Annotated in this window: 161 protein-coding genes, 1 tRNA gene, 3 pseudogenes and 1 riboswitch; of the genes and pseudogenes, 59 read left to right on the plus strand and 106 right to left on the minus strand. The window is 68.7% G+C overall.

All coding sequences use genetic code 11. From position 1 onward, the window contains the following. Positions 1-537 precede the first annotated feature (537 nt). On the plus strand, positions 538-1,293 hold the full coding sequence (locus AB0B28_RS12380; RefSeq protein ID WP_360120072.1) for an alpha/beta hydrolase: 756 nt from the start codon (positions 538-540) through the stop codon (positions 1,291-1,293). On the opposite strand, the gene recO is transcribed toward AB0B28_RS12380, so the two are convergent. Further along, positions 1,290-2,036 (minus strand): DNA repair protein RecO, encoded by a 747-nt coding sequence (gene recO / locus AB0B28_RS12385; RefSeq protein WP_360120074.1) that lies wholly within the window; start codon positions 2,034-2,036, stop codon positions 1,290-1,292. The genes AB0B28_RS12380 and recO overlap by 4 nt on opposite strands. Positions 2,037-2,114: 78 nt before the next feature. Here recO and AB0B28_RS12390 point away from each other — a divergent pair, with 78 nt between their 5' ends. Beyond that, complete coding sequence (locus AB0B28_RS12390) at positions 2,115-2,768, plus strand: MOSC domain-containing protein (protein ID WP_360120076.1); 654 nt, start codon at positions 2,115-2,117, stop codon at positions 2,766-2,768. 90 nt (positions 2,769-2,858) lie between these two features. Here the strand turns inward: AB0B28_RS12390 and AB0B28_RS12395 are convergent, their stop codons facing one another. The 3 genes from AB0B28_RS12395 to AB0B28_RS12405 form a co-directional block, all read right to left on the minus strand. Then, complete coding sequence (locus AB0B28_RS12395; RefSeq protein WP_360120078.1) at positions 2,859-3,305, minus strand: hypothetical protein; 447 nt, start codon at positions 3,303-3,305, stop codon at positions 2,859-2,861. 49 nt (positions 3,306-3,354) lie between these two features. Then, entirely contained in the window at positions 3,355-4,068 is a 714-nt protein-coding gene (locus AB0B28_RS12400) for an endonuclease V (RefSeq protein ID WP_360120080.1), read from the minus strand. 82 nt (positions 4,069-4,150) lie between these two features. Further along, the gene (locus AB0B28_RS12405; protein ID WP_360120081.1) at positions 4,151-4,393 is read right to left on the minus strand and encodes a hypothetical protein; all 243 of its coding nucleotides are present in this window, start codon (positions 4,391-4,393) and stop codon (positions 4,151-4,153) included. Positions 4,394-4,517: 124 nt separating this feature from the next. Here AB0B28_RS12405 and AB0B28_RS12410 point away from each other — a divergent pair, with 124 nt between their 5' ends. Continuing rightward, complete coding sequence (locus tag AB0B28_RS12410; RefSeq protein WP_360120083.1) at positions 4,518-5,564, plus strand: NAD-dependent epimerase/dehydratase family protein; 1,047 nt, start codon at positions 4,518-4,520, stop codon at positions 5,562-5,564. A 51-nt stretch (positions 5,565-5,615) separates the two neighbouring features. Here the strand turns inward: AB0B28_RS12410 and AB0B28_RS12415 are convergent, their stop codons facing one another. The 7 genes from AB0B28_RS12415 to AB0B28_RS12445 form a co-directional block, all read right to left on the minus strand. Further along, entirely contained in the window at positions 5,616-6,320 is a 705-nt protein-coding gene (locus tag AB0B28_RS12415; protein ID WP_360120085.1) for a hypothetical protein, read from the minus strand. Between the two features lie 92 nt (positions 6,321-6,412). Continuing rightward, the gene (locus AB0B28_RS12420) at positions 6,413-7,567 is read right to left on the minus strand and encodes a uroporphyrinogen-III synthase (protein WP_360120087.1); all 1,155 of its coding nucleotides are present in this window, start codon (positions 7,565-7,567) and stop codon (positions 6,413-6,415) included. Beyond that, on the minus strand, positions 7,567-7,923 hold the full coding sequence (gene nirD / locus AB0B28_RS12425; RefSeq protein WP_360120089.1) for a nitrite reductase small subunit NirD: 357 nt from the start codon (positions 7,921-7,923) through the stop codon (positions 7,567-7,569). The genes AB0B28_RS12420 and nirD overlap by 1 nt, the downstream gene beginning before the upstream one ends. Positions 7,924-7,928: 5 nt before the next feature. Continuing rightward, positions 7,929-10,409, minus strand: coding sequence for a nitrite reductase large subunit NirB (gene nirB / locus AB0B28_RS12430; protein WP_360120366.1), 2,481 nt, complete (start codon positions 10,407-10,409; stop codon positions 7,929-7,931). After that, a complete protein-coding gene (locus AB0B28_RS12435) occupies positions 10,400-10,774 on the minus strand; it encodes a hypothetical protein (RefSeq protein WP_360120091.1) in 375 nt (124 codons plus the stop codon). The genes nirB and AB0B28_RS12435 overlap by 10 nt, the downstream gene beginning before the upstream one ends. Positions 10,775-10,997: 223 nt before the next feature. Then, positions 10,998-11,264 (minus strand): hypothetical protein, encoded by a 267-nt coding sequence (locus tag AB0B28_RS12440; RefSeq protein ID WP_360120093.1) that lies wholly within the window; start codon positions 11,262-11,264, stop codon positions 10,998-11,000. Positions 11,265-11,435: 171 nt separating this feature from the next. Then, positions 11,436-16,952, minus strand: a complete 5,517-nt coding sequence (locus AB0B28_RS12445) for an RHS repeat-associated core domain-containing protein (protein WP_360120095.1) — start codon at positions 16,950-16,952, stop codon at positions 11,436-11,438. Positions 16,953-17,073: 121 nt separating this feature from the next. Here AB0B28_RS12445 and AB0B28_RS12450 point away from each other — a divergent pair, with 121 nt between their 5' ends. Continuing rightward, complete coding sequence (locus tag AB0B28_RS12450) at positions 17,074-17,337, plus strand: hypothetical protein (protein WP_360120097.1); 264 nt, start codon at positions 17,074-17,076, stop codon at positions 17,335-17,337. A gap of 89 nt (positions 17,338-17,426) precedes the next feature. Here the strand turns inward: AB0B28_RS12450 and AB0B28_RS12455 are convergent, their stop codons facing one another. Beyond that, a complete protein-coding gene (locus AB0B28_RS12455; RefSeq protein ID WP_360120099.1) occupies positions 17,427-21,836 on the minus strand; it encodes a LamG domain-containing protein in 4,410 nt (1,469 codons plus the stop codon). A 390-nt stretch (positions 21,837-22,226) separates the two neighbouring features. On the opposite strand from AB0B28_RS12455, the pseudogene AB0B28_RS12460 reads away from it, so the two are divergent. The 5 genes and pseudogenes from AB0B28_RS12460 to ispH form a co-directional block, all read left to right on the plus strand. Beyond that, a pseudogene (locus AB0B28_RS12460) lies at positions 22,227-24,353 on the plus strand (germacradienol/geosmin synthase); the annotation flags it as partial. A 1,029-nt stretch (positions 24,354-25,382) separates the two neighbouring features. Beyond that, complete coding sequence (locus AB0B28_RS12465; RefSeq protein ID WP_360120101.1) at positions 25,383-26,147, plus strand: hypothetical protein; 765 nt, start codon at positions 25,383-25,385, stop codon at positions 26,145-26,147. 90 nt (positions 26,148-26,237) lie between these two features. Then, on the plus strand, positions 26,238-27,662 hold the full coding sequence (locus AB0B28_RS12470; protein ID WP_360120103.1) for a family 2B encapsulin nanocompartment shell protein: 1,425 nt from the start codon (positions 26,238-26,240) through the stop codon (positions 27,660-27,662). A gap of 123 nt (positions 27,663-27,785) precedes the next feature. Further along, positions 27,786-28,829 carry a polyprenyl synthetase family protein gene (locus AB0B28_RS12475; RefSeq protein ID WP_360120105.1) on the plus strand — a complete coding sequence of 348 codons (1,044 nt, stop codon included), beginning with the start codon at positions 27,786-27,788 and terminating at the stop codon, positions 28,827-28,829. After that, complete coding sequence (gene ispH / locus AB0B28_RS12480) at positions 28,826-29,767, plus strand: 4-hydroxy-3-methylbut-2-enyl diphosphate reductase (RefSeq protein WP_360120107.1); 942 nt, start codon at positions 28,826-28,828, stop codon at positions 29,765-29,767. Before AB0B28_RS12475 ends, ispH begins: the two co-directional genes overlap by 4 nt. 272 nt (positions 29,768-30,039) lie before the next feature. Here ispH and AB0B28_RS12485 read toward each other — a convergent pair. Further along, positions 30,040-30,393, minus strand: a pseudogene (locus tag AB0B28_RS12485) (hypothetical protein); the annotation flags it as partial. Between the two features lie 2 nt (positions 30,394-30,395). Between AB0B28_RS12485 and AB0B28_RS12490 the strand changes: the two are divergent. Next, positions 30,396-30,461 (plus strand): annotated as a pseudogene (locus AB0B28_RS12490) (hypothetical protein); the annotation flags it as partial. A 167-nt stretch (positions 30,462-30,628) separates the two neighbouring features. Then, positions 30,629-31,036 (plus strand): PIN domain-containing protein, encoded by a 408-nt coding sequence (locus AB0B28_RS12495; protein ID WP_360120368.1) that lies wholly within the window; start codon positions 30,629-30,631, stop codon positions 31,034-31,036. Positions 31,037-31,141: 105 nt separating this feature from the next. Here AB0B28_RS12495 and AB0B28_RS12500 read toward each other — a convergent pair whose 3' ends face one another. Beyond that, positions 31,142-32,551 carry an MFS transporter gene (locus AB0B28_RS12500; protein ID WP_360120109.1) on the minus strand — a complete coding sequence of 470 codons (1,410 nt, stop codon included), beginning with the start codon at positions 32,549-32,551 and terminating at the stop codon, positions 31,142-31,144. 144 nt (positions 32,552-32,695) lie between these two features. Here AB0B28_RS12500 and AB0B28_RS12505 point away from each other — a divergent pair, with 144 nt between their 5' ends. Together AB0B28_RS12505 and AB0B28_RS12510 are read left to right on the plus strand one after the other, a co-directional pair. After that, positions 32,696-33,613, plus strand: coding sequence for an ABC transporter ATP-binding protein (locus tag AB0B28_RS12505; RefSeq protein ID WP_360120111.1), 918 nt, complete (start codon positions 32,696-32,698; stop codon positions 33,611-33,613). Further along, positions 33,610-34,704, plus strand: a complete 1,095-nt coding sequence (locus AB0B28_RS12510; protein WP_360120113.1) for an ABC transporter permease — start codon at positions 33,610-33,612, stop codon at positions 34,702-34,704. The genes AB0B28_RS12505 and AB0B28_RS12510 overlap by 4 nt, the downstream gene beginning before the upstream one ends. A gap of 122 nt (positions 34,705-34,826) precedes the next feature. Here AB0B28_RS12510 and rsmI read toward each other — a convergent pair whose 3' ends face one another. After that, positions 34,827-35,678 carry a 16S rRNA (cytidine(1402)-2'-O)-methyltransferase gene (gene rsmI / locus AB0B28_RS12515; RefSeq protein ID WP_360120115.1) on the minus strand — a complete coding sequence of 284 codons (852 nt, stop codon included), beginning with the start codon at positions 35,676-35,678 and terminating at the stop codon, positions 34,827-34,829. A gap of 230 nt (positions 35,679-35,908) precedes the next feature. Between rsmI and AB0B28_RS12520 the strand changes: the two genes are divergently transcribed. Continuing rightward, on the plus strand, positions 35,909-36,571 hold the full coding sequence (locus AB0B28_RS12520) for a restriction endonuclease (RefSeq protein ID WP_360120370.1): 663 nt from the start codon (positions 35,909-35,911) through the stop codon (positions 36,569-36,571). Between the two features lie 94 nt (positions 36,572-36,665). On the opposite strand, the gene AB0B28_RS12525 is transcribed toward AB0B28_RS12520, so the two are convergent. The 3 genes from AB0B28_RS12525 to AB0B28_RS12535 all read right to left on the minus strand — a co-directional run bounded on the left by AB0B28_RS12525 (position 36,666) and on the right by AB0B28_RS12535 (position 40,395). Further along, positions 36,666-37,994: a trypsin-like peptidase domain-containing protein gene (locus tag AB0B28_RS12525; protein ID WP_360120117.1), complete on the minus strand. Its 1,329-nt coding sequence runs from the start codon at positions 37,992-37,994 to the stop codon at positions 36,666-36,668. A gap of 155 nt (positions 37,995-38,149) precedes the next feature. Next, on the minus strand, positions 38,150-39,679 hold the full coding sequence (locus AB0B28_RS12530; RefSeq protein ID WP_360120119.1) for a HAMP domain-containing sensor histidine kinase: 1,530 nt from the start codon (positions 39,677-39,679) through the stop codon (positions 38,150-38,152). Then, positions 39,676-40,395 (minus strand): response regulator transcription factor, encoded by a 720-nt coding sequence (locus AB0B28_RS12535; RefSeq protein WP_360120121.1) that lies wholly within the window; start codon positions 40,393-40,395, stop codon positions 39,676-39,678. The genes AB0B28_RS12530 and AB0B28_RS12535 overlap by 4 nt, the downstream gene beginning before the upstream one ends. Positions 40,396-40,704: 309 nt before the next feature. Between AB0B28_RS12535 and AB0B28_RS12540 the strand changes: the two genes are divergently transcribed. From AB0B28_RS12540 to AB0B28_RS12560, 5 genes are all read left to right on the plus strand, one after another. Continuing rightward, positions 40,705-41,058: an STAS domain-containing protein gene (locus tag AB0B28_RS12540; protein ID WP_360120123.1), complete on the plus strand. Its 354-nt coding sequence runs from the start codon at positions 40,705-40,707 to the stop codon at positions 41,056-41,058. 267 nt (positions 41,059-41,325) lie between these two features. Further along, positions 41,326-45,000: a multifunctional oxoglutarate decarboxylase/oxoglutarate dehydrogenase thiamine pyrophosphate-binding subunit/dihydrolipoyllysine-residue succinyltransferase subunit gene (locus AB0B28_RS12545; RefSeq protein ID WP_360120125.1), complete on the plus strand. Its 3,675-nt coding sequence runs from the start codon at positions 41,326-41,328 to the stop codon at positions 44,998-45,000. A gap of 217 nt (positions 45,001-45,217) precedes the next feature. Beyond that, entirely contained in the window at positions 45,218-46,543 is a 1,326-nt protein-coding gene (locus AB0B28_RS12550; RefSeq protein WP_360120127.1) for an extracellular solute-binding protein, read from the plus strand. Positions 46,544-46,565: 22 nt separating this feature from the next. Beyond that, positions 46,566-47,507 carry a sugar ABC transporter permease gene (locus AB0B28_RS12555; protein WP_360120129.1) on the plus strand — a complete coding sequence of 314 codons (942 nt, stop codon included), beginning with the start codon at positions 46,566-46,568 and terminating at the stop codon, positions 47,505-47,507. Between the two features lies 1 nt (position 47,508). Further along, positions 47,509-48,396 (plus strand): carbohydrate ABC transporter permease, encoded by an 888-nt coding sequence (locus tag AB0B28_RS12560; RefSeq protein WP_360120131.1) that lies wholly within the window; start codon positions 47,509-47,511, stop codon positions 48,394-48,396. A 110-nt stretch (positions 48,397-48,506) separates the two neighbouring features. Here AB0B28_RS12560 and AB0B28_RS12565 read toward each other — a convergent pair whose 3' ends face one another. Continuing rightward, a complete protein-coding gene (locus AB0B28_RS12565) occupies positions 48,507-49,001 on the minus strand; it encodes a hypothetical protein (RefSeq protein ID WP_360120132.1) in 495 nt (164 codons plus the stop codon). A 157-nt stretch (positions 49,002-49,158) separates the two neighbouring features. Next, entirely contained in the window at positions 49,159-50,133 is a 975-nt protein-coding gene (locus tag AB0B28_RS12570) for a zinc-binding dehydrogenase (RefSeq protein WP_360120134.1), read from the minus strand. A gap of 338 nt (positions 50,134-50,471) precedes the next feature. Here AB0B28_RS12570 and sodN point away from each other — a divergent pair, with 338 nt between their 5' ends. Continuing rightward, positions 50,472-50,882, plus strand: a complete 411-nt coding sequence (sodN, locus tag AB0B28_RS12575) for a superoxide dismutase, Ni (RefSeq protein WP_360120135.1) — start codon at positions 50,472-50,474, stop codon at positions 50,880-50,882. 360 nt (positions 50,883-51,242) lie between these two features. Further along, positions 51,243-51,692, plus strand: coding sequence for an anti-sigma regulatory factor (locus AB0B28_RS12580; protein ID WP_360120137.1), 450 nt, complete (start codon positions 51,243-51,245; stop codon positions 51,690-51,692). A gap of 264 nt (positions 51,693-51,956) precedes the next feature. On the opposite strand, the gene AB0B28_RS12585 is transcribed toward AB0B28_RS12580, so the two are convergent. After that, positions 51,957-52,220, minus strand: coding sequence for a WhiB family transcriptional regulator (locus AB0B28_RS12585; RefSeq protein WP_360120139.1), 264 nt, complete (start codon positions 52,218-52,220; stop codon positions 51,957-51,959). 770 nt (positions 52,221-52,990) lie between these two features. Continuing rightward, on the minus strand, positions 52,991-53,944 hold the full coding sequence (locus tag AB0B28_RS12590; protein ID WP_360120141.1) for a diacylglycerol kinase family protein: 954 nt from the start codon (positions 53,942-53,944) through the stop codon (positions 52,991-52,993). A 32-nt stretch (positions 53,945-53,976) separates the two neighbouring features. Here AB0B28_RS12590 and AB0B28_RS12595 point away from each other — a divergent pair, with 32 nt between their 5' ends. Continuing rightward, positions 53,977-54,420: a hypothetical protein gene (locus tag AB0B28_RS12595; RefSeq protein ID WP_360120143.1), complete on the plus strand. Its 444-nt coding sequence runs from the start codon at positions 53,977-53,979 to the stop codon at positions 54,418-54,420. Between the two features lie 189 nt (positions 54,421-54,609). Here the strand turns inward: AB0B28_RS12595 and AB0B28_RS12600 are convergent, their stop codons facing one another. The 18 genes from AB0B28_RS12600 to proS form a co-directional block, all read right to left on the minus strand. Beyond that, positions 54,610-55,278, minus strand: coding sequence for a CbiX/SirB N-terminal domain-containing protein (locus AB0B28_RS12600; protein WP_360120145.1), 669 nt, complete (start codon positions 55,276-55,278; stop codon positions 54,610-54,612). Positions 55,279-55,409: 131 nt separating this feature from the next. Further along, entirely contained in the window at positions 55,410-55,694 is a 285-nt protein-coding gene (locus tag AB0B28_RS12605) for a hypothetical protein (protein WP_360120147.1), read from the minus strand. Further along, complete coding sequence (locus AB0B28_RS12610; RefSeq protein ID WP_360120149.1) at positions 55,687-56,397, minus strand: phosphoadenylyl-sulfate reductase; 711 nt, start codon at positions 56,395-56,397, stop codon at positions 55,687-55,689. The genes AB0B28_RS12605 and AB0B28_RS12610 overlap by 8 nt, the downstream gene beginning before the upstream one ends. Before the next feature lie 25 nt (positions 56,398-56,422). Continuing rightward, positions 56,423-56,626, minus strand: coding sequence for a hypothetical protein (locus tag AB0B28_RS12615; RefSeq protein WP_360120151.1), 204 nt, complete (start codon positions 56,624-56,626; stop codon positions 56,423-56,425). Next, the gene (locus tag AB0B28_RS12620) at positions 56,623-58,296 is read right to left on the minus strand and encodes a nitrite/sulfite reductase (protein ID WP_360120153.1); all 1,674 of its coding nucleotides are present in this window, start codon (positions 58,294-58,296) and stop codon (positions 56,623-56,625) included. Before AB0B28_RS12620 ends, AB0B28_RS12615 begins: the two co-directional genes overlap by 4 nt. Positions 58,297-58,343: 47 nt before the next feature. After that, positions 58,344-58,448: a putative leader peptide gene (locus tag AB0B28_RS12625; RefSeq protein ID WP_360120155.1), complete on the minus strand. Its 105-nt coding sequence runs from the start codon at positions 58,446-58,448 to the stop codon at positions 58,344-58,346. Positions 58,449-58,566: 118 nt separating this feature from the next. Beyond that, a complete protein-coding gene (locus AB0B28_RS12630) occupies positions 58,567-60,099 on the minus strand; it encodes a choice-of-anchor A family protein (RefSeq protein ID WP_360120157.1) in 1,533 nt (510 codons plus the stop codon). 98 nt (positions 60,100-60,197) lie between these two features. Beyond that, positions 60,198-61,676, minus strand: coding sequence for a histidine kinase N-terminal domain-containing protein (locus AB0B28_RS12635; RefSeq protein WP_360120159.1), 1,479 nt, complete (start codon positions 61,674-61,676; stop codon positions 60,198-60,200). Positions 61,677-61,764: 88 nt separating this feature from the next. Beyond that, positions 61,765-62,067 (minus strand): DUF2469 domain-containing protein, encoded by a 303-nt coding sequence (locus AB0B28_RS12640; RefSeq protein ID WP_360120161.1) that lies wholly within the window; start codon positions 62,065-62,067, stop codon positions 61,765-61,767. Between the two features lie 113 nt (positions 62,068-62,180). Next, a complete protein-coding gene (locus AB0B28_RS12645) occupies positions 62,181-62,822 on the minus strand; it encodes a ribonuclease HII (protein WP_360120163.1) in 642 nt (213 codons plus the stop codon). Positions 62,823-62,824: 2 nt separating this feature from the next. Continuing rightward, the gene (lepB, locus tag AB0B28_RS12650) at positions 62,825-63,421 is read right to left on the minus strand and encodes a signal peptidase I (protein ID WP_360120372.1); all 597 of its coding nucleotides are present in this window, start codon (positions 63,419-63,421) and stop codon (positions 62,825-62,827) included. Between the two features lie 61 nt (positions 63,422-63,482). Continuing rightward, positions 63,483-64,649 (minus strand): signal peptidase I, encoded by a 1,167-nt coding sequence (gene lepB / locus AB0B28_RS12655; RefSeq protein ID WP_360120165.1) that lies wholly within the window; start codon positions 64,647-64,649, stop codon positions 63,483-63,485. An 87-nt stretch (positions 64,650-64,736) separates the two neighbouring features. Further along, positions 64,737-65,084 carry a 50S ribosomal protein L19 gene (gene rplS / locus AB0B28_RS12660; RefSeq protein ID WP_360120167.1) on the minus strand — a complete coding sequence of 116 codons (348 nt, stop codon included), beginning with the start codon at positions 65,082-65,084 and terminating at the stop codon, positions 64,737-64,739. Positions 65,085-65,167: 83 nt separating this feature from the next. Beyond that, positions 65,168-65,938 carry a tRNA (guanosine(37)-N1)-methyltransferase TrmD gene (gene trmD, locus AB0B28_RS12665; RefSeq protein ID WP_360120168.1) on the minus strand — a complete coding sequence of 257 codons (771 nt, stop codon included), beginning with the start codon at positions 65,936-65,938 and terminating at the stop codon, positions 65,168-65,170. Positions 65,939-65,949: 11 nt separating this feature from the next. After that, entirely contained in the window at positions 65,950-66,453 is a 504-nt protein-coding gene (gene rimM / locus AB0B28_RS12670; protein WP_360120170.1) for a ribosome maturation factor RimM, read from the minus strand. Between the two features lie 61 nt (positions 66,454-66,514). Continuing rightward, positions 66,515-66,748 carry an RNA-binding protein gene (locus tag AB0B28_RS12675; RefSeq protein WP_360120374.1) on the minus strand — a complete coding sequence of 78 codons (234 nt, stop codon included), beginning with the start codon at positions 66,746-66,748 and terminating at the stop codon, positions 66,515-66,517. Beyond that, positions 66,748-67,227, minus strand: coding sequence for a 30S ribosomal protein S16 (gene rpsP / locus AB0B28_RS12680; protein WP_360120172.1), 480 nt, complete (start codon positions 67,225-67,227; stop codon positions 66,748-66,750). Before rpsP ends, AB0B28_RS12675 begins: the two co-directional genes overlap by 1 nt. 162 nt (positions 67,228-67,389) lie before the next feature. Further along, positions 67,390-68,796, minus strand: coding sequence for a proline--tRNA ligase (gene proS, locus AB0B28_RS12685; protein WP_360120174.1), 1,407 nt, complete (start codon positions 68,794-68,796; stop codon positions 67,390-67,392). 155 nt (positions 68,797-68,951) lie between these two features. On the opposite strand from proS, the gene AB0B28_RS12690 reads away from it, so the two are divergent. The 3 genes from AB0B28_RS12690 (at position 68,952) to AB0B28_RS12700 (ending at position 73,297) form a co-directional block, all read left to right on the plus strand. Next, positions 68,952-71,354 (plus strand): HAD-IC family P-type ATPase, encoded by a 2,403-nt coding sequence (locus AB0B28_RS12690; RefSeq protein WP_360120176.1) that lies wholly within the window; start codon positions 68,952-68,954, stop codon positions 71,352-71,354. 94 nt (positions 71,355-71,448) lie between these two features. Beyond that, positions 71,449-72,408 carry an ATP-binding cassette domain-containing protein gene (locus AB0B28_RS12695; RefSeq protein ID WP_360120178.1) on the plus strand — a complete coding sequence of 320 codons (960 nt, stop codon included), beginning with the start codon at positions 71,449-71,451 and terminating at the stop codon, positions 72,406-72,408. Positions 72,409-72,439: 31 nt separating this feature from the next. Then, positions 72,440-73,297 carry an ABC transporter permease gene (locus AB0B28_RS12700; RefSeq protein WP_360120180.1) on the plus strand — a complete coding sequence of 286 codons (858 nt, stop codon included), beginning with the start codon at positions 72,440-72,442 and terminating at the stop codon, positions 73,295-73,297. Positions 73,298-73,706: 409 nt separating this feature from the next. Here the strand turns inward: AB0B28_RS12700 and AB0B28_RS12705 are convergent, their stop codons facing one another. Further along, positions 73,707-76,724: an AAA family ATPase gene (locus AB0B28_RS12705; RefSeq protein ID WP_360120182.1), complete on the minus strand. Its 3,018-nt coding sequence runs from the start codon at positions 76,722-76,724 to the stop codon at positions 73,707-73,709. A 292-nt stretch (positions 76,725-77,016) separates the two neighbouring features. Between AB0B28_RS12705 and AB0B28_RS12710 the strand changes: the two genes are divergently transcribed. Further along, positions 77,017-77,484: a hypothetical protein gene (locus tag AB0B28_RS12710; protein ID WP_360120184.1), complete on the plus strand. Its 468-nt coding sequence runs from the start codon at positions 77,017-77,019 to the stop codon at positions 77,482-77,484. A 52-nt stretch (positions 77,485-77,536) separates the two neighbouring features. Here AB0B28_RS12710 and dapC read toward each other — a convergent pair whose 3' ends face one another. After that, complete coding sequence (gene dapC / locus AB0B28_RS12715; protein ID WP_360120186.1) at positions 77,537-78,652, minus strand: succinyldiaminopimelate transaminase; 1,116 nt, start codon at positions 78,650-78,652, stop codon at positions 77,537-77,539. 5 nt (positions 78,653-78,657) lie between these two features. Then, positions 78,658-78,978, minus strand: a complete 321-nt coding sequence (fdxA, locus tag AB0B28_RS12720; protein WP_360120188.1) for a ferredoxin — start codon at positions 78,976-78,978, stop codon at positions 78,658-78,660. A 184-nt stretch (positions 78,979-79,162) separates the two neighbouring features. Between fdxA and AB0B28_RS12725 the strand changes: the two genes are divergently transcribed. After that, positions 79,163-80,002 carry a GNAT family N-acetyltransferase gene (locus AB0B28_RS12725; protein ID WP_360120190.1) on the plus strand — a complete coding sequence of 280 codons (840 nt, stop codon included), beginning with the start codon at positions 79,163-79,165 and terminating at the stop codon, positions 80,000-80,002. A 15-nt stretch (positions 80,003-80,017) separates the two neighbouring features. On the opposite strand, the gene AB0B28_RS12730 is transcribed toward AB0B28_RS12725, so the two are convergent. Further along, on the minus strand, positions 80,018-80,500 hold the full coding sequence (locus tag AB0B28_RS12730) for a hypothetical protein (protein ID WP_360120192.1): 483 nt from the start codon (positions 80,498-80,500) through the stop codon (positions 80,018-80,020). Next, entirely contained in the window at positions 80,497-80,931 is a 435-nt protein-coding gene (locus AB0B28_RS12735; RefSeq protein WP_360120194.1) for a hypothetical protein, read from the minus strand. The genes AB0B28_RS12730 and AB0B28_RS12735 overlap by 4 nt, the downstream gene beginning before the upstream one ends. 92 nt (positions 80,932-81,023) lie before the next feature. On the opposite strand from AB0B28_RS12735, the gene AB0B28_RS12740 reads away from it, so the two are divergent. Continuing rightward, positions 81,024-82,754 carry a SulP family inorganic anion transporter gene (locus tag AB0B28_RS12740; protein WP_360120196.1) on the plus strand — a complete coding sequence of 577 codons (1,731 nt, stop codon included), beginning with the start codon at positions 81,024-81,026 and terminating at the stop codon, positions 82,752-82,754. Here the strand turns inward: AB0B28_RS12740 and AB0B28_RS12745 are convergent. Further along, positions 82,701-84,239 carry a heparinase II/III family protein gene (locus tag AB0B28_RS12745; RefSeq protein WP_360120198.1) on the minus strand — a complete coding sequence of 513 codons (1,539 nt, stop codon included), beginning with the start codon at positions 84,237-84,239 and terminating at the stop codon, positions 82,701-82,703. The genes AB0B28_RS12740 and AB0B28_RS12745 overlap by 54 nt on opposite strands. 91 nt (positions 84,240-84,330) lie before the next feature. Here AB0B28_RS12745 and AB0B28_RS12750 point away from each other — a divergent pair, with 91 nt between their 5' ends. The 3 genes from AB0B28_RS12750 to AB0B28_RS12760 all read left to right on the plus strand — a co-directional run bounded on the left by AB0B28_RS12750 (position 84,331) and on the right by AB0B28_RS12760 (position 87,423). After that, positions 84,331-84,987 (plus strand): MerR family transcriptional regulator, encoded by a 657-nt coding sequence (locus AB0B28_RS12750; RefSeq protein ID WP_360120200.1) that lies wholly within the window; start codon positions 84,331-84,333, stop codon positions 84,985-84,987. A gap of 31 nt (positions 84,988-85,018) precedes the next feature. Continuing rightward, on the plus strand, positions 85,019-85,828 hold the full coding sequence (locus AB0B28_RS12755) for a fused MFS/spermidine synthase (protein ID WP_360120201.1): 810 nt from the start codon (positions 85,019-85,021) through the stop codon (positions 85,826-85,828). A 436-nt stretch (positions 85,829-86,264) separates the two neighbouring features. Next, a riboswitch (cyclic di-AMP (ydaO/yuaA leader) is annotated at positions 86,265-86,417 on the plus strand. A 7-nt stretch (positions 86,418-86,424) separates the two neighbouring features. Then, complete coding sequence (locus AB0B28_RS12760) at positions 86,425-87,423, plus strand: NlpC/P60 family protein (protein ID WP_360120203.1); 999 nt, start codon at positions 86,425-86,427, stop codon at positions 87,421-87,423. A gap of 149 nt (positions 87,424-87,572) precedes the next feature. On the opposite strand, the gene AB0B28_RS12765 is transcribed toward AB0B28_RS12760, so the two are convergent. Then, a complete protein-coding gene (locus tag AB0B28_RS12765; protein WP_360120205.1) occupies positions 87,573-88,529 on the minus strand; it encodes a sigma-70 family RNA polymerase sigma factor in 957 nt (318 codons plus the stop codon). Positions 88,530-89,135: 606 nt separating this feature from the next. Between AB0B28_RS12765 and orn the strand changes: the two genes are divergently transcribed. Next, positions 89,136-89,744: an oligoribonuclease gene (gene orn / locus AB0B28_RS12770; protein ID WP_360120207.1), complete on the plus strand. Its 609-nt coding sequence runs from the start codon at positions 89,136-89,138 to the stop codon at positions 89,742-89,744. A 95-nt stretch (positions 89,745-89,839) separates the two neighbouring features. Continuing rightward, positions 89,840-89,915, plus strand: a tRNA-His gene (locus tag AB0B28_RS12775). Between the two features lie 45 nt (positions 89,916-89,960). Here the strand turns inward: AB0B28_RS12775 and AB0B28_RS12780 are convergent. From AB0B28_RS12780 to rpsE, 8 genes are all read right to left on the minus strand, one after another. Further along, positions 89,961-90,434: a DUF1707 domain-containing protein gene (locus AB0B28_RS12780; protein ID WP_360120209.1), complete on the minus strand. Its 474-nt coding sequence runs from the start codon at positions 90,432-90,434 to the stop codon at positions 89,961-89,963. Positions 90,435-90,464: 30 nt separating this feature from the next. Then, positions 90,465-90,947 (minus strand): DUF1707 domain-containing protein, encoded by a 483-nt coding sequence (locus AB0B28_RS12785; RefSeq protein WP_360120211.1) that lies wholly within the window; start codon positions 90,945-90,947, stop codon positions 90,465-90,467. Positions 90,948-90,971: 24 nt separating this feature from the next. Then, positions 90,972-91,805 (minus strand): type I methionyl aminopeptidase, encoded by an 834-nt coding sequence (map, locus tag AB0B28_RS12790; RefSeq protein WP_360120213.1) that lies wholly within the window; start codon positions 91,803-91,805, stop codon positions 90,972-90,974. Between the two features lie 5 nt (positions 91,806-91,810). Further along, positions 91,811-92,446 carry an adenylate kinase gene (locus AB0B28_RS12795; RefSeq protein ID WP_360120215.1) on the minus strand — a complete coding sequence of 212 codons (636 nt, stop codon included), beginning with the start codon at positions 92,444-92,446 and terminating at the stop codon, positions 91,811-91,813. Between the two features lie 43 nt (positions 92,447-92,489). After that, entirely contained in the window at positions 92,490-93,824 is a 1,335-nt protein-coding gene (gene secY / locus AB0B28_RS12800; RefSeq protein WP_360120217.1) for a preprotein translocase subunit SecY, read from the minus strand. Between the two features lie 266 nt (positions 93,825-94,090). Continuing rightward, on the minus strand, positions 94,091-94,561 hold the full coding sequence (gene rplO / locus AB0B28_RS12805) for a 50S ribosomal protein L15 (protein ID WP_360120219.1): 471 nt from the start codon (positions 94,559-94,561) through the stop codon (positions 94,091-94,093). A gap of 2 nt (positions 94,562-94,563) precedes the next feature. Further along, positions 94,564-94,746: a 50S ribosomal protein L30 gene (gene rpmD, locus AB0B28_RS12810; RefSeq protein WP_106361906.1), complete on the minus strand. Its 183-nt coding sequence runs from the start codon at positions 94,744-94,746 to the stop codon at positions 94,564-94,566. Between the two features lie 10 nt (positions 94,747-94,756). Continuing rightward, entirely contained in the window at positions 94,757-95,398 is a 642-nt protein-coding gene (rpsE, locus tag AB0B28_RS12815) for a 30S ribosomal protein S5 (RefSeq protein ID WP_360120221.1), read from the minus strand. 712 nt (positions 95,399-96,110) lie between these two features. On the opposite strand from rpsE, the gene AB0B28_RS12820 reads away from it, so the two are divergent. The 5 genes from AB0B28_RS12820 (at position 96,111) to AB0B28_RS12840 (ending at position 104,690) form a co-directional block, all read left to right on the plus strand. Further along, on the plus strand, positions 96,111-96,602 hold the full coding sequence (locus AB0B28_RS12820; RefSeq protein ID WP_360120223.1) for a GtrA family protein: 492 nt from the start codon (positions 96,111-96,113) through the stop codon (positions 96,600-96,602). Beyond that, the gene (locus tag AB0B28_RS12825) at positions 96,538-98,871 is read left to right on the plus strand and encodes a glycosyltransferase (RefSeq protein WP_360120225.1); all 2,334 of its coding nucleotides are present in this window, start codon (positions 96,538-96,540) and stop codon (positions 98,869-98,871) included. Before AB0B28_RS12820 ends, AB0B28_RS12825 begins: the two co-directional genes overlap by 65 nt. Continuing rightward, positions 98,868-100,307, plus strand: coding sequence for a glycosyltransferase (locus AB0B28_RS12830; protein WP_360120227.1), 1,440 nt, complete (start codon positions 98,868-98,870; stop codon positions 100,305-100,307). The genes AB0B28_RS12825 and AB0B28_RS12830 overlap by 4 nt, the downstream gene beginning before the upstream one ends. Continuing rightward, positions 100,297-103,803 (plus strand): PQQ-dependent sugar dehydrogenase, encoded by a 3,507-nt coding sequence (locus AB0B28_RS12835; protein ID WP_360120229.1) that lies wholly within the window; start codon positions 100,297-100,299, stop codon positions 103,801-103,803. The genes AB0B28_RS12830 and AB0B28_RS12835 overlap by 11 nt, the downstream gene beginning before the upstream one ends. Before the next feature lie 137 nt (positions 103,804-103,940). Further along, positions 103,941-104,690 (plus strand): hypothetical protein, encoded by a 750-nt coding sequence (locus tag AB0B28_RS12840; RefSeq protein WP_360120231.1) that lies wholly within the window; start codon positions 103,941-103,943, stop codon positions 104,688-104,690. A gap of 225 nt (positions 104,691-104,915) precedes the next feature. On the opposite strand, the gene AB0B28_RS12845 is transcribed toward AB0B28_RS12840, so the two are convergent. Then, on the minus strand, positions 104,916-105,374 hold the full coding sequence (locus AB0B28_RS12845) for a GNAT family N-acetyltransferase (RefSeq protein ID WP_360120233.1): 459 nt from the start codon (positions 105,372-105,374) through the stop codon (positions 104,916-104,918). Positions 105,375-105,576: 202 nt separating this feature from the next. Next, complete coding sequence (locus tag AB0B28_RS12850; protein ID WP_360120235.1) at positions 105,577-106,071, minus strand: hypothetical protein; 495 nt, start codon at positions 106,069-106,071, stop codon at positions 105,577-105,579. A 168-nt stretch (positions 106,072-106,239) separates the two neighbouring features. On the opposite strand from AB0B28_RS12850, the gene AB0B28_RS12855 reads away from it, so the two are divergent. The 6 genes from AB0B28_RS12855 (at position 106,240) to AB0B28_RS12880 (ending at position 109,502) form a co-directional block, all read left to right on the plus strand. Further along, complete coding sequence (locus AB0B28_RS12855; RefSeq protein WP_360120237.1) at positions 106,240-106,908, plus strand: hypothetical protein; 669 nt, start codon at positions 106,240-106,242, stop codon at positions 106,906-106,908. A gap of 172 nt (positions 106,909-107,080) precedes the next feature. After that, positions 107,081-107,332, plus strand: a complete 252-nt coding sequence (locus AB0B28_RS12860) for a hypothetical protein (RefSeq protein WP_360120239.1) — start codon at positions 107,081-107,083, stop codon at positions 107,330-107,332. Next, positions 107,329-107,607 carry a hypothetical protein gene (locus AB0B28_RS12865; RefSeq protein ID WP_360120241.1) on the plus strand — a complete coding sequence of 93 codons (279 nt, stop codon included), beginning with the start codon at positions 107,329-107,331 and terminating at the stop codon, positions 107,605-107,607. Before AB0B28_RS12860 ends, AB0B28_RS12865 begins: the two co-directional genes overlap by 4 nt. Then, positions 107,604-107,897: a hypothetical protein gene (locus AB0B28_RS12870; protein ID WP_360120243.1), complete on the plus strand. Its 294-nt coding sequence runs from the start codon at positions 107,604-107,606 to the stop codon at positions 107,895-107,897. Before AB0B28_RS12865 ends, AB0B28_RS12870 begins: the two co-directional genes overlap by 4 nt. A gap of 93 nt (positions 107,898-107,990) precedes the next feature. Then, positions 107,991-108,551, plus strand: a complete 561-nt coding sequence (locus AB0B28_RS12875) for a DUF4291 domain-containing protein (protein WP_360120245.1) — start codon at positions 107,991-107,993, stop codon at positions 108,549-108,551. Positions 108,552-108,602: 51 nt separating this feature from the next. Then, on the plus strand, positions 108,603-109,502 hold the full coding sequence (locus AB0B28_RS12880; protein ID WP_360120247.1) for an aminoglycoside phosphotransferase family protein: 900 nt from the start codon (positions 108,603-108,605) through the stop codon (positions 109,500-109,502). A gap of 202 nt (positions 109,503-109,704) precedes the next feature. On the opposite strand, the gene AB0B28_RS12885 is transcribed toward AB0B28_RS12880, so the two are convergent. Continuing rightward, complete coding sequence (locus AB0B28_RS12885; protein WP_360120249.1) at positions 109,705-110,643, minus strand: WYL domain-containing protein; 939 nt, start codon at positions 110,641-110,643, stop codon at positions 109,705-109,707. A gap of 81 nt (positions 110,644-110,724) precedes the next feature. Here AB0B28_RS12885 and AB0B28_RS12890 point away from each other — a divergent pair, with 81 nt between their 5' ends. Both AB0B28_RS12890 and AB0B28_RS12895 read left to right on the plus strand, forming a co-directional pair. Next, positions 110,725-111,090: a VOC family protein gene (locus AB0B28_RS12890; protein WP_360120251.1), complete on the plus strand. Its 366-nt coding sequence runs from the start codon at positions 110,725-110,727 to the stop codon at positions 111,088-111,090. Positions 111,091-111,485: 395 nt separating this feature from the next. After that, positions 111,486-112,970 carry a DUF222 domain-containing protein gene (locus AB0B28_RS12895; protein WP_360120253.1) on the plus strand — a complete coding sequence of 495 codons (1,485 nt, stop codon included), beginning with the start codon at positions 111,486-111,488 and terminating at the stop codon, positions 112,968-112,970. Positions 112,971-113,451: 481 nt separating this feature from the next. On the opposite strand, the gene AB0B28_RS12900 is transcribed toward AB0B28_RS12895, so the two are convergent. After that, entirely contained in the window at positions 113,452-114,213 is a 762-nt protein-coding gene (locus AB0B28_RS12900) for a GNAT family N-acetyltransferase (protein WP_360120376.1), read from the minus strand. Positions 114,214-114,350: 137 nt separating this feature from the next. Between AB0B28_RS12900 and AB0B28_RS12905 the strand changes: the two genes are divergently transcribed. After that, complete coding sequence (locus AB0B28_RS12905; RefSeq protein ID WP_360120255.1) at positions 114,351-115,766, plus strand: ATP-binding protein; 1,416 nt, start codon at positions 114,351-114,353, stop codon at positions 115,764-115,766. A gap of 2 nt (positions 115,767-115,768) precedes the next feature. On the opposite strand, the gene AB0B28_RS12910 is transcribed toward AB0B28_RS12905, so the two are convergent. Genes AB0B28_RS12910 through AB0B28_RS12925 form a run of 4 tightly spaced genes read right to left on the minus strand, consistent with a single transcriptional unit; the run spans position 115,769 to position 120,037 of the window. Then, on the minus strand, positions 115,769-116,677 hold the full coding sequence (locus AB0B28_RS12910) for a carbohydrate ABC transporter permease (RefSeq protein ID WP_360120257.1): 909 nt from the start codon (positions 116,675-116,677) through the stop codon (positions 115,769-115,771). Positions 116,678-116,685: 8 nt separating this feature from the next. Then, positions 116,686-117,609, minus strand: a complete 924-nt coding sequence (locus AB0B28_RS12915) for a sugar ABC transporter permease (protein WP_360120259.1) — start codon at positions 117,607-117,609, stop codon at positions 116,686-116,688. Between the two features lie 32 nt (positions 117,610-117,641). Continuing rightward, positions 117,642-119,048, minus strand: a complete 1,407-nt coding sequence (gene ngcE, locus AB0B28_RS12920) for an N-acetylglucosamine/diacetylchitobiose ABC transporter substrate-binding protein (RefSeq protein WP_360120261.1) — start codon at positions 119,046-119,048, stop codon at positions 117,642-117,644. Between the two features lie 56 nt (positions 119,049-119,104). Continuing rightward, positions 119,105-120,037 (minus strand): MurR/RpiR family transcriptional regulator, encoded by a 933-nt coding sequence (locus AB0B28_RS12925; RefSeq protein WP_360120263.1) that lies wholly within the window; start codon positions 120,035-120,037, stop codon positions 119,105-119,107. A 134-nt stretch (positions 120,038-120,171) separates the two neighbouring features. Here AB0B28_RS12925 and AB0B28_RS12930 point away from each other — a divergent pair, with 134 nt between their 5' ends. Beyond that, positions 120,172-121,125, plus strand: coding sequence for a BadF/BadG/BcrA/BcrD ATPase family protein (locus tag AB0B28_RS12930; protein WP_360120265.1), 954 nt, complete (start codon positions 120,172-120,174; stop codon positions 121,123-121,125). 65 nt (positions 121,126-121,190) lie between these two features. Then, positions 121,191-121,907 (plus strand): DUF3450 family protein, encoded by a 717-nt coding sequence (locus AB0B28_RS12935; protein ID WP_360120267.1) that lies wholly within the window; start codon positions 121,191-121,193, stop codon positions 121,905-121,907. Between the two features lie 14 nt (positions 121,908-121,921). On the opposite strand, the gene murQ is transcribed toward AB0B28_RS12935, so the two are convergent. After that, positions 121,922-122,848, minus strand: coding sequence for an N-acetylmuramic acid 6-phosphate etherase (murQ, locus tag AB0B28_RS12940; RefSeq protein ID WP_360120269.1), 927 nt, complete (start codon positions 122,846-122,848; stop codon positions 121,922-121,924). A 102-nt stretch (positions 122,849-122,950) separates the two neighbouring features. Here murQ and AB0B28_RS12945 point away from each other — a divergent pair, with 102 nt between their 5' ends. Further along, entirely contained in the window at positions 122,951-123,832 is an 882-nt protein-coding gene (locus AB0B28_RS12945; protein ID WP_360120271.1) for a MurR/RpiR family transcriptional regulator, read from the plus strand. Between the two features lie 7 nt (positions 123,833-123,839). Here AB0B28_RS12945 and AB0B28_RS12950 read toward each other — a convergent pair whose 3' ends face one another. The 28 genes from AB0B28_RS12950 to AB0B28_RS13085 all read right to left on the minus strand — a co-directional run bounded on the left by AB0B28_RS12950 (position 123,840) and on the right by AB0B28_RS13085 (position 142,067). Then, the gene (locus AB0B28_RS12950; protein WP_360120273.1) at positions 123,840-124,235 is read right to left on the minus strand and encodes a type II toxin-antitoxin system VapC family toxin; all 396 of its coding nucleotides are present in this window, start codon (positions 124,233-124,235) and stop codon (positions 123,840-123,842) included. A 13-nt stretch (positions 124,236-124,248) separates the two neighbouring features. Beyond that, a complete protein-coding gene (locus AB0B28_RS12955) occupies positions 124,249-124,488 on the minus strand; it encodes an AbrB/MazE/SpoVT family DNA-binding domain-containing protein (RefSeq protein ID WP_360120275.1) in 240 nt (79 codons plus the stop codon). Between the two features lie 138 nt (positions 124,489-124,626). After that, positions 124,627-125,286: a peptidoglycan recognition family protein gene (locus AB0B28_RS12960; RefSeq protein ID WP_360120277.1), complete on the minus strand. Its 660-nt coding sequence runs from the start codon at positions 125,284-125,286 to the stop codon at positions 124,627-124,629. 50 nt (positions 125,287-125,336) lie between these two features. Beyond that, complete coding sequence (locus AB0B28_RS12965) at positions 125,337-126,125, minus strand: lysozyme (protein WP_360120279.1); 789 nt, start codon at positions 126,123-126,125, stop codon at positions 125,337-125,339. 144 nt (positions 126,126-126,269) lie between these two features. After that, positions 126,270-128,066: a glycoside hydrolase family 3 N-terminal domain-containing protein gene (locus AB0B28_RS12970; RefSeq protein ID WP_360120281.1), complete on the minus strand. Its 1,797-nt coding sequence runs from the start codon at positions 128,064-128,066 to the stop codon at positions 126,270-126,272. 182 nt (positions 128,067-128,248) lie between these two features. After that, on the minus strand, positions 128,249-128,644 hold the full coding sequence (rplR, locus tag AB0B28_RS12975; protein WP_360120283.1) for a 50S ribosomal protein L18: 396 nt from the start codon (positions 128,642-128,644) through the stop codon (positions 128,249-128,251). Further along, positions 128,644-129,183: a 50S ribosomal protein L6 gene (gene rplF / locus AB0B28_RS12980; protein ID WP_360120285.1), complete on the minus strand. Its 540-nt coding sequence runs from the start codon at positions 129,181-129,183 to the stop codon at positions 128,644-128,646. The genes rplR and rplF overlap by 1 nt, the downstream gene beginning before the upstream one ends. Positions 129,184-129,199: 16 nt before the next feature. Further along, entirely contained in the window at positions 129,200-129,607 is a 408-nt protein-coding gene (gene rpsH, locus AB0B28_RS12985; RefSeq protein ID WP_360120287.1) for a 30S ribosomal protein S8, read from the minus strand. 76 nt (positions 129,608-129,683) lie between these two features. Further along, entirely contained in the window at positions 129,684-129,869 is a 186-nt protein-coding gene (locus AB0B28_RS12990; RefSeq protein WP_360120289.1) for a type Z 30S ribosomal protein S14, read from the minus strand. Next, on the minus strand, positions 129,869-130,438 hold the full coding sequence (gene rplE, locus AB0B28_RS12995) for a 50S ribosomal protein L5 (protein WP_360120291.1): 570 nt from the start codon (positions 130,436-130,438) through the stop codon (positions 129,869-129,871). The genes AB0B28_RS12990 and rplE overlap by 1 nt, the downstream gene beginning before the upstream one ends. Then, the gene (gene rplX, locus AB0B28_RS13000) at positions 130,438-130,752 is read right to left on the minus strand and encodes a 50S ribosomal protein L24 (protein ID WP_360120293.1); all 315 of its coding nucleotides are present in this window, start codon (positions 130,750-130,752) and stop codon (positions 130,438-130,440) included. The genes rplE and rplX overlap by 1 nt, the downstream gene beginning before the upstream one ends. A gap of 3 nt (positions 130,753-130,755) precedes the next feature. Further along, positions 130,756-131,121 carry a 50S ribosomal protein L14 gene (gene rplN / locus AB0B28_RS13005; protein WP_091039823.1) on the minus strand — a complete coding sequence of 122 codons (366 nt, stop codon included), beginning with the start codon at positions 131,119-131,121 and terminating at the stop codon, positions 130,756-130,758. A 12-nt stretch (positions 131,122-131,133) separates the two neighbouring features. Beyond that, positions 131,134-131,403: a 30S ribosomal protein S17 gene (gene rpsQ / locus AB0B28_RS13010; protein ID WP_360120295.1), complete on the minus strand. Its 270-nt coding sequence runs from the start codon at positions 131,401-131,403 to the stop codon at positions 131,134-131,136. Next, complete coding sequence (gene rpmC, locus AB0B28_RS13015; RefSeq protein WP_136528408.1) at positions 131,400-131,633, minus strand: 50S ribosomal protein L29; 234 nt, start codon at positions 131,631-131,633, stop codon at positions 131,400-131,402. The genes rpsQ and rpmC overlap by 4 nt, the downstream gene beginning before the upstream one ends. Before the next feature lie 2 nt (positions 131,634-131,635). Further along, positions 131,636-132,061 (minus strand): 50S ribosomal protein L16, encoded by a 426-nt coding sequence (gene rplP / locus AB0B28_RS13020; protein WP_360120298.1) that lies wholly within the window; start codon positions 132,059-132,061, stop codon positions 131,636-131,638. Positions 132,062-132,066: 5 nt separating this feature from the next. Then, positions 132,067-132,876: a 30S ribosomal protein S3 gene (rpsC, locus tag AB0B28_RS13025; protein WP_360120300.1), complete on the minus strand. Its 810-nt coding sequence runs from the start codon at positions 132,874-132,876 to the stop codon at positions 132,067-132,069. Beyond that, positions 132,876-133,340 carry a 50S ribosomal protein L22 gene (gene rplV, locus AB0B28_RS13030; protein WP_360120302.1) on the minus strand — a complete coding sequence of 155 codons (465 nt, stop codon included), beginning with the start codon at positions 133,338-133,340 and terminating at the stop codon, positions 132,876-132,878. The genes rpsC and rplV overlap by 1 nt, the downstream gene beginning before the upstream one ends. 34 nt (positions 133,341-133,374) lie before the next feature. Next, positions 133,375-133,656: a 30S ribosomal protein S19 gene (gene rpsS, locus AB0B28_RS13035; protein ID WP_360120304.1), complete on the minus strand. Its 282-nt coding sequence runs from the start codon at positions 133,654-133,656 to the stop codon at positions 133,375-133,377. A 3-nt stretch (positions 133,657-133,659) separates the two neighbouring features. Further along, positions 133,660-134,502 carry a 50S ribosomal protein L2 gene (gene rplB, locus AB0B28_RS13040; RefSeq protein ID WP_360120306.1) on the minus strand — a complete coding sequence of 281 codons (843 nt, stop codon included), beginning with the start codon at positions 134,500-134,502 and terminating at the stop codon, positions 133,660-133,662. 22 nt (positions 134,503-134,524) lie between these two features. Continuing rightward, the gene (gene rplW, locus AB0B28_RS13045; RefSeq protein ID WP_360120308.1) at positions 134,525-134,839 is read right to left on the minus strand and encodes a 50S ribosomal protein L23; all 315 of its coding nucleotides are present in this window, start codon (positions 134,837-134,839) and stop codon (positions 134,525-134,527) included. After that, a complete protein-coding gene (gene rplD / locus AB0B28_RS13050) occupies positions 134,836-135,486 on the minus strand; it encodes a 50S ribosomal protein L4 (protein ID WP_360120310.1) in 651 nt (216 codons plus the stop codon). The genes rplW and rplD overlap by 4 nt, the downstream gene beginning before the upstream one ends. A gap of 1 nt (position 135,487) precedes the next feature. Next, positions 135,488-136,135, minus strand: coding sequence for a 50S ribosomal protein L3 (gene rplC / locus AB0B28_RS13055; protein ID WP_360120312.1), 648 nt, complete (start codon positions 136,133-136,135; stop codon positions 135,488-135,490). Positions 136,136-136,142: 7 nt separating this feature from the next. Continuing rightward, positions 136,143-136,451: a 30S ribosomal protein S10 gene (gene rpsJ / locus AB0B28_RS13060; protein WP_026922761.1), complete on the minus strand. Its 309-nt coding sequence runs from the start codon at positions 136,449-136,451 to the stop codon at positions 136,143-136,145. Between the two features lie 399 nt (positions 136,452-136,850). Beyond that, entirely contained in the window at positions 136,851-138,044 is a 1,194-nt protein-coding gene (gene tuf / locus AB0B28_RS13065) for an elongation factor Tu (RefSeq protein ID WP_360120314.1), read from the minus strand. 127 nt (positions 138,045-138,171) lie between these two features. Continuing rightward, positions 138,172-140,280, minus strand: coding sequence for an elongation factor G (gene fusA, locus AB0B28_RS13070; protein ID WP_360120378.1), 2,109 nt, complete (start codon positions 140,278-140,280; stop codon positions 138,172-138,174). Between the two features lie 12 nt (positions 140,281-140,292). Next, positions 140,293-140,763 carry a 30S ribosomal protein S7 gene (gene rpsG, locus AB0B28_RS13075; RefSeq protein WP_030155149.1) on the minus strand — a complete coding sequence of 157 codons (471 nt, stop codon included), beginning with the start codon at positions 140,761-140,763 and terminating at the stop codon, positions 140,293-140,295. Positions 140,764-140,766: 3 nt separating this feature from the next. Continuing rightward, complete coding sequence (rpsL, locus tag AB0B28_RS13080) at positions 140,767-141,138, minus strand: 30S ribosomal protein S12 (protein WP_091039811.1); 372 nt, start codon at positions 141,136-141,138, stop codon at positions 140,767-140,769. Positions 141,139-141,749: 611 nt separating this feature from the next. Further along, positions 141,750-142,067: a hypothetical protein gene (locus AB0B28_RS13085; protein ID WP_360120317.1), complete on the minus strand. Its 318-nt coding sequence runs from the start codon at positions 142,065-142,067 to the stop codon at positions 141,750-141,752. 161 nt (positions 142,068-142,228) lie between these two features. Between AB0B28_RS13085 and AB0B28_RS13090 the strand changes: the two genes are divergently transcribed. Continuing rightward, positions 142,229-142,459, plus strand: a complete 231-nt coding sequence (locus tag AB0B28_RS13090) for a ribbon-helix-helix domain-containing protein (RefSeq protein ID WP_360120319.1) — start codon at positions 142,229-142,231, stop codon at positions 142,457-142,459. Continuing rightward, entirely contained in the window at positions 142,446-142,796 is a 351-nt protein-coding gene (locus AB0B28_RS13095) for a type II toxin-antitoxin system PemK/MazF family toxin (protein WP_360120321.1), read from the plus strand. Before AB0B28_RS13090 ends, AB0B28_RS13095 begins: the two co-directional genes overlap by 14 nt. Positions 142,797-142,879: 83 nt before the next feature. Here AB0B28_RS13095 and AB0B28_RS13100 read toward each other — a convergent pair whose 3' ends face one another. The 12 genes from AB0B28_RS13100 to AB0B28_RS13155 form a co-directional block, all read right to left on the minus strand. Then, the gene (locus AB0B28_RS13100; protein ID WP_360120323.1) at positions 142,880-146,764 is read right to left on the minus strand and encodes a DNA-directed RNA polymerase subunit beta'; all 3,885 of its coding nucleotides are present in this window, start codon (positions 146,762-146,764) and stop codon (positions 142,880-142,882) included. Positions 146,765-146,849: 85 nt separating this feature from the next. Next, on the minus strand, positions 146,850-150,284 hold the full coding sequence (locus AB0B28_RS13105) for a DNA-directed RNA polymerase subunit beta (RefSeq protein WP_360120325.1): 3,435 nt from the start codon (positions 150,282-150,284) through the stop codon (positions 146,850-146,852). Between the two features lie 1,019 nt (positions 150,285-151,303). After that, positions 151,304-152,512 (minus strand): hypothetical protein, encoded by a 1,209-nt coding sequence (locus AB0B28_RS13110; RefSeq protein ID WP_360120327.1) that lies wholly within the window; start codon positions 152,510-152,512, stop codon positions 151,304-151,306. A 95-nt stretch (positions 152,513-152,607) separates the two neighbouring features. Then, positions 152,608-153,783, minus strand: coding sequence for a hypothetical protein (locus AB0B28_RS13115; protein WP_360120329.1), 1,176 nt, complete (start codon positions 153,781-153,783; stop codon positions 152,608-152,610). Positions 153,784-153,919: 136 nt separating this feature from the next. Further along, a complete protein-coding gene (locus tag AB0B28_RS13120; protein WP_360120331.1) occupies positions 153,920-155,179 on the minus strand; it encodes a hypothetical protein in 1,260 nt (419 codons plus the stop codon). A 187-nt stretch (positions 155,180-155,366) separates the two neighbouring features. Next, positions 155,367-155,747, minus strand: a complete 381-nt coding sequence (gene rplL, locus AB0B28_RS13125; protein ID WP_360120333.1) for a 50S ribosomal protein L7/L12 — start codon at positions 155,745-155,747, stop codon at positions 155,367-155,369. A gap of 36 nt (positions 155,748-155,783) precedes the next feature. After that, positions 155,784-156,320: a 50S ribosomal protein L10 gene (rplJ, locus tag AB0B28_RS13130; protein ID WP_360120335.1), complete on the minus strand. Its 537-nt coding sequence runs from the start codon at positions 156,318-156,320 to the stop codon at positions 155,784-155,786. Positions 156,321-156,589: 269 nt separating this feature from the next. Continuing rightward, positions 156,590-157,285 (minus strand): 50S ribosomal protein L1, encoded by a 696-nt coding sequence (gene rplA / locus AB0B28_RS13135; protein WP_360120337.1) that lies wholly within the window; start codon positions 157,283-157,285, stop codon positions 156,590-156,592. Between the two features lie 84 nt (positions 157,286-157,369). After that, positions 157,370-157,801: a 50S ribosomal protein L11 gene (rplK, locus tag AB0B28_RS13140; RefSeq protein WP_360120339.1), complete on the minus strand. Its 432-nt coding sequence runs from the start codon at positions 157,799-157,801 to the stop codon at positions 157,370-157,372. 159 nt (positions 157,802-157,960) lie between these two features. Continuing rightward, positions 157,961-158,692, minus strand: a complete 732-nt coding sequence (nusG, locus tag AB0B28_RS13145; protein ID WP_360120341.1) for a transcription termination/antitermination protein NusG — start codon at positions 158,690-158,692, stop codon at positions 157,961-157,963. Positions 158,693-158,922: 230 nt separating this feature from the next. Further along, the gene (gene secE / locus AB0B28_RS13150; RefSeq protein ID WP_360120343.1) at positions 158,923-159,204 is read right to left on the minus strand and encodes a preprotein translocase subunit SecE; all 282 of its coding nucleotides are present in this window, start codon (positions 159,202-159,204) and stop codon (positions 158,923-158,925) included. A gap of 57 nt (positions 159,205-159,261) precedes the next feature. Continuing rightward, positions 159,262-159,783: a helix-turn-helix domain-containing protein gene (locus AB0B28_RS13155; RefSeq protein WP_360120345.1), complete on the minus strand. Its 522-nt coding sequence runs from the start codon at positions 159,781-159,783 to the stop codon at positions 159,262-159,264. A gap of 107 nt (positions 159,784-159,890) precedes the next feature. On the opposite strand from AB0B28_RS13155, the gene AB0B28_RS13160 reads away from it, so the two are divergent. From AB0B28_RS13160 to AB0B28_RS13180, 5 genes are all read left to right on the plus strand, one after another. Further along, positions 159,891-160,811 carry an ABC transporter ATP-binding protein gene (locus AB0B28_RS13160; RefSeq protein ID WP_360120347.1) on the plus strand — a complete coding sequence of 307 codons (921 nt, stop codon included), beginning with the start codon at positions 159,891-159,893 and terminating at the stop codon, positions 160,809-160,811. Next, a complete protein-coding gene (locus AB0B28_RS13165; RefSeq protein WP_360120349.1) occupies positions 160,808-162,439 on the plus strand; it encodes an ABC transporter permease in 1,632 nt (543 codons plus the stop codon). Before AB0B28_RS13160 ends, AB0B28_RS13165 begins: the two co-directional genes overlap by 4 nt. A gap of 108 nt (positions 162,440-162,547) precedes the next feature. Beyond that, positions 162,548-165,652 carry an ATP-dependent DNA helicase gene (locus tag AB0B28_RS13170; RefSeq protein WP_360120351.1) on the plus strand — a complete coding sequence of 1,035 codons (3,105 nt, stop codon included), beginning with the start codon at positions 162,548-162,550 and terminating at the stop codon, positions 165,650-165,652. Continuing rightward, a complete protein-coding gene (locus AB0B28_RS13175) occupies positions 165,645-168,713 on the plus strand; it encodes a UvrD-helicase domain-containing protein (protein WP_360120353.1) in 3,069 nt (1,022 codons plus the stop codon). Before AB0B28_RS13170 ends, AB0B28_RS13175 begins: the two co-directional genes overlap by 8 nt. A gap of 133 nt (positions 168,714-168,846) precedes the next feature. Further along, the gene (locus AB0B28_RS13180; RefSeq protein ID WP_360120356.1) at positions 168,847-169,317 is read left to right on the plus strand and encodes a DUF4878 domain-containing protein; all 471 of its coding nucleotides are present in this window, start codon (positions 168,847-168,849) and stop codon (positions 169,315-169,317) included. Positions 169,318-169,478: 161 nt separating this feature from the next. On the opposite strand, the gene ileS is transcribed toward AB0B28_RS13180, so the two are convergent. Beyond that, the gene (gene ileS / locus AB0B28_RS13185; protein ID WP_360120358.1) at positions 169,479-172,625 is read right to left on the minus strand and encodes an isoleucine--tRNA ligase; all 3,147 of its coding nucleotides are present in this window, start codon (positions 172,623-172,625) and stop codon (positions 169,479-169,481) included. A gap of 478 nt (positions 172,626-173,103) precedes the next feature. Between ileS and AB0B28_RS13190 the strand changes: the two genes are divergently transcribed. Beyond that, positions 173,104-175,230 carry an anthranilate synthase component I gene (locus AB0B28_RS13190; protein ID WP_360120360.1) on the plus strand — a complete coding sequence of 709 codons (2,127 nt, stop codon included), beginning with the start codon at positions 173,104-173,106 and terminating at the stop codon, positions 175,228-175,230. 51 nt (positions 175,231-175,281) lie between these two features. Here AB0B28_RS13190 and AB0B28_RS13195 read toward each other — a convergent pair whose 3' ends face one another. After that, complete coding sequence (locus AB0B28_RS13195; protein ID WP_360120362.1) at positions 175,282-175,683, minus strand: hypothetical protein; 402 nt, start codon at positions 175,681-175,683, stop codon at positions 175,282-175,284. Between the two features lie 191 nt (positions 175,684-175,874). On the opposite strand from AB0B28_RS13195, the gene AB0B28_RS13200 reads away from it, so the two are divergent. Beyond that, positions 175,875-176,447 carry a dihydrofolate reductase family protein gene (locus tag AB0B28_RS13200; protein WP_360120364.1) on the plus strand — a complete coding sequence of 191 codons (573 nt, stop codon included), beginning with the start codon at positions 175,875-175,877 and terminating at the stop codon, positions 176,445-176,447. Positions 176,448-176,517 lie beyond the last annotated feature (70 nt).

Genomic DNA, 176,517 nt, shown 5'->3' on the forward strand with positions numbered 1-176,517 from the left:
CAGGCGGCAGGCGGCAGGCGGCAGGCGGCAGGCGGCAGGCGGCAGGCGGCAGGCGGCAGGCGGCAGGCGGCAGGCGGCAGGCGGCAGGCGGCAGCGAGGGATTGTCGGTGCCTCGCGCGATGATTGATTCGGGGGCGACTGCGTCGCGACACGCCCGGGCGCGTGTGTCGACCCCTGCGGTCGGGCGTGTCCTAACTCGACTGCCCCCGGTTGCAATGATCGCGCGAAGGTACGACATCGCCGAGAAGCGAGCGACACTCGCGGGCGAGGGAGTGTCGGTGCCTCGCGGGATCATTGCAACCGGGGGCGTTTGCGTCGCGACACGCCCGACCGCGGGGGTCGGACCCTGCACGGCCCGTTCGCCTTCCGCCCGATGCGGGCGAGTTCACAGTCGCCTTCTCGCCTCCGGCCGCCGGAATTGTCATACCCCGCAGGGATCGTGGAAACCGGGGGCGGCTGCGAATCCGACTTCCCCTCACCTATCGGCCCCGTCGTTTCCGCCTGGCGTCTCGGTGTGGGCTCTGTTACGTTCGGCGCGTGGAACCTCTCAATGTCGAGCACGATGGCCGCACCCTTCGCGGTGTCCTCCACCTCCCCCAGCCGCACCGCGAACCCGTTCCGGCCGTGGTCCTGTGCCACGGTTTCGGCGGCAACCGCATGGAGTTCGGCAACGTCTTCGTCCACCTCTCGCGCCGCCTCGCCGCGCGCGGCCTCGCGGCCGTGCGGTTCGACTTCGCCGGGTGCGGCGAATCCGACGGCGACATCGCCGACCTGACCGTCTCCGACCAGGTCGACCAGGTCCTCGCCGTCGTCGACCAGCTCTCGCGCCACTCCGCGCTCGCCGCGCGCCGCGTCTCGCTGGTCGGCATGAGCCTCGGCGCGATCGCCGCCTCCCTCGCCGCCGCCAAATGCGCGGTCCAGTCCCTCGCGATGTGGGCCCCGCCCGCCCTCGCCCTCGCCGCCACCGGCCCCGCCGACGAGCCGACCTGGGACGAGATCCGCCAGCGCGGCTTCCGCGACCACGGCGGCGTCCCGGTGCACCGCAAGTGCATCGAGGACGGTTTCGGCATCGACGCGTTCGCCGACGCGGCCGCCTACGCCGGGCCGGTGCTCTTCGCGAGCGGCACCGAGGACCCGCTCGTCCCCGGCATCGTGCGCGACCGCTACCTGGAGGTCTACGGCGACCGGTTCGAGGCGCACCGCTTCGACGGCGTGGGGCACGCGTTCGAGACCGTCCCGGCCCGCGAGCGACTCCTGGAGACCACAGTGGAGTTCACGGTGCGGCACGCCTAGTGCGGCACGTACTTCAGGGTCTTCAGCGGGCGCTCGGAATGCCATTGGAAATGCGCGGCGATCAGGCCCGCGGCCTCTGAGCGCTGGCGGCCGTCGGCGGCCGTCGCGTTCGGCCAGTCCCCCGATTCCAAGGCCCGCATGAGTTCGATCGAGGCCGGGGTCGGCACGGTCGCGCCGCCGGGGCGGCAGTCCGAGCAGACCGCGCCGCCCGCCGCGACCGCGAACGCCCGGTGCGCCCCGTCCGCGCCGCACACCGCGCACAGCCCGAGCGAGGGCGCCCAGCCCGCGGACTTCATGCCGCGCAGCAGGTACGAGTCCATGACCAGTAGCGGCGGGAGGTCGGTCTCGGCGAGGGCCCGGAACGCGCCGAGCGTCAATTGGAAGACGTCGAGGTCGGGCTGGTGGTCTTCGGGGACGAGCCGTTCGGCGGCCTCGGCGATGACGCACGCGGCGGTGTAGGTGGGCCAGTCGGCGCTGATCTCGCCGCCGCACAGGTGCAGGCCGACGGCCTGGGTGACGGTGTGGAGTTCGGAGCGGCCCTCGATGAGCTGGAGGTCGACGTGGCTGAACGGGGCGAGGCGGGCGCCGAATTTGGAGGAGGTGCGGCGCAGGCCCTTGGCCATGGCGCGGTAGCGACCGCGGGTGCGGCCCAGGAGCGACACGATCGCGTCGGCTTCGCCGAGTTTGAAGGTGCGCAGGACCACCGCGTCGTCGCGGAACAGCTTCCGAGTGCCAACCCCCACGCGGCAAGCCTAGCCCGGGGGTGCGACGGCGGGCCTAATCCGGTTGTCGCGGGGTGCGGGGCTGGCTAGTCTCCGCTTGTGAAGATCGTTTCTGTGAACGTGGGCCGTCCTCGCGAGAATCCTTGGAAGGCCGAAGGCGGCCTGACCTATATCGACAAGCGCCCGGTCGAAGGGCCGGTCGCGGTGACCGAGCCGGGGCCGAAGGGCGACTGCTCGGTGGGGCTGGCCGGCGACCGCGTGGGCGACGGGCGGCATCACGGCGGCCCTGATCAAGCCGTATACGTATACGCACAAGAAGATTATGCGCAGTTCCATACGTTGATCGGCCGTGAGTTCTGGCCGGGTTCGTTCGGGGAGAACTTGACGGTTTCGGGGTACGACGTGAACGACGCGCGGGTCGGCGAGCGCTGGGCGGGCCCGGGCGGCCTGGTGCTCCAGGTGACCGCGCCGCGGGTTCCGTGCGGCACCTTCCGGGGCTGGATCGACGAGCGCGGCTGGCTCAAGACCTTCACCAAGGAGGCGCGGCCGGGCCCGTACCTGGCGGTCGTCTCGCCCGGGCACGTGGAGGCGGGCGCGGAGCTGGAGGTCGTGCACCGGCCCGAGCACGACGTGAGCGTGGCGATGTTCTTCCGGGCCGCGATGGGCGAGCGCGACCTGATCCCGCGGATCCTGGCGACCCCGGAGCTGACCGAGTCCGACGCGGCGTTCCTGCGGGACCGCCTGGGCGAGTAGGCGAATCCTATAGCATATATCCTATAGGATATGCGAAAGGGCGCCCCGACCCTCCTGCGGTCGGGGCGCCCTCGTCTATGTGGGGCGGACTCAGGCCGCGACCGCCTGGCGGGCGAAGTGGCGGTTCGCGGGCCTGGAGAACATGAGCGCGGTCGCCAGGAGCACCGCGGCGATGTGGGCGAGGCGGGTCACGAAGAACGCCATCGCGAAGCGGCCGTCGCCGCCCACGGCCTCGATGAGGGATTCGCCGTCGTAGATCCCCATCGCGCTGGGCACGACCATCGCGGCCAGGCCGATGACCGACAGCAGCACGGCCAGCGCCGCCCGGGCCCAGCGGCGGCCGCCGGCGAACAGGGCCACGAGCACGAGTGCGCCGATGTAGATCACCGAGCGGACGCCCAGGTTGATCCAGGTGCCGGTGTCGAGCCCGGATTCGGAGGCGATCTCGGTGACGGCCAGCAGGGTCTCGAACATGCCGGCCACGACGGCCAGGACCCACAGGAGCGCGGCGTGCTTGACGGTTTCCGGAGTTTTCATGCCGTCAACGTTATGGCGATCGGGGGCCCGGATCCATCCCGCCAGCGCGTCAGGTGATGGTGGGGTCAGCCTTACCGCAGGCGGCGAGTCGGTTGCGGCCCAACTGGTCGGCGGCGCGGATCGGTTCGGGGAGGCGGAAGTCGGGGGCGAGGCCGAGCACGAGTTCCCTTGCGGTGGCGAGGGTGCAGCGGTGGCCGACCGAGACGTAGACGGGTTTGACACCGTCCTGTGTGCGCAGTGCGCAGCCGACGGTCTCCTCCCCCGCGGTGATGGGCGTCCAGTCGCCGCGGCCGGGGCCGGGCGCGGTGACCGGCAGGTGGGGCGGGTTCTTGGCGACGCCGATCGCGGGCGCGTCGAGCACGACGCCGAGGTGGCAGGCGAGGCCGAATCGGCGCGGGTGGGTGAGTCCGTAGCCGTCGCAGACGTAGAGGTCGGGGGTGGTCTTGAGGGCGGCGACGGCTTCGAGGAGGAGCGGGAGTTCGCGGAAGGCGAGGAGCCCGGGGACGTAGGGAAAGTCGGAGACGCCGCGCACGATGGAGCGGTCGAGGACAGCGAGGTCGCTGCGGCGCAGGACGACCGCGGTGGCGATGGCGGTCCGGCCGTACTTGTCGTAGGCGATGTCGAGGCCCGCGACGGTGGCGATGGGCCGGTCGTCATCGGCGGCGACCACGCACCCGGCCAGTTCGGTCTGGATGGCGACCGCTTCGGCCTCGTCGCGCGGCAGCCGGGCGTACGCCGCGCGGGACCTCGAGGTTTCGCTCACGTCGAAAGCCTAACCGCCGAATGCGGGATTGCGGGGTCCCGGTGCGGGCCCGCTACCAGGTCTCGTTGCGGCGCAAGGGTTGTCAGTCGACGTCGGGCGCATCGCCGAAGGGCGGGAAGTCGGCTTCGTCGGCGTCGGTCTCGAAGCTGCCGTCGTTCTCGGCTTCGTAGTTGAGCGCTTCGGTGCCCTCGAAGTCGTCGGTGAGGTCTTCGGCGTCGAAGTCGAGTTCGAATCCGGTCTGGTCCTCGACCGGGGTGTCGGGTCCGGCTTCGAGCGAGGCGAAGAACGCGTCGCTGAAGTCGCCTTCGAAGGCGTCGTCGGTCATGGCGGCCTCCCTGTCGCGTGCTGGTCCACCATATGCCGCGGGTGCGACGGCGGCTCTGCCCAGAGCGGATCCGCTGAGAGTGGAAGGGCTTGCGCCGGGCCGGTGCGGGGCCCATGCTCGGGGGATGACTGACAGCAACGTGCAACGCAAGCGGGTCCTCGTGCTCGGCGGGACCGTCTACCTGTCCCGGGAGATCGCGCGCCTGGCCGCCGAGCGCGGCCACGAGGTCACCGTCGCCGCCCGCGGCACGAGTGGTGCCGCGCCCGAGGGCGTCGAGTTCGTGCGTATCGACCGGGCCGAGGCGGGCGGTGTGGACGCGTTGCGCGGCAGGGAGTTCGACGCGGTGTTCGACGTGGCGCGGCTGCCGGGGCTGGTGGGTCCGGTGCTCGACGCGCTGGCCGAGGGCGCGGGGCACTGGTCGTTCGTGTCCTCGATCTCGGCGTACGCCAGGCACGACGTGGTCAGCGACGAGCTCCACGAGCCCACCGCGCCAGACTCGGTCGACCCCGCGCTGGAGCGGTACGGGGCCAGCAAGGTCGCGTGCGAGAACCTGGTGCGCGAGCGGCTCGGGGACCGGGCGCTGGTCTCCCGGCCCGGGCTCATCGTCGGCCCCGGGGACCCGAACGACCGACTCGGGTACTGGCCGCTGCGCCTGGCCGAGGGCGGCGAGGTGCTCGCGCCGGGCGACCCGGAGCGGCCGGTGCAGTGGATCGACGTGGCCGACTACGCCGCTTGGCTGTTGGACGCGGCCGAGGCCGGGCTGAGCGGGACGTTCGACGTGATCGGCGAACCGGTCGGCATGGGCGCCTTCCTCGAAGGGATCGCGGACGCGCTCGCGGGCGCCGGGATCATCGCCGAGCGGCCCTCGCTCACTTGGGTCGAGCAGGAGTTCGTGTCCAAGCACGGCGTGAACCACTGGGCCGGGCCGCAGTCGCTGGGCCTGTGGGTGCCTTCCCCCGAGTACGACGGGTTCGGCGCTCGCCCTTCGGCTCCGGCCGTCGCCGCGGGCCTGCGGCTCTCGCCGCTGGCCGACACGATCAAGCGCTGGTGGGAGGCCAATACCGAAGCGCCGCAGTTGATCGCGGGCATCACTCGCGAGAAGGAGGGCGCGGTCCTGGGAGCCTGGCACGACCGGACGCGCAGGTTCGCAGTGCCGCAAGCCGAAGCGTAGGAACACGACAGCGGCCCCGCATCAAGAAGGCGGGGCCGCTGGTCGGCATTGCTACTGCTGGTACGGCGGCTGGGGCGGCTGCGGGGGCTGCTGGCCGTACGGCGGCTGGCCGGGCTGGCCCGGGTACGGGGGCTGGCCCGGGTACGGGCCCATCGCCGGGTCCCCCTTGCGGAAGAACTCGTTCGAGGCCGGGACGGCCAGCAGGATGATGATGATCAGCGAACCCACCACGAACATGAGCAGCGTGACCCAGTCCAAGGCGTTGACCCACGACGGCGTGGCCGCCTCGACGGCCTTCGTCATCTCGTCCTGGTACTCGGTCTCGTTGACCGAGTACGTGGTCTCGCCGATCTTCCCGATCAGGCCGAACATGCCGCAGCACAGCAGGCCGATGCCCGAGAGGATCCACGAGAGGATGCGGCTGGGCCGGTTGCCGCGGTTGTTGAGCAGGCCGAGCACCAGGTAGAAGACGGCGAACACCAGGTAGACGGCCGCGATCGCCGCGAACATGATCGTGATCAGGCTGCTGACGTCGCTGGCGGTGACGCCCGCGTCGGCGAGCGCCGGGTCCTTCTGGATCTCCGCGGTGACCGTGTCCTTGACCGCGGACTGGACCGCGAACATGGCGATGGCGGTGACCACGAGCAGCGCGGCCGTGAGGAACTGGGTCCACACCACGGCCGTGACCGAGGTCGGCCGGACCTTCGGCCCCGGAGCGGGCTGCTGGGGATACTGCGGCGCTGGCGGGTACGCCATGGCGGCCTCCGATTCTGGCGTTCAATTATCGGTTCGGTCTCAGGACCACTCATCGTACGGAGTCCGTGCCGCCCCCGCCACCGGTCGCCCGTTCACACTTCCAGGTTCAACCGATATCCGCGTTTGATCACTGTTTCCACACAGGACCGCAGCCGCACCGCGTCGCGCAGGCGTGTCACGGCCATCTCCACAGCGTGGCCGTCCGCGCCGCGGGGAAGGTGCCCGAGCAGTTCGGCCCGCGACAGCACTTTTCCGTTCGCACTCGCGAGCGCCCGGATCACCGCCATCGGGGCCGGCGGCAATTGGAACGGCTCGTCGTCGAGCAGGACCATGTGGCCGCGCAACTCGATCCGGTGCCCGGTGGCCAGCATGAGCCGCCTCGAGCGCTTCGGCAGCGCGGAGGCGACGGTGCGGACCAGGGCGCCGAGTCGGGCCCTCTGCGGCTGGACCGTGCCCACGCCCAGGCGCGAGAGCGGGGCCGCGGTCACCGGGCCGACCGCGACGGGGAGGACGCCGTTGTCCTCGGCCGAGGCGCGGAAGGCCTCCAGCATGTCGGCGGCCTGGTCGCCCGCGATTCGCATGAGCGCGTTGGCGGCCGGGGCCGAGGTGAACGTGACCGCGTCGATCCGCCTGGCGCAGATGGCGTCCACCAGGCGCTGCACCGGGGTGATGTCGGTGGGCAGGGTCCAGCGGTAGACCGGGACGGGGACCGCCGCGCCGCCGCCGTCGCGGACGGTGCGGATGAAGTCCTCGGCCGGGTCGCCGTGCAGCTGGATCGCGACCCGCCGGCCCGACACGCCACGGGCCCTGAGGTACTCGACGACCTCGTCTCCGGTCTCGCTCGGCGCGGTCCACTCCTCGACCAGCCCTGCCGCGCGCACCGCGCCCAAAGCTTTGGGGCCGCGGCACAGGATGCGCGAGGCGGCGCAGACGCGGAGCAGGTCCTCGCCCATGCCCCAGCCTTCGGCGGCCTCCAGCCAGCCGCGGAACCCGATCCCGGTGGTGGCGACCACGATGTCGGGGGCCTCGCGGATGAGCTCCACTGTGGCCGCGCGCAGGGCCTCGTCGTCGGGCAGCGGCACGATCCGCAAGGTGGGGGCCACGATCGTGCGCGCGCCGCGGCGCTCCAGCAGCGCCGCCAGCTCGTCGGCGCGGCGCTGCGCGGTCACGGCCACCGTGTAGCCGGTCAGCGGCGCGAGGGCGGTTCGGGTCTCGGCCTCGCGCGGCGGGGCCTGCGCGCCCGCCATCAGGCCGCCGCCTTCGCCTCGGCGAGGGCGGCGACGCGGACCTCCCCGGCTTCGACCTCCACTGCGTACACCGCCAAGGACGCGGCCGCGTCGTCCAGGCAGGCCCCGGTCTTGAGCGAGAACGCCTGCTTGAGCAAGGGGCTCATCACGACCGGTTCGCCGCCCCTGTCGCCGGTCAGGCCCCGGCTGATCACGTTCGCGCCCGAGAACGGGTCGCGGTTGGACACCGCGTAGAGGCTGTCGTCGGCCAGGCGGAACACCGCCACCTGCGAGCCGTCCGCGAGCAGCGCGGCGACCCCGCGGCCGGGGATGAGCCGGTCGAACGCGCAGATCCCAGTGAAGAGAGGTTCGGTCATGGGGCTTACTTCCTTTCGGGAGTGCCGAGCAGCACCGGACGGGAGTGCGACCGGTCGGTGGACCCGGCCGGGAACTTCTGGCCCCGGACGGTCTCGAACTCGATGGACGGGTCGGGGGTGTCGGGGGCGTTCACGAAGGACACGAACCGCTGGAGCTTCTCGGGGTCGTCGATGACGCCCTTCCACTCGTCGGCGTAGTGCTCGACGTGCTTGGCCATGAGCGCGTCCAGTTCCGCGCCGATCCCGAGCCGGTCGTCGACGACGACCTCGCGCAGGTAGTCGAGGCCGCCTTCGAGGCCCTCGACCCATTTGGAGGTGCGCTGGAGGCGGTCGGCGGTGGAGATGTAGAACATCAGGAACCGGTCGATGGTGCGCACCAGCGTCTCGGAGTCCACGTCGGAGACCAGGAGGTCGGCGTGGCGCGGCGTGAAGCCACCGTTGCCGCCCACGTAGAGGTTCCAGCCGTCCTCGGTGGCGATCACCCCGAAGTCCTTGCCGCGGGCCTCGGCGCACTCGCGGGCGCAGCCGGAGACCGCGGACTTGAGCTTGTGCGGGCTGCGCAGGCCCCGGTAGCGCAGCTCCAGGTCGATCGCCATCTTCACCGAGTCCTGCACCCCGTAGCGGCACCAGTCGGTGCCCACGCAGGACTTGACGGTGCGCAGCGCCTTCCCGTAGGCGTGGCCCGACTCGAACCCGGCGTCCACCAGGCGCCGCCAGATCTTCGGCAGGTCTTCGACGCGGGCGCCGAACATGTCGATGCGCTGGCCGCCGGTGATCTTGGTGTACAGGTCGAAGTCCTTGGCCACCTGGCCGATCACGATGAGCTTGTCGGGAGTGATCTCGCCGCCGGGGATGCGCGGGACCACCGAGTAGGTGCCGTTGCGCTGCATGTTGGCCAGGAAGTGGTCGTTGGTGTCCTGGAGCGCGGCCTGCTCGCCTTCGAGGATGTGTCCGTTGGACAGGCTCGCGAGGATCGAGGCGACCGTGGGCTTGCACAGGTCGCAGCCCGAGCCGGTCCCGTAGCGACTGATGAGCTCGGAGAACGTGGCGATGCCGGTGACCTTGACGATGTCGAACAGCTCGGCGCGGGATTGGGTGAAGTGCTCGCACACGGCCTTGGAGACCTCGACGCCGCCTTCGGCGAGGAGCTGCTTGAGCATCGGGACGCACGAGCCGCACGACGTCCCGGCCTTCGTGCAGGCCTTGATCTCGGCCACGTCGCAGCAGCCTTCGCTGATCGCACCCATGATCTGGCCCTTGGTGACCGCGTTGCACGAGCACACCTGGGCCGCTTCGGGGAGCGTGCCTTCGACCTCGCCCGAGGAGAGCAGGTCGGCCAGGGCGCCGGGGACCTTCCCACCCACGCTGGCGCGCAGCAGCGGGTAGGGTTCGGCGTTGCCGACGAGCATGCCGCCCAGGAGGGTCGAGGCGTCGTCGGAGAGGATCAGCTTCGCGTAGGTGCCGCCTGCCGGGTCGAGATAGGTGGTGGCCAGCGGGCCGTCGAACGCGCCGAACTGGGCCACGTCCACGCCGAGGAGCTTGAGTTTGGTGGAGAGGTCGGCGCCGGGGAAGGTGGCCTCGCCGCCCGCGAGACGGTCGGCCGCGACCTCGGCCATCGAGTAGCCGGGGGCCACCAGGCCGTAGCAGACGCCTTCCATCGCGGCGACCTCACCGATCGCGTACACGTCGGGATCGGAAGTGCGGCAGGCGAGGTCGGTGACGATGCCGCCTCTTTCGCCGACCTCGATGCCGCAGTCGCGGGCGAGCTGGTCGCGGGGGCGGACCCCGGCGGCAAAGATCACCAGGTCGGTGTCGTAGGCCAGGCCCTCGCGGTTGGTCTCCATGCGCAGGCGGCCGTCGACAGCTTCGATGCGGGAGCCGCCGGTGGCGCAGTCGACGGCGATGCCGAGTTTCTCGATGTGCTGCTTGAGGATCCCGCCGCCGGCCTCGTCGAGCTGGCGGGCCATGAGCCACGGCGCGAACTCCACGATCTGCGTCTGGAGGCCGAGGAGGCGCAGCGCGTTGGCCGCTTCGAGCCCGAGCAGGCCGCCGCCGACGACCACGCCGTGGCGCCGGCCCTCGGCGTGGGCCTTGATGGCCTCCAGGTCGTCGAGGGTGCGGTAGACGAACACGCCGTCGAGGTCGGCGCCCTCCATCGGGGGCACGAACGGAGCCGAACCCGTGGCGAGCACGAGCTTGTCGTAGGCGTACTCGCCGGTGGCCGAACGGACGATCTTGGCGTCGCGGTCGATCGAAGTGGCGGCCTCGCCGAGCCGGACCTCCACGTTGTCGAGATCCGAAGCGAGCGAAAGCTCCTCGGCACTGACCCCGTCGAAGAACGCCGAAAGCCGCACCCGGTCATACGCCGCCCGCGGCTCCTCGCACAGCACCGTGACCGCCCAAGACGGATCACGCTGAACAACCGCCTCCAAGAACCGCCGCCCGACCATCCCGTCGCCGACAACAACCAATCGCTTCATGCGGATACCTCGTTCATAAGAGCACCACCGACACACCCAGCAGTCCGGCAAACACCAGCAACACCGCTGTTCAGCCATGTGCAGCTCCCAACCACGCCCGTGGCAGCCCGAATGAACTCCGAAAAGGCCTCAAGAGTGCGAACCCCGCCGAAAACCCTGGTGTCGAAAAGCTGCACCCGGCCGACCATCGGGTCCGGACCGGGTTTGGGGAGAGCGATCTCTGCTTCTGACTGCTTGGCGGAGATCACGCGGGAGAGAAAGATGCGATGGTAAGCGGCCTCGCGTTCGCGCCCGGAGACCGTGACCTCGACGGCGCGCCGCCCGAGCTTCTGGGCTCCGGCCATGCCGTATCGGACGATCACGATGTTCACGCGCTGGACCTCCCGGTGCTGGACTGACTGCGTACACGCGCCGTCCCCGAGAGTGCCTAACTCCCCCGACCCACGCCGCGCTGTCGCGGCGACCACGATGTCCATCCCCGACTGCCCCCTACCCTCACCCCCACCTGTTTCACCCACGAACGCCCCATGTTTCCCCCGTGCTAAGTACTCCGCACAGCAAGCAGCCCCCAGTTCGACAGCCCACCGCACACGGTCAGCGGCGTAACCTCGCCGCTTGCCGAGAGCGCAGGATGAGGACACCGACATGGCCGAAAAGAGCAAGCCCCAGGCCCAGGACCGGCAGGACTTCCGCGATCGAGGTGCCGCCGCTATCACCGGTCAAGAAGATGGCAAACCCCAACGAGGCCCCCATGCCGACGATGGCGAGGTCGAGCGGCAACCGAGCGACCCGAGAATACGGCCGCCACCCACGAACCATCCCCGCGAACACCGCGACATGAAAACCCACGAGCACCACCAAGGCGGCCCCTACCGACTGCATCGGAACAACACCCCGGATAACGCCATACGACCCCAAGACGGCAAGCACCTGAAGTCCAAGAACCCACCACCAAGAACCCCGAACCTGCGTCACCATCAAATTGATACCCAGCGCTGTCTGATATGTTTCGACATCATACCTAAAATCACTCTATTTGAAGTCATTCTGGTTATCATTTCCCCATTTTGGCGGCTGCTTGGCCAGCCATGCATTCAATGCCTTCGAGCCTTTCACTCCAAGCGCAGTTCCAATAGTGCCAGCGATACTGATTACCATAGTCCTTCCACAACCGGACGAGAAGCGGTTACCGCCAAACTCCGGGGAGCAGTCAACCATCGAAGTCGCACCTATCCCGGTGACAGTACCGATAACACACATGAAAGCACCTCGGATGCCACACATAAAGGCAGCCGTACCCATACCAAGCATTGCAACCAGGGCAGCACTACCATCTGTACCACTAAGTCCCGCCCCTTCTTCGGCTGAGATCAGTTCAGCATGGAGTTCACCGTAAGTGATTAGATCAGATGATCCATCCTCATTTTGAATAGAAGTGTGATCCCCGCAAGCCTCTTTAAGAGCCGCACAGTAAGCGATGTTTACAATCTCGCGGTTATTCTGAACCCACTGGCATCTAAACTTATCGCCACCTTCACGTCCACATACCTGATCGATAGCAACCGCTGTACCCCAGAATCCAGATAGATTCATCTCAGACATAATATCCATGATTGCCGGAATTATCTCATCCAGGCTGCCGAGATTTGTGATATCGAGACCATTGAAGATGGCCGCACTTCCGTCTTGGATGAGAATGTTCCCATCTCCGTAATCAGTGACAATACATCCGCAATTACTCTCCGATTTCGGTCCACACTTGGACCTAATGTCAGGACCATGACAGCCATTATTTCTATTTTTAGACCCACATGAGCCTTTTGTACATTGGCCGGTTCCGCAGCCGGTCTTCTTGCATTGGTCCTTGTTCTTGAGACTGCCGTCGTTGTTGTGGTAGGAGCAGTCTCCATCAATGCAGGACCAGAGCCCGGTGGGGTCGGACATGTTTATTGGGTTGTTGTTGGAGTAGCTGTAGCCGTTGATTTGTTGGCTGTCGGTGAAGGCTTGGATTGGGTCTCTTGAGATGAACCTGCCAGTAGTCGGGTCGTAGAAGCGGGCTCCCATTGAGATGAGACCGGTGGGGTCTTCGGTTCCGGTGTGGAAGCCTTGTTGAGTTGCCGTCCAGTTCGCTGCCGCTCCTCGGTCGTTGCCGAAGGGGTCTTGGCGGCGGTAGGTGAGGACGAGGGTGGCTGCGCTGATGGCCCAGGCGGCGGTGCCCTGGTGGGTGGTGCCGATCCAGGTGAGGCCAGAGTCGGTGGAGCGAGTCGCGACCATCTCCCCATTGTGGCTGTAGGTCCTGGTCGCGTGCACGACCCCTTGCGGGTCGACCACGATCTCGTGGCCCGCGACGAACAGGTTCTGCGTGCCGTCGGCGTCGATCCGCGCGAGGCGGTTGTTCTCGCCGTCGTAGATCATCGTCGTGGTGCCCTCGTCTTCCGAGGTGATCGACGCCAACTTGCCCTGAGGGTTCCAGTCCAGGGTCTCGGTCTTCCCGTCGATTGTCCGCTCGGTGAGGTTGCCGGAAGCGTCCCAGTCGTAGCTGTTCTCGCTCGTCGCGGTAGTGACCGTGTCGACCAGGTGCGCTTCGGAATCGGTGTACGCGTAAGTCGACGTCGTGCTGGTGCCGCTCGCGAGGTGGTGGTCGGTGACCGCGGTGCGGTTGCCGGTCACGTCGTACTCATAGCTGGTCCAGTACGCCCCCAGCCCGCCGATGTCGGCACCATCGAGGTCCTCTACGTTCTCGCAATCTCCGGTACCGGCCTGCGCCCAGGCCTCCGTGAGCCGCTGCAAGTAGTCGTACACGAAGCACTGCCGCTCAGGCTCACTCGGCGAATCGGTGACGCCGTCCACGATCGAGGTGATACCCCCGGCCTCGTTGTATTCGTACTTCAGCTTCGCGACGCCCGGACTCGAGACCGAGTCACGCGAGAGCCAGTGCTGATCGGTGCGACGGGTGCCGTCCTGGTAGGTCCAGGTCTGGTAGACCTTCTCCCCAGCCTTGCTACCGAGGACTCGTTGCGCCAGTTCACCGAACGCGGTGTACGTGGCCTCCGAGACATAGTCGGTGACCTCGACCGAGTTGTCGGGGTCACCGAAGACCCTCGTGACCTGTCCGAGGTCGTTGTAGTCGTAGACCACCGACTCCCCCGGCAGGCCGGAAACCTGCGGCAGGTTGATGTTCGAGACCGACCCGTCGGGCAGGTAGAACTGCTGGATGTTGTAGGAGCCCTGAAGCGATTCGAGGCCCTCGATCTGCGGGACCCACTGAGTGATCGAGGTGGGCCTGCCGGCCGAGTCGTACTTGCGAACCTGGGTGGTCACCGCAATGCCGCCTACGTACGAGACGGACAGGTACGGCAGGCCCTTCCCGCCGGCCACGGAGTCGTACCGCCAGGAGTTGAGTTGCGTCTTCGTGTCGCCTTCGCCGGAGTAGAGGTTGTACCTGCGCCCGAGCGCGTCATAGGTGGTCGTCAACGTCTGGTTTCGCGCATCGGTGGTCGAGACGAGCTGACCGGCATCGTCGTACGTGGCCGTGGTGAGCCCGGTGTCGGGGTCGGTAGCGCTGATCTGCCTTCCACGCAGGTCGTACTCATAGGACCACTCGTTCAGAGCCGGGTCCGTGACCTTCGCGAGGTTTCCTCGGTTGTCGTACTCGTAGACGGTCGCGTCGAAGGTCCCGGTCGGGCCGTCGCCGTGGAAGTCCCGCTTCTCGATCAGTTCGCCACGGGCGTTGGTGATCGTGGCAGTCGGCGTCGCCCCTTCCGGCGGATTGACGCTGACCATCCAGCCCTCGCTCGAACCACCGTAGGTGGTCGCGGTGGAGTACAGGATCTCCTGATGGGACATGAACTCTTCGAGCACCACGCGCCCGGCGCCGTCGTACGTGTAGAACGTCCTCGCCTGGTCTTCGCCCTGCGAGACGTACACGAGATCCGCACCCGGTTCGGTCGCGGAGTCCCAGTTCGGGCCCGAGGACCAGGAAGTCATGCCACGCGTGTCGTACTCGATGCCGGAGAGCAGGCGTCCGCCGTTCGCGGTGGGAACCTGAGCCTGGACTTGGCGCAGCAACGAGTCGTACAGGACCACGCCGTTCAGACGTTCAGTGCCGGAAGGGGAGACGCTGTACGAGGTCACGGCCGACGGCTCGGTGTTGGACACCTCGTATTCGAACGCCGCGCTGGGAACCTCCGGGTGCGCGGTCTTGGACCAGCCGGGCCCCCACACCGCGGTGACGCGGCCGAGCGGGTCGTAGACGGTCTCGGTGACGCGTTCGTTCGCGTCGACGGTCTTCACCGGCAGGCCACGGGTCTTGTCCGCGTGAACAGTGCTGGTGTGCCCCAGAGGGTTCGTGGTGGTCACCGAGGCGACGGGCCCGCCGTTCGCGGGCGTGTAGGCGGTCGTGGTGGTGCGGTCGAGGGCGTCCGTCACGGATTCGACTCGCCCGAGCGAGTCGTAGCTCGCGCGCATCGTCGTGGTCCAGTTGTCGTCAGTGTCGTACGCGTCCCTGACGACGTTCATCGTCAGCAGGCCTCTGACGGGAGGCACATCGGTGATCGAAGTGTCTCCGTCGTAGAAGAACCGGCTTTCGCTGATGAGGTCGTCCGGGTAGGCGACCTGACTCTCGCAATCGACCGCGACGACCTCGACACCGGCGACCAGGTCGTACCTGTGCGCCGTTGGATTGTCGACATAGGAGGTGCGGCTGCATCGCTCGTCGCCCGGGGCGACGTCGCCGAGTTCGGAAACGGTGATGGCTCGGCCACGGTCGTCGTAGGTCGTGACCGTGCTCGTCCGTCTCCAAGTGGCGGCGGCGAGCAGTTCACGAGTGTCGGAGCGACTCTCGCCGACGAGCCAGGCCTTCAGCGTGCCGCCGTCGTGATCGCGTTCGGCGGCCAGTTTCGTCCAGTATCGAGAAACGGTGGAGGCGATGATCGCCGAGCCGTCATAGGACGCCGTCTCGAGCACCGCGCCCGTCAACGCTTCGTCGTCCTTGAACGTGTTTCCTTCTGTATCGGTGAGCGTCACGCTCAGCGTGCCGGTTCCGGACGCGGTCGTGGGTTGGCTATCCATGCCGCGGTAGTAGCGGGTCCGGGAGGTGAGCTGCTCGTCCTCGTTCGGACTGCCGGACTTGACGGTGACCTGGGGGTAGCCGCGCCACTGGTTGTACGTGCGCAGATCCTCGTCTGAGAATTCGGAGTCGTCCCAGGCCCAGAGACGGGTCGTTCCGCCTCCGCTCGTCGCATAGTCGTAGTAGGTGCGCACCGGCAGTTGGCCTGCGGTGGTGTCGAATTCGGCGACCTCGGTGACCACGTACTTGTGGAACCACTCCTCGGTGTCGCCTTCCTCGGAGAGCACCGGGTAGCACAGCCTGCTGTTGTTGACCTTGTTCGGCAGGCTGTTCCAGGTGCACGACGGCTCGGAGTACCAGACGCCGGTCACCGAGCCTGTCTCAGAGACGATCGCCGTCAGGCGGGTCCTCCACATCGAAGGGGTGCCTTCGGAATGCTCGACCCGGTTGGGGAAGGCGATTCCCGAGAACTCAACCGGCGGCGTGGACTCGGTCCCGCCGACGTGGCCGGTGTGCTGGATCGACTTCAGCCAGAGGACCGTGTCCTCGCCGTCGCCGTAGTCGAGGAACTCCTGGACCAGTTGCCACGAGTCGACCTTGGTGAATCCGCCGGCGCCGTCGGGCACCGACGTCGCGATCTGCGAAAGCCGCTTGGACGAGAAGAACGCCGGGGAGTACAGGTCTTCGCAGGGGGCCGTCTGGCAGTTCTCATTCCACGGCGTCTCGGGCCATGAACTCGTCTTCGGAGTGTTGTCGGCGTTGTAGCAGGCCGACTCGCAACGGTCGGTGTAGGTGAAGGAGACGCGGCCGGACTGGACTCCCGGAGCGTCGACGCGGAGTCCATAGTCGATACGCGTCAACCGCGCGGCCCGGTGGAAGGCGGTCCGGTTGTCCGGGTCCACGGCGGCTCCGTAGTGACCGGTCTCGGTCGACCATTCGAAGCGGGCTCGGTTGCCGTGGACGTCGGTGATCTCGTCGAGCATCCAGCGATAGGCCTGCGCGCAGTCCGAACCGGCGAAGTCGCCGGACTTGTAGCAGGACTCGCTGGAGTGGTTGCCGAACACGGGCACCGTCAGGCGCGAACCGGTGTCGGCGGCGCGCGCACCGAAGGTGTAGACGGTGCCGTCGGTGGTGGTGACCCGCCAGCCCTCGCTCGTAGCGGTCGTGGCAGTCGCCGGGGCGCCGAGGAGTTCGACCTTCCAGCCCGGGTCGGCCGTCGCGACCCACTTTCCAGTGCCGTCGTCGAGGACGACCGCCGAGTTGACGCCTTCGAGCACCAGGGTGACCGCCGGGGACTTCCCGTCCCAGCATCGGTCGGCGGTGGCGGCCGGGGTGTTGCCGCCCTCGTCGGACATGCAGGCGGTGTAGGTCCGTTCGATGTAGCCCGGCGTGTAGGACCAGCCGTCGCCGATCACTCCGGCCTGGTTGTTGGACGAGGAGGTGTGGCCGTCCACCGCCTGGGACGAGTACGAGAGACCCACTGAGGGCACCGGCCCCTCCGCCGGGGGCAGTTCGAGGCCGTAGGAGTACGAGAGGCCGCCGGTGGATCCGCCTTGCGCCCACGAGCCCGCGTTCGACAGGTCGGTGGCGGACCAGTCTCCCGTGGCCGAGGATCCGCCCGATCCTCCAGCGGACGGCACCGAGATCTTTCCGGACTCGGTCTCCAGGCCCTGGTTGAGGAGGTTCACCTGCGAACCGGTGACCGGGGAGGTCGACACCGGTGTCCCCAAGTCGGGTTCCATGCTGCCGGACTGCGCCTCGGCCGGGGTTTGGAAGGCGAACAGTGCGGCTCCGGCGATCAGGGCCGAGGCCACGCTGATGCGAGCCGCGGCCGTGCCGCGCACGGTCCAGGAGGGAGGGGAGTAAGGCATCGCTGGGCCTTTCGAGAAGTGAGTCCGAGGGGCGAGTTCGATCGGGGCAGGGGCAGGAGGGTCGGCCCCCGCCCCGATTGCGAGCTAAGGATCCACTGGGGGCTCGCCTTCGCCTTCGCAGTCGGCATCGTTCGGGTCGAGTTCGAACTTCGGCGCGTCCTGTGCGAGCTTCTCGATCGCAAGGCGGTCCAAGACGCCGCCCCAGGCTTGCACCTGGTCGATCCCGCCCACGAAGAAGTTCGTCATCTCGCCGAACTGTTCAGCCGCACCGATGGTCAACGGTCCGGTGGCCTGCCAAGGAGCGTCCACGATCGGCGCCTCGGACTGCAATTCCCCGTCGATGAACAGGCGGATCACGCCTGCTCCGAGATCGACTTGGCCTGCGAGGTGGTACCACTTCTCGGCGACAGGAGGCGTCGTCCCTACCGCCCGCGTCCACTTTGTTCCTTCTCCGTCATGTTGCGGCATGGAGAACTGGAAGTTCCCGTAGGCCGGGTTGTAGGCGAGCTTGAATCCGCCGTATCCACCGCCACCGGTCTGCGAGACGACGGCGCGGAAGTCGTCCAGGTCGTCGATGCGGACCCAAGAGGTGATGGTGAACGATTCGTCGGTCGTCACCACCGGCCCGGCCGTCTCGGCCCAGCTCGCTCCACCGAGTGCAAGGCCATAGACGGCGTAGCAGGAGTTGTACCGGTCGATTTCCCATGAGTAGTCGGTGCCGAGGGTCCCGGTGATGGTCAGGTTGTTCGAGCCCCACTCGTCGGCACCAGCGGTCTCTTCTCCGAGTTCCCAGGCCGCCAACCGCTCGGTGTGCGTCGAGGCGACCTCGTCGGCGTCGAGCGCGCCTCGCCAGACGCGGACGTCGGAGATGGCGCCGTCCAGGTACTGGTCGGTACCCGTCTCGTTGACGGTCTCACCGCAACCGATCATGAGTTTGTCCGCTCGCCATGGCGTGATCGAGCCCAGGCCTCTGCCGATCGCGAACTCTCCGTCGACATAGAGACTTACGTAATCCTCCGCGCGGTCTACCACTAGCGTGACGTGAGTCCAGATGCCGAGCTGGCCTGAATCGGGAAGAGTGTTGCTCGCCCAACTCGCAGCCGGGTCGTCCGCTCCGGTGAGACCGAAGCCCCAACCGGCGACGTTCGGGTTGTACTTGGCCGTCGCGGCGAAGTATTGGCTACCTCCGAACTCGAAGATCCGGCTGTGTTCTTGCGGTCCGTCCGGGTCAAGCCATACCCAAGCCGATACCGCGAAAGAATCGTCGGTGCGTACCGGTACCGACCCCGAGGCAGGACAGAACGAGCGGTCGAGCGCGAGCGCACTCGATTCACGGCCGTGTTGGTCCTCCACCCACTCAGGAACTGCGGGAAGCCCTGTAAGTTCGGTTGCTCGCCCGGAGTAGTCAAGCCCGTTGCCTCGCAGTGGATACCAGGCCTGCAACGCAGATGGGAGTCCTTGACCCGTCATGAGATCGGATATCTGCTCACCGGTGAGTGCTTGCTGGAACACGACTGCTTCGTCGATCGATCCCGCAAACGGACTATAGGAAGTGCCACTCTTGTACATGGCACATCCGACGGAGAATAGTCCCGTTGCCTCCCACGCCGTGTAAGTTACTGCTTTCGATGCTTCAAGTTGCCCATCTACATAGAGTCGGAGTCGCTGAGCCGGTGCATCGTAGACAGCTGCAATGTGGGTCCACGATCCGTATCGCGTCGAAGTCTGGGGAGCCAACGCGAAGCTCTCCACCGATTCCGAAGAGTCGGTGGACGAGGTTCTGATTCCCCACCTGCCTGAAGAGAAGAGAACAACCTTAAAATTGTTCCTGGATTGCCCCGTGATGTCAAACATGGCGATTTCGTCAGTGGGGGCTTGATCGACTAGAGCCCATCCTCCAATCGTGAACGAATCGGCGGTATTTACAAGCGGCCCATCTGCTGCGAGGCACCCTTCGATCGTACCGTCAAATACCGCTGTCGCTTCAGTTCGTCCCTCAGAGTCGACGCCAAATACGCTTGCTGTCTCAGGCGTCAGCGCGTTCTCGCCAGCGTCGTCCAACAAGTCTCCGTCGAAGCGCCAGGTCCCCACCGCCTTGGCTGGCTGTGCCTCGATGACGGTGAACAGGAGCGTCGTCGGGCTGGAGACGTTGCCCGTCGCGCCGACCGGGAAGTCCCTCGCCCATACCTGGAGCGAGTGGTCGATCGAACTGGTGGAGGGGGTCACCGAGATACCGGCCATGCCGGTCATCGCCGAGACCGTGCTCTTCGGCCCGTTGTCGAGGCTGTACTCGAAGCTCTTCACATCCGAACCGCCCACGAGCTCGAAAGCCACAGGTTGGCCGGGCAGTGGACTCTCCGTCACCTGGACGACGTCGGGAGGTTCGGGCGCGGTCGTGTCGACCCTGATCCAGCAGTATGGAGACCATTCTGCGCTGGAGGTGAAGGCGTCGTCAGTGATCACCCGCCATCTGTAGAGCCCATCAGCGGTGACCTGGCCCGTGGCAACGGTTGTCGTGGCGACTGTTCCGCTGGTGGTCTTGACAGACCATTCCTTGGTGTTGTCACCGGTCTCGGCGTAGAAGCGATATTTCGCCCAGACGGTGCCCCCGTCAGGGTCGGAGGGGACCGAGGACAATTTCGGCGTCCTCGAAGTCACTACGGTGGGTGCGGCCTTCGTCCCGCATCCCTGGCCTTCGGTGGACAGGTTCGTCGGCGTGTTCGGCAGGGAGTTGACGGTGAAGTAGCAGTAGTTCGTGAACACGCCGTGTCTGGACGAGGTGCCGTCCGAGTCCCAGGCCCTCGCGTTCCAACGGTATGTCTTACCGCGTACGAGCTTTCCTTCACCGACGACACCGGTGAGTGTGGCGTTCTTCGCTACGTCGTTGAAGTCGATCTGCTGCTTGTGGTTCGGGTGGGCCACATTTCGCTCGTACAGGTAGAAGCTGATGCGGTTGTCGGACGCCAGCGCCGAGGGCGACTTGGCCTTCAGCTTCGGAGTGAGGGTGTTGATGGTCGGCCCCGGCGCCGAGGTCGAGCAGTTGACGCCGTCGATGGTCATTCCGGTGGGTTTCAGCGGCCCGTGAATTACCGTCAACGTCGCTGAGGAGGCACTGAGTTTGCGGAAGTAGTTCTTGTTGGCTTCCTGAGTGGCGTTGGACCCGGACATGATGCCGAACGTCGCCGTATTTCCTCCAGCGTTGACGAGGGACTGCACTCGAGTCGCGGTTCGAGTGTCTTCCCAGGCGATTCGCTGGTCGCTCTCGTCCGCATCCGTGTTGGAGGTCGGAATGGAGGCCGTGGCCACCAGCGACACGAGCTTGCCGGTGAAGGTGCTCCAGCTGACGCTGCCTGAGGTGGCGAAGTAGTCCATGGAGTAGAGCCGGACTGCCTGCTTCGCACCTCCAGCGCCTCCCGTGTGCAACTGCGTGATCCGAACTGTGGCTTCTTGAATGTCACGATTGGCCAGCGCGGTCAGACCGTCGAACCGGAGTGAGGAGCGCCAGTATCCGAGTGCGTTGTCCGGCTCCCACAGTTGCGCTCCGACGCAGAGCTCGTTGGCGGTGCCGCAAGCGATCCCGTTCCGCTGCGAGAACACCTCCGCGGTGGCCGCGGTGGCGTCGGAGAACTGCGGGTCGATGTAGACGGGGAACTGGGTCTCGGGGTCGGCGAGCATGTCCTGGTCGGGAACGACCGTGAGGCTGTCTGCGTCGATTTCGAGCGACATCGGGGCTTCCTGAACGGGCTCATCGTCTTCAGGAACCGTCGAGTCCCACATCCGCGGCTGCGCCACGCCGAAGGCGACCTCGCCGGACGCGTCGGTCAGCACCGCGGTGTCGGATTCAGGGTCGTGGTCGACGGTCAGCCCGTCGATCTCCATGCCGAGTTCCACCGACTCCAGATCGGGGTGCGTCGCCGCTTCAGGGGTCTTGACCACCAGCGCGTAGGAGAACTCGGCCACTCCCGAGTAGACCTCCAGGTCGACTTCGGGCAGGACTTCGGGGTAGGTCACCGTCGTGCCGTCGACGACGGGTTCGGGAAGCGGCTCGACCCAGTTCAGGGAAACGCGCTCTCCGGCGGCGTTCGTCGCGGTCACGAAGGCGGTCTCGCCTTCTCCACCGAATTCCAGCTCAGATACGGTCGCCGCCGCTTTGAGGGAGCCGTCGGTGTCCACTTCGACGCTCGCGTCCGCGTCGATCCATTCCCCGGATCGGTCGGGCACCCATGCCGGCACCGCGCTGAACTCCGACCGCACCGAGCCGTCAGGCTGCGCGAACGAGCGGCTGGTGTAGTCCTGGGCCTCGCGAATGAGCACTTCGGCGTCGCATTCGAAAGCGAGGTCGAGGGCATCGGTTTCGCCGCGTTCCTGGAGTCCCGCATCGGGAATCGCGCATGCGGCGCCTGATTCGTCGTCGGGCTCTTGGGCGGTGGCCGCGGGCGCGTACAACGTCGCGCCGACCAGTACCGAGGCCAGACCGAAGACCAGGCTTCGCATGAGGCGGCGGCGAGGATGGGGACTCGTCACGGGGTCGCTCTCCAGTTAGGGGGTGGGGTGTGGATTTCGAGGGGTGTGGGGTTCGTCTCGACACGGATTGTGATTGAGAACGAGCCAGACGCTATCAGCATTCACGTACCCGTGCATTGACAAGCCAAAGTGGATTAGTCCGAATTGGTGCGATCTCAGTTCCTCCATATCGGCCTTGAACTGGATATGTAACGAACTGACATCAGAATCTGGAACTTCTCGCGCTGCCCCTGAGTAGCCCCCTTGCCACCCCGACCGAACCAAGGGTGGTCGCGGGCGGACTGGGGGTGGCGGGGTGGGGGGGTTAGGGCTTACAGTGAGGCGCGTTGCTATCTGGTGGTTTCGACTGTAGGGAGTGCTATGTCAGAAAATCACCCGTTCGTGTTGCCGGTGTTCTATCTGCCGTATCCGGCGCGGTTGAACGCGCATGTCGAGGGGGCTCGGGCGCATGCGCGGGTGTGGGCCAAGGAGATGGGGATGCTCGACGCGCCCGCGGAGGAGGGCGGGGTGATCTGGGACGAGGCCGAGCTCGATCGGCACGACTACGGGCTGCTGTGCGCGTACACGCACCCCGACTGCGACGGGCCCGCGCTCGACCTCATCACGGACTGGTACGTGTGGGTGTTCTTCTTCGACGACCACTTCCTCGACGCGTTCAAGCGCACCCGCGACACGGCCGGGGCCAAGGCCTACCTGGACCGCATCCCGCTGTTCATGCCGCTCGACCTGGGCCAGACCCCCGAGCCGCACAACCCCGTCGAGCTCGGGCTGGCCGACCTGTGGCGGCGCACCGCCCCGGCCATGTCGCCCGACTGGCGCGAGCGGTTCCTGGAGAGCACCGTGAACCTGCTCTTCGAATCCCTGTGGGAGCTCGCGAACATCAAGTCCGACCGCGTCGCCAACCCCATCGAGTACATCGAGATGCGCCGCAAGGTCGGCGGCGCGCCGTGGTCGGCCGGGCTCGTCGAGTACGCCGTGGGCGCCGAAGTGCCCGAGGCCGTCTCCCGCTCCAGGCCGCTCGAAGTCCTGCGCGACACCTTCTCCGACGCGGTCCACCTGCGCAACGACCTGTTCTCCTACGAGCGGGAGGTCCGCACCGAAGGCGAGAATGCCAACGCCGTGCTGGTCTTCGAGCAGTTCCTCGGCTGGGAGACCCAGCGCGCCGCCGAACTGGTCAACGACGTCCTGACCTCGCGGCTCCACCAGTTCGAGAACACCGCGCTCACCGAGATCCCGATCCTGTGCGCCGCGGGCGGCGTCACCCCGGCCGAGCAGGTCGCGATCGCCTTGTACGCCAAGGGGCTCCAGGACTGGCAGGCCGGCGGCCACGAGTGGCACATGCGCTCCAGCCGCTACATGAACGACGCGGCCGACCGCGTCCTCGGCGGCCCGAACGGGATCGGCACCTCCGGGGCCCGCATCGCCGCCTCGGGCCTGAAGCAGCACTTCAGGACCCCGTTCAAACAGGTCGGCCCGACCGCGATGCCCGAGTTCGCGATGCCGTTCCGCCTCCAGCTCAACCCGCACCTGGAACAGACGCGGCGCCACGCCGTCGAATGGGCCGATAGCGTGGGCTTCCTCGCCCCCGACCCGGCCCTGCCCGGCTCGGGCCTGTGGCACCGCAGGCAGTTCGAGGGCTTCGACTTCGCGCTGTGCTCGGCCGGGATCGACCCCGACGGGACCCAGGAGGAGCTCGACGTCTCCGCCGACTGGCTCGCATGGGGCACCTACGGCGACGACTACTACCCCGTGGCCTTCGGCCGCGGCCGGGACCTCAGCGCCGCCATCGCGCAGAACGCCAGGCTGCGCGACTGCATGCCCGTCGACCTCCAACCGCGCGTCGCGCCCGCCAACCCGCTCGAGAAGGGCCTGGTCGACCTGTGGGCCCGCACCGCCGCCGGATTCGACGAGCGCGCCCGCGGAGAGTTCAAGACCGCGGTCGAGAAGATGCTCGACGGCTGGCTGTGGGAGCTGCACACCGAGGGCCAGAACCGGGTCCCCGACCCGGTCGACTACGTGGAGATGCGCCGCGACTCGTTCGGCTCGGACCTGACGATGTCGCTCGCGCGCCTGCGGGCCGGGCGCCAGGTCCCCGACGCGGTGTGGCGCTCGCGCCCGCTGCTGGCGCTGGAGGCCGCCGCGATGGACAACGTGTGCCTGCTCAACGACGTGTGCTCCTACCACAAGGAGATCGAGTACGAAGGCCAGCTCGTCAACGGCGTGGTCGTGGTCGAGGAGTACCTCGGCGTCTCCCGAGAGGAGGCCGTGGCCGTCACCGCCGCGCTCGCCAACGCCCGCCTGGAGCAGTTCGTCCTGGTAGAGACCACCGAGTTGCCCACGCTCGCAGAGGAGTTCGGACTCGACCAGGACGCACGGCGGGCCCTCGCGGCCTATGTGGAGGACCTGCGGAACTGGGTGGCCGCGATCCACAAGTGGCACCTGGACGGCACCGACCGCTACCGCGAGGAGGTCCTACGCCGCGGGGCCGACTTCGGGCCCGGGTCGGCCGCGGCCCACGGCGTCGGACGCTACCTGGAAACCGGACGGGAGTCCGTGCCCGCGCAGCGGAAGGCGGCGGTGCCAACCGAGACGACGTCCTCCGAGCCGACCGTGCCCGCCCGCACGGCGGCCCCGGAATGGAAGGTCCCGGGGCCGCCGTCGTGGCGCGACTACCTGCCCGCGCGGCCCGACATGGCCGCTCCGGCCGAGGTCGCCAACCCGAACGCGAATATCGCGGCCATCATGCGCCGCTTAGCCGGAGCGCTGCTCTCCTCCTCTTCGGGAGGGTCGGCGTTCGGCTCCTCCACCGCGAGACCCGCGGGCAGCGGCCCCGGGTCTCGCGGATCGGGCTCGTCGCTCGGCGGCGGGTCCTCGGCCACAGGGCTGGCCGCGGGCGGTACGGGACTCGCAGAGTCCTCAGCGGACGGTGGTGTCGGAGGTGCGGACGAAGGCGGTTGCGGCGCAGGGGGAAGCGACGGCTCGGCGCTCGGCGACGCGGGCTGCGTCGGTTCCGGAGGCGTCGGTTCCGGAGGCGTCGGTGCGGGCGGCGTCGGCGGTGGTGCCGGAGGTTCGGGCGGCGTCGGCACCGACGTCGGGGGCTTTGGCGGCTCCGGCGGGTGCGGCGGCTCGGGAGGTTTCGGTGGGTGCGGAGGGTGCGGAGGATGGGGCGGTTCCGGGGGCTTCGGAGGATGCGGCGGGTGAGGCGGATGCGGCGGGTCGGGGGGCACGGGCGGGTGCGGGGGCTTCGGCGCGTCCGGGAGCGTCCCGCCGTAGCTCGGGGCGGTCGGGTAGTCCGGGTAGGTCGGGTGGCGGCCCTCGGCGGTCTGCGAGGTCGCCGAACCGACGTCGAAGGCCAGCGCGAGCGCGGGCAGGGCCGTCAGGGTCACCGCCGCGATGACGAGTGCTATCAGCCGTCGCATGGTCGTCTCCGACCCGATGTACGGAATTCACTAGTATCCACGTGAATATTCTGCTTCACGAAGTTTGGTGGGAACAATGGCCATTTGGTGGCAAGGCTTGCTCTTCGCTCTGGTGGTGGTCGCGGCCGCGAGCGTGGTCGTCGCGCTGCTACAGCGGTTCGCGCCGCCGACGACCCGGGGGCACAACAACGAGCTGGGCACGACGCTGTTCGAGCTGTTGACGGTGCTGTACGCGATCGTGCTCGCGTTCGTGCTGATCACGGCGTGGGAGGACAAGAACGAGGCGGGGCGGGTGACGTACGCCGAGGCCGACGAGCTGGTGAACGTGTACTGGTCGGCGGCCGGGCTCGATCCCGAGCAGCGCGACGAGGTGCGCGCGGCGGTGCGGGCCTACACCGAGGAGGTGATCGTCTCGGAGTGGCCGGCGATGCGCGAGCAGGAGGAGGTCTCGTCGCAGGGGCTGCTGCTGCTGGACGCGATGCGCGCGCCGGTGGCGAGCGAGCAGGCCGAGGAGGAGACGGCGCAGGCGCGGATCGAGGCCACGAGGGACGGGATCCTGGCGGTGTCGGAGCAGCGGGCGGACCGCCTGTTCCAGGCGCAGCGGGGGCTGGGGCCGGTGATGTGGACGGTGCTGGTGCCGGGGGCGCTGCTGGTGTTCGCGGTGATGCTCACGCTGGGGACGCCCACGCGGAAGTACCAGTTCGTGCTGGTGGGGCTGATCTCGGGGATGGTGGCGCTGATGCTGTTCGCGGCCTATCAGCTGGAGTACCCGTTCAGTCGCGGTGAGGCCACTGAGCCGGTGGCCTACGAGACCGCTCTGGAGCGTTACGACGTGATCGATGCGCAGTATACACATGAATAAGTTTTCTCGGACGCATTCTGGATGTTCATACTTCTTGTCCGATATGATTCTCAACGAGCCGTAACCGCCTCAATGTGAGGAAGTCTGAGCATGACCGATTCCGTCGTCGACGCAGTCTCCGCTGTCCCGCAGCAGACCGCGAACGGACAGCACCCCGCCACCAGCCTGGGCACCGCCGCCGCGCGCAACCTCGCCACCACCACCAAGTCCGTCCCCCAGATGCAGGAGATCACCAGCCGGTGGCTCCTGAAGGTCCTGCCGTGGGTCCAGACCCAGGGCGGCGCGTACCGCGTCAACCGCCGCCTCACCCACACCGTCGGCGACGGCCGCGTCGAGTTCAGCGTGGAGGGCGACGCGGTGCGCGTCATCCCCACCGAGCTCGGCGAGATCGCGCAGCTGCGCGGCATCGAGGACGAATCGCTCCTGGCCGAGCTGGCCGGGCGCTTCGAGCAGCGCGAGGTCCGCGCCGGGGAGCACCTGGCGCAGGAGGGCCGCCCGGTCGACGGGATCCACCTCATCGCCCACGGCCGCGTCGAGCAGTTCGGCGCCGGGCCGTTCGGCGACCAGTCCTCGCTGGGCCTGATGGTCGACGGCGACCACTTCGGACAGGAGATCCTCACCGAGGACGCCCCGACCTGGGACCACGACGTGATCGCCGCGACCCCGGTCACGGTGCTCACCCTCCCGGCCGCGGCCGTGGCCGAGCTGGTCGAGCGCGTCCCCGAACTGGCCGCGCACCTCGACCGGTTCCGCGCCGGGCGCTCGGCGAAGGCCAACAAGCACGGCGAGGCCGCGATCGACATCGCCGTCGGCCACACCGGCGAGCCCGACCTGCCGCGCACGTTCGTCGACTACGAGCTCGCGCCGCGCGAGTACGAACTCTCGGTGGCCCAGACCGTGCTGCGCGTCCACACCCGCGTGGCCGACCTGTACAACCAGCCGATGAACCAGATGGAGCAGCAGCTGCGCCTCACCGTGGAGGCCCTGAAGGAGCAGCAGGAGGAGCAGCTGCTCAACAACCGCGAGTTCGGCCTGCTGCACAACGCGGCGCTGAACCAGCGCATCCCCACCCGCTCGGGCCCGCCCACGCCCGACGACCTCGACGAGCTCATCAGCCGCCGCCGCAAGCCCGAGTTCCTGCTCGCCCACCCGAAGGCCATCGCCGCGTTCGGCCGCGAGTGCACCAAGCGGGGCATCTACCCGTCCACGGTGGACTTCAACGGGCACCACATCCCGGCGTGGCGGGGCATCCCGCTGCTGCCGTGCAACAAGATCCCGATCACCTCGGCGCGCACCACCTCGATCCTGTGCCTGCGCACCGGCGAGGCCGACCAAGGCGTGGTGGGCCTGCGCCAGACCGGCCTGCCCGACGAGTACGAGCCCGGACTCTCGGTGCGCTTCATGGGCATCGACGAGAAAGCCGTCATGTCCTACCTGGTCAGCGCCTACTACTCGGTCGCGGTCCTGGTCCCCGACGCGCTCGGCATCCTCGAACACGTCGAGATCGGACGCTGAGCGTCCCGGGCGGCCGCGGCCCGCACCGCCGCGGCCGCCCGGGCCTTGCCGACCGTGCCACCCGACCCCGACCGGCCGGACGCGCCTCCGGCCGAGCCGAACCACGTGCCCCAGGGAGCCCGCATGACCGTCCTGACCGACCGCCACGGCACTGAGAAATACAGCGCAGACGGCCACCACGCCGAGCGCGAGGCCATCGACGCCGGACTGCGCGAAGCAGCCGCGCGCCTCCCCGGGCCCGCCGCCCAGATCGCCGCCTACCACTTCGGATGGACCGACCGGGACGGGCGGCCCGTCGACGCCAACTCCGGCAAGGCCCTCCGCCCGCTGCTCACCCTCCTGGCCGCGAAGGCCGTGGCCGGGGACTGGCGCCAAGCCGTCCCGGCGGCCGTCGCGGTGGAGATGATCCACAACTTCTCCCTCATCCACGACGACATCATCGACCGCGACGGGGTGCGCCGCCACCGCCCCACCGCGTGGAAGGTCTACGGCGTCAACGACGCGATCCTCGTCGGCGACGCCCTCCACGCCCTCGCGTTCGAAGTCGTGGCCGAAGCCGGAGGCGAAAAGGCCACCCTCGGCACCGGGCTGCTCGCCCAGACCGTGCGGGCCCTCATCGAAGGCCAGCTCGCCGACACCCGCTTCGAGGACCGCGAACGGGTCGACCTCGCCGAATGCGAGGCCATGTCCGAGGCCAAGACCGCCTCGCTCATGGGCTGCGCCACCGCGCTCGGGGCCCTGTTCGGCGGCGGCTCCCGCGAACAGGTCGACGCGTTGCAGGGCTTCGGGTTCCGGCTGGGCCTGGCGTTCCAGCACGTGGACGACCTGCTCGGGATCTGGGGCGACCCGGCCGTCACCGGCAAGGCCGTCTACTCGGACCTTCGCAACCGCAAGAAGTCCCTCCCGGTCACCGCCGCGCTCGGCTCGGGCCACCGCGACGCCGACGAGCTCGCGCGCCTCTACCGCGCCGAGACCCAACTCGATGAGACCGCGCTGCGCCGCGCCGCCGACCTCGTCGAAGCCTGCGGCGGCCGCATCGCCAGCCAGCAGGCCGCCGCCGCGCTCACCGAAGCGGCCGCGAACCGCCTTGCGGCCGAACCGTTCCACGACGAAGCGGTCGCCGAACTCACCGCGCTGGCCGCGAGCACGGTCGGCCGGGTCCGGTGACGGTGATCCGCCGGGTGCTCCTGCCGTCCCCGCGGTCGTTCTGCGCCGGAGTCGAGCGCGCGATCGAGATCGTGGAGCGGCTCCTGGACCGCCACGGACCGCCCGTGTACGTGCGCAACCAGATCGTCCACAACGCGCACGTCGTGGCCGATCTGGAGGCCCGCGGCGCGGTGTTCATCGGCGAACTCGACGAGGTTCCCGACGAGGCGCTGGTGGTCTTCAGCGCCCACGGGGTGGCACCGGCGGTCGAGCGCGAGGCCGCCCGGCGGGGCCTCGACGCGGTGGACGCGACCTGCCCGCTGGTCGCGAAGGTCCACGCCGAGGCCAAGCGGGCCGCCGACGCGGGCGACACGGTGATCCTCATCGGACACGAAGGCCACGAGGAGGTCGTCGGCACGATGGGTGTGGCCCCCGAGCGCACGGTCCTGGTCGAGGACGCGGCGGCCGTGGCCTCCCTGCGGGTCGCCGACCCCGCGAAGGTCACGTACCTGAGCCAGACCACGCTGTCGGTGACCGAGGTCGAGTCGATCGCGGCGGCGCTCCAGGCCCGCTACCCGGCGATCAAAGGTCAAGGGGCCGAGGACATCTGCTACGCCACCAGCAACCGCCAGGCCGCCGTTGCCGCGGTCGTGGACGAGGCGGACCTCGTGCTCGTGGTCGGCTCGGCGAACTCCTCGAACTCCAACCGCCTGGTCGAACTCGCCCGCCTCGCGGGCACCCCGTCCCACCTCGTCGAAGACGCCGGAGCGCTCGACCCGGCCTGGCTCGAAGGGACGCGAACCGTGGCGGTCACCGCCGGCGCCTCCGCTCCCCCGGCCCTGGTCGACGACGTCGTCACCGCCATAGCGGCCCTGGGCCCGATCGAACTGATCGAACGCCCCGTGACCGAGGAGACCCAGGAATTCCTGCTCCCCCAACGCCTCCGCACCCGCGGCTGAGACGCCGAAAGCCCGGCCGAGGAGCCGGGCCTTCGGGTCTCGCTACCGGTGGTGGAACACCACTTCGGCCATTCGACGCTCGGGCCGTCGAGGATCGGCGAGTGCTCACCGCGGAGGTGGGCGTCGACGAAGGCGGTCACATGGACCCGGGTGAGGTCGTCGGCGCGGTCGCCGGGGAGGTCCTGAAGCGGCTGCCCGAACTGCTCGGCGAGCGGCGCGAGGTCGGTGAAGGTGCTGTGGCCGCTGCCCTCCACGGTGATCCAGCGCTTCCAGTCGCACAGCCGCGACCAAGCCTCGTCCCAGGTCTCGTCCTCGCCGGGCTGCCCGTGATCCTGGGCGCCCACGATGAGGAACGGGTCGCTCACGTGGCCCGGGTCGAGCGCGAAGAAGGTGCCGTCCAGGTTGAACCCGGCGTCGAACCGGTCGTCGGCGGCGAGGGTGCGGTGCGCCGACGCGCCGCCGATGGAGTGGCCGCCCACCGCGACGCGGTCCAGGTCGAGCTTGAGCCCGTCGAGCGCGCCCGCGGTGAGCTCGTCGAGCGTGAACGCGAGGTCGGCGGCCCGGTTGGGGACGAGCACCTCGGGATCGAGCGGCTGCGTGCAGTGACCCCGATGGTATGCTGGCATACATGGCACGCACTACCGTGAAGATCTCCGATCAACTCGACGCCAGGCTCCGCCATGAGGCGGCTCGACGCGGCATCACGGTCTCCGAGCTCACCCGCGAGGCGATCGAGAGCCACCTGGGAGGGCCGAAGCGCCGGCTGATGGCGGCCGGGGCCGGCCGCAGCGGTCGCTCCGATGTCTCCGAGCGCATCGAGGAGATCCTCCGCGCGGAAATGGGGCAGGGCTCATTAGCCTCATCGTCGACGCCGGACCCCTGTACGCGTACATCGACGCCGACGACCGCCACCACGAAGCCTGTCTCGACCTCCTTGAGAACCACCTCGGCCCCCTCATCGTGCCGACACTGGTCATCACCGAAGTCGCCTACCTCGTCGCAACGAGACTCGGTACCGAAGCCGAAGTCCGTTTCCTCGGCGACCTCGCTTCCGGAGCGTTCACGGTCGAACCGGTCCACCCCTCCGACTGGCTCCGGATCGCGCAACTCACCAGCCTCTACAGCAACCTCCCGCTCGGCACCGTCGACGCATCGGTGGTCGCGGCGGCGGAACGCCTGAACATCACCACGGTCGCGACAGTGGACCTGCGCCACTTCAATGTCGTTCGCCCCAAGCACTGCACGCACTTCGACATCCGACCGACCTGAAACCGGCCGCGCAAGCCGTGGCGGGGCCGCATCGTCGCCGTGCCACCGTCCGGGGGATGCAGTGTGGCCCGCGACCGCCCGGGAGCGGCGATCGCGGGCCGGGGGTCAGACTTTGGCGTGGGCCAGGTTCGGGGCGCGCGTGGTGAGGACGGTGCGCTGGTAGCACCACCAGTTGAGGGCCAGGAAGATCGCGTAGGAGGCGGCGAAGGCCCACATCGCGGGGACCACGGAGCCGGTCTGCTCGTTGGCGATCCGGAAGCCCTGGTTGATGCCGAACCCGCCGAGCGCGCCGATCGCGGAGATCCAGCCGAGCGCGGCGGCGGTGAGGCGCTTGGCCCCGATCGCGGCCGCTTCGGTGATCTCGCCGCCGGCCTTCGCGGCCGCTTCTGCCTGGAAGATCGCGGGGATCGACCGGTACGTGGAGCCGTTGGCGACGCCGCTCATGGTGAACAGCAGCATGAACGAGGCGAAGAACAGCGCGAACGACGAGGTCTCGATCCCACTGATCGCGCCGATGACGCCGACGCCCATCGCGGCGAACGCGAGGCTCGTGATCGGGGCGCCGGCCCAGCGGTCGGCGAGCCAGCCGCCGACCGGGCGCGCGAGCGAGCCGACCAGCGGCCCGAGCGCGGCGATCCACAAAGCGTTGAACTCCGGGAACGTCAACTTGATGACCAGCGGGAACGCGAACGAGTAGCCGATGAACGAACCGAACGTGCCGATGTAGAGCACGCTCATGACCCACGTGTGCGGCCGCGCCAGCGCGGGCAGCTGCGCGCGGATCGGGGTGCGGGACACCGCCAGGTTGTCCATGGCCCGCCAGGCCATGAACGCGGCGAACACGGCGAGCACGAGCCACAGCAGCGGGACGTTGTGCAGGTAGAACGCCCGGCCCTCCTCGGTGGTGCCTTGGGCGGCGCCGACCACGGCGAGGCCGATGACCAGCGGGCCGATGAACTGGACGGCCGAGACCCCGATGTTGCCGCCCGCGGCGTTGACGCCGAGGGCCGCGCCGCGGTGGCGTTCGGGATAGAAGTAGGAGATGTTGGCCATCGAGGACGCGAAGTTCCCGCCGCCGAACCCGGCGGTGACCCCGGCGACGACGAACATCCAGTACGGGGTGGCGGGGTCGGACACGCAGTACGCGAGCAGCGCGGTGGGCACGACCAGGAGGACCGCCGAGACGATCGTCCAGTTGCGGCCGCCGAAGACCGCCACGGCCGCGGTGTAGGGGATGCGCAGGAGCGCGCCGACCAGGTTCGGAACGGCGGTGAGCCAGAACAGCTGGCTGGTGGTGAAGCCGTACCCGGCGGCCGCGAGGTAGGGGGTGATGATGCTGAACATCGTCCACACCGAGAACCCGAGGTGCTCGGCGAGCACCGACCACACGAGGTTGCGCCTGGCCACCCGGCGACCGGCCGACCGCCAGAAGCCCTCGTCGTCGGGGCGCCAGTCGGTGATCCAGCCTTTGCGCGCGGGAGGCGCGTCCGTCGCTTGCGTCAGTGTCGCTGTCATGGGGCCACTCTCGGCCGACGGCGTTGCCTGGAGGTGCGGCGGCCGTACCGGAGGGATGAAGTTCGCCTCACCGGCCTGTTACGCCCGGTGTGCACGCGGGCCGAGAACCCGGTCACACCGGGCGATGGCATAGCGTTAGCGGGTATGGAAGCCGCCATCGAGGTCGCCGACCTCCGCAAGACCTACCGCGGCCGGAAGACCGGGGAGATCCGCGCCGTCGACGGAGTGAGCTTCCGGGTCGAACGCGGCGAGTTCTTCGGCATTCTCGGACCCAACGGGGCCGGGAAGACCACCACCCTCGAGATCGTCGAGGGCCTGCGCCGACCCGACTCCGGGACCGTGCGACTGCTGGGGCGGTCGCCGTGGCCGCACTCCGCCGAGCTGACCGGACGCGTGGGCGTGCAGCTCCAGGCGTCCGCGTTCTTCGAGTTCCTCTCCGCCAGAGAGCAGATCGAGACGTTCGCCGAGCTGTACGGGGCCTCGAAGGCCCGCGCCGCCGAGATGCTGGACCTGGTGGGCCTCGCCGAGCACGCGAACGTGCGCTGCGAGAAGCTCTCGGGCGGCCAGCAGCAGCGGCTGTCGATCGCGTGCGCCCTGGTGGGCGACCCGGAGCTGGTGTTCCTCGACGAGCCGACCGCCGCGCTCGACCCGCAGGCGCGGCGCAACCTCTGGGACCTCATGCGCGCGATCAACGCCGAGGGCCGCACGGTGGTCTTGACCACGCATTACATGGAGGAGGCCGAGTCGCTGTGCGACCGGGTCGCCATCATGGACGCCGGGCGCATCCGCGCGATCGACTCCCCGGCCGGGTTCGTGCGCGACCTGGACGCGCCGACGCGCGTCACGGTCGCGGCCGGGCAGTTGAGCGAGGACCGCATCGGCGAACTCGCCGCGGGCGACCCGGTGACCGCCGGGGAGGCCGAGGTCGTGTTCGAGACCCGCGACCCCCGCAAGCTCTTGACGTCCCTCGCCTCGGACGGGGCCCTCGACGGGCTCGCGGTGCGCACGGCGAACCTGGAGGACGTGTTCTTGCACGTGACCGGACGGGAGTGGCGCGAATGAGCCTCACAGCGGTGCGCGAAGCGCCGACGCAGGCGAAGGGCAAGGCCTATGCGGCCCTGGTGAAGGCGCTCGGCCGCGGCTGGCTGCGCGACCGCAGCCAGGTGTTCTTCACGCTGCTCCTGCCGCTCATGTTCATGGTGCTGCTCGCGAGCGTGTTCGGGTCCTCGGCGGACTCGGTCTCGCGGGTGCTCACGGTCGGCGAGGTCCCGGTGCTCGACGCCGCGGACGCAGGCGACTTCGACGTGACCGCCGTCGGCGACCTCGACGAGGCGCTGGCGCTGCTGCGCGAGGGCGAGGCGGACGCGGCGGTGGTGCAGGACGGCGACGCGGTCACGATCTACCCCTCGCCGACGAGTTCCACGTCGGGTTCGATCGCCACGGGGAAGCTCTCGGCGCTGGTCGACCAGGTGAACGTGGAGGTGCTGTCGGCGGCGGCCCCGGGTTCGCCGGTGCTGGACGCCGAGGTCGAGGAGGCCGACGGCGGCGCGCTGCGTCCGATCCAGTACCTCGCGCCGGGGATCCTGGCCTGGGGCATCGCGATCGCGGGGGTCTTCGGCGCGGCCGGGACGATCGTGGACTGGAAGCGGGACAAGCTGCTGCGGCGGCTGCGGCTGACGCCGGCTTCGGTGAAGACGTTCCTGGGCGCGAAGGTCTCGGTGAACCTGCTGGTCGCGATCGGGCAGACCGCGGTGTTCCTGGCGGTGGCGGCGCTGGTGTTCGGGCTGGAGCTGTCGCCTTGGACGTGGTTCGCGGTGCCGCTGGTGATGCTGGGGACGCTCGCGTTCCTGGCGATCGGGGTGGTCATCGGCGGGATCGCGCAGACGAGCCCGGGCGCGGCGGGGCTGAGCAACCTGGTCACGATGCCGATGGCGTTCGTGTCGGGCGCGTTCTGGCCGCTGGCGCTGTCGCCGACGTGGGTGCAGTGGCTGTCGTACCTGTCGCCGATGCGGTACCTCAACGAGGCGTTGCAATCGGTCGTGGTCTACGGCGCACCGCCCACGGCGGTGCTCCCGCAGTTGGGCTTCCTCGCGGCGTTCGCCGCGATCGTGGCGCTCATTTCGTGGAGGACTTTCAAGTTCGACGAGTTGTGAGTCCCGTTCGTGACCAGGGATGATGTCGTACCCCAGGTGTATTTTTAATCCAGGGGGCCCCTAAGGGGGATTTATCGGCTTATTTCGTGACATGTCATGACTTGGCTGACACCCTGTGTCGCTCAGTCCGATTTGAGCACCGCGTCGTACACGTCCCTGCGGCTCACGCCGTAGCGGACCGCTACCTCCTTCATCGCGGCCTTGCGCTCGGCGCCGGTCGCCTCCAGGGCCACCACCGCCGCGGCCATCGCCTCCGGCGTGGCCTCGCTCGCGTCCGGGCCCGGCCAGCCCGCGAGCACCAGCGTGATCTCCCCGCGCGGCGGATCGAACTCGGCGCCCTCGGCGAGCTCGGCGAGGGTGCCGCGGCGGATCTCCTCGTGGGTCTTCGTCAATTCTCGACACAGCGCCGCGGCCCGATCGGCACCGAAGGCCTCGCCCATCGCGCACAGCGTGTCGGCCACGCGCCGCGGCGACTCGAAGAACACCATCGTGCGCCGCTCCTCGGCGAGCTCGGCGAAGAGCCTGCGGCGCTCACCGTCCTTGCGCGGCGCGAAGCCCTCGAAGCAGAACCGGTCGCACGGCAGCCCCGAAAGCGCCAGCGCGGTCGTCACCGCGCTCGCGCCGGGCGCGCAGGTGACCGGGAGGCCTTCGTCCACGGCGGCCTTGACCAGTCGGAATCCGGGGTCGGAGACCGAGGGCATGCCGCCGTCGGTGATGACGGCGACCCGCTTTCCGTCGTACAATTGTTCGATGAGACCGGCGGTTTTTCCGCCTTCGTTCGCCTCGAAATACGACGTGATCGCAGCGGTCGGGACGAGGTCCAGCTCGCTCAAGAGCCTGCGGAGCCGCCGGGTATCCTCTGCGGCGATGATGTCGGCGCGGGCCAACTCGGTCCGCAGACGAGACGAGGCGTCCTCTGGATTTCCCAGGGGCGCACCGAGAAGCACCAGAACGCCTGTTGATGAAGTCGACACCCGGCCAGTATCCCCCACCGCCGACGGCGGGGGCCCAAGCCGGTGAACGCGTCGCGACGGGCCGCACATGCAGACTGCCGATCCATGCTGTCGGGTACCAGACATTGCCCTTACGCGTGAGCGAACGGTAACGGATACTCGAAGTACAGCCCTGGCGACGCTTGCGAGCCATGCACCAGCACCACGATGTCACAGCACGCCCTCTGAACCAAGTGGAGGCCGCCTTGTCCGTGATCCTCAGAGCCGGAGCGGCAATCGCCGCTCTCATCATCGGGTACTTCGTTCTCGGATTCATAGCGGACCACTGGGCGTGGTTCGCGTCGGTGGCGATCTTGTTGGGCGGCACCGCCTTGGCGGGCTGGATACTCTTCCGCGGGAGGGGCCACGAGCACCGCGACCGGGCCTTGACCGCCGAGCTCCACACCCTCATGCGCGGGGTCGACAAGATGAACATCCCCGCGTTCGACGCGATGATCGGCCAGCTCCTGGTGGGCCTGGACGCCAAGCGCGTCAAGAAGTTCGGGCACCGCAAGAACGACCTGGGCTGCAATTTCGTGGTCACGTTCACCAACGGCAAGCGGGTCATCGTGCGCGCCAAGATGGACGACAAGACGCTGCGCAGCCGCAACGGCAACCGGCACGTCCAGATCCTCGGCGGGGAGATCAAGGCCCGCTGGGACTGCGACGCGGGCGTCTACATCACCAACGCGAACCTGCACTGGATGCACCATGCCGCGCGCAACGAGGCCGTGGCCGCGCAGCTGGGGGTGCTCATCATCGACCGCGACCGCCTCGCGGAGTGGATCGACACGGGCGTGGGCCCGGTCGAGCTGCGCCCGGCGCGGGCCGCGCTGGAGGCGAGCGGGTCGACGCCGTTACGACGCGACCCTTGAACGGCCGCGCGGGGAGGTAGCGCTCAAGCCGCGCGGGGACGACCGCGGCCCCGGACCGAGAGGTTCGGGGCCGCGGCCTTGCCAGCCGATGCGTCTAGGATCCCGCGAGGGTCGCGGTGGTCTCTTGTTCCTGTTGGTCCCGTTGGTAGGTGATGGCGATCTCGGTGCCCGAGGGGGTGCCTTGGACGGCCGCGACCACTTCGGAGGCGCCGGTGATCTGGTCGCCGTCGACGGCGGTGATGATGTCGCCTTCCTGGAGCCCGGCCTCGTCGGCCGGGGAGCCGGGTTCGACGCTGAGGATCATCGCGCCGTTGCCGTCGGTGTCGGCCACCGAGACGCCGAGGTAGCCCTGCTCGACCGAGCCGTTCTCGATGAGCTGCTCGACCACGCTCGCCACGGTGTTGGAGGGGATCGCGAAGCCGAGCCCGATCGAACCGGAGTCGGTGGTGGCGATCGCGGTGTTGATGCCGATGAGCTCGCCGTCGCCGTTGACCAGCGCGCCGCCGGAGTTCCCGGAGTTGATCGCCGCGTCGGTCTGGAGCAGCCCGGTGAGGGTCTGGCTGTTGCCGTAGCCCTGGCCCTCGTCCCCGGCCACGGTCATCGAGCGGTCGAGCGCGGACACGATCCCGGTGGTCACGGTGCCTTCCAGGCCCAGCGGGGAGCCGATCGCGACGGCCGCGTCGCCGACCTGGATCGAGTCGGAGTCGCCGAACGCGATGGGGCGCAGGTCCTTGACGCCGGAGACTTGGATGACGGCGAGGTCCTGGGTGGAGTCGGTGGCGATGATCTGCGCGTCGGCGGTCCGGCCGTCGGAGAAGCGGACCTCCACGGCCTGCGCGCCGTCGACCACGTGGTTGTTGGTGACGATGTAGCCGTCGTCGGAGTAGACCACGCCCGAGCCTTCGGCCGAGTCGGTGACGATGGTGACGACCGAGGGGCTGACCTTGTTGACGATCTCGGTGTAGGTCATGCCGGTGCCCGCGTCCATCGACACGGACTGGACGGTGGTGGTGCCGCCGCTGCCGTCGTTCAGGAACCATCCGGCCACCCCGCCCGCGCCGCCCGCGAGCAGGGCCAGCGCGATCGCGCCGGCGACGAGTTTGCCGCGGCCTTTGGAGGGCGCGGGGTTGGCGTACATGGGCGGGACGGGTGCCGAAGGCTGCCAGCCGCCGGGGGCGGCCATCTGGGGCGCGCCCGTCGGGGGTCCGGTGGGGATCATGCGGGTGGTCTCGGCGGTGGCGGGCCCGGTGGCGCGGCCGGGGTCGTACGAGGAGGCGGGGGGCGGCGGGGGCGCGGGGTCGTGGTGGGGCGCGGGCGCGGCGGGGCCGGGCGCGGACGGGGGCAGGCTCTCGGGGTGGGGAGCCCCTTCGGGGCCCTTCGGTGCGGTCCCCTCGGGGCCCTGGGTGCTCTCGGTGTCGCTCATGAAAGGAAGCATGCAGGTCGCAGCTCTCGGTGCGCTGCAAAAACGCCTTAAAACCCTTTAATGATTCGTGTCTATGCGTCGGGAGGCGGTGCTGGTCAGAGCGGTGGCGCGGGGTTCGGCTCGCGGTGAGGCGGGGCCGTGACCTCAGGGTTTTCTCAAGATTCCTCGGGTTCGGCCTCAGGGGCCTGGACGGCCCCGTCGGGTTCGGCGGTGAGGCGCACGGTGAACGCGGTGCCTTCGCCGGGCCGGGAGTCGACGCCGACGGTGCCGCCGTGGGCTTTGACGATGGCCGCGACGATGGCCAGGCCGAGGCCCGAGCCGGGGTGGACGACCGCGTCAGAGCGGAAGAACCGCTCGAAGACGCGTTCGGCGACTTCGGGGGCCATGCCGGGGCCGTCGTCGGCCACGGTGAGGCGCACGGTGCGGTCTTCGCCGGCGACTTCGACGGCGACGCTGGTCCCGGCGGGGGTGTGGCGCACGGCGTTGGACAGGAGGTTGTCGAGGACTTGGCGCATGCGGGCGCGGTCGGCGGCGACCACGGTCGAGGTGCCGGGCACGCTCGTGAAGGTGAACTCGTGGTCTTCGGCGGTGACGGCGTGGGCGGTGACGGCCTCGTGGCCGAGGACGGCCATGTCGACCGGTTCGGTGGCGACCGGGCGCTCCTGGCCGAGGCGGGCGAGGTGGAGGAGGTCGCCCACGAGCAGGCCCATGCGTTTGGCGGCCTCCTCGATCTGGGTGACGTAGCGCAGCCGGTCGGCCTCGGGCATCTGCGGGTTGGCGCGCACGAGTTCGGCATAGCCGCGAACGCTGGTCAGGGGCGTGCGCAGTTCGTGGGAGGCGTCGGCGATGAACTCGCGCATGCGCTGCTCGGAGTCGTGGGCCCTTTCTTCGGAGTATTCGCGGGCGCGGATGGAGCCCTCGATCTTGGTGAGCATGGTGTTGATCGCGTAGCCCACGCGGCCGACTTCGGTGTTGCGGTCGTGTTCGGGGACGCGCCGCGAGTAGTTCCCCGCCGCGATCATGGCGGCGGTGTTCTCGATCTGCCGCAGCGGGGACAGGCTGGCCCGGACCAGGCCCACGCCGAGGGCCGCGAGCCCGGCGAGGACGCCCGCGCCGATGAGGATGTCGACCCAGACCAGGCCCGCGACGGTCTTGTCGAAGTGGGCGAGGCGGTAGGACAGCACGTAGTACGTGTCCGATTCGAGGTTGTGGTCCTCGGGGAGGTACTCGGGGTCGCCGGTGCCGAGCTCGGCGCCGGTCAGGCCCAGGACCCGCCAGCGGGTGACGCCGTCCTCGCCGAGGGCGGTGAACGGGTCGCCGTCGGCGGCTTCGAGGTCGGCGTAGTCGAACACGGGCGTGTCGTCGCGGTTGTCGGGCCGGTCGAGCCGGTGCCCGGGCCCCGACAGCAGCGAGAAGATGTACTGCTCGGGGCGCAGCCCCGGGGGCTCTTCGTATTCCTGGAGGCTGTCGAGGTTGAACGTCTTGGTCTTCCAGGTGCTCAGCTGCGTCTCGAGTTCGTCGTCGACGGTGCTGAGGAAGTAGGAGTGCAGCGCCAGGATCGTGGAGACGCTGATGAGGATGAGCGACCCGGCGACCAGCACGAGTACCGCCGCGGTCAGGCGGACCCTGAGCGGGGTGCGGTCCCACTTGTCGCGGGCGTTCTCGAACATGCGCGGCGCGCTCAACGATGCTGCTCCCGCAGGACGTAGCCGATGCCCCGGAGGGTCTGGATGAGCTTGGGCTCCCCCGTGTCGACCTTGCGTCGCAGGTAGGACACGTAGGACTCGACGATCCCGTCGTCGCCGCGGAAGTCGTAGCGCCACACGTGGTCGAGGATCTGGGCCTTGGAGAGCACGCGGCCGGCGTTGATCATGAAGTAGCGCAGCAGTTTGAACTCGGTGGGCGAGAGCTGCACGGCCTTGCCCGCGCGCCAGACCTCGTGGGTCTCCTCGTCGAGTTCGAGGTCGGCGTACTGGAGGCGCGAGGGCCGGGGCAGCTCGCCCGAGGAGCGGCGCAGGACCGCGCGGATGCGGGCCACGACCTCTTCGAGCGCGAACGGCTTGGTGATGTAGTCGTCGCCGCCGACCGAGAGTCCGGTCACGGTGTCGGCGGTGTCGTCGCGGGCGGTGAGGAACAGCACCGGGGTGTGGTCCGAGCCCGAGCGCATGCGGCGCACGACCTCGAACCCGTCGAAGTCGGGCAGGTTGACGTCGAGGACGACCAGGTCGGGGCGGTGCCGGGCGATCGAGCGGAGCGCCTCGTCGCCGGTGCCGACGGCGTGGACGGCGAACCCGGCGTACCGCAGCGAGGTCGCCAGCAGTTCGCAGATGTTCTCTTCGTCCTCGACGACCAGGAGGGTGGCCTCGGTCTCGGCGCCGCTCTGGCTGGGCGAAATCGGCATTGGCCTCTTTTCACAGTCTCGGCGCCGCCGGCCGGGTACGGCGCGGGCGGCGACCGCAGGTCACCGGTGGTCCTTGAGCATACTTCGGCGCCCCGGGTGCGCCAAGGGAGCGGACGCGGGCCGCCCGCGGTGACGCTGCGCACCGGCCCGGGACACGTTCGAGTGACCTTTATCTGCGGTGTGCGCCGCTATGCGGGAATCGCGTCCTCGCGCGCTGTCGGGCCTCGTGGGGGTCGGATAGACTTTGTGTCGCAGCCGAGCACGCGACGTGTGCCCGGGCCGGGTCACCCTACCGAATCAGGTGAGTTCATGACGCTGTCTATCGCGACCGCCACGACCGACGCCGGAGTCGTCACCGTCGAGCTGGCAGGCGAGGTCGACTACGCGACCGCGCCGCAGATCCGCGAGACGATCACCAACGCCCTCGAAGCCGGCGGCGCGACCGCCATCAGGGTCGACGTCGCCAAGGTGACGGTGCTCGACTCCACCGGGATCGGCACCATCGTGGTGGCCTACCGCATCGCCCGCGAGATGGGCGTGGCGCTGGCGGTCGTGAATCCGAACCGCTTCATCACGCGGCTGTTCACGGTCGTGGGCGCCGAGGAGCTCCTGGAGGAGCCCACCGAGACGTTCTCCGGCAAGGAGCGCAGCGCCGCGGGCTAGGGCCCGCACAGCTCCACGAATCGTTCGCGCACCCGCCGCGGCCTGGGATTCCCGGCCGCGGCGGTCGCGCGTCCGGGCCCTGCGCGCCACGTGTGGTGAACGAGACTCCGGGGGCATCGCGCTGCTGCGCAGCACATTCGCCGCGAAGCGAGTGACCGGACCCGCAACGGCGTTGCCGGTACTGTACTTTCTCCCCCTCCCGGTTACCCTTGAGTCCGGGGACTGCCGTCCCCTTCCACGCAGCGTCAAAGAAGAGGCGATTCAGTCGTGTCGAGTGCGACTCCGGGCAATCAGTTGACCGACTTCGGGGCCAACGAGTGGCTGGTCAACGAGATGTATGAGCGTTATCGCGAGAACCCCGACAGTGTGAGCGCCGGGTGGCGCGAGTTCTTCGGCGGCGATCCGCGCAGCGCGTCCTCAACCGAGGAGGCGGCCACCGCCGCTCCCGTCGAAGCCGCTGCCGCGCCCGCTCCGGTCGCGAAGACCCCCGAGCCGGCTCCCGAGCCCGCCGCAGCGCCAGTCCCCGCCCCCGCTCCCGCCGCGGAGCCCGAGCCGAAGAAGGCGACCCCGACAGTGAACGATGCAGGTGCCGTGACCAAGCCGCTCAAAGGCGTCGCGGCCAAGGTCGCGCAGAACATGGACGCGTCGCTGGAGATCCCCACGGCCACCTCGGTCCGGGCCGTCCCCGCGAAGCTCCTGTTCGACAACCGGATCGTCATCAACAACCACCTCAAGCGCGGCCAGGGCGGGAAGGTCTCCTTCACCCACCTCATCGGCTACGCGCTGGTGCAGGCGGTCAAGGCCCACCAGGGCATGAACGCCTCCTACAAAGTGGTCGACGGCAAGCCGCAGATCGTCACCCCCGAGCACATCAACCTCGGGCTGGCGATCGACCTCGCCAAGCCCGACGGGACCCGCACGCTCGTCGTGCCGTCCATCAAGAACACCGAGACCATGGACTTCCGCGAGTTCTGGCAGGCCTATGAGGACCTCGTCCGCAAGGCCCGGGGCAACAAGCTCACCATGGAAGACCACGCCGGGGCCACGTTGACGCTCACCAACCCCGGCGGGATCGGCACCGTCCACTCCGTGCCGCGCCTGATGAAGGGCCAGGGCCTCATCGTCGGCGTCGGCGCCATGGAGGTGCCCGCCGAGTTCGCCGGAGCCTCCGACGAGACCCTGTCGGACCTCGGGGTCTCCCGGATCATGACGGTGACTTCGACGTACGACCACCGGATCATCCAGGGCGCCGAGTCCGGCCAGTTCCTCGCCACCCTGCACAAGCTGCTGCTGGGCGACGGCTTCTTCGACGACGTGTTCCGCTCGCTGCTGATCCCCTACGAGCCGGTCCGCTGGGTGCGGGACGTCTCCAAGACCCACGAAGGGCAGATCGACAAGAACGCCCGGGTCATCGAGCTCATCCACGCCTACCGCGTGCGCGGCCACCTCATGGCCGACACCAACCCGCTGCACTACGAGATCCGCCGCCACCCCGACCTGGACATCCTCTCGCACGGGCTGACCCTGTGGGACCTGGACCGGACCTTCCCGATCGGCGGGTTCGCCGGTCAGCAGCGCATGAAGCTCCGCGAGATCCTCGGGGTCCTGCGCGACTCCTACTGCCGCCGCATCGGCGTGGAGTACATGCACATCCAAGACCCCGAGGAGCGCGCCTGGCTCCAGCGGCGCATCGAAGTGCCGTTCGAGAAGCCGAAGGTCGAGGAGCAGAAGCACATCCTCGGGCGCCTCAACGCCGCCGAGGCCTTCGAGACGTTCCTCCAGACCAAGTTCGTGGGCCAGAAGCGCTTCAGCCTCGAAGGCGGCGAGTCGCTCATCCCGCTGCTGGACCGGATCCTCAACGAGGCGGCCGGGGCCGAACTCGACGAGGTCGTCATCGGCATGCCCCACCGCGGGCGCCTCAACGTCCTGGCCAACATCGTCGGCAAGAAGCTCTCCAAGATCTTCACCGAGTTCGAGGGGCACATCGACCCCAAGAGCATCGGCGGCTCCGGCGACGTCAAGTACCACCTGGGCATGACCGGGAAGTTCAACTCCCCCGACGGCAAGGGCGAGACCACGGTCTCCCTGTGCGCCAACCCCTCCCACCTCGAAGCGGTCAACCCGGTCCTCGAAGGCGTCGTGCGCGCCAAGCAGGACCGCCTCGACCTGGGCGAGGACGGCTTCACCGTGATGCCCGTGGCGATCCACGGCGACGCGGCCTTCGCGGGCCAAGGCGTCGTCGCCGAGACGCTCAACCTCTCGCAGCTGCGCGGCTACCGCACCGGCGGCACCGTCCACGTCGTCGTCAACAACCAGGTCGGCTTCACCACCGCCCCGGCCTACTCGCGCTCCAGCCTCTACTGCACCGACGTCGCGCGCATGATCCAGGCGCCGATCTTCCACGTCAACGGGGACGACCCCGAGGCCGTGGCCGAGGTCGCCAAGCTCGCGTTCGCGTTCCGCCAGCAGTTCCGCAAGGACGTCGTCATCGACATGGTCTGCTACCGCAGGCGCGGCCACAACGAGGGCGACGACCCCAAGATGACCAACCCGCAGATGTACCAGGTCATCGACGGCAAGCAGTCGGTGCGCAAGCTCTACACCCGCGCGCTCATCGGCCGCGGCGACATCACCATGGAGGACGCCGAGGAGGCGCTCGCCGACTACCAGGCCCAGCTGGAGCGGGTCTTCCGCGAGACCAAGGAGGCCCTCGCCGGGCAGACCGGGCCGCTCCCGTGGCGCCACCAGCCCGAACCGATCGCCGACGTCGACACCTCCGTCGACGCCGAGACGATCGCGATGATCGGCAAGGCCCACACCACGCTCCCCGAGGGCTTCGGCCCCCACAAGGCCGTGCGCCGGGTCCTGGAGAAGCGCAGCGAGATGTCCACCTCGGGCACCGTCGACTGGGCGTTCGCCGAGACCCTCGCGTTCGGGTCGCTCCTGATGCAGGGCAAGCCCGTCCGCCTCGCCGGGCAGGACTCGCGGCGCGGCACGTTCGTGCAGCGCCACGCCGTCGTCATCGACCAGGCCACCGGCGAGGAGTACACCCCGCTGGCGCACCTGGGCGAGCGCACCGCGAAGTTCTTCATCTACGACTCGCTGCTCTCGGAGTTCGCCGCGCTCGGCTTCGAGTACGGCTACTCGGTCGAGAATCCCGAGATGCTGGTCGCGTGGGAGGCCCAGTTCGGCGACTTCGTCGACGGCGCCCAGACCATCATCGACGAGTTCATCTCCTCCGGTGAGGCCAAGTGGGGCCAGCACTCCGGGGTGACGCTGCTGCTCCCGCACGGCCACGAAGGCGCCGGGCCCGACCACACCTCGGGCCGCATCGAGCGGTTCCTCCAGCTGTGCGCCGACGAGAACATGCGCGTGGTCAACTCCACGAGCCCGGCGAACTACTTCCACCTGCTGCGCCGCCAGGCCCTCGACCCGGTCAAGAAGCCCCTGGTGGTCTTCACGCCCAAGTCGCTCCTGCGCCACAAGTCGGCCGTCAGCCAGCTCGACGAGTTCACCACCGGCCGCTTCCAGCCGGTCCTGCACGACCCGGCGATCGCCTCGGGCGAGATCAGCCCCGAAGGCGTCAAGCGAGTCCTGCTGTGCTCGGGCAAGGTCTACTACGACCTCGCCGCCGCCCGCAAGAACCGCGGCGTCACCGACACCGCGATCATCCGCGTCGAGCAGCTCTACCCGCTGCCCGCCGAGGAGCTCAAGGCCGCGCTCGCCGCCTTCCCGAACGCCGACGAGACCGCCTGGGTCCAGGAGGAGCCGGCCAACCAGGGCGCGTGGTCGTTCATCGCGCTCAACCTGCTGGAGCAGCTCGGCGGGGTCCACCTGCGCCGCATCTCCCGCCCGGCCGCCGCCGCGCCGTCCACCGGCTCGCCGAAGGTCCACGAAGTCGAACAGCAGGCGCTGGTCGACGTCGCGATCCCGCAGCCGTAGCGAAGCGAACACGCGAAAGGGGGAGGCCAGGCGGCCTCCCCCTTTCGCGTTGCCGCGCTTGAGGAACGGCCTGAGTCGACACCCCGGCGACCAGCCCCGCACAAAATTCAACGTATGCAAACACTTGACTCCAAACGTGAGCGCGGTAACAATGTCAGGACGGCTCACCCTTCAACACAGCCGCCCCCACGACGCCTCACATTGGAGTGATGCACAGATGCCGAACCATCCCTCGCCCCCAGGGTCGCTTTCCAGGCGGGCGGTCCTCACCGGCACTGCGGCGGCCGCCGGAATCGGACTCACCGGCTGCGGATCGATCACCGGCGGCCTCAGCGGCAAGACCCAGATCAAGCAGTGGAACCTCCTGGCCGGATCCGACGGCGCGGTCATGACCGCGATGCACGAGGAATTCGGCAAGGAGTACCCCGACTACGACCTCCAGGCCACCACCTTCACCTGGGGCACCCCGTTCTACACCAGGCTGGTCATGGGCGCCTCCGGCGGCAACGCCGGCGACATCGCCACCATCCACCTCTCCCGCCTCAAGAGCATCTCCCCCGGGACCCTCATGGACCCGATCACCGTGGACGAGCTGGAGGCCCAAGGCATCCGAGAGAGCGATTTCAACGCGGCCACGTGGGACCGGTGCTTCGTCGACGGCGAGCTCTACGCCATCCCCATCGACACCCACGCCCTCGTCAACTACTACAACCGCACCGTCTGCGAGCAGGCCGGCGTCCTGGGCCCCGACGGGACCCTCCTCGAGACCCAAGGCGTCGAGGACTACTTCGACGTCCTGCGCGCGGTCAAGGACGTCACCGGCGAATACGGGACCTCCCTGGACACCCTCGGCGGCTGGCGGCAGTTCTGGGCCTGGTACCGCCAAGACGACGGCGAGATGACCTTCGGCGACGGCGACTTCGAGATGGACGACGACAAAGCGCTCCAGGCCATCGAGATCATGTACCGCATGTCCGAAGAGGGCCTGTGCCCCCAGTTCGCCGACGGCGGCCAGTGCGCGGCCAACTTCGAGAACGGCGCCGCCGCGTTCGTGCAGGTCGGCAACTGGGAGATCAACCGCTTCAAGGCCTTCAACGAGGCCCAGGGCCTCGACTTCTCCATGACCGAGATGCCCGACTTCTTCGGCAACCGCCGCACCCAGGGCGACTGCCACTCCTATGTGCTCCCCCGCCACAACAACTGGGACCCCGAGGTGCGCGAGGCCACCATCACCTACGCGGCCTGGATGCTCAAGCACAGCTTCGAATGGGGCGAGGGCGGCGGCCACACCCCCGCCTACCTGCCCGTCACCGAGAGCGCCGAATACCAAGCGCTGCAACCGAACGCGGAATACTCAGGCGTGGTCGAGAACGTCCAGTTCGACCCCGACGTGTGGTTCTCCGGAGCGGGCGCCCGCCTCTACGACGAGACCAGCTCCATCTTCAACCAGGTCTACGGCCTCGCCATGACCCCCGATGAGGCCCTCGACCTCATCAAGGAGCGGATCCAGACACTGCTGGCACTCCCCAACCCGGTCGAATAGAACGTTCCCCCAAGGACAGCCGATGACTGTGCAGACCGAGACGCCCGAGCAGGCGTCGCCCGCGACCTCGCGGCCCCCGAACCCCACCGCGAAGAAGAAGTCCTGGACGGGCCTGTGGTTCGTCCTCCCCTTCGCCGCCTTCTACGCCCTCTTCCTGGTCTGGCCGACCTTCCTCGGCCTCTACTACTCCTTCACCGACAAGAGCCTCACCGGCCGCCCCGCCTCCTGGGTCGGCCTGGACAACTGGAGAGAGGCCTTCGGCGACGAGCGCGCCTGGGCCGCGCTGTGGAACACCGCCGAGTTCACCATCTACTCCACCCCGCCCCTCGTAGTGCTCGCGATCGTCCTCGCGCTCCTGGTCAACCGTGCCCGCCGCATGGGCTGGTTCCTGCGCATGGCGTTCTTCGCCCCGTTCGTGGTCCCCGTCTCGGTCGTCACCATGATCTGGATCTGGGTCTACCAGCCCGACGGCGGCCTGCTCAACCACTACCTGCAACTCCTCGGGATCCAGGACGCGACCCAGCCGGTCCTGTGGCTCCAGAACGAGGACACCGCGATGTGGTCGGTCGTCATGACCACCGTGTGGTGGACCGTCGGGTTCAACTTCCTGCTCTACCTCGCCGCGCTCCAGACCATCAGCCCCGACGTGTACGAGGCCTCCAGCATCGACGGCGCCAACTGGTGGCAGCAGCTGTGGGGCATCACCCTGCCGCTGCTCAAGCGCACCACGGCCCTGGTGATCGTGCTCCAGCTCATCGCCTCACTGCGCATCTTCGACCAGATGTACCTCATGACCGGCGGCGGACCCAACCGCGCCACCGAGGTCGCCATCCACTACATCTACATCGCCGGCTTCGAGGGCTACCGCATCGGCTACGCGTCGGCGCTGTCCTACGTGCTGTTCGTGCTCATCCTCATCGTCTCCATCGTCCAGTTCCGGCTGTTCTCCCGGAAGGAGGCCTGACATGACCGCAGTGCAGGAGAAGACCACCCCCGAGGCCCGGCCGCAGGCCGCGCCCAAGCGCAGGTTCAAGAAGCCCACCGTCGGCGCGGTCATCGTGTACGTCTCGGCCGCCGCGCTGGCCCTGATGTGGCTGGTGCCGCTGCTGTGGGCGCTGTCGACCTCGCTCAAGACCGAGACCGAGGCGAGCCTCGGCCAGGACATCCACTGGCTCCCCGAGAACTGGTCGCTTGAGGGCTACCGGACGCTGTTCGAACGCGGCGACCACCTCACGTGGATGCTCAACTCCACGATCGTCTCGACCATCGTCACCGTCCTGACGCTGGTCCTGTGCGTCACGGCTGCCTACGGGTTCTCCCGGTTCGACTTCCCGGCCAAGAACGTGATCTTCGCAGCGATCATCGCCGGGCTCATGGTGCCCTCGCAGGCGCTCATCATCCCCCTGTTCGACCTGGTCAACGACCTGAAACTGGCCGGGACGTACTGGGGCCTGGCGCTGCCGCAGGTGGTCGCGCCGGTCATGGTGTTCATCCTCAAGCGGTTCTTCGACGCGATCCCGCGCGACTACGAGGAGGCCGCGAAGCTCGACGGCGCCGGGCACCTCCGCATCCTGTGGAACGTGATCCTGCCGCTGTCGGGCCCGATCATGGCCGCGGTCGGGATCTTCACGTTCATCGGCTCGTGGAACAACTTCCTGTGGCCGCTGCTGGTGGCCACCGACCCGTCGATGATGACCCTCCCGGTCGGCCTCGGCGTGGTCGCGGGCGGCTACGGCCTGTTCTACGCCCAGAACATGGCCGCGGCGATCCTCGGCGCGCTGCCGCTGCTCATCGTGTTCATGATCTTCCAGAAGCAGATCGTCAGGGGCGTCGCGGGCGTCGGCCTCAAATAGGCCCGAAGTGGGACGGGACCCGAGGCTCGGCCTCGGGTCCCGTTCTCCGTCCTTGCGGCGGCGGCCGGGCCGCCGTCCGCCGCGGCACTGCCGCCGTCGTGCGTGTCCCCCTACAGCGCTCCCTCCTTGACCAGGCAGGAAGCGGGGCTGTACCCCACTGTGTCCCCGGACTGGACCCGGACCCACGTGGTCTCCCAGCGCAGGCCCGCGCAGCCGATGGTCTTGCCGCCCTCGGTGGTCGAACACGCCCCTTGGACGACCGTGTCGTCGTGCAGGCGGACCAGGCGCCGCGCCCCCATGTCCGCCTCGGTGAAGATCGACACGCCGAACGTGGCGTTGACCTTGTACCCGCACGACAGCGACTGCTCGGCGATCCAGCCTTCGGTGAGGATGGCCCGCTGGGCGCTGATCGGATGCGCGTCGGTGCCCGCGACGGCGGGGCCCTGCGGCGCCGAGGCCGCGCTCTCCCCGTGCTTCGCCAAGGCCACCGCCATGACCATGATGGCGGCGGCGATCCCGACCCGCACCAGGATCTTCTTGGCGACCGTCCACGTGCTCCCCGCGGCGGACTTCAATCCGCCCCTGACCCGACCCATGACCGTCATGGCCACTGCTCCCCTCCGCGCCCGGGGACCCGGGCGCCGATGCCCGCCGGGCGCCCAGGCGCCGTGGCGGCATCTCCTACAGGGTGGGGCCGGATCGGGCCCCGCCGGGGCCGAACCGGGCAGAAACCGGTGCCACTGTCGTAAGTACGACGCTGGGTCAGTCGCGGGTGACCACGATCTTCCCGAACGACTCGCCCGAGGCCAGGCGGCGCAGGGCGCTCTCGGCGTCGGCGAGCGCGTACGTGGAGTCGATGACCGGGCGCAGGCTGCGAGCGGCGCAGAAGTCCAGCAGCGCGGCCAGTTCGGCCTGGGTGCCCATGGTCGAGCCGAGGATCTCCAGTTGCTTGAAGAACACGTGCCGCAGGTCCACGCGGGGCGCGTAGCCGCCGGTGACGCCGCAGATGACCAGGCGTCCGCCGGGTTTGAGGGATTTGATCGAGTGCTCCATGACCGCTTCGCCGACCGAGTCGACGACGATGTCGACGCGTTCGGGCAGGCGGGCGTCGGGCGCTGCGGGGACCGCGCCGAGTTCGGCGGCCCTCTCGCGCCGCTCGGGGCTGCGGCCGGTGGCGTAGACGCGCGCGCCGAGGGCCCTGGCGAGGACGATCGCGGCGGTGGCGACCCCGCCGCCGGTGCCTTGGACGAGCACGGCCGCGTCGTTGTCTCCGGCTGCCTTGAGGCGGCCGCGGGTGGTGAGCATGCGCCAGGCGGTGAGGTAGGCCGTGGGCAGGCACGCGGCTTCGGCGGCGGTCCACCCCGCGGGGACGGGCAGGAGGTTTCGGGCCGGGACGGCGATCTGCTCGGCGAGCGTGCCGGGGTGGTGTTCGGACAGGAGCGTCCGCTTCGGATCGAGGGTCTCGTCTTCGAGCGAGGCGTCGGCGATCACGGGGTAGACCACGACCTCGTCGCCGTCGGCGGTGCGGCCCACGGCGTCGGTGCCGAGGATCATGGGGCACTGGTCCTCTCGGAGCCCGACCCCTTGGAGCGACCAGTAGTCGTGGCGGTTCACGGTGGCGGCCACGAGGTCCACGCGGGTCCATTCGGCGGGAACCTCGGGCGGTTCGATCTGCCCGACCGCGAGCGCGGCGAACGGGTCGTCGGGATTCACGTTGCGGGCGTATGCGGCGAGCATCGTTGACCTCCAGCATGCGGGCCGTTCACCGGCACCGCGTCGATTGCACTGTCCATCATGGGTTTCGGTGAGGGGCAATGGCGCCCCTCCGACTCTAGGGGGTGGGTGGCGGCGCCGAACGGTCTGGCTCCGGCCCATTCGCCCGCTCGCCGCGTTGTCGGCTCCGCGCATACAACACCGGTATGCGCGAAGCCTTCCGCCTTGCGAGCGAACGAATGGACTCGGATCCAGTCTCGCCCGCCACCACCACCCACCCCCTGGGGCTCAGTTGAATCGGGCCTTCGGAGAGGTAGGGTCGGCGATGGAATCACAACCCACTGGAAGAAGCTGGAGGGGCAATGTTCAAGCCTCTGCTCAAGCGGTTGCTGCCGCACATCTCGGCTTCGGCTCACTGCGACCTGCCGTGCGGGGTCTACGACCCGGCGCAGGCTCGCATCGAAGCGGAGTCGGTCAAGGCCATCTGCGAGAAGTACCAGGCCAACGAGGACCCTGAGTTCCGCACTCGCGCCCTGATCATCAAGGAGCAGCGCTCGAACCTGGTCAAGGAGCACCTGTGGGTGCTGTGGACGGACTACTTCAAGCCGCCGCACTTCGAGAAGTACCCGCAGCTCCACACGCTCGTCAACGAAGCGACGAAGCTCGCCGGAGCCTCCGGCTCCAAGGGCTCGGCCGACCCGAAGGTCGCCGAGGAGCTCCTGGCCAAGATCGACGAGATCGCCACGATCTTCTGGGAGACCAAGAAGGCCTAGCCTTCGGCCCCGAAGACCGACAAGCGCCCGTCTCCGCACCCAGCGAAGCCGGGCGCTTCACTGTTCCCACCCCGGCCCCCGCCTCGTTTCACACAGGCGCCCACGTACCCGGTTCGGCCGCGCGGCGACGCTTGGCGTCGCCACCGGCCGCCCCGATCCGCGTTCGCCCGGCGCTCCCACCGCGCCTCGTTTCGCACGCTTGCGCGCCGATACTCCCGGCTCTCGCGGGTGATTCGGTCGGGGTGGTCTGCGGCGCGTCGCCGGTCGGATTATCCTTTGCAGCGGGAGGCGGCGACACCGCCGGCCCCCGCAGTGTCACAGACCGTCCCACAGACCGTGTCACAGAAAATGGCGATGCCGGTGAGCGAAGAGCGCGAAGACGTGCTGCTGCTCGACGTGCCCTCGACGGGCGACTACCTGTCGGTCCTGCCGACCGCGACCGCGGCGGTGGCCACCCGCCTCGGGTTCTCCCTCGACGAGATCGAGGACCTCCGGGCGGCGGTCAACGCGGCCGTCGCGCTGCTCATCCCCGTCGAACCGGGCCGCTCGCGGGGCGTGTTCCGCCGCAAGGCCGGCGACGAGCCCCTCAACTGCCGCCTGGAAGTGGCCGAGGAGACCCTCCAGATCGTGCTCAGCCGCCCCGGGGGCGAGCCCCTGCCCGACGCCGGCTCCTACCAGTGGCAGGTGCTCCAGGCCCTCACCGACGAGGTCGAGGCCGACACCGACGGCCCGGCCACGGTGATCCGCATCCGCCAGCGCCGCCCGGCCACCGAGGCCGACGCCGACACCGAGCGCCACCAGATCCACTGAGCGCGGCCGGGGAGTCCTGTTCCCGTCCTGCCCGCCGGGGTCCGCGAGGTGTCACCTCCGTTCAGCGCGTTGGCGTCCGGGCGTGTCGCACTCGTTGCCCGCGTTCGGGCCCGGGGAGTGTCGTACCCGTGGGGCATGATCGTCGTCATGGCCGCTCAGCGTTCGCAGGAAAGCTTGAAGGCCCGGCGGGCAAGCCGGGCCTTCCAAGCTTCTGTTGTGTGCACAAATTCGAGGGATGGACTAAATCAAGGGATTGCGCGGGTACTAGCCGACGACCTGGGTCGCAAGCGTGCGCAGCGCGCCCGAGCGGCGCTTGAGCTCGCGGCGCTCGATCTCGCTCATGCCGCCCCAAACGCCCGCGTCCTGTCCGCTGTCGAGCGCCCACCGCAGGCACTCCTCGGTCACGGGGCAGCGCCGGCAGACGTTCTTGGCCTGCTCGATCTGTACCAGTGCCGGTCCGGTGTCCCCGATCGGGAAGAACAGTTCGGGGTCCTCGTCGCGGCAGATGGCCTCGTGGCGCCAATCCATCAAACATCTCCTTGCTGAAGCATCAGGTATCTCACTGGTGGTGTGTAGCTGGTGTTGTAACGCTTGCGTTCGGGCGTTCGGACCCGATGGGCATTCGGGCCGTATGGTCCCCGCGCCGCTTCCGCCGTGAACGGCGGTCGCACCCCCGCGGGCGGGACCGGCGGGACTCGGTTCCCGGGAAAGGGAATCGTTGTCGCCGCGGGAGCGGCACGCTCCTGGTCGCATCAGCATCATTGCTGCACGCCGGAGGGAGCACACCCGTCCTGCGGCGTCGGTCACCCAAGTGGCGGCCGAGCGGGTCGACGGTCTCGCGAACGAGGACCGCGACAGGTCCGCACCATTGTGCCCGGCTACCTTGTGAATACTTTCACAAGGTGGGGATTTGTCAAGGGTTCGACTCCGGAAATCAGCTCGAAGTGAGTGAACTCACCGCGCTACCTCGAAGAAGACTCGTGGAACTCATTCCGCAATGCCGCCGGGATCCCTACCGCGGACCCTCGGGGCGGTCTCCGTCACGACCTCTGAAACTGAAAGGCCGGGGTCGGTGACAGCGAGTCGAACCGGTTTGACACACTGGTACTCAAGGTTGGCCGACTCACTGAGTTCGGAAGTCCCGCCAGGGCAGAAGTACCCACGGTTGCCCGGTATATACGCACCGAAAAGACGATATTCGGTTGTAAGTCTCGCGCCGTCCCGGTAGGGATGGCGAAATCAACCTTGCCTGCTCACGGGCGAGTTGTCAACACCCACCTCGAGGTTTTCCCAAGTTGTTAGCAGGCCACCCGCAGTGCGTCCGGGACCGAGTCGAGTTCGACTTCGGTCCGCTCGCCGAGGTAGTCCCCGTCGAGTTGGAAAGCCTGCGGCAGCGACGCGCGCAGCCGAATCCTGGAGAGATCGTGATGCGTCACCGCGTGTTTGCCGTCGGGTCCGTCGCGGCCCACCAGCAGTGAGGCTGCGGTCCGCGCGGCGTCCGACAGGCCAAGTTTACGCAGAATCAGGACATCAAGTCCAGCATTAAAGGTCGCCCGCGCGTTGAGATTCACCGGAAGGGTACCCAGATAGGTCCACGGCGCGCAGTTCTGCACCACGACCATTCCGGTGGAGAGCACCGATTCGCCGGTGGAGAGCTCCACATCGATCGAATCCCCTTCCACCCCATGCTCATTGAGTTCGGCCATGACAGCGCGCGCGTAATGCGCGCCGAGATTGCGCTTCTTGCGGTAGGACTCGACCTTCTTGATGATCGAGGCGTCCCAGCCGAGTCCGGCGCAGAAGGTGAACACGCGGTCGACGCCTTCGCCGCGGGCGTGGCCGAGACTGACGGTGCGCGTACGAGATTCCTGGAGCGCCGCGACGATCGCGAGCGAGGCGCGGCGGCGGTCCCAGGGCAGGCCGAGAGCCCGCGCGAAGACGTTGGTGGACCCGGCGGGGATGGGCGCGAACAGGGGCGCCTGGTCGGCCGGGCGTCCTTCGGCCACAAGGCCGTTGACGACTTCGTTGACGGTCCCGTCGCCGCCGAGGCTGAGCACGACGTCGTAGCCCTCGTCGGCGCCCCTCCTGGCGAGTTCCTCGCCGTGGCCGCGGGCGCGGGTCTGCTCGACGGTGAGGTCGAGCACGTCATCGAGCTTCTTGGTCACCCAACGCGTGCGGCGGCGCGAGCCGGTGGAGGCCTTCGGGTTCACGATGAGCAGACCACGCTGTGGCGCTGCTTTCAGGTCGCGCATAGGCGCAGCGTAGCCCGGGATACGGTTGGCGTGTGAACGAAACCGATCCCGACATGGGCGCCGTCACCGAAACGCCGGGCGACGGCGACCGTCCGTGGACCCTCACCGTGGCCGCGGGCGTGTTCTGGCTCCTCGCAACGGGACTCGTGGTGCTCGGCGCCTGGGACCTGGTGCAGGTGGTCACCGGCGACGTCGACACGGTCTCGGGCGCGATCGGGATCGCGGTGCTCGCGTGGCTGGCGGCGCTGTACTACTGGTTCATCGGCCGCAGACTCCTCCAATGCCGCGACATCGTCGCCCAGGCGGTCTTCCAGGCGCTGCTGTGGCTCCCGGTCGGCTACTACCTGCGCGAGGCCGCGCACCCGGTGCTGAGCCTGTGCGCCTGGGGACTCTCGGCCGGTCTGCTGGCCCTGATCCTGTGCGCCCCGAGCCGCCGAGCCGTCGGCTTCGGCGAACACCGCCGCTTCAGCGAGTGAATCCTCCTCGCATGAGGCGAATGTCGTACCCCTAAGGCACGCTTGATAACCGGGGGCCCATCCCCAGGGCCCAAGCAAGTGTTCGGCGTGCCCGCGATTCGGGGCCCGAGGCGTGTCGGACCCCCATGGCATCGTTGAAATCCGGGGGCCCATCCCCAGGGGTCCCGTGAGTGTTCGGCGTGCGCGGGTTCAGGCGTGCCGCTGAGCCTCGGCGGCTCGCTCGGCGATGACCGCAAGGAGTTCGGGGGCCGCGCCGAGAGGTTCGCCGATGTGGGTCGCGCCCGCGTCGCGGGCTGCGGCGGTCGCCTTGTCGCACAGGAGACCTGGGGCGATGAAGTAGCAGACCGCCGCGACGCGCCGGGCCCCTTGGGCGTTGAGGGCCCGCACCGCGTCATCGGCACTCGGCCCGGGCCCCGAGGCGAAACCGGGACCGGCCGGGACACCAAGGAGGCGTCCGGCTTCGGCTGCGATTTCGGCCACATGGGCGCGTCCCGCGTCGACCCGAGTCCCGGCGGCGCAGACCACCAGGCCGTCGGTGCCCTCAGGCAGACCGCGAATCAAGGCCGCGGCGAGCGAGCGATCCCCCACAGGCCGCCCGAGCGCGACAGCGAGGCCCGTGCGGGCTTCTTCGGCGCGGCGCGCGACCTCGGGGAGGTCGGTCTTGGCGTGATAGGCGTCGGTGAGCAGCAGCGGCAATGCGACGGCGTGCTCGGCTCCCGCATCGGCGAGATCGGTGAGGACCTCGACCGGATGCGGTTCGTTGAACTCCAGGAAACCAGCGCGAACCCCTGCGGCGGCGGCGATGGCCCGCACCGCTTCGGGCGAACGCGGATCCGGACTCCCATGGGCGACAAGCACAACCGGCCAAGATGCGGCCGTTCGGATGTCGTCCGCCTCGGACTCCGGAGCGCGAAGCGCGCCCGCCCGATCCGGCGACTCGCCCGCGCGACGCGCGGACTGCGCCGCGCCTCGCCCGCCGTCCGCGTCGGTCACCGCGTCGGCTCCGCCGGGTCCTGCGTTCGCGGGTCGAGCAGGCCACTCGAAGCGCGGTCGGCGGCGCTGAAGGCGGCGCTGCGCGCGCCGCCTTCAGCGCCGCTCACGAGTCCGAAGCGGCGTCGCGCTTCGGGCGCGAGTTCGTTCGAAGCGCGGTCAACGCCCGCGACGGCGGCGCTTCGCGCCGCCGTCGCTTGGTCGCTCACCGGTCCCGCTCGGCGCACCTCAAGCCGGGCCAGTTCCGCCTCGACGTCGGCCGCCCAAGTCGCGGTGTCAGACATGCAGGCCGCATTCGGTCTTGTCGAAGGCGGCCCAGCGGCCCGCGCGCGGGTCTTCACCCGGGGCAGTGCGGCGGGTGCACGGCCAGCAGCCGATCGAGCGGAAGCCGTCCCCCAGCAGCGGGTTGACCGGGATGTTGTGGCGTTCGATGTACGCCTCCTGGTCGGCTTCGGTCCACTTCGCGATCGGGGAGACCTTGACCTTGCGCCGCGAGAGGTCGAAGTCGACGACCTTCGTGCCCGCGCGGGTCGGGCCCTCGTCTCGGCGCAGGCCCGTGGCCCAGCCGTCGTAGTCGGCCAGGGCCGCGTTCAGCGGGAGGACCTTGCGCAGCGAGCAGCACTCGTCGGGGGCGCGGTCGAACAGGCGGGGGCCGAACTCGGCGTCCTGGGACAGGACCGACTGGTCGGGGCGGATGGAGCGGACGTTGACGTTCATGGTGGAGGCCACGAAGTCGCGGACTTCGAGGGTCTCGGGGAAGTGCAGCCCGGTGTCGAGGAACACGACGTCGATGCCGGGGGCGACCTGGCTGGCGAGGTGGACCACGGCGGCGTCGGCCATCGAGGAGGTCACACAGAAGCGCTCGCCGAACTCGCCCACGGCCCATTCGAGGATCTGGTGGGCCGTGGCGTCTTCGAGGCGCTTCCCCGCTTCGGTCGCGAGGTCACGGAGTTCGAAGGGATCTCTTTGGTTCCCGGTGCTGCTCATGCTGCTTCACTCCGATCGGGTACTGCTATTCGGGCCGGTCGCCCGTGGGCGGCGCCGCGTACTGCGGTGCGACGGCCATCCCGTGGTACTTGACGGCGAAGACGCGGGTGCAGTCCGCGCAGTGCCAGGCGCCCCGGATCTCGACGTCGCTGTCGGAATCGGACACGTACGGGCGGAGGTCTTCCTCGCCGCAGTAGGGGCAGTTGTAGGGGACGACGCGGGCGGTCACTGGAGCTCCGATTCCTCGGCGCGGTGGACCCACTGCGCGAACGTCTCGGCTTCGGTGCGGCCCGCGAGGTAGCGGCGGGTGACGCGTTCGACGTAGTCGCCGAGGTCTTCGGAGGCGACTTTGAGGCCGCGGGCCTTGCGCCCGAGGCTCGCGGCGGAGGCGTGGCCGCCGCCGAGGTGGACTTGGAAGCCTTCGACCTGGCGGCCGTCCTTGACCACGAGCTGGCCTTTGAGGCCGATGTCGGCGGTCTGGGTGCGGGCGCAGGCGTTGGGGCAGCCGTTGACGTGGATCGACACGGGTTCGTCGAGTTCGGGGACGCGCTTCTCGAGTTCGGCCACGAGGTCGCGGGCGCGGTCCTTGGTGTCGACGATGGCGAGCTTGCAGAACTGGATGCCGGTGCAGGCCATGGTGGACCGCCGCCACGGGGACGGGTTGGCCTCCAGGCCGATCGCGCGCAAGTCTTCGACGGCCGCTTCGACCTTGTCCTCGGGGATGTCCAGGAGCAGGAGCTTCTGGAGCGGGGTGGCCCGCACGCGGTCGGAGCCGTACTTCTCGGCGATGTCGGCGAGCTGGTCGAGGACGGTGCCGGAGACGCGGCCGGCGACGGGGGCGACGCCGATGAAGTAGTTGCCGTCGTTCTGCTTGTGGACGCCGATGTGGTCGAGGAGCTTCTCGGGGACCGGCGGCTGCTCCAGGTCGGGGAGTTTGCGGCCGAGGTAGGCGTCGGATTCGAGGACTTCGCGGAACTTCTCGGCGCCCCAGTCCTTGACGAGGAACTTCAGGCGGGCGCGGGTGCGCAGTCGCCGGTAGCCCCAGTCGCGGAAGATGCGCACGACGTTGACCCACACGTCGACGACGTCGTCCTGGGAGATCCAGGTGCCCAGGCGCTGGGCGAACATCGGGTTGGTGGACAGGCCGCCGCCGACGTACAGGTCGAAGCCCGGCCCCAGTTCGGGGTGGTGGGCGCCGATCAGGGAGATGTCGTTGGTCTCGTACGGGCTGTCGGGGAGCCAGCCGATGGTCGACTTGAACTTGCGCGGCAGGTTGGACAGGCTGCGGTCGCCGATGAAGCGGTCGTAGATCTCCTGGATCTGAGGGGTGGCGTCGATGACCTCGTCGGTGTGGACGCCCGCGACCGGGGAGCCGAGGATGACGCGCGGGCAGTCGCCGCAGGCCTCCTGGGTGTCGAGGCCGACCGCTTCGAGGCGGCGCCAGATCTCGGGGACGTCTTCGACGCGGATCCAGTGGTACTGGACGTTCTCGCGGTCGGTGACGTCGGCGGTGTCGCGGCCGAACTCCTTGGAGATGGCGGCGACGGTGCGCAGCTGCGCGAGGTCGAGCTGGCCGCCGTCCATGCGCACGCGCATCATGAAGTACTTGTCGTCCAGCTCCTCCTCTTCGAGGATGCCGGTCTTGCCGCCGGCGATGCCGGGCTTGCGCTGGGTGTACAGGCCCCACCAGCGGAAGCGTCCGCGCAGGTCAGCGGGGTCGATCGAGTCGAATCCGCCGTGGGCGTAGATGTTCTCGATGCGCTGCCGAACGTTGAGCGGGTTGTCGTCCTTCTTGGACTGCTCGTTCTTGTTGAGCGGCTCCCGGTGGCCCATCGCCCATTGGCCTTGGCCTTTGGGGCGGGACGGTTTGCGCGTTGGCGTTGGCACGGTACTCCTCATCGCGGACACAGGTGTGGCGTGGTTCGTCGGCTGAAAAGCCGGAAGGATTAAGCGCACATCATGAGACAGGCGGCGCTGAACACACGGCAGAGGTCGACGTGGCGGCGTGCCACCAATCGGAGCCCGTGTGCGCGAGACATGTGAGCAAGCATGCCACAGCATCGGGGCGGATACCCTCTGCGTCCCGCTCACTGGACAGCAGGTCACACGAGTGTTGCAAACGACGCGGGCCCGAGACCGCTCGTGCGGTCTCGGGCCTGCGGTCTTCGGTCAGGCGTCCTCGGCGCGGCGGCGGGCCGCGGTGGCGATCATGACGCCGAGCGCCAGGAGCGCGGCTCCGGCGGCTATCGGGAGCGCGATCCGGGCGCCGGTGACGCTCAAGCCGCCTCCTGACGTGGTGGTGCCGCCGGTGGTCGGTGTCGTGGTCTGGGCGGTGGTGGGTGCGTCGGAAGTCGGCGCGTCCGAGGTGGGGCCGTCTGACGTCGGGCCGTCGGTTGACGGTTCGTCGGTCGTGGGCTGGTCGGTCGTGGGCTGGTCGGTGGTGGGTTCGTCCGTGGTCGGCTCATCGGTGGTGGGCTCGTCCGTGGTCGGCTCATCCGTCGTGGGCTCGTCCGTGGTCGGCTCATCCGTCGTGGGCTCGTCCGTCGTGGGCTCGTCGGTCGTCGGCTCGTCCGTGGTCGGCTCGTCCGTGGTCGGCTCATCCGTCGTCGGCTCGTCTGATGTCGGTTCGTCTGAGGTCGGGTCGACGTCCTCGCATTCGGGGAGGTCGCCGTTGAACGGGTAGTTGTGCATTTCCTGGCCCGAGCCGGGGAGGGAACTGTTGCCGTGGATGAGGTTGCCGGTGAGGAACATGCGGCCGTTGGTGCCCGACATCGTCAGTTCGGTGGTGCTGGACTGCTCGCCGGTGAGCACCGAGCCGTTGAACTGGGTGGTGCCGCGCAGGTTGACCTCGGTCGCGTCGGGGAAATTCCACATGGTGCGGTCGCGGAACGCGATCTCAGGGCCCGAGTTGATGTTCAGGGTCCTGGTGTCGCCGTAGACGTTCACCAGGACCGTGGCGCCTTCGGGGATGCCTTCGAAGTTGATGGCCTGCTGGCCGCCTCCACTGGCGACCAGGTCGGCGTCGACGGCGAAGACTTGGAGCATCGAGGTGCCGTCGCCCACGAAGACCGTGCGGAAGTTCTCGTTCGTGACCGTGCCGGTCACCGGGCGGCGCACGCCCTCCTCGGGGTAGGCGTAGCACTGGCTCGCCTCGGAGAGCTGGTCGCGCAGGCCGTCGTACTGGTCGACCGCGCCCGGGTCGGTCACCGAGATCGGGATGACCATGCCGGTCGCACCGCCCGCGCTGCGGACGAGGCCGAACTCGGAGCCCTCCTCGGCGAGGAGCCGCTGGCCAGGGGCGATGGTGATCGTGCTGCCGACTTGGAGGTAGTCCGAACCGGTCGGCGGAGGTACACGCGAGCCGACGCCGGCGATGCCGACGTTGTAGGCCCCGCCCGCGGCCGGGTCCTTGTTCTGGTCGAACTCGCCGAGGACCACGTTGCGGCCCTCGGACTCGGCGGCCGAGCCGCGCACGTGGAAGTAGCCGCCGACGAAGACGTTCACCGAGTCGTCATAGCCCGCGATCGGGCCGTTGTTGGTGTCGGGGAACGGGTCGGGGCAGTCCGGCCCGGCGCAGGGACCCAGGTCCCCAGGCAGCGGGGCCGCGAAGGCCGTCGTCAAGGCAAAGGCGGCCACGGCGACCGCGGTCGCCGCGGCCAGGACCGCGGCGGCCTTGCGTCCGAGGCGGGACTTGGCGGGCATGGGATCCTCCGGAGACGACGGGCACTGCCTCTCTTCATAGCAGTGCCCCGACCGTCCTCATCGGATATCCGCGGAAGTGGGTTCGCGTTTCGCCGTCGCTATTGGAGCGCGAAGTCCACGATCGCCTCGGTGCCGCCCTCAGGCCGCGGGCGCATGTCGATGGTGCCGCGCAGCTCTCCGGTGACGAGCGTGTGGACGATCTGGAGCCCCAGCCGGGTCGAGTCGGCGATCCTGAACCCTTCGGGGAGGCCCTTGCCCTCGTCGGAGACCGTGACCGTGAAATGGTCGCCGTCGCGCTCGACGCCGATGACCACCTCGCCGTCCTGACCGGGCGGGTAGGCGTGCTCGACGGCGTTCTGGATCAGCTCGTTGACGACCATGACCAGCGGCGTCGCGTACTCGCTCGGGAGGACCCCGAACGTGCCCTCGCGGCGCAGCGTGACCTTGGACTCGGCCACCGAGACCTCGACGGCCATCGAGGCCACCCGGTCCACGATCTGGTCGAAGCCCACCGACTCGTCCGAGGACTGCGAGAGCGTCTCGTGCACGAGCGCGATCGAGGCGACCCGCCGCACCGACTCCTCCAGCGCGAGCCGGGCCTGCGGCGACCCGACCCGGCGGGCCTGGAGGCGCAGCAGCGCGGCGACGGTCTGGAGGTTGTTCTTGACGCGGTGGTGGATCTCCCGGATCGTGGCGTCCTTGGTGACCAGCTCGCGGTCCAGGCGCCGGACCTCGGTGATGTCGCGCACCAGCACCAGAGCGCCCGCGGCCTTCCCGCCCGGGCGCAGCGGCAGCGCGCGCATGAGCACCGTGGCGCCCTTGGCCTCGATCTCCTTGCGCCGCGGGGTGCCCCCGGCCAGCGCGTCGGCGATGCGGCGGGCCGCGTCGGCGCCGACTTCGGGGGCCGAGGGGAGGCTGCGGGTGAGTTCGGCGAGGTCCCGGTCGCGCAGGTGGCCGGTGACGCCCATGCGGCGGTAGGCCGAGAGCGCGTTCGGGGAGGCGTAGCGGACCAGGCCGTCGGCGCCGATGCGGACGAGGCCGTCGCCGATGCGCGGCGCGGTGGTGGGTTCGCCGGGCAGGAGCGGGGGCGGGAAGCCGCCGTCGGTGAGCATCTGGACGAGGTAGTCGGCGGTCTTGAGGTAGTTGAGTTCGAGGTGGGAGGGGCTGCGGGTGTCCGAGAGGTTGGTGTCGCGGGCGGCGACGGCGATGACTTCGCGCCTGTCGCGGCGGCGTACCGGGATGGCTTCGTGGCGGGCGGCGACGTCGCCGCGCCAGACCGGGTCGCCTTCGCGGAAGATGCGGCCTTCGGAGTAGGCGACGTTGAGGTGCCCCGCGTCCTCGCCTTCGAGGATGCGGCCGACCTGGTCCTCCTCGTAGGCGGTGGGTCCGGTGGTGGGCCGGACTTGGGCGAGGCACACGAAGCGGCCGGGGCGGTCCTTGACGGCGGCCCAGAGCAGGAAGTCGGCGAAGGAGAGGTCGGCGAGGAGCTGCCATTCGGCCACGAGGCGTTGCAGGTGGGCCGCGGAGTTCGAGGTCAGGTCGGTGTGCGCGCTGATGACGTCACGGAGTGTGGACACCCGATCAATAGTAGCGGCGGCTCGGGCGCGGGGGCTCGTCCTCGTTCGGGCATGAAAAGGCCCCGCCTGCTCGGGGCGGGGCGTCGGTCTACGGCAGGGTCATGTCCGGCTTGTCGAGTTCCTCGACGTTGACGTCTTTGAAGGTCAGGACCCGCACGTGCTTGACGAAGCGGGCGGGGCGGTACATGTCCCAGACCCAGGCGTCGCTCATCTCGACTTCGAAGTAGGTCTCCGCGTCGGCGCCGCGGACGTGGACTTCGACGCTGTTGGCGAGGTAGAACCGCCGTTCGGTCTCGACGACGTAGGTGAACTGCCGGACGATGTCCCGGTATTCCCGGTACAGCTGGAGTTCCATGTCGGTCTCGTACTTTTCGAGGTCCTCGGCGCTCAACGCTCCTCCTTCACAGGCGACGGTACACACGATAGTGCGCTGGTGCCCCGGCGCGGACGCGCCTTGGCGCTGCGGGTCCGGGATTCACCCGGCGGGCTCCCGCCGAAACATGGTCAAGTGGGGGTCGCGGCGGCGACGTTGGCGTACGAGCGGCGGTGCGCCTCGCAGGGGCCGTGGGCGCGCAGGGCGGCCTCGTGGGCGGCGGTGCCGTATCCCTTGTGGACGGCGAATCCGTATTCGGGGAAGCGTCGGTCGAGTTCGGTCATGAGGCGGTCTCGGGTCACTTTGGCGACCACGCCCGCCGCGGCCACGCACGCGGCCGTGCGGTCGCCTTTGACGACCCCGAGGCTCGCGGGCAGGCCGGGGACGGCGAACCCGTCGGTGAGCACGTACCCCGGGCGCTGAGGCAGCCGCGCCACGGCCACGCGCATCCCTTCGAGGTTGCACACCGAGATGCCGCGGGCGTCGATCTCGTCGGGGCCGTAGAGCACGACGCTGATCTCGGCGCGGCTGCGGCGCAGCCGTTCGAAGACCCGTTCGCGGGCGGCCTCGGTGAGGAGCTTGGAGTCGCCGAGCTCGTCGATGCGGGCGTTCGGGGCCAGGCGCACCGCCGCCACGGCGAGCGGCCCGGCGCACGCGCCGCGACCGGCCTCGTCGACCCCGGCCACCGGGCCGAGGCCGCGGCGCTCGAGGGCCGCTTCCAGCGCGTACAGGTCACCGTCGCGCCGCAACCGGGAGGAGGCGGGGCGCAGCACGGTCAGGACGGTTCGGGGACGTCGTCGTAGGTCGCCGGGATCGAGAACCAGGTGAAGTCGCCGAAGGGCCAGAACAGCACGAAGGCCTTGCCGATCACCGCGTCGACCGGGATGGTCGAGGACATGACGTCGCCGCCGGAGCGGATGTACCGCTCGCGCGAGTCGCCCGAGGCCGAGCGGTGGTCGCCCATGACCCACAGGCGGCCGTCGGGCACGATCAGGTCGAACTCGTCTCGCGAGGGCTGGTCCTGCACCCCGGCGGGGTTGGTGTACAGGTAGGACTCCTCGTCGAGGGCCACACCGTTGACCGAGATGCGCCCCTCGTCGTCGCAGCACACGACGTGGTCGCCGCCGGTGGCGATGACCCGCTTGATGAACTCGTCCTCCTCCATCACCGAGCGCCACGACTCGGGGGCGGTGAACACGATGATCTCGCCGCGGTCGGGCTCGGAGAAGTCGTAGACGAGCTTGTTGACGAGCACCCGGTCGTTGACCTGGAGGGTGTTCTCCATCGACCCGGAGGGGATGTAATAGGTCTGCACGACCCAGGTCCGCACCACGATCGCCACGAGGATGGCGACACCCAGAAGGATGGGCAGTTCCTTCCAGAACGACCCCTTCTTCTTGGGCTGCTGCTTTTCGGAGGCTTCCTCGGCGCCCTCACCTTCGGCGCCGGGCGCTTGCCCTTCTTCGATCACGGTGCGAGTCTACGCGCTCGCGCTCGGCGCCCAGGGGTGCCCGCCTGGCCGTCGCTTGCGAAGAGACAGGTGGTATCGCCGTGGCGGGCAACGCAGGCGGCGAGTGCCACGCGTGCGCATCGGGCGCGGTCTCGCCTGCGGCGGCGGTGTCCGCGCTCGTCTCGGGCGGGTCGAGGACCTCGAACGCGGCGGGGATCTCCAGTTCGGTGGCGCGGTCGGTGGGCCACACGAGCGCGATCGCGCGGCCGATGATGTTCTCGACCGGGACCGGGCCCTGGCAGCGCGAGTCCCTGGAGTTCCCGCGGTGGTCGCCCATCACCCACACCTCCCCCGCGGCCACGGTGACCTCGTCGAACAGGCGCGAATGACACGACCCGGGCGGCACGTCCAATGGCGCGTCGTCGTAGACGTAGGCGCTCTCGTCGAGCGAGACGCCGTTGACCGTGACGCGGCCTTCGTCGTCACAGCACGCGACGGTGTCGCCGCCGACGGCGATCACCCGTTTGATGAAGTCCTTCTCGTCGGGTTCGGCCAGGCCGATCAGGTCGAGCACCCCGGTGGTCACGTCCCCGACGAACGAGTCGTTCCCGCCCTTGGGCCGGTACTCGGGGTCCCAGCTGTCGGTGCCGCGGAAGACGATGACCTCGCCGCGCTGCGGGCTGCGCAGCGTGGTGGTGAGCTTGAGGACGAGGACCTTGTCGCCCTCCTGGAGGGTCTGCTCCATCGAGCCCGAAGGGATGTAGAACGGCTGGATCGCGAACGTGCGCAGCAGGACCGCCGCCGAGAACGCCACGACCAGCAGCAGCGGCAGTTCGACCCACAGCGACAGGTACTGGCGTTTGTGCGGCTGCGAGAGGCGGCTCTCGGTCTCCTTGCGTTCTTCGGGCTCGTCGCTGCGGTGGACCCGTTCGCGTTCGGCCGCGACCCGGTCGTGCGGGCCGGTCACGCGCTCACGGGGCCCGGTGGGGCCCTCGGGGCGACGGATCGGCCTCGTCCCCGCCTCGGGCCCGCGCGGCAGGCGGCCGGGGGCGCGCGGGGCGGCGGGCGGAGGGGGCTGTGCGCCGCCGGGGCCGGGAAGCCTGCCCCAGTCGATGCGCCGCGGTCCTTCGCCGGGGGAACCAGGACTCATGTCCAGAGCGTAGCGGAATCGGGCCGAACGCGAAAAACCCCGGGCGATGCCCGGGGTCTTCCGAAAGTCTGCGTCGCAGAGCAGCGCTTAGAGTTCGCGCTTCTCCTTGATCTTGGCGGACTTGCCCTTGCGCTCGCGCAGGTAGTACAGCTTCGCGCGGCGGACCTTGCCTCGCATGGCGATCTCGATCGAGTCGACCATGGGACCGTGGACCGGGAAGGTGCGCTCGACGCCGATGCCGTAGCTCAGCTTGCGGACCGTGAAGGTCTCGCCGAGGCCGGCGCCGTGGCGACGGATGACGACACCCTGGAACACCTGGACACGGGACCGGTTGCCTTCCTGGATACGGACGTTCACCTTGACGGTGTCGCCGGGACGGAAGTCCGGCAGGTCGGCGCGCATGGAGGCTGCGTTCAGCTCATCCAGAATGTTCATGGTTTCAACCCTCGTTGGATATACACAGAAGTTCGGGCCGGGAGAGGTACCGCTTGAACGAACGGCACGTCACGGGAACTCACCTACTCTGCCACACCCTGCTCGGGCACGGCGAGCCCGGCCCCTTCGAGTAGGCGCCGGTCACGTTGGTCGAGGCTACCCGGATCGAGGCGCTCCAGCAAATCCGGGCGGGCCCGCGCGGTGCGAAGGAGCGCCTGGTCACGCCGCCAGCGCTCGACCTTGCCGTGGTCGCCCGACAGCAGCACCGGCGGGACCTCGCGGCCGCGCCATTCGGCGGGCCGGGTGTAGGCGGGGGCCTCCAGGAGCCCTGCGTTGTGGGACTCGTCGTCGAGGGACGCGGCGTTGCCGAGGACGCCGGGCACGAGCCGGGTCACGGCCTCGACGATGGCGAGCACGGCGACTTCGCCGCCGAAGAGCACGTAGTCGCCGATGGAGACCTCGGTGACCTCCATGCGCTCGGCGGCGTGGTCGACGACGCGCTGGTCGATGCCCTCGTAGCGGCCGCACGCGAACATGAGCCAGGGCTCTGTGGCGAGTTCGGCGGCGAGGGCCTGGGTGAAGGGCCGCCCCGCGGGGCTGGTCACCAACAGGCGCGGTTTCGCTTCGCCGGGCACGAGTTCGTCGAGGCATTCGCCCCAGGGCTGGGGTTTCATGACCATGCCCGCGCCGCCTCCGGCGGGGGGCCCGTCGACCGAGTGGTGCACGTCGTGGGTCCAGCGGCGCAGGTCGTGGACGTTCAGGTCGATCAGGCCCTTCTCGCGGGCGCGGCCGATGAGGGAGAGGTCGAGCGGCGCGAGGTACTCGGGGAAGACGGTGACGACGTCGATTCTCATGGCCGTTCCCCTCAGAGGTCGAGCAGGCCGGGCGGGAGGTCGACCTTGATCGTCCCGGTCTCGGTGTCGACCTCTTCGACCATGTCGGCCACGAACGGGATGAGCGCCGGACCCCGGCCCTGGCGCTTGACCACCAGCGTCTCGTAGGCCGCGCCGTGGTCGATGCGGGAGACGGTGCCGACCTCGCCTGCTTCGCGGTCGATCACTTTGAGGCCCAGGAGGTGCTCGTCGCGGAACGCGTCCTCGTCGTCGGCGTCCTCGTCTTCGTCGATCTCGACGCTGAGGCGGATGCCCCGCAGCAGCTCGGAGGCGTTGCGGTCGGTGACGCCCTCGAAGCCGATCATGGGCCGGCCCTGGTGCCAGCGCACGGTGGCAGCGGTCATCGGGCCGTTCTTGGTGGAGTACTGGACTCCGGGTTGGAAGCGCGCCTCGGGGTCGTCGGTGCGGACCTCGACGACGACTTCGCCCTTGAGCCCGTGCGGGCGGACGATGCGGCCTACGACTACCTGTGCCATGGGCACCTCTCTCGCAGCAGCGCAACGGCCCCGGGGGAACCCCGGGGCCGCAGCGGGTGACTCAGTAGGAGTCGACGACCTCGACACGAATGCCGCGGCCCCCGATCGAGCCGATGACCTGGCGCAGTGCGTTCACGGTGCGGCCGCCCCGGCCGATCACCGTCCCGAGGTCCTCGGGATTGACCCGGACCTCGAGCCGCTTGCCGCGACGGGAGTCGACCAGACGGACTCGAACATCGTCGGGATTGTCGACGATGCCTTTGACAAGGTGCTCAAGCGCCGGTCGCAGCACGATTACTCCCCTTTGGTCTCGGAGGCCTCGTCGGCGGCGGCCTCGACCTGTTCAGTCTTAGCCGATTCGTCGGCCTTCGCGGCGGACTTCTTGGTCTTCGGCGCGGCCTTCTCCTCGGGCACGTAGGCCTTCGACGGGTCGATGCCGGAGTCCTTGAGCGCCTGGATGTACAGGCTCTCCTTCTCGGCCTTCGGCTCGGCGACCTTCAGCGGCGCCGGGGCCGGCAGGCCCTTGAACTGCTGCCAGTCACCGGTCTTGCGCAGGAGCGCCTTGACCTGGTCGGTCGGCTGGGCGCCGACGGAGAGCCAGTGCTGGATGCGGTCGGACTTGACCTCGATCCGGGACGGGTTCTCCTTCGGGTGGTAGATCCCGACGTTCTCAATGACCTTGCCGTCGCGCTTGACGCGCGAGTCGGCGATGACGATGCGGTACTGGGGAGTACGGATCTTCCCCATGCGCGTGAGGCGAATCTTCACTGCCACGTTTTGTTACTCCTGATGTAAGGATCACGTAGGCGCGCGCGCCGTCCAGGGGAATCACTCCGGATTGCGTTCACGCCGAAAACTTGGCCTTGCGTCACGGTAGTTGAGAGGGCTTCCGTCCCAAAGCTCATGTACAGCGGTCGAGTCTAGCGTATGGGGCGATCAGTACGACCGCGCCAGGTAGGCGATGAGACCGGGTTCATCCAGGGAGTCGGGCACGGAGCCGTCCTCGCGCTGGAGGACCCGCACGGTGACGCCCGCGGCGGCGGCCTTCTGCTCGCCTTCGACGCCGCACGCGTCCCACGGCAGGCGTGCGTAACCGGTCTGGGCGGCTTCGACCGCTTCGTCCACGGTCGCGGCGTCGGCGGTGAGCCGTTCGCGCCGCTCCAGCGCCTCGTCGAACAGGGCCTGCTGGTCGCCTTCGAGCGCGGCGGCCACGGCTTCGGCGAGCATCCCGAGCGGGACGGTCTCCTTGACGCCCTTGACGCGGCTGACCAGGGTGGCCTCGCCGTTCTTGAGGTCGCGGGGGCCGATCTCGATGCGCACGGGGTAGCCCTTGAGCTCGGCGTCGACCGCGCGGCGGCCGAAGGCCACGTCGGCGCGGTGGTCGAGCTTGACGCGCAGCCCTGAGGACTTGAGCTCGTCAAAGACCTGCTTGGCCGCGCCTTGGACCTCGTCTGAGTCCTTGACGACCATGACGTAGGCCTGGACGGGGGCCAGGCGCGGCGGGACGCGGAGCCCCGAGTCGTCGCCGTGGCCCATGATGAGGCCGCCGACCATGCGGGTCGAGGTGCCCCACGAGGTGGTCCAGCCGTGGGCCTGCTGGCCGTCCTTGCCTTGGAACTGGATGTCGAAGGCCCTCGCGAAGTTCTGACCCAGTTCGTGCGAGGTGCCCATCTGGAGGGCCTTGCCGTCCCGCATGAGGGCCTCGACGGCGAACGTGTTCAGGGCCCCGGCGAAGCGCTCGGCCTCGGTCTTGATGCCGCGCAGCACCGGCAGCGCGAGCACGTTCTCCATGAAGTCGGCGTACACGTCGTGGAGGATCCGCAGCGTGAACTCGTGGGCGTCCTCATAGGACTCGTGGACGGTGTGCCCCTCCTGCCACAGGAACTCCGAGGAGCGCAGGAACAACCGGGTGCGCAGCTCGTAGCGCATCACGTTGCACCACTGGTTGAGCAGCAGGGGCAGGTCGCGGTACGACTTGACCCACTTCGCCATGTACTCGCCGATGATGGTCTCCGAGGTGGGGCGCACCGCGAGCTTCTCCTCGAGCTCCTTGCCGCCCGCGTGCGTCACCGTCCACAGCTCGGGCGCGAAGCCCTCCACGTGGTCGGCCTCGCGGCGGAAGTAGGACTCGGGGATCAGCAGCGGGAACGAGGCGTTCTCGGTGCCGGTCTCCTTGATGCGCGCGTCCATCTCGTCGACCATGCGCTCCCACAGCGCGAACCCGGTCGGTCGGATCACCTGCTGGCCCTTCGCCGGGCCGTTCTCGGCCAGCTGGGCCTTGGCGACGACGTCCTGGTACCAGCGAGGGAAGTCCTCGCCCTGCGGTGTGAGTACATTGGCCATAAACAGGGATTCTACGGGCCGGACCCTTCCGGGCCGCAATCGGATTGCGCCGCGTGAGAGCCGCGCCGCCTCCGCAGTAAGGAGGAGGGGACGAAACCGGAGCCTCGGTCCTTCGGCGGTACTCCCAGGCGGTGACCGTCGCATAAGCTGTCGACGTGACAACACCCATGCTGGCAGGTGAGCGCGGTCTGACGGCCGCCGAGGTGGCCGAGCGCGTCGAGGCCGGAGAGGTCAACGAGGCCAAGCGGCACACGAGCCGCCCGCTCTCGGCGATCCTGCGCGCCAACTTCTTCACCCCCCTGAACGCCGTCATCGGCATCCTCGCGGTCATCGCGATCGGCTTCACCGCCGTGGAGAAAGGCTTCCTCGAAGGGCTCAAGCAGGGCCTGTTCGCCGGGGTCATCATCGCCAACATCGCCATCGGCACGATCCAGGAGCTGCGCGCCAAGCGCACCCTCGACAAGCTCTCGCTCCTCAACCGCTCCAACGCGAAGGTCCTGCGCGACGGCGAACTCCAGGAGATCGCACCCGAGCGGATCGTCCGGGACGACCTGGTCTACCTCGAACCGGGCGACCGCGTCGTGGTCGACGGGCCCGTCGTCGAGTCCCGCAACCTGGAGATCGACGAGTCGCTGCTCACCGGCGAGGCCGACCCGGTCGCCAAGGCCCCCGCCGACGAGGTCCGCTCAGGGTCCTTCGCCGTCGCCGGGACCGGCCTGTTCCGCGCCGAGCAGATCGGCGCCGACTCCTACGCCGCCAAGCTCGTCGAAGAGGCCTCCAAGTTCACCCTCGCGCGCTCGGAGCTGCGCGAGGGCATCAACCGCTTCATCAAGCTCATCAACTGGCTCATCGTCCCCATCGCGGTGCTGCTCATCATCAGCCAGCTCGCCGACGCCGCCAACTGGCGCGACATCGTCGTCAGGACCGTCGCCGGGATCGTCCCGATGATCCCCGAAGGGCTCGTGCTCCTCACCTCCGTGGCCTTCGCCGTCGGCGTCATCCGCCTCGGCGCGCGCAAATGCCTCGTCCAGGAACTGCCCGCGATCGAAGGCCTGGCCCGCACCGACGTGCTGTGCCTGGACAAGACCGGGACCCTCACCGAAGGCGGCATGGACGTCGACGAGGTCCGGCCCTTCGAAGGCGTCGACGCCGCGGCCGTGGACGAGGCGCTCGCGGCCCTCGCCTCCTCCGACGACAGCCCCAACCCGACCATGCAGGCCCTCGCCGCCCACCTGAACGAGCACGAGATCCTCGACCCGTTCTGGCGCGTCATCGACGTCATGCCGTTCTCCTCGGCCCGCAAATGGAGCGGCACCCGCTTCACCGACCACGGCACCTGGCTCCTCGGCGCGCCCGACGTGCTCCTGGACTCCGGCGACCCGATGGCCCTCGAAGCCGACATGCTCGCCGCCCAAGGCCTGCGCGTCCTCGCGCTCGTCACCGCCGAGACCGCCTCCACCACCGGCGGCGTCACCGGCGTCAAGGCCAAAGCGCTCGTGATCCTTCGCCAGCGCCTGCGCTCGACCGCCGCCGCGACCCTCGCCTACTTCAAGGAGCAGGGCGTCGCGGTCAAGATCATCTCCGGGGACTCCCCCGCCGCCGTGGGCGCGGTCGCCGCGCAGCTCGGCGTCGAGGGCGCGGCCGACACCGTGGACGCCCGCCGCCTCCCCGAAGACCCCGAGGAGCTCGCCGACCTGCTGGAGCGGGCCACGATCTTCGGGCGCGTCAAACCGCACCAGAAGCAGGCGTTCGTCAAGGCCCTCCAGTCGCGTGGCCACACCGTGGCCATGACCGGCGACGGCGTCAACGACGTGCTCGCTTTGAAGGACGCCGACCTCGGCATCGCGATGGGCTCGGGTTCCTCCGCGGCCCGGTCGGTCGCCCAGGTGGTGCTCCTGGACGACGAGTTCGCGACCCTCCCGCACGTCGTCGACGAAGGCCGCCGGGTCCTGGGGAACATCGGGCGCGTCTCGAACCTGTTCTTGACCAAGACCGTGTACGCGATCAGCCTCGCGCTGTTCATCGCCCTCGGCGCGATCACGGCGTGGATCGCCGGGAACGAGCCGCTGCCGTACCCGTTCCTGCCGATCCACCAGTCGCTGATCAACCTGTTCACGATCGGCCTCCCGGCGTTCTTCCTCGCGCTGGCCCCGACCTTCGACCGGGCCCGGCCCGGGTTCGTCAAACGGGTCCTCAAGTTCGCTATCCCGGCCGGGATCTGCTGCGCGGTGCCCACGTTCGTGGTCTACCTCGCCGCGCTCGCGCACGACGGCTACGACTCGGACCTGCCGCAGACCACCGCGGCGATCACGCTGTTCTGCCTCGCCTTGGCCGCGCTCGCGATCGTGGCGAAGCCGTACACGTGGTGGAAGGCGCTCCTGGTGGGCGGCTGCGCGGCCGCGTTCGTGACCGTGCTGGCCGTGCCGCCGTTCGCGCGGTTCTACGAACTGGAGCTGCCGGGTGTGTGGAACACCACGGCCGCGGCGATCGGGGTGGGATCCGGGGTGGCCGCGCTGCTGTTTTGGCTGGTCGTGAGGCCCAAGCACCTGAAGGACTGAGCCGCTACATCGGATGTAGCGGATACTCGCTGGAAAAGTGTCGGTGGTGTAGCGCCTACTGAGTGAACCGAGAGTTTTCACTGAGGAGGCCGTCATGGCGCAGCGGGAGATCGCGATCCGAGCCGAGGGGCTCGTCAAGCACTTCAAGGACATCAAGGCCGTCGACGGCGTGGACCTGGAGGTCCCGGCCGGGACCGTGTACGGCGTGCTCGGCCCGAACGGGGCCGGGAAGACCACCACGGTGCGGATGCTGGCCACGCTGCTGCGCCCCGACGCGGGCACCGCGACGGTGTTCGGGAACGACATCGTGGCCGACCCGGCCTCGGTGCGGTCGCAGGTGAGCCTGACCGGTCAGTACGCGTCGGTGGACGAGGACCTGACCGGGGTGGAGAACCTGGTGCTGCTGTCGCGCCTGTACGGGTACGCCAAGCCGGCGGCGCGGTCGCGGGCCGAGGACCTCCTGGAGGCGTTCGGGCTCTCGTACGCCGCCGGGAAGCAGGTCAAGAGCTATTCGGGCGGGATGCGGCGCAGGCTCGACATCGCCGCGTCGATCATCATCACCCCCAAGCTGTTGTTCCTGGACGAGCCGACCACCGGTCTGGACCCCCGTAGCCGGAACCAGGTGTGGGACGTGATCCGCACGATCGTCGGTGAGGGCACCACGGTCATGCTCACGACCCAGTACCTCGAGGAGGCCGACCAGCTGGCGGGCCGCATCGCGGTCATCGACACCGGCAAGGTCATCGCCGAGGGCACCCCAGGGCAGCTGAAGTCCTCGGTGGGCGCGGGCTCGATCAAGCTGCGGCTCCACCACGCCGACCAGAGAGAGCACGCCCAGAGCGTGCTCACCGCGGCGCTCGGCGTCGAGGCCGAACTCGACGACGACCCGGTGGCGCTCGTCGCGCGGCTGGCGCCGGGCGAGGACAACGCGGTGCAGGGCGCGCACGCGTTGAGCGAGCTGGCGAAAGCCGGCATCCTCGTCGACGACTTCTCGCTCGGCCAGCCGAGCCTGGACGAGGTCTTCCTCGCCCTCACCGAGCGCGTCGACGCCTAGACAGACTTTGAGAGAAGAAGAGGAACCGATCATGGCTTTCACCGAGACCAAGACGAGCACCGATCAGGACGCGCCCGCGCCGGTCGAGAAGGAGCGGCTGCAAAGGCTCCTGGCCCAGGGGGAGCGTCCGGCCCCGCCGAGCGCGTTCGCGTCGGCGCGGACCTTCGCCTGGCGTTCGATGCTGAAGATCAAGCACGTGCCCGAGCAGTTGAGCGACATCCTGGTGTTCCCGATCATCATGCTGCTGATGTTCACGTACCTGTTCGGCGGCGCGATCGCCGGAGGCACCGGCGACTATCTGCAGTTCCTGCTGCCGGGCATCATGGTCATGAGCATCGTGATGACCACGATCTACACGGGCATGTCGGTGAACATCGACATCAACAAGGGCGTGTCGGACCGGTTCCGCACCCTGCCGATCTGGCGGGCCGCGCCGATGGTCGGGTACCTGCTGGCGGACATGTTCCGGTACGCGGCGGCCGGGGCGATCATGTTCGGCACCGGCATGGTCATGGGCTACCGGCCCGAGGGCGGCGCGGTCGGCGTGCTGCTGGGCGTGGGGCTGCTGCTGGTGTTCTGCTTCGCGTTCTCGTGGATCTGGACCTGGCTGGGCCTGATCACGCGGTCGGAGAAGACCGTCATGTCGATCTCGATGTCGATCCTGTTCCCGATGACGTTCCTGTCGAACATCATGGTCGACCCGTCCACGATGCCCGGCTGGCTCCAGCCGGTCGTGAAGAACACCCCGATCAGCCAGCTGGTCGACGGCGTGCGGGGCCTGTTCGACGGCGACGTGTCGTCGGCGGCGATCGCCACGACACTGATCTGGTCGGCCGGATTCATCGTGGTGTTCGGCTTCCTGACCCTGAGGGCCTACAACCGCAAGTGAGACTCGAGTCCCAACACCCGACAGGGCCGGGCGGAAGGCGCGAAAGCGTCCCGCCCGGCCCTTTCGCCGTAGGCGGGGCCGGGCTGCCGCCGCCGGCGCGAAAGCGTCCCGCCCGGCCCTTTCGCCGTAGGCGGGGCCGGGCTGCCGCCGCCCGCGAACACGAGTGTCGTCCGGGCCCCGAGTCGAGCCGCCATGACGGCGGCGACTGGTGTGAGGCGGCAACGCCCGTCAACGAAGGAGCCGCCCACAGGCGGCCAGGCCAAGCCGGTCGCGGCCGACACGCGTCGACCCTCGTGCGACTCGGGGCCTCCGTCGCAAAGGCGCAGGCCAGCGACGCGCTCGACGTTCGCCGAGGCGCGCCTCGCGCCCGCCGAAGCGCATGCCGCGCGGAGGCCACTGGGTCGAGGCGTCAGCTCAATCGCCACTCCGGGCCGTCGGGGCCCGGGCGGTATACGCACGCCGAGCCGGTCGCCACGGCCGCTTTCAAATGCCCTGCAAGGGCCGGGTGGCCGTCTTCGATCTTCTTGAGCGTGTTCCTGATCCGGTTGGTCACGGATTTGCGGGCGCGTTCGTGGTTGTCGCCCAGGCGCCTGGCTCGGCCGCCGAGGCCGGTGGCGGCCTTGAGGTGTTCGATGAGCGCGGCGCGTTCGGCGTCGAGCGCGGCCACGCGGGCGGCGTCGCCGATCGCGGCGGCGGAGTCGATCTGCTCGTCGAGGCGTTCGAGGTGCTCCCGGTAGCGGGCGCGGGCCTCGGCGTCGAGCATGTCGTCGCCGCCGAGCCTCGCGTCCAGGGCCACCGCCGGACCCGCGTCCGGCTCCAGCAGGTCTCCCGCCGCGATCTCGACCCCAGGAGCAGACAGCAGCCGGTGCAGGTCGGCCAGGCCCTTCGTGTGCGGCAGGTGGAGCGTGCGCCCCTCGAAGACGAGCGTCCACGTCGAGCCGTCGCGGCGGAACACCGCCTCGTCAGGGCACAGCACCGCCTGCCCGGCTCGCTCGGGGACCGATCCGAGTTCGGCGGCGGCCTTGCGGGCGGCCTCGGCCCACGGGCGCGCTTCGAGCGCTTCGGCCCCGGCCGCGGCCTTCGCGAAATGCGCCGCCGCGGTCTTGGTGTCGCCTTCGGCCGCGGCGAGCACGCCCAGCCAGTAGCTGACCGGGCCGTGGATGCTGGTGCCCCACAACGCGATCAGCCACTCCGTCTCGTACGGGGCCAGGCGCTCGCGCAGGCGCGCCACGGTCTCGGCGTCCCCATCGGCCACCGCGAGCTCGGCCTCGAAGCGGATCCACATCGGTTCCCAGGTCCCGAAGTCGGCGCCCTCATGCGGACCGGAGACCAACCGCGTCTCGATCGCGCGGGCCTTGGCGATCTCGCCGCGCCGCAGCGCGGTCAGCCCCGCGAGCAGGTCGGTGTAGCGCACGTCGAAGACCTCGCTGGGCCCGCGCGGCACCGTCTCGGGGGCCACCCCGCGAGCGAGGCTCAGTTCCCACCTCAGGTGGGCCAGCATGTGGTCGTGCATCGCGTCGCCGCCGGTGAGCTCGATCGCGGCGTCCAACTGGGACTCGGCGGCGTCGAAGTCGCCTTGGACCATGTGGACCACCGCCCGGTCGACCATCGCCGCGCCCCTCCAGCGTTCGGTGTCGCTGTCGTCGGCCAGGGCGCAGAACATCGAATGCTGCCCCAGATAGGCCGGGTCGCCCTGTTCGAGGAGCACGACCCAGCGCAGCGAGGCCGAGTAGAGGCGCATCTCCAAGTCGCCGGTGCGGTGCGTGAGCTCGGCGAGCTCCTCGACGAGGACTTGGCGCTCGGCGGCGGTGCCGGGGCCCCAATGGACGCCGAACGAGGCCCACAGCCCGAACGAGAGCTCCTCGTCGGAGCCGTGTTCGCGCGCGGCCAGCAGGTACCGGTACAGCAGCTGCCGGGTCAACTCCTCGTGGTCGAGGCCCGCCTCGGGGGCCTCCCCGGCCAGGCTCGTGTACGCGAGGGTCTTGAGCCGCACGAGTTCGTCGATGCGCTGGTCCTGCGGGACCTCCGTGACGACCCGGGCCAGCAGCATCGGGTCGCCCGAGTCCTCGGCTTCGATGAGGGACTGGTCGTAGAGCCCGCGGGCCTCGTCCATGCGCCCGCGCCACAGCACGGTCCCGGCGAGGTCGACGCGGAGCTTGACGCGCCGGGCGACCATCTCGGGGGTACAGCGTTCGAGCGCGCGCCGCAGGTGCTTCTCGGCCCCGGGCACGCTCAGGCATGAGGAGGACTCGACGGCGGCCTTGGCCAGGAAGTCCACCGCGATCTCGGCGTCGAGGTCGTCCCCGGCGACCCACGCGTGGTGGGCGATCTCGGTGGTGAGCATGAGCTTCTGGAGCGACTCGTCGGCCACCAGGGCCCGCACCACGCAGCCGTGGTGGTGGGCGGCCTCCTCGTCGCTCATGGTGTTGTAGAGCGTCTCGCGCACCAGGTCGTGGACGAACACGTAGCGGTCCCGCTCGCGGCGGACGAGCCGGGTCTGGCAGGCCGCGTCGAGCGCCGCCTCGATCTGGTGCACGTCGAGCCCGGCGGCCTGGGCCATGACCCCGGCGTGGAACTCGCGCCCGCCCACCGAGGCGAGGGTGAGCATGCGGGTGAGCGCTTCGGGGAGCTGGTCGATACGGCGGCGCAGCGCGTCGCGCATCCCGGCACTGGTGGCGTCCACGGGCTGGCCCGAAGCCCACAGCTGCGCGGTCTGCTCCACGAAGAACGGGTTCCCGCCGGTGCGGCGGGTGATCTCGGACACGGTCTCGGCGTCGGGTTCGGTGCCCACGGTGGCCCTGACGAGCGCGGCCACCCCGTCCTCGTCGAGCCCGTCGAGGCTGATCATGGTGGCCTTGGTGACCAGCGACAGCATCCGGGCGCGCAGGTGGTGGCCGGGGTCGATCTCGGAGTCGCGGTAGGTGCCCACGAACAGGACCCGCTCGAACCAGGTGTGCTGGCACGCGAACTTGAGCAGTTCGAGGCTGCCCGCGTCGGCGAAGTGGAGGTCGTCGAGCACGACCAGGATCGGGCCGCGGCGGGCGGCGGCGATGAGCAGCTGGGTCACGGCGTCGAAGAGCTCGAACTCGCCCGGCGGCGAACCGTCGGCCTCACCCAGGAGCGCCTCGGCGGCGGGCGCGGGCGCGAGGGAGCGCCAGGCGTCCTCGCCCAGGCGCGCGCGCAGGGCCCGCAGGACCTGGGTCCACAGCCAGTAGTCGGGCACGGCCTCGGATTCCCACGAGGTCGCGAACGCCACGAGCAGGTCGTCGCGGCGGTGGGCGGCGGCATCGGTGACCAGCGCGGTCTTGCCGATGCCGGCTTCGCCGGTGACGAGGGCGAGGCCCCCGTGGCTGGTCACGGTGCGCTCCACGGCCGAGCGCAGCGCCAGTGCGGGGCGGTCGCGCCCGATGAGCAGCGAGTCAGTCACTCGACAAGTGTGGCCGAAGGGTGCGACAAACGCCATCCCTTGTGATTCCGGCGCGGCTTCGATGACGTTCGTGTCATTCGGGTGTTCTCCCTGCTCGTCGCGGTCCGATTGTCGACATTCGGGCGTTTGGGCCGATCGTGTTTCACGTAAACGAAGCGACGATTACCGAGAGTCCCTATGGTCTTTCGGAGAGTAGACATCTCGGTGCCGACGGGCGGCTGAGCCGTCGTCACGAGCGATGGTGCGAGGCCGTTCCCGAGCCGGGAGCCGACCGAACACGGGAGCAATCCTCATGGCACAGTCCATGTTCAAGCAGGAACGACCCAACTACGCGCGGAAGACCTGGCGCACGGTCCTCATCGGGGCCGCCGTGCCGCTGGCCGTCCTCGCCGCCGCACCGGCGGTGGGGGCGACCGAGACCGTCACGGCCGAGACCGTGAACGCCGAGCAGCTGCCGGGCCTTCCGGCGCCCGGCCTGCCCGACCCGGGTCTGCCCGACCCGGGCGTCCCTGACGTCCAGGCGCTGCTGGATCTCCAGCTGTGCCTGGCCGACCTTCAGGCGGCGCTGTCGGTCGACGTCGACGTCCCGGCCGAGGCCGAGCAGCTCCCGCTGCCCGGTGACGTGCCGGGTCTGCCGACCGACGTGCCCGACGTGGCCGCGATGAACGAGACCTGCCAGGCGGTCCTGGCGATCGTCCTCGCGGACGTGCCGCCGGTCGATCCGCCGGTGGAGGTGCCGGTCCCGGATCCGGCCGGGTAGCGAGCAAGACGACGGGGGCCCGCGGCGTACGCCGCGGGCCCCCGTTCACGTGTTACTTCAATCGCCCCGCGGCGTCGGCGATCTTGTCGTCGGTCGCGGTGAGCGAGAGCCGCACATGGCGGTTTCCCTTGGCGCCGTAGAACTCTCCGGCGGCGGCGAGGATGCCGCGGGCGGCGAGCCAGTCGACGGTGGCCCAGCAGTCCTCGTCGCGAGTGACCCACAGGTACAGGCCCGCGTCGGAGTGGTCGACCCTGAATCCGGCGGCCTCGACGGCGCTGCGCAGCACCAGGCGGCGCTGCTCGTAGCGGGCGCGCTGCTCGATCGCGTGGGCCTCGTCGTGCAGGGCCGCGATCGTGGCGCGCTGGACGGGCCAGGGGACCATGAAGCCCGCGTGGCGGCGGATCTCCAGCAGGTCGGCGACGATCTCGGGGTCCCCGGCGAGGAACGCGGAGCGGTACCCGGCGAGGTTGGAGCGCTTCGAGAGCGAATGCGCGGCCAGCAGGCCGGTCAGGTCGCCGTCGTTGACGCGCGGGTCGAGGATCGACACGGGCGGGTTCGCCTCGTCCCAGCCGAGCGTCAGGTAGCACTCGTCGCTGGCGAGGACCACGCCGCTGTCTTGGGCCCAGCGCACGAGTTCGCGCAGGTGCTCGACCGAGGCGACCTCGCCGGTGGGGTTGGTCGGGTAGTTGATCCAGGCCAGGCGCAGTCGCGAGCCTGAAGCGTCGCGCGGGTCGGCCACGGGCCGGGCCTCGGCTCCGGCGAGGATCGCGCCGATCTCGTACGTGGGGTAGGCGATCTCGGGGTAGGCGACGCTCTCACCCGCGCTGATGCCGAGCTGCGCGGGCAGGTTCGCCACGAGTTCCTTGGAGCCGACGGTCGGCAGGACCGCCACGTCCTCGGCCACGCCGGTGTGCCGGTGCAGCCACGAGCGCATCGCGCCCTGAAGGTCGGCGGGCCCGGCAACGGTCGGGTAGCCGGGCATGCCTCCGGCCTCGGCCAAGGCCTGCCGGATCGAGGGGGGCACCTCGTCGACGGGCGCGCCGACGGTGAGGTCGACGAGGCCGCCGGGGTGGGCCGCCGCGCGTTCCCGGTACGGGGCCATGCGGTCCCACGGGAAGCGCGGCAGCCGCCTGGCCGGGGAGGCGCTGTGAAGTCGCCGCAGCGCCATCGCGGCTACTCCTCTTTCTTGGGCAGTTCGGCCACGAACGGGACGTCGTTGTCGATCTTGCCGACCTTGGAGGCCCCGCCGGGGCTGCCGAGGTCGTCGAAGAAGTCGACGTCGGCCTTGGTGTAGGCGGCCCACTCTTCGGGGACGTCGTCCTCGTAGAAGATCGCCTCGACCGGGCACACCGGCTCGCATGCACCGCAGTCGACGCACTCGTCGGGGTGGATGTAGAGCTTCCGGTTGCCTTCGTAGATGCAGTCGACCGGGCACTCTTCGATGCAGGCCCTGTCGAGGAGATCAACGCACGGCTCGGCGATAACGTAAGTCACGAGTCGTCCTTCCTACAGCGCGCAATCGGACGGACTGCGCTGAGATGAGACTAAAGCTTATTGCCATTCGTAGACCCGAAGCCTGGGGGTGCGCCAGATGTTGGGACCCGAACACGTCGGTTCTCGCGTGTCGGTTCGGATCAGGTTGGCCGACCCTGGCCCCGGCCGCCGGTTCACGGACGTCGTGGGCGAGCTTATCGAGATCGGCCCCGGCGGCTGGCGGGTGATGCCGGACGGTGTGGCACGCAAGGGTCCGGTGGGGTTCGACGAGTCCGCCGTGGTGGCCGCGCGGGTGGTCCCGCCTCGGCCCACGCCGTTCTCGGAGATCATCGGACTCGAACGCCTCCTCGCCGAGACCTGGCCCGCGACCGAGACCGCCGACCTGGGCGGGTGGCTGCTGCGCTCGGCGCGGGGCTTCACCAAACGCGCCAACTCGGCGCTGGCGCTGACCGCGCCGCCCGGCGGGGTCGATGAGGCCGCGGCCGCCGTCAAGGCCTGGTACCGCGAGCGCGGGACCCGGCCGCTGATCTCCCTGGCCGGGCCGGTCACCAAGCGACTCGACGAGGAACTGGCCGCCCGCGGCTGGACCGCCTTGGGCCACACCGTGGTGATGACGCGCCCGATCGAGCCGGTCGCGTTCGAAGGCGAGGCGGTCGTGCTGGATTCGCCCGGGGACGATTTTCTCGCCCAGGCGGGCGATGAGGACCCCGAGACGGCCGCGAAGGTGTTCGGTTCGGGCCCGGACCGCGGGTACGCCGAGATCCGCCGCGGCGGCGTCCTCGCCGCGCGCGGCCGGGGCGCCCTGGCCGGGGACCTGGTGGCGATCGCCCGGATCGGCACGGCCGAGGCGTTCCGCAGGCGGGGCCTGGGCACCGAGGTGCTGCGCGCGCTGGAGGCGTGGGGCGCCGCGAACGGGGCCCGGCGGGCCGTGCTCCAGGTCGAGGCCGACAACGAGTCGGCGCTGGCGATGTACGAGCGGCTCGGGTACGCCGAACGCTACCGGTACTGCTACCGGGCGCTCTAGGCGTTCACGGAACCGCTAGGCCTTCGCGGCGCTGCGGGCCGGGTTCGCCTTGTGCTCGAACGCGATCTGGGTGGCCTTGAGCTCGCGTCCGTAGACGTCGACCCCGAGGGCCATCACGATGAGGAACCCGATCCAGCCCGACAAGGCCAGGAGCGCGAAGTAGATGACGGTCTGGGAGAACACCCCGTCGAGGCTCGGGTAGTCCACGCGGGCGATGAGCGGGTTCACCAGGACCGCGAACAGCGTGGTGACCACGAAGATCACGAGCAGTTCACCGGTGATCTCCTTGCGGGGGCGGCGCACGCCCCACCAGATCCCGGCCGCGATCGCCACGGCGGCCATCGCGCCGAACGTGTAGAGGCCCACGAGGTCGCCCACGGTGGTGCCCTCGCCCCAGATCTTGGAGGCGATGCGCCCGGCGAGGTTGGCGAGGATCAGGCCGAGGGCGAAGCCGTAGATCGAGGGCCAGTGGTTCATCAGGAGGCGGTTGAAGTTCACGGTCGGGGCTCCTTCGAGGGGCTGGTCGTCGGCGAGGCCGGGACGCCGGCGGATCTGCGCGGTCTGGGTCGAAAATACTGCCACAGGGAGACCGCGATCCCGGCGGTCCCCGCCAGGAGCAGCGCGTAGCCGTTGAGGCCGCTGGTGATCACGAGCGAACCGGCGCCGGTGGGCATCGAGGCGGCCAGGACCACCGCGAACCAGGCGGCGGCGGTGAGCAGGACGGCCCAGCGTCCGCCGGTCCACCACACGCCCAGGCCCGCCAGGGCCCAGTTCAGTCCGAACGCGAGGACTCCGGCGATCGGGACCGGGGTGCCGCCGATGTGGGCGGGCACCAGGAACGACTCGACGAGCGCGGCGAACAGCGCCGCCGCGACGACGACCACCGCCCCGCCGACGCGGATCGCCGTCTCCAGACCCTTCGCACGCACGCCGCGATCCTACGGCAGCAACGCTTCACGGCTCGCGGCCGCACGGCGCGTTGGAGGCGAGCTCGAATCGCCCGAGAAGGGACAATGCACTCATGACCACCTTGCGAGAGACGACTGACACCAAACGCCGCCACTTGCGACAGTTGCTTCCCGAACGGTCCGATTTCGCTCACGTGCGCCGCCACTGGCACACCGACCTCCTCGCCGGGCTCACCGTCGCGGTCGTGGCGCTGCCGCTCGCGCTCGGGTTCGGGATCGCCTCGGGGCTCGGGGCGTTCGCCGGGCTCATCACCTCGATCATCGCCGGGGCGATCGCGGCGATCCTCGGCGGCTCGAACCTCCAGGTCTCGGGCCCCACCGGGACCATGGCCGTGATCTTGGTGCCGCTGGCGGCGACCCACAGCCACGCGGGCGTGCTCCTGGTCGGCATCATGGCCGGGCTCATGCTCGTGGCCCTGGCGCTCACCGGCGCGGGCCGCTACGCCCGCTACGTGCCCGTCCCGGTCGTGGAGGGCTTCACCGCCGGCGTCGGCGTCGTGATCGCCGTGCAGCAGCTCGCGCCCGCGCTGGGGGAGGAGACACGGAACGCGCACCTCCTCGGCGGCGCGTGGGACACCGTGCGGGCCTTCGCTACCGCGCCCGACTGGGGCCCGCCCGCGGTCGCGTTCGCCGTGGCCGCCGCGATCCTGCTCGGCTCGCGCCTGCACTCGCAGATCCCCACCCCGCTCCTGGCGGTCGTGGCCGCCACGGCCGTGGCCTGGTTCGCGAACCTCGACGTGGGCGTCATCGGGTCCCTGCCGCGCACCATCGGCGCTCCGGAGGCGGACTTCTTCGACTTCTCGTTCGCCGAGATGCCCGAACTGGTGGCCGCGGCCGTGGCGATCTGCGCCCTGTGCGCGCTCGAATCGCTGCTCTCGGCCACCGTGGCCGACAACATGACCGTCGACCAGCACCACAACCCCGACCGCGAGCTGTTCGGCCAGGGCATGGCCAACCTCGTGACCCCGTTCTTCGGCGGCATGCCGTCCTCGGGGGCGCTCGCGCGCACCGCCGTCAACGTGCGCTCGGGCGCGGCCGGGCGGCTCGCGGCCCTGACCCACGCGATCGTGCTGGCGCTCATGATGCTCGCGCTCGCGCCCCTGGTGGCCCACGTGCCGCTCGCGGCCCTCGCCGGGGTCCTCATCGCGACCTCGATCCGGATGATCGAGGTCGGCTCGCTCCTGGCGCTCGCGCGGTCCACGAAATCCGACGCGGCCGTCATGTGGCTGACCCTGGCCGCGACCGTCACGCTCAACCTGGTGTGGGCCGTGACGGTGGGCATCGCGCTCGCCGGGCTCCTCGCACTGGGGCGGATCTCCAGGTCGGTGTCGGTCGAGCCCGAGCCGATCACGCCCGAGGACCACCACGACGAGGAGGCCGCGCTCCTGCACGAGCACATCGTGGCCTACCGGCTCGAAGGCCCGCTGTTCTTCGCCGCGGCCCACCGGTTCCTGCTCCAGCTCCTCGACGTGGCCGACGTGCGGGTGGTGGTCCTGCGCATGGGCCGGGTATCCACAATGGATGCCTCGGGGGCCACGGTGCTCGCCGACGCGATCAAGCGCCTGGAGCACCGCGGGATAGCGGTCTACCTCTCCGGCCTCGAACCGGTGCACGCCAAACCGCTTGAGGCCCTGGGCATCCTGGAACCGCTGTGGCAGCAGGGCCGCTTGTTCGAGCACACCAGCGAGGCCATCGCCGCGGCCCGTCGGCGCCTCAAGGCCGACGGGCTCCTAGAGCAGCTCGAAGCGGAGGCCGCCGCGCAGGCCGAAGCGGAGCGCCCATAGCCGGTCGGGCGCGCCCCGGTGGTCGGCGGCCTCGACCGAGTCGACCAGGGCGTCGTCGGGATTGACGCCATGGAGGACGAGCGTGCCGCGCTCGCCGGCCCACACGGCGCGGTCGCCGTCGAGTTCGGGCCGGATGCGGCTGACGAGGGTCTCGGTGAGATCGGGGCCTAGGTCTTCGAGGGCGATCCCGTCGTCGTTCCAGGTGAAGCGGCGGATGAGCGCGGCCTCGCCGTAGGCGTCGATGTAGGCCTCGACGCCGTCGGGGGTGCCCACGAGTTCGGCGCGGGAGTCCTCGCCGAACTGCTGCGCGGCGCCTTCGACGGTGGGCACCGAATGCCATGCGGCCGAAGGGTGGACCTGGTCGTAGCGTTCGGGCCCGAAGTAGGCCGCGGTGTACTCCCCCGCGCCGGGGTCGCACAGGAGCTGCTCGCCGTCGACGGCGATGAGGAACGAGCCGAGGTCGAGGTGGTTGTGCGGCTCGTCGTTGTAGCCGCCTTTGACCGCGAGGGCCCAGGTGCGGCGGCCCAGGTGGCGGCGTTCGACGAACCAGCCGACGTCGGGGAGCAACGCGCGGCCCTCGTCGACCGCTTCGGCGAGGGGCCGGCCCCAGTCGAGGGTGCGGGTCAGGTGGGCCCAGCGGGCGCACGAGTCGTCGGAGAAGTCCTGGACGCGCCCGGCGGGCAGGGGCGCGTCGAGGCGGTCGTGGAGGCGGGTGAGGAGCCCGGCCGGGAGCAGGGAGTCGGATCCGGTGTCGCCGAACGTGGCGAACGAGCCGGGGTAGAGCTGGGCGCGGGCGGGGAACGCGGCGATGGCCTCGTGCCCGGCGAGGAGGTCCTCGCCGGTGGCGGCCCGCCAGGCCTCGGCGAAGTAGGTGAAGTACCCGAAGCCGTAGACCCAGTAGTCGACGCCTTCGACGCAGCCGCCGTCGGGGCCGAACGAGAACAGGTAGCTCTGGAGCGCGGGCAGGATGCGGCCGCGGATCGCTTCGAGGTCGTATTCGAGCGCGAGCGCGGCCATCCCGGCGGCGCCGGCGCACACGGCGGTCCAGTTGGAGATCTGCTCTTCCCACGCGAACGGGTAGTCGGATTCGAAGAGCGGGTCGAGTACGCGTTCGCGGACTTCGGCCTCGATCTGATCGGCGCCGTCGACGTCCTCGCGCAGGCGCAGGATCTCGGCGAGCGTCTGGGCGGTCTCGCACGCGAAGAGGTCGACACAGGTGCGCGGGTCCTCACCTGCGTCCCAGTGCGCCGGGAGGGCCCATGAGCGCTCTTGGCACACGTCCTTGAGCAGCGAGGAGAGCGCGGGGCCTTCGCCGACGAGGGCGAGCGCGGCGAGGTGGCGGCGGCGCGCGAAGTACTGGACCTCGTAGGGGAGCCTGCGGCCGCTGCGGGCGTAGTCGTCGGCCAGGTCGGGATCGAAGGCCGGGACGGGGAGCGCGGCGATCTCGCGGAGCTCGGCGAGGAGCGGCGTGCGCAGGTCGGACATGGACCGTCGCCTTTCGAGGTGGAGGGCGGGGCGGGGTTCGGCCGCGGCTCAACGGTAACGCGGGCGCGCTTTCCGTCATAGACTCCCTTGTATGCGCATTGGCGAGCTGTCGGAGCGGACGGGCGTCCCGGCCGCCACCATCAAGTACTACCTGCGGGAGCAGCTGCTCCAGGCCGGTGAGCACGGCGAGGGCAACACGGTCGAGTACGGGCCCGAGCACGTGCACCGGCTGACGTTGATCCGGGCCCTGGCCGAGACCGCCGGGCTGTCGGTGGCGCAGATCGGCGAAGTGTTGACGGTGCTTGCGCGCCACCCGGAGTCGGGGTTCCAGGCGCTGGGTGCGACGTTGGCGGCCACGCATCGGGAGCCGAAGTTCTCGCTCGCGAGCGAGGGCACCACCGAGGCGGCCGAGCGCACGGTCGACCAGTTGCTGAACGAGTACGGGTGGGCCGAGGTCGCGCCGCCGATGTACCGGGACGCCCTGGTGACGGCCCTGACCGCGTTCTACCGCTTGGGAAACCCGGACCCGCAGGAGGTGCTGGGGCACTACGCGGACGCGGCGGCGGCGCTCGCTTCGGCGGACATGGAGGCGATCGCCGAGGCCACGCGGGTCGACGGGATCGACGTGGAGCAGGCGGTGACGGCGACGGTCCTGGGCGACACGCTGTTCGCGGCGCTGCGGCGCATCGCGCACATCGCGGCCTCGGCCAGGACGCAGGAGGGCCTGGGGCCGTCGGGCACAATGTGAGGCCCACGCCCCCGAGCACGGATAGCGACCCATGACCGATGATCTGCGGTTCGACCGCGACAAGGACCGCCCGAGCCTGATGCACCTCGTCGCCGACGGGGTCGTGCAGGCCACCGTCGACCTCGACGATCCGTCCTATCTGGACGCCGAGTACATGCAGCGGATCTCTTACCTGGTCGACGCGATGACCGAGCCGAAGCGGCCGGTGCGGGCGCTGCACCTGGGGGCCGGGGCGCTGGCGATGGCCCGGTACGTGGCGGCGACCCGGCCGGGTTCCTACCAGCAGGCCGTGGAGACCAACGAGGCGCTCGTGGCCCTGGTGCGGGCCGAAGCCCCGTTGCCTCGGGGCGTGAAGGTGAAGATCCGCCACACCGACGCCCGCGAGGCGGTCGAGGCCGCCCCCGAGGACAGCTACGAGCTGATCATCACCGACGTATATGCCGAGGCCCGCGTGCCCGCGCACGTCACGAGCGTGGAGTTCCTGCGCCTGGCGCACCGGGTCCTGCGCCCGGGCGGGCACTACGCGGTGAACCTGTGCGACGGCGGCCAGATGCGGTTCCTCAAGCCCGCGCTCGCGGCGATGAGCGCGGTGTGGCCGCACGTGGCGATCATGTCCGAACCGGCGGTCCTGCGCGGTCGCCGCTTCGGCAACGTGGTCGCGGTGGCTTCGGATGCAGAACTCCCGGTCGCGGCCCTACGCCGCCGCTGCGCGGGCGCCCCGTTCCCCTGCCGGGTCCTGGAGGGCGCCGAGCTCAAGGACTACATCGCCGGAGCGACCCCAGCCACCGACGAGACGGCGATCCAGTCCCCACCGCCCCCGAAGTCCCTGCGAAGCTTCTGAGCCCATCCGAGGCCATATGAAAAGGTTCGGGGTCCAGATCGCGACCCACCCCGCCCGCTCCGGTCGACTCGCCCCTCGCGCCGCTCGGCCCGCGAGCCCGGTTCCGCCCGCTCAGCCCTGTCGTACCTCCCGGGCATCATCGAAGCCGGGGGCGGCATAGAACCCGAGTCTCATTCGTCTCCCAGGCCCGCCGACGCCCGTACCACCCACCCCTCCCCCGTTCGGCCATTAAATCCGCAGGATAGCGGCCCTGTCTCGCCTCGTGTCCCCGACTGTCCGGTCCTCGGCGGTGGGTCGCTTCACACGAGACTTGGCGATGCCGGTCACCTGTACTAGCGTCGGCGCCTGTTCCGGTCGGGTCCTCAGGGCTCCCCCAGAGACCCACCCGTCCGGACCGCCGAGCCGCGCAGCGCATGCCGCCCGTTCCTCCCCGGTTCAGGGCGAAACACCGCAGCGCGGGCCGGGGACCCAGCCGCGCCGTCCCCCCATCACTCACGGCGCACGGGGTGAATCCCGCCGCAAGGCGGGTAGGGCGCACTTCCCTGCCCGAACCCGACAGCTAACCCGGTAGGCGGCCGAGGAAGAAAGGCCACCTCGTGGCTCAAGTCTGCACGAATACCGAACACACCAACCGCGCCGCGACGATCCTCCGCCGCGTCGCCGCCTACACCGGCGTCACCCTCGCCACCGTCGGCCTCGTGACCGCGTTCGCCGGCTCGCACGCCGACGCGGCGCCCATCGAGTACGACACGGCCTCCGCGTCCGAGATCGAGGATCACCTCGAAGACCTCGAGACCCGGCGCGAAGCCGCCGACACCACCCTCACCGGGCTCCAGGCCCAGCTGGTGGACGCTCAGACGGTCATCGACGCCGCCACCGCCGAATACGGCGCCGCGGAAGTCCAGCTCTCCTACGTCACCGCCGCGGTCGAATCGGCCGACGACGAGCTCGGCGCGAAGGTCTCGACCCTCGTCGCCTACGCCCAGGAGCAGTCCGACAAGTACACCGAGGCCCAGGACGCCACCAAGGCGGCCGAGGGCCTCGAAGTCGAGATCGCCAAGGCCGAGAAGGAGGTCGCCGACCTCGACGCGGAGATCGCCAAGGCCGAGACCGCCTACGACGAGGCCGCCGAGGCCGAGGCCGCTGAAGCGGCCGCCCTGGCCGAGGAGTCCGCCGCGAGCGAGAGCACGAGCTCGAACTCGTCGTCGTCCTCTTCTTCGTCGTCGAGCTCCACCGCCGCGTACAGCTCGGACGCGGCCACCGCCGCGGTCCAGTTCGCCCGCGACCAGCTCGGCGAGTCCTACGTCTTCGGCGCCGCCGGCCCCGACACCTGGGACTGCTCGGGCCTGATCTCCGGCGCCTACGGCGTCTCGGGGATCTCGCTGACCCACTCCACGTGGGCCATGTGGGACGAGACCAGCTCCATCGGCCGTGGCGACCTCAAGCCCGGCGACCTGGTCTTCTACAACGGCCAGAACCACGTCGCCATGTACATCGGCGACGGCCAGGTCATCCACGCCCCCAAGCCGGGCGACGTCGTGAAGATCTCCAGCCTCGACATGGGCATGTCCATCGACGGCTACCGCCGCGTCTGACGCTCGCGTGGCGGCGGGCCGCACCGAGCACGTCGAGCCGAGCGAAACGGACGCACCGCGCCACCGGAATCGTATTTCCTATAGGAAATACGATTCCGCGCACACGCCGAAGGGCCGGGGTTCTCACCCCGGCCCTTCGTGTCGTTCGTCTACGCCGCCTCGGCCATGACCTGGTCGTTCGCGAGTTCCTTCAGGCGTGCGAGCGCCTGGATCTCCAGCTGGCGGATTCGCTCGCGGGAGAGGTGGAACCGGTGGGCGACCTCGGTCAGGGAGTGCTCGCGGCCGTCTTCGAGCCCGTAGCGGGCCTTGACGATCCCCGCCGAGCGCTCGTCGAGGTGGTTGAGCATCATTTCGATGCGCTGGCGTTCCATCCCGGCGAGGACCACGTCCTCGGGGCTGGGCTCGTCGGAGTCGGCGACCAGGTCGCCGAGATTGGTGTCGCCGTCGTCGCCGATCGGCGTGTCCAGCGAGACGGTGTCCTGGCTCCAGCGGATGAGCTCGTTGACCCGCTCGACCGTGACGCCGAGGGCTTCGGCGATCTGGCCCGGTTCGGGGTCGCCGCCGAGCTCACGGGTGAGCTGGCGGGTGACGTTGCGCATCCGGTTGACGTCCTCGACCAGGTGCACCGGCAGGCGCACGGTGCGCTCCTGCTGGGCGATCGCCCGGCTGATGGCCTGACGGATCCACCAGGTGGCGTAGGTCGAGAACTTGAACCCGCGCTGGTAGTCGAATTTCTCGACCGCGCGGACCAGGCCCGTGTTGCCCTCCTGGATCAGGTCGAGCATCGGCATCCCGGAGCGGACGTAGCGGCGGGCGATCGAGACGACCAGCCGCAGATTCGCCTTGATGAACTGCTCCTTGGCCTTCGCCCCGTCCTCGACCAGGCGCTTCAGGTCCTTCTCGGTGGCCTCGCCGAAGGTCTCCCCCTCGCCGAGCAGGTGCTTCGCGAAGAGGCCGGCCTCGACCGCCTTCGCCAAGTCGACCTCGGCGGCGGCGTCAAGCAGCGGCGTCTTCGAGATCTCATGCAGGTACACACCCACAAGGTCTCGTTCCTCAGCGACCTCTTCGGTGGTGAGGGTGGGTGTTGTCGTTGTCTCCACGCTCAAGGTCTCCTCCAGCTTCCTCGTCCCCCGACACCGCGTGAACGGTGTACCAGTTACAACGACCGCTTCGTTGCGTGGAATTCCGTGCCCCGGTGTTCGATGCGCCACGGTTACCAAATCGATGCCAACGGAAGTGCTTCCGGCCGTTTGCACCGTTTGGGTTACCCCGGTCCCTTCGGCTAAGCTCAGTTCACGGCTCCTGTCCCCTAGACGGGGGTCCGAAGCGCTCATGATGCCTCTGAGACGGGGATCACCTCACCTCGTTCGAGATGCGGTGGCCCGAGTCCTGGTCACGGTATCGTCTTCGGCCTGCTTCATCGCAAACCTTCAATCTCTAGGGGTACACGCGCCTTACCTTGGAAAAGCTGAGAGATCATCTCAATGCGGCCCTTATCACTGCGATGGTGACCGCAAAGGCAGCGACGCTCTGATATCCGCACCATAGCGGACGGTAGCGGTGACAAGCAACACCTTTCCCAGGCGTTGATGTCCGATTCCGAACACCCCTCGTTCTTCTCCAGTCTGCGCCTCCCATCGCTCCCGCGGAGCTGTTCCGACCTCCTGCCGCGCAGATCACCTCAGGGGACGCGTGCGCGTAGAGTTGGCCCGGTGACAGAAGAACGCCTAGTGTGGGTCGACTGCGAGATGACCGGCCTCGACCCGCAGACCGAAGCCCTCATCGAGATCGCCGTACTCGTCACCGAGCCGGACCTGACGCCGCTCGACGAGGGCCTCGACATCGTCATCGCCTGCGACGGTCCGATCCTCGACAACATGGGCGCGTTCGTGGCCGACATGCACGCCAAGTCCGGGCTCACCGACGAAGTCCGCGCCTCGCCGACCACATTGGAGCAGGCCGAGGACGCGGTCTTGGAGTACATCAAGCAGCACGTGCCCGAAGCGCGCACGGCTCCCTTGTGCGGCAACTCGATCGCGACCGACCGCACCTTCATCGCCAAGTACATGCCGCGGCTCGACGACCACCTGCACTACCGGATGATCGACGTGTCCTCCATCAAGGAGCTCAGCCGCCGCTGGTACCCGCGCGTCTACTACAACCAGCCCCCCAAGGGCCTCGCCCACCGCGCGCTCGCCGACATCAAGGAGAGCGTCAAGGAGCTGGAGTACTACCGGCGCACCGTGTTCGTGCCGCTGCCCGGCCCCACCAGCGACGAGGCGAAGGCCGCCGCGGCCTCGCTCGCCGAGCCGGGCGCGTGAGACGCCCGACACCGAACCCACTTGACGGCCAGGGCCGCCCATTGGTTATGATTGTCGCCGGTCGCAGGGTTCAACCCCTGTGAAGACCGATCTTGGTGGTCGTAGTTCAGTTGGTAGAACGCCTCGTTGTGGTCGAGGAGGTCGCGGGTTCGAGCCCCGTCGATCACCCCAAGTCGAAAGGCCTCACGGCATCGCCGTGAGGCCTTTCGCGTGTCGCTATCGCTGGTTCCGCTTGCGGCGCAGCTTCTCTCGCCGCTTGCGCTCAGCGGCCGGGCGCATGATCAGCCGCTCGGCGGCCGTCAGCGAGGAGGCGACCACCAGCAGCGGCACCATGACCCACACCGGCCAGAAGTACACGAACCCGATGGTGGCCAGCAGGATCAGCCACACGCCGAGGTTGATGCCGATCGGGATCGAGATGCCGAACCACAGCCACTTGACCCAGTCCGGCGCCTTGAGCGCGTCGGGCTCGGCGGCCTCGACCAGGCGCTGGTACGAGGGCAGGTCCGCGAGCACGACTTCGGCCTCGCCGACGGTCTTGGCCGCCAGGAGCACGTCCACGCGCTTCTCGTACTCGTCGAGGTCGATGTAGTCCTGGTCGACGGCCGCGCGCAGGATCTCGGTCATGGCGGTGCGCTCGGGCGTGCCGATCCGCGTCTCTCGGTCGCCGTACCGTTCGAGGGAGGACATTCAGTGGGCTCCTTGCAGAGGGGTGTGGGCTCAGTGCCAGCGGCCGCGGTTGACCAGTTGCACGAACGTGGCGATGGACAGGCCGAGGATCGGCCAGATCGGCCAGAAGTTGTCGAACGAACCGGACGAGATCGAGGTCGCGAGCCAGATCAGGGTGCAGATCCCGCCGACGACGACCAGGCCCCGCAGCGCGGGGGTCTCGTGGATCCAGGCGGCGCCCCTGCCGGAGTCGCCGTGCGGGCCGCCGTGGGCGGTCGCCTCGCCGTGTCCGGGGCCGCGTTCGGGCTGTTCTTCGCGTACGGGCTCGACCTCGCCGACCTTGGGCCGCCCGCCGGGCAGGTCGTCGAAGATCAGGTCGAGTTCGGCGTTGGTCTTGGCCTCGTAGGCCGAACGGGTCCGGTCGTCGAACTCGGCGAGGTCGATCCGGCCCTGGTCGAGGGCGGCTTGCAGCTGCTCGATCGCCTTCTCGCGGTCGGCGTTCGAGATGCGCAGCTTGCCGTGGTCTTCGGTCACGAGCCCAATTATGGCACCGGCGGATCAGCTCTCGCGAGCCGCGCTCGCCGCCAGTTCGCCCAGCTGTTCGACCCCGCCGTCGGGGGCCGTCAGGACCCAGACGCCGTCCTCGCACAGCGCGATGGTGTGCTCGGTGTGGGCCGCGACCGAGCCGTCGTCGGTGACGATCGTCCAGCCGTCCTCGAGTTCGGCGGTGTCGGCCGAGCCGAGGGTGATCATCGGTTCGATCGCCAGGGCCATGCCGGTGCGCAGCTTCGGGCCCTCACCGGGGCGCCCGTAGTTGAGGATGTGCGGGTCCTGGTGCATCTCGGTGCCGATGCCGTGCCCGCCGAAGCCGGTCACGATCCCGTATTCGCCCGACTGCTCCACGGACCGCTCGATCGCGTTGGAGATCCCGCCGAGGCGCCTGGCGGTGGCCGCGGCCTTGATCCCGGCCCACATCGAGGCCTCGCAGGCCTCGCGCAGCGCGGTCAGCTCAGGGGCGACGGTGCCGATCTCGATGGTGATGGCCGCGTCCCCGTGCCAGCCGTCGACGATCGCGCCGACGTCGACCGAGAGCAGGTCGCCTTCGGCGAGGACCGCGTCCTCGGAGGGGATGGCGTGCACGACCTGGCGGTTGACCGACGAGCAGATCGAGGCCGGGTAGGGCCCGAAGCCGATGTCGTAGCCCTTGAACGAGGGCACCGCCCCCGAGGAGCGGATGACCTGCTCGGCGATGCGGTCGAGTTCCGCCGTCGTCACACCCGGTCCCGCGGACTCGCGCATGGCCTGGTGCACCTCGGCCACCACGAGCCCGGCGGCCCGCATCTTGCGGAACTGCTCGGGGGTCTTGTACTGGATGCGCTGACGACGGAACACGACGACTACGCTGCGGCGCCGATGGCCGCGAGGGCGCGTTCGGTGACGTCGGCGACCTCGCCGATGGCGTCGATCCGCACCAGCTTGCCCTGGGACTCGTAGTGTCCGATCAGGGGGGCGGTCTGCTCGGCGTAGACCTTGAGGCGGTTCTTGATCGTCTCGGGCTTGTCGTCCGTGCGCTGGTACAGGTCGTCCGAGTCGGGGTCGGCCGGCGGGTCGAATTCGAGGTGGTAGACCTTGCCGGTGGACTTGGAGACGCGGCGGCCCGAGAGGCGGCGGACCACCTCGTCGTCACCGGCGACCAGTTCCAGCGCCAGGTCGAGGGCGGTCCCGGCCGCTTCGAGGACCCGGTCGAGGACCTTGGCCTGCTCGGGGTTGCGGGGATAGCCGTCGAGGAGGAAGCCGTCCTTGGCGTCGTCCTGGGCCAGCCGGTCGGCCACCATGTCGTTGGTGACCTCGTCGGGCACCAGGTCCCCGGCGTCCATGTACTGCTTGGCCTTCAGGCCCAGCGGTGTGCCGCCGGAGACGTTGGCGCGGAAGATGTCGCCGGTGGAGATCTTGGGGACGCCGAGCCGCTCGGCGATGATCTCCGCCTGGGTGCCCTTGCCGGCCCCGGGCGGGCCTACGAGTACCAGTCGCAAAAGTGTTCCTCCCGTGTCGTCACCTATGAGGGCGGCGCCTGCCTCAGCGCAGGAAGCCCTCGTAGTGGCGCTGCATCAGCTGGGACTCGATCTGCTTGACCGACTCCAAACCGACGCCCACCATGATCAGCACCGAGGTGCCGCCGAACGCGAACTGCGCGAACAGCTGCTGGTTACCGAACGCGATGATGGCCAGGTTGGGAAGAATAGCGATCGTGGCCAGGTACAGCGAACCCGGGAAGGTCAGGCGTGACAGGACTCGCTGCAAGTAGGTCGCGGTGGGGTTGCCCGGGCGCACGCCCGGGATGAACCCGCCGGCCTTCTTCATGTTCTCGGCGACGTCGTCGACCTTGAAGGTGATGGACACGTAGAAGTAGGTGAAGAAGATGATCAGGAGCGCGTACAGGGAGATGTAGACCCACGAGCCCTGGTTGAGCAGGTAGCGGTCGATGAAGTCGACCCACTGCGATTCGCTGTTCTGGTTGAGCTGGCGGAACAGCGTCGGGATGTAGAGCAGCGAGGAACCGAAGATGACGGGCACGATGCCGGCCTGGTTCACCTTCAGCGGGATGTACGTGGAGGTCCCGCCGTACATCTTGCGGCCGATCATCTTCTTGGCGTACTGCACCGGGATGCGCCGCTGCGACTGCTCGATGAAGATGACGGCGACCATGATCGCCAGGCACAGGCTCATGATGACGGCGAACATGAACCAGCCCTCGGACTCGCGCAGGGCCCAGAACTGGCTGGGCATCTGCGCGGCGATGGACGCGAAGATCAACAGGCTCATGCCGTTGCCGACGCCGCGCTCGGTGATCTGCTCGCCGAACCACATGATCATGGCGCTGCCGGCGACCATCACGATCACCACGGTCACGATCGACATCCAGAACGGGATGCCGGCGCTGGTCTCGGAGAGGTCGGGGAGGATGCCCGGACACTGGGTCTGGAACAGCATCCCCGAACGCGCCAGCGCGATGTACCCGGAGGCCTGGAGCAGGGCCAGGCCCAGCGTCAGGTAGCGGGTGTACTGGGTGATCTTGACCTGGCCGGGCTGGCCCTCCTTGCGGAGCTGCTCAAGCCTGGGGATCACCACGGTCAACAGCTGCATGATGATCGACGCGGTGATGTAGGGCATGACGCCGAGCGCGAAGACCGAGAGCTGGAGGAGCGCTCCACCGGTGAAGAGGTTCAGGAGGCCGAAGACGCCGGACTCGTCCGTGGGCTGCGCGTTGAGGCAGCTCTGCACCATTGCGTAGTCCACGCCGGGACTCGGCATCTGGGCACCAAGACGATACAGTCCGATGATCATCAAGGTGAACAGGATCTTCTTGCGCAGATCGGGGGTCCGAAACGCGCTGATGAAGGCGGAGAGCAATGCGGTTCCTCCTGAACAAGACCCCCTGGCGGGGCCCATGGGGCAAGCGCCGTCGGATCGCGGTGCAGGCCTTAGTAACCAGTGGGCGTGTGTAGTTCGTAGCGAGAGGGTCACACGCCCGAGGAAGACGGTGGTCCTCGCCAAGGGAGCCTAGCAGGCGCGCGCGGTGGCAGCGTACCGGCATTGACCATGACGAAACGGGCCGGAGTTCCCTCCGACCCGTTCCGACAGATCATCTGTTCGTCTTGCGGGGACGCTCTCTTGAATTAAGCGAGCGGCTCGCCGGTCTTCTTGTCCACCACGGTGGTCGTGCCGCCCGCGGCGGTGACCTTGGTGGTGGCCGAAGCCGAGAAGGCGTGGGCCTTCAAGGTGAACTTGACGCCTTCGAGCTCACCGGAGCCCAGGACCTTGATGAGCTCCTTCTTGTTGAGGACGCCCACCTCCTGGAGCTGCTCGGGGCCGACCTCGCCGCCCTCGGGGAAGAGCTCCACGAGGCGGTCCAGGTTCACGACCTGGTACACGAGCTTGTTGTGCGGCTTGAAGCCCTTGAGCTTCGGCAGCCGGATCTGGAGCGGCATCTGCCCGCCCTCGAAACCGGCGGGCACGGTCTTGCGGGCCTTGGTGCCCTTGGTGCCGCGGCCTGCGGTCTTGCCCTTGGAGCCCTCACCGCGACCGACGCGGGTCTTGGCCTTCTTGGCGCCGGGTGCGGGCTGCAGGTCATGAATGCGAATCGCCATGACTATTCGACCTCCTCGACGTCGACCAGGTGACGGACACGGTGGACCATGCCGCGGTACTGCGGGAGGTCCTCCTTGTAGACGGTCTGGCCGATCTTGCGAAGGCCGAGCGTCTGGATGGTCGCACGGGCCTTCGGCTTCTCGCCGATGACCGACTTGTGCTGGGTGATCTTCAAACGTGCCATGTCGATCCCCCTAGCCCTGCGCAGCCTGGGCGGCTTCGGCGCGGGCGCGCAGCAGACCCTGGGGAGCGATGTCCTCCAGCGCCATGCCGCGGCGGGCCGCGACGGCCTCCGGGGCTTCGAGCTGCTTGAGCGCCTTCACCGTCGCGTGGACGATGTTGATGGCGTTCGAGGAGCCCAGGGACTTGGACAGGACGTCGTGGACGCCGGCGCATTCGAGCACGGCGCGCACGGGGCCGCCGGCGATGACACCGGTACCCGCGGAGGCCGGCTTGAGGAGGACCTTGCCGGCCGCGTCCTCGCCGAAGGTCTCGTGCGGGATGGTGCCGCCGATGCGGGGAACCTTGAAGAAGTTCTTCTTGGCTTCCTCGACACCCTTGGCGATCGCCGCCGGGACTTCCTTGGCCTTGCCGTAACCGACACCGACGTTGCCGGCACCGTCGCCGACCACCACGAGGGCGGTGAAAGCGAACCGGCGGCCGCCCTTGACGACCTTGGCGACGCGGTTGATGGTGACGACGCGCTCGATGTGCGGGGACTTCTCGGCACGGTCGCGTCCGCGACCGCCCTCACGCCCTCCGCGACCTTGACCGCGACCGCCGCGGCGGTCGCCGCCGCCGTCCCGGCCGCCGGCCGCTTGCTGTTGATCAGCCACGAGACTGATTCCCTTCGTTCGCTCAACGCCAGCCCGAGAGAGGGCTGACTCGCTGGAATTCCCGGCCCTGGGGGCCGGAAGACGTCGCGCCTGGGCGCAACCTCTCGATTATGCCTGCTCAGGGGTCGTGCGGCGAACGGCGGGGTGGGGATGAGGCAGGGGACACAGGTCAGGGGTCTCGGATTGGCCGCGCATAAAGATGAGCATTAATCGTTTCATAGGTCTTGTTCTTTTCATGAGCCGAATGGCGAATGGCGATTTCCTTCAGAACTCGATAAAGCTACTCGCCGGTCTCCCCTGATCGGGTAAGTCTTTTCGGTAAATTTTCCGACACGGGAATCCGCCACCGCGTCCGCGACCCGTCCCATTCGCACGCATACGCCGGATCGCTTTTCCCGCAAATGGGACATTCCCCGAGAACCGTTGGCCCCGTGTAACGTCCGCGTCATCTACCGCGGCCCCACGACCTGCCGAATCCGGGTTACCGTGGTCGTCACAACCCGTTCAGTGAGCGAAGCGCGCCCCGGAGACACCGGGACGCGAACAGGGCCGCGGCATCCGCGGTCCGAGCACATAAGACAGTGTTCATAGGCAATAGTTCCTTTCTCTCCATTTCTTCACCCATCGTTTCCCCCTGTCCTCGTCGTGACCTCGCGCGATTCCGAATGGAGCCTGCGCGTTGGTCGACCCTGCCCTCGGGAGGCCGTTCCCCATGCGATTGCCGCCGCTGTCGCGGCTGGTCCGCTTCGCCGCGGTGGGCCTGGTCTGCTTCGCGATCCAGGCCGCATTGCTTGTGGCCCTGCACGGGGCCGGGACGCCGCAGACGCTCGCGAACGCGGTCGGCTTCCTCGCTTCGGCGCAGGTGAACTTCCTGCTCAGCACCTATTTCACGTGGCGCGACCGGCGACTGCCGCGCCTTCGCCGCAAGGCCTTGGCCGCGCGCTGGGTCGCGTTCCAGACCACCGTCGCGGTCAGCCTGGCCTGCAACACGGCCGTGTTCGCGCTGGTCTCGCAGTTCGCGCCTCCGGTGGCCGCCGCGGCCGTCGGGGTGGGCGCGGGCGCGCTGCTCACCTATCTCGCTTCCGACCACCTGATCTTCCGCCGCCGCGCGGCGGACCCCGAGCTCTTTGGAGACTCCCTTGACGATCATCGCCGAACAGCGGCTGCCGTTCCCGGCCCCGCCCGCGCCACCGCCGACGACTGAGGGCGTGGCCGTGGTCATGCCCGCCTACCGCGAGGAGGCGAACGTGGCCGCCACGGTGCGCGACTTCCTCAACGTCCTGGTCCGCGAGGGCGTCCCGCACGCCGTGATCGTGGTCGACGACGGCAGCGACGACGCGACCGGCGCGATCATCGCGCGCTTGGCCGCGGTCCACCCCGGGCGGGTCATCGCCGTCCACCACGAGCGGAACCTCGGCTACGGCGCGGCGGTGCGCACCGGCATCGAGGCCGCGCTGCGCCGCACCGGGTTCCGCGAGATCCTGCTGACCGACGCCGACTGCCAGTTCCGCGCCGAGGACCTGGTGGCCCTGCGCGAACGCAAGCGCGTCGAGCGCGCCGACGCGGTCATCGGCTACCGGGCCCGCCGCGCCGACCCGTGGCGGCGGCGGCTCAACGCCAAGGTGTGGACGATCCTGTGCAAGACGCTGCTGCGCGTCCCGGGCCGGGACGTCGACTGCGCGTACAAGCTCATCGACCGCTCGCTCCTGGCCGACGTGCGCCTCACCGGCGAGGCCGCGGCGATCTCTCCAGAACTGCTGTGCCGCATCACCTCCGACGGCGCGCGCATCGTCGAGCACCCGGTGGGCCACTACCCGAGGGAGCACGGCGAGCAGACCGGCGCGCGCCTGTCGGTGGTGCTCAAGTCGCTGGTGAGCCTGGCGGTCGTCTACGGCCACATGGTCCGCGACGCGCACCGCCTGGCCTGGCTGCGCCGCCTGACCGCCCCCAAGGACCCCGGCGCGGCCCTGGTGCTCCTCGCGGCGGTGGTCGCGAGCATCGCCGCGTACTTCTACTTCGCCGACCAGGGACTGCTGCTGGCATACAAGGACGCCAACTCGCATCTGCTCATCGCCAGACGCGTGGTCGACAGCCCCACCGCCGGGCTCGCGCAGCTCGGCGGCGTGTGGCTGCCGCTGCCGCACCTGCTGGCCGCGCCGCTCGCGGCCTGGGAGGTCCTGTACCTCAACGGGTTCGCGGGCGCGGCGGTCTCGATGATCGCCTACGTGGTCGCGGTGCGGTACCTGTTCGTCCACGCCAGGTCCCTCTCGGGGCACTGGGCCGGCGGCCTGGCCGCGGCCGGGCTGTTCGCGCTCAACCCGAACGTGCTGTACCTCCAGGCCACGGCCATGACCGAGCTGCTGCTGTTCGCGTGCGCTCTGGCCGCATTGCATCACCTGCACGAATGGTGCGTCGAAGCGCGGCTGCGGGACCTCACGCTCGCGTCGGTGGCGGTCCTGGCCGCGACGCTCACCAGATACGAGGGCTGGATCCTCCTCGGCGTGGCGGGCGCGATCGTGGTGTACACGGCGCTGCGCAGGCACCGCCGCTGGGCACACGCCGAAGGGTCCACCATGGTGTTCGGCTTCGTGGCCGGGGCCGGGGTCGTCGGGTGGATGGCCTGGAACCTGGCGATCTTCGGCGACCCGATGAACTGGAAGTCCGGCGAGTACGCCGACTCCTCGCTGTGGGTGGCCGAAGGCGAGGCCAACGTCGGCTCACTCCCCACCGCCGCCGAGACCTACGGACTCGCCTCGCTGCACAACCTCGGGATCGTCACGGCCGCACTGGGACTGGCGGGATTGATCGCCTACGCCGCGCACCACCGGCTGCGCCACGCGCGCCTGACCCCGTACGCGATGCTCGTCTTCGCGCCGTTCTTCGTGTGGGCGCTGTACACCGGTGAGCGCCCGCTGCACGTCGAAGAGGTCATGGGCGCGCTGTACAACGTCCGGTTCGGGCTCATCATGCTCATCCCGGCGGCGATCTTCGCCGGGTACCTCGTGGGCGTGCTGGCGCGCCGAGTCCGCGCGAACTGGGCTGCCGCGGTCCTCGCCGCCGTCACGATCGGCGGCGCGACCGTGGCCGTGGGCGGCGCGGTGACCTTGGACGAGGCCGCCGAGTACCGCACCAGCGGCTGGGAGGCCGACAACGCGGCCGTCGCGGCCTGGCTGAGGGAGCACCACGACGGCGGCACCACGCTGATGATGTCCTTCGAGAACGAGTCGGTGACCTTCGAGTCCCAGGTGCCCACCGGGTCCCTCGTCTACGAAGGGTCCTACCGGATCTGGGAGGAGGCCCTCGCCGACCCGCACGCGGCGGGGATCGAATGGATCTACATGAGGGCGACCCCGGGGTCGGAGGACGACGTGTGGGAGGCGTTGTGGGACACCGAGGCCCTTGAGGGCTACGAGCTGGTCTACGACGAAGGCGACCGCCTCGTCTATCGCGCCGCTGAGGGGAGCGGCGAGTGAACGCGCACGTCAAACGGGCCGACGCGGCCCCGCCGGAGTTCAGCGCCCAGCGGCTCCTCTCCCCCGGGCAGATCGCTCTGGCGCTCACCGTGACCGGATTGATCGCCGCCGCGATCGGGCTGCACCTGCTCACCGGGTTCGGGCCGAGCCCGCTGGGGTGGGCGCAGGCGGGCATGTTCGCGCTCATCGCGCTGTACCTGGCCGTCATCGGGTTCAAGATCGCGATGATCTGGGGCTCAGGGCGTTCGACGGCGATGCGCTTCGGGCCCGGGAGCCTGGAGACCCTCCCCGACGCCGAGCTGCCGCGCTACACCGTGCTCGTGCCGCTCTATCGCGAGGCCGCGGTGGTGCCCGAACTCGTCCGGCGCCTGTCCGCAATGGACTATCCACGGGAGAAGCTGGAGATCCTGCTCTTGGTCGAGGCCGACGACGGCGAGACGCGTGGGGCGCTCGCCGAACTCGACCTCTCCGGGGCGTTCCGCACCGTCATCGTGCCCGACACCGCGCCGAAGACGAAACCCAAGGCCTGCAACGTGGGTCTGGCCAGGGCGAGCGGTGAACTGTGCGTCATCTACGACGCCGAGGACCGGCCCGACCCGCAGCAGCTGCGCAAGGCGGCGCTGGCGTTCCGGCTCCTGCCCGAGCGGGTCGTGTGCGTCCAGGCCGAACTCCAGTACTGGAACCCGTGGACGAACTGGCTCACCCGCTGTTTCGCGGCCGAGTATGCCACCAACTTCAGCCTCACCCTCCACGGCATGGACCGCCACCGCCTCGCGATCCCCTTGGGCGGCACCTCGAACCACTTCCGGATCGACGCGCTGCGCGACCTCGGCGGCTGGGACCCGTTCAACGTCACCGAAGACGCCGACCTGGGCATTCGCATCGCCCGGCGCGGCTGGGACGTGCGGATGATCGTCTCGGTCACCGAGGAGGAGGCCAACTCGCGCCTCGGCAACTGGATCCGCCAGCGCAGCAGGTGGATCAAGGGGTATTTCCAGACGTGGCTGGTGCATTCGCGGCGGCCGGTGCGGATGGTGCGGGAGTTGGGGGTGCGCAAGGCGCTGGCGATTCATCTGACGCTCGGGTTCTCGACGGTGACGACGTTGATCAATCCGGTGATGTGGGCGTTGACGCTGTCGTATTTCGTGTTCGGTCCTGAGTGGATGGAGCCGTTGTTTCCGCCGGCGGTGCTGTACGGGGGCATGTTCGCGATGATCGCGGGGAACGCTTTGATGTGCTACGCGCTGATGCTGGGCTGCGTCAAGCGGGGTCTGTATCCGGCGGTGCGGGCGATGTTGACGGTGCCGTTGTACTGGGCGTTGATGAGTGTGGCGGCGTACAAGGCGGTGGGTCAGTTGGCGCGGCCGAGCAAGCGGCATTTCTGGGAGTTGACCGAGCACGGCCTGGACACGTCGGAGGCGACGCATGCGCGGTAGTTCGCTGCTGGTCGCGGTGGTCGCGGCGGCGTTGCTGGTGCCGGTGGGCGCTGCGGCGGCGCCGCCGGAGGAGTTCGAGCGGTTGCTCGTGGTCGACGGGCTGGAGGAGCCTACGGCGTTCCGGTTCACCCCGGATGGGGACATTCTGATCGCGGAGAAGAACGGTGCGATCGAGCTGATCGAGGACGGTGCGCTGCATGCGCATCCGCTGATCGAGCTGGCGACGGCGGGGTCTGACGAGCGGGGGCTCCTGGGCCTGGAGCTGGATCCGAATTTCGCTGAGAACGGGTTCGTGTACGTCGGGTATACGGCCGCGGACAATCTGGATCGGTTGAGTCGCTTCACGATGAGCGATCACGCGATCGACCCGGCGTCGGAGCTGGTGCTGCTCCAGTCGCAGCAGGACGCGAACGTGTTCCATCATTCGGGGAGTGTGGGGTTCGGGCCGGACGGGAAGCTGTACTGGGCGCTGGGCATGAACACGAACAACCAGAACTCGCCGAATCTGGGGAACGTGCACGGCAAGATGCACCGGATCAACGCCGACGGTTCGATCCCGGCGGACAACCCGTTCGTGGGCACGCCGGGTGCGGAGCCGTCGGTGTGGGCGTATGGGCTGCGGAATTCGTTCCGGTGGGATTTCGTCCCCAGTGGACCGAATGCGGGCGCGATCCTGGCCGGGGACGTGGGCGGCTCGGAGTTCGAGGAGTTGAACCTCATCGAGCGGGGCGCGAACTACGGCTGGCCGAGCGTCGAGGGCGTGTGCGCGGACTGCCCGTACGCGCAGCCTGTGTACACGTATCCGCATACGGAGCCGCCCGCGAGCGCGGGCTCGATCTCGGCCGTGGAGGTGTACGACGGCGGGCTGCTGGGCGCAGAGTTCGAGGACGCGGTGTTCTTCGCGGACTACACGCTGGGGTTCGTGCGGTATCTGAAGATGGACGCTTCGTTCGAGTCGGTGGTGTCGGTGCACGACTTCGACACCGAGGCGGGCACCCCGGTAGACCTGCGGACGGGCCCGGACGGGGCCTTGTATCAGCTGAACATCTACCCCGGTGAGCTGTACCGGATCGCGCCTTCGGGCGGGAACCGGACGCCGGTGGCGAAGGCGTCGGCGACCCCGGATTCGGGGTACGGGCCGCTTGAGGTGGCGTTCTCGTCGGCGGGGTCGGTCGATCCTGATGGGGACGCGCTGACATACGCGTGGGATTTCGGGGACGGTGCGACGTCGACCTCGGCGAACCCTGTGCATACGTATACCGATGACGGGGTCTATCAAGCCGTGCTCACGGTGGACGACGGCGAGAAGTCGGCGCAGGCGGTCGTCGAGGTGCAGGTGGGGAACACCAGACCGGAGGCGGTGATCCTCTCCCCCGGCCCCTTGACGTACAACGCCGGGGACACGATCGCCTTCACCGGGGAGGCCACCGACCTTGAGGACGGCGCGGTCGCGTCGATGTCGTGGACGGTGCAGTTCCACCACGCCGACCACGTGCACCCGTTCTACGGCCCGGCCGAGGGCGCGGGAGGCCAGTTCACGGTCCCTCGGGCGCCGCACGGCGCGGAGGGCACGTTCTACCGGATCACGTTGACCGCCACCGATAGTGGCGGGCTTGCGGATACCGCGTTCGTGGACGTGCTGCCGAACCTGGTCGACGTGACGATCGGGACCGACCCGCCGGGCCTGGCGTACACGCTCGACGGGCGGCCGTACACGTCGGCGGCCACGAAACGCATGGTCGTCGGCACACAGTACTCTCTCGGGGCCGAATCGCCGCAGTACGAAAGCGGGGAACGGTACCGGTTCGACGCGTGGTCGACCGGCGCGGACCGGCAGCACGTGTTCACCGTCCCCGGCGAGGACACGACGGTGACGGCGGCGTTCACCGAACTGCCCTACCCGCCCGCGCCTTGGGCATCCACGGACGTCGGCGAGCGGACGCAGCTGGGGCTGAGCAGTTACGACGACGGCGAGTTCACGCTCACCGGAGCGGGCTGGGACATCTGGGACGCCACCGACGAGTTCCACTTCGTGCACCAGACGCTCACAGGGGACGGGACGATCACGGCCCGGCTGACCTCACAGGAGGCCGAGCACCCTTGGGCGAAAGCCGGAGTGATGATCAAAGAGTCCACCGCCGAGGGAGCGACGTACGCGGCCGTGGCGGTCACCCCTGAGAACGGGGCGCACTTCCAGGCGGCGTTCGACTTCGACGGCGGCGGGTACGAGTACGCCGAAGGCGGTGCCTGGCTGCGGTTGACGCGCTCGGGCGATGACTTCACCGGGGAGCTGTCGGCGGACGGTTCGACTTGGACGGCGATCGGGACGGCGGTAGTGCCGATGTCGGAGACCGCCGAGATCGGGCTGTTCGCGACCTCGCACGACAACACGCAGTTCTCCACGGTCGTGTTCGACTCGGTGGCGGTGGATGCGGGCGATCCGGCCTGGACCTGTCTGGACGTGGGAGAACCGGCGCTAGCGGGCAGTGGTGTTCTCGATGCCGGGACTTGGACGGTCACGGGCGCTGGCGACGACATCTGGGGCGAGGCCGATCAGTTCCACTACTGCCACCAGGCGCTGGCGGGCGACGGCGAGATCGTGGCGAGGGTCGATTCGCTTGAGGCCGAGAACGATTGGGCGAAGGCCGGAGTGATGGTCAAGGCCGGCGTGGAGCCTGGAGCGGACTACGTGGCGGCGATGGCGACGGGCACCGAAGGGGTCCACATGCAGACCGGGTTCGACACCGACGTCAGCGGGCCTGCGGTGGACGCGCCGGTGTGGTTGCGCTTGGTCCGGGCGGGCGCGACGGTGACGGCGTACCACTCGCCAAACGGCGTTACATGGGTACCGTTCGCAAGCGCCGCTTTGGAAGGCCCTGCGACAGTGGGGCTCTTCATGACCTCCCATGACGGCAGCGCGTTGGGGACTGCGGTGTTCTCGACGGTGGCGGTGCGCAATGCGGCCCCGATGGTTCCGGTGCCTTGGAGTTGCGGCGATGTGGGGAGTCCCGTGCGACCTGGAGCGGCAGTGTTCGAGGAAGGGGTTTGGACAGTCACGGGGGCCGGTGACGACATCTGGGCCGACGCGGACCAGTTCCACTTCTGCCATCAAGTGCTGGAAGAGGACGGCCAGATCACGGCCCGGGTGGTGTCGCAGGAGGACACGAACGACTGGGCAAAAGCGGGAGTAATGGTCAAGGCGAGCACCGAAACCGGAAGTCCCTACGCGGCATTGATGGTCACCCCGGCAAACGGAGTACACCTGCAATCGGGGTTTGACATGGATGTGGAGGGCCCGGAGGTGGGGGCACCGGTGTGGCTGCGGCTGAGCCGAAGCGGGGACGTTGTGGCCGCTTCATGGTCAACAAACGGCACAACCTGGACCGAAATCGGCACAACAGAGCTACCAGGCGAAGCAGTAGTGGGCCTCTTCGTCACGTCCCACAACGGCTCAACCCCAAGCACAGTGGAATTCGACTCGGTCACGGTCACCTAATCGGCTGCTAGAGGCCCGCGGAAGCCTCCAGCACCCAAAAAGCCGCTCAGGGCGAACGGGACGCCCTGAGCGGCACAACTCTGCCCACCGACGGCAGAGCAAGACGAACATCTGCAACCCGCCACTAGAGTCGACTTGTGTCCTCGCCCGATCCCCTGCCCGCTGCGATCGACCAGCTCTACGCCGCATTCGTCTTCTTGCCGCGGCCGACCACGATCGACTGGTGTCACCACTGCCGATCTGAAAGCGACGTCGCCGCGCTCCTCAAGCCCACCCCGCTACGTGAAATATCCGCGCAAGCACTCCGCCCGTACGCCGCCCATGTCCTGACCACTATTGGGGATGTCGCCGACTTCCGTTACTTCCTCCCGCGAATCCTCGAAATCGCCAGCACCACCGGTTTCCCCTGGCCCGATCTCGACCTCCTGACCGACCGCCTCCACCTCGCCTCATGGTCGACCTGGGACGTCGAAGAGACCACCGCCATCCAAGCGCTCTTTCGCGCCCTCTGGGCCAAGACCCTCGCAACGTATCCCAGCGACCCCGACGCCTTCACCATCTTGAATGCGATCGGCAACATCAGGATCGATCCCGCCCCCTACCTCCACGAATGGACCGCATCGCTGATGCGCCCATCTGCGGCGGCCGCCCTCCTCGACATGCTGCGGCACTCGCCCCTGCCTCTGAAGCGCACAGAGCGATCCACCGATCCCCGTTTGCATGATCACGAAGCACAGATAGCCCGATGGGTCACCAGCCCCAAGCTGAGAACCACCGTTGCCGAGACGTTCGCAACCGCCAATACCGAAGTGCTGCTACAGACCCTGGCGGACATCGACGAGGAACTCACCTGGTACCCATCACCTGAGTCATACACTCAGCGGTAAAAACCTGAAACCAGCAAGTCGTTCGCGAGTGAGGTCAAGCGCGGCCATTCCCGGGACTCAGCCAGCGAGGCCTGAAGTTGTGCTTCAACCTCGCTGCTGCCCGGTGATCGCGGGTCGAGACCAGGGTGCCGTCAACGATAAGGACACCATGGTCTCGTCCGCCGCACTGATCATGCCTGGAGCGCGGGCGAGATCGTATGTGCCCCGGCAGTCTGGGGGTTTCGATTAGTTCAGGTCGATGGCTCCGACCACTTGCCCGGCGAATTCCTGACCGGTCAGCTCGAATCCCATCCTGCGGTAGAAGCCCTCGGGGCCGGCCGCGCCGGTCTTCCACATCACCGTGGCCCGTTTCGAGCCGCGCCGCCGCGCCTCGTCGAGCACGGCCTCGACCGCGAAACGACCGAGGCCGCCCCGCTGATGCCGAGCACTGACGTTGAGCCGCCAGATGCCGCAGCGGAAGAACTCGATCGCGGCATCCGGGTCGAACCCGCCCATCACGAACGCCGCCGGTTCGTCACCGACGTACACCAGACGCGGCCACGCCGCCTGCGGGGACGCGTAAGCCTCGGCCAGCGACACCGCGACCGGAGCCACGAAATCCTCCTGCTCAGGCTTGACCTTGATCTGACAGGCCAGGTCGACGTTATCGGGCGTGATGGTCGCAATCCGGAGTGCATCATTCATGCCCCCCAACCTAAAGACCTGCCCCAAGACACGCAACCACGCAGCGGGCCACTTCACAAAGCCGACCGCGAACCCACACGACAGACTCCTGTGCCACAACATCAACTTCCAAGACGACAGCACATCACCATGGCCATGCCCGCCCACGCCTTCCTCACCTTCACCGCCGCGACAGTGGCGATGAGCTCAGGATGCATTTCGCTCACGGCCACCGGGCAAACGGTTCCACCAGAGGCACCACTCGATCAAGCTCAACCACATAGCCGAGCACAGGATGAGCGCAGTCGCCGCCTTCAGCGTCCATCAATACCGGCTTGCCCAGCCGTCGACCAATACCAGTGAGGAACTCACAGAACAAGTCAAGTCGCTCCTGCCCCTGCAACTCCCGCAGGTTGACATCAAAGTCGACAGCGTCAGCCGAGTAAAAGCGGAAGATCGCCAGAACTTCAGCAGTGAGCCAGACGCTCAGCTGAGCGGATTCAGCGTCGGCAGGGCGAGACAATACCGCTCGCGCTGACGGTAGCGGCAGCACCGAGGTCCCTTCGGAATACTCGTGCTGCCACCTGCGCTCTGCGACCAAGTCGAGGACCGCCTGCCAATCCTCAACGGAGGCGCCAGGCACCAGCACATCAGGCAACGCCCCCATCAGATCAGGGTCGAAGAAGCCCCTCACATCATCCCATCGCAGATCGGCCACCTGCTCATCCTGCGCCGAAACGCTTTCCCACGCAACGAAGCATGGCTGTAGTGCTAGCCCTACAGCCATGCTTCGTTGTGCGGCCGCTGTTGGCGCGTCGAGCTGGGGCATACTGTCGCTGCTCTTGCAGGCGACTGAGGAGGCTAGGAGCTCAACGCCTACTCTCAAATGGTGCAGCTGCCGCAGGATCGCTCGACCCTCGCTCATACCGTGGCGGGCGCCTTCCCAGCTCATCTTTCCGAAGACGCCGGAAAGGTTCTGGCGGTCCTGCCCGAAACACGGTTTCCCCCGACGAGGCACTTCGAGGCCGAGGTGCGAGGCGAGATCGTCGCTCTTCCCGCACGCCTCTACAACGAAGAACCGGACGCCGCTTCAGTGCGGCGCTTGAACCGAACCCAGCAGGAGATGCTGCATTGCCTGTACACCAGGCAAAGCGACGGACACGTCCGACAGCGGCACCTCGAAACGATTCTGGAGTCGATGCAGCCGTGGATAGTTCCGTTCGTGATGCGGTTGACCGGCGAGTACGTGCTGGAGATCCTTGAGGTGATCCGGGAGGGACTCGACGACCTTGCGGTCGCGGGCTCGGCCCGACGCAGCCTGTACGGAGAGTTCATCGCGCACAACCCGATGTTCTTCGCACGCACAGAACGGCGAGTGGTGAGCTACTGGACGTGCTACTACCGCGGGGACTACCCGGAGTTCGGCACCTATCCGGGATCCGCCCTGATGGAAGCATTCCGAGCCGCAGCCACCGAATACTCAGGCAGGCAATGGCCCCGCAACACCCCAGCTCCTTCGGCAGTGCGGCGGCCGACCGGCTTGGACATCGTCTAGACGGTTGATGCGCGCTGGCGTGTCGGTGCTTGGCGTTTGGGTGGGGGCGTGTAATGGTTTCAGCACGCGTGTATCACGCGGTTTGAGCGACAACTGAATACAAACGCGGCGGGCTGCCTCAGGCCTTGGCAGATCTCTGGCAGCCCGCCCCTTACCAGAGAGGAGACCTCTCGTGGTCTCGTTCAGCGTACGCCATGACCCGGTCCCGGCCTCGGTCAAAATCGACCTCGAACTCCACAAGCCCTACCGCACCTGGCTCGGCTTCGGTCGCCTGCGATGCGAGTGGTGCCACCACAAGTGGGGCGCCCATGGCTGCCCGCAGCGCCGCTCGGCGATCAAGCTGCTGGCCTCGCGCATCAACTCCGACTCGTTGCGCGACGTGCTCACCACCCTCGTCGGCTTCTCCTGGGGCGGTGCGGCATGAACCCCGAACGCATCGTGTTGGGTCGCTTCACGCTCCAGCACCGCCGCATCGAGGTCTACCAGATCGCCGGAGGCTCCACGACCTCCGTGCGCCTGCGCCGCATCGACCCCGACCCACCCGTCGACCTCGGCTACATCAACCGCATCGGCTCCCCCTTCGCCCGCCTCCACCTCTACCGCGCCGAATGGTCCGTCACCTTGCGCCGCAACGCGAAAGACAAAGCAACCGCGATCTGGCACCACGCCGCCCGCCACGAAGCGGAGGTCGAAGGATGAGCCTGCAATTCATCAACCACTACCCGCTCATCGGCACCGCCGACATCGACGGCTTCACCCTCGACTTCGCATGGGTCTGGCAACACCCGTCCCTCCGCATCACCTTCACCGAGAACAACGTCCTCCTCGGCCGCGTCACCCACCTCGACGGCCTCCCCCGCCTCGTCCCCGGCTCCCAAGGCCACGGCTGGCTCGGCCAAGACGACCCGGCCCGCACCCGAGCCATCCTCGACTGCGCCATCAACCACTGGCGCACCAAGGAGCGCATGTTCCGCACCTGCGAAGGCTGAACCGCATTCCCGTCCGCGTCCCCGAGGCTCTCAAGGCCGTGGGGGCGCGTTAACCCGTCGCCGAAAGGTCGCTTTTCTGCCATGATCCGAGCCATGAACGAACCCCTCCCCGCCCGACAGGTTCGGGCGGTCTACGACGCCGAGACGATCACCGTCTATCAGGCCTACGATCCGCACATCGCCGAACCGGCCCTCGCCGCGCAGACGTTCGTCTCGCCGTTCAAACGCGAGCGGATGACCTGGATCAAGCCCTCGTTCCTGTGGATGATGTACCGCTCTGGCTGGGCCACCAAGCCCGGCCAGACGCGCGTGCTCGCCATCGCCGTCTCTCGCAACGGCTTCGCCTGGGCCCTGGACAACTCGTGCGGCAGCACACCCGCCGCCGACGAGACCCATGAAGCCTGGAAGGCCCGCCTCGCCGCGTCACCGGTCCGCGTCCAGTGGGACCCCGAACGCGACCTCCAGCTCAACCGCCTCGACTACCGAGCGATCCAAATAGGACTTTCAGGCGAAGCCGTCCACCGCTACGTGGACGAATGGATCACCGCGATCACCGACATCACCCCACTGGCCCACCAGATCGCAGCCCACCTCAACAAGGGCGACACCGCCACAGCTCGGGACCTACTCCCCACAGAACGCCCGTACCCCTAGCTCCAGCCACGGCGGTACGCTCGAAACTACCTGGCGATTGGGGCATTTCGGATGGGCGACTTGGTGATCGACGAGGAACTGGTTCGATCGCTGCTGCGGGCGCAGCAGCCCGAACTGGCCGACCGGGACCTCATGGCGGTGCCCGGCGGCGGGAACAACCGGATCTGGCGATTGGGCGAGGATCTCGCCGTCAGGCTGCCGCGAACGGACCGCGCCGCGAGGCTCGTGGAACAGGAGCACCGCTGGGTACCCGAACTCGCACCGCACCTGCCCATACCCGTCCCAGTGCCGGTCCACCTGGGCGCTCCTTCCGACCGGTTCGACCGGCCGTGGATCGTGACCACCTGGATCGAAGGCGAGCCGGGAGACCAGCGCCCGATCACGAACGGGCCGGCCGCGGCCGCGTCCCTGGCCGCGTTCATGCGTGCGCTTCACCGCGAGGCCCCGAAGGATGCGCCGTTCAACCGGGGCCGCAGCGTACCGCTGGTCGAGTTCGCCGATTACTTCACGAGATGCCTCCAGGTGGTCACCGCCCCGGACGCCGCCGCGAGGGCCCGCGAGGTCTGGGAGCAGGCCGTCACGGCACCGCCGTGGCCCGCCGCTCCATCATGGATCCACGCTGATCTGCACCCGTCGAACATCGTCGTGGCCGAGGGAACACTCGCGGGCGTCCTCGATTTCGGCGAGCTCTGCGCAGGAGACCCCGCCACGGACCTCGCCTCCGCCTGGATGCTGCTTCCCCAAGCGGCCCTGACGGAATGCATCGAGGCCTACGGAAACGCCGACGAGGCGATGATCCACCGCGCCCGCGGCTGGGCCGTGATGCGCAGCGTCGCCTTCATCGCGATCGGCCTCGCGGGAGAACGAGGCGAATCCTGGGGCATGCCAACCTGGAAACGAGTAGGCGAGGCCGCCCTTGACCGCGCGCTGGCCGACCAGAAGTTCCGCTAGAAAGCCGAGTCCTCGGACTCGGCTTCACACCCGGCCACACCATGACCCCGTAACAGCCTGATTCCACCACTCCGCATCAATGAAGCCGAGGTTCAAGCGGCGGCGACAACGAGCCAGCCGAAACCCAGGGGTGATCCTCGTGGCCGGGCTCGTTCGGGCCGGGGTTCGGCGGCGGCGACCGAAAGGTGAGCGGGTCGGCCGCTCACGCGTAGTGCTCGACGAGCTGCCGGGCGAGTTCCTTCATGCGTGCGACCGCCTCTGGCGGGTCGGTGACGGTGGCCGTGTCGGCGAACGCCAGAACGTGGCGCACGTCCTCGAGGACGCGGCATCGCAGCACCGCGTGCCGCCATCCGTCCGCCTCCGGCTCGCCGATCGTCAAGCGCGACCCGAGAATGCGCCGTGCCCGCTCCACCTGGTACTCCTGGATGCGAAGGCGCACTTCGAGGTCCCCGGCGGTCTCCCATCCCGAGGTCAGCTCGGCGGCGACCGCGGCGAGGTCGGTGCCGGGGCGCAGTCTCCTGTTGGTGCGCAGCGGCTCCCACCGGACGACCCGCTGGAGATTGAGCAGCCGTGGCCGGCCCTCCTCGTCAGCCACCAGGTACCAGCGTCCGCCTTTCGCCAAGAGCCCGTACGGGTCCACCGTCCGCCACACGGCCGCCTGGCCCTCGCGCTCGTATCGGACCTTGAGCCGGACCCCGCGGCGCAGGTCGCCGATGAGCGCCGCGGGGGAGACTCCCGCGGGCTCGGGTCCGAACCAGGGCCGGTTGTCGCTGATGACGAGGTCGCCCACCGGCAGCAGGTCGTCGGCGGGACGCGTCCCGGTCAGCTTGCGCAGTGCACGGCCGCTGACCTCCTCGACGCCCAAGCGCCGCCGCTGGTCCGGGTCGAGCCCGGTGAGCGCCAGGTGCTCGCGCTCGCGCGGGGACAGGCGGCTGGTGTCGAGGGCGCCACCGGGGAGCATCGAGACGCCGCCGTAGCGGCCTCGGCGCGCCACGACCGGGAAGCCCGCGTCCTGGAGCCAGCGCAGGTCCCGCATCACCGTCCGATCGGACACGCCGGTCTGGGCCGCGAGCGCGGCGACCGTGGTGTCCGGCCGCGATTGCAGGGCCAGGAGCAGGGAGAAGAACCGCTCAGGAGTCATGTCGCGATTCTCCCAGAGAACCTGACACATCCTGTCGTATTTGACGGCTACGGTGGCACTCCCAACGGAAAGGAGGGCACCATGCCCGCACCGAATCTCTTCATCGTCTACGTCGCCGACGCCCAGGCCTCGGCCCGCTTCTACGGCGACCTGTTCGACCTCGAACCAGTCTTCGAAACCCCGGCATACATCTCATTCGACCTCGGCGGCGGCATCGGCTTCTCGCTATGGAGCCGCTCAGGCGTGGACTTCACCGCAAACCCGGTGCGCACCAGCGAACTGTGCATCGCGGTCAGCCGCGACTCGAACGAAGTCGACACGCTCCACGAAGAGTGGAAAACCAAGGGCGTCACGATCGTCACCGCCCCACACGACGACGGCTTCGGCCGCACATTCGTAGCCGCCGACCCCGACGGCAACCTCATCCGCGTCGCACCACTCGACTGACCCCGGCCATACGCCACCCCCGGGCCCGCTCGGGCCTGGGTTAGAGCGGCGGCGACAACGGGGTGCGTGGCCGGTTCTGGCTGGTGCTCAGCTTTCCGCGGCGGGTGGGCCCGGGTTTCTTGGCGGCGACAACGAGGCGGGCGGCGGCCTGGGGCCGGTTTTCGTGGCCGGGTTCGTTTGGGTCGGGGTTAGTGCGGCGGCGACAAAAGGGTGAGCGGGAGCCGGGGTTGGTTTGCGTGGCGGGGTTGGGTTGGTGGCGCGGCTTGTGGGGGCTGTGACCTGGGAATATGAGTAGTCTTTCCCCTTGTGGGTGATGACAGTGTGCTTGGGTGGTTCTATCATTGAACCAGTACAAAGAAGCGAAATCAGCCGCATTGTTTGAGGAGGTGTTTCCGATGGCAACCGACACTGTGACCCGCACGGAGAAGTCCACTGCCATCCACACGCTCCTCGATGACGCCGCGACTGCGATCAATGATTTCCATGCCCGTGTGCTCGCGGCGGTGATTGAGGCGCAGGCGTGGAAGATCCACCGTGATGTCGACGGGTATTCGGGGCTGCGGGATTGGTTGTGTGCGAAGTTCGACTTCCATACCCGCACTGCCGCTGACATCGCTGCGATCGCCCGGCTCTCCCGCAAGTTCCAGGTCCTGTCTGGTGCTGCGACTGCTGGGGCGGCTCGGATTGATCAAGTGGCGTTCGCCGTCCGCCAGTTGGACCGGACTCCGGCGATGCGCTTGTTCGCCCGCACCCCCTTCCGTGTCCCGGTCGTCTCCCCCTTCGATCAGTCGGTTTCCTGCGAGACGCCCGAGGCATTGATCGCTGAGTACTGCGCCCATGCCCCGTTCAAGGACCTCCAGCGGCATCTCGATGAACTTGCCGCACACTTGGCCGAGGAAACCGAGCTGCTCGAAACCCTTGGGGAGCAGTCGCTCCAATGGATCGAGTTGGTCGAGACCGGCAACGGCATGTGGTCCCTGTCGGGAGAGCTCGCCGATGAGACGGGCCGGTTGCTCGACAAGTATTTGAAGACCGCGTGCCCGCCCCCGCGCCAAGAAGAGCAGGACAGTGAAGGTGTGCTCCCGGCGAAGGCGAACCGGGATGCCGAAGCCCTCCACCAGCTCTTGGCCGGATACGGCACCAGCCCCGAAGCAGTGAAGCGCCACGGCCACACCGCGACCCTTGACTTGGCTGTCGATATTGAGACGTTGCAGGGCAAGGACACTGACCGGATCCCGACCTTGGAAGGCCGCCCGGTCTCGGTCGCTCAGGCCCGCCGCCTCGCCTGCGAAGCCGGGATCATCCCCTCAGTATTCAACTACGCCACCGGTGAAGCCATCGAACTCGGCCGCGCCGCCCGCCTCCCCAACACCGCCCTCCGCAGGAAGCTCGAACTCGAGCAACCCCAGGGTTGCGCTTGGTACGGCTGTCACCGGCCGATCGCCTGGACCGAAGCCCACCACATCCAACACTGGGCCGACGGCGGCGACACCACCGCCGACAACCTCATCCTGTTGTGCCGCTTCCATCACGGCCGCATCCACACCCAAGGCTGGACAGTCGAGAAAACCGGCCCCGGCCAAGCACTCATCACTCACCACGACCACGACACGACCGGCACCGCTGCCTTCGAAGGCGCGACCGGATGTGGCTGCGAAGACTGGCGCACCGACGCCGACATGGACGCGGAGAACCAAGACTCGGATTGGGATGTGTTCCCCACCGGCCTCTACCGAACCGAATGGCCCCAGACCATGAAACCGGACCTGGACGCCAGAGCCGAAGCGGTCTCAAGGGAACGAGCACACGCTGCTCTCAAGAAAGCGAAGGCGCGATGCAGGGAACGCTTCGCCACCCCCACCACCAAACAACAGGCCTAACAGCCTGGGGCACCGGCATGCCCAAAACCAACCCACCCCCCAGGCCCGGGCCCAACCCGGGCAGGGAAGCCGCAAACCCCGCCCCGCCAGGCCCCACACCTCGTTGTCGCCGCCAAAAAGACCCGCACCCAACCAGACCGGAAAGCCACAGATCCCGCCCGGCCCGGCCTCACACCTCGTTGTCGCCGCCAAAAAACCCGGGCCCAATCCCCACCGGACAGCCGCAACTCCCACCCCACCCATCCACTCACCCCGTTGTCGCCGCCGCACTAACCGCAACCATCCCCCAACCGCAAAGCCGCAGAACCAGCCCCGCCCGGCCCAACACCCCGTTGTCGCCGCCGCCTGAACAACAACCACCCCCGACCCTGAAACCGGGACCAAACCCGGTGCCTTCCACGACGCCACCTGGACTTGTACCGGCGCAGGTGCCAGGTGATGTCGCCGAACCCGTCGATCCCGTGAAGTTGTGGCGATTCAGTCATCGAATGGCATGTTCGACGAATTCGCTGCAGGCGCGGAATCCGAGGCGGCGGTATACAGGTTCGCCGTCGGCCGAGGCTTGGAGGACTGCGATGTGGTGGTCTCGTTCGCGGGCCGAGTGGAGGGCGGCGAGGGTGATGGCGCCGCCGTAGCCGCGGCGGCGGTGGGCGGTCAGGGTGGAGATGTTGTAGATGCCGGCGACCCCCGCGTGGCCGAACACCTCGGCCGAGCAGACCGGGCGATCCTCCACATAGCCCACCAGGTACCGGGCCGGACAGGTCGCGGCCAGCGCACGGGAAGCGGCCCGGGCGAAGAAGTCGCGGACGGTTTCGGCGGGTGGATTCCAGTTCGCGGCGAGGACCGTGGCGTAGTCGGCGAGTTGCTCGGGGGTGGTCACGGTCCGGATCTCCAGACCGGGGACGGCGGGCGAGGACAGGGTGTCGTCCAGTTCGGCCCACATCGCCGTCTCGCGTTCAGACGCAGGCAGACCGGCGGCAGTCAGGCGGGCGGTGAGGTCTGCCGGTGTCGAGGCGGGCCCCACCCACCAGGAGAACCTGCGGCCGGTGGCAGCGAGCGTCGTGACGGTTTCGGCGATGCGGGCCGGGGCCTCGTCCGGGGTGAAGCGGGCCGCGGCGACGATGTTGAACGTGTCGTCGTCTAGACCGCTGTCCGCGACCAGGAGGTCACCGGGTTCTGCGACGGTCGCACCGGACATGTCTCGGTGCAGGTGACAGGCGTGTTCGGCCAGGTTCCGTTCCATCCGGTCCGCCAGATCGGCTTCGCCGGGGAGATAATCGTTCATAGCGAGAAGAGTATACTCACTGATACTCTCTAGGAGAACAGTACCAATCTTGTGAGTACCAGAACCTATACCCTTCTCCCACCGAGGTGCGACACATGGAATTCTTCGGCCGCAAACGCGAACTGGCCCAACTGCGCCGCTGGTACGAGGCCACCGAAAGCGGGGGCGGCCAGCCAGGGCAGTGTCTCATCGTGCGAGGCAGAAGGCGAGTCGGAAAGTCAAGGCTCATAGAGGAGTTCGTGCGGGGGCTGGACGCGCCGTCGGTGTTCTTCACCGCTTCGAACCTCTCGACGGTGCAGGAACTCGAGAACTTCACGCAAGCGGTGCTGGCGTCGGACCTGCCGGAAGCCGAGGTGTTCGGGAACGAGCCGACCTCGTGGGACAACGCGCTGAGGATGCTGGCGCAGTTGCTGCCGACCGATCGTCCGAGCGTGGTCGTGCTCGATGAGCTGCCGTACCTCACCCAGAACGTCGAAGGGTTCGAAGGCAGCCTCCAGACGGTGTGGGACCGGATCATGTCGCGCAAACCCGTACTGCTCCTCCTAGTCGGGTCCGACCTCTCGATCATGGAGGCCCTCGACACCTACGAAAGGCCGTTCTACCAGCGCGGAAACCCGGTGCTCATCGAACCGCTGACCGTGGCCGACGTGCAGGACATGACCGGCCTCTCCCCCGCGCAGGCGATCGACGCGAGGCTGGTCACCGGAGGCATGCCGAGACTGTGCGTCCAGTGGCCGAGAGGCGAAGGCCTGGAGCGGTTCCTGGAACGCTCACTGGCCGACCCGGCCGACCCGTTCGTGACCTCCGGTGAACTGGCGATGAGCGGCGAGTTCCCGCCGGACACGCATGCGCCGCAGGTGCTCTCGGCGATCGCGTCGGGCGAGCGGACGTTCAGCTCCATACTGGGCGACCTCGACATCAGCAGGATGACGCTGTCGAGGGCGCTGGACAAGCTCGCGGAGAAGGGCGCGATCGCCGCGGAGGTGCCGCTGTCGGTGAAACCGTCGAAGGAGACGAGGTACCGGCTCACCGACGAGTACCTCAGGTTCTGGCTGTACCTGGTCCAGCCGCTGCTGGGAGTCGTCCAGCGGGGGCGCGGGGATCGGGCGGTGCGGCGGATCATGGGGAGCTGGTCGGCGTGGCGGGGCAGGGCGGTGGAACCGCTGGTGCGCGAGTCGCTGGCGCGGCTGGTGCCGGACGCGGACTGGACCGACCCGGACAAGGCGGTGGAGGTCGGGGGGTTCTGGACGAGGACGAACGACGTGGAGATCGACCTCGTAGGGGCCGACCGGGGGCCGATCGCCAAGCGGATCGGGTACCTCGGGTCGGTGAAGTGGCACGAGACCGCGCCGATCGCGCGGAAGGACTTCACGGCGCTGGCGGCCGTGGCGGCGAGGGTGCCGGGGGCGACCCTGGAGACACCGTTGGTCGGCGTCTCCAGGGCGCGGAGCGAACTGGGCCCGTGGAGCGCGGTGTACTGCGCGGAGGACCTGGTCGAGGCCTGGCGGTAGGGCTACTTGATGGCGCCCGCGGTCAGGCCGGCCTGGATCTGGCGTTGGAAGATCACGTAGGCGACGAAGATCGGGATCATGGCGAGGACGGTCCCGGCGAACAGCGCGCCGGCGTCTCCTTCGTAGCCTTGGCGCATCGCGAGGTTGGCGAGGCCTTGGGAGATGACCGCGTCCTGGGGATTGCGGTTCATCAGCACCAGCGGCAGGAGGAACTGGTTCCATTGGCCGAGGATGTTGAAGATCGTGATCGCGATGAGGCCGGGCTTGGCCATCGGGAGCATCACCTGGAAGAACAGCCGGTAGTGCCCGGCGCCGTCCACGATCGCGGCCTCGGCGACCCCTGACGGGAGCGTTCGGAAGAACGCGGTCAGGAAGAACACCGTGAACGGCAGCGAGTAGGCGATGTAGACGAGGATCAGCCCGGTCTTGGTGTTCAGGAGCGACACGTTGCTGAGGGTCTTGAACAGCGGGAACAACGCCAGGAACACCGGGAACATCATGCCCGCGGCGAAACCGAAGTACAGAAGGCGGCTGCCGGGGAACTCGTAGCGGGCCAGAACGTACGCGGCCATGGCGCCCAGCAGCATCGTGCCGGTGACGCTGAAGGCCATGACCTGCACGGTGTTGAGGAAGAAGCTGCCGATGTTCCCGTTGGTCCAGGCGTTGACGTAGTTGGCCCAGTGCATGGCCTCGGGAAGCGCCAGCGGGTCCGAGGCGATCTCGCGGCTGGTCTTGAACGAGGTCATCACGATCCACACGACCGGGATGATCACCAGGAGCGCCCAGAGCCACAGGAATCCCTGCGAGAACAGGTTGAGCACGCCGCCTTCGGAGCGCAGGCGCTTGGCCGCGCGGGCCTGGGACTTCTCGGAGGCCTCGGCGGGGGCGGGAGTTGGGGTCTCGATTGCCATGTCGCTCCTCAGAACTCGATCCGCTCGCGGCGGCCCACGCGCAGCGAGATGACCGCGAGACTCAGCGCGGCGAAGAACAGGACCACCCCGATCGCCGACGCGAAGGCCTGCTCGCCGTGCTTGAACGCGTACTTCCAGATGACGCCGCCGACGACTTCGCTCGCCCCGTCTGGGCCGCCCTGTTCGGGTGTCATGAGGTAGATCAGCACGAACACGTCTAGGGCGATGATCGACAGGTAGATCCACGCGGTCTGGACCGAGTCCCACAAGAGCGGCAGGGTGATCTTGAAGAACATCGGGATGCGCCCGGCCCCGTCGATGATCGCCGCCTCGTAGAGGTCGCGCGGGATCGAGGCGATCGCCGAGGAGAAGTACACGAGGTAGAACCCGACGGCGCTCCACACCAGGACCCCGATGACCGCGGCGAGGACGAACCGCTTGTCGGCGAGGAACCCGTTGACAGGGGCCGGCAGGCCCACCGCACCGAGGGCGCCGGTGATCAGGCCGCCGAAGTTCTCGGGGGCGTAGACCTGCTTCCACAGGATGCCGACGATCGCGACCGACAGCACCTGCGGGAAGAAGAACACGATCTTGTGGAACCGGGCCCCGCGCACGCCCTCGATGCGGCCCCGGCGCATCTTGCCGCCGAGGTTGAGCATGAACGCGAAGAACAGGCCGAGCGCGATCGTGACCAGCGGCAGGACCACGAGGATGATGCCGGTGTTGCGCAGCGCGGGCAGCACGAACCGGTCGTCCTTGAACAGGTTCACGTAGTTGTCGAACCCGATGTAGTTGAAGGAATTGCTCGACCCCGACCAGTCGGTCAGGGAGATCTGGAAGGCCTGGGCGAACGGCAGAATCACCAACCAGGCATAGAGCCCCACCGGCAATGCCAGGAAACTCAGGATGAACGGGTACCTGCCGTGTCTCACGACCCAGGCCCTCCTCTCACTCGCCGGAGCGGCTACTCGTCGTGGGTGAACTTCTCGATGGAGTCGTCGGCGGCGGTCTCGTCGGCGACGCCCTGCATGCGGTCGATGAAGTCCGCGGCCGAGGTCTCGGCGTTGATGAGCTGGCCCAGCGCGGGGCGCAGCTCGGTGTCCATCGTGGTGTACCAGTACCGAAGCTTCGGCTGGAACATGTCGTCGGGGTTCGAGACCAGCGCGTCGGTCATCCGGGCGGCCTCGTTGTCGAGCTCGACGCCCTTGACGACGGTCGCGGCCTGGACGGTGTCGCCGAAGATCTGCGAGCCCTCCTGGGAGAGCATGATCCGCAGGTACTCGTAGGCACCGGGCAGGTTGGCGGCGTTCTTGGGGATCACGAACGGCTCGTCGCCGCCCGCGCTGATCAGGCCCGGCTGGACGCTGCCGTCGAGGTAGGGGACGCCCATGGGCGCGTAGGCGAAGCCCTCGGGGGCGATCGCCTTCTGCTCGTTGGGCAGCCACGAACCGCACGGCAGGAACGCGGCCTTGTTCTCGTTGAACGCCGTCTGCGACTGGATGTGGTCGATGCCGGCGCTGCCGTCGAGGAGGAAGCCCCCGTCGCCGATGCTGTGGAGCGCCTCGGCCGCGGCCACCACGGACGGGTGGCGCCACGCGTCGGCCACCAGGTTGTCGATGTCCTTGAGGACCTGCACGCCGCCGTGGCGGCCCGCGAGCATCAGGAACATGTCGTAGAGGTAGACCGGGTGCTGCCCGGCGTACGTCCACGGCGCGATCCCGGCGGCCTTGATGGTGGGACACAGGGCCATCATCTCGGCCCAGGTCGTCGGAGGCGTCCAGCCGTTGTCGCTGAACAACTTCGAGTCGTACCAGATCGTCCAGGCGTTGAACACGTAGTTCAGCGAGTAGACCTTGCCGTTGAACGTGCCCGCTTCGAGCACGCCGTCGCGCAGCGTCTCGCGGACGGTGAGTGCGGGATCGTCGTAGGACGGCGCGTCCAGCAGCGGGGTGAGCTCGGCGAGCTCACCGTCGCTGACCAGCGCGTCCATCGGGATCTGCTGCGCGCCGGAGTTGTCGATGACGTCGGCGGGCTTGCCTTCGGCGAAGCGCGGCTGCTGGGTCTCGGCGATCGCCTGCGTGGCGAGGAACTCGATCTCGGCGTCGGGGAAGGCCTCGTTGTAGAGGGCCTGGTGGGCGACGGCGTACTCGTTGCCGAAGCCGCCGTCGAAGATGACGACGTCGAGGGGGGCCTTCGGGTCGACGCCGAAGGGGTTCTCCGCGTCGTCGCCGACGGTCACCTCCTTCTGCTCGTCGTCGCCGCCGCTGGTGGCGCAGGCCCCCAGCGAGGTCGCCGCGATGCCGGCGGCCGTGGCCCCGAACAGGTTGCGGCGGGTGAAGATCGCCTGCCGGTCGGCTGGTGTGTTGGACATGGTCGCTCCTTCAAGGGGATACAGGTTGGGCGTAACCGATGTGGACGGTAGGAGGGTCAGCTCGCTCCGTTCCGGAGATTCGGGGTCGGCCGGTGGCCGACGACTGCTCGAGCCCTGGACTCTAGGGCCTGCGAGGCTTCGGGGAACCGTCGTTGGGCGACGGCGATGTGGATCAGGTCGGCCACCAGCAGCGCGGAGTACCGGGACGCGAGGAGGTCGGCGCGGTAGCTGGTGCGCCTGGCCGCGGAGAACAGGCAGACGTCGGCGACGTCGGCGAGCGTGGCCTCGGGGCAGGCGGTGAGCGCGACGGTCATCGCGCCGCGGCTGCCGGCCTCGCTGAGCATCTCGATGGTCTCAGTCGTGGTGCCCGAGTGCGAGACGGCGAGGGCCACGTCGTGTTCGCCGAGGAGGGCGGCGCTGGCGAGGGCGTCGTGGACTTCGGTCCAGACCCAGGCGGCCACGCCGGTGCGGTAGAAGCCCATCTGGAGCTCGCGGGCCACGGTGGCGCTGGAGCCGACGCCGTAGACGTCGACGCGGCGGGCCTCGCAGATGCGGTTGACGACCTGCTCGACGGCGACGAGGTCGAGCGTGTCGACGGTGTCGCGGAGCCGGGCGGCGTCGACGGTGATGAGCTGCTTGAGGACTTGGTCGAGGGGGTCGCCGGGGGCGATCTCCTGGCCGATGTTGACGTTCCAGCCCGTCTCGGTGCGGGCCGAGGCGCGGCCGGTCTCGGTGGCGATCGCGACGCGGAGGGCCGCGTACCCGTCGTATCCGAGGTGACGGCAGAATCGGGTGATGGTTCCCGGTGAGGTGCCGGAGAGTTCGGCGAGGTCCATGATGGTCGCTCGCGCGGCCGCTTCGGGGTCGACCAGCACTTGGTCGGCCACTTTGGACATGGCTTCTGACAGGTCGCCCGCGCCGTGTCGGATCCGTTCAAGGACGCTGACCTCGGCGGGAGCGGAGGGCACATCGGTCCTGATGTGGTCCATGGGCGTCCCCTTCGGGAGGTGGATGGAAGAAAAACTATTACCTATGCCACACTCATGTCAAGATCATGAGAATTATTTTTACTGATTTGCACCCAAGGCGGATACTGCTGCTAGCGCAAGAAGCGGGGAACCCCATGCACGCAAGACTCGCCGTCGGCCTCGACGCCGGCGGGACCAGCAGCCGCGCCGTCCTCATCGACGAGACCGGCGCACTGCTCGGCACCGGTGCCTCGGGACCGGCCAACCCGGTCGGCGGCGACCGTGAGATCGCGCTGTCGAACATGGCGCTGGCGTTCCAGCGGGCCCTCGGCGGCATCGCGCCCACCGAGGTCGGCGCGGTCTGCGTCGGCACGGCCGGGGCGCTCTCGCTCACCGAGGAGGTCCGGGAGGTCTCCGCCGACCTCAAGCGCCGCTTCGCGACCGATTGCGAGGTCGAAGTGGTCTCCGACGCGGTGATCGCGTTCGCGGCGGGCTCGGCGGCCCCCGACGGCACCGTCGTGGTCTCGGGGACCGGCGCGGTGGCGTTCGCGATCCGCGACCGCACCCCGGCGCTGCGCTCGGACGGCTACGGCTGGCTCTTCGGCGACTCGGGCTCGGGGTTCTGGCTCGGCCGCGAAGCCGTGCGGGCCACGCTGCGCCACATCGACGGCAACGGCCCCGGCGGACGCCTGGTCGAGGCGATCATCGCCGCGATCGCCCCCGACCACCGCCGCTCGGGCGCGCTGGTCGCCAAATGCATGGCCGACCCGCCGGTCCGGCTCTCCCGCTTCGCGGCCCTGGTCTGCGAGGCGGCCGACGGCGGCGACCCGGTCGCCGAGTCGATCGTGGCCCGCGCCGTGGGCCACCTCGCCGAATCGGTGTCCTACGTCGTCGACCGCGACCTCCCCATCGTGATGGCCGGCAGCCTCCTCACCCGCCCCACCCCGATCGCCGCCCTCCTCCAAGAGCGCTTCCGCCTCGTCTACCCCAAAGCCGGCATCAGCAAAGCCACCGACCCCGCGATCGGCGCCGCCTGGATGGCGGCCAGCGCCTTCGTAGAAGACCCGGCAGCCAAGGCCCGCCTCCACCGCCAGCTGGCTTGGCGCTGACCCGAACATCACATTGAGTTGAGAAATACTCACTATTAGCGAGAATGTGATGCTAGTCTCAATTCATGTCTTCGGACTTCGACCCCAGCCATCTCGTGCCGGCAGACCAGGGGACCCCGAAAGCGCGAGCCGAGCGGCCTCCCCGAAACCGCAGGTTCACCATGATCGCGGGCGCCGTCGCCTTGGCGTCGCTCATGCTCGGCTTCCTGTTCGGGTACAGCGCGACCAGGCCGATCCAGACCGAGCTCGACGCGTTGAAGGCCGAAAACTCAGCGGCCGTCGACACCTCCGAATCCCTCCGGGACACCTCCGACTCGCTTCGCGACGAGGTTGCCGGATTGGAGGAGGAGATCGAGCGGCTCAGCGGGGAGAACGAACAGCTCAACGGAGAGAACGAGCAGCTTGAGACCCAGGTCGACCAGCTCGACGAGCGCGAGCTCGAACTGGACCAGCGCGAAGCGGGCCTGGACTCCCGCGAGACCGGGCTCGACGACATCGAGGCAGGACTCGACGCCCGCGAAGAAGACCTGACCCAAACCGAAGCGGAGATCGAGGCGAACACGATCCCCGGCGACGGCATCTGGGTCGTCGGCGACGAGATCCAGCCCGGGGTCTACAAGGCCCAGGGTTCCGGTTCAGGCTGCTACTGGGCCAGGCTCAACTCCTTGGACGGCTTCGACATCATCAGCAACCACTTCGGGTCGGCGAACGTCTCGGTCGAGATCCACAGCGGCGACGCGGCCTTCGAGACCTCCGGCTGCGGCTCTTGGGTGAAGCAGTGAACTCGTCCCGAGGCTCAGGGCTGGAGGGCTTTCGATAGGCGGCCTTCTGCTTTTTTGAGGCGGGCTTTTGCCTCTGGGGCGTCTATGCCGAGTTCGAGCATGACCACTGCGGTCTTGACGTGGTCGCCGGAGGCGGCCAGGGCCGCTTCGGCTTCGGGGGCGCCGGCTCCGGTGATCTCGCGGATCATGCGGACCGCGCGGGCGGCGAGCTTGGAGTTGGCGACCCTCATGTCCACCATGTAGTTGTGGTAGACCTTCCCCAGGCGCACCATGCTGATCGTGGAGATCATGTTGAGCACGAACTTCTGCGCCGTGCCCGACTTGAGCCGCGTCGAACCGGCCAGGACCTCCGGGCCCACCGCGACCTCGATCCGGTGCTCGGCCGCGTCCGAGAGCAGCGTGTCGGTGTTGCACGACAGGCCCACGGTCAGGGCGCCGCGACGGCGGGCCTCGCGGACGGCGGCCACCACGAACGGGGTACGGCCGCTGGCGGCCAGGCCGACCACCGCGTCGGCCGGGCCGATGTGCTCGGCGGCCATCGCGGCGGCGCCGGCCGCGTCGTCGTCCTCGGTGCCCTCGACCGCACCGGCCGCCGCGGCGCTGCCGCCGGCCAGGATCGCCTTCACCAGTTCGGGATCGGTGGAGAACGTGGGAGGGCACTCGGCCGCGTCCATCACCGCCATCCGCCCGGCGGTCCCGGCCCCGACGTATCGCAGCCGTCCGCCCTTGGCGAGCCGGTCGGCGACCGCGTCGACGGCCGCGGCGATGTCCGGGAGGACCTTCGCGACCGCGGCCGGGACGCTCGCGTCCGCCTCGTTCATCGTGCGGGCCAGTTCCAGGGTCGTCAGGCCCTCGATGTCCGCGTACTTCGGATCTGCCTGTTCAGTTGCCAGCGTTGCCAGAAGGGCACGCGCCTCTAGGCGCTCGGTCGACTCACTCACAGTTGCGAGCCTAGCGCAGTGAAGTAAAATTTCATCAACCTTCCCAAGGGTGAAGAATCGCGCCGTACCGTCGCGAACCGGCAGTGGGTGTACCGTGACGTCATGCCAGCCAGCCGCACCGACACGCCCAACCTCCTGGTGCTCATCAAATCGGTCCTGCCCTCCTTGTCCAAGGCCGAGACCAAGGTCGCCCAAGAGATCATCCGCGAACCCGAGGCCGCCTCGACCCGCACGATCACCGAGCTCGCGCGCGCCGCGGGCACCTCCGAGGCCACCGTCGTCCGGTTCTGCCGCTCCCTCGGACTCGCCGGCCACCGCGAGCTGCGCATGCGGGCCGCCCAAGCCGTCATCGGCACCGGCGAGGGCCCCGACCGCGAGATCGCCGGCGGCGACATCCCCACGGGCGCCGACATGTCGCGCATCATCGCCACCGTCAGCTACGCCGACGTCGGCGCGATCACCGACACCGCCGAAGCCCTCGACACGACCGCATGCGAAGCGGCCGTAGCGGCCCTGGCGGGCGCGACCCGCATCGACGTGTTCGGCGTCGAGGCCTCCGGGATCGTGGCCGCCGACCTGGTCAAGAAACTCCACCGCATCGGCTGCGTCGCGTTCTCCTGGCCCGACGTCCACTCGGCGCTGGTCGCCACCGCACTCGCCGGACCCAAAGACGTGGCCGTGGCGATCTCCCACTCGGGGGCGACCACCGAGACCGTGGAGTTCCTGGAATCGGCCCGCGACCGCGAAGCGGTGACCGTGGCGATCACCAACCACGCCCGCTCGCCGCTCGCGCAGGCCGCCGACCTGGTGCTCACCACCGCCGCGCGGGAGACCACATTCCGGTCCGGCGCGACGGTCAGCCGGATCGCCCAGTTGATGGTCGTCGACTGCCTGTTCGTAGGGGTCGCCGCCCGGCAGCGCCGCAAGTCCGCGAAGGCCCTGGCGGCGACAGCGGCGGCGGTGTCGGGGCGGCAGCGGGCCTGAGCCGGGGTCAGTCCGGCCCTATGACCTCAAGTCTCGGAAAGTAGGTCTTGTACCGAGCGGTGTCTCTTGTGAGCAGACGATGACCCGCCACCATCGCATGCGCACCGATATAGAAATCGGGTATCGGCGAGCGCTTGGTGCCGCCGCGCTTCCTGTACATCGCGAACGCCTTGCCCGCCAGAAAAGCCGCCTCGTACGGGAGGTCCTGTCGCGTCACCATGCGATCGGGCATCAGCGCTTCGAGCGGCTCGACCGCGTCGAAGCGCACCGACACCTCCGCGTAGATGATCGGGTTGATGCAGATCAAGCCCTCTTCGAAGGATCGCGCGAGCGCCTCCTCCGACCAATCGGCCCATTTCTGGTCGTCGCCGAAGAGGTCGAGCCAGATGTTGCTGTCGACCATCGTCCACACAGGATCATTCACCGCGCAGCATTTCCATGAGCTCGTCGGTGGTCTTGTCCATGTTCGCGGTGCCCTTGCCGCGAAGGCCCCTGGCGAAGCGCTCGCCGCGGGTCTCCTCCTGAGGAATCGGCCGGAGGACGATCTTTCCGTCCTCTCGCGTGAACTCGAACTCGTCGCCGGGGCGCCAGCCTTCTGCGGCACGGATGTCGGCCGGTACGGTGACCTGGCCCTTGCCGTTCATGAGCATTCCCATAGTTGTCACCTCCCCAGGGTATGTAGTACTCGGTGGTAGTGGTGACATTCTAACGCCGCTGGCGTGTCGCGCGCACCCTTCGACACAGACCGGGGCCGGGACGGCCGCGCCGCCTCGACCCCGGGAATGCTGCCGTCCTCAGCGTTCGCGGGCCGCTTCGACCTCGTCGCGCAGTTGCGGGAGGCGCTCGTGGAAGATGCCCGGGCATAGGGTCGAGTTGAAATCCATGTGCCCGTAGATCTCCTGGGAGGGGATCCCGTACTGCTCGCACGCGAACGCGCACAACGTCACCAGGGTCTCCCACTGGGCGGCGGGCGGGATCGCGCCGTCGTGGTAGGAGCCCTCGTTGGAGATGCCGAGGGCCTGGCCGTTCTGGTTCGAGGTGTGGATGCCCATGATGAAGCGGCCGCCGTTCATCAGCGCCGCGAGGCTTCCGGTGGTGCCCTCGGTGATCCAGCCGCCGCGGCTGACCACGAAGTTGTAGCCCGAGTCGCGCCAGCCGTTCCCGTCCATGTGCAGGTTCTGCACCCACTTCGCGTGGGCGTGCGCCTGCGCGCGCGAGAAGTCCGACGTGTTCGCCGAGACCGTGTGGTGCACGATGAGCTTGTTCGGGCTGCCGTTGATCACCGGGTTGGTGCCGCTCGGCGGCCGCGCGCCCCACTGGGCGACCCCGTCGATGTCGGGTTCGACCGCGGCTGCGCTCGCGCCCGCGCCGAGCGCCGTGACTCCGGCGGCCCCGAGGAGCCCGGCCGCGCCGGTCCCGAAGAGGACGCGGCGTCGGATGCGTCGATGTTCCATGCCTGCCTCCGATGAGGCGGCGGGGGCCCGGTGGGCCCCCGCCGCTGGTTCTATGGGGTGTTGTTCGCGAGCGCCAGCAATCGGTCGCGCGAGCCGTTGAAGTGGTCGCGGTCGACGTTGCCGCCGATCCCTGGGACCGACCCGGTGGCGGTGTACTGCCAGAACGTCCAGGTCGTGGAACTCCAGCCCGCCGGCAGCGTCGGCGCCGAGACTCCCCAGTGGGCGATCCACAGGGGGCTCTTGGAGGCCATGCCGGTCCACGAGCCGGTGCACGTGTTCCACCACGACGCGGTCGTGTAGATGACCATGTCGCGACCGGTACGGGCCTTGTACGTGTTGTAGAAGTCCGTGATCCAGTTGCGCATCGCCGTGGTGCTCAGGCCGTAGCAGGCCGCGCCCGAGGGCGGGGCCTCCAGGTCGAGCGCGCCGGGCAGGGTCAGGTTGTCGGCCGACCAGGCGCCGCCGTTGGAGGCGAAGTAGGTCGCCTGCGCCGAACCGCTGGAGCTGTTCGGGCGGGCGAAGTGGTAGGCCCCGCGGATCACGCCCGCGTTGTAGGCGGCCACGTAGTTGGTGTTGAACTGCGGGTCCTTGTAGGTGGTGCCCTCAGTGGCCTTGATGTAGGCCCATTGGACGCCCGAGTTGCGGACCGAGGTCCAGTTGATCGAGCCCTGCCAGTGCGAGATGTCGATGCCCGGGACGCGGGTCTGCGCCTGGGCAGGGCTCGCCACGACCAGGCCGGTCGCGGTGAGCAGTGCGGAGAGGAAGAGGACGATGGCGGCGCGGATGGCGCGCCGGGACGGGTTGCGGAGTGGCCTTCGGAGGGTTGCGAAGCGATTCACACAAGACTCCCTGCTTGTCAGGAGATCTGCCATTTCGGGGGGAGGTGCCGGTTATGGCACCTGAGCCCCAGTATGGAGACAAACTCCAGATTGAGTCAAGCCTGTGAAAATAACTTTCGAGGACGGCGCGGTGAACGCGCACCGCTAGGAGAAGTCGAGGCCGTGGCCGAGCGGATAGGCGACCGCGCCCGATGCGTCCAGGACGTCGACGGGGAGCTTCCCGGTCGGACCGAGTTCTCCGGCGATCGCTTTGGCAAGGGCGGCAAGGGAGACCGCGGAGTACGAATAGGACGCGAGACTCGCGTTGACCGGGCCGAGATACGCCGCGTCGTAGGGCGTGCCGACCGCCGCGGTGACCACCGGGACGCCGGTCGCGACGAGCGCGGCCACCAGATCGACTTGCGGAGCATCCGCGGTCACGTCGTGCGTGGCGACCACGACGAGGTCCTTGCCGTCGGCGGCTGCCACGGCGGCACCGATCGCGGCCTCGTCCGGGGCGTCGCCGCTGGTGTGGACGGTCGCGCCGCTTCCGAAGGCCTCGGCCAGGCGCGCGGTCGTGTTCTCGCCCCAGCCGGTCACCAGGATCGAACCGCCCGCGAACGGCAGCGTGCCGTCGTTGGCCAGCAACGTGATCGAGCGCGAGGCGATGTCGGCGGCGAGCTCGCGGTGCGCCTCGGCGCCCACGGTGTCCACCCCGGCCGGATCGGTCGAGGGGTCGGCGACGATGCCGCGCCGGTACTTCAGCAGCAGGATGCGGCGCACCGACTCGTCGACGCGGTCCTCGGTCAACTCCCCCGCCTCGACCGCGGCGAGCACCGCGTCGCGCGCGAGCGTGAAATCCGGGGGCATGAGCAGCATGTCCGCTCCGGCGAGGAGGGCCAGCACCGGCACGTGGTCGTCGCCGAACTCGGTGCGGACCCCTTCCATCTCCAGCGAATCGGTGATCACCACGCCGGTGAACCCGAGTTCGTCCCGCAACAGGCCGGTCAGGATCGGGGCCGAGAGCGTGGCCGGGGCCAGCGAATCGTCCAGGGCCGGGAACTGGAGATGCCCGGTCATCACCAGATCGGTGCCGGCCTCGATCGCGGCCCGGAACGGCGGGGCGTCGATCGACTCCCACTCCTGGACCGTATGCGTGATCACCGGCAGGCCCACATGGCTGTCGGTCCCGGTGTCCCCGTGCCCGGGGAAGTGCTTCGCCGAGACCGCGACACCACCTGCCTGGTAGCCGGTGACCTGCGCTGCCGTGAAACCGGCGACCAGCTCGGAGTCGGAACCGAAGGCGCGCACGCCGATCACCGGATTCGCCGGGTCCACGTTGACGTCCGCGTCGGGAGCGAAGTTCTGGTTCAGGCCCATCGCCCGCAGCTCGGTGCCCGCGACCTGGGCGGCGTTCGCAGCGGCGTCCGTGTCACCGGTCGCGCCGAGGGCCATCGAGCCGGGGAACTGCGTCGCGGGCTCGCCGATGCGCACCACCGTGCCGTACTCCTGGTCGGCGGCGATGAGCAGCGGGACCCCGCCGCCAGAGGCCGCGGCCTCCTGGAGGCCGTTCGAGAGCGCGGCGACCTGCGCCGGATCGTCCAGGCCGTTGGCCCAGTCGAAGTAGATGACGCCGCCGGGACGGTTCGCGGCGATGAACTCGGCGGCCGTGTCCGAGCCGAGCCGGGTCCGGTTCGACTCGGCCGACTCGTCGGCGGAAGCACCGCTGACGTAGACCATGAACAGCTGCCCGACCTTGTCGTGCAGCGACATCGCCGCGAGCGTCTCACTCGCGTACTTGAAGTCCGGGTCCTGGTCGGGGATCGTCTCCCGGTCGTCCTCGCGCGGCTCCTCGTCGCGGGACGTGGCCTCGGCGATCACCGCACCGCCCCCGACCACTGCGAACGCGCCCGTGACGGAGGCGGCGAGCACAGACTTGCGGGAGAGCTTCGGCGAAGGCACCGTCCCATACTCGCCCACGCCCGCACGGGCCGTCGAGCGGCCCCCGGGAGAACGGCGCGAATCACTCGAAAGCCGCAATCGGGGTCCTCAGTCCTCGCGCGGACACGACGAAAGCCGGGGAGGAGCGGTGCTCCTCCCCGGCTTCGAACCGTTCTCACCTCTCCGGCTTCAGCCGGAAAAGCTCAGAACTTCAGACCGTTCTCACGGGCGGCGTCGGCCAGGGCCGCGACGCGGCCGTGGTACTTGACACCGCCGCGGTCGAAGACCACGGCCTCGACGCCGGCGGCCTTGGCGCGCTCGGCGACCAGCTTGCCGACCTCCTTGGCCTTGGCGGTCTTGTCGCCCTCGAAGGCGCGCAGACCGGGCTCCACCGTCGACGCGGCGGCCAGCGTGTGGCCGTTCACGTCGTCGATGACCTGGGCCACGATGTGCTTCGAGGACCGGAAGACCGCCAGACGCGGCTGGGCCGTCGTGCCGTTGATCTTCTTGCGACCACGGAAGTGGCGCCGGTTCTTGCCGATCCGGCGGCGCTCGGAGGCCGTCCCGGACGGGCGGCGCTGCTCCAGTTTGCTCGCCATTACTTACCTGCCTTCCCGGCCTTGCGGCGGATGCGCTCGTCGACGTACTTGACGCCCTTGCCCTTGTAGGGCTCCGGCGGACGCAGACGGCGGATGTTCGACGCGACCTGGCCGACCAGCTGCTTGTCGATGCCCTCGACGTGCAGCAGGGTCGGGCGCTCGACCGTGAACGAGATGCCCTCCGGAGCGTCGACCTGGATGGTGTGGGAGAAGCCGAGGCTCATCTCCACGCCCTTGCCCTTGGCCTGCGCCCGGTAGCCGGTGCCGTTGATCTCGAGGGACTTCTTGTAGCCCTCCGAGACGCCGACGACCATGTTGTTGACGAGGCTGCGAGCCAGGCCGTGCAGGGCCCGGGACTTGCGCTCGTCGTTCGGGCGGGTCAGCGAATACGACCCGTCCTCGTTCTTCTCGATGCCGATCGGCTCGGGCAGCTCACGGCTGAGCTGGCCCTTGGGGCCCTTGACGGTCACCGTCGCGCCATCGACCTTGACGTCGACGCCGGAGGGCACCAGAATCGGCTGCTTCCCAATGCGGGACATGCTTAATACCCTCCTGCTACCAGACGTAGGCGATGACTTCGCCGCCCACGCCGCGCTTGCGAGCCTGACGGTCGGTCAGCAGGCCCTGGGACGTGGACACGATGGCCACACCCAGGCCGCCGAGAACGCGCGGCAGCTCAGTGGACTTGGCGTAGACCCGCAGGCCCGGCTTCGAGACGCGGCGCAGGCCCGCCAGGGACCGCTCGCGGCGCTCGCCGAACTTCAGGTCGATGACCAGGGTCTTGCCGACTTTGCCCTCTTCAGGCTCCACCGACTTCCAGTCGGCGATGTAGCCCTCCTGCTTGAGGACCGCCGCGATGGAGGCCTTCATCTTGGAGTGCGGCATCGACAGCTGGTCGTGGTATGCCTGGTTGGCGTTGCGCAGACGAGTGAGCATGTCTGCGATCGGGTCGGTCATTGTCATTTGCGTTGTGTACCTTTCTCACCCCGGTTCCCCGCCTTATGGAGCACGGCGGGGCCTGTGACGATAGGAGCGGTTGCTACCAAGAAGCCTTGTGGACGCCCGGGAGTTCCCCGGCGTGGGCCATGTCGCGAACGCAGACACGGCACAGGCCGAACTTCCGGTAGACGGCCTTGGGCCGGCCGCACTTCTGGCAGCGGGTGTAGGCGCGCACGGCGAACTTCGGCTTCCGGTTGGCCTTCGCGATGAGGGCTTTCTTCGCCATTAGTCGTTCTCCTTGAACGGGAAGCCGAGCAGCTTCAGGAACGCCCGGCCTTCGTCGTCGGTCTTCGCGGTGGTCACCAGCGTGATGTCCATACCGCGAACCCGGTCGATCTTGTCCTGGTCGATCTCGGGGAACACGCTCTGCTCGGTCAGACCGAAGGTGTAGTTCCCGTTGCCGTCGAACTGCTGGTCCGAGAGCCCGCGGAAGTCGCGGATGCGCGGCAGCGCGATCGCCAGGAGGCGGTCGAGGAACTCCCACATGCGGTCGCCGCGAAGGGTGACCTTCGCGCCGATCGCCTGGCCCTCGCGCAGCTTGAACTGCGCGATCGACTTCTTGGCCAGACGCACGAGCGGCTTCTGCCCGGTGATCGTGGTCAGGTCCGCCAGGGCCCCGTTGATGAGCTTGGAGTCGCGAGCGGCCTCGCCCACACCCATGTTCACCACGATCTTGGTCAGACCGGGGATCTGGTGGATGTTGGCGTACTTGAACTGGTCCTGGAGCGCGGGCTTGATCTCCGACCGGTAGGTCGTCTTCAGGCGCGGCTCGACCTTTTCTGCAACGTCAGTCATTACAGGTCCTTACCCGTCCGCTTCGAAACGCGGACCTTGCGGCCGTCTTCGCCGAACCGGTAGCCCACGCGGGTGGGCTGGTTGTCGGCGTCGAGGACCTGCACGTTGGACACGTGGATCGCGGCTTCCTGAACGACGATCCCGCCGGTCTTGGAGCCACGGGCCGTCTGCCCGGCCTTGGTGTGCTTGGTCATGCGGTTGACGCCCTCGACGAGCACGCGCTCGCGGTCGGGGTACGCCTCCAGCACGAGGCCCTCAGCACCCTTGTCCTTGCCGGCGATGACGCGGACGCGGTCGCCTTTCTTGATCTTCATCTCTTACAGCACCTCCGGTGCGAGGGAGATGATCTTCATGAACTGCTTGTCGCGCAGCTCCCGGGCGACCGGCCCGAAGATACGAGTCCCTCGCGGTTCGCCGTCCTTGACCAGAACAGCGGCGTTCTCGTCGAACTTGATGTACGTCCCGTCCGGGCGGCGAGTCTCCTTCACCGTCCGCACGATGACGGCCTTCACGACGTCGCCCTTCTTCACCCCGGCACCCGGGGTGGCGTCCTTGACGGAGGCCACGATCGTGTCGCCGATACCGGCATAGCGTCGGCCCGAGCCGCCCAGCACCCGGATGCACAGGATCTCCCGCGCACCGGTGTTGTCGGCGACCTTGAGCCGAGACTCTTGCTGAATCACGTCCCGATCTCCCTACTTGGCCTTCTCAAGGATCTCGACGATGCGCCAACGCTTGGACTTCGACAGGGGACGGGTCTCCATGATGGAGACGCGGTCACCGATGCCGGCCTCGTTGTTCTCGTCGTGGGCCTTGTACTTCTTGTTGGACTTGACGACCTTGCCGTACAGCGCGTGCTTCTTGCGGTCTTCGACCTCGACGACAGCGGTCTTGTCCATCTTGTCGCCGACGACCAGGCCCTCGAGCACCTTGCGCCGACCGCGAGTCTGAGTTTCCTCGCTCACTTCTCAACCTCCTCGGGCGCTGCGCTGAGGCCCAGCCGGCGCTCGTTCATCACGGTGTAGATCCGCGCGATCTCCTTGCGGACCAGACCGAGCTCGTGGTTGTTCTCCAGCTGGCCCGTAGCGTTACGGACCCGCAGGTTGAACAGCTCTTCCTTCTTCTCCACGAGCTTCGCCTGGAGTTCCTTGTCGCTGAGCTCGCGCAGCTCACCGGTGTCGATACCAGTAGCCATCACTACTCACCTGCCCCTTCGCGGGTCACGATGCGGCACTTCATGGGGAGCTTGTGAATCGCCCGCTGGAGCGCCTCGTGGGCGGTCTCCTCGGTCGGGTACGACAGCTCGAACATGACGCGGCCGGGCTTGACGTTGGCCACCCAGTACTCGGGCGAACCCTTACCGGAACCCTGACGGGTCTCGGCCGGCTTCTTGGTGATCGCGCGGTCGGGGAAGATCGTGATCCACACCTTGCCGCCACGCTTGATGTGGCGGGTCATGGCGATACGAGCGGACTCGATCTGGCGGTTGGTCACGTAGCTGTGCTCCAGCGCCTGGATGCCGTACTCGCCGAAGGAGACCTTCGTGCCGCGAGTGGCCTTGCCCTTGCGCTTGGGAGCGTGAGGCTTCCGGTAACCGCGCGGCGGTTTCCGTGGCATGAGCATGTCGCTTAGCCCTCCTGCTTCTCGGTCTCAGCGGCGGGCGCGGCGACGGCGGCCTCGGCAGGCTGGGCGGCCTGGCGGCCACCACGGCCGCGACCACCGCGAGCGGCGCCACCGGCACCGCCGCGACCGCGGCCACCGCGGTCGGGACCGGAGTCACGACGGCGCTGCACCTGCTCGGCCTGCTCCTTGAGCGTGGCCTCACCCTTGTAGATCCACACCTTCACGCCGATGCGGCCGAAGGTCGTGGCGGCCTCGAACAGGCCGTAGTCGATGTTCGCGCGGAGCGTGTGCAGCGGGACCTGGCCCTCGCGGTACTGCTCCGAACGGGACATCTCCGCGCCGCCGAGGCGGCCGGAGCACTGCACCTTGATGCCCTTCACGGTGGGGTTGCGCATGGCCGACTGAATGGCCTTGCGCATCGCCCGCCGGAAGTTGACACGGCTGGACAGCTGCTCCGCGACGCCCTGGGCGACCAGCTGCGCATCGATGTCGGGGTTCTTGACCTCGATGATGTTCAGCTGGACCTGCTTGCCCGTGAGCTTCTCCAGGTTGCCCCGCAGACGATCGGCCTCGGCGCCCTTGCGGCCGATGACGATGCCCGGGCGGGCGGTGTGGATGTCGACGCGAACCCGCTCGCGGGTGCGCTCGATCTCCACCTTGGAGATGCCGGCGCGCTCAAGGCCCTTGGTCATGAGCTTGCGGATCTTGACGTCCTCGCCGATGTAGTCGGCGTACTCCTTGTCGGCGTACCAGCGCGACGTCCAGTCACTGCTGATGCCGAGGCGGTACCCGTGCGGGTGGATTTTTTGACCCATTACTCGGTCTCCTCCTTCTCAGCGGACTCGGACTTCGCTTCGGCCTCGACCGGCTTCGGGGCGGCCGCCTTGGGGCGGCGCACCGACGGAGCGGCGGACTGCTTGGCCTGGACCGACTCGACCACCACGGTGATGTGGCTGGTGCGCTTGTTGATCCGGTAGGCGCGACCGTGGGCGCGCGGACGGTACCGGCGCATGGTCGGGCCCTCGTCGACCTTGATCTCGGACACCAGGAGCGACTCCGGGTCCAGACCGAGGTTGTTCTCGGCGTTCGCCTGAGCCGACGCGATGACCTTGTACACGACCTCGGCCGCGCTGAACGGCGCGAACTCCAGGGTCGTCAAGGCCTCGTCCACGGGCAGACCACGCACGAGGTCGACGACGCGGCGCGCCTTGCGGGGCGCTACGCGGACGTACCGCGCCGACGCACGCGCCTTCGGAGCCTCCTGCTCCACTGTTGCCATCGTTCTAATCCTTCGTTCGTTTAATACCCGTGGCCTAGCGGCGACGGCTCTTGCGGTCGTCCTTCTCGTGGCCCCGGAACGTGCGGGTGGGAGCGAACTCCCCGAGCTTGTGCCCGACCATGTTCTCGGTGACGTACACCGGGACGTGCTTGCGCCCGTCGTGGACCCCGAAGGTCAGTCCGATGAAGTCCGGAGTGATCGTCGAGCGGCGCGACCACGTCTTGATGACGTTCTTGCTCTTGGTCTCGATCGCCGAGTCCACCTTCTTCTGGAGGTGGTCGTCGACGAACGGGCCCTTCTTGAGGCTGCGAGCCATGGATTACTTCCCCCGCTTCCGGTTGGCGTGGCGACGGCGCACGATGAGCCGGTCGTTCGGGTGGTTCCGCTTCCTGGTGCGACCCTCGGGCTTGCCCTGCGGGTTCACCGGGTGACGACCACCGGAAGTGCGGCCCTCGCCACCACCGTGCGGGTGGTCGACCGGGTTCATGACGACACCGCGGACGGTCGGGCGCCAGCCCTTCCAACGCATGCGGCCGGCCTTGCCCCAGTTGATGTTGCCCTGCTCGGCGTTGCCGACCTCGCCGATGGAGGCGCGGCAGGTGACCTGGACCAGGCGGATCTCACCGGAGGGCATGCGCAGGTGCGCGTACTTGCCTTCACGGGCGAGGAGCTGGATCGAGGCGCCCGCGGAGCGGCCCAGAGCGGCGCCGCCGCCGGGCTTGAGCTCCACCGCGTGCACGGTGGTACCGACCGGGATGTGACGCAGCTCCAGCGAGTTGCCGGGCTTGATGTCGGCCTCCGGGCCGTTCTCGATCAGGTCACCCTGCTTGATGCCCTTGGGGGCCAGGATGTAGCGCTTCTCGCCGTCCGCGTAGTGCAGCAGGGCGATGTTCGCGGTCCGGTTCGGGTCGTACTCGATGTGAGCGACCTTCGCCGGGATGCCGTCCTTGTCGTGGCGTCGGAAATCGATCACCCGGTAACGGCGCTTGTGGCCGCCGCCGCGGTGACGCGTCGAGATCTTGCCCGAGTTGTTGCGGCCGCCGGTCTTGGAGATCGGGCGCAGCAGCGACTTCTCGGGGGTCGAACGGGTGATCTCGGCGAAATCGGAGACGCTGGAGCCGCGACGACCAGGCGTCGTGGGCTTGTACTTGCGAATAGCCATTTCGGTTAACTCCCTGCGTCTCTTAGGCGATCTGTCCGCCGAAGATCTCACCGAGACGACCGGGGTCGCCCTCGACGGTGACGATCGCGTGCTTGACGCTCTTGCGCTGGCCCCAGCCGGTGCGGGTGCGCTTGCGCTTGCCCGACCGGTTCAGGGTGTTGACGCTCTTGACGTCCACACCGAAGATCTGCTTGACGGCGATCTTGATGTGGCTCTTGTTGGCGCGCGGGTCGACCTCGAAGGTGTACTTGCCCTCGCCCAGGAGGGTGTAGGACTTCTCCGAGATGACCGGCTTGATGATGATGTCGCGCGGGTCGGCGACGGTCACTTCGCTCACGCCGCGACCTCCTGCTCAGTCCGGTCAGCGATGAACGCCTCGATGGCGGCCTCGCTGAACACGATGTCCTCGTTGTTGAGCACGTCGTAGGTGTTCACCTGGCCCCAGTCGAGCAGGTGGACCTCGGGCAGGTTCCGCAGGCTCAGGGCCGCGGTCTGCTCGTCGCGGGTCAGGACCACGAGGACCTTGGAGGCCTCGGTGATCGCCGCCAGCGCCGCCTTGACGGTCTTCGTCTTGGGCGCGTCGCCCTCGATGAAGGCGTCGATGACGTGCACGTTCTCGCCGCGCACCCGGTCGGTGAGGGCACCGGCGAGAGCGGCGGCCTTCATCTTCTTGGGGGTCCGCTCGGCGTACGACCGCGGCTGCGGGCCGTGGACGATGCCACCGCCGTTGAACTGCGGCGCGCGGATCGAGCCCTGACGGGCGCGGCCGGTGCCCTTCTGGCGGTACGGCTTCTTGCCGCCGCCGCGGACTTCGGCGCGGGTCTTGGTCTTGGCCGTGCCCGCGCGGGCGGCGGCCAGCTGCGCCGTGACGACCTGGTGCATGAGCGGGATGTTCGGCTCGACGTCGAAGATCGACGCCGGGAGCTCGATGGTCTTCCCGGTCGCGGCGCCAGAGGCGTCCTTCACATTGATTTCGAGGCTCATATCAGGCCACCTGCTTCACTGCCGTGCGAACGAGCACCAGGCCGTTCTTCGGACCGGGGATCGCGCCCACGATGAGCAGCAGGCCGCGCTCGGCGTCGACCGCCTGGATGCGCAGGTTCTGCGTGGTGTGGCGCGCGTGGCCCATGCGGCCCGCCATGCGCATGCCCTTGAAGACACGGCCGGGGGTCGCGCAACCGCCGATGGAACCGGGGGCGCGGTGGACCTTGTGGGCGCCGTGGCTGGCGGGGAGGCCCTTGAAGCCGTGACGCTTCATGACACCCGCGAAGCCCTTGCCCTTGGTCGTGCCGGTGACGTCGACGAGCTGACCGGTTTCGAAGATCGTGGCTTCGACGGTCTGGCCGAGGTCGTAGTCGGCGGCGTCCGCGGTGCGCAGTTCGACAAGGTGGCGACGCGGGGCGACGCCGGCCTTCTCGAAGTGGCCCTGGATCGGCTTGGTGACGTTCTTGAGTTTGATGTCGCCGAAGCCCAGCTGGACGGCGGAGTAGCCGTCGACGTCGGGCTTGCGGACCTGGGTGACCACGTTCGGGCCGGCCTGCACCACAGTGACGGGAACGGCGCGGCCGTTCTCGTCCCAAACCTGGGTCATGCCGAGCTTGGTGCCCAGGATTCCCTTGATCTGCCTGTCCATTGGTCCCCTACAGCTTGATCTCGATGTCGACACCGGCCGGGAGGTCAAGGCGCATCAACGAGTCGACCGTCTTCGGGGTCGGGTCGAGGATGTCGATGAGGCGCTTGTGCGTGCGCATCTCGAAGTGCTCTCGCGAGTCCTTGTACTTGTGCGGCGACCGGATGACACAGAAACGGTTGATCTCGGTCGGCAGCGGCACCGGCCCGGAGATGGCAGCACCGGTACGGGTGACCGTCTCCACGATCTTGCGGGCCGAGGAGTCCACGACCTCGTGGTCGTAGGCTTTCAGCCTAATGCGGATCTTCTGTCCCGCCATGATTCCTAACCTTACGTAAATTGGCTGTTCAGACCGCTCCACGCGGTCGGGCGTGTCGCGAGTGCGAGACTGACACGGGCACAGCGGTGCCCTCCATTGGTCTCTTGGCTCGCCCGCCTGCCCGTCGTGAAACGGTCCCTCTCAGCACGTTCGTGTGCCTACTCGGGCCCGCGGGCCGGGCGTGAGCGCCGACGCTGCGCAGTGCACGGCACTGGACGCGTCGGAGCGTACGCAACCTGAATATTATGCCTGCTCCCTCGATGCCCCAGCAAGCTGGGGTCGGGCAACAGTGGGACAGGTTACGCGTGTGCGTTGGTCGTCGCCCTCCGAAGCCGAAGTCGGCCGTCCCGGAAGGCAAAGGAACCGGGGCGGCTCTTTCGAGCCACCCCGGAACCGGTCTTACTTGAGGACCTTGACGACGCGGCCGGAGCCGACGGTGCGCCCGCCCTCGCGGATCGCGAAGAGCAGACCCTCGTCCATGGCGATGGGCTGGATGAGCTCCACCTTCATGTCGGTGTTGTCGCCCGGCATGACCATCTCGGTGCCCTCGGGGAGGGTCACGACGCCGGTCACGTCGGTGGTCCGGAAGTAGAACTGCGGACGGTAGTTGTTGAAGAACGGCGTGTGACGCCCGCCCTCGTCCTTGGACAGGATGTAGACCTGAGCCTCGAAGTCGGTGTGCGGGGTCGTGGTCTTCGGCTTCACGACGACCATGCCGCGCTCGACCTCTTCGCGCTTGGTGCCGCGGAGCAGGAGCCCCACGTTCTCACCGGCGCGCGCGTCGTCGAGGGTCTTGCGGAACATCTCGATCGCGGTCACCTTGGTGGAGATGGCGCCCTCGCGGATGCCGACGATCTCGACGTCCTCGTTCGGGAGCAGCACGCCGCGCTCGACGCGACCGGTCACCACGGTGCCGCGGCCGGTGATGGTGAAGACGTCCTCGATCGGCATGAGGAACGGCTTGTCCATCTCGCGCTCCGGCTCCGGAACCGAGTCGTCGACGGCCTGCATGAGCTCGGCCACCGCGTCGACCCACTTCTGCTCGCCCTCGAGGGCGCCCAGAGCGGAGACCTGAACGACCGGGGCGTCGTCGCCGGGGAAGTTCTGGTCGGACAGCAGCTCGCGGACCTCCATCTCGACGAGCTCGAGGATCTCCTCGTCGTCGACCATGTCGGACTTGTTGAGCGCCACGACGATGTACGGGACACCGACCTGGCGGGCGAGGAGGACGTGCTCGCGGGTCTGCGGCATGGGGCCGTCAGCGGCGGACACGACCAGGATCGCGCCGTCCATCTGGGCCGCGCCGGTGATCATGTTCTTGATGTAGTCGGCGTGACCGGGGCAGTCGACGTGCGCGTAGTGGCGCGACTCGGTCTGGTACTCGACGTGGGAGATCGAGATCGTGATGCCGCGCTGCTTCTCCTCAGGCGCGTTGTCGATCTCGTCGAACGGCGTGTACGGGTTCAGGTCCGGGTACTTGTCGTGCAGGACCTTGGTGATCGCCGCGGTCAGCGTGGTCTTGCCGTGGTCGACGTGACCGAGCGTGCCGATGTTCACGTGCGGCTTGTTCCGCTCGAACTTTTCCTTAGCCACTTCGTCCTCCTGTGGACTGGGTAAATCTGGTTTGACTTATCTGACCTATTGCGTCGCTTCGGTGCAGCAGCGCCGCGCTGGCAACAGGTGGTAGCGGTGGGCACCCAGGCTTGGGTGCCCGAGCCGCTTACTCGCCTGTCGCCTTGGCGATGATTTCCTTGGCGACGTTCGTCGGGACTTCGGCGTAGGTGTCGAACTGCATCGAGTAGTTCGCGCGCCCGGCCGTCTTCGACCGCAGGTCGCCGACGTAACCGAACATCTCCGACAGCGGCACGACGGCCTTGACCGTGCGGTCGTTGCCCCGCTCGCCCATCTCCTGGACCATGCCGCGACGGGAGTTGATGTCGCCGATGACATCGCCCATGTTGTCTTCAGGGCAGATGACCTCGACGGACATCATGGGTTCGAGGATCACCGGACGAGCCCGCTTCGCGGCCTCCTTCAGCGCCATGCGACCCGCGATCTTGAAGGCCATCTCCGAGGAGTCGACCTCGTGGTACTGACCGTCGATCAGTTCCATCTTCACGCCCACCAGCGGGAAGCCCGCCAGGACGCCGTCTTCGAGCGCGGACTCCGCGCCGGCCTTGACCGACGGGATGTACTCGCGCGGGATGCGGCCACCGGTGATCTTGTCGTCGAACGCGAAGATCGGGTCCTCGTTCGTCTTCATCTCCAGCGGCTCGAGGTTGACCAGCACGCGCGCGAACTGACCGGAACCACCGGTCTGCTTCTTGTGCAGGTACTCGACCTTCTCGACCCGCTGGGTGACCGTCTCGCGGTAGGCCACCTGCGGCTTGCCGATGTTGGCCTCGACGTTGAACTCCCGCTTCATGCGGTCGACCAGGATGTCGAGGTGCAGCTCGCCCATGCCGGAGATGATCGTCTGGCCGGAGTCCTCGTCGGTCTTGACCCGGAACGTCGGGTCCTCTTCGGCGAGACGCTGGATCGCGGTGGCCAGCTTGTCCTGGTCGGCCTTCGACTTGGGCTCGATGGCCACGTCGATGACCGGCTCGGGGAAGATCATCGACTCCAGGATCACCTGCGAGTTCGAGTCGGTCAGCGTGTCACCGGTCGTGGTGGCCTTGAGGCCCTGGATCGCGATGATGTCGCCGGCCTGCGCGTCCTTGCGCTCTTCGCGCTTGTTCGCGTGCATCTGGTAGATCTTGCCGATGCGCTCTTTGCGGCTCTTGGTCGAGTTCATGACCTGCGTGCCGGTCTCGATCGTGCCCGAGTAGATCCGGGCGTAGGTGAGACGCCCGAGGTGCTTGTCGGTCTGGATCTTGAACGCGAGGGCCGCGAAGGGCTCCTCGACGTCCGCGTGACGCTCGGCGGGGGTCTCGTTGTCGGTGAGGGTCCCCTGGATCGCCGTGATGTCGAGCGGGCTCGGCAGGTAGTCCACGACCGCGTCGAGCAGGGGCTGGACGCCCTTGTTCTTGAACGCGGTACCGCACAGGACCGGGTTGATCTGGTTGGCGATGGTCGCCTTCCGGATCGCGGCCTTGACGTCGGCGGTCGAGATCTCCTCGCCCTCCAGGAAGCGCTCGGCGAACTCGTCGTCGGCGTCCGAGAGGGTCTCCAGCAGCTTCTCGCGGTACTCGGCGGCCTGGTCGGCGAGATCGGCGGGGATCTCCTCGACCGTGTACTCCTCGCCCAGACCGGTCTCGCCGCGCCACACCTTGGCGTGCATCTCGACCAGGTCGACGACGCCGATGAAGTCGGACTCGTTCCCGATCGGAAGCTGGATCACCGCGGTGTTGGAGTTGAGGCGGTCCTGCATCATCTCGACGCAGCGGAAGAAGTTCGCACCCGTGCGGTCGAGCTTGTTGACGAAGCACATGCGAGGCACGTTGTACTTGTTGGCCTGGCGCCAGACGTTCTCCGTCTGCGGCTCGACGCCCGCGACACCGTCGTAGACGGCGATCGCGGAGTCCAGCACGCGCAGGGAGCGCTCGACCTCGACGGTGAAGTCGACGTGGCCGGGCGTGTCGATGATCTGGATGATGTGGTCGTCCCACTCGCACTTGGTAGCGGCGGAGGTGATGGTGATACCACGCTCCTGCTCCTGCTCCATCCAGTCCATCGTGGCAGCGCCGTCGTGGACCTCGCCGATCTTGTGCGACACGCCCGTGTAGTACAGGATGCGCTCGGTGGTGGTGGTCTTACCGGCGTCGATGTGGGCCATGATGCCGATGTTGCGGAGCTTGGCGAGCTCGGCGTTGGCTTTGTTAGCCACGATGTCTCCTTCTCACTACCAGCGGTAGTGCGCGAACGCCTTGTTGGAATCGGCCATCTTGTGCGTGTCCTCACGCTTCTTGACAGCCGCACCGAGACCGTTCGAGGCGTCCAGGATCTCGTTGGTCAGACGCTCGACCATGCTCTTCTCGCGGCGGTCGCGGGAGTACCCGACGAGCCAGCGCAGGCCCAGCGTGGTGGCGCGCTGCGGGCGCACGTCCACGGGGACCTGGTAGGTGGCGCCACCGACGCGGCGGGAGCGGACCTCGAGGGTCGGCTTCACGTTGTCGAGGGCGCGCTTGAGGATGACCACGGGGTCGGAGTCAGCCTTCTTGCGGCAGTTCTCCAGCGCTTCGTAGACGATGCGCTCGGCCAGGCGGCGCTTGCCGTCCTTGAGGACCTTGTTGATCAGCTGGGTGACGAGCACCGAGTTGTAGACCGGGTCGGCGGTAAGCGGCCGGCGCGGCGCGGGACCTTTACGCGGCATGGCTTACTTCTCCTTCTTCGCGCCGTAGCGGCTGCGGGCCTGCTTGCGGTCGCGGACACCCTGGGTGTCGAGCGCGCCACGGATGATCTTGTAGCGGACACCGGGGAGGTCGCGGACGCGACCGCCGCGCACGAGCACGATCGAGTGCTCCTGGAGGTTGTGACCCACGCCCGGGATATAGGCGGTGACCTCGGTGCCGTTCATGAGACGCACGCGGGCGACCTTGCGCATGGCCGAGTTCGGCTTCTTCGGCGTGGTCGTGTACACGCGGGTGCACACGCCGCGCGCCTGCGGGCTGCCCTTCAGCGCGGGCGTCTTGTTCTTGCTGGTCTTGGCCTTGCGGCCCTTCCTGACCAGCTGCTGGATGGTTGGCACTAAGCCGACCCCCCTCAACTCTCGACGGTTGCGTATTCCTGACTGGTCGACGCCATCTTGTCCACCCTCGCCGCGCGGGCCGTGAACGGCCTGGTCGCATGGCATGGGTTCCCGTCCCCCGCGTTCGGGCGTGTCGCGTCTCTCCGGACCCATACCCGCCACGTCGCAGACCGAAGTCCGCGCTGCGCAGGTTCAGACGCGTTCGCTGACGTATCCCTGATGGGACCGGCTATCAGAACCGATGTCGGCGAAGCCCCCAGTGCGAGGGATGCGTGCCGATGGCGCCGGCCGGCGGGGCCGAAGCTCCGCAGCCTTGCAGGCACGCAACCTGGCCTGGCTCTCACGGGGACCGAGCTGCCGGAGTTGACAGGGCCACCATGCCGCTCAAAGCGGTGTCCAGGCGCAAGGGAAAAGCCTACCTAGCCTAACGAACAAGGTCAAAGCCGTTTTATCCCCGCGGGGCATCCGTGTTCACAGTCACCCGTTGCGGAGGAGACGAACCTTGACCGGCTCGTTCGATGCGGTAGACACACCGTGGCCCATCTTAGCTCGCTGAATGGGACCCCACCGCGCGGGATGCCCCGTCGGCGACGTTGTTCACCAGCAGTTCCCTAGCGCGTCGCCGCCGTGGCCGCGACGTTCCCGCCGTACTCGGCCCCGCCCGCGTCCCGGGCCAACGCGAGCACCCACACCAGCAGCATCACCACGACCACCCCGGCCGCGATACCGATGGCGACCCACGCGGTCCGCCGGACGGCGGCCAGGCGCGAGCCTCCGGTGAGGAACCCCTCGGACGCGAGGATGTCGGCCTCGGCCTGCTTGGCGAGCACGAGCGCCACGACCGCCGGAATCACCCCGCCGACGAACACCGACAACGCCACCCCGACCCCGGCCAGCAACCGAGCCGCCACCAGCTTCGTCGACTCCACAGGCTCAGCATCGAAAGGATGCCGAACCCCCCGCCCGATCTCAACCACCCGCCCATCCTAGGGCGTTGCGACGCACACCACTGCGACACACTCGCGACGCGCCCTCGTAATCCCTCCCTTGATTGATACGAACGGTAAGAATCTTGGGTATGATAACGAGCATGAAAGTAAGTCTGAGCATTCCTGACGAGGACGTGCGCTTCCTCGACAACTTCGCGCGTGAGCACGGCATCGCCTCCCGCTCGGCCGCGGTGCAGCGCAGCATCGCGATGCTGCGCGAGGCGGAGCTCGGTAAACAGTACGAAGCCGCCTGGGACGAGTGGTACGGGTCCGAAGACGCGAAACTGTGGGACTCGATCACAGGCGACGGGATCACCGATGAGGAGAGGTGACATCTACCTGATCGACTTCGAGCCCTCGCGCGGCTCTGAAGCGAACAAGGTCCGACCCGCGGTCATCGTCACCAATGACCACGCGAATCGCCAAGCCGAGCGCCTCGGCCGCGGCGTGCTCACGGTCGTACCGATGACGACCAACACGAAGAAGGTCTTCCCGTTCCAAGTGTTCCTTCCCGCTGAAACGACCGGGCTCGACCACGACTCCAAGGCCCAGGCTGAACAGCTCAAGGCAGCCGACGTCGAGCGGATCTACAGCCGGATCGGATCGGTCAACGCCGAGTTGATGTCACAGATCGACGACGCCATCCGAGTACACCTCAACCTCCGATAGAAAGACCCGGTGGGGCCGGGCGCTTTTCGCGCTCGGCCCCACCGGGTCTTTTCTGGTTGCCGTCGGGAATCGGCGTTTTGTGGCTAGAAGGAACCCAGGTCGTACGAGTCCTCAAGGCTGACCGCGGGGCCGCCGCCGTAGGCGAAGGCGTTCGCGGTCGTGTCCTCGTAGCCGCCGAGGGAGTAGACCGCGGCCTTGGCTTCCTCGGTGGGTTCGACGGACACGTTGCGGTACTTGGCGATGCCGGTACCGGCCGGGATGAGCTTGCCGAGGATCACGTTCTCCTTGAGGCCGACCAGCGAGTCGGACTTGCCGGAGATCGCCGCTTCGGTGAGCACCCGGGTGGTCTCCTGGAACGAGGCCGCGGACAGCCACGACTCGGTCGCCAAGGAGGCCTTGGTGATGCCCATCAGCTGCGGGCGGCCGGAGGCCGGCTCGCCGCCGTCGGCGATGATCTTGCGGTTCTGCTCCTCGAACTCCAGGCGGTCGACCAGGGAGCCCGGCAGGAACTCCGAGGTGCCCGAGTCGATGATCGTGATCCGCTTGAGCATCTGGCGCACGATGATCTCGATGTGCTTGTCGTGGATCATCACGCCCTGCGAGCGGTACACGTCCTGGACCTGCTCCACCAGGTGGCGCTGGACCTTGCGCGGACCGAGCACGCGCAGCAGCTCGTGCGGGTCGATGGTGCCCTCGACGAGCTTCTCGCCGACCTCGACGTGCTCGCCCTCGCCCACGCGCAGGCGCAGGCGACGCGGGACCTTGTCGACCACGATCTCCTCGGACCCGTCGTCCGGGGTGATGATGATCTTGCGGCTCTTCTCGGCGTCCTCGATGCGCACGGTGCCGCTCGCCTCGGCGATCGGCGCCTTGCCCTTGGGGATGCGCGCCTCGAAGACCTCCTGCACACGCGGCAGACCCTGCGTGATGTCGTCACCGGCCACACCACCGGTGTGGAAGGTGCGCATCGTCAGCTGGGTGCCGGGCTCACCGATCGACTGCGCGGCGATGATGCCGACGGCCTCGCCGAGGTCGACCTTCTCGCCGGTGGGCATCGAACGGCCGTAGCAGGCCGCGCAGACGCCCTGGCGGGACTCGCAGGTGAGCACCGAGCGGACCTTGACGTTGGTGACGCCCGCGGCCACCAGCTCGGCGATGTGGTCGGAGTTCAGCGACGTGTTCCGAGGCAGCAGGACCTTGCCGTCGACCTCCACGTCGTCGGCGAGGTTGCGCGCGTCGATCGAGGTCTCGACCAGGTCGGACTCGATCAGGCTCCCCTCGATCTCGACGGCGATCGGGAAGTCGAGCGCCCGGTCGGTGCCGCAGTCGTCCTCGCGGATGATGACGTCCTGCGACACGTCCACCAGACGACGGGTCAGGTAACCCGAGTCGGCGGTCCGCAGCGCGGTGTCGGCCAGGCCCTTGCGCGAACCGTGGGTGGAGATGAAGTACTCCAGCACCGTCAGGCCCTCGCGCAGCGAGGACTTGATCGGACGCGGGATGATCTCGCCCTTCGGGTTCGCCACCAGGCCGCGCATGCCGGCGATCTGGCGGAGCTGGAGCATGTTGCCTCGCGCGCCCGAGTTGATCATCTGCCACAGCGGGTTCTCCGGCTGGAGCGTCTCGTTGAGGTCGTCGAGCACCTCGGCCGTGGCCTTGGTCCAGATCTCGGTGAGCTCGCCGCGGCGCTCCTCGGCCGTCATCAGACCGCGCACGTACTGCTTGTCGATCTTGGCGGAGTCCGCTTCGTACTTCTCCAGGATCTCGGCCTTGTGCGCCGGCTCCACCACGTCCTCGATGCCGATGGTCACACCCGACCAGCCGGCCCAGCGGAAGCCCGCGGACTTCAAGGCGTCCAGGCAGGCGCCCAGCTGCACCTTCGAGTAGTGCTCGGACAGGTCGTGGATGATGTTCGACAGCTGTCCCTTGCGGACTTCGTAGTTGACGTACTCGAAGTCCGGCGGCAGGCACTCGTTGAAGAACACGCGGCCGAGCGTGGTCTCGACCAGCAGCGGCTCGCCGGGGGTCCAGCCCTCGGGGGCCGTCCACTCCTCGCCGCCGCCGTTGTTGATCGACTCGATGCCGTCCAGGCGGATTCGGATGCGCGACTGGAGGTCCAGCTCACCGCGGTCCTTCGCCATCTGGGCCTCGCCGACGTCCGAGAACGCCCGACCCTCGCCCGGACGCCCCTCGGAGAGGTGCGTCAGGTAGTACAGGCCGATGATCTGGTCCTGCGTGGGCAGGGCCACCGGCTTGCCGTCCGAGGGCTTGAGGATGTTGTTCGACGCCAGCATCAGGATGCGGGCCTCGGCCTGGGCCTCGGCCGACAGCGGCACGTGCACGGCCATCTGGTCGCCGTCGAAGTCGGCGTTGAACGCGGTGCACACCAGCGGGTGCAGCTGGATGGCCTTGCCCTCGACCAGCTGCGGCTCGAAGGCCTGGATGCCGAGGCGGTGCAGCGTGGGCGCGCGGTTGAGCAGGACCGGGTGCTCGGAGATGACCTCTTCGAGCACGTCCCACACGACCGGACGCGCGCGCTCGACCATGCGCTTGGCCGACTTGATGTTCTGCGCGTGGTTCAGGTCCACCAGGCGCTTCATCACGAACGGCTTGAACAGTTCGAGGGCCATCTGCTTGGGCAGACCGCACTGGTGGAGCTTGAGGCGCGGGCCGACCACGATGACCGAACGGCCCGAGTAGTCCACGCGCTTGCCCAGCAGGTTCTGACGGAACCGGCCCTGCTTGCCCTTGAGCATGTCCGAGAGCGACTTGAGCGGACGGTTGCCCGGGCCCGTCACCGGGCGGCCGCGGCGGCCGTTGTCGAACAGCGCGTCCACCGACTCCTGGAGCATCCGCTTCTCGTTGGCGACGATGATCTCGGGCGCGCCGAGGTCCATCAGCCGCTTGAGGCGGTTGTTGCGGTTGATCACGCGGCGGTACAGGTCGTTGAGGTCCGAGGTCGCGAACCGGCCGCCGTCGAGCTGCACCATCGGGCGCAGCTCCGGCGGGATCACCGGGACGCAGTCGAGGACCATGCCCAGCGGCGAGTTGCCGGTGGCCTGGAACGCGGCCACGACCTTCAGGCGCTTGAGCGCGCGGAGCTTCTTCTGGCCCTTGCCGGTCGCGATCGTCTCGCGCAGGCTCTGCGCCTCGGCGTCCAGGTCCAGGTTCTCCAGCAGGTTCTTGATGGACTCCGCGCCCATCCCGCCCGAGTAGTACTCGCCGAAACGCTGCTGCAGCTCGCGGTAGAGCATCTCGTCGCCGATGAGCTGGCGCACCTCGAGCTTGCGGAAGGTGTCCATGACCTCGTCGAGACGGTCGATCTCACGCTGGGCCTTGTCGCGGATCTGGCGCATCTCCCTCTCGCCGCCGTCCTTGACCTTGCGGCGGACGTCGGCGCGGGCGCCCTCGGCCTCCAGCTCGGCCATGTCGGCCTCCAGCTTCGAGGCGCGCTCCTCGATCGCGGCGTCGCGCTGCTGCTCGAGGTGGCGCTTCTCGGCCACGATCTCGTTCTCCAGGGTCGGCAGGTCCCGCTGGCGGGCCTCCTCGTCGACCGCGGTCACGACGTAGGCCGCGAAGTAGATGACCTTCTCCAGGTCCTTCGGCGCCAGGTCGAGCAGGTAGCCCAGACGGGACGGCACACCCTTGAAGTACCAGATGTGCGTCACCGGCGCGGCGAGCTCGATGTGGCCCATCCGCTCGCGGCGGACCTTCGAGCGGGTCACCTCGACGCCGCAGCGCTCACAGATGATGCCCTTGAAGCGAATGCGCTTGTACTTGCCGCAGTAGCACTCCCAGTCCCGGGTGGGACCGAAGATCTTCTCGCAGAAGAGACCGTCCTTCTCGGGCTTGAGGGTGCGGTAGTTGATGGTCTCGGGCTTCTTCACCTCGCCGTGCGACCACTGCCGGATGTCCTCCGCGGTCGCGAGGCCGATCTTCAACTTGTCGAAGAAGTTGACGTCGAGCACTGAACTCTTCTTCCCCTTGTGATTCTTAAGGATTGGATGAGACGTAAGGGAGGGCGGGTGTTCGATTCCCCGCCCTCACTCGACGTCAGGCGCTTTCGAAGTCCACGGACGAGGGCTCTTCGTGGGACAGGTCGATCCCCAGCTCCTCGGCCGCGCGGAAGACCTCGTCGTCGCTCTCGGTCATCTGGATGGCCTGCCCGTCGGCGGACAGCACCTCCACGTTGAGACAGAGCGACTGGAGCTCCTTGAGCAGCACCTTGAACGATTCGGGAATGCCCGGCTCGGGCACGTTCTCGCCCTTGACGATGGCCTCGTAGACCTTCACGCGGCCGACCACGTCGTCGGACTTGATCGTCAGCAGCTCCTGCAACGCGTACGCCGCGCCGTAGGCCTGCATCGCCCAGCACTCCATCTCACCGAAGCGCTGGCCACCGAACTGGGCCTTACCGCCGAGCGGCTGCTGGGTGATCATCGAGTACGGACCGGTCGAACGCGCGTGGATCTTGTCGTCGACCATGTGGTTGAGCTTCAGGATGTACATGTAGCCCACGGAGATCGGGTCCGGGAACGGCTCGCCGGTGCGACCGTCGAACAGCTGCGCCTTGCCCGTGGGGGCGACCATGCGCTGGCCGTCGCGGTTGGGCAGCGTGTTCGCCAGGACGCCCTGGACCTCCTCGGGGTGGGCGCCGTCGAACACCGGCGTCCCGACCTTCGAGTCGGCTGGGGCCTCGTCGGCCCCGATGGCCTTGAGGGCCTGCTGCCAGGCCTCGTCGAAGCCCTCCAGCTTCCAGCCGGTCTTGGCCGCCCAGCCCAAGTGGACTTCCAGTACCTGGCCGATGTTCATACGGCCCGGCACACCCAGCGGGTTGAGCAGGATGTCGATCGGGGTGCCGTCGGGCAGGAACGGCATGTCCTCCTGCGGCACGACCTTGGAGATGACGCCCTTGTTGCCGTGGCGGCCGGCGAGCTTGTCGCCCACGCCGATCTTGCGCTTCTGCGCGATGTACACGCGCACCAGCTCGTTGACGCCAGGGCTCAGCTCGTCGCCGTCCTCGCGCGAGAAGGTGCGGACGCCGATGACGGTGCCGGCCTCGCCGTGCGGGACCTTGAGCGAGGTGTCGCGGACCTCGCGGGCCTTCTCGCCGAAGATCGCGCGGAGCAGGCGCTCCTCGGGGGTCAGCTCGGTCTCACCCTTGGGCGTGACCTTGCCGACGAGGATGTCGCCGTCCTCGACCTCGGCGCCGATGCGGATGATGCCGCGGTCGTCGAGGTCGGAGAGCATCTCCTCGCCCACGTTCGGGATGTCCCGGGTGATCTCTTCGGGACCGAGCTTGGTGTCGCGGGCGTCGACCTCGTGCTCGTCGATGTGGATCGAGGTGAGCACGTCCTCCTCGACCAGACGCGAGGAGAGCACGATGGCGTCCTCGAAGTTCTGGCCCTCCCAGGTGGTGAACGCGACCAGCAGGTTCTTGCCGAGGGCCATCTCGCCCTTGTCGGTCGAAGGACCGTCGGCGATCGGCTGCCCGGCCTCGACGCGCTCGCCCTCGGTGACCAGGGGCACCTGGTTGATGCACGAACCGGCGTTGGAGCGACGGAACTTGTGCAGCAGGTAGGTGCGGCGCATGCCGTTGTCCTGCGCGATGGTGATGTAGTCGGCGCTGGAGTCCTCGACGATGCCCTCGGCCTCGGCGACGACCACGTCACCGGCGTCGACGGCGGCCCGGTACTCCATGCCGGTGCCCACCAGCGGCGAGTCGGTCTTGATCAGCGGCACGGCCTGGCGCTGCATGTTCGCGCCCATGAGGGCGCGGTTGGCGTCGTCGTGCTCCAGGAACGGGACCAGCGCGGTCGCGACCGAGGTCATCTGGCGCGGCGAGACGTCCATGAAGTCGATCTCGTCGGCCGTGAGCAGCTCGGCCTCGCCACCGTGGCGCCCGCGGGCCAGGACCTGCGCGTCGACGAACGAACCGTCGTCGTTGAGCAGCTGGTTCGCCTGCGCGATGGTGAAGCGGTCCTCTTCGTCGGCCGTGAGGTACTGGATGTCGTCGGTGACCTTGCCGTTCTCGACCTTCCGGTACGGCGTCTCGATGAAGCCGAACGGGTTGACGCGGGCGAAGGTCGACATCGCGCCGATGAGGCCGATGTTCGGGCCTTCGGGCGTCTCGATCGGGCACATGCGGCCGTAGTGCGACGGGTGCACGTCGCGCACGTCCATGGCGGCGCGGTCGCGGGACAGACCACCGGGGCCGAGCGCCGAGAGGCGACGGCGGTGGGTCAGGCCCGTGATCGGGTTGACCTGGTCCATGAACTGCGACAGCTGCGAGGTTCCGAAGAACTCCTTGATCGCGGCCACGACGGGGCGGATGTTGATCAGGGTCTGCGGCGTGATCGCCTCGACGTCCTGGGTCGTCATCCGCTCGCGCACGACGCGCTCCATGCGGGAGAGGCCCACCCGGATCTGGTTCTGGATGAGCTCGCCGACGGTGCGCAGGCGGCGGTTGCCGAAGTGGTCGATGTCGTCGGGGCCGTAACCGGGCTCGGCCGAGTGCAGGCGCAGCATGAACTCGATCGTGGCGGCCAGGTCGTCCTCGGTGAGGACGCCGGTCGCGATCGGGGTGTCCAGGCCGAACTTCTTGTTGACCTTGTACCGGCCGACCTTGGCGAGGTCGTAGCGCTTCTTGTTGAAGAACAGGTTCTCCAAGAGCGACTGCGCGTTGTCCTTCGTGGGCGGCTCGCCCGGACGGAGCTTGCGGTAGATGTCGAGCAGGGCCTCGTCCTGCGAGTTGATGGTGTCCTTCTCCAGGGTCGCCATCATGAGCTCGGACCAGCCGAAGCGCTCGCGGATGCGGTCGTTGTCCCAGCCGATGGCCTTGAGCAGCACGGTCACGGCCTGGCGCCGCTTGCGGTCGACGCGCACGCCGACGGTCTCGCGCTTGTCGACGTCGAACTCGAGCCACGCGCCGCGGCCGGGGATGACCTTGGCGCTGGTGAGGTCGCGGTCGGAGGTCTTGTCGGGCTGCTTGTCGAAGTACACGCCCGGCGAGCGCACGAGCTGCGAGACCACGACGCGCTCGGTGCCGTTGACGATGAAGGTGCCCTTCGGGGTCATCATGGGGAAGTCGCCCATGAAGACCGTCTGGCTCTTGATCTCACCGGTGGTGTGGTTGATGAACTCCGCCGTGACGAACAGCGGGGCACAGTACGTGAGGTCCTTCTCGCGGCACTCCTCGATGGGGGCCTTGACCTCGTCGAAGCGAGGATTGGAGAAGGACAGGCTCATGGTGCCCGAGAAGTCCTCGATCGGGCTGATCTCTTCGAGGATCTCGTCGAGGCCGCTCACGGCGTCCTCGCCCACCCGAGCGCGGTACGCGTCGTTGCCGACGAGCCAGTCGAACGAGTCGGTCTGGAGCGCCAGAAGGTTCGGGACTTCGAGTTTCTCTTCGATCCTGCCGAACGAGATACGGCGAGGTGCGTGCTTGCTCTTGCTGGAGCTGGTCTTGCCAGTGCGGGAAGCTGCCAAGATTCGTCCTTCCGAGGACCTTGAACGTTACGACGGCCGGCGCATGCCACAGTCACCGCATCAATGCGGGATCGACGAGGACAGCCGGAGGCAGGCGTCGGATCGAGGCACCATGTCAAGAACATGGTGCGTCACGTCGGTCGACAGCCTGGAATCCCCACCGTCCACGACCCTCACCGCGTCAAGAAGGCGTGAAGGAGGCAGCGCAAATTAATAGCTTAATGTACGCTCCGGCGACTGTCAACTTCCCCACCGGGGGGTGGGGTAAGTCATGACGACAATCTCTCGCGCTGCCGAAGTTCCTCCCGTTTCGGGCCCGGCCCTGGGGCCGCCTGCTGTCTGCCTCCGGACCGCGAACCGCGGTCCTTGCGCCCGCCGCGGCTCCGGGACCAGCCCGAGGCCTGCGAACGTAGCGCGCGCCACGCAATGGCGCTTGAGGAACTAGTTTGCAGGATCAAGTCACAGTTCGTCAAGTCAGGCGTCTCATTCGCCCGGATGCGCCCCTTCGCCCCGGAAGACTGAACCTGGGCTCGCGCGGGCCGCACTTGCGCGTGCGCCGAAGGGCGAGCCGCAGCACATGAGGGCGAAGAGCGGCCCGAGAAGTGGCGCGCGAAGGACGCGACGGCGATACCGGAATCGCCCATACGAGCGACAACCTCGGGCGTGTCGCAAAACGGACGGCTAGGGCGTGGTGACGCGCAGCGACGCGGGGTCCGCGCCGAGGACGGGTCCCGAGGCGAGCAAGGAAGCCGGGACCCGTCCGCGGCCTCGCCATGCCACGCCACGCCGCGGGCGGATTCACCGAGCGCGGAGCGAGCCGCCCGCGGGGGCGGGCGGCTCGGGTCCTGGCGGTGTGTTCGGTGTGATGCGGGTCGGGACGCCGTTGCGTCGCCTTCGACGGGCCGGGGCCCGGTCGGGTTGCGGCGTCCCGCCCTCGCACCTGGCGGCTGTGGGGCCGCCTCGTCTTGTACAACGAGCCGGCACCGCGAAGGTGACGGCGCTTCACGGCGCGGCCGGGGTCAGGCCCCGATGAGCTCCTGGGACTTGTCGAGGGCGGCCTTGAGCTCGTCCTGCCAGGTGAACAGCTCGGGCTCGATCGACTGGTAGAACTCCAGGTGGACGGCTTCCCAGGCGGCCGGGGCCGCCTCGCTGAGGCCGCTCTCGGCGCCGCATTCGACGAAGTCGACGGCGACCTCGGTCTCGTGCCGGCGCAGCCCCTCGAAGTCGGCGGGCAGGTCCGAGGGCGGGGTGGGCACCCCTTCGGAGTAGCTCGACCCATCGGTCGACTCCCACTGGCCGGTGTACACGCCGATGAAGTAGCCGGTGTAGTAGACGGTGCCGAACTCGTCGTACTCCCAGGCGCCTCGGTCGCGGTCGATGAGGCAGTCGAGGAACGCGGACTCCTCGGCGGCGATGCGCTCGCGGTAGGTCGGGAGGATGTCTTCCCAGCCGGAGCCGGCGAACTCGGGTGAATCGGGGCGGCCCGACCAGGCGGCGGTGCCCTCTTCCTCGTCGACGACCAGTTCGGGCTCGCCGTAGAGTCCCTCGGTCATCTCCAGCAGGCAGCCGTCGGGCTTGGGCGTCGTGGCCCCGCCGGACTCTTCGCGCCAGTCCTCCCACTCCTCGTCGGTGAGGCCCTGCCAGGCGGCGAACCCGGTGCCTCCGTAGGCGACGTACCAGGCGAGCTTGTCGTCCTCGGAGAGCGCTTCGAACGCGGAGTTGTCGATGCTCCCCTGTTCTCCGTCGAAGCCGAGCTCAGCCGCGTCGGTCTCCGAATCGCTCCGGTCGGCGTGGCGCAGGTCCATGTACTCGTCGTAGTCGGGCGCGGCCATGCCCTCGTCGGTGTTCGCCCACTCGCCGAAGCCCCACTTCGCCGCCATGTCCGGGTCGGGGAAGAGGTCCATCGCGGGAGCGTCGCCGGAGGCCAGGGACTCCAGCTCGAGACCGGCGCCTGAATCCAGGATCGTGAATTTGTCGTGGACGGTGAACCCCTCGTCTTCGAGGCACTGCTCGAGGATCCGGTTCTCGGCCGTCACCAGTTCCGAGAGCAGTCGGTCCGATTCGTTGAGCAGCGCCAGGAGGTCGGTCTGGGTTCCCTCCCCCGGGGGCCGGTTCTTCTCGGCCTCCTCGCCCTCGGGCGAATCGCCGCAACCCGCGAGGGCCAGCGCCGAGGCGAGGGCGAGGGCCCCGGCCGCTCTGGTCCACTGTGTGCTTCTCAGCCGTGTCATGTCGCTGCTTTCTCGGAGGTGGATCGGGCGTACCCCCTCTTATACGGGCGGGAAGGTGGATCCGTTGCCCCCGTATGCGATCCGTCTCGCCCGGTTCAGCCGCCGACGACGTCCTGGGCCTGTGCCAGGGCTTCGCGTAGGTCGTCCTGGTAGGTGAAGAGCTCGGTCTCGATGGAGGTGTAGAAGTCGAGCTGCACGCGGTCGTAGGCGGCGGTGGCGACTTCGCGGTAGCCGGAGGTCTCGCCGCAGTCGACGAAGGCGAGCGCGAGCTCGACCTCGAAGGCTTTGCGGCCCTCCAGGTCGGTGGGGACGTCGGTCGGCGGGGCGGGGAAGGCGGGGGCGTCGAGCTCTTCACCGTCGACGCCGACCCATTCCATCTCGGGGTAGTAGACGGCGCTGAGGTGGCGGCCGACGGGCAGGGCTCCGGTGTCGTCGAAGACCCAACCTTCGCGGCCGTCTTCGGCGAGGCAGTCGACCATGGCGTCTTCCGCTTCGGCGACGGCGGACCGGTACTCGGCCAGCAGTGCGGCCTGGTCGGCCGAGTCCTCGGGGTTCTCCGGGCCCCAGGTCCACACGTAGGCGTCGCTCTGGCCGGTGACCGGGACCGGGCGGGGCTGGTCGTAGAGGGTCTCGATCATCTCCAGGACGCAGCCGCCGGGCGCGGGGGCGACCGACGCGTCGGGGTTCCCGGTGAGTTCGAGGTTGGCGTCCGGGTCGACTTGGGGCTCTTCGATGTCCAGGAACTCGACGGCGAACTCGTAGCCGGTGCGGTGGACGGCCCAGTCCTGGCCCATGAAGGCGATGTACCAGTCGAGGAGGGCTTCGGGTTCGAGCTCGTTGAACTCGGCGTAGGCGGCATCGGCATCGGCGAACTCGGGCCAGAACCGCTCCATGTACTCCTGGTAGACGCCGGTGGTCATGGCCTGGTCGGTGCTGGCCCAGCGGCCGAAGCCCCATTCCAGGGCGATCTCGCGGTCGAGCAGGAAGCCTGAGAAGGGGTAGCGCTCGACGAGCGACTGCTGCTCGGCGGTGTCCCAGATCTGCAACTCGTAGGGGTCGTGCAGGGTGTGGCCCTGCTCCTCCATGCAGTCGAGGACGATGCGGCGTTCGATGTCGCCGAGTTCGTCTTCGAGGCGGCGGTTCTCGTTGAGCGAGGCGAGGAGGGCCGCTGCGCCGGTGGGTTCTTCGGGATCGTCGTCGCCGAAGAGGGTGCAGCCGCCGAGAGCGAGGGCTGCGGCCAGGGCGGGGGCGATGAGGGGGCGAGGGGTCACGGGTTCGGTTCCTTCCGGGTCCACACTGGTGTGCCACTGAAGGTACGACGCCGCGGGGCGGTGGAACGGTTGTGGCCCGGGCCGCGCCCCATCTGCGCGACCCGGGCCTCTTTTTCCCCGATAGAGAGGTGGCTCGTTAGGCGTCCAGGATCTCCTGGGCCTTCTTGATGGCGTCGTTCATCTCGTCCTGCCAGGCGTAGAAGTCCTCTTCGAGGGCGCTGTAGGCCTTGAGGTTGGCCGCTTCGTAGGCGTCCTCGGAGGTCTTGGCGTAGTCGGTCTCTTCACCGCATTCGGCGAAGTCGACGGCCAGCTTGGACTCGTAGACCTTCCACTCCTCGTAGGAGGAGCCGGCGTCGTCGGGCAGCGGCGGGACCTCGATGGAGGAGGGGCCGTCGGACCACCACATCCGCTCTTCTTCGCTGGCGTTCTGGTAGTAGAGCTCGGCGAAGAACTCCCAGATCGGGAGGCTGTTGTACTCGGTGAACTCCCAGCCTTCGTGGCCGCGGGCGCTGATGCAGTCGAGGAACTCGTACTGGGTGTCGCCCATGGCGTCGGCGTAGTCGAACTCGATGGTCTCCCAGAACTCGTCGCCGCCGTAGCTGGGGTTCTCGGGGCGGTAGCTCCAGTAGGAGTAGCCGCCGCCGCCGTCGTCCTCGAAGGTCTCCTCGACGAGGGTGGGCTCGCCGTAGAGGGCCTGGATCATCTCCATCTGGCAGCCGCCGGGCTTGGGCTCGACGTACATCTCATCGTTCTCGACCACGAGCGAGCCGTCGTCCTCGGGGAAGTCTTCGACGATGTCGCCTTCGGCCGACTCGTCGTAGTCGCCCTCACCGGTGTACATGTCGGTGTACTCCTGGAGCGTCCCGTAGTTCTGGGTGACGTACTCCTCGCCGTAGAAGGCGACGTACCAGTTGTACTGGTCTTCGGGTTCTTGGCCTTCGAACTCGGAGTTGTCGGGCTCTTCCCAGTCGTCGCCCTCTTCCTCTTCCCACTTGGCGTTCTGGGCGTCGTAGTACTCCTCGGACGCGGGGTCCTCCCAGCCGTCGGGGCTGTTGGCCCACTGGCCGAAGCCGTACTCGGCGGCCTCGTCGGGGTCGATGAGGAATTCCTCATGGGGGTAGTAGTCGGTGAGGGATTCCTGCTCGTAGGCGTCCCAGCTCATGATCGACCACTGGTCGTGGATCGTGAAGCCCTGCGCTTCAAGGCAGTTCTGGATGATGCGGTATTCCGCGGCCGAGAGCTCGGCTTCGATGCGGTAGCCCTCGTTGAGCATGCCGACCAGACGGGCCTCGTCCGATTCGGGTTCTTCGCCGCCGAGGCCGAGCGCGCCGCAACCGGCGGTGAGTGCGAGCGCGGCCGCTGCGCCGATGGCGGCCGCCCCTCTCCTTACGGACATCGTCTGTCTCCTTGTGTGCGTGCGGTGTCTACCGGCAAGACGTGGCGATGGGCGGGTTTCGTTGCAGGCGGGAGGGAATCTTCTGAGAAATCTCCGCGGGGCGCGAAAAAAGGGGCCGCACTGCCTTGCGGCAGTGCGGCCCCTCGGTCCGCTCGAAGACTCGAAAGTCCTGAGTGGAAGGTCGCGATTACTTGAGCGACACGGTGGCGCCGGCGCCTTCGAGGGCCTCCTTGGCCTTCTCCGCGTCTTCCTTCTTCGCGCCTTCGACGACAGCCTTGGGGGCGCTCTCGACGAGCTCCTTGGCTTCCTTGAGGCCGAGGCCGGTCAGGCCGCGAACTTCCTTGATGACCTTGATCTTGGACTCGCCGGCCGACTCGAGGACGACGTCGAAGGTGTCCTTCTCGACGGCGGCTTCGCCACCGGCGGCGGGGCCGGCAGCGGCCACGGCGACGGGAGCGGCAGCGGTGACGTCGAACTCTTCCTCGAACGCCTTGACGAACTCGGAGACCTCGAGGAGGGTCATCTCCTTGAAAGCGTCGAGCAGCTCGGTCGTGGAAAGCTTAGCCATGTTGGTTCCTTTCTTTAAAGTCTCGGGCTAGCGGCGCTACTCGCCACTGGCCGCCTTCTTGTCCTGGAGAGCCGCACCGAGCCGGGCCACCTGCGAAGCAGGGGCGGCGAGCACGGAGGCGGTCTTCTGGGCGGTGGCCTTCATCGCGCCGGCGAGCTTCGCCAGCAGCACTTCGCGCGATTCGAGGTCGGCGAGCTTGGTGATCTCGTCGACCGAGAGGGCTTTGCCCTCCATGAATCCGCCCTTGATGACCAGGGCTTCGTGCGTCTTGGCGAAGTTGCGCAGGCCCTTCGCGGCTTCCACCGGGTCGCCTTCGATGAAGGTGATCGCGGTGGGACCGGTGAACAGCTCGTCCAGACCGGTCACGCCGGCCTGGTTCGCGGCGCGCTTGGCGAGGGTGTTCTTGGCGACGCGGTAACGCGTGCCCTCGCCGAGGGAACGCCGGAGCTCGCGCAGTTCTGCAACGGTCAGGCCGCGGTACTCGGTGAGCACCGTGGCGTTCGCGTTGGAGAAGTCTTCGGCGAGTTCGGCGATGGCGGTCTGCTTACCCGCCGGGTATTCCCGTTCAGCCATAATTCCCTCCTCTCTCGGCTGATCAATCCTCAACCGTCGCGGAGACGTCGAAAAGGCGCCCCGCGGGACGCCTCATCACTGGAACCTGGACCGAACGAGTCGGCACCAACATGGTTGCTTCGATAGTCGCCCTACGTCGGTCCCGGGTGGTTTACAACCGCGCAAGGCGGTGACCGAACGGTCTTTGGGTTGTTGACTCCAGACTAACACCCAGGATGCGCGAAGCCCCGGCGCAGGAGCCTGCGCCGGGGCTTCGTCACATCTGGGGTCTACTTGACCTTGACCGCCTGCGGGTCGACCGGGATGCCCGGGCCCATGGTGGTCGAGACGGTGACCTTCTTGATGTACACGCCCTTGGAGCTGGACGGCTTCAGGCGCTGCACCTCTTCGAGAGCGGCGTTGTAGTTCTCGGCGAGCTGCTCGGGCGAGAAGCTGGCCTTGCCGATCGGCAGGTGCAGGTTGGCGTGCTTGTCGACGCGGAAGGCGATCTTGCCGGCCTTGATCTCGGTGACGGCCTTCGCGACGTCCGGCGTGACGGTGCCGGTCTTCGGGTTCGGCATGAGACCGCGCGGGCCCAGGATGCGCGCGATCCGGCCGATCTTGGCCATCTGGTCGGGAGTGGCGACGGCGGCGTCGAAGTCGAGCCAGCCCTCGGAGATCCGCTTGACCAGTTCGTCGGAGCCGACCTCGTCGGCGCCGGCGGCGACGGCGGCCTCGGCCTTGTCGCCTTCGGCGAAGGCGATCACGCGGACGGTCTTGCCCGTGCCGTGGGGCAGGGAGACGGTGCCGCGGACCAGCTGGTCGGCCTGACGCGGGTCGACGCCGAGGCGCAGAGCGACCTCAACGGTGGCGTCGAACTTGGTCGGGGAGGTCTCCTTGGCGAGGCCGACGGCCTCGGTGGGAGCGTAGAGCTGCGACCGGTCGACCTTCTTGGCCAGGTCTTGGTACTTCTTGCTGCGCTTCATGATTCATCCTTCGGATGTCGTGGTGAGGACGGCGCGCGCCCTGCCACTGGGTTCGGGTGCCGGCGGGGCCGGCGGCGGCTTGGCCTAGGCCTCGACGGTGATGCCCATGGAACGGGCGGTGCCGGCGACGATGAGCGACGCGGCGTCGAGGTCGTTGGCGTTGAGGTCGGGGAGCTTCTTCTCCGCGATCTCGCGCACCTGGGCCTGGGTCACCTTGCCGACCTTGACGCGGTGCGGCTCGCCGGAGCCCTTCGGGACGCCCGCGGCCTTGAGCAGCAGCTTGGCGGCCGGCGGGGTCTTGAGGACGAACGTGAACGAACGGTCCTCGTACACCGTGATCTCAGCGGGGAGGACCTCGCCGCGCTGGGATTCGGTGGCCGCGTTGTAGGCCTTGCAGAACTCCATGATGTTGACGCCGTGCTGGCCGAGGGCGGGACCCACCGGCGGGGCCGGGGTGGCCTGACCACCCGCGAGCTCCAGCTTGAACGTCACAACGGCTTTCTTGTTGGGAGCCATCGTGTCCTTCTCTTCCTGGGATGACGCGAGGGTGATCCCCCGCGTCTGCTTTACGCGCACGGCAGCGCCACGCTGCCGCACAACCTCTCCAGGGTACCTGCCGGACCGGCGAGACCCCGGAGCGAGGTGTGTGAGCTGTAGCTCGCGCTACAGCCTCGGTTACAGCTTGGAGACCTGGTTGAAGTTGAGCTCGACCGGGGTCTCGCGGCCGAAGATCGACACGAGCACCTTGAGTTTCTGCTGCTCGGCGTTGATCTCGGCGATCGTGGCCGGCATCGAGGCGAACGCGCCGTCGACGACGGTGACGGACTCGCCCTCGGTGAAGTCGACCTTGATGTCGTCGCCGGCGACCGGGCTCTCGCTCGCGGCCTCGTCCTTGGGCTTCTGCTCGGGCGGGAGCAGCCACTGGATCACTTCGTCGAGCGGGAGCGGGCTGGGCCGGTCGGTGCGGTCGACCACGCCCACGAAGCCGGTCACGCCGGGCGTGTTGCGCACGACCGAGTAGGACTCGGGGGTCATCTCCATGCGGACCAGCACGTAGCTGGGGAAGACCTTGGCCTCGACCTTGGAGCGCTTGCCGTTCTTGATCTCCACCTCGGTGTGGGTGGGGACCTCGATCTGGTAGATGTAGTCCTCCATGTCGAAGGACTGGATGCGGTTCTCCAGGTTCGAGCGCACGCGGTTCTCGAAGCCCGCGTAGGAGTGGAGCACGTACCACTCGCCCGGGGCGAAACGCAGCTTGGCGCGCAGCGCCTCGGCCGGGTCGACCTCCGGCTCGGCGGACTCGGCGACCTCGTCGTCCTCGATCTCCGGCTCGTCGCCTGCGTCCGCGACCTGCGCCGCGGCCTGCGCCTCGGCGTCGTTCTTCAGGGCCTCGTCGAACTCAGACACGCTCAACTCTCAATCCGGATTGGCCCCGCCGCACGGCGGGGTACTTGCTCAAAGTTTCGGAAGCGGCGAGTGCCGCCTGTGAAGTCGCGCGCCGGCGGAACCGGCGCGCGTCATACTAGGGTAGCCGCTCCGGGAGGCGGCGCGCCTCAGGCACCGTCGAACCGGCGCAGGTCACGCAATCCGCCCGGCGGTGCGGCGACGGGGGCGAAAGGAGATGGAGGGCTCGGGCTCTAGCTCTCGGCGCCGAAGGCGCGGCGGATCAGGTCGCCGAAGAGGAGGTCGAGGCCGCCGATGTAGGCCATGATGATGCCGACGAAGATCAGGACCACGATCGAGTAGGTGACCAGCTGCTTGCGGGTCGGGTAGACGACCTTGCGGAGCTGCTCGACGACCTCGCGGAAGAACCGACCGAGTTTGCGGAAGACGTTGCGGTCGGCGGTCTTCTCGCCCCGCTTGGGCGTGGGACGACCCTTGTCAGCGGTCGCATCGGAGCGGCTGGTGTCGTCGGCCACGTCGGCTTCCTCCAGGGTTCATCTGATCGGGGCGGTCAGGCTTGCAGCATACCGGACCTATTTAGGGGCCTCACTATCGCGGCGGCGGGCTTCGTATTCGGCCGAGAGCTCGGCCCGGCGCTCGTTCCAGTCCTCACGCATGGCGGCCATCTCCTTCTTGATGAACTCCATGAACGCGGCGGTCTGGATGAGCCGGTCGCGGCCCGGGCCGTCGGGCATCGTCTCGATGCCGATGATCGCGGTGTCCCGGTAGCGCTCCAGGAAACCGGAGCGGTCGAGCATGATCGAGCCCCAGATGTCGTCGTCGTTGAGGCGGTAGACGTCGGCGCGGGTGGAGGGGCGGCGGCTCTTGACCAGCAGGCCCGCGGCGATGAGCTCGCGCACCGAACCGGAGACGGCGGCGAGGCTGATGCCCAGGCGGTCGGCGATGTCGGCGGCGGTGTAGGTCTCGGTGTCGTCGACCAGGATGTAGGTGAAAACCCGGGCGGCCATGCGCTGCATGCCGCTCGCGGTCAGGATCCCGGCGAACTGCTCGACGTATTCGAGCATCGCCCTGCGCTCCTCGGTGTCCCCGTCCATCGTTTCCCCTCGTAGTCCTCGCCCCGGCCGGGGCCGGGCGATCTTCGATCATATCTTGTCATGTCACAAGTTTCACGAATTCATGAAAACTGTGATAGCTTGAGCGCATGAACGCAGTGATCCGCACTGAGAAACTCGTCAAGCGCTTCGGTCACGTGACCGCGCTCGACGAACTCGACCTCGAAGTCTCCCAAGGCGAGACCCACGGCTTCCTCGGCCCCAACGGCGCGGGGAAGTCCACCACCGTGCGCGTGCTCCTGGGCATGCTGCGCTCCGACGGCGGCCGCGCCGAGCTGTTCGGCGCCGACCCCTGGAAGGACGCCGCCGAACTGCACCGGCGCCTGGCCTACGTCCCCGGGGACGTGGCGTTGTGGCCGGGCCTGTCCGGCGGCGAGACGATCGACCTCCTCGGCAGGCTGCGCGGCGGCGTCGACAAGCGCCGCCGCGACGAGCTGCTGGAGCGGTTCGACCTCGACCCGCGCAAGAAGGGCCGCTCCTACTCCAAGGGCAATCGGCAGAAGGTCGCGCTCGTGGCCGCGTTCGCCGCCGACGTCGACCTCCTCCTGCTCGACGAGCCGACCTCGGGGCTCGACCCGCTCATGGGCGCGGTCTTCAACGAATGCGTCAAGGAAGCCGCCGAGCAGGGCCGCACGGTGCTGCTGTCGAGCCACATCATGAGCGAGGTCGAGGCGCTGTGCCAGCGGGTGAGCATCATCCGCAAGGGCGCGATCGCCGAGACCGGGACGCTCGCCGAAATGCGGCACTTCTCGCGCTCGCGGGTGCGGGCGACCCTCAAGCAGCCGCTGCGGGGCCTTGAGGACCACGAGGGCGTGCACGACCTCAAGGTCAACGGGCTCGACGTGGAGTGCAGCGTCGACACCGCCGCGCTCGACGACGTGCTCGCGCAGCTCGCGGTGGCCGGGGTCGCCGCTCTGACGTGCGAGCCGCCGTCGCTCGAAGAGATCTTCCTGCGCTACTACGGCGACGAGCTGGCCGCCTCGGGCGTGCGCGAGGAGCACGGGTCATGACCGTCGCCGAGATCGAACGGGACCTGGGCACGCTCGCCGGGACCGGGAACCTGCTCAGGTTCCAGCTGCGGCGCTCGCGGGTGTTCCTGCTCGGGTGGCTGCTGGGGATCGCCGGCGGCACGTGGGCGCTCGCGGCCTCGTTCCGGGACCTCTACCCGGACGCGGCCGACCGGGCCGCGTTCGGGGTCACCGTGGACACGCCCGCGATGCGGTCGATGACCGGGCCCGAGACCTACATCGCCGCGTACGCCGACAGCGTGGGCGCGATGTTCTCCCACCAGATGATCCTGTGGACGGGGGCGCTCACCGCGGTCATGTTCCTCATGCTGGTCACGCGGCTGACGCGGGCCGACGAGGAGAACTCGCGGTCTGAGGTGCTGCGGTCCAATCCGATCGGGCGGCGCGCGGACCTGGCCGCGGCGCTGCTGCTCTCGGGGATCGCCGCAGTGGCCCTCGGCGGGCTCATGGCGCTCGCGGCCGCGGGACTGCCGGGCTCGCAGGGCGCCAGCGCGCTGCTGTTCGGGCTCGCGCACACCGCGGTGGCGGTGGTGTTCGCCGCGCTCGCGGCGGTGGCCTCGCAGGTCGCGGGGTTCGCTTCGACGGCGAACGCGATCGGGTTCACCGCGTTGGGCTGGTCGGCGCTGACGGCGGGCATGGGGAACGCGCAGGAGAACGGGGTGACGTGGCTGTCGCCGATCGGGTGGTCGCAGCTGACGTACGTGTACACGCCTGAGCAGCGGTGGTGGCCGCTGTCGATCGCCGCGGGGTTCGCGCTGGTGTTGGTGTGGGTCGCGTTCGCGCTGGTCACGCGGCGGGACTTCGGGCAGGGCTTGATCGCGTCCCGGCCCGGTAGGCCTGCGGCGAAGCCTGGTTTGCGCAGTGCGACGGCGTTGACGTTCCGGCTGGTCAAGGGGATCACCGTGGCCGGGGTGATCACGTTGCTGGTGCTGGGGAGCGCGTGGGGTTCGCTGCTGGGCGGGGCCGACGAGATGCTCGACGGGCTCTCGGAGGCCGAGCGGGAGGTGATCGACCAGGGCGGGGCCTCGATCGAGGCGAACGTGGCGGCCACGTTCGTCTCGGTCAACGGGTTGATCGCGGCGCTGTTCGGGCTGCTGGTGATCGGGCGGGCCCGCAAGGAGGAGACGCAGGGGCGCGGTGAGCTGATCGCGGCCGGGGTGGTCGGGCGCGGCGGGTGGCCGGGTTCGTACCTGCCGGCGGCGATGTGGGCGGTGACGGCCGCGACGGTCGCGGCGGGTGTGCTGCTGGGGCTGGTCGGGTCGGCGTCGCTGGAGGACTGGGGCTGGTTCGGGAAGCTGCTGGCCGCTTCGGCGCTGAAGCTCCCGGCGGTGTGGGCGCTCACCGCGTTCGCGTTCGCGACGTACGCGTGGCTGCCCAGGCTGGGCTGGTTGCGTTGGCTCGCTTGGGTGTACGTGTTCGTGGTGATGTACTTCGGGGACATGCTCGACCTGCCGGGCTGGTTCCGGGCGGCCTCGCCGCTGGAGCATCTGGCGGCGTACCCGGCGAAGGACGTGGACTGGGTCGCGGCGGTGGTGGTGACGCTGGTCGCCGCGGCGCTGGCGGCGCTGGGGTATGTCGGGGTGCGGCGGCGGGATCTGCATTTCAGTTAGAAGCCTGCGCTTCGTGGAGAAGCGGGGAAAGGGAACCAGGCGCCGTCGATTCGACACCCCGGATCGGCGGCGCCGCCTTTGTCGGTCGGGCGTGATTCCATTGGGACCATGTCCTTGCAGGGTGCCGCCGATCTCCGCTACGAATTGACCGATCCGCCCGCCGACGCGCTCGATTTCGCGCTCGATGCGGAGCAGCGGGCGGTCGTCGAGCACGCGTCCGGTCCGCTGCTGGTGCGGGGCGGGCCGCAGACGGGGAAGACCGAGGCGCTGGTGCGGGCCGCGGAGGCGAAGGTCGCTTCGGGGGTGGATCCGGCGTCGATCCTGGTGCTGGGGTTGCGGCGGCAGGACACGGCGCATCTGCGGGCGCGGTTGAACGCGGCGACCGCGCCGTATTCGGCGGCGGAGATCGGGGTGTTCACGTTCCCGGCGTTCGCGTTCGCGCTGCTGCGCGCTGGTGCGGTGGCCGCGGGCCGGGAGGAGCCGCGGTTGCTGACCGGGCCGGAGGCCGACGCGTTGATCCGGTCGATGCTCGGCGGTGAGGACTTCGGGTGGCCTGAGGGGTTCGAGGAGGCGGTCGGGACGTACGCGTTCGCGCAGCAGTTGCGCGATGTGGTGCTGCGGTGCGGGGAGCGGGGGCTTTCGGCGCCCGAGTTGGCGCGGTTGGGGGCGGTGCACGACCGTCCTGAGTGGGTTTCGGCTTCGCGTTTCTACGATCGTTATGTGACGACGCTGGCGCTCCAGTCGATGAGCAGTGCGCTGTACGACTCGGCCGAGATCGTGCGGGCGGCCGTGGCGGCGCTGCGGCGCGACCCGGGGCTGTTCCCCAGGCCCGCTTGGGTGTTCGTGGACGATCTGCAAGACGCGACTCCGGCGCATGTGCGGCTGCTGGAGTTGCTGGCCGGGGAGGGCGGAAACCTGGTCGCGGCCGGGTCGCCCGATGCGGCGGTGTTCGGGTACCAGGGCGGGGACCCTGAGTCGGTGCGGGACTTCCCTGATCGGTTCCCGGTCTCGCCTGGGGTCGAGGCGCCGGTGGTGCGGCTCGACGACACGCATACGGTGGCGCTCGCGCCGCTGGCGGCGACCACGGTGCTGTCGCGGCGGTTGCGGGGTTCGGACCGGGACCGCAGGAGGGGGACCGCGAGTGAGGCGGCCGGGCGGGTGGAGGTGGTGTACCTGCCTTCGCCTACGCGGGAGGCGGTCTACATCGCCGACGTCGCGCGGCGCTCGCATCTGCTCGACGGGGTTCCCTACGGCGACATGGCGGTCGTGGTCAAGTCGGCTTCGGCGATCCCGCAGTTGCGGCGGGCCATGCAGCACGCGGGGGTGCCCACGCGGCAGGCCGCCGACGACGTGCCGCTGCCGGCGCATCCGACCGTGCGGGACCTGCTGCGGGTGGTCTTGGTTGGGCGCCACCGGGACCGGCTCGACGAGACCACCGCGGCCGGGCTGCTGCACTCGCAGTTCGGCGGGGCCGACCCGTTCGCCGAGCGGCGGCTGCGCCAAGAGCTGCGGCGCCTCGCGGTGGCCGCCGACGACTTCTCCCCCGGCGCGGACCTGCTGGTGGAGGCCCTGGCCGATCCGGAGCGGATCGCGGAGCTGCCCGAGGAGCCGTGGGCCGAACCGGCCCGGCGGCTCGACGCTTTGTTCACCGCGGCCCGGACCGAAGGCGGGGTGACCGCGACGCTGTGGGCGGTGTGGGAGGCCTCGGGTCTGGACGAGCGGCTGCGGCGGCGGGCGCTCTCTTCCGACCGGCGGGCGCAGCGGGCCGACGCCGAGCTCGACGCGGTGATCGCGATGTTCGACCTGGCGGCCGACTACGAGGTGAAGCAGCCCGGGGCGCGGGCCGAGGTGTTCTGCGAGCACGTGCTGCACCAGCAGCTGCCCGGCGACTTCCTCTCGGCGCGAGCCGATCTCGGTGACGCCGTCACGCTCACCACCGCGCACGCGGCGCACGGGCGGCAATGGGAGTTCGTCATCGTGGCGGGCGCGCAGGAGGGCGGGTGGCCGAACCTGCGGCCGCGCGGGTCGCTCCTGGGGGCCGAGGCGCTCGTGGACGTGCTCGACGGGCGCGCCGACGTGGACCAGGTCGCGCAGCTGCTCGACGAGGAACGGCGGCTGTTCTACAACGCGTGCACCCGGGCCCGTACGAGACTGCTGGTCACGGCCGTGGACTCCGACGACGCGCAGCCGAGCCGGTTCTGCGCCGAGCTCGGGGTCGAGCCGCAGGCCGCGCCCAGGCGGGGACGGCCGCTGAGCCTCGCGTCGCTCACCGCGCGGCTGCGGGAGGTCGCCGTCGACGCCGGGCACGGCGAGCGGGACGCGGCCGCGGCCGCGCTGCGGCGGCTCGCCGCCGCGGAGGTCCCTGGGGCCGATCCGGCGAAGTGGTGGGGGCTGGCCGAGATCTCCGACGAGCGCGCTTTGGCGCTCGCCGGGGAGACCATCAGGATCTCACCGTCCCAAGTGGAGACCACGCAGCAGTGCGGGCTGCGGTGGGTCCTCGAATCCCACGGCGCCGACTCGGGCGACCTGCTCCCCCGCCACCTCGGGACCCTGCTCCACGCCGCCGCCGAAGCGGTCACGCTCGACCCCGCGGCCGACCCGGCGGCCGTCATGGAACGCGTGGTGGGCGAGCACTTCGACCGGCTCCCGTTCGAGGCCCCCTGGCACGCCGAGCAGCAGCGCCGCAGAGTCTCAGGGGCCGTCGAAAGGTTCGCGGCCTGGCTCAGTGCCAACCGCAGGGAACTGCTCGGGGCCGAGCGGTCCTTCCGCGTCAAGCTGGAGATCGGGCCGCCCGGCGTCGAGGTCGTGATGTCCGGGCAGATCGACCGGCTCGAACGCGACCCCGAAGGCCGCCTCTACGTCGTCGACCTCAAGACCGGAAAGACCCCGCCCACGTTCGACGAGGCCAAGACCCACGCGCAGCTCGGGGTCTACCAGCTCGCGGTCGCCGAAGGCGCGTTCGAGGAGGGCACCGAGACCGGCGGAGCCGAACTGGTCTACCCGAACGCCAAGGGCGCCAAGGCCGCCGCGCGTCCGCAGGGGCCGCTGAGCGAGGCCGAGAATCCCGACTGGGCCCGCGACCTCGTGGCCGACACCGCCGGCCGCATGGGCGGGGCCGTGTTCGAGGCCCGCAACACCAGCAAATGCGAGACCTGCTCGGTCAAGCACTGCTGCCCCATCGCCGACGAGGGACGGCAGGTCACCGATGAGTAGCTACAGCGCCGTCGGCCTGGCCAACCGGCTCGGGCAGCCGTCCCCGACCGAAGAGCAGCGCGACGTGATCGAAGCCGCGCCCGCGCCGATGCTCGTCATCGCCGGGGCCGGATCGGGCAAGACCACCACCATGGCCGACCGGGTCGTGTGGCTCATCGCGAACCGCATCGCCCGCCCCGAGCACATCCTCGGCCTCACCTTCACCCGCAAGGCCGCGGCCGAACTCGCCGCGCGCGTCAGGGACAAACTGCGACGGCTCACCGAGACCGTGCCCGACCTGGCCGAGCTGCACGGCGAACCGACCGTGTCGACCTACAACGCCTACGCGGGCAACCTCGTCGGCGAGCACGGGCTGCGCATCGGCATCGAACCGGGCACCCGCGTCATCACCGACACCGGGCGCTGGCAGCTCGCACGGGACCTGGTGTGCGCGTGGGACGGCGAGATGAGCGAGTTCGACGTCAGCGTCGACCGCGTCACCGAACTGGTGCTCCAACTCGCCGAACAGCTCGCCGAGCACCTGCGGGACGGCGCGGACCTGCGGCGCTTCGACCGGGACCTGTACGAGCTCTTGGAGGAGCGCCAGAGCGCCAAGCAGAACGACGAGTTCAGGAACCTGATGTCGCTGCGGCGCAAGAGGGACCAGCTGCTGCCGCTCGTGGAGGCCTGGGACCGGCGCAAGAGGGAGCTGGGGGTCATGGACTTCGCCGACCAGCTCTCGCTGGCCGCGCAGCTCGTGGCCGGGGCGCCCGAGATCATCCGCACCGAGCGGGACCGGTGGCGGATCGTGCTCCTCGACGAATACCAGGACACGTCGTATTCGCAGGTCGCGCTGCTGCGGGACCTGTTCGGCGGCGGGCATCCGGTCACGGCCGTGGGCGACCCGAACCAGTCGATCTACTCCTGGCGCGGGGCCTCGGCCGGGACGCTCCAGCGGTTCCCCGCCGACTTCCCGGACCGGGACGGGCAGGCCGCGCCGGTCGCGTACCTGACCAAGTCGTGGCGCAACCGCGAAGCGGTGCTCGACGTCGCGAACGCGGTCTCCGAGCCGCTGCGGGCCGGGACCGTGCCGCCGCTGACCGTGGGCGCGAAGTTCGACGACGACTTCGGCACCGGCCGCGTCGAGGCCTCGATGCACCTCACCGCCGCCGAAGAGGCCGAATGGCTGGCCGGGCGGCTCGCCGCGGCGTGGAACCCCGGCGGCGAGGAGACCGCCGCGGTCCTCATCCGCAAGCGGCGCCAGATCCCGGCCCTGCACCGGGCGCTCACCGCGGCCGGGCTGCCGGTCCAGGTCGTCGGCTCGCTCGGGCTGCTGTACTACCCCGAGGTGGCCGAGACCGTGGCGATGCTGCGCGCGGCCGCCGACCCGACCGACGGGGCCGCGCTCATGCGGCTGCTCGCGGGCAACCGCTGGCGGCTCGGGCCCCGCGACATCGCCTCGCTGTGGGCGCGGGCGCGGGAACTCGCGCCGGACTCGCGCGGATTCGAACCGGACGCGGGGATGGAAGCCGAGGCGTCGCTGGCCGACGCGCTCGCCGATCCCGGTGCGGCCGAGCACTACTCGACGCTCGGGTACCTGCGGTTCGAGCAGCTGCACGAGGAACTGAGCTGGATCCGGGGCCGCCTGGGGCAGAGCCTGCCCGACGTGGTCGGCGACGTGATCGCGCGCAGCGGCCTCGACGTCGAGGTGATGCTCCACCACGGCGACCTGTCGAACCTCGACGAGTTCACCGACATCGCCGCGTCCTACGAGAACGACACCAGCGGGGCCAGCGTCCCCGGGTTCCTGTCCTATCTGGAGTCGGCCGCGAAGCGGGAGCGGGGCCTGGTCGTGGAGGGCGCGAACCCGGCGGGCGGGGTGGTGCAGCTGATGACCGTGCACGCCGCGAAGGGCCTGGAGTGGGACGTGGTGGCCGTGCCGGGCCTGTGCGAAGGGATCCTGCCGACCTCGGTGAAGCGCGACTCGACGTGGGTGAGCGACGCGGCGCGGCTGCCGTACGGGCTGCGCGGCGACGCCGAGAACCTGCCGGAGCTGCACCTGGACGAGGCGTACACGCCCGCCGAGGTGAAGAAGTCGGTGCAGGCGTTCAAGACCGACGACCGCGAGGCGCGGCTCGACGAGGAGCGGCGGCTGGCCTATGTGGCGCTGACGCGGGCCCGGTGGGGGCTGCTCGCGAGCGGCTACTGGTGGGACGCGGAGGCGCGGGCCTCGCGCAAGCCCGCTCCCTATTTGGAGGAGGCCCGGAACGCGGGCGCGCATGTGACGGTGTGGGCCGAGCCGGGGCCGTCGAACCCGCTCGAAGACCAGGCCAGGACGGCCGAGTGGCCCGCGAAGGCGCCGCTTGGGACGCGTCAGGCGGCGTTCGCGGAGGCGGCGGAGCTGGTGCTGCGCGCGGAGGAACCGGAGTCTGAGGGCCCGCTCGCGCGGCAGTGGCGCGAGGAGGCCGAGCTGCTGCTCGCCGAGCGGGACGAGCGCGAGTCGGGGGTGGTGCGTCTGCCCAGGCCCGCACGGCTGTCGACCTCGCAGCTCATGGCGCTGCGGGCCGACGAGGGCGCGTTCGCGGCCGAGCGCCGCCGCCCGATGCCGCAGCCGCCGCGCCCGGCCACGCGGCGCGGCACCGAGTTCCACGCGTGGGTCGAGGAGTTCTTCGGCGGCGGCAGCCTGTTCGACGCGATCGAGCTGCCCGGGGCCGCCGACGAGGTCGCCGACCGCACCGAGCTCGACCGCCTCAAGGCCGCGTTCGAGAAGTCGGCGTGGTCGCGGAGGCGCATCGCGGCCCAAGAGGTCCCGTTCGTGGTCGACTACGAGGGCACGGTGGTGCGCGGGCGGATTGACGCGGTCTTCTACAGAGAGCACGGTTTCGGTGAGGAAGGCGGCTACGACATCGTGGACTGGAAGACCGGACGCCCCCCGACCGGCGAGGCCGCTGAGCACGCCGCGTTGCAGCTCAAGGTCTACCGCCGGGCCTGGGCGCGTCTCAAGGGCATCGAGGAGTCCGAGGTCCGTGCTGCCTTCCACTACATCGGTAGCGACCACACCTGGTGGCCCGAGATTGATTAGCGCGTCGTTCAGTCCGGGATCGCCTCGGGTTTGCGCGGGGCTGTTAATGTGACCATCGCGTGACGACGGCCGCCCGGGCCGACGGCCCTCTTACCCACAGGGTCGCAACAGTCTCCCCATTTGATTGGAACTCATGAGCATCAACGTCAACCTCCGCCGCGCCACCGCCGTGACCGGCGGCGCCTTCGCCCTCGCCCTTGCCCTCGCCGCTTGCGGCAGCGGCAACGACTCGCCCGAAGGCGCGGTCGAGAACTTCCTCGACAACGGGGCCGAAGACCTCGTCAACGCCATGCTCGACGGCGACGCCGAGAAGGCCGGCGAGATCGCCGAGGAGTACGCCTGCGCCGAAGACGCCGACAGCATGAAGGAAGCCGCGACGCTCTTCGCCGACCTCTCCGAGGAAGAGCGCAAGGAAGCCATCGACATGGCCGGCGACTCCCTCTCCAAGATCAGCGACGTCGAATACGAGATCGGCGACGTGAAGGAAGAGGACGACACCGCCACCGTCGAAGTCTCCATCACCGTCGACGGCGACACCACCGACGAGACCATCGACCTCGTCAAGGAAGACGACGCCTGGAAGATCTGCGGCTACTTCGCCTAAGCAACAAAGAAGGGGCCCGGCGAGCTTCGCTCGCCGGGCCCCTTTTCGGTGTTCGAGGTTGACGTTCAGCGATCGTTCGCGCGAGGAGTGAACCCTCGACGGCAACGAACATCAGGGCCCAGGCACCATGCGATGCCCGGGCCCATGAATCGTTCAGGCGCTCAACGCTTCTGGACGGCGGCCTTCACTGTTTCTCCCTCTCCGGCGTCGCCTGAGGTGGCGGTGTCGGGGAGGGTGGCGAAGGTGAGGTCCAGGGCGAGGGTTTCGGCCTTGACGAAGTCGAGGTGGGGCTCGATCGCGTCGCGGACGGCCTCGGTGGCGTCGACGGTGGCGGTGATGCGGTCGGAGACGTCGAGGTCGGCGTCCTTGCGGGCCTGTTGGATCACGCGGACCAGGTCGCGGGCGAGGCCTTCGGCGGCCAGCTCCGGGGTGACCTCCGTGTCGAGGACGAGCACGCCGCCTTCGTTCGGGAGGGCCTCGGTGTGGTCGGCGTCGACGGCGACCATCGTGAGTTCGAACTCGCCGTCTTCGAGGACCACGCCGCCGGCGGTCACGGTCCCGTCCGCGACGGTCCAGTCGCCGGCCTTGACGGCCTTGATGACCCGTTGCACGTCCTTGCCCAGGCGCGGGCCCAGGGCGCGCGGGACGAGCTTGAGATCAGTGCGCGAGTAGGCGCTCACGTCGGAGTCGAACACGACGGCCTTGACGTTCAGCTCGTCGCGCAGGAAGTCCGCGAACGGCGCGAGCCGCTCGGCGTGGGCCGTGGCCACGGTGACCTTCGCGAGCGGCAGTCGCACGCGGAGCTTGCGGGCCTTGCGCATGAACAGGCCCACCGAGGCGATCTCGCGCACCGCGTCCATGGCCTCGACCAGGTCGTGGTCGGCGGGCAGGTCCGCGGCCTCGGGCCAGTCGGCGAGGTGCACCGAGCGGCCGCCGGTCAGGCCCCGCCAGACGTCCTCGGTGATCATCGGCAGCAGCGGCGCGGCGACCTCGCAGGCGGTCTTCAACGCCGTCGCGAGCGTCGCGAACCCGGCCTCGTCGCCCTCCCAGAACCGGTCGCGCGAGCGGCGCACGTACCAGTTGGTGAGGCTTTCGAGGTAGGACCGGAACGCCGCGGTGGCGGCCACCAGGTCGTACTCGTCCATCGAAGTCGTCATCGACTCGACCAGTTCGCGGGTCTTGGCCAGCAGGTACTTGTCGAGCCGGTGCTCCGAGGCCAGCGCGGTGGCGCGGGCCTCGGCGGGGCTCGCCTCGTATCCGGCGGCGCCGGCGTAGAGGGTGTAGAAGTACCACACGTTCCACAGCGGCAGCACGATCTGGCGCACCGAGTCGCGGAAGCCGGTCTCGGTGACGGGCATGTCGCCGCCGCGCAGGACCGGGGAGGACACGAGCGACCAGCGCACGGCGTCGGAGCCGAAGGACTCGAAGGACTCGCGCACGTCCGGGTAGTTCTTGTAGGACTTGGACATCTTCTGCCCGTCGTCGCCCAGGAGGGTGCCGTGGACGACTGCGGTGCGGAACGCGGGCCGGTCGAACAGGGCGGTGGCGAGCACGTGGAGCAGGTAGAACCAGCCGCGGGTCTGGGCGGTGTACTCGACGATGAAGTCGCCGGGGTAGTGGTGCTCGAACCAGTCGGCGTTCTCGAACGGGTAGTGGACCTGCGCGAACGGCATGGAGCCGGACTCGAACCAGCAGTCGAGGACCTCGGGGACGCGGCGCATCGTGGACTTGCCGGTCGGGTCGTCGGGGTTGGGGCGCACGAGTTCGTCGATGCCGGGCCGGTGGAGGTCGGTCACGGGCTGGCCGAAGTCGCGTTCGAGGTCGGCGAGCGAGCCGTAGACGTCGACGCGCGGGTAGGCGGGGTCGTCGGAGACCCACACCGGGATGGGGGCGCCCCAGAAGCGGCTGCGGCTGATGTTCCAGTCGCGGGCGTTGGCGAGCCACTTGCCGAACTGGCCGTCCTTGACATGCGAAGGGGTCCAGTCGATCTGCTGGTTGAGTTCGACCATGCGGTCGCGGAACCGCGTGACGGCCACGAACCAGGCCGAGAGGGCGCGCTGGATCAGCGGGGAGCCGCAGCGCCAGCAGTGCGGGTAGTTGTGGTTGTAGGTGTCGTGGCGCAGGAGCCGCTGGGTGGACTTGAGGTCGGCGATGATGAGCTTGTTGGCCTCGAAGACGTGGACGCCCGCGTAGGGGGGGACCTCGTCGGTGAACTTGCCGGAGTCGTCGACGGGGACGACCGGTTCGATGCCGGCGGCGTCGGTGACGACCTTGTCCTCTTCACCGAAGGCGGGGGCGATGTGGACGACGCCGGTGCCGTCTTCGGTGGTGACGTAGTCGGCGGCGAGGACCTGGTGGGCGTTGGTGCGTCCGGCGAAGAAGTCGAACGGCGGGTTGTAGCGCAGGCCGAGGAGGTCGGTGCCTTTGTGGCGCGAGAGGACGGCGGGTTCCTCGCCGAGTTCGCGGGCGTAGGCGCCGACGCGGGCTTCGGCGAGGAGGTAGCGGCTGCCTTCGGACTCGACCACGACGTAGTCGACGTCGGGGTGGACGGCGGCGGCGAGGTTGGACGGCAGGGTCCAGGGCGTGGTGGTCCACACCAGGAGTTTGACGCCACCCAGCGGGCCGTCGTCGACGATGTCGAGGCCGACGGTGACGGCCGGGTCCTGGCGGTCCCGGTAGGTGTCGTCCATCTTGGTCTCGGTGGCGGCCAGGGGGGTCTCGCAGCGCCAGCAGTACCAGAGCACGCGGTAGCCCTCGTAGATGAGGCCCTTGTCGTAGAGGGTCTTGAAGGCCCACATGACGCTCTCCATGTAGGGGAGGTCGAGGGTCTTGTAGTCGTTCTCGAAGTCGACCCAGCGGGCTTGGCGGGTCACGTAGTCGACCCATTCGTCGGTGAACTGGAGGACCGAGGCCTTGGCGGCGGCGTTGAAGCGGTCCACGCCGTAGGCCTCGATCTCGGCCTTGGATTTGAGGCCGAGCTCCTGCTCGGTGGTGACCTCGGCGGGCATGCCGTGGGTGTCCCAGCCGAAGCGGCGCTCGACGCGGCGCCCGCGCATGGTCTGGTAGCGCGGGACGATGTCCTTGACGTAGCCGGTGAGGAGGTGCCCGTAGTGGGGCAGGCCGTTGGCGAAGGGCGGGCCGTCGTAGAAGACGAACTCGTTGCTCCCGTTCTGGCCGGCGGGGCGGGCCTCGATGGAGGCCTGGAAGGTGTCGTCCTTGGTCCAGAAGTCGAGCACGCGGCGCTCGACCTCCGGGAGGTTCGGGCTCGCGGGTACGCCCCGTTTGGGGTCGTCGAGTGGATAGGCCATAGGACCGGTGTCTCCTCACACACACCTGGCGGATCTCGGTGTGCGAGGACGAGCTGGGCCTCCCGGTTACGGAGGTCGGGCCCGCGGTACCACCTCGCTTGGCGCACGGATGCGCCCGCTTCGTGAGCGGCGGTGACGGGCCGCGTCCGTCCGGTTCTAGTGAGGTCTCGCGACCTGTTCTTCCGGAAGCTCGCCGGTGATGGCCGGGTCGACGCTGTTGCCCGCAAGTGTAGCGCCACCGGTGGGGAGGTTCGCGAGCGAATTGCGCCTCGCGGCGGGCGGGAGGCGTTCCACTGGTCGGACATGTAGTATTCGCGCTGTGAGAATCCACGCACGCAACTGGTGGTGGCGTCGCTGAGGCGGCGTCAGTGCTTTTGCGTGTAGCGAAACCAGCGACCGTCTCGATGGCGGTCGCTTCGTCGTATCCGGGGTCGGCCGCCTCTACAGGGATGAGAGACCCAGTGAGGAAGAGGCCCAGATGACCGTTTTCCATACCCCGTCGGGCGTGACGGTGGAGCGCACCGTCGAAGAGCTCGATTCGCCCGATCTGACGGAGGTCGTGGCGCGGGTCGAGACCCGCCGCGGCGGCGTGCTCTCCAGCGGCATGGAGTACCCGGGGCGCTATTCGCGCTATCACCTCGCGTATGTGGACCCGTGCCTGGAGGTCGTGGCGCGGGGCCGCACGGTGACGGTGACGCAGTTGAACCCGCGCGGGTTCCTGCTGGTCGACGTGCTCGCCGACGCTTTCGCGGCGGCGGGCGTGGGCGAAGTGGTCCGCGAGGACGGCGAGGTGCGTGTCGAGGTGCCGGTGCCCGAGGGCCGGGTGCCCGAGGAGCTGCGGTCGAAGCAGCCGACGGCGTTCTCGGCGCTGCGGGTGGTGCTCGACTCGCTCAAGTGCGACGACCCGTACCTGGGGCTGTGGGGGGCGTTCGGGTACGACCTGGCTTATCAGTTCGAGCCGATCCCGTACGCGAAGGAGCGGCCCGCGGACACGCGGGACCTGGTGCTGCACTTGGCCGACGAGCTGTACGTGGTGGACCGCAAGCGGGAGACCGCCCAGGTGCGCCGGTACGAGTTCGCCTTCGGGGAGCGGACCACGAAGGGGCTGGCGCGGCGGACCGCGTCGCTGGACTACGTGCCCGCCGAGACGGTTCCGGAGGGGCCGGTGCCGGGCGTGTACGCCGACACGGTGCGGCGCGCGAAGACCGAGTTCAAGGCGGGCAACCTGTTCGAGGTCGTGCCGGGCCACGAGATGTACGCGGCGTGCGATTCGCCGACGGCGTTCTACGAGCGGCTGCGGACGGCCAACCCCGCGCCGTACGAGTTCCTGTTCAACCTCGGCGACCGCGAGTACCTGGTGGGTGCGTCGCCGGAGATGTTCGTGCGGGTCACCGGGGACCGGGTCGAGACGTGCCCGATCTCGGGCACGATCGCGCGCGGTTCGGACCCGATGCACGACGCGGCGCAGATCGCCGAGCTCATCGCCTCCCGCAAGGAGGAGTCGGAGCTGACGATGTGCACCGACGTCGACCGCAACGACAAGGCCCGCGTGTGCGTGCCCGGTTCGGTGAAGGTGCTGGGGCGCAGGCAGATCGAGATGTACTCGCGGCTGATCCACACGGTCGACCACATCGAGGGGCGGCTGCGGGAGGGCATGGACGCGCTGGACGCGTTCCTCACCCACATGTGGGCGGTGACGGTGACCGGCGCGCCGAAGACCTGGGCGATGCGGTTCATCGAGGAGCAGGAGACCACGCCGCGGCGCTGGTACGGCGGCGCGGTCGGGTTCGTGGGCCTGGACGGGAACATGAACACCGGTCTGACGCTGCGCACCGCGCAGATCCGGGACGGGGTCGCGCGGGTGCGGGCGGGCGCGACGCTGCTGTACGACTCCGACCCCGACGCCGAAGAGGCCGAGACGCACCTGAAGGCGCGGGCGCTGCTGGAGACCGCGGCGGGCGGGCTCGGGGCGGCGACGCCGGTGCCGGAGCCGATCGAGGTCGCGGGCGGCCCGGCCGGTGCAGGGCGCAGGGTGCTGCTGGTCGACCACGAGGACTCGTTCGTGAACACGCTCGGGGACTACTTCCGCCAGCACGGGTGCGAGGTGACCACGCTGCGGTTCGGCTTCGACGCGTCGTCCACTTTGGATGTGCTGGCGCCGGACCTGGTGGTGCTCTCGCCGGGGCCGGGGCGGCCGACCGACTTCGGGACGGCGGCGCTGCTGGACGAGCTGGCGCGGCGGGAGCTGCCGGTGTTCGGGGTGTGCCTGGGGCTCCAGGCGCTTGTCGAGCACGCGGGCGGCGAGCTGTCGCTGCTGGACGAGCCGAGCCACGGGAAGCCGGGGAACGTGAAGGTCACCGGCGGGGGCCTGTTCGACGGGCTGCCCGACGAGGTGACCGCGGCGCGGTACCACTCGCTGTACGCCACGGCCGACCAGGTGAAGGGCCAGTTCACGCCGACCGCGGCGATCGACGAGGTCGTGATGGCAATCGAGGCCCCGTCGAAGCGGTGGTTCGCGGTGCAGTTCCACCCCGAGTCGATCCTGACCGCGGCGGGCGCGCACGGGCACCGGATCATCGGGAACGTGCTGCGGTTGACGCGCTGAACGCGGAGCGCGGCCGGGACGCATGTAGTCCCGGCCGCGCTGTTCAGTCGGTCAAGAGGTGTACTCCCAGTCCTTCACGCACGACCAGATGCTGTAGCCCCAGTTGCCGTTCCAGTAGACCTCCAACCAGAACTCGCTGGTGAGGCCGCACGCGGTGTACTGGCCGCCGGACACGCGGTCGCATGAGGCCTGGACCCAGGTGCCGGCCGGGATGATCCCGAGCTTCGTGGAGCCCGCGTCGGCATGGAGCCGCTGGTTGACGCCCTCGGAGAACCGGGCCCGGCAGGTTCGCTGCTCCACGGCGGTGTCCGGGACGGCCGAGCTCGCGGTCCGCGACTCGGCGAGCTGGGCCCCTTCGGCGGGAACCGCCGTGGCCGATGAAGTGGCGGTCAGCGACAGCGCAAGAGCGGCCGCCACGACGCCGATGGCAGTGAAGATCCTCTTCAATACCATTGATCACCCCTTTGGTGAACTTGATCATGACTACGCCTTATGGCGCGGTCTCAACCTAAGTACGCGGGAGTCCCGTTTCGGCCCAAAACGCCTAATGTCGGGAAGCCGACACTTGTGGGCCGTGTCGGATTCGGGGGTTCGATCGTTGGCGGGCGGGCCGGAGTGTCGGTGGGGTGTGATTGGGTGTCGGGATGGGCAAAACCGTGTACAACACCGCAACGACCATCGACGGGTACATCGCCGACCCCGACAATTCACTGGAGTGGCTGTTCACCGTCCCCGGCGGGCACCCCGAATCCGAGGGCACCGAGGAGTCGCCGCTCGACGGGTTCGGCGAATTCCTCGACAACGTGGGCGCGATCTGCATGGGGTCGACCACCTACGAGTGGATCACCGAGCACGAGCAGCTGATCGACAACCCGGAGAAGTGGGAGTACCAGGCGCCGACCTGGGTGCTCACCTCCCGGGAACTCCCGGCGGTACCGGGGGCGGACATCCGGTTCGCGCGAGGCGACGTGGCGGCGGTCCACGCCGAGATGACCGAGGCCGCCGGCGAGAAGGACCTCTGGATCGTGGGCGGCGGCGACCTGGTCGGCCAGTTCTTCGACGCCGGGCTCCTGGACGAGATCCGAGTCTCGGTAGCCCCGGTCTTCCTCGGAGGCGGCGCACCGCTGCTCCCCCGAAGGATCCTCTCGCACCACCTCGAACTGGTCGAGGCCAAAGCGATAGGCCAATTCGCAAACCTCGCTTACCGAGTGAAGTAGCGACAGCGTCGGCGAGTCGGCAACGCCGCGAGCACCCGGCCTTCGGCCCGGCGCTCATCGGCCCGGACAC

Origin of the sequence: Glycomyces sp. NPDC046736, from assembly GCF_040645615.1 — a bacterium.
Lineage (GTDB): Bacteria > Actinomycetota > Actinomycetes > Mycobacteriales > Micromonosporaceae > Glycomyces.

Coding starts and splice junctions, on each gene's coding strand:
- AB0B28_RS12395 (WP_360120078.1), bottom strand. CDS start 3,305: ATGAAAACTCCGGAAACCGTCAAGCACGCCGCGCTCCTGTGGGTCCTG.
- AB0B28_RS12405 (WP_360120081.1), bottom strand. CDS start 4,393: ATGACCGACGACGCCTTCGAAGGCGACTTCAGCGACGCGTTCTTCGCC.
- AB0B28_RS12410 (WP_360120083.1), top strand. CDS start 4,518: ATGACTGACAGCAACGTGCAACGCAAGCGGGTCCTCGTGCTCGGCGGG.
- AB0B28_RS12415 (WP_360120085.1), bottom strand. CDS start 6,320: ATGGCGTACCCGCCAGCGCCGCAGTATCCCCAGCAGCCCGCTCCGGGG.
- AB0B28_RS12420 (WP_360120087.1), bottom strand. CDS start 7,567: ATGGCGGGCGCGCAGGCCCCGCCGCGCGAGGCCGAGACCCGAACCGCC.
- nirD (WP_360120089.1), bottom strand. CDS start 7,923: ATGACCGAACCTCTCTTCACTGGGATCTGCGCGTTCGACCGGCTCATC.
- AB0B28_RS12455 (WP_360120099.1), bottom strand. CDS start 21,836: ATGCGAAGCCTGGTCTTCGGTCTGGCCTCGGTACTGGTCGGCGCGACG.
- AB0B28_RS12470 (WP_360120103.1), top strand. CDS start 26,238: ATGACCGATTCCGTCGTCGACGCAGTCTCCGCTGTCCCGCAGCAGACC.
- AB0B28_RS12475 (WP_360120105.1), top strand. CDS start 27,786: ATGACCGTCCTGACCGACCGCCACGGCACTGAGAAATACAGCGCAGAC.
- AB0B28_RS12500 (WP_360120109.1), bottom strand. CDS start 32,551: ATGACAGCGACACTGACGCAAGCGACGGACGCGCCTCCCGCGCGCAAA.
- AB0B28_RS12505 (WP_360120111.1), top strand. CDS start 32,696: ATGGAAGCCGCCATCGAGGTCGCCGACCTCCGCAAGACCTACCGCGGC.
- AB0B28_RS12510 (WP_360120113.1), top strand. CDS start 33,610: ATGAGCCTCACAGCGGTGCGCGAAGCGCCGACGCAGGCGAAGGGCAAG.
- AB0B28_RS12525 (WP_360120117.1), bottom strand. CDS start 37,994: ATGAGCGACACCGAGAGCACCCAGGGCCCCGAGGGGACCGCACCGAAG.
- AB0B28_RS12535 (WP_360120121.1), bottom strand. CDS start 40,395: ATGCCGATTTCGCCCAGCCAGAGCGGCGCCGAGACCGAGGCCACCCTC.
- AB0B28_RS12540 (WP_360120123.1), top strand. CDS start 40,705: ATGACGCTGTCTATCGCGACCGCCACGACCGACGCCGGAGTCGTCACC.
- AB0B28_RS12550 (WP_360120127.1), top strand. CDS start 45,218: ATGCCGAACCATCCCTCGCCCCCAGGGTCGCTTTCCAGGCGGGCGGTC.
- AB0B28_RS12555 (WP_360120129.1), top strand. CDS start 46,566: ATGACTGTGCAGACCGAGACGCCCGAGCAGGCGTCGCCCGCGACCTCG.
- AB0B28_RS12560 (WP_360120131.1), top strand. CDS start 47,509: ATGACCGCAGTGCAGGAGAAGACCACCCCCGAGGCCCGGCCGCAGGCC.
- AB0B28_RS12565 (WP_360120132.1), bottom strand. CDS start 49,001: ATGACGGTCATGGGTCGGGTCAGGGGCGGATTGAAGTCCGCCGCGGGG.
- AB0B28_RS12570 (WP_360120134.1), bottom strand. CDS start 50,133: ATGCTCGCCGCATACGCCCGCAACGTGAATCCCGACGACCCGTTCGCC.
- sodN (WP_360120135.1), top strand. CDS start 50,472: ATGTTCAAGCCTCTGCTCAAGCGGTTGCTGCCGCACATCTCGGCTTCG.
- AB0B28_RS12585 (WP_360120139.1), bottom strand. CDS start 52,220: ATGGATTGGCGCCACGAGGCCATCTGCCGCGACGAGGACCCCGAACTG.
- AB0B28_RS12590 (WP_360120141.1), bottom strand. CDS start 53,944: ATGCGCGACCTGAAAGCAGCGCCACAGCGTGGTCTGCTCATCGTGAAC.
- AB0B28_RS12605 (WP_360120147.1), bottom strand. CDS start 55,694: ATGTCTGACACCGCGACTTGGGCGGCCGACGTCGAGGCGGAACTGGCC.
- AB0B28_RS12610 (WP_360120149.1), bottom strand. CDS start 56,397: ATGAGCAGCACCGGGAACCAAAGAGATCCCTTCGAACTCCGTGACCTC.
- AB0B28_RS12620 (WP_360120153.1), bottom strand. CDS start 58,296: ATGAGGAGTACCGTGCCAACGCCAACGCGCAAACCGTCCCGCCCCAAA.
- AB0B28_RS12625 (WP_360120155.1), bottom strand. CDS start 58,448: ATGCTTGCTCACATGTCTCGCGCACACGGGCTCCGATTGGTGGCACGC.
- AB0B28_RS12630 (WP_360120157.1), bottom strand. CDS start 60,099: ATGCCCGCCAAGTCCCGCCTCGGACGCAAGGCCGCCGCGGTCCTGGCC.
- lepB (WP_360120165.1), bottom strand. CDS start 64,649: ATGAGTCCTGGTTCCCCCGGCGAAGGACCGCGGCGCATCGACTGGGGC.
- rplS (WP_360120167.1), bottom strand. CDS start 65,084: ATGAACATTCTGGATGAGCTGAACGCAGCCTCCATGCGCGCCGACCTG.
- trmD (WP_360120168.1), bottom strand. CDS start 65,938: ATGAGAATCGACGTCGTCACCGTCTTCCCCGAGTACCTCGCGCCGCTC.
- rimM (WP_360120170.1), bottom strand. CDS start 66,453: ATGGCACAGGTAGTCGTAGGCCGCATCGTCCGCCCGCACGGGCTCAAG.
- proS (WP_360120174.1), bottom strand. CDS start 68,796: ATGGCCAATGTACTCACACCGCAGGGCGAGGACTTCCCTCGCTGGTAC.
- AB0B28_RS12695 (WP_360120178.1), top strand. CDS start 71,449: ATGGCGCAGCGGGAGATCGCGATCCGAGCCGAGGGGCTCGTCAAGCAC.
- AB0B28_RS12700 (WP_360120180.1), top strand. CDS start 72,440: ATGGCTTTCACCGAGACCAAGACGAGCACCGATCAGGACGCGCCCGCG.
- AB0B28_RS12710 (WP_360120184.1), top strand. CDS start 77,017: ATGGCACAGTCCATGTTCAAGCAGGAACGACCCAACTACGCGCGGAAG.
- dapC (WP_360120186.1), bottom strand. CDS start 78,652: ATGGCGCTGCGGCGACTTCACAGCGCCTCCCCGGCCAGGCGGCTGCCG.
- AB0B28_RS12740 (WP_360120196.1), top strand. CDS start 81,024: ATGACCACCTTGCGAGAGACGACTGACACCAAACGCCGCCACTTGCGA.
- AB0B28_RS12745 (WP_360120198.1), bottom strand. CDS start 84,239: ATGTCCGACCTGCGCACGCCGCTCCTCGCCGAGCTCCGCGAGATCGCC.
- AB0B28_RS12750 (WP_360120200.1), top strand. CDS start 84,331: ATGCGCATTGGCGAGCTGTCGGAGCGGACGGGCGTCCCGGCCGCCACC.
- AB0B28_RS12755 (WP_360120201.1), top strand. CDS start 85,019: ATGACCGATGATCTGCGGTTCGACCGCGACAAGGACCGCCCGAGCCTG.
- AB0B28_RS12780 (WP_360120209.1), bottom strand. CDS start 90,434: ATGTCCTCCCTCGAACGGTACGGCGACCGAGAGACGCGGATCGGCACG.
- rplO (WP_360120219.1), bottom strand. CDS start 94,561: ATGGCGATTCGCATTCATGACCTGCAGCCCGCACCCGGCGCCAAGAAG.
- rpmD (WP_106361906.1), bottom strand. CDS start 94,746: ATGGCACGTTTGAAGATCACCCAGCACAAGTCGGTCATCGGCGAGAAG.
- AB0B28_RS12820 (WP_360120223.1), top strand. CDS start 96,111: ATGCGATTGCCGCCGCTGTCGCGGCTGGTCCGCTTCGCCGCGGTGGGC.
- AB0B28_RS12835 (WP_360120229.1), top strand. CDS start 100,297: ATGCGCGGTAGTTCGCTGCTGGTCGCGGTGGTCGCGGCGGCGTTGCTG.
- AB0B28_RS12845 (WP_360120233.1), bottom strand. CDS start 105,374: ATGAATGATGCACTCCGGATTGCGACCATCACGCCCGATAACGTCGAC.
- AB0B28_RS12855 (WP_360120237.1), top strand. CDS start 106,240: ATGGTGCAGCTGCCGCAGGATCGCTCGACCCTCGCTCATACCGTGGCG.
- AB0B28_RS12865 (WP_360120241.1), top strand. CDS start 107,329: ATGAACCCCGAACGCATCGTGTTGGGTCGCTTCACGCTCCAGCACCGC.
- AB0B28_RS12870 (WP_360120243.1), top strand. CDS start 107,604: ATGAGCCTGCAATTCATCAACCACTACCCGCTCATCGGCACCGCCGAC.
- AB0B28_RS12875 (WP_360120245.1), top strand. CDS start 107,991: ATGAACGAACCCCTCCCCGCCCGACAGGTTCGGGCGGTCTACGACGCC.
- AB0B28_RS12880 (WP_360120247.1), top strand. CDS start 108,603: ATGGGCGACTTGGTGATCGACGAGGAACTGGTTCGATCGCTGCTGCGG.
- AB0B28_RS12885 (WP_360120249.1), bottom strand. CDS start 110,643: ATGACTCCTGAGCGGTTCTTCTCCCTGCTCCTGGCCCTGCAATCGCGG.
- AB0B28_RS12890 (WP_360120251.1), top strand. CDS start 110,725: ATGCCCGCACCGAATCTCTTCATCGTCTACGTCGCCGACGCCCAGGCC.
- AB0B28_RS12895 (WP_360120253.1), top strand. CDS start 111,486: ATGGCAACCGACACTGTGACCCGCACGGAGAAGTCCACTGCCATCCAC.
- AB0B28_RS12900 (WP_360120376.1), bottom strand. CDS start 114,213: ATGGAACGGAACCTGGCCGAACACGCCTGTCACCTGCACCGAGACATG.
- AB0B28_RS12905 (WP_360120255.1), top strand. CDS start 114,351: ATGGAATTCTTCGGCCGCAAACGCGAACTGGCCCAACTGCGCCGCTGG.
- AB0B28_RS12910 (WP_360120257.1), bottom strand. CDS start 116,677: ATGGCAATCGAGACCCCAACTCCCGCCCCCGCCGAGGCCTCCGAGAAG.
- ngcE (WP_360120261.1), bottom strand. CDS start 119,048: ATGTCCAACACACCAGCCGACCGGCAGGCGATCTTCACCCGCCGCAAC.
- AB0B28_RS12925 (WP_360120263.1), bottom strand. CDS start 120,037: ATGGACCACATCAGGACCGATGTGCCCTCCGCTCCCGCCGAGGTCAGC.
- AB0B28_RS12930 (WP_360120265.1), top strand. CDS start 120,172: ATGCACGCAAGACTCGCCGTCGGCCTCGACGCCGGCGGGACCAGCAGC.
- AB0B28_RS12935 (WP_360120267.1), top strand. CDS start 121,191: ATGTCTTCGGACTTCGACCCCAGCCATCTCGTGCCGGCAGACCAGGGG.
- AB0B28_RS12945 (WP_360120271.1), top strand. CDS start 122,951: ATGCCAGCCAGCCGCACCGACACGCCCAACCTCCTGGTGCTCATCAAA.
- AB0B28_RS12950 (WP_360120273.1), bottom strand. CDS start 124,235: ATGGTCGACAGCAACATCTGGCTCGACCTCTTCGGCGACGACCAGAAA.
- AB0B28_RS12955 (WP_360120275.1), bottom strand. CDS start 124,488: ATGGGAATGCTCATGAACGGCAAGGGCCAGGTCACCGTACCGGCCGAC.
- AB0B28_RS12960 (WP_360120277.1), bottom strand. CDS start 125,286: ATGGAACATCGACGCATCCGACGCCGCGTCCTCTTCGGGACCGGCGCG.
- rplR (WP_360120283.1), bottom strand. CDS start 128,644: ATGGCGAGCAAACTGGAGCAGCGCCGCCCGTCCGGGACGGCCTCCGAG.
- rplF (WP_360120285.1), bottom strand. CDS start 129,183: ATGTCCCGCATTGGGAAGCAGCCGATTCTGGTGCCCTCCGGCGTCGAC.
- rpsH (WP_360120287.1), bottom strand. CDS start 129,607: ATGACAATGACCGACCCGATCGCAGACATGCTCACTCGTCTGCGCAAC.
- AB0B28_RS12990 (WP_360120289.1), bottom strand. CDS start 129,869: ATGGCGAAGAAAGCCCTCATCGCGAAGGCCAACCGGAAGCCGAAGTTC.
- rplE (WP_360120291.1), bottom strand. CDS start 130,438: ATGACTGACGTTGCAGAAAAGGTCGAGCCGCGCCTGAAGACGACCTAC.
- rplX (WP_360120293.1), bottom strand. CDS start 130,752: ATGAAGATCAAGAAAGGCGACCGCGTCCGCGTCATCGCCGGCAAGGAC.
- rpmC (WP_136528408.1), bottom strand. CDS start 131,633: ATGGCTACTGGTATCGACACCGGTGAGCTGCGCGAGCTCAGCGACAAG.
- rplP (WP_360120298.1), bottom strand. CDS start 132,061: ATGCTCATGCCACGGAAACCGCCGCGCGGTTACCGGAAGCCTCACGCT.
- rpsC (WP_360120300.1), bottom strand. CDS start 132,876: ATGGGTCAAAAAATCCACCCGCACGGGTACCGCCTCGGCATCAGCAGT.
- rplV (WP_360120302.1), bottom strand. CDS start 133,340: ATGGCAACAGTGGAGCAGGAGGCTCCGAAGGCGCGTGCGTCGGCGCGG.
- rpsS (WP_360120304.1), bottom strand. CDS start 133,656: ATGGCTCGCAGCCTCAAGAAGGGCCCGTTCGTCGACGACCACCTCCAG.
- rplB (WP_360120306.1), bottom strand. CDS start 134,502: ATGGCTATTCGCAAGTACAAGCCCACGACGCCTGGTCGTCGCGGCTCC.
- rplD (WP_360120310.1), bottom strand. CDS start 135,486: ATGAGCCTCGAAATCAATGTGAAGGACGCCTCTGGCGCCGCGACCGGG.
- rplC (WP_360120312.1), bottom strand. CDS start 136,135: ATGGACAGGCAGATCAAGGGAATCCTGGGCACCAAGCTCGGCATGACC.
- rpsJ (WP_026922761.1), bottom strand. CDS start 136,451: ATGGCGGGACAGAAGATCCGCATTAGGCTGAAAGCCTACGACCACGAG.
- rpsG (WP_030155149.1), bottom strand. CDS start 140,763: ATGCCGCGTAAAGGTCCCGCGCCGCGCCGGCCGCTTACCGCCGACCCG.
- AB0B28_RS13090 (WP_360120319.1), top strand. CDS start 142,229: ATGAAAGTAAGTCTGAGCATTCCTGACGAGGACGTGCGCTTCCTCGAC.
- AB0B28_RS13095 (WP_360120321.1), top strand. CDS start 142,446: ATGAGGAGAGGTGACATCTACCTGATCGACTTCGAGCCCTCGCGCGGC.
- AB0B28_RS13110 (WP_360120327.1), bottom strand. CDS start 152,512: ATGACACGGCTGAGAAGCACACAGTGGACCAGAGCGGCCGGGGCCCTC.
- AB0B28_RS13120 (WP_360120331.1), bottom strand. CDS start 155,179: ATGTCCGTAAGGAGAGGGGCGGCCGCCATCGGCGCAGCGGCCGCGCTC.
- rplL (WP_360120333.1), bottom strand. CDS start 155,747: ATGGCTAAGCTTTCCACGACCGAGCTGCTCGACGCTTTCAAGGAGATG.
- rplJ (WP_360120335.1), bottom strand. CDS start 156,320: ATGGCTGAACGGGAATACCCGGCGGGTAAGCAGACCGCCATCGCCGAA.
- rplA (WP_360120337.1), bottom strand. CDS start 157,285: ATGAAGCGCAGCAAGAAGTACCAAGACCTGGCCAAGAAGGTCGACCGG.
- rplK (WP_360120339.1), bottom strand. CDS start 157,801: ATGGCTCCCAACAAGAAAGCCGTTGTGACGTTCAAGCTGGAGCTCGCG.
- AB0B28_RS13155 (WP_360120345.1), bottom strand. CDS start 159,783: ATGGACGGGGACACCGAGGAGCGCAGGGCGATGCTCGAATACGTCGAG.
- AB0B28_RS13160 (WP_360120347.1), top strand. CDS start 159,891: ATGAACGCAGTGATCCGCACTGAGAAACTCGTCAAGCGCTTCGGTCAC.
- AB0B28_RS13165 (WP_360120349.1), top strand. CDS start 160,808: ATGACCGTCGCCGAGATCGAACGGGACCTGGGCACGCTCGCCGGGACC.
- AB0B28_RS13170 (WP_360120351.1), top strand. CDS start 162,548: ATGTCCTTGCAGGGTGCCGCCGATCTCCGCTACGAATTGACCGATCCG.
- AB0B28_RS13175 (WP_360120353.1), top strand. CDS start 165,645: ATGAGTAGCTACAGCGCCGTCGGCCTGGCCAACCGGCTCGGGCAGCCG.
- AB0B28_RS13180 (WP_360120356.1), top strand. CDS start 168,847: ATGAGCATCAACGTCAACCTCCGCCGCGCCACCGCCGTGACCGGCGGC.
- ileS (WP_360120358.1), bottom strand. CDS start 172,625: ATGGCCTATCCACTCGACGACCCCAAACGGGGCGTACCCGCGAGCCCG.
- AB0B28_RS13190 (WP_360120360.1), top strand. CDS start 173,104: ATGACCGTTTTCCATACCCCGTCGGGCGTGACGGTGGAGCGCACCGTC.
- AB0B28_RS13195 (WP_360120362.1), bottom strand. CDS start 175,683: ATGGTATTGAAGAGGATCTTCACTGCCATCGGCGTCGTGGCGGCCGCT.
- AB0B28_RS13200 (WP_360120364.1), top strand. CDS start 175,875: ATGGGCAAAACCGTGTACAACACCGCAACGACCATCGACGGGTACATC.